A 225,620-nucleotide genomic window follows, 5' to 3' on the forward strand; every position below is an offset into this window, starting at 1 on the left:
GGCATGCGCGTCGTCATGCTCGATTCATCGTCGCCCGAGCGAGTCTCGCAAACGGTCGATCGGGTCGCCGCGCTCGCCGACAATGAAAGCGCTGCGCGGGCATGGCAGTCGCGTTACGCTGCCCTTAGGGCGAACGCCCCTGCCTCGCGCAGATCGGCGCTGTGGATCGGGGTTGGAGGGATCGGCATGTCACCCCAGTCCGCTGCGGCGCAGTGGCTCGGCTATGCCGGAGTGCGCCCGGTCCTCGCGGCACCGGGCCTCAGCCGGGTCGAGCAGGTCGTGACCTCCAACGCGCCGATCATCCTGCGCAGTCGCTACGATGCCGGCAGCTATTCGCAAGCCGCCTCCTATCTCGACCATCCGCTGGTCAAGCGAGCGGGGCGTCGGCAGATCGCAGTGGACGGTCGGCGTTTCACCTGTTCGGGCCCGTTGCTGCTCGACGAAATCGAACGATTGAAACGGCGCTTGGCGCAATGAGGATCGCGCTTGCCCTCTTCGGTTTCGCGCTCGTCGTCGCGCATCTCTTGTTGCCGACCACGCTACTCGAACGACCCGAGCTCGCACAGCTCATCCTGGTCGAACTGCGCCTGCCACGGACGCTCCTCGCCATCGGCTACGGTTTGTCGCTCGGCATGGCAGGCGCGGTGTTGCAAGCCATCTTTGCCAATCCCCTCGCCTCGCCCGACATCACCGGTGCGAGCGCCGGCGGCGCGCTGGGCGCGGTCACCGTGGCCTATGTGCTGGGTTTGTCGGGCGCGGTCGCGATGGCGGTCGGCGGCGCCATCGGCGCCGGCGCGGCGCTCGTCCTACTGTTCCTCGTAGCAGGGCGTGGGGCCGATCCAGCGCGCCTCCTGCTGGCGGGCCTCGCCATCGCGCTTGCTGCTGGGTCGGCAACCGCGCTGATGCTCGCGCTCGCCCCCTCGCCTTACGCCTTCTACGACGCGTGGCGCTGGTTGATGGGAAGTCTCGTCGACCGGTCGCGGGGCCAGGCCGCCGCCGCGCTCGTGCCTGCCATGATTGCCTGCTTTTTCCTTTGGCGTGACCGCAGGGCCTACGACCTCATCGCGCTCGGTGACGACGTGCTTGCATCGCTCGGTGTCGACCCCCGTCGCCTCGCCAATCGCACGATGTTCCTCGCGGCCATCGCCACGGGCGCGTGCGTGGCGCTATGCGGCGCGATCGGCTTCGTCGGTCTCATTGCCCCGATCATCGCCCGTCATCTGACACGCGGACATCCTGGCCGCGCCATCCTGCCTGCCGGACTATTGGGGGCCGGTGTTTTACTGTTCGCCGATCTTGTCGTGCGTTTTGCCCCGGCGGGCCGCGACATTCCCATCGGGGTCATCACCAGCCTCATCGGCACACCCATCTTCATTTTCGTGCTGGCGCGGCTGCCGCGGGGAAGCCGCGCATGACGGCTACCTTCACCTCACTTTCCTTGGAGATGCGGCTCGAGCCTACCGACCTCAAGCTGGCAGACGGCGCCTTCGTGGCGCTGGTCGGCCCGAACGGCAGCGGCAAGACCAGCCTGCTCCATGCCATGGCAGGGATCGCAGGCGATGCCACGGCACGGACCATCGACGGCGAACCGGTACCACAGGGCCAGCCCGCGCGGCGCGCGCGGCTCATCGGTTTGATGCCCGCCAATCGCGCGCTGGCCTGGCCGATCCCCGTCCGCGATCTCCTGTCGCTGTCGCCCGTCCCGGTCGATCCGGAGCGGGTCGCGAGCCTCGTCAAGCGCCTTGAACTAACCGACCTGATCGATCGCCCCGCAAACGCCTTGTCGACCGGCGAACGCGCACGCGTCTTCCTTGCCCGCACGTTGGCCAGTCGCCCGCGCCTGCTGCTCCTCGACGAGCCGCTCGCCAATCTCGACCCCTATTGGGCGCTGTCGATCGTCGATCTGCTGCGTGAGGAAGCGCGCGGCGGCACGATGATCGTCACGGCGATGCACGACTTCGCGCTCGCGCGGCGGTTCGACCGCATGCTTCTGATGCACGAAGGGCGGCTCGCGCTTGACGGGCCGTCCTCCGAAACAATGCGCAAAGAGCGCTTCGCGAATATCTTCCGCCTTGCGCCCGAGGGCGAAGGCTGGCGCCCGGCCTAGGCTTCGGGCGGGTCCGCAATCATCGCAGTGAACTGCACTTCACAGGTCGTCTCGCCATTCACCGACGCCTTGCCGGCAAACTTGCAGATCGCACGGCGCATCTGGACGATCTCGACATCGAGCTGGAGCAGGCAGCCCGGTTCGACCGGCTTCCTGAACTTCGCATTCTCGATCGCCATAAAATAGACCAGCTTGCCAGACCCTGCGAGGTCCATGCTCTCGACCGCGAGCACGCCCGCCGCCTGCGCCAGCGCCTCCACCTGGAGGACACCGGGCATGATCGGGCGACCGGGAAAATGCCCTTGGAAGAACTCCTCGTTCATGCTTACCGCCTTGATAGCGGTGATCGATTCATCCTTCGTGATGCGCTCGACCCGGTCGACGAGCAGCATCGGGTAGCGGTGCGGCAGCGCCGCCATCACCTTGGTGACGTCGAGCGGACCGAGGGTGGCGGCGCCGTCGCTCATGGGGCTTAGCGACCCGCCGGTGGGGTCTGCTGCTGCGCGGGCTGCTGCGGCGCCGGCGCGGTCGTGGCGATCGTCGTCAGGCGACGGTTTACCTCGGCCATCACGTCGGCTGTGATGTCGATCGCGGGCGAGTGCATCAGCGCCTGCTGCTCGTCCATGACGATGTGCGCGCCACGCGCCTGCATCACGGTCTGGACAGCGGGCTGGTAGGCCGCGCTGAACTGCTGCGAAACATAGGCGCTGTTGCGCTGCAGGGTCTGGCGACGGCCAGTGATCTCCTGCGTCGCGGCGCGGCGCGAGGCTTCGAACTGCTGGACGCGCTGCTGCAGGGCAGCCGACGGCTCGGCACCGTTGAGCGCGTTGATCTCGGCCTGGATCGCCTGGCCGCTGGCTTCGAGCGGGGTGGCGAGCTCGCTTTCACGCGCGGCGATGGCATCGGCCTGCGCCTTGAGCTGCGCGGCGGCGGTCACGCACGCGGTGCATTCGGCACCGACACGCTGGCTGTCGACAATCGCGATCTTGGCTTCGGGGAGCGCCTGCGCCTGTGCGGCGGCGGGCAGGATGACGGTACTGGCGGCAAGCGCCGCGGCAAACATGGTCTTCATTAGAATTGGGTTCCTACATTGAAGGAGAAGAGTTTGGGATCGTCGCCCTCCTGGGTCACGATCGCCTTGGCGATGTCGAGGCGCAGCGGACCAAAGGGGCTGACCCAGTTGACGCCGACACCGACCGAAACACGCGGGCTGATGCTGTCGCCGAGGAAAAATTCCCGGAAGCCCGCGGAACGGAAATAGTCGCCTTCGGCACCCGGACAATCGGATGCAGGCGGGAGATAGAGGATGGCCTGCTCAGGATTGTCCGCGGCAGGATTACAAATGACGCCGATATTGTTGAGGATCGGCGTGTCGAGCCCCCAGACCGACGCGACGTCGACATAGGCCGAGGGACGCAGGCCAAAGCTGCGCGCACCCTCGCCGAGCGGGATTTCGAGCTCGACGCGGCCGAGATAATAGCCACGACCGCCCAACGCGTTGCGCTCGAGCGCGGCATCTTCGAGAAGATTGCCCTCAAGGTCGTACGGAACACGGCGCACGCGCGGTCCGATACCGCGAATGTCAAACCCGCGAACGGTCGGGCCGAAGAAGCGATCCGACAGGCGGATGTCGTCAATGCCCTCGAGGCCGTTATCCTCGAACGGATGGATGTAGCCACCCTCCGCGGTCAGCGAGAGAATGAACTCGTTGCCGAGGTTGAAGAACTGCGCGGCGTTGGCAGTGCTGCGAAGATATTTCACATCGCCGCCCAGGCCCGCAAAGTCCTGGCTGAGCGAGGCACGGAAGCCGCGCGTCGCGCGAATGCCGTCCGTGTTGTTGAAGGCGATGGTGTAGCCGATGGCCGAGGTCAGTCGATCGCCCAGTTCGTTACACAGATAGGTACCCGCACGGACCGGGTCGCACTCCAGATTGCCGTCGCCGTCGAGATCGGTGAAGAACAGCTCCTCATCGAGTGTGATTTCCGAGTTTTCGAGACGATAGCGGAAGCCGGCCGAGAAATATTCGGTCACCGGGAAGCCGAGCCGCAGCCCGCCACCGGTCGTCAGCTGGCCATAGGTCTCGCGTCGTTCGTTGCCGACGAAGCTGAAGCTGTTGAAGTCGCGGCGATAGATGTCGCCGCCGAGCAGGATGTTGCGGCCGCCGAAATAGGGTTCGACAAAGCCGAGGCTGACCGACTTGGAGTAACGCGAATAGCTCGCGCCCGCAGACAGCTGCTGGCCCTTGCCCATGAAGTTGCGCTGAGCAATCGACGCGGAGAAAAGCAGTCGCTCGATGCTCGAATAGCCCGCCGACAGCTGGATTTCGCCGGTCGGACGTTCTTCGAGATCGACCGCCAATGCGATCCGGTCGTCGCCGACGCGCGTCTGCGTGATTTCCAGCTCTTCCTGGAAGAAGCCGAGCGATTTGATGCGGTCTTCCGAACGCTTGATCTGCGCAGCGTTAAAGGGGTCACCTTCGGCGAGGCGCAATTCGCGGCGAATGACCTTGTCGCGGGTCGTCGTATTGCCGTTGATGTCGACGCGGTCGATGTAAACGCGCGGTGTCTCGGCCAGCACGAAAGAAATGTCGATCGTCAAATCTTCGGCATTACGCTGATAGTCCGGCGACACGTCCGAGAAAGCGTAGCCGCGAAGGCCGGCAATCTCGCTGAAGCGCGTGACCGTATTTTCCACCGCTTCGGCGTTGAACCAGTCGCCGCTGGTCAGCCCGATGGCCGGCTGCAGGCGCTCGGACGGAAGATCGCGAATGTCGCTTTCGACGCTCAGGTCGCCAAATTTGTAGCGCGGACCTTCCTCCACGATGAAGGTAAGGACGAAATCCTCGCGGTCGGGCGTCAATTCGGCCTGCGCGTTGACGACGCGGAAATCGGCATAGCCTTCGGTCAGGTAGAAGGCGCGCAGCTTTTCCTGGTCCGCGGCGAGACGATCGGCGTCATAGGCGTCGTTCGACTTCATGAAGCCAAGCAGGCCACCCGCCTCGCGGCTGAAGATTTCCTTGCGCAGCTTCTTGTCGGAAAAGGCTTCGTTACCGATGAAGTTGATCTGGCGAATCTTCGACTTTTCGCCCTCGCTAATCTCGAAGATCAAATCGACGCGGTTCTGGTCGAGCTGCACGATCTTGGGCTCGACAACCGCGGCAAAGCGGCCCTCGCGCTTGTAAAGTTCGACGATGCGATCGACGTCGGCACGCACGGCCGAACGGGTGAAGATCTGGCGCGGTGCGAGCTGGATTTCCGGCTCGATCTTGTCGTCCTTGAGCTTCTTGTTGCCCTCGAGGACGATGCGGTTGATGACCGGGTTTTCCTGAACGACGATCACGATGTTGCCAGTGTCGGCGCCGGTGATCTGCACGTCCGCGAACAGCTGCGTGTCGTAGAGCGCCTTAAGCGCGCGATCGAGGTCGCGCCCGGTATAGGTTTGGCCCGGCTGCAGGTTGGCGTAGGCGAAAACGGTCTCGCGCTCGATACGCTCGGCACCCGCGACGTTGAGCGACCGGATAACCTGCTCCACCGGCTGCGGCGCGGTCAGCTGCGCTTCTTCGGCGGCTTCGCCCTCGGGCATCACGATCGGATCGGGGATTGTCGTGTCCTGCGCGAAAGCGGGGAAGGTCCCGCCCAGCATGGTTCCGACCAGCAGCATGGCACCCGTCCGGCGCACTCGGTTCTTGTTCAAAATCACGCGTTCCCGCCCTTGTCCTGATGGCACTTCACACAGCACTGCTGTGCCCTGAAATAATTCGTCCACCCCACTGCCCGAATGAGACTAGCCAATCAAGCGCTGCAACCGTTCACCGACGCCAAAAGACGATAAGTCGTTGAACGTAGTGAAAATGATGAGCGCAGCGATGAGCGACAGGCCGACCCGATACCCCCATTCCTGGACGCGAGCGCTGGCGGGTTTCCGCCGGATCGCCTCGTAGGCGTAGAAGGCCAGGTGACCACCATCGAGCATGGGAACTGGCAGAAGGTTGATGAAGCCAAGATTAATCGAGAGGAAGGCGAGTAACGAAACAAACTCGTAAAATCCGAGACTTGCCTGCTGGCCCGAAACCTGCGCGATCTTCATCGGCCCGCCCAGCTCCTTGACCGACCGTTCGCCGACGACGATCTGGCGCAGCGCTTCAAGGATCATCGTAATCGTTTGCCACGTCGCATCGGCACCCGCGCCGATCGCCTCGATGGGGCCAAGCTGCTCGACCGTTTGCTCGGCGGTCACGCCCAGAAAGCCGATCCGCGCCTCCTGCCCGAACTCGTCTTCCTGCATGCGCACCGCGAACTTGCCCTCGACCGTCCGCTCCTCGCCCTCGCGAAGATAGTCGATGGTGACGTCCGCGCCCGGGCGAATGACGGCGTAACGTCGCAAATGCTCGAAAGAGGGGATCGCATCGTCGTTGATCGACACGATGACATCGCCCGGCTGCAGCCCCATTTCGGCGGCGGGCGTATCGTCGACGACCTCGGTGATCACCGTCTCGCTGTTGAGCTGCCCGAACGCCATGAAGAACGCGGCAAAGATCAGGATGGCGAGAATGAAGTTGGCGATCGGGCCGGCCAGCACGACCAGCGCGCGTTGCCAGAGCGGCTTGTTCTGGAAATGGGTCGGGTCGCCATCCTCGGGGTCGGGGCGCGAGGTCGGATCCATGTCGCCCGCAAGCTTGACGTAGCCGCCGAGTGGCAGCCAGCCGACCTGCCAGCTCGTCCCGCGCTTGTCGGTCCAGCCGGCAATTTTCTTGCCCAACCCGATCGAGAAAGTCTCGGCTCCGATGCCAAACATTCGTGCGACCGAATAATGGCCCAGTTCGTGGAAGAAGATTAGCGGCCCGAGCGCCAGCACGAAGGCGATCAGTATGAACCAGATTGGGGGCTGTTCAAGCATTACGCCGCCACCTGTAGCACAGACTGGGCGCGGTCCCGCGCCTTGGCGTCGATCTCGAGCACGTCCTCGATCGATTTGGGTGGCGACAGATCCGCGCTGTCGTCACGAACCCGCTCGACCGTCTGCGCGATCTCGCCGAAACCGATCTTGCCATCGAGGAAAGCGGCGACCGCCACCTCGTTGGCCGCGTTGAGCGTCGCCGGTGCCGCGCCGCCCGCTTCCAGCGCTTCGCGCGCCAGCCGCAGCGCTGGGAAGCGTTCGGGATCGGGCGCTTCGAAATCGAGCCGCGCGACGCTGGCAAGGTCGAGCCGTTCGCACGGCGTCGCCATGCGCTTTGGCCAGGCCAGCGTATGCGCGATGGGCACGCGCATGTCGGGTGCCCCCAGCTGCGCCAGCATCGACCCGTCCTCATATTCGACCAGGCTGTGGATGACCGACTGTGGATGGACGAGGATGTCGATCTTTTCCGACGGCAGCCCGAACAAATGATGCGCTTCGATCAGTTCGAGCCCCTTGTTCATCATCGTCGCGCTGTCGACCGAGATCTTGGCGCCCATCGACCAGTTGGGATGGGCGACCGCCTGCTCGGGCGTCATCTGCGCCATCTCGTCCAGGCTCTTGGTCCGGAACGGCCCACCCGAAGCGGTCAGCACCAGTCGCGAGATGCGGTCGCAATCCTGCCCCGTCAGGCATTGGAAGATCGCATTATGCTCGCTGTCGACCGGCAGGATTTCCGCGCCCGAACGCTTGGCGGCCGAAATCATCAGCTCGCCCGCCGCGACCAGCGACTCCTTGTTGGCCAGCGCCACCGTCTTGCCCGCCTCGACCGCGGCCATCACTGGCCCGAGCCCTGCGCAGCCGACGATCGATGCCATGATCCAGTCCGCCTCGCCCGCCGCAACCTCGCAGAGCGCTTGCTCTCCCGCACGCGCCTCGATCCCCGACCCGTCGAGCGCGGTTTCGAGCGCTTGCAGCAATGCATCGTCGGCGATCACGGCCGTCTTGGCTCCCACGTCACGCGCCTGCCTGGCCAGCAGGTCGACATTCGAGGCCGCGGTCAGCGCCTCGACCGAAAACCGGTCGCGCTCGCGCCCGATCAGGTCCAGCGTCGAGGTGCCGACCGAGCCGGTCGATCCGAGGATGGTGACGTGGCGCATTAAAGCCCTGCTCCGAAGTAGATGAGCGCGGTCAGCGCAGCGACGACCAGCAGCCCGTCGAGGCGGTCGAACACGCCGCCATGGCCCGGCAGCATCGTGCCGCTATCCTTGACCCCCGCGCGGCGCTTCATCCAGCTTTCGAACAGGTCGCCGCCCTGCGCTGCCGCGGCCATCGGCGCGCCAAGCATGTAGAGCATCGGCGGAAGCGCCGAGGCCCATGCCCACAGCCCGCCCAGCACCGCCGCCGCAACCATCCCGCCAATCAGGCCGGCGATGGTCTTGTTGGGACTGATCTTGGGCGCCAGCTTGGGCCCTCCGATGCTGCGTCCGGCAAAATAGGCCCCGATGTCGGTCGCCCAGGTGATGATGAACACCCACAGGACCAGCTCGAGCCCCTCTCCCCGCTCGCGCAAATATAACAATGCCAGCGCCGGCAGCAGGCAATAGACGAAACCCAACAGCATCCAGTGGACGCCCCAGTTTTTGGTGATTTTCGACCATTCCCAGTAAACCGCCGTTGCGACCGCCGCGACGAAGATCGCGAACAGGAAACCGCCGACATAGGTCACGCCCAAGGCCACTGCGATCATCGCGATCGCCGACACGATCCGGGTGGTCAGTTCATTCATCGCCCACCAAATCTCCGTTGCCGCTGCCCAAAGGCGCGGATGCATTCGTTGAATTCGTCCTCGCCGAAATCGGGCCACAGCGTGTCGATGAACATCAGTTCGGCATAGGCCGCCTGCCACATCAGGAAATTGCTCAATCGCTGTTCGCCGCTCGTCCGGATGACGAGATCGAGTTCGGGCAGGTCGGCGGTTTGCAGCGCGCTGTCGAGCGCGGCTTCGTCGATGCTGGCCGGATCGCGCCCTCCCGCCGCCACTGCCTCGGCAAGCCGCCGCGCGCCCGCCGCGATCTCGGCGCGGCTGCCATAGTTGAGCGCAATGACGAGATGAAGCTTGTCATTCTCCCGCGTCTTTTCTCGCGCCTTCTGAAGGCGATCCCAAAGGTCCGGACCGAAGCGGCTGGGATCGCCGATATAGTCGAGCCGGACCCCTTCCTTCGCCAATTCCTCAAGTTCGCGCTCGAGATAATAGCGCATCAGCCCCTTGAGATCGGAGACCTCTTTATCGCTGCGCCGCCAGTTTTCGGAGCTGAAGGCGTAAAGCGTCAGCGTGCCGACCCCCGCCTTCACCGCTGCTTTCAACGTCGCGCGAACCGCCTCGCCGCCCGCCTTGTGCCCGGCCGCGCGGGGCAATCCGCGACGCGCGGCCCAACGCCCGTTGCCATCCATGATGATGGCAACGTGCCTGGGTACGGCTCCTGAGCCAGTATCGGTCGCGGAAGCCGCGCCTTCGGGGGCGCGTGCGGCGCTCACTGGCCGAGGATTTCCTTTTCCTTGTTCGACGCGAGCGTGTCGATCTCGCCGACCTTTTCGTCGGTCAGCTTCTGAACCTCGGCTTCGAGACGCTTGCGCTCGTCTTCGCCAAATTCGTGGTCCTTCTCGTCCTTCTTGAGGTCGTCCATGCCGTCGCGACGCACGTTGCGAACGGCGACTTTCGCCTTCTCGGCATATTGGCCGACCAGCTTGGCGAGTTCCTTGCGGCGTTCTTCGGTCAGGTCGGGGATCGGCAGGCGGATGAGCTGGCCATCGGCGACCGGGTTGATGCCAAGGCCCGCGTTACGGATCGCCTTTTCGACATTGCCGATATTGCCCTTGTCCCACACCTGCACCGAGATCAGGCGCGGCTCCGGGACCGAGACGGTCGCCACCTGGTTCATCGGCATCATCGCGCCATAGACTTCGACCTGGATTGTATCGACCAAGCCGGTCGAGGCGCGCCCCGTACGAAGTCCTGCGAGATCGTGGCGAAGCGCCTCGATCGCGCCGTCCATACGGCGGGTCAGGTCGGATTTGTCATAGGCAGCCATCGGTCTACTCCTCGTTCGTGACGATCGTGGCCGTTCCACCGCCGTCAAGGACCTGGGTCAGGTTGCCCTCATCGCGGATATTGAACACAACGATCGGAATATTATTGTCGCGGCACAGCGCCACGGCGCTGGCGTCCATCACGCGCAGATTGTCGGCGAGAACGCGGTTGAAATCGAGACTGTCGTAGCGCTTGGCGCCTTCGACCTTCTTGGGATCGGCATCGTAGACGCCATCGACGCTGGTGCCCTTGAACAGCGCGTCGCAGTTCATTTCGGCAGCGCGCAAGGCGGCAGTCGTGTCGGTCGTAAAATAGGGGCTGCCGGTGCCGGCGGCGAAGATGACGATGCGTCCCTTCTCCATGTGACGCACGGCGCGGCGACGGATGTAGGGTTCGCACACGGTCGCCATCGGGATGGCCGACTGCACCCGCGTGTCGAGGCCGATCTGTTCGAGCGCGTTCTGCAGCGCGAGACTGTTCATCACCGTCGCGAGCATGCCCATATAGTCTGCGCTAGCGCGGTCGAAGCCCTGCGCGGCGCCAGCGATCCCACGGTATATGTTACCGCCGCCCACGACGATGCACAGCTCGTGACCCGCTTCCTTCGCTTCGGCAATTTCGCGTGCCAGTCGCGCGACCATTTCGGGGTCGATGCCGAACTGGTTCTTCCCCATCAACACCTCGCCCGAGAGTTTGAGGAGGATGCGGTTGAACTGGGGTCGGGACATGGAGGCTCCTGCGCGCGCGTAATGGGCTTTGGAGGCTCTTAGAGAGGCGTGCGGGCGCTGCCAAGCATGTTGCGTAACAAAAAGGGGCGCCACCGTTGCCGGCAGCGCCCCGATCTGTTGGCAAAGAAAGCTTAGGCGCCGGCAGCGGCGGCGACTTCGGCGGCGAAGTCGCTTTCTTCCTTCTCGATGCCTTCACCGAGCTGGAAGCGTTCGAACGCCTTCAGCACGATCTCGGTGCCGGCTTCCTTGCCCGCCTGGGCAACGACGTCGGCGACCGGGGTCTTGTTGTCCATGACGAAGAGCTGCGAGAGGAGAGCATTCTCCTTGGCGAACTTCTTCATCGAACCTTCGACCATCTTTTCGGCGATGTTTTCCGGCTTGCCCGATTCCATGGCCTTGGCCTTGGCAATTTCACGCTCGCGGGCGAGCATGTCAGCGTCCAGGCCGTCAGCGTCGAGCGCCATCGGGTTGGCAGCGGCGATGTGCATCGCGATCTGTTTGCCGAGGCCTTCGAGGACGGCGGTGTCGGCGGCGCTTTCGAGCGCGACCAGCACGCCGATCTTGCCCATGTTGGGTGCGACGGCATTATGGACGTAGCTGACGACCGTGCCCTGATCGACCGAGATGGTCGCGGTGCGGCGCAGCGACTGGTTTTCACCGATCGTCGAGATGTTGTCGGTCAGCTTCTCGTTGACCGTGCCACCCGACGGGTAGGCGGCGTTGCCGAGCGCTTCGATGTCGCCATCGACGTCCAGCGCGAGGGTCGAAACGGCAGCAACGAATTCCTGGAATTTCTCGTTCTTGGCGACGAAGTCGGTTTCCGAGTTGACCTCGACGACCGCGCCCTTGGTGCCTTCGACGGCGACGCCGACGAGACCTTCGGCAGCGGTACGGCCCGACTTCTTGGCGGCGGCAGCAAGGCCCTTGGTGCGCAGCCAGTCGACCGCGGCTTCCATGTCGCCGTCGGTTTCGCCGAGCGCTTTCTTGCAGTCCATCATGCCCGCATTGGTGCGGTCACGCAGTTCTTTCACCTGTGAAGCGGTGATGCCCATATCGGCAGTCCTTTCTGTGGCGCGAGGGAAGGCATGGCTCTCGCCATCCCCTCCCCCGTCAGATTGTCATGGGTTCGCTGCCCCATATGGGGTGCGTCGCCCGAATTTGAAGGCCGGTTCGCCTTACGCCGTCGCGGCCTCGACCGGCGGATTTTCCATCTCGCCGACGTCCTTGCCCGAAGCGGCGGCGTTGTCGCCGCGGCCCGAGTTGGCAGCGTTGGCAATCGCCTCGCAGTAGAGACGGATGGCGCGGCTGGCGTCGTCGTTGCCCGGAACCGGGAAGGCGATGCCGTTCGGATCCGAATTCGAGTCGAGGATCGCGATGACGGGGATGCCAAGAACGTTGGCTTCCTTGATCGCGAGATCTTCCTTGTTGGTGTCGACGACGAACATGACGTCCGGCAGGCCGCCCATGTCGCGGATCCCGCCAAGGCTCTTTTCGAGCTTGTCGCGTTCGCGGGTCAGCTGGAGGACTTCCTTCTTGGTGAGACCGGCGGTGTCACCCGAAAGCTGTTCCTCGAGCGCCTTGAAACGACGGATCGAGTTCGAAATCGTCTTCCAGTTGGTGAGCATGCCGCCCAGCCAGCGATGGTTGACGTAGTGCTGGCCGCAGCTAGCTGCAGTCTCGGCGATCACGTCCGACGCCTGGCGCTTGGTGCCGACGAACAGCACCTTGCCGCCGCGAGCGACCGTCTGCTGAACGAAGTCGAGCGCACGCGCGAAAAGCGGCACGGACTGCGAAAGATCGATGATGTGGACACCGTTGCGCGCGCCGAAGATGTACGGCTTCATACGCGGATTCCAACGGTGGGTCTGGTGGCCGAAGTGCGAGCCGGCCTCAAGCAATTGCTGCATCGTGACGACGGGTGCCGCCATGGGTCATTCTCCTATCCCGGTTTGTCCTCGGCGGGCCGTAATGACCGGATTTCTCCGGCACCGGTATGTTGGCACCGCCTGTGGAATGGCGCGCCTCTAGCGAAAAGCGCCTGTCGTTACAACCCCTTGTGCACTGCAGCAGGCGTTTTTGGAACAAATGAGAACGAATGAGAACAAAAGGGGATTGACAGGATGGAACGGAAGTGGAACAAAGCCGATCCGATTTGACGCGAAAGGCCCCGTACGATGACCATGCTGATGCCCGCTCTCTTCTTCCTCGCCACCGGTGCGGCGCTCGTATGGGGCCTGTTCGAGATGGTTCACGCCAACAGCGACAAGATGCGCGCCGCGTGGGCGGGCGACAGCCTGGCCTCGCACGGTGTCGGCGACCAGACCGTCGTCAGCGTCCGCTGGAAGTCGCGCGGCGAAGCGCGCAAGACCGTCGTTATGGCGACTAGCCGCCTCGGCTGGCGCGCCGCTGCTTGACCTTCATGTAGCTCATTATGCTGAACGGCAGCAGGCCGAGATATAGCGCGCAGATCCCCAGTAGAGTCAGCCACGGGTTGGTGATCAAGGCCGCGGCGAGCAGGCCGACCCCAGCCAGCGCGAAGATGCGATAGCTCGATCGCAGCCGGATCGACGACCAGCTATAGGTCGCGACGTTGGAGATCATCAGCGCAGCGATGAACAAGACCCACGGCATCACGACTACCCATTCGCGGAAGACGTCGTTGCCGGTGATCAGCCAGAGATAGACGGGCGTGAACGCGAGCCCCGCCCCCGCAGGCGCGGGCACCCCGGTATTGAATCCGGCGGATTTGTGCGGTTGGTCATCGGCATCGATGCGCGCATTGAAGCGTGCGAGCCTCAAGGCGCAACAGACTGCGAGCGCCAGGGCGGCAATCCACCCGAAACGCGGTGCCGCCTGCAGTGACCAGAGAAACAGGATCAGCGCGGGCGCGACCCCGAACGCGATATTGTCGGCGAGGCTGTCGAGTTCGGCCCCGAAGCGGCTCTGGGCGCGCAACAATCGCGCAATGCGTCCGTCGAGCCCGTCGAGCACGCCCGCAAGCACGATGCAGCCGAGCGCGATCTCCCAATGGTTGACCGGCCCGCCGAACGAGGCGGACACGGCATAGCGGACGCCGGTCAGGCCGAAGCAGAGCGCCATCGCGGTGATGGCATTGGGCGCGAGGGCGCGAAACGGCAGGCCGTGGCGACGACTGGCTTCGGGTTCGTGCTGGCTGACCCCGTTCACTGGCTGCGTCCCGCGACGGCATTATCCTTGCCAAGCTCGGCAAGAATGGTCTCGCCCGCGATCGTGCGCTGTCCGAGCAGCACTTTCGAACCCGTGCCCAGCGGGAGATAGACGTCGACGCGGCTGCCGAAGCGGATGAGGCCGACACGGTCGCCGGCATTGAGCTCGTCGCCTTCCTTCACGGTGGCGAGGATGCGACGCGCGACGAGGCCGGCAATCTGGGTGAAGCCGATCCTGAGACCGTCTTCGCGTTCCATCAGGAAATATTGGCGCTCATTGTCATCGCTCGCCTTGTCGAGGTCGGCGTTCAGGAACTTGCCTTCGACATATTCGATGCGCTTCACCGTCCCCGCAATCGGGGTGCGGTTGATATGAACGTCGAACACACTCATGAAAATCGACACGCGCGTATATTCGGGGTCAGTGAGACCGCCCTCACCTGCCAATTGCGGCGGCGGCGGCCCCTTCTTGATCATCGTCACCAGCCCGTCGGCGGGCGCGACGATCAGCTTGGGGTCGACCGGCGTCGTGCGCACCGGGTCGCGGAAGAAGGCCGCCACCCAGATGGTCACGCCGCCAAGCAGCCATGCGATCTCTTCGATTGAGTTGGGCAGCAGCCAATAAACGAACACGGTGATGAAAGCCGCGATGACGACGAATTTACGGCCTTCTTCGTGAACCGCGGGGAAGCGCCATTTGACCGCGGTCAGCTGGCTATCGGGATTTTGAATTTCTGACATGAAGCTCCCTTAGGGTCGTCTCGCATCCGACACAATCGTGTCATCAATGCATGGAAGCGCAGGCCGGTTGCCAAGCGCCGCGCTGCGCCCTAGAGCCGCGCCTGACAAAACACACACATTCGAGCAGGGAAACCGATGCAGAAAATCAAGGTAAAGAACCCGATCGTCGAGCTTGACGGCGACGAAATGACCCAGATCATCTGGAAGTGGATCCGCGAGCGGCTGATCCTTCCTTACCTCGATATCGACCTCAAATATTACGACCTCTCGGTGACCAAGCGCGACGAGACGGACGACCAGATCACCGTCGATGCTGCCAACGCGATCAAGCAATATGGCGTTGGCGTGAAGTGCGCGACGATTACCCCCGACGAGCAGCGCGTCGAAGAGTTCGACCTCAAGAAGATGTGGCGTTCGCCCAACGGCACGATCCGCAACATTCTTGGCGGCGTCGTATTCCGCGAGCCGATCGTGATCGACAACGTGCCGCGTCTCGTCCCGGGCTGGACCGACCCCATCGTGGTCGGCCGTCATGCCTTCGGCGACCAGTATCGCGCGACTGATTTCCTCGTCCCGGGCCCCGGCACGCTGACCATGAAATTCGTCGGCGAAGACGGCGAGGTGATCGAGAAGGAAGTGCACCAGTTTCCCGAGAGCGGCGTCGCCATGGGCATGTACAACCATGACGAAAGCATTCGCGACTTTGCCCGTGCCTGCATGAACTATGGCCTCGACCGCAAATGGCCGGTCTACCTGTCGACCAAGAACACCATCCTCAAGGCCTATGACGGCCGCTTCAAGGACTTGTTCCAGGAGGTCTACGACGCCGAGTTCGCCGACAAGTTCGAGAAGGCCGGCATCGAGTATCAGCACCGCCTGATCGACGACATGGTTGCTTCGGCGCTCAAATGGTCGGGCAAATTCGTCTGGGCCTGCAAGAACTATGACGGCGACGTGCAGTCGGATACGGTCGCGCAGGGCTTCGGCTCGCTCGGCCTGATGACCAGCGTCCTCATGTCGCCCGACGGCAAGACGGTCGAAGCGGAAGCCGCGCACGGCACCGTGACGCGTCACTATCGCCAGCACCAGGCGGGCAAGGCGACCTCGACCAACCCGATCGCCTCGATCTTCGCGTGGACCCGCGGCCTCATGTATCGCGGCAAGTTCGACGACACGCCCGAGGTGGTGAAGTTCGCCGAAACGCTCGAGCGCGTGATCATCGAGACCGTCGAAGGCGGTCAGATGACCAAGGACCTCGCGATCCTTATCGGCCCCGACCAGGCGTGGATGACCACCGAGCAGTTCTTCGAAGCGATCGTCCAAAACTTCGAAAAGGAAATGGCCAACTGGGCCTAAACGGCTAAAGAGGCGGGACATGGTCAAACAGAAAACCAAGTCCCGCCTCGAAGTCCGTCAGGCCCGGCGGACCGACATCCCTGCGATCGTCGCGCTCGCCGCACGTGTCTACAAGGATTTCATTCCTTACGACGCAGGCGAAATTCGCGGCCAGATCAACAATTATCCCGAAGGCTGCTTCGTCGCCGAGCTGGACGACGAGATCGTCGGCTATTGCGCCTCGATGCGGATCGGGGGGCAGATCGCGCTCGCGCCGCATACCTGGCGCGAGATCACCGGCGGCGGCACCGGGACGCGCCACGATCCGACCGGCGACTGGCTCTATGGCTACGAATTGTGCGTGTCGCCCGACGTGCGCGGCACGCGGCTCGGTCGCCGACTCTACGAAGCGCGCCGCAAGCTTGCCGAAGAGCTCGAGCTTACCGGCATCGCCTTCGGCGGCCGGATGCCCAACTACCGCCGCCATCGCAAGAAGGTCGAGGGCGCGCAGGATTATCTCGACAAGGTGATCGCGGGCGACCTGCACGATCCCGTCATCCGCTTCCAACTCGCCAACGGGTATGAGCCGATCGGCGTGCTCCCGCGCTACCTGCGCGAGGACGAGGCCTCGATGGGCACCGCGATCCACATGGTCTGGCGCAACCCCTACGTCGACCGCGAGCAACCCAAGAAGTTTCGCCTACCGCGCGGGGTCGAGAATGTCCGCATCGCGACCTGCCAGTTGCAGGCGCGGAGCGTCGAGAATTTCGACGAGTTCGTCGACAATGTCCGCTATTTCGTCGACGTCGCTTCCGACTACGAGGCCGACTTCATCCTCTTCCCCGAACTCTTCACCCTGATGCTGCTCTCGTTCGAGGAGGAAGAACTCTCTCCCCAGCAGGCGATCGAGCGCCTGTCGGAATACACGCCGCGCATCCGCGACGCTTTCTCCGAGATGGCGATGAAGTACAACATCAACATCATCGGCGGCTCGCACCCCACGCTCACCGAGGATGGCGACATCCAGAACGTCGCATTCGTGTGCCTGCGCGACGGCGCGGTCCACGAGCAGGAGAAGATCCACCCGACCCCCAACGAGCGATACTGGTGGAACATCAAGGGCGGCGACGACATCGATGCGATCCCCACGGACTGCGGCCCGATTGGGGTGCTCATCTGCTACGACAGCGAATTTCCCGAGCTCGCCCGCCGTCTCGTCGACGAGGGCGCGCGAATTATCTTCACGCCGTTCTGCACCGACAGTCGGCAGGGCTATCTGCGCGTGCGATACTGCTGCCAGGCGCGCGCGATCGAGAACCAGTGCTTCGTCGTGATGAGCGGCAATGTCGGCAACCTGCCCAATGTCCACAACATGGACATTCAGTATGCCCAGTCGTGCATCCTGACGCCCTGCGACTTTCCCTTCGCGCGTGATGGAATCGCGGCCGAAGCGACCGAGAATGTCGAAACGCTCACGATCAGCGACGTCAACCTTGCCGACCTGTCTTGGGCGCGGGCCGAAGGGACGGTTCGCAACCTCGCCGACCGCCGCTTCGATCTTTACGACATCAATTGGGACAAGCGCGGCAGTCACGGCAAATCGACCCCTCGCAAGGACCCCATCGGGACCAAGACCGCCGGGGGCGGTTAACCGACGTCGGAACTTTCCACCAACGTCAATGCATCGGGCTTGTGCGCAGCGCGCTCTTCCGTCTCACACGTTTCGACCAGATATTTGGGATTATCCTCCGAGGCCTTCACGTCATAGTCGTCGATCGTGCAATTCTCGGTCAGCCGCTTGATGACATGACCCTTGGTTTTACCCTGACTGGTGTTCCAGCTGACGATGTCACCGCGATGGAAATCGTTGCTCATACTCTTCTCCTTGGGGAGAAAACGCGTTGCGATCCGCAATTGTTCTGGTGACAGCAGCGCCTCATCGTGATTGAAGGGCGACATGGCTGGGGAATTCGACACTTCAACTCTTGGTGACGCCCTCGTCGTTCTCGGCGCGGCTGGGATCGTGATCCCTACCTTCGCCCGTTTCAAGATCAACCCGATCATCGGCTTCATCCTTGTCGGAATCATCGCAGGACCGTTCGGGCTAGGCGCACTATCGAGCGACGTGACCTGGCTCCAGCATTTCACGATCCAGGACCCGGCAGCGATCACCCCATTTGCGGACTTCGGGGTCATCCTGCTCCTTTTCGCGATCGGGTTGGAAATCAGCTTCAATCGTCTCTGGACACTCCGGAAGATGGTGTTCGGGATCGGGGCCGCAGAGCTGCTCGGTACCGCTTTCATCATCGGCAGCCTCCTGATCTGGCTTGATTGGCCGACCAAAAGTGCCGCTGCCCTTTCCCTCGCCCTCGCAATGAGCTCGACGGCGTTGGTGCTACCTATCGCCGGAACCAAGAGCGCGGTCGGCAAGGCTGCGCTCGCCATGCTTCTGTTCGAAGACGTGGCGCTGGTGCCGATGCTGTTCTTCTTCGGAACGGTCGGCGGGGCCGATGTCGATGGGCTCGCGGACGTCGCGATACAGGGGGCACTCGTGATCGTCGCGATGCTGCTCATCGGTCGCTTTGCCCTGCCCTCCTTATTCGCGCAGGCGGCGCGCACCAAGAGCCCGGAAGTGTTTCTCGCGATCAGCCTTCTGACGGTGATCCTGGCCGCCGCGGCCACCAGCGCGGTCGGGCTCTCGCCCATTCTCGGCGCGCTGCTCGCCGGCCTGATCATTGCCGAAACCGATTATCACAGCGAAGTCGAAGTAATGACCGCACCCTTCAAGGGTCTCGGCCTCGGCGTCTTCCTCATCACGATCGGCATGCAGATCAACCTCAGCGAGATCGCACAGCAATGGACGCTGTTGGTCGGCGCCCTGCTTGGCGTCATCGTCGTCAAGGCGATCGTGACCGGCCTGCTGCTCCGTTATGGCGCGGGGGCACGGCGCGGCACCGCGGCGGAAACCGGCGTATTGATGGCCAGCCCATCGGAGACCACGCTCATCGTGCTGGGCGCTGCAGGCGCGGCGGGCGTGTTGACCCGTGACACGGTCGCATTCTGGTCGGCGGTCTGTGCGCTCGGCCTTTCGATCACGCCTTTCCTCGCCAATCTCGGACGCTACGCCGCGCGCCGCGTCGAACGACAGGAAATGGCAGAGGCCGCCGAGCATGAGAGCGCGGCGGGGCGTACGGTCATCTTCGGCTTCGGTCGCGTCGGGCAGATGGTCGCCGACATGCTCAAAGAACACGACCGGCTATATCTCGCCATCGATAGCGACATTGACGGCGCATCCGCTGCCCGTGCGCGAGGTTATGACGTGCTTTACGGAGACGTCTCACGCTCCGAGCTCACCGACCGGCTCGAGCTCGACAAGGCCGCCGCACTCGTCATGACCATGGACGATCCGGTGCTCACCGCGCGGCTGACCAAGAATATTCGCGATGCCCACCCGGACTTGCCCATCATCGCCCGCGCTCGCGACAGCGAGCATGCGGCAAAACTCTACAAGGCAGGCGTGACAGACGCGGTCCCCGAAGCGCTCGAGGCATCGCTCCAGCTTTCGGAAGCCGTGCTGGTCGATATCGGCCTGGCGATGGGACCGGTCACCGCCAGCATCCACCAGAAACGCTCCGACCTGCGTGAGCAGATCATGCAGGAAGGCAATCTGACGACTGAGCCGAGCCTGGGTCGTAGGCGCGAAGCCGAGACCTAGGCGGACACGCTTTCCAGCGCCGCTTTCACCGCACCTAGCGCCTCGTCGGCCTTGTCGCCGTCCGGTCCACCGCCCTGCGCCATGTCGGGGCGGCCACCGCCGCCCTTGCCGCCCAGCGCTTCGACAGCGGCACGCACAAGCGCAACTGCGTCGATATCACCCTTGAGGTCGTCGGTGACGCCGACCGCGACACTCGCGCGCCCGTCATTGACCGCGACCAAGGCGGCGACGCCCGATCCGAGCTGCTGCTTCATCTGGTCGATGGTCGGACGCAGCTCCTTGGGCTCGAGCCCTTCGACCACCCGGCCGAGGAATGGCTTGCCGCCGATATCGTCGGGACCCGCAGCCGCTTCGGCACTTCCGCCACCCATGGCGAGCGCCTTCTTGGCTTCCGCCAATTCGCGTTCCAGCTTGCGCGCATTCTCGACCAGCGCCGCGATCCGGTCGGGCACTTCGTCGGGCGCGGCCTTGAGGCTCGCCGCCGCCGCTCGCAGCTTGGCGTCGCGCTCGTCGAGCCACGCCTTTGCAGCAGCACCAGTCAGCCCCTCGATCCGGCGAACGCCGCTACTCACAGCGCTCTCGCCAATGATCTTAAACAGTTGGATGTCGCCCGTGGCACGCACGTGCGTGCCGCCGCACAGCTCGACGCTGTAGTGGCGATCGGTCTTGCGACCCATCGACAGGACGCGGACCTCGTCGCCATATTTCTCGCCGAACAGCGCGAGAGCGCCTGCCTCGACGGCGTCGTCGGGCGCCATGAGTGCGGTGTCGACCGTTTCGTTGGCGCGAATTTCCTCGTTCACGTCGGCTTCGATCGCCGCGATTTCGTCCGGCGTCAGCGCCTGGGGATGCGAGAAGTCGAAGCGCAGGCGGTCGGGTGCCACGAGGCTTCCTTTCTGCGTGACATGGCTGCCAAGCCGTTCGCGCAGCGCTGCGTGAAGCAGGTGCGTCGCGCTATGATTGGCGCGCGTCTTGGTACGGCGGTCGGCGTCGACATGCTGCTGGATCGTGTCGCCGACCTTCACCTCGCCTGCCTCGACCTTGGTCAGGAGCGCGTGAAGCTTGCCCAGCGGCTTGGACGTATCGGTAACGGTGCCGGCAAAGCCCGACAGGCTCGCCAGCGTGCCGGCGTCGCCGACCTGCCCACCGCTTTCGCCGTAAAAAGGCGTCTGATTGAGCACGATATGCACCTCGTCGCCCTTGGCCGCGCTGTCTACCGTCTTGCCGTCTTTCACGATCGCCTGGACGATGCCCTCGCCATCATCGCTCTGATAGCCGACGAACTCGGTCGCGCCGTGCGTGTCGGCAAGATCGAACCATAGGTCGTCAGACGCTTGCTCGCCCGAGCCTTTCCAGGCCGCACGCGCCTTGGCCTTCTGCTCGGCCATCGCGGCATCGAACCCGTCCCGGTCCACTTCGAGCCCCTCGCGGCGAAGCGCGTCTTCGGTAAGGTCGAATGGGAAGCCGTACGTGTCGTAAAGCTTGAACGCGGTCTCGCCCGGGAGCTTTTGGCCATCGCCCATTTCTGCTTTCGCTTCGTCGAGCAGCTTGAGCCCGTTCGCGAGCGTGCGACGGAAGCGCACTTCCTCCTGCTCGAGCGTCTGTTCGATCAGCGGCTGCGCACGGACCAGCTCGGGATAGGCAGCGCCCATCTCCGACACCAACTCGCCCACCAGGCGATGCATCAGCGGGTCCTTCGCGCCCAAAATATGCGCATGGCGCATCGCGCGGCGCATGATCCGGCGCAGCACATAACCGCGGCCTTCGTTTGCGGGCAGCACGCCGTCGGCAACGAGGAAGCTGGACGAGCGCAAATGGTCCGCGATCACGCGATGGCTCGCCTGTTGCTCGCCCTCCGCCTTGGTGTGCGTCAGTTCTTCCGATGCCGCGATCAGCGCCTTGAACTGGTCGGTGTCGTAGTTGTCGTGCACGCCCTGCATCACCGCCGCGATCCGCTCCAGCCCCATGCCGGTATCGATGCTGGGCTTGGGCAAGTCGCCGACGATTTCGTCCGCTTCCTGCGTGAACTGCATGAAGACGAGGTTCCAGATCTCGACGAAGCGGTCGCCATCCTCGTTCGGACTGCCCGGAGGTCCGCCTTCGATATGGTCGCCATGATCGTAGAAGATTTCGCTACACGGCCCGCACGGCCCGTCCGAACCCATCGCCCAGAAATTATCCTTGGTCGGGATGCGAATGATCCGCTCTTCGCGCAGCCCCGAGATCTTTCGCCAGAGATCGAACGCCTCGTCATCGGTGTGATAGACGGTCGCGGTCAGCTTATCGGCCGGTAGCCCCCACTCCTTGGTCAACAGCGTCCACGCATGGGTGATCGCCTGCTCCTTGAAATAGTCGCCGAATGAGAAGTTGCCGAGCATCTCGAAGAAAGTGTGATGGCGCGCCGTGTATCCGACATTGTCGAGGTCATTATGCTTGCCGCCAGCGCGCACGCACTTCTGAGAACTGGTCGCGGTCGAATAAGGTCGCGTCTCGAGCCCGGTGAACACATTCTTGAACGGCACCATGCCCGCATTGACGAACATCAAGGTCGGATCGTTGTGCGGCACGAGCGGCGCGCTCGGCACCTTCTCGTGTCCCTGCGAGGCGAAATAGTCGAGGAAGCCGCGGCGAATGTCGTTGGTCGAGGTCATAGGGGCGACTTAGTGGCGATGGTGCATCGCGGCAAGAAGTGATAATCGATCAGGACAATCGAAAGGGGGACATTCATGCTTCGATCCGCTCTCCTCGCAGGGGCCTGCCTGATGGCGACGCCCGCCCTCGCCCAGCATCATGCCTCGTCGATGGACGGGCCGCAGCCGCTGCTCGATGGCTACGGCAATGGCGGATGGGAGATCACCACCGACGTCCCCGAAGCGCAGGCCTATTTCTCGAACGCGATGGAGCTGGGGCACGCTTTCGCGCACCAGAAAGCGATCGACGCGGCGCGAAGGGCCGTCGAGCTCGACCCGAATTGCGCCATGTGCCTGTGGGCTGACGCGCTCCTGTCGGGGCCGACAATCAACTACACCGTCGACGCCGAACGGACCGAGGAAAACCGTCTCAAGACAGCGCGGGCCAAGGATCTTGCAGCTGCCAACGGTACCGAGCTGGAGCGCGACCTGATCGCGGCGCTCGAGCATCGCGACTATGACGGGGGAGGACGAAGCGAAGGCGACCTTCGCTACGCCAATGCCATGCGCCACCTCGCGGTGAAACATCCACGCGTCGAGAAGGTCCAGACCCTGACCGCAGCGGCGATCATGAACGAACCGATGAGCGGCGACCTCGATTTTTCCGCGCTCGGCAAGGCCGTCCTGCCCTATCTTGAATGGGCGATGGTGCTTGACCCTGACAGCACCGGGGCGATCCACTATTACGTCCACGCGACCGAAGTTGCCGGCATCCCGGAGGCCAGCATCGACGTGGCCGAAAAACTTCCGGTGCTGGCGCCCAAGGCCAGCCACCTCGTCCATATGCCAAGCCATGTCTTCTACTGGGTCGGGCGCTACCAGGATGCCGCCGACGTCAATCTCGCGGCGGTCAATATCGGCATCTCGGAAGCCGAGGCGCTAGGCATGAACCCTAACGAGGGCGTCTGGGATCTCCCTTATCACGTCCACAATGTCGTGTTCGGGCTGGGAGGGGCGTTGATGGCGGATGATGCAAAGACCGCGCTCGAACTGGGCCTACCGCTGATCGAGCATAGCCGCGATGCCGAAGAAGCGGGCTTCTATCTCCAGACCGTAGCGGGTGCCGGCTATTTCGCTGCCTCACGCTATCTGCCGCTCGACGAGACGATGGCGCTCGAGGCGCCGAAACTACCTTTCCTCAAGGCATTGTATCATTACGCTCGTGGCGAAGCGCTGGCCCGCGCCGGCGATCTTGCAGGGGTGAAAGCCGAATTGGCGGAAATGCCGCCCGAGGGTGTCGGTGAACGCAAACGCGAAGATTTCTCACTGCTTGCCAACCAGACGCTCGATATCGCCTATCGCGTCCTGTCGGGCCGCATCGCGATGATGGAGGGGCGAAACGAAGACGCCTATGACCTGTTCCTCGAAGCAGCCGAGATCCAGGAGGGCGAGCCGTACAAGTTCCTCGCCGATCCGCCGCTATGGTGGTTCCCGGTCCGCCGCGAAACCGCCGCCGCCAAGCTGGCGATGGGCGACATCGAGGGCGCTGAACAGGAAATCGAGCGAGCGCTCGATGTCCGCCCGCTCGATCCGGTTGCGATGGCGATGAGCGGAAATGTCGCAGACTAGGAAGCGCGGCATCGGCCGTCGGCTATTGCGCTGGACCGTGTGGCTCGGGCTGATGCTCTTCCTGTCTAGCATCGTTGCCGTGCTCTTCTATCGCTTCGTCCCGCCCTACTGGACCGCGACGATGCTCATGGATGACAATGGCATCACGCGCGACTGGGAGCCGATCGAGCGGATCGACCGCGACATGGTGCGCGCGGTCATTGCTGCCGAGGATGGCAAGTTTTGCCAACACGAAGGCTTCGATTGGGAAGCGATCGAGGAGGCCCGTCGCCGAAACGCCGAGGGCGGACGCATCCGCGGCGGCTCCACCATCTCTCAGCAGACCGCGAAGAACGTTTTCCTATGGCAGGGCGGCGGCTATCCTCGAAAGGTTGCCGAAGCCTATTTCACCTTCCTGATCGAGAAGATCTGGGGGAAACGGCGGATCATGGAGGTCTACCTCAACGTCGCCGAGACAGGCATCGGCACGTACGGCGTGACCGAAGGCGCCAAGCGCTATTTCGGCAAGGACGCGTCCAGCCTGTCGCGACGCGAGGCGGCGGCGATCGCGGCGGTACTGCCGCTTCCAAAGGAGCGACCAGGGCGCAACCCGACTGGGTTCACCGCACGCTACGGGTCGACCATCGCAGCTCGGATAGGCGTGGTGGAACGAGACGGCCTCGATGCGTGTGTCTACGAGAAAGGAGAAGCGCCCGTGAACCAGGACACGCCCGAACAGCCGCAACCCGACCCAACGCCGACACCGCGTCCCGCACAACCTGTCGAACCGCAACCTGCCGAGCCCGGAGTCGAGCCGCCGATCGAAGAGCCCGCCACCGACCCGGTCGATCCGGCACCGGTGGAAACGCCGCCGGCCGAACCGCCAACCGAGATGCCCCCGCCCGAAGCCTAGCTGACGAGGCGCAGCCCCGGCGGCGTATCGGCCTCGAGCGTGACACTCTCTTCACCCAACAGGCTTGAGAGGCGATCCGCCCGGTCGGGATCGAGCATATATTCGCGGCCCAGCAGCAGCGTCGCCTCACGCCCGTCCGCAAGGGTGACGATGACGTCGACCCGCCCGCGCCCTTCGAGCGCCAGATGCTCCTGCAACGTCGCAAGATCCCCGACATCGCGCAGGCGCACGGTCATCTTCAGCCGCTGTCGCTCCGACAGCTGGCTTGTCGGACGGAAGCTCTTCACCGTGACGCGCGGCTCGTCCTCGCCCGGCTTGTAGTCGAGCTCGGCGCCAATCAACCCGCACTCGCCGGTCTTGGCCGCTTCTTCGATCGCCGCGGTCGCGTCGTCGTCGAACGCCATCGCGGTAAACTGTCCCGACGGATCGCTCATCTGCGCCATCATGTAGCGATTGCCACGCGCCGACGTACGCCAGCGGGCATTTTCCACCATCGCCGCCATCTTGATGCTACGGCGCCCGCCTTCTGCAGACGGAGGCGGCATCAACATCGCATCGGCATATTGCTTGGGATCGTGCGCACCAAGCACGTGGCGCTGCGCCTCGACAGGATGCGAGGAGAAGTAGAATCCGAACGCGTCGCGCTCCGCCGTCATTTTCTCGACCAGCTTCCACTCGACTTCGGGAAGGCGTATCGAGGCAATGTCCTTCGTCTCCTCACCACCGAACAGGCCGCCCTGCCCGCTCTCGCGCTCGCCCGCCGCCGACTGGGCATGTTTGAGCAGCGTGTCGGCCGCCGCATGGACACGCGCACGGTTGGCTTCGAGCGCGTCGAACGAGCCGGCCGCGGCGAGCGCCTCGAGCTGTCGACGGTTGAGCAGCTTGGGATCGACGCGCGCTGCGAAGTCGTCGAGGCTTTCGAACTTCCCGTTCGCCTCGCGCTCTTCGACCAGCTGCTCCATCGCCTTTTCGCCCACGCCCTTGAGCGCGCCGAGCGCGTAGCGCACCGCGAGTGTGCCGTCGGCATCAGGCTGGACGTCGAAATCGGCCAGCGCCTCGTTGATCGCTGGCGGCGTCACCGGCACGCCTGCCCGCCTTGCATCCTCGACAAACAGGCCCAATTTGTCGGTCTGGTTCATGTCGTACGACATGGACGCCGCGTAGAATTCGGGCGCGTGATGCGCCTTCAGCCAGGCCGTGTGATAGGCGACCAGCGCGTAGGCGGCGGCGTGCGACTTGTTGAAACCGTAACCCGCGAACTTGTCGATCAAGTCGAACAGTTCATTGGCTTTTTGCGCGGGGATCTGGTTGATCCGCTCGCACCCCTCGACGAAGCGCGCGCGCTGCTTGTCCATCTCGGCCTGGATCTTCTTGCCCATCGCGCGGCGCAGCAAGTCCGCGTCGCCGAGGCTGTAGCCGGCCAGCACCTGCGCGGCCTGCATCACCTGCTCTTGGTAGACGAAGATGCCGTAGGTTTCGGCGAGCACGTTCTTCAGGAGTTCATGAGGATATTCAATCTCTTTGCGCCCGTTCTTGCGATCTCCGAACAGGGGAATGTTGTCCATCGGGCCGGGGCGGTAAAGCGAGACGAGCGCGATGATGTCGCCGAAATTGGTCGGCCGCACAGCGGCGAGCGTGCGGCGCATGCCCTCCGATTCGAGCTGGAACACCCCGACCGTATCGCCGCGCTTCAGAAGTTCGAACACCGCGGGATCGTCCCACGGCAAAGTTGAATAATCGACGTGGATTCCACGCTTTTCGAGCAGCCTTTGCCCCTGTTTCAACACCGACAAGGTCTTGAGCCCGAGGAAGTCGAATTTCACTAGTCCCGCCTGCTCGACATGCTTCATGTCGAACTGCGTGACCGGCATGTCGGAGCGCGGATCGCGGTAGAGCGGAACCAGCTGGTCGAGCGGGCGGTCGCCGATCACCACGCCCGCCGCGTGGGTCGAGCTGTGGCGCGGAAGTCCCTCGAGCTTGGTTGCAAGATTAAAGAGGCGTTTGACGTCCTCGTCTTCCCCGACCTCCTTCGCCAACTCGCTGACGCCGTTGAGCGCGCGCTTCAGGTCCCACGGGTCGGCGGGAAGATTTGGCACCAGCTTGGCGAGACGGTCGACATGACCGTAGCTCATCTGCAGCACGCGGCCCGTATCCTTAAGCACCGCGCGCGCTTTCAATCGCCCGAAGGTGATGATCTGCGCCACCTTGTCGCGGCCGTACTTGCCTTGGACGTAGGCGATGACCTTGTCGCGGTGCGTTTCGCAGAAATCGATGTCGAAGTCCGGCATCGACACACGTTCGGGGTTGAGGAAGCGTTCGAACAGCAGGCCGAGCTCGATCGGGTCGAGGTCGGTGATGAGCAGGCTCCACGCCACCGCGCTGCCCGCACCCGAACCGCGCCCCGGCCCGACCGGAATATCATTGTCCTTGGCCCACTGGATGAAGTCGGCAACGATGAGGAAGTAGCCCGAAAAGCCCATCCGCTGGATGATGTCGATCTCGTAATCGAGCCGCTCGAGATAGGGCTTTTTTTCCTCCTCCGACTTGCCTTCGAGCCGCGCCTGCAGACCTTCGTGCGCGAGGCGGTGGAGCGTCGCATCCTCATCATCGGAGATGGTCGGCAGGATCGGTCGACGTTTGGGCGCGGCATAGGCGCAGCGCTGCGCGATCACGCCCGAATTGGCGATCGCTTCGGGCAAGTCCTCGAACAGCTTCTCAATTTCTGCGGCAGGCTTAAGCCATGTTTCGGGCGAACTGGTCACTCGGTCGGGATTGTCGACCTGGCTGGAGCTGGCGATGCACAACATCGCATCGTGCGCGGCGTGGAACTCGGGCGTGTCATATTTGGCCGGGTTGGTAGCGACGATCGGCCAATTCTCGCCATAAGCGAGGTCGAGTAACGCTTCCTCGGCGGCTTCTTCGACCGCATCCCCTCGCCGCGACAACTCGATATAGAATCGCTCGGGAAAGATGGCGGCAATCGCGCGCGCATAGTCGCCCGCCTTATCCGCCTGCCCATCCGCATACAGTTTGGCGACCGCGCCCTCCGCACCTGCAGACAGGCAGATCAGTCCTTCGCTCGCGCTCCGCAGCAGGTCGAGGTCGACATGGGGAGCCTCATGGATCGGCCGGTCGAGATGCGCGGCGGACACGAGCTTGCACAGGTTAAGGTAACCGGTCTCGTCTTGCGCATAGAGGGCAAGAAAATCGACGCCTTCCTGCCCCATTCCCTCGGGCCGCTTGACGCCCAGCAGGGTTCCAACAACCGGCTGGACGCCCACGCCAAGGCAGGCGTCGGAAAAGCCCATCGCCGCGTAGAGCCCGTTGCGGTCGGCCAGGCCGATGGCCGGAAAACCGAGCTTGGCCGCGAGCTTCGCGATCGCCTTGGGCTCGATCGCGCCTTCCAGCATCGAGAAGGAGGAGAAAACGCGGAGCGGGACGTAAGGCATGAGCTCACTTTGCCACCCTCGCCATGCATCGCAAGGGGTCGGCGCGACTTATCCCCAACTTATTGTTCGGAAGCAGCTTTCGGACGGTAGATGAGGTCGAAACTGTTGCTCCACGTCACGCCATGATCGAGCGACTGCTCGCCATGCTGGCGCACGGACCCGTCGTCCTGCAGCGTGTAGGTCATCCGGATCAGCGGATTGCTGCCCGGACCGGCAGCGCCCGCCCAATTGCCGGTCAGCACCATTCTGCCGTCGTCGGTCGGCCCACCGCGAAAGTCGACCATCACGCCGCTGCCGCCAATCCAGCGCTGATGCCACAGTCCGTCCGCGCCGATACCATTGAGCGATCCACCATGCGGGCCGCGGAACGGCATCCAGGTTTCGCGCACGCCGCAACCGGCGGCGACCTTTTCGATCCGGCTATGCGCCACCGGCGCGGCGCCGTCGCTATTGGGCGAGACTTCCCATTCTCCCACCCAGAAGTCGAACGCAGCATGAGCTTCGCCCTCGCATGCCGGCGGTGGCGGGGATGGAGGCGACGCGCTCGCGTCCTGCATGACGAGAGTCAGGGCAATCGCTGCGATCATGACAACACTCCCTCGTGAAGGCGAACGACGCGGTCCATGCGTGCGGCAAGACGCTCGTTATGCGTGGCGACGAGGGCGGCCGAGCCTTCCTGCCGAGTCAGCTCGATGAAGGCATCGAACACGCGGTCCGAGGTTTTCTCGTCGAGGTTGCCCGTGGGCTCGTCGGCCAGCACCAGCGGAGGTCGGTTGGCCAACGCGCGCGCCACCGCGACCCGCTGCTGCTCCCCGCCCGACAGCTTCGAAGGACGATGGTCGAGGCGCTCGGCAAGCCCGAGCCGCGTGAGCAATTCATCCGCGCGCGCGATGGCCTCGTCTTGCGTCGCACCGGCGATGAGCTGTGGCAGCACGACATTTTCACGCGCGTCGAAATCGGGCAGCAAATGGTGAAACTGGTAGACGAAGCCGAGTGTGTCCGCGCGCAGCCGGGTGCGTTCGTCGCCGTCGAGCCGCGATGCTTCGACACCATTGATTCGGATCGACCCTTCGAACCCGCCCTCGAGCAGACCGACCGCCTGTAGCAGCGTCGACTTGCCCGAGCCCGAGGGGCCCAGCAGCGCGACGATCTCGCCCGGGCGGATGGTCAGCTCGACCCCGCGGAGCACATTGATGGTCACTCCGCCTTGGCTGAAACTGCGGCGCAGGTCGTGGGTGGCGAGGACCGGCTCACTCATAACGCAGCACCTCCACCGGATCGGTCGCCGCCGCCTTGCGCGCCGGGAACAGCGTCGCGAGGAAGACGAGCAGCACCGTCAGGATGATGATCGCGCCGACCTCGACCGGATCGGTCTTGGAGGGCAGTTCGGAAAGGAAGCGGACGCTGGGATCCCACAGGTCCTGTCCCGACAATTTCTGGATGAGGTCGACGACGCCCTGGCGGAAGAACAGGAATATCGCGCCAAGGACGATGCCGGCCAGGATGCCTACCGCGCCGATTGTCAGGCCGACGGTCATGAAGATGCGCGTCATCGCCGCGCGGGTCGCTCCCATGGTGCGCAAGATCGCAATGTCTCGCCGCTTTGATCGGACGAGCATGATCAGCGAGCTGGCAATGTTGAAGGCGGCGACGAGAATGATGATCGAGAGAACGACGAACATTGCGATGCGCTCGATCTCGAGCGCTTCGAACAAAGCCGTATTCATCTGTCGCCAATCGACCAACACGCCTTCGCCCACGACCTTGGGCTGAAGCGCTCTAAGCACCGTCGCGACATTGTCGGGATCGTCAACTTCCAATTCGACCATCGCGACGTCGTCGCCCATCATCAGGAGGGTCTGCGCATCCTCCATCGGCATGACCACGAACGCCTTGTCAAAATCATAGACGCCCACCTCGAAGATCGCTGCGACGCGATAAGTTACGATGCGCGGCACCGTCCCCACTGGCGTGGGCCGGCCATCCGGGCTGATCAACGAGATTTCGCTGCCCGGATAGGCGGCGAGCAGGTCGGCGAGCCGCGCGCCGATGGCGACATTGCCGCTACCGGGTTCAAGCTCATCGAGCGTTCCGGCAATGACATTGTCGGTAATGATAGGGCTTTCGCGCAAGTCCGACATGCGGTTGCCGCGTGCCAGCACGCCTTCGACCCGTCCGTTGGCGGTCGCCATCAGTGGCTGCTCGATCAGCGGCTGCGCGGAAATGACGCCAGGAATTTGCTTCGCCTCGTCGGCGATCCGCTCCCAGTCCGAAAGCCGCCCGTCATAACCCTGCACCAGCGCGTGGCCATTGAGCCCGACAATCCGGTCAAACAGCTCGGCGCGAAACCCGTTCATCACGCTCATGACGATGATGAGCGCCGCGACGCCCAGCGCGACCGCGCCCACCGAGAAGCCGGCGACGACGAAGATGAACCCCTCGCCCTTGTGCGGCAGCAAATAGCGCCGCGCCGCCATGCGTTCGTAGGAGGACAGGATCATGCGGTGAGCTTGGCCAGCGCAGCTTCGGGGGTCAATTCCTCGCGTTCCCCCGTCCGCCGATTCTTGACTTCGACAACGCCATTCTTGAGCCCGCGCGGGCCGATGATGACCTGCCAGGGCAGCCCCATCAGGTCCATGCCGCCCAGCTTCACGCCCCCGCGCTCGTCGCGGTCGTCATAAAGCGTTTCCGCCCCTGCGGCATCGAGCTTGGCGTAAAGGTCCTCGGCTGCAGCGACCGTCGCTGCATCATCGGCGCGCATGGTCACGAGCCCGACTTTCCAGGGAGCCACTGCTTCGGGCCAGATGATGCCGTTATCGTCATGGCTCGCCTCGATGATCGCCCCGACGAGGCGCGAGACGCCGACGCCGTAACTGCCCATCATCGGCGTGACCATGTCGCCGTCCTTGCCCGACACCTTGAGCCCCATCGCCTCAGAATATTTGGGCCCGAAGTAGAAGATGTGCCCCACCTCGATCCCGCGTCCGGTGCGCTGGTCGGCGGAGGCGACCGCATCCCAGCGCGCCTCGTCATGCGTTTCGTCGGTGGCGGCGTAGTGGCTCGTGACTTCCTCGAACAACGCCTCGAGCCCGGCATCGTCCTCATAGGACAGACCTTCGCGCTCGAGGTCCATCTCGTCGAACGCCGCGTCGTAGAAGACTTCGCTTTCGCCCGTCGGCGCGAGCACCAGGAACTCATGGCTGAGCTTGCCGCCAATGGGTCCGCTGTCGGCCTGCATCGGCACCGCCTTGATCCCCATCCGGCGGAAGGTCCGCAGATAGGCGAGCAGCTGGCGATAATAGCTCTTCTTCGCGCCCTCCTCGTCAAGGTCGAAGCTGTAGGCGTCCTTCATCAGGAATTCGCGCCCGCGCATGACTCCGAAGCGCGGACGGACTTCGTCGCGGAATTTCCACTGGATATGGTAGAGCATGCGCGGCAGGTCGCGATAGGATTTCACATCGTCGCGGAACAGGGCCGTGATCATGTCCTCGTTGGTGGGGCCGTAAAGCATCTCGCGACCGTGGCGATCCTCGATGCGCAGCATTTCGGGGCCGTAGGCTTCGTAGCGGCCGCTTTCCTTCCACAGGTCGGCGGGCTGAATCGTCGGCATCAGCATTTCCTGTCCGATGCGATCCTGCTCCTCGCGCACGATCTGCTCGACCTTCTGCAGCACGCGATGGCCAAGCGGCAGCCAGGCGTAGATCCCCGCGCTGGTCTGGCGAATGAGGCCCGCCTGCAACATCAGCTTGTGGCTGACGATTTGGGCGTCGGAGGGGCTTTCCTTGAGGACGGGGAGGAAGGCACGGGACAGGCGCAAGGGAGAAACTCCGTCTAGAGGGTTTCGAACTCCCTAGGGCGGCCTCTGGTGGCGGGCAAGCGCGGATATCGGGTCACGACACGCGTTGCAGATTAACCACAGCGTCGCCCAAATGTCTCGCCCTGTCGCAGATTCCCCCTTAACGAATCGCTGTCGGCTGACCTAGCAAGCTCGGGCGCGCAATCGCGAACTCGCTCTTCCGATCGCCGCATCCTTTGGGGGCTGACGAGCAATCGTCACGCAAAAGAGAAGCCCGGGCACCTCCACTGCCCGGGCTTTTTTGCGTCTAGTCTTGCTTGCGCGGGCCTTCGAGTTCACCGCCGCGCTGGTTGAGCTTCAGGCTGGTCGCCTGGCCATCCTCGATCGTGAAAGTCAGTACGGCACCGACTTGCGGCACGTGCCATTCGGTGAGGCTGACCGGCTGCATCGGTGCCTGCCCCTGCCCCGCCAGCTGGCCCAGCACATTGCCTTTGTCGTCCTGCGAGACGGTGAATTCGCCGATGGGCCAGACGTAGGTGCCGATCAGGCCCGAGACATCGAGGGTCGAGACGTCGAGATACTCGGGTCCCTTGGGCGCATCGCCGATACGGGTTCCGACGCTGGCCGTTTCCGCGCCATCGCTGTGGAAGCGGATGACGGGCGTTCCCTCATCATTGCGGGCGAGCTTGAAGAAGGTCGCGCTGTCGGGACCGTAAAAGTAGATCCCATCGCCGGCGTGAAAGACTTCGAGCGCGCCAGAGCCTTCGCGCTGCGAAAAGAGTTTGCCGTCTTTCAACCGGAGGTCGCGCACGGCGTCATCGAACTCGTAACGCCCCTCGAACCCTTCGAGCGCTGCCAGGTCGAGCGGCTGCTTCTCATATTCGGGGAAAGGATTTCCGATCGCGAGAGCGGCGAGTTGTCGCGTCACGAAGCTGGGATCGGTCTTGGGACTGTTCGAATTGGCGAGGACCGCGACGAACACGTCTTCTTCGGGGATGTAGAGGCTGTCGGTCGAGAAACCGAAGATACCGCCGCTATGCCCGATGGTAGCGGCACCGCGCACCTCCGCATTCATGAGGCCGAAGCCGAACGGGGTCGTGCTCCCGTCCGCCATCTGGGTCGGTGCGATCATCTCGGCATAGCGCTCGGCATCCACGACCTTGCCCGAGTGAAGCGCCTCGGCCCAGGTCGCCAGATCGCCAACCGTGCCAATCAGCGCACCGGCGGCGTGGGGAAGTGACATGTGGATGGTCTGTGCGGGAACGACCTCCCCATCATCGAGGCTATAACCTTTGGCCATGCCTTCGATCCCGGCCTCATAAACACCGCTGGTAAGGCTCGTCAGTCCGATCGGGTTGGCGATGCGCTCGCGGATCGCCGCGTCCCAGTTCTTCCCCGTCACGCGCTCGATGATCGCGCCGAGCAGAATGTAGGCGCTGTTGTTATAAGCTAGCCGAGCGCCATGCTCGGCGGGCATCTCGGCATCGTCGAAATAGTCGATCATCTGCGCCGTCGTCATCGGCTTGGCGGTATTTTCGGGGTCCATGAAGCCCGGCATCGACGTGTAGCTCATGATGCCCGACGTGTGGTTGAGCAATTGGCGGACCGTCGCCGAGGCGCCGGGCTGCGGATATTCTGGCAGATAGTCGCTAAGCGGCGCGTCGAGGGAAATCTTCCCTTCCGCGACGAGCTGCATGATAGTCGCGGCGGTGAACTGCTTGGTAATCGATGCATAGCGGAAGACCGTATCGGGTGTGATCGGCGTGCCAGCTTCGACATCGGCAAGGCCATGACCTGCTTCGAACACGACCTGCCCGTCATCGACGACAATCGCGACTGCGCCGGGCGCGTTTTCGTCATAAGCGGCCTCAAGAATCTGCTCGGCGCGCTGGGCAAAATCGGGCGGCACCGCGCCTGTCTGCGCAAGCGATGCAGCGATGGAAATGGTAAGCACGTTCGGACTCTCCCTCTGATATGCCGTATCACTTAAGTAATACAGTTCGAGCCATCAAGGGCTAACAATGCCTTTCTCACTAGATTGCAGCAAAGTCGACGATTTGCGCGACCCGGTTCGTCCAGACGTGATGGGTCAGCACGTAATCGGACGCGACCCCTGCGCGCTCGATATCTTGCGTCGTCAGCCCGTCGCGAGCGATCCGCCCGAGATAGGCCTCGGCATGATCAATGTCGGAGACGACCTCGCAATACTCCCCGAAATGTTGCTCTACCGCAGGCGTGGGATTGGTGGCTGTGACACCGCCGCAAGCGAGTATTTCGACCAGCCGCCGGGAGAAGGCTGTGGTCGACCCAGTGATTGTATTGACGTTCAAATTGACCGCAAAGCGCCGGTAGATGTCGGACGTTGCGCGATGAGGCACGGCGGGTCTGACTTCGATCCATGGCAGGTCCGGAAAGCGGTAGTGGTCCGGCTTTCGGTCGCTGTTTCGGTCATAGACGGTCAGGCCAAGATCGCGGCTCGCCTCGAACATCATGTCCTGCCAGGCGCGGCGATCGTGATGGATGTGGGAGGAATAGCTGCCGACGAACGCCGCGCGCTTTTCTTTCTCCACTGGCTTGGGAAAATGAAGCGCCGAGGATGCCGCGAACATCATCACATCGACTTTGGCGTCGGGCCCGAGGACCTCGCGATAGCGCGGCACCATCGTGTCATCGACCGTCAGCACGCGATCGAACAGCTTCGCGCTGTCGATAAAGCGGTCGAAGTGAACGCCGTCTTCGCGATTCCAGAAGATACAGGGAATATCGAGATCGCGCGCCATGGCGACGACTTTCGCAAGCGTCCGGTTCGAACGATTGGGATGATCCGGATATGCGGCGATCTTGTAGCGCCAACGTTCCCGCCTCCCCTTCCAGCTCGATTCCACGAACAGGAGGTCGGGCTTCCATAGGTGCAGGACCGCCCAGGCGTTGAAAGGCGTCACGTTTGCGACCCGGCATTCCTGCTCGAGACATTCGCGCGTCAGGTCGTCTGCAATCAGCGCCACACGAAGATTCGCGAACTCACCCCCGTTCATCGAATGCCTTCCGGTAGACATCGACAACCGTCTCTTCCTGCGATTCCCATGTGTAATGACGCTCGACCCGCTCCTTTGCCTTGCAAGCGATCGCAAGGCGATCTCGCGCAGTCAGAGCAGCGAAATCTCGGATCGCTCCGACCAGCGACATGACGTCCCCGGCTTTCACGAAAATGGCGCTTCCATCTTCTGCAATTTCGCGCATCGGCGCGACATCGGAAAGTAGGCAAGGTACGCCGTTCGCCATCGCTTCCACCGGTTTGAGCGGCGTCACCAGTTCGCACACCCGATATGGCTTGCGCGCGAAGACGCAAAGATCGAACCGGTCGTAGAGCGACGGGACGATGTCGGGTTCGACCAAGCCGTGAAAGCGAACCTGTTTCTGTAGCTTCAGGCTCTTGGCGAGCTGTTTGAGCGTTTCGGCATATTGCCCTCGCCCATAGAGATCGAGTTCGACGAGCAGGCCCTCGTCTCGCAGGACCGCCATCGCGCCCAAAAGTGTGTCGAGACCCTCATACTCGAGGATCGAGCCGATATAGCCGATCGTCAGCTTATCCGACGCAGCTTTACGCGACACGGGCTCGCGCACGAGCTCGGCGCGAACACAGTTGGGCAATACCGCGACGTTGGACCGTCGTTGGTCGTCCAGTTCCGCTCGGACCGCTTCGTTGATGCAGAAAATGCCGTCGGCTTCGCGAAAGAGGAACTTCTCAAACAATCGCTCGAATTCGAAACGTTCGGTATGGCGCCAGCCTTTCCGCTTCGTGTCGGCGGTCTCTTCCCAAAGGCCGCGGATTTCGTAGATGAAAGGCACCCCCATTTTTCGCGCCAACACTAGGCCGATCGCGCCGTTGCGATAGTTCGAGACCCCGTGGACCAGTTGGATGTCGTTGGAGCGTGCGAAGCGCTCCAGGCTGTCGATCGCACCGTCGAGATAGATTTCCAAATCGCCTTGATACGCTCGTTCGGAATCAAGCGTCGCGAAAGACGAGCCACCATTGTTGGCCATGCTTAACCTGTCATGGCGATCCATCGGGAAACCTGGCCGGGCGACGGGCACGAAATCGACCGCGTCGCTATTTTCGAGCGTGCCGACGATCGCATCGGACCGAAGCGTATAGCCACTGACGATGTGGGGAAGGCTCGAGGCAACGAGATAGAGAGACCGGATGCGTTCTTGGTCTACGGACGTTGAGAGGCTCCGTTCGGCAACCTCGATCGGAGCGTTCCCAGCACGCATCCTTTGAAGCGCGCGCCACTCGAACAGGATGTTCGCAACGAACGCCTGTTCCTTTTTCGCGATTTTCGAAGGATCAAGTCGCTCCGCGTAACGCGCGGCCTTCTCCAGTGCACCGGCATGATAGAAATTGAAGCAGAGGAACACCTCGTGGCCCGCCGCGAGAAAGTCGTGTTCGTGCGCATCGAGTAATGCACGCAGCTGCGCGGCATCGTCCTTGCGAAGCGCCCGTACGCGCTCGGTGATGGGGGCGAGATGCGACCGTAGCGGGTGCGAAGGAATGTCGAGACGGCGGACCCGGCCATATTTGACCAGGTTCGACCCCCCATCGAGAATCCGCCGGACCAGGCTTTTCGTCATCGCTTCCAGTTCACGCCCGTCATTGCCCGTCGATCCGACGAGCGATCACTGCTCTAGTGGCACGCAATGTTGCCGCCGTCGAGAAGCGCCATTGCGAAAAGAGCGACAGTCAGGGCCGGCTGTCGTCGAGGATCCCGACGGCGTCGACGACGGCGCCGTGCTTGGCCAGTCGGTCGGACGCTTCGTGAAATTCCTTGTGCCCTACAAGCAGCGCGATGATGTCCGCCTGTTCGATGGCCGTGTCGGCATCGACCAGTTGCGCGCCCTGTAATGCCTCGGGGAGCGATCCGACATTGGGCTCGACCACCAGCAGGTCATTGCCGTTGCGGCGCTTCATCGACTCCGCGATGGCACAAGCCGGGCTTTCGCGAAGGTCGTCAATGTCCGGCTTGAAAGCGATACCCAGCGCCGCCACCGTCGGGTTCTTCCCGTCATTCTCGTCGCGATAACGAGCTGCGGCCTTGTCGACCCGTTCGAGCACCCAGTCAGGCTTGGCATCGTTCACTTCGCGAGCGGTGCGGATGAGCTGTGCTTCTTCGGGCGCTCCGGCTACGATGAACCACGGATCGACCGCAATACAATGACCGCCGACGCCCGCACCAGGCGTCAGGATGTTGACGCGTGGATGGTGGTTGGCCAGCCGGATCAACTCCCAGACATTCACGTCGAGCTTGTCGCAAATCACCGACAATTCGTTCGCGAAAGCGATATTGACGTCGCGGAAGCTGTTTTCGGCAAGTTTGCACATTTCGGCCACGCGCGCCTCGGTGAGGATGCATTCGCCCTCGACGAAAAGTTCATAGAGCGCCTTGGCTTCCTCGCCGCAGCGGGGGGTCAGACCGCCGATGATGCGATCGTTGGAGACGAGTTCGCGCATGACCTTGCCCGGCAGGACGCGCTCGGGACAATGGGCGATACGGATATCGCTCTCTTCGCCGGCATGCTGCGGGAAGCTGAGATCGGCGCGCTCCTCGGCGAGCCAGGCAGCCATCTTTTCGGTCGCGCCAACGGGCGAAGTGGATTCGAGGATGACGAGGTCGCCCGACTTGAGCACCGGCGCGATCGCTCGGCTCGCGGACTCGATGTAGGAAAGGTCCGGTTCCTTATTCTCGCCCACGAACGGCGTGGGCACCGCGATCAGGAAGGCGTCCGCCGGCTCGGGCGTGGTCCCGGCGCGCAGGAATCCGCTCTCGACCGCCCAATGGACGGCCGCGTCGAGATCGGGCTCGACAATGTGGATCTCACCGCGATTGATCGTCTCGACCACATCGGGGCGGACATCCACACCGAAGACATTAACGCGACGCGACGCGAACGCCGCCGCGGTCGGCAAGCCGATATACCCCAGGCCGATGACCGACACGGTCTTGGCATCACCCGACTGACTCACTTTGTACTCCCGAACTCGAAAAACTGAATGACCGCCTAGGCCCGCGGCTGTGAATAGGCAATGAGCGCCTCGACGATGCGCTGCGACGCCTTGCCGTCACCAAAAGGGTTCTTGGCCTGCGCCATGGCTTGGTAGGCGTCACTGTCGGTGAGAAGGCGATGGGCGCCCTCAACAATGTCGTCGCGCACTGCACCCACCAGACGCGCGGTGCCGGCTTCGATCGCTTCGGGCCGCTCGGTCGTGTCGCGCATCACCAGCACCGGTTTTCCGAGCGAGGGCGCTTCCTCTTGGATCCCGCCAGAATCGGTCAGGATCAGGTGCGAGCGCTTCATCAACCAGACGAACGGGACATAGTCCTGCGGCTCGACCAGGTGGACGTTGGGCGTATCGGCAAGCAGGCGATTGACCGGCTCGCGCACGTTCGGATTGAGGTGCACCGGATAGACGAAGTCGGCGTTCGGGTGACGCTGCGCCAGGTCATGGATGGCGTTGCAGATATTCTCGAAGCCCTGCCCGAAATTCTCGCGACGGTGGCCGGTGATGAGCACCATCCGATGGCCGTCGCGAAGGAAATCGAAGCGGGAATTCATCGAGGCATCGATCTGCGCGTCGGACTCGATTTTGTTCTTGGTCCACAGCAGCGTGTCGATGATCGTGTTGCCGGTGACGAAGATGTCATCGTCGCTGACCGCCTCGGTGAGCAGGTTCTTGCGCGCGATCGTGGTCGGCGCGAAATGCAGCTTGGTCAACACACCCGTCAGCTTGCGATTGGCCTCTTCGGGCCAGGGCGAATAGATGTTGCCGGTGCGAAGGCCTGCCTCGACATGGCCGACCGCAATCCGACGATAGAAAGCCGCGAGGCTGACGCCGAAGGTCGTCGAGGTATCGCCATGGACGAGCACGATGTCCGGTTGGTACTCGTCGAGCACTTTGCCCATGCCCGTCAGGATCGCACTGGTGATCCCGTCGAGCGTCTGGCCCGGTTTCATGATGTTGAGGTCGTAGGCGGGTTCGATTTCGAACAGATCGAGCACCTGGTCGAGCATCTCGCGATGCTGCGCGGTCACGCAAACGCGCGTCTCCAGCTCATCGGCCTTTGCCAGCTCCATGACGAGCGGGGCCATCTTGAGCGCTTCGGGACGCGTCCCGAACACCACAAGTATTTTCACAAGTACAGCCTCTATCTTACTAATACGGTGTCGACCGCGTCTCGGTGGATGTCGAACGGAAGCGCCTTTACGCAACCGCCTGCGATCAAACGGAGAGTCCGTGCCGACGTCGGGGCGTGCCTAATGGATCGATGCGAATGACACAACCGTCTGAACCGCGATTCCACAACCGATTTGCGCGACAAAAATGCGGATATTGGCGCGATGGTCGCTGTGCCCGCGTACTAACCTGTGTTATTGACGATGCCGCGAGCGACAGAAAAAGGGGAAAACTTCATGTCAAACGGCAATCCGACGCCACCTGCGAAGGGCAAGAAACGCTTCGTAATTAAGCAGGGGGACACCTATTACCTCACGACCGGAACGCTGCTCGAATATAATCTCGACAAGGCCGTTGCGAATGGAAAGATGCCCGAAGTTAAGGGCGTGGCCGAGATGATGAAGAAGTTTAAGGAAGAGCATGACAAGCCGAACACCTATTACCACGCGGTCGACTTCACCGATGTCGAATTCAAGGGTGTGAATACAGGCCCCTGACGAGGACTTTCCACGTCGACGGACCATGTGATCGGCAGCGCGCGGCACCGGCCGACGCGCTGTTGGCTCCTGCGAGAAAAGCCGCCGAGCAGGCAGGTGTCACTCGCTTGGCCGATATCACACGGCTCGATCGCATCGGCCTGCCCGTGTGGCAGGCCATCCGCCCCGCATCAAAGGCCCTTTGCGTCCATCAAGGGAAAGGCGCGAGCATTGCGGACGCACAGTTGGGCGCGTTGCTCGAGGCAGTCGAAAGTCACGCGGCCGAGAATTTCGTCGCGACAGGCGTGTCGGCGAGCTGGCAGTCTCTGAATTCGAACCAACGACCGGCGCAGATCGCGGACTTCGCACGAGATCGTCATAATGCTCCCGACGTTGGAACGGAAACGGTCTGGATAGAGGCCGAGCGCGCCGACGGCGGGATCCTGATGGTCCCCGAGCCCTGTGTGTCGCTCGATTTCACACGCGACAAGTCCTCTCGATTCGAGCGCGTCAGTGCCGGGCTCTCGACCGGATCGACGCTCGCCGATGCGCGACGCGCAGCGCTGCTCGAACTGATCGAGCGCGATGCGGTAAACCGCTTCGATCAGGGCGATTATTTCGCCCGGCTTGCCTGCGAGCTGGACGAGGGTACGGTCTCATTCGACTGGCTTGCCGACTTGCGCGAGCGGCTTGGCAGCCTGGGAATCGACTTGCGCCTCTTCGCAGCGCCCTCGCCGACAGGCGTGCCAGTCTTCATTGCTGCGGTCAGCGAGGACGCGAAGGTCGCACGCCCTTATGCGGGGACGGTTGGACATGCCGCCCACCCCGACCCTGAAATCGCGCTGTTCCAGGCCGTCGCCGAGGCAATCCAGAGTCGACTGACCTACATCGCAGGCTCGCGCGATGATTGCTGGCCGTGGGATTATGAGGGGCGCCGCGGGATAACGATGGCGCTGGCCCCTCCCCCCGCCGTCGGGATCGACCAGGTCGACTTTTCGCAAATCACGCCAGTGGATTCCGGCTCAAACGATCTCGTTGCGCGGCTTTACCAGACCGGGGTCAAGGAGACGGCATTCCTCACAATCGCGCAGCCCGAAAGTTTCTTCGTCGTTCGCGCCTTCGCGCCCGGGCTGGGGTCGCTGGAACGGGCGCCGCGCTCATGATTGTCTTCGCCGGCCCCTCCGTCGATGCGGCGCTGCGGGCGCTCCACACCGAAATCGACTGGCGCCCGCCGGCGGTCGCGGGAGACTTATTGCAGCTGCGTGGCTCCGGCACCGACAAGGTGATGCTGATCGATGGACTGTTCGACGAGCAGGCATCGGTAAAGCACAAGGAGGCGGTCGCACTCATGGCGGAGGGAACGCGCCTTTACGGTGCTTCGAGCATGGGCGCGCTGCGGGCGGCCGAGCTACAACCCTTCGGCATGGTTCCCTTGGGCTGGATTGCCGACGCCTATTGCCGCGGCCAGCTGACTGGAGACGACGAAGTCGCCCTGGTTCACGGCAATGAGCGAATGGACTGGAAGGCAGCGAGTGTACCGATGGTCGAGGCGCGTGCGACCCTGTGCCGCGCCCTTCGCACGCAGAAGATCGGCCCACGACAGGCCCGGGCGCTACGGGAGTGCTGGCACGACATCCATTTTGTCGATCGCGACTGGCCGACCATGATCGAGGCCGCCGGTTCGATTGTCGCGCGGAAGAAAGCGAACGAGCTGGCCGCGCTCCACGTCCCGTTGAAGCGGCAGGACGCCGAGCTGGCGGTTGTGGCGGCGCTTGATGACCAAAGCCCCGCCAACGCACGACCTGAACTTCAGCGGACTGTGTTCCTCGACCGTCTGAAAGAAGGGCTCAATCGATGTTGAGCGCCTTGCCAACCAGGTCGATCAACGGCTTTCCGGCATCATCCTTATAGGGGTGATGGAAGCGGAACCAGGCGAAGACCTCGTCATCGGTCGGTGGGATCGGGCGATGCCATCCGGCATGGACCCGCTCCATCCAGCGCTTGATGGCCTTGGCGCCCGCTTTCTCGTCGCGATGGCGGAGAGTCGCGGCGGCACATAGCTGTGACCAGAGCGAGGCAACGGTGACCTTCCCGAAATGCTCCATCGCGGTATCGATGTCGCCTTCAAGCAACGCGAGCCGTCCAAGATCTTCCTGGCTGGCATCGTCAGCAAAAGGCTGGATTCCCGCCGATTGTTCGAACAAGGCCCGGGCGCGGTCGAAGTCACCCAGGTAGGTCATGCCTGTTGCGACCTCGTTGAGTCGTTCGGGATTGAACGGGTTGCGTTCGAGCGCGTGGTCGAAGCAGCTGCGCGCCTGGTCATATTCCTCGTGATAGAGGTGGCAGAAGCCCAGCACCGTATAGCTGTGCACGTGGGATTTGTCGGCTGCCAGCCCGGCCTTCGCGAGGTCGAGCGCACGCCTGCGCTCGGTCGGGCCCGACGAGCCGAGCGCGGTGTAGTTGTAGTCGATATGGTAGAGCCGGACGAGCGGCGGATAGGCCAACGCAAAATTGGGCTTTTCGGCGATGATCGCCTCGAGCTGTCGCGCGGCATCTTCTGCGGTCGCACGGTCCTGCGCATCGATGCTCTGCCGCTTGGCGACGATGTAACGATCGAACAGCGTGCCCGCAGCATCGCCGATCCCGATCGACAAATCCTGGTCGAGCGCCGGGAAGGCGGCGCCGACGATCCGGCGCACGATGGTTTCGACCCCTGCCCCAAGCCCGTCGCTGTCGATCGGGATGGTTTCCGCCCACACGATCCCGCCGTCGCCCAATCGCTGGAGACGGACATTGGCCTTCAGCCCCTTGGCATCGGGCAGGAAGCTGGCATCCAGCCGATAATCGCGCTCGCTTCCTTCGGAAACGGAGAGGGCCGCATCGACGACCTGGATCTCGCGGAAGCGCGACAGGCCGAGCAGGATTTCCTCGCGCATGGTCGCGCCCACGTAGGGGGCGCGGTCCTGCACCGCAGCATCGCGAAACTCGGCGACGGCCAGCCGTGGCGGTTGCCCTGCCTCGACGGTTGGCTTCTGCTGCACGGGCTCGACATGCGGCACGCCGTTGGTCGGGATCGGGCCGTCCACTTCTTCGACGGTAGCGACGATGCGATAGCCGCGCCCGTAGACGCTCTCGATATAATGCGGGTGGCGCGGATCATCGTCGAGCGCGCGGCGCAGTTCGCGGATGGTGGTGGTCAGCGCGGATTCGGAGACGAACATTCCGTCCCAGACCGTCTCGAACAAGGCATCCTTGGTCAGCAATCGACCGCGTCGGTCCGCCAGCGCGCAAAACACCTGGTATGCCTTGTGACCGAGGCGCACCGGCCCCTTGGGTCCGATGACTCGCTCGTCCCCGCGGTCGATCCAATAGTCTCCGACCGATAGATTTGGTGCACGCTGATCCGACATGGTCCCCTTGGGTGAACGCTAACAGAAAGTCGGCATGGGTAAAGCATTTCCGCCAATTCTGAAAAGATTCTGAATCAGAATTGTTTCACTTGCATCCCAAGATGTCTGCGCACGGCGTCCGTACATATGACCCTGTCGAAACCGGGACATCCGGCGGAGACGCAAAAGGGAGATATGGGATGTACAGCAACACTTTGATCGGCCTCCTCGCCATCGCGATGACCGCAAGCGTCTTGGGAGGCACTTCGAGCCTCTTCGAAGTCGACGGTTCGCAGCAGGCCCAGGAGCAGGTCGTTGCGTAGCGCGTATGAGGGCATGCAGCCCGTCGCGCCGACGGGCTGTCGCCCCGACAATGACCGGGGCGAGCGGATTCTCTCGATGGTCGACAACAAGGTCAGCGGGATGCTCGCCCATGCCGCCATGAGGGACATCAGCAAGGACGTGGCCAAGGACCTCCTCTTCGCCGAATGTTATGTCGAGACCGAGCGTCTCTTCCTGCGTCCGGTGACGATGGACGACCTTCCCCACTATTCAGCGATGCTGGCGGATCCCGACGCCTTCACTTACTCCGATCGCGGCCCGATGGGCCCCGACGAAGCGTTCACGCGCCTGTGCCGCCAGGTCGGCCACTGGGCGCTGCTCGACTATGGCCTTTTCGGCGTGTTCGAGAAGGGTACCAAGCGCTTTGTCGGCGAAGTTGGTTTCGGCGATTTCAACCGCGAGCTCGGCCAGCATTTCGACCGTCACCCCGAGGCGTGCTGGACCATTCGCAAAGAATTCCAAGGGCGCGGCTATGCGCTCGAAGCGGCCAAGGCCGCGCTTCACTTCACCGAGGACCGGCTGATCGCCACGCGCACCGTCGCGATGGTGCATCACGAAAATATGGCCTCGATCCACATTGCCCGAAAGCTGGGGTTCCGCGCCTATGACGAGCGCCTCTACCGCGGCTTCAGGGCAATTCTCTTCGCGCGCGAATATTGAGAGAGGGCGACCGCTCGCATCTCTCTCAAACCTTCCCATCGTCACGCGAAGACAGGGGGAATGGGGCAGGCATGGTGAGGCCTGCCCCATTTTTCATGCGCGCCGTAAACGCGCTCTGGTTGTGCGCTGCAGCATGATCGTCTAGGGACGCCGTCTCCAACAATTCAGGAACCGACGATGACCCCGACCGCCACCGCCGGCGCACTGCCGGCGCGCTCCCGCTTGATGACCGAATGGTTCGGCAATGTCCGTGGCGACATCCTCGCCGGGATGGTGGTCGCGCTCGCGCTCATTCCCGAGGCGATCGGTTTCTCGATCATCGCGGGTGTCGACCCGAGCGTGGGGCTCTACGCCTCAGTCGCGATCGCACTGGTCATCGCCTTTACCGGCGGACGCCCGGGCATGATCTCGGCCGCGACGGCAGCCGTAGCGGTCGTGGTCGTGCCGCTGGTGCGCGATCACGGCGTCCAGTATCTCTTCGCGGCGACGATCCTGATGGGACTGATCCAGGGGTTGGCGGCCTTGCTGCGTCTCCATCTCCTGATGCAATTCGTCTCGCGCTCGGTCATCACGGGATTCGTCAACGCGCTCGCCATCCTCATTTTCATTGCGCAGGTACCGCAGCTGGTCGGGGTCGGCTGGCAGACCTATGCGATGGTACTCGGCGGGCTGGCGATCATCTACCTCTTCCCGCGGCTCAACAAGTCGCTCCCCTCCCCCCTCGTCGCGATCGTGATCCTGTCGGCGATCGCCATTTATTTCGAGGTCCCGGTCAACACGGTGTCCGACATGGGCGAGTTGCCCGATGGCCTGCCTTTCTTCGCGCTGCCCGACGTCCCGCTGACGTGGGAAACGCTCAGGATCATCCTGCCTTACTCGGTCACCATGGCCGCGGTCGGACTGCTCGAATCACTGCTGACCGCGCAGATCGTCGACGACCTCACCCACACCGACAGCAACAAGCAGCGCGAGTGCGTCGGCCAGGGCTCGGCCAATATCGTCGCGGCGATGTTCGGTGGCATGGGTGGCTGCGCGATGATCGGACAGTCGGTTATCAACGTCACCAGCGGCGGTCGCGGCCGCCTGTCGAGCCTCGCGGCAGGCTTGTTCCTGCTGCTCCTGCTCGCCGTGCTCGGCCCGTGGGTCGGACGCGTGCCGATGCCAGCGCTCGTCGCGGTCATGATCATGGTGTCGATTGCCACCTTCAGCTGGAACTCGATCACCAACTTGCGTCGCCATCCCCCGACCAGCTCGGCGGTGATGCTGACCACCGTGGTCGTCGTCGTTGCGACGCACGACCTCGCACTTGGCGTGCTGGCGGGCGTGCTGCTTTCGGGCATCTTCTTCGCCGAAAAGGTGCGCCGCATGTTCACCGTCACGCGCACCCGCGTCGGCGACGTCGCCACCTACAAGGTCGAGGGTCAGATCTTCTTCGCCTCGGTAGACCGTTTCCTGAAACAGCTCGGCCCCGAAAGCATCCAGGAAGACCCCGCCAACGATGTCATCATCGACGTCAGCAAGGCGCACTTCTGGGACATTTCGGGCGTGGGCGCGCTCGACAAGGCGGTCGACCGAATGCGCCGTAACGGGCGTCACGTCCGCGTGGTCGGGATCAATACCGCCAGCGCCGATCTCGTGGACAAATATGCGCTTGAAGACCGCATGGGCCTCGAAATGGGCCTCGCCCCACATTGATCTGGGATCGGCCTGTCCACACGACAGATTGAGCCGTTATGCGCCCCACACGTCGTCGTAGCGCGAGGTGCCATCGTCGCGGGTGGCTTCGCGGTAGGTTCCGGTCTTCCTCTCGGTCATCCGGAAGGTCGCACCCGTCACGATCACGCCGAGCAGCAGCAGCACGTGACCGATCATGAGCTCGCCGAAATAGAACCATGCGCCGAACGTCGCGCTGAAGATCGTGGTCCACATGATCGATAGCAGGGTCATCACCTGGAACCGGCGGGTGCGGTCCAGGCCCCGCAGCGGGTTTCGCCTGTGATACATCACGGCTTCGTACGAGTGCCGGAGTTCGTCGCTGATTTGGGCCATAATTTCCTCCTGTCGCGCTCAGAATATTGGCGAACTCCGCTCGATCCGAGACGACTTTAGGGACCTATGACCTTTGGACCTTGCTATGGAAAACGGATGACGGAGCAGCCAGCCCAAGATTCGGCACTGAAGCGACGCGAAGTTCGACTGTGGACCAGCCTCCTTATCGTCGTCGCGATCATCCTCTCGACCATCTGGACGTCAGGAGCCTTTCCGACCCCTGCTCTCCCTTATCTTTTCGCCATTTTCGGTCTCGCGCTCGTCATCGTCTCGGCACTCATCGCGCGCAGCGGGTCGCGCGACGATCGCGCTTTGGCGGTCGCCTTCGCACTGGCACTCGCGTTTATCGCTTTCATGGTCCCACTGCGCCTCGTCTCCAGCGCCGAGCGATCGCACCTGATCGAATATTGCGCCGTCGCCGTGTTGCTCCGCGAAGCGTTGCGCGTACGAGCGCTGCGCGGCCACGCTGTTGCCCGGCCGACGCTGGTCACGCTCTTTGCAGTCGTGCTGATCGGCCTTGCCGATGAAATCTTGCAAGAGACGGTCGCCACGCGCCACTTCGACTGGCGCGACATTTTCGTCAACGCCTGCGCCGCCGTGCTAGGGCTGGCCCTCTATCATTTGGGGAGGATCGTGACCGGCAGATGGTCGGCAGGATCATCGAACAGTGAAGATGGTAGCGGAGGAGGGACTTGAACGCCCGGAAACGCCAATTCTTCCGAGCAAGACAGGAAAGCGTTTGACGCTGCCCCTAGCTGTTGTCAGGCAATTCGCTCAGCGATGCGAATACAAACTGGAGGATCCATGGCCGCCGCGATGAAAGAGAATCTCAGGCTTGGCCTGGCAACGACCCTGTGCATGGTCGGCGCCTTCTGGTGGACCATGGAGGACTATCAAAAGGACAGGGTGGCGACCCTCGTCGTCCAATCGCCCACCGGCCTGATCGAAACCGACGCAAAATCCGACGCTATCGAAGAAATGGTAGCGGAGGAGGGACTTGAACCCCCGACACGCGGATCACTCTTCCCCTTGCACAGCTAGCGCGCGTCCAAAGCCGAAAAACGCTAACCCCGCTGAGGTCAGCAAGAGCCCTGAGACGATCATCCCGTCGATCCCGGTCAAGACGACAAACCCTCCGGCCATCGCGAAAGCAAATGAGGCATACATCATCCCTAGAGCCAGAAGCAGCCCCGATCCCGCTCGCGAAAAGCGCTTCGCAGGTGATTTGTCCGGCCCAATCCGATCAAAGAATAAAGCGAAGATGATCGGGGGCGCGAAGGGCATGAACATCATAAATGGCATGAAAATGGCGCTCAACACTCGCTAAACGAGGCTGTCGCCATAGCCTGCGGAAATGAAGGGCATCGTGACGATCATCGCGAGATAGATCGCGAATAGGGCGCCGAGACACCCTAAGATGCGAGATCTGGTCACGTCTGTTTATCTCATATCGCCCATACAAGTGCCACATCATTCCAACACTGCCTGCCAACACTGCCCGCTGGCGCGATAACTGGAATTATATCAATGGTATAACGAAGAACCCTCCATCTTCCGACGCGTTGATAAGGCATCGGCGCAAGAGTGCGTCGGCACTAGTGAACTAGAGGGAGAAGCGAAATGGCCACGACGACATTTGAAAGAGAACGAGAAGACATTCTCACACGCGACGAAAGCCAAAATCTCATCTCGGCTGACAAGGTGGAAGGAACTACCGTTTTCGATCGAAACGGTGAGAAAGTCGGAAGTGTAAAAAAGATCATGCTGACTAAGCATGACGGACGCGTGCGCTACGTCGTCATGGGTTCTGGAGGCTTGTTTGGAATGGGAGAAGATTATACGCCGCTCCCGTGGGATGCTCTGGACTACGATACAAGTAAGGGCGGCTATCGGTTGAAAACGCTTTCCAAGGACGATCTCGAGGAAAATGAACCGCCTCGTTTTAGCTCGAGTGAAGATCCGAACTTCGACGAGGGCTACGAAAAGACAGTAAGACTCTATTACTTCCCGATGGCGTAGCGATAGGAATATGGGCGGCCAATGGCCGCCCATTTTTAATCGACCCCTAGCGAGAGCACCGTCGATAATTCGGTGCGGTAAGAGCCAGCTTAATCGCTGCGCAAATCGGCACAGCCCCATCCAAGGAATTTCCAGCGTCCTTCATGCTTGACTAGAGTATCGCTGCACCGCTCGGTGCTGTTTTCGCGTTCGCCCTGGTGGTCGGTTTCGGTAACCTCGGCGAAATAGTGAGCGACCGCCGTTTCGCCATGAACGCTAATCTGCAATGGGCTCAGCCGGTAATGAAGGACCTCGCCTTCGGCTCCAAAAATGGACGAACTCCGCTGGATATCGCTTGACGAGTTTGGCACCACGGCATTGCCGCTCCAGCCATAGGCATTAGCGACCATGTCGACATGCCACGCTCCATTATCGATGTTGCGTTTCCAGCTGTCGCTAACCGCGGTCCAGACTTCGGTCTGTTGCGCGTCCCATTGCTGCGCCTTGGCAGGGGAGCATCCAAGTGCGACTGCCGCCGCAGCATAAAAAATGGTTCTCATAGTCGTTTCTCCCTGTTGGCGCCTCGTTGGCGCTAAAAGGGGAGTAACAGAAATTCCTAACATAGGACAGGAACGCTCAACCTGTGGGAGCCGTTACGATCGGGCTGTCGGGCCATACCGCAGGCGCCGACTTCTTCGACCAAATGCGCCCCACGACCGAATAGCGGTCAAGACGAGCCTCACACTACACTATCGGAGATCTAACTAGTCGACCCTCTCGAGGATTTAGCGGTTACGCACCCCATACGTCGTCGTAGCAAGGCGTGCCGTCCTCGCGCGTCGCATTGCGATAGGTGCCAGTTTTCTTTTCGGTGACGCGGAAAGTGACGCCCGTAACGATGACGCCCAGTAGTAGCAGGACGTGCCCGATTAGCAGTTCTCCAAAATAGAACCACGCACCGAAGGTCGCGCTGAAAATCGTCGTCCACATAATCGAAAGCAGCGTCATCACCTGGAACCGGCGCGTGCGATCCAGGCCACGCAACGGGTTGCGACGATGAGACATCACCGAGTTGTAAGACTGACGAATGGCATCCGCAATTTGCGTCATAATATCCTCCTTTGCCCATTGAATAGGAGGATAGAGACGGACCGCTAAGCTGGCTTTAGGGACCTATGACCTTTGTGACCTAGGCCATTTATCTGCCAGACCTGAATGATCTACCGGTTGGGTGTCGTTAAGGATGGTAGCGGAGGAGGGACTTGAACCCCCGACACGTGCGTTCCGAGTTCACCGGACGCACTCTGTAGACGTATTTACGTTGACAACAATCTGCACCAAACACGCTTTACCCGCCTTGCCTCCATTCTTGTGTCGTCGAAAGCGTGTAAGGCGAATTATAGGCTTCCCTTTCATTCGATAGAAGTTTCGTTAGTTTGAGGCTGCGACGCGAGGCGGGGAGGTCCTTTGCTATGTAGCTTGGCCTCCCCTTTTTGCACAATTGAGCAGCGTTAGCTTAAGTCGAGAAACTACTAAGACTCGTCTGATTAGTTGTGTGGCAGCGCCTCTTGCTCAAGCGTGACGCACATCTTGGTCCCGTTACGATCTGACTTGATATCCAGTTTGGCACCCAGATGTTTCATTAGGCCAAGGACTATACTACCTCCTAGGCCGGTAGAATTTTCCCCGCTTCTAGTGTTCAGTCGTCCCGGGGCATCGCGCGCCGTGGTTTTTTGGTCGGCTACGCTGCGAGCATCGTAGGGCCACTTACTTCCATCCGGCAATCCAATCCCATTATCCTCTACACAAAGTCTGATCAGCCGTTCATTTCGCTCTAATCGAACGTGAATAAAGCCTTCACTTCTTCCGGAAAAGGCATGTTCAAACGAGTTGGTAAGAAACTCCGTCACAAGGAGGCCAAGCCTCCCGGCTGGATCGACAGGCAATTTTATTGGAGCGCAGTCTAGTTTAAGCTGAATGGAAGGACGGCCGGCTATGTCGCCAAGCACTTTGCAGACCCTCTTGATATAAGCTCCCGCAGCAACTGTTTCCGATCTTCCCGCATGCTCCCCAATCAGCAATTCTTCGTAAAGGAGGGCCAGCGCCTCCACCCGATTACTGAGAGCTAAAAACGACTCCTTGGTAACCGGGCGATTGGCGTGCAGGCGAATTAGGCTCACCACCATAGCCAAATGGTTCTTCACCCGATGCTGAATCTCCTGAAGCATCACTTCAGACGCCGTGATGTGCTCGGGACGCTGCCCCCCACCAGTGCCAATCTGCTCCTCTTCAGGCACTTCACGAAGAATTCCTAAGAAGCCCGTGACTTTTCCTTCACTGTCCTCAATGGGAGTGATGAGAAGGCGGTTGATAAATGTCGATCCGTCGGCCCTGTAATTGAGGAGAGACGTGCTTACATCAGTGCCGTCTCTAAGAGCCTCCCTGATACGCTGCACGTCTTCCTTGGCCGTCAACTCTCCTTGGAGAAAGCGGCAATTACGACCTAGTATTTCAGAATGGTCATACCCTGTTAGCCGGAGGAACCCCTGGTTCGCGAATATGATCGGGTTATCGTCTTGATTGGGGTCGGTAAGGACGACGCCTAAATTAGCTCGCTTGATGCACTCAGCGAGGTCCAGACTTTGGTTGGCCGTATTCGAAGCGCGTTTCCTCTTGATAGCCCGCCCCTTTTCTCGATGAACTATCTAGCAGAGTTACGGAAAAGAGTCATTTAACCGCAACGATTGCGGCATAGTCCGCTCCGGCTAGTTGACCGTTTAGTTAGCGCTGGAGGGTCCTCACCGCCGGACTAGCAAGTGGAACGTTCCTACCTCCTGAGACGTAAGGAATATACGAAACAGGAGGGACCAAATGCGAACAGACAACTACGAAGATAGGAAAGTAGAAGCCGCAATAGTCGGTGCAAGCGAAACGCCCGCTTTGTTGAGCAGAGTTTCTTGGGGTGCGATCATTTCGGGAACTGTAATATCAATCGGCTTGCTTTTTCTATTGGGTTTGCTTGGCTCTGCAATCGGTTTCAGTTCGGTTGATCCGCAGAGCAACGATCCGCTAGGCGGTATTGGTATCGGTGCCGCGATTTGGTGGGCGCTAGCCAGTATCATCTCGCTGGGGGTCGGAGGCTTTGTAGCGGGGCGGTTGTCAGGAATGCCCGACAAGGCATCGTCTACGGCTCATGGCGCTAGCGTGTGGGGCTTGGTTACGATTCTTACGCTCTGGTTTGCCGCAAGCGCAGTCGGCTCCGTTCTAAATACCGCCACTGGCGCCCTCGCGACTGTGATGGAAACGGCAGCGCAGGCCGCGGAGATCGACAGTCTACCCACCGATGAAATTGAGGCTCAAGCGGACGAGATTGCTCGTTCAATTGATCCGTCGGACCGCCAGATGGTGCGCGAACGGGCGACCAGGGTCGCAGACCAGTCCGCCGAAACCTTGTCTATATCGGCCTGGTATGCGTTTTTCGCCTCGCTGCTGTCGCTTCTTGCTGCCGTGTTCGCGGCCGGGGCGGGCGCTCCAAAGCTGCCCGTGGTGACTGGTCGTAAGGAAGTCGAAATTTCCTAGTCCCAGATGCAGTGAGCCTGTCGGGAGTTGCATTGATTGCGGCGTCCGACGGCCTTTCTCGGGAGAACCAACATTCAAAAGTTCAGCATCGCTATTCTCGCTGTTGCCGTCCTTCTCCTACTGGCAGTTCTGGTGTCATTGGCACCTAGTGACATGTGGTTCGTGCGCGCGGTCGATCTGGTGCGCGAACCGATGGCCTATTTCGCAGCCATGTTGCTGATGGCCGCATTCTTCATCAATGACCGAGAACGCCCGCTGGCGATAATTGCGCTCGCAATTGTGATTGGCATCAACGTCTGGCGGATCTGGCCCTATTCGGCCTTTGCGGCGGCGGAGATGGCGATTGGGGACCATGCCACCGACACGGACCGCGTGTGTTTCACAGCCATGTCGGTCAACGTGAAGGTCAAGAATCGGGACTATGATCGGATTAGCACGCAGATCGAGCAGCGCGATCCCGACGTCTTATTCCTTATGGAAACCGACCAAAGGTGGATCAACAACCTAAGCTCGGTCCTGTCGACTTTTCCCAATGTCGTCACTCATGCCCAACCGAAGGCCTTTGGCTTGGTTTTCGCTAGTCGATTGCCCGTTGTGAAAACGAACGTCGTTGAGAATACCTATCGCGACACGCCGACCTTATACGCGACTTTGACGCCCTCCCCCCGCTCGCCCGTCGAATTTATTGGCTTGCACCCCAAGCCACCCTTGCCTGGCTGGAACACCGAACTGCGCGACAAGAATATCGTGAACGCGGCCCTGCAGACCCCGGACCGACTACCCGACGCGATCGTGATGGGGGATTTCAATGATGTTCCCTGGTCTCGGACTACGGAACGATTCAAGGAAACAGGCGGGTGGAAAGACCCACGTGTGGGGCGCGGCACCTATCCCACGTTCCCGGCGAACATCACCTGGCTGGGCTGGCCCCTTGATCAACTGATGGTCAAAGGAAATGTCGCGATCGAAGCCTTCGAAGTCTTACCTGAAAATGGTTCGGACCATCGAGCTGTATTCGCCCGTTTCTGCCACTAGTTCTTTGGACGCACTCGTTTGACTTTAACGAACTTCGTTCAGAACATGAACGGCGAAGAACGGCATCGTCCCCAAGTGAATCGTGTCAGATCCCGGCTCGCCCTATTGCGGCGCATCGGGCACGTCGACCTTTTCAATCTCTTCTCGGTCGAACTCGACATCAGCAAGGCATTCAACCTCAGTGATGGCGCTGTCGTCTCGTGGGATCACAGACAGTTTGCCGTCCGGTTCTAAGATAACCCAATTTGCAGCGGCTGGATCGGTTAGTCCCGCGAAGCGCAAGCGCGACTGAAGCTCTTCTTCAGAAATACGTTCCCGCTTCATTGCATCGCGAAGGAAGACCCCTTTGTGCACTAAAAGGGTCGGATCAGCCTTAAATATGGAGCCTATTTTTGGGTAGAGCACGAAAATTTTCGTCACAACGAATTGACAGGCGCCCAACACGGCCATCGCAACCATCGCCTCGATGATGCTGATATCGCGAAGCAGGATGCCACTTGCTAGTATGCCTCCGGTTGCGACAGCTATAATCCAATCAAAATTGTTCATCTGCGCGGTTGCTCGCTTGCCGAGCACGCGCACCATCACCACGACGAAGATAAACAAAACGATGCCGCCAACCGCGACGTCGGTTAGACGATCCCAATTCAGATCGGAAATGGCGAAGCTGATTGAAGACCCGCTAAGGTGGGTTGTTATTGAGCAGAGCGCCATATGCGGCCAATGAAGAATTGGTCCAAACGTTCCTTGCCAACGAGCTGCTTCTTCCGTCGACAATTAGATACTCGCTCAGGTATTCTGATTTTTTCGACCGCATTGGGTAGTTCGCAGACAGGCCAGTAACAGGCCGCGCAAGGTGATCGCACCTCACGGCCACCTGTGCACGAAGACTGCAATATATGTTATGATACCATTCTGCATCTTAAGAGATCTAGGAGGGGAACATGTTTAGCCTGGCCGTCGCATTACTCTCGTTCGCGAACCTGCACGATCATCATGAAGATCGTCTGAAGCTTCAGCGCGGCAAGGCAGGAAACACACTCGTCGTGTCCGGCCCTACAGGCGGGCCTTACGACCGAATTGGACCCCAATTCGAGTTGAATGTAGATGCGCGGCTTCCAGGTGAGCCGAACAATCCGATCGAAAATCGTGGCATGACGTTGTTCTACGACGGCAAAGCGGTGGCTAGCGCCACGATAGGCGGCGGGTGGCATCACTTTAGAGTGCAGGTGCCGCACACAACGCTGGTGCGGTTTGGGTCAGGATATGAGGTTGATCCGGTAGCCGAGTGCAATAAGGCCTTTGCGACGGCGTCCGAGGAAGGGAAGACCCATATGCGGCGCAACGGCGACTATCTTGAAGGCGATTATGGCTATCGTGTCACGGGCGTTCAACATTGGGTCGTCAACAAGTCGAAAATGTTTGAAGAATGGGAGGACAAGAGGTTTACGGATAGCGAGAATATCCCGATCATTATTCGCTGCGAACCGATAGGCGGCGGTCAGCAGGTCATGAAGATCGCGCCACTAGTAAAGAACGCGACGTTGCGTGCACAGCTTGTCGGCGAAGAAGAACATGCCGGACAGCTGTGTCCTGACAAAGTGCGACTTTACGGTCGGGTCGAGACCGGACGAAAGGGTGATTTATGGGCCCTCATGCGTGGGACCAACTACCTAAGTCCTCGGCGATCGTTGCAGAACCCAGGAAATGTCACGCGATCAGTCACCGAGACCTACGATATTCGGTGGGCGCCGCGCACGGATCAAATTGCAGGAAGTGAGGGCAAAGCACCGCTTATGTCGAGAGATCTCGCGTTCGATCTCAACGTTGCTGATGCCAACAATCGTCACGTCGCTCGTGCAAGCGCGAAAATCACTGCAGCATGCAAGCTTGCCCCGAAGAGAGTTCGTATCCAGCTGCCGTCTAAAGCGGACTGATATGGCGACGCGGTAGGTCACGCCGCTCAGCGATGCGAACACAAACTGGAGGATCCATGGCCGCCGCGATGAAAGAGAATCTCAGGCTTGGCCTGGCAACGACCCTGTGCGTGATCGGTGCCTTCTGGTGGACCATAGAGGACTATCAGAAGGACAGGGTGGCGACCCTCGTCGTCCAATCGACCATCGGCCTGATCGAAACCGACGCAAAATCCGACGCTATCGAAGGAATGGTAGCGGAGGAGGGACTTGAACCCCCGACACGCGGATTATGATTCCGCTGCTCTAACCAGCTGAGCTACTCCGCCCCATGCCATGAGGCGCGCCGGACAAGCGGCGCTGCGGGGCGTGCCTATAGGGCGGCTTTCCAAACCGGTCAACGCCGAAAGGAACTGCTTGTGCTCACCGCCGTTGCACCTTCGAACATCCGTTTTTCGAAAGCAGGGCCATGGAATTCTCGACCCCACTCGACATGTTGTGCCGCATCATCTTTCGCGCCCGCGAATATGAAGCGCAGATCCCGACCAACTATGACGAGGACGAATCGCCCGACAATGTCGACGGAGACGATGAGGACGAGGCCTTCTCCGTCCTCGACGACGACATCAACACGTCTGTCGAGGAGGAGCTGGTCGGTACGCTCGAGGACCTTGCCGACGACCAGATCGCCGAAGTGTACGCGCTCGCGCTGATCGGGCGCGGCGACTACGAGGCAGCCGACTGGGACGAGGCGATCGAGGCGGCGGGCGAGGAAGGCGACATTCCCGAACAGATTCTCGAAATGCCGATGTTCGCCTCTTTGCTCGAAAGCGGGATGGCGGCCTTCGACCTCGACTGCGACGGGGTCGGCACGCTGACCTAGCGCGCGCTGCCGCGACCGCGAAAATTCCAGCGGCCGATCGGCTCCCACGGGCCATCCATGTAGCGATGCAAGGCCAGCCCCGCGATCTCCAGCGGTCGCGGCTCGAAGCTGCGCTCGAGTTCAGTCTTGAGCGCCTTGGCGACCTTGGATTCGACCTTGTTCTGGATGGTGATGTGGGGGCGCCAGCCCTGATTGTCCTGCGCGGTCAACGCGCCGTGAAAATGCTCGGCGATGAGTTGGCGTAAGGCCTCGAGATCGTCCGAGCGGATGCGAAAGGCGACACCCCTGCCCAGCGACATGACTTCGGACAGCTTGGCATCGGGTTTGCGATGATGCGCCGCTAGCTGGGATAGCAGGGCCTTCGCCTCCGCCTCGAGCGAGGGCGGGAGGGCATGGAACAGTGTCAGATGCGCCTTGAGAAAATTGCGCTCTGGCGGGAAATGCTCGCGGCGTAGGCCGTCTAGTCGCGACAGGTCGCGCGCGCCCAGCATGGCAGTGACGATCAATGCTCCGGCCATTCGCTCTCCAATCCCCGCCATCCGTCGAAGCGACGGGACAAAGCCTGTCCAGCCGTCTATGAGGCGCGGCGAATCAAACGTTCATCGGAGAGGATGTTCCATGCGCATCGGTGTGCCCAAGGAAATCAAGAATCACGAATATCGCGTCGGGTTGACGCCCAGCTCGGTCGCCGAACTGGTCAATCACGGGCACGAAGTCTTCGTCGAGACCAAGGCGGGCTGCGGCATCGACTTCGACGATGATCACTACCGCCGCATCGGTGCGACCATCCTCGATAGTGCGCAGGACGTGTTCGACACGGCCGAGATGATCGTAAAGGTGAAGGAGCCTCAGCCAAGCGAAATCGCAATGCTGAAGCCGCACCACACGCTCTACACCTACCTTCACCTCGCCGCCGACAAGCCGCAGACCGAGGGCCTGATGAAGTCGGGCGCGACCTGCATCGCCTACGAGACCGTCACGAGCCCGGCCAACACGCTCCCGCTGCTGAAGCCGATGAGCGAAGTCGCGGGCCGCATGTCAGTGCACGTCGGCCAGCACTATCTTGAAAAAGAACAGGGCGGTCGCGGCGTTCTCCTTGGCGGGGTTCCGGGCGTGAACCCTGGCAAGGTCGCGATCTTCGGCGGCGGCGTCGCGGGCATCAACGCGGCGATGATGGCGACCGGCCTGCGCGCCGATGTCACTATCTACGACATCAACCCCGACCGTCTTGCCGAGCTCGACCTGCACTTCGGGTCGACCATTAAAACGCAATATGCGTCGAAACCCGCGATCGAGCGCGCGGTGGCCGAGAGCCACCTCGTCATTGGCGCGGTGCTGGTGCCGGGCGCCGCCGCGCCCAAGCTGGTCACGCGCGAGATGCTATCGACCATGAAGCGCGGCAGCGTGCTAGTCGACATCGCGATCGACCAGGGCGGATGCTTCGAGACCTCGAAGGCGACCACGCATGACGATCCGGTCTACGAGGTCGACGGCATCATTCACTATTGTGTGGCAAACATGCCCGGCGCGGTGGCGCGTACGAGCACCTTCGCGCTCAACAATGCGACGCTGCCCGGTGCGGTGCAGATCGCAAACCTCGGGCCCGAGGAGGCGATGCGCCGCGATCCGCACCTCGCCAACGGGCTCAACGTTTCGGACGGCAAGGTGCGTCACAAGGCGGTCGCCGACACGTTCGACGATATCGATTACGTTCCGGTCGGCTCCTGACCCTCGGTCAGCGCCAGCCCGCCCTCGATAAATTCGCGCCACGGCGCTTCGGCTGGCGTTTCTTTCAGGAGCGCCAGCCAATCTTCGCGCGCGCCCTCCGCATCGCCCGAGCGTAGCTTGGCGAGCGCGTAGAAGAAGCGCGGGCCGGGATGGTCGGGCGCCAGGCCGACCGCACGTTCGTAGGCGAGCTGCGCGGCGGGTGTCAGCGTCCCGGCATCGTCGACCAGCGCGTTGGCATAGCCGGTCCACAGCGCGAAATTGCGCGGGTTCTCGCGCACTGCCGAGCCGAGGATGCCCGCGGCCATGCGCGTCTTGCCGCGCGCAGCGAAGGCTTCGGCCATGTTGAACCAGCGATCGCTAGCCTGGAATTGTCCAAAGAAGACGGTGCGCGCGCCGGTCAGCGGGAGCGGCGGCTGGCTCTCTGCAGTGACGCGCGGGTCGGCGGGGAGGCCGGGTCGACCGAACAGGGCATAGCCTGCCCCGCCCAGCATTAACGCCGCGGCCACCAGCGTCAGGCGCGGGCCGCGAATGCCTGCCAGCCAGAAGATGCCGAGCAGGAGCAGGACGATGCCCAGCAGGATGAGGAAGCCCGTCATTCTCCGCTCTTCCTGCGAAAACGGCCGCGCACGAGGAAGAGGCCGAGCGCAAGCAATAGCAGCGGGGCGAGGAAAAGCGGCCACAGCAGCGGGTTGCTGGTCGTGGGTTTGTAGCTGACCCAGTCGCCGTAGCGCTCGATCAGGTAAGTCCTTATTTCTTCGGGACTTTCACCCGCTTCGATGCGCGTGCGGACGAGGTGGCGCATATCGCCGGCCATGTCGGCGTCGCTGTCGGCGATCGACTGGCCCTGGCAGACGAGGCAGCGCAATTCTTCCATCAGCGCGGCGGCCTCGGCTTCCTTAGCCGGGTCCTCGAGCTGGGTGTTGGCGAGCGGCGCGGAGGCGAGCGCGGCGGCAAGAAGCCAGATCATTGGACCGCCTCCCATTCCGCCAAGATCACCTCGACATCGGCAGGCATGATCGGGCCCTGGTGGTGATAGGTGATGACGCCGTTGCGATCGACGATGAAGCTTTCCGGGACGCCCGAGGCGCCAAAGGCGATCATCGCCGCGCTGTCGGGATCGGTGCCAATGGCCGCGAACGGGTCGCCATGGCGGTCGAGGAAATCGCGCACCGCCCCGGGCGTGTCGCGCACGGCGATGGCGTCGATCGTCACGCCGCGCGCCGCGAGCGCGTCGAGCAGGGGCGCCTCGGCGATGCAGGGAATGCACCAGCTGCCGAACAGGTTGACCATGCGCGGACCCTCGAGCGAGGCGCTGGAGAGGCCGGGGCGATCCTCGAACATCGGCTCGAGCGCGAATTCGGGGACAGGCTGGCCGACCAGCTGGCTGCGCACGCGTTCTTCGCCCGGCACTGCGAGGCGCCACGCGGCGATGGCGACGATGACGAGCAGGACGATGAGGGGGAGGAAGCGTTTTACCATGCGCCCGGCTCCTTGATACGCTTGGCGCGTCGGCGCTCGCCCAGCGTCCGCCCAATGAGCGCCACGAGGCCGCCTAGCGCGACGAGGAGACCGCCGAGCCAGATGAGCGTCACGAAGGGCTTCCACCACAGGCGCAGCTGCCAACCCTCATTCTCGCTCCCCTCGCCCAGCACCGCGTAGAGCTGTCCGTCCCAGCGACTCGCAAGCGCGGCTTCGCTGGTCACGGTGGGCGGCGAGGTGAAGGCGCGCGACTGCGGCTTGAGCACCTCGACCCCGTCACCGCGGCTGGCGAGCAGGGTCGCCTGCACCGCAGTCCAGTTGTCGCCAACGACCGGCTCGACGCTTTCGTAGCGGATGGTCCAGGGGCCGACCTCGACCTGTTCTCCGGGCAAGGCGCGCACGAGACGCTCCTGCGTGAACGAGGCCTCCGACGCCATTCCGGCGAGCGCGAAGGCAAGCCCTGCATGCGCGATCACCATCCCCCATAAAGAGAGCGGCGTGCGGCGCAGGTTGCGCCCGACCAACGGCGCGAGGCTGGCGACGAACAGGCCCGGCGCGATGGCCAGCCCGAGCCGCGACAGCCAGCTCATCTCGAGCCCGAGCACCAGCGTGCCCGCAAGCGTGGCGGCGGAGACGAGCGCGGCGATCGACACCGACTTCGGAATGGGCCTGCGGTCGCGGCGCCAGCGCAGCATCGGGCCGATGAACAGGAGCAGCGCCAGGAGCAGCGCGAAGGGTCCGATGACGAGATTGAAATAAGGCGGGCCGACCGACACGCGGCTGCCGAGTGCCTCGGCGACGACAGGGTAGAGCGTGCCGATGAAGACCAGCGCCAGGATGATCGACAGCAGCAAATTGTTGGCGACCAGCGCGCCCTCGCGGCTCTTGTAATCGAACCGTTCGCCTTCCTTGACGGTCGCGATGGTCATGCCGAACAGGGTCAGCGCTCCGCCGACATAGATGGCGAGCAAGGCGAGGATGTAGCTGCCCCGCGTCGGATCGACCGCGAAGGCATGAACCGAAGTGAGGATGCCTGATCGCACGAGGAAGGTGCCGACCATCGACATGGAAAAGGCGACCAGCGCGAGCATCATCGTCCACGCCATAAGCGCCCCGCGCGCGGCGAGCACGCCGACCGAATGGAGCAAGGCGGTCGCTGCAAGCCACGGCATGAGCGAGGCGTTTTCGACCGGGTCCCAGAACCAGTAGCCGCCCCAGCCAAGCTCGTAATAGGCCCAGTAGCTGCCCGCGACGATGCCCGCGGTGAGGAACACCCAGCTGCCCAAGACCCAGGGGCGCATGGCACGTCCGAGCGCCGGCCCGACCTGCCGCGTGATCATGCCCGCGATGGCGATGGAAAAGGCGACCGAGAGGCCGACATAGCCGAGGTAGAGGGTCGGCGGATGAAAGGCGAGGCCCGGGTCCTGCAGCAACGGATTGAGCCCCCTGCCCTCGATCGCCGAGGGGTTGAGCCGCTCGAACGGGTTGGAGGCGAGCAACAGGAAGGTGAAAAAGCCGAGCCCGAGCGCTGCCTGTGCGCCAAGCGTTGCCGAAAGCACGCGCCCATCGAGCCGCCGCGCGAGCCAGGCCAGCGCCCCGCCCGAAAGCGACAGCACCATGACCCAAAGGAGCATCGAGCCTTCGTGATTGCCCCATGCGCCGGAGACCTTGTAGAGCATCGGCTTGGCACTGTGCGAATGCGCGGCGACCAGCTTCACCGACATGTCCGACTGAACGAAAACGGTGATCAGGCAGGCGAAGGCGAAGACCGCGAGTAGGCCCTGCGCCATGGCGATGCCGCGCATGGCCCTGAGGCGTCCGAGACTATGGGTGAGCCGCCAGTCGACGACCGCGAAGCCCAGCTGCGCAAGGCACAGGGCAGCGGCGAGCCACAGGGCGACGTGGCCGGCTTCCGCGATCACGGCGCCACCGTCTCCTGCGTCGCGTCGAGGTCGCCCAGCTCGGGCGGCATGTAGCGCTCGTCATGCTTGGCGAGGATCTTGTCGGCGTCGAAGTTGCGATCGCGCGTCACGCGCCCTTCGGCAACCACCCCGCTGCCCTCGCGAAACAGGTCGGGCACGATACCGGTGAAGGTCACTACGACTTCATGCTCGAGATCTTCGACCGTGAAACGAGTAGTGACGCCGTCATCTAGTTTCTCGATCGAACCTTGCTCGACCATCCCGCCGAGCCGCAGCGGCTGGTCGGGCGCATAGTCGGTGGTCGCAATATCGGTCGGGGTGACGAAGTAGGCAGCGCGGTCCTGCAAGCCCCAGAGGGCGAGCCCGGAGGCCGCGGCAATCGCGAGCAATGCGGCCATGGCGAGCAGCAGGCGCTGGTTCTTGGGTCGCATCATCATGGGCGGCGCAGCGCCTCGACGTCGGCTTCGGCCTTGCGCATGGCGAGAAAGCTCAGGACGACGAGCCCTGCAGTCGCGACCAGCGTGACCGAATAGGCGGCGATAACAAACGGCCAGGGGTTCATTCGTCGCCCTCCGCCTGCCGCCGCAGCCGCGCCTCGAGCTTGGTGCGCGCCAGCTCGGTTCGCATGCGCATTAGCACCACGCTTGCGAACAGCAAGGTGAAGCCGATCAGCGAGAAGAGCAGCGGCCAGCCCATCGACGGGTCGATCGTATTCTTGCCCTGGATGATCGAGATGGACGCGCCCTGATGGAGCGTGTTCCACCACACGACCGAATAATGGATGATCGGGATGTTGACCGCACCGACGATACCGAAAATGGCGCTGATCCGCCCTTCGTTGCCGGGTCCGCGTTCCTTTTCCGCGCTGCTCAGTGCGATATAGGCGAGGTAGAGGAAAAACAGCACCAGCATCGAGGTCAGCCGCCCGTCCCATTCCCACCAGGTGCCCCAGGTCGGGCGGCCCCAGATCGAACCGGTGACGAGGCACAAGGCGGCGAAGGTCGCGCCGACGGGCGCAAGCGCGCGGGCGGCGACGCCGGCAAGCGGGTGGCGCCAGACCAGCTGCATCAGCGACGCGATGGCAATACCCGTCCACGCCCCCATGCCGAGCCAGGCCGACGGCAGGTGAATGTAGAGAATGCGCGCGCTGTCACCTTGCAGATAGTCGGGCGGCGCGAAGAACAGGCCCCAGACGAGACCGACCGTTATTGCCGCGAGACCGAGCATCAGCGTCCACCCGGTGAGCGGACGCGCATAATTCAGGAATCGGGCGGGGTTGGCGAAACGGTGCATCGGCTTCGCTGTTAGCCGCTATCGGGTGGTGCTGCCAGTCTTAGCCGCGACCGATCAGCCGCTGGGCCATCGCGTCGGCAACCGCGGCCGGATCGCGCCCGCTCGCTTCGCTTTCGTCCCAGATCTGGTCGAGACGCGTCGGGATCGCCTCGATGCGCTGGCGCACGAGGTCGGCGCCGCCATCCTTCAGATATTCGGTCGAGACGTTGATAATGCCGCCGGCGTTGATGACGTAGTCGGGGCAGTAGAGGATGTCGCGCGCCTGCAGGCGCTTTCCGTCGTCGCGGGTGGCGAGCTGGTTGTTGGCCGCGCCGGCAATGATGCCCGTGTTGAGCTTGGCGATGCTGTCCTCGGTGAGGATGGCGCCGAGCGCGCAGGGGCTGACCACGTCGGCCTCGATGAACAGAATATCGGCCGGATCGACGATCGTCGCGCCGGTTTCGGCGGCGAGCGCCTCGACACGGTCGGTGGCAACGTCGGCGATCGACAGGCGAGCGTCCTCGTCGGCGCAATGGCGCGCCAGGTGGCTGGCCACGCTGCCTGCGCCCTGGATCGCGATGTGCAGGCCGTCGAGATTGTCCTTGCCGAGCTTGCGCTTCACCGCGGCCTTGAGGCCGAGGAAGACGCCAAGCGCCGTATGCGGCCCGGGATCGCCGCCGACTTCGGCGCCGTCTTCGACCGGCAGGCCAGCGACGTAATCCGTATGCTCGGAAATCGCGATCATGTCCTCGACGGTCATGCCGACATCTTCGGCGGTGACGTAATTGCCGCCCAGGCGGTCGACCGCACGCGCGAAGGCGGCGATCATTTCGGGCGTCTTGGTCTTGTTCTCGTCGGCGAGGATGACCGTCTTGCCACCACCCAGCGGAAGGCCGGCCATGGCATTCTTGTAGCTCATCCCGCGCGACAGGCGCAGCGCATCGGTGACCGCATCGGCATGGTTGGCATAGTGCCAGAAACGCGTGCCGCCGGCCGCCGGGCCGAGGTGGGTCGAGTGCATCGCGATGACGGCTTTCAGGCCGGTCGGTTCGTCGGTGACAATGTGAACGGCCTCGTGGCCGTCAAAATCCGGCAAGCTCCACAGCGTATCCATTGATGCCCTCTGTCGTGCGCAAAAAACTGGGGCGATCGACGGGACTTGAACCCGCGACCCCCGGTACCACAAACCGGTGCTCTAACCAGCTGAGCTACGATCGCCATATGTGCCGCCCAGCACCATCTGGCGGGCGTGCGCCGCGCTCCTTAGGCGGGCATTGCCGAGGATGCAAGCACAGTGTCGATCCGTGACGAAATTGCACCGGATCGAACTTTCCAGTGTCGGGAACACGTCACAGGTTGAAATCCTGTCACAAGACTGTAACGATTCCGGACCGATTGTCATAGCGTAATCATATGATCTGTGTTAACTTAGCAAAATCGCAGGGGAGCGAGTCCCGTGAAGGGCGGTACCAGATTGCCGCCTGAGGGGACGCAGGCCGAGCGCGACCGAATGAAGGGCACGGCCCAGGATGTTCGGACGGGTGCAATGCGCGCAGCCTTCGATAGAATTTGGATTAGGAACGATGACCGAATTATTTGACACTCTGAAGCGTAGCGGGCTTTCGGATGCTGCCGCGCGTGCCCTCGCCAATATCCCGCACAAGGTCGTCCGGGTCGAAACGCGTCGCCCCTTCCGCGACTATGGACATGAACGCAACGAAGTCATGTTCGTGAAGTCCGGGCTGATCGCCAAGTTCAAGCCCGACGGAAATGGCCGCCGACAGATCGTGTCGCTGCGCTTTCCCGGCGAAGGCCTGCTTCCGTCGCCGTCGATGGGTCCCGCGCCCTATGGCATCCAGGCCATCACCACCGCGGAAGTCCTGGTCGGAAAGGCCGAAGACCTCGACGCGATCATCGACAAGCATCCGGAAATTGCACGTCTCTTCTACACGCTGGTTCAGCAGCAGGAGGAGATTGGCTATGAATGGCTGGTCAGCAACGGACGGCGCGATTCGCTCGCCCGGGTCGCGCATCTCCTGTGCGAAACGGCGCAGCGGATGCATGTGAAGTTCGAAGAAGGCCCGCTGCACAACCCCTTCACGCAACAGCAGATCGCCGACATCACCGGCCAGACCTCGGTCAACGTGAACCGCGTGTTCGCCGAGCTCGAGCGTCGCGGGATCATCCGCCGCGAAGGCCGCAAGATCTTTGCCGACGAACCCGAGGATCTGCGCCAGATCGGCTCGTTCCATCCGGGCTACCTGCACCAGTCGAAGAAGCAGGAACCGGTCTCTTAGGATCGAATTTCAAGAGGAAAATGCGGCGGGACGATGGTGGGCGCGGCAAGGATTGAACTTGCGACCCCACCCGTGTGAAGGGTGTGCTCTACCACTGAGCTACGCGCCCGAAATGGCTCGGACGTCCCGCCGGGTGAAGCGCCATTAGGCGCTGGCAGCTTGGCTGTCCAGCCTCAACTTGGCCGGATCGATTTCGCTATTTCTGGACGGCGTCCTTGAGGACTTTGCCAGGGCGGAACTTGGGCTGCATCGATGCCGCGATCTGCATCGGTTCGCCGGTCCGCGGATTGCGTCCTGTCGACGCCTTACGCTGGGTCACCGAGAAATTGCCGAAACCGACCAGGCGAACTTCGTCTCCGCGTTTGAGCGTGGAGGTGATGATCTCGAGCATCGTTTCGACCGCGCGACTGGCGTCACTTCGGCTCAATCCTGCACGATCCGCAATCTCGCCGATCAGCTCCTGCTTATTCATTCCCTGATCTCCCGGTTTTGGTACTTACCGCATTCCCCATGAGACTCGCGGCATCTTCCCGAAAAGGAAGCGCCTTTTAAGACAGGTCCGAAGAGAAGAGTCAAAGGCGAGGCCAAGGAAAAATTCCCCTGACCCCGCCATTTCCGTATCGATATGGGATAATTTGCCCAAATGATGCAGGTTAATGTGCGACTGTCGGCCCTTCGCCATGCTCGCCGGTCGCGATGGGTTGCGTCGCCTGTTCGTCGGCATCGGACCATTCGATTGCTTGCATGGGCTGCGTCAGCGCATGGGCGAGCACCTCGTCGACATGCGCGACGGGAAGGATGTCGAGCTTCTCCTTCACATTGTCCGGAATCTCGGCGAGATCCTTCTCATTCTCGGCCGGGATGAGTACGGTCTTGATGCCCCCGCGTAGCGCGGCGAGCAGCTTTTCCTTCAGCCCACCGATCGGGAGCACGCGGCCGCGCAACGTGACTTCGCCGGTCATGGCAATGTCGCGGCGCACGGGGATGCCGGTGAGGGTCGAGATCATCGCAGTCACCATGCCGATGCCCGCCGAGGGCCCGTCCTTGGGTACGGCGCCTTCGGGCAGGTGGACGTGGATGTCCTTGCGCGCGAAGATGGACGGCTTGACCCCATAGGACGGCGAGCGTGCTTTCACGAAGCTCATCGCCGCCTGGATCGATTCCTGCATCACCTCGCCAAGCTTACCGGTGGTCTTGATCTGGCCCTTGCCGGGCACGGTGACCGCCTCGATGGTCAGCAATTCGCCGCCCACCTCGGTCCAGGCGAGTCCGGTGACGGCACCGATCTGGTCCTCTTCCTCGCCGACGCCGAAGCGATATTTCTGGACGCCCAGAAACTCGCCGACATTCTCGGCGGTGAGTTCGACGCTTTCCGCCTTCTTCTCGAGGATCTGGCGCAGCGCCTTGCGCGCAACCTTGGCCAGTTCGCGCTCTAGCGTGCGAACGCCTGCTTCGCGCGTGTAGAGGCGGATCATCGCGCGCAGGCCTTCGTCGGTGAAGGTCAGTTCGCCATCCTTGAGACCATGCGCCTCGAGCTGCTTGGGGATAAGATGGCGGACCGCGATCTCGACCTTCTCGTCCTCGGTATAGCCTTCGAGCCGGATGATCTCCATGCGGTCGCGCAGCGGCTGCGGCATGTCGAGCGAGTTGGCCGTGGTCACGAACATCACGTCGGAGAGATCATAGTCGATCTCGAGATAGTGATCGTTGAACTTTGCATTCTGTTCGGGGTCGAGCACCTCGAGAAGTGCCGAGGCCGGATCGCCACGGAAATCTTGGCCAAGCTTGTCGATCTCGTCGAGCAGGAACAGCGGGTTGTTGGCACCCGCCTTCTTGAGGTTCGAAATGATCTTGCCCGGAAGCGATCCGATATAGGTCCGGCGATGACCGCGAATCTCGGCCTCGTCGCGCACGCCGCCCAACGACTGGCGCACGAATTCGCGGCCGGTCGCCTTGGCGATCGAACGGCCGAGCGAGGTCTTGCCAACGCCAGGCGGGCCGACGAGGCACAGGATCGGCCCCTTCAATTTGTTGGTGCGCGCCTGGACCGCGAGATATTCGACGATGCGTTCCTTGACCTTTTCGAGGCCATAATGGTCCTCGTCGAGCACCGCCTGCGCTTCGTCGATGTCGCGCTTGAGGCGTGACTTCTTGCCCCACGGAAGCGCGAGCAGCACGTCGAGATAGTTGCGCGCCACGGTCGCCTCGGCAGACATGGGCGCCATCGCCTTGAGCTTCTTCAGCTCGGCTTCGGCGCGCTGCTTGGCCTCCTTGGACAGGCGGGTCTTGCGGATCTTGGCCGCGAGCTCGGCCAGCTCGTCACCGCCATCCTCGTCGTCGCCCAGTTCCTTCTGGATCGCCTTCATCTGCTCGTTGAGATAATATTCGCGCTGGGTCTTCTCCATCTGCCGCTTCACGCGGCTGCGGATCTTTTTCTCGACCTGGAGCACGCCGAGCTCGCCTTCCATAAAGGCGAAGACCATTTCGAGCCGCTTGCCCGGATCGAGTTCACCGAGCAGCGCCTGCTTATCCGAGACCTTGACCGACAACGCCGAGGCGACCGCATCGGCGAGCACCGAGGGATTGTCGATTTCGGTCAGCTGGACGCTGGTTTCCGCCGGCAGCTTTTTGTTGAGCTTGGCATAATTTTCGAACTGGTCGAGCACCGAGCGCATCAGCGCAGTCACTTCGGGCCCGTCAACCTCATGATCCTCGATCAGCTCGACTTCGGCATTGGTGTAGCCGTCGGCCTCGTGGAGGCTCACCAGGCGCGCGCGCTGTGCGCCTTCGACCAGCACGCGCACCGTGCCGTCGGGAAGCTTGAGCATCTGCATCGCGGTGGCAACGACACCAAGGTCGTACATCGCGTCGCGATCGGGATCGTCGTCGGCCGGATCGAGCTGCGCGACGAGGAAAAGCTGTTTGTCGTCGGCCATCGCGGCTTCGAGCGCGGCGACCGATTTGTCGCGACCGACGAACAGGGGGACGATGCGCTGCGGGAATACGACGATGTCGCGCAGCGGAAGAATAGGAAGTGTACGGCTAGTCATGCCGACAATATGGGAGCGGTCGGAGGGCCACGCAATGGCGCCGCCCCAACGATCCACAGAAAATTATGCTGCCGGAAGCGTAATGAGGTCGGGAAAATTGACCAGAATGGCGCTGGGTAGGTTCTGCATGGCGTGCGCCAGCATCGGCATGGCGAGCGCCCAGAGGATCGAGCGCTGTCGCCAGACGAGGTAGAGCGTCGAAAAGATCAGGAAGGGCCACCAGATGACGAGGCCCCAGGCGGGTGCCAGCGCACTATGCGCAGCGCCCCAGATCAATGCGCTCGCCACGATCGCGGCGGTCGGCTTGACGAAGCGGGTGAGCACCCAAAGGATCGCCGCCATGATAAAAGTTTCGACGACCGGCGCGAACACGGCGAGCATGAAGACGCCGAACCAGCCCATGGCTTCGAAGTCGGGACCCTCGACCGCTGGGAGCACGCCCTGCCACAGCGCCGCGAGGAGCAGGCTGCCTCCCCAGGCGAGCGCCCAGGCCACAAGCAGGCTGGCAACCGGCTTGTCCGCCCGTGCGAGCAACTCGGGAACGAAGTTCGGTAGCGGGAGCTGCGGGCCGCGAACGGCCGGGACGATCTCTTCCTGCACGGCCTAGCGCTTAGGCAGCCGTATCGCCGGCAGCGGCGTCGGGCTTCTTCTCGGCATAGACGCGGACCGGGTCCTTGCGGCCTTCGATCACGTCGGCATCGATATGCACCTCGTCCACGCCTTCCATCGAGGGCAGGTCGAACATGGTGTCGAGCAGGATGCCTTCGAGGATCGAACGCAGGCCACGCGCGCCGGTCTTGCGCTCGATCGCCTTCTTGGCGACCGCGAGCAGCGCATCGTCGGTGAAGACGAGCTCGACATCTTCCATGTCGAACAGCTTGGCATATTGCTTGACCAGCGCATTCTTGGGTTCGCGCAGGATCTGCACCAGCGCATCCTCGTCAAGGTCGGTGAGCGTGGCGATGACCGGCATACGACCGATGAATTCGGGGATCAGGCCGAACTTCATGAGATCTTCCGGCTCGGTATGCACCAGCACTTCGCCCGTGCGCTTCTCTTCGGGCGCGGCGACGTGGGCGCCAAAGCCCATCGATTTGCCTTCCATGCGGTCGCCGATGATCTTTTCGAGACCCGCGAACGCACCGCCGCAGATGAACAGGATGTTGGTCGTGTCGACCTGCAGGAATTCCTGCTGCGGATGCTTGCGCCCGCCCTGCGGCGGAACCGAGGCGGTCGTGCCTTCCATCAGCTTCAAGAGCGCCTGCTGCACGCCTTCGCCCGACACGTCGCGAGTGATGGAGGGGTTGTCGCTCTTGCGCGAAATCTTGTCGATTTCGTCGATATAGACGATGCCGCGCTGCGCCTTCTCGACATTATAGTCGGAAGCCTGGAGCAGCTTCAAAATGATGTTCTCGACGTCTTCGCCGACATAGCCCGCTTCGGTCAGCGTGGTGGCGTCGGCCATGGTGAAGGGCACGTCGAGGATGCGCGCCAGCGTCTGGGCCAGCAACGTCTTGCCGCAGCCCGTGGGGCCGACCAGCAGGATGTTCGACTTGGCGAGTTCGACGTCGCCGCCCGACTTCGCGCCATGGTTGAGGCGCTTGTAATGGTTGTGGACCGCGACCGAGAGGACGCGCTTGGCCTGCGCCTGTCCGATCACATAATCGTCGAGCACTTCGTTGATCTCGAGCGGGGTCGGCACGCCGTCGCGCGTCTTGATCAGCGAGGACTTGGCTTCTTCGCGGATAATGTCGTTGCACAGTTCGACGCACTCATCGCAGATGAATACGGTCGGACCCGCAATCAGCTTGCGGACTTCGTGCTGCGATTTGCCGCAGAACGAGCAGTAGAGCGTCGACTTGCCGTCGCCGTTGCCGCCTTCGGTTCCGCCTTGAAGCTTCGTCATGGTCTTCCTTCGGTTTCCCTTTATCGAACGCGCGCACGCGGGGTGCGGGTTCAGTGAGCCAGTCTAGGCCCGATTATGGCAGATACAAGCTGTGAGAAGGGTTAACGCCCCCACCACAGCTAAGCCCTTAATTTTCCATATGGAACGCCGGGCAAGCGATTCCAAGACCTATTCGCTCCGCGTCCCCATCCGAGACGCCGGTCAGAGCGAGATCCTGACCAGTCCTTCGAACAGGACCGCGAGCATGACCACGAACAGCAGGATGAGCCATAGCACCGAAAGCGGCTGCTCCTTACCCGGACGATAGTCCCCTGCCATCGGGTCCGTGTTGACCGGATCGACCAGCACTGCCTCGCGCACCGGGCGGGTGGGCTGCACTGGTGCCGGCGCGGGGTCCGGTGTCGCGGCCGCGCGCAGTCGGTCATAGTCACGCCGCCGAAGCGGATCGGACAGAATGTCGTGCGCGGCATTGATCTCCCGCGCCCGCGCCCCGCCGTCGCCCGGATGCGTATCCGGATGATGCTCTCGCATCAGGCGGCGGTAGGCGCGCCGTATGTCTCGCTTGCTGGCGTCGGGATCGAGGCCGAGCGCGGCATAATGATCCGGCGCGGCCATCGTCTCGCTTAGCTCGGGGTCACGTCACCCGCGTGGGTGCCCTTGTCTTCGCCCGCGTCGGGACGCTTGTCGAAGACCTGGTCGATGATGCCGAATTCCTTGGCCTCGTCGGCTTCCATGAACTTGTCGCGGTCCATCGCCGCCTCGATGTCCTTGATGTCCTGGCCGGTATATTTGGCGTAGAGCGCGTTGAGGCGCGAACGCATGCGCAGGATTTCCTTGGCCTGGATTTCGATATCGGCGGCCATGCCCTGCGCCCCGCCCGACGGCTGATGCACCATGATGCGGCTGTTCGAAAGCGCGACGCGCATGCCCGGCTCACCCGCGGCGAGCAGGAAGCTGCCCATCGAGGCGGCTTGGCCGATGCAGACCGTGCCGACGTTCGGGCGGATATATTGCATCGTGTCGTGGATCGCGAGACCCGCCGTGACGACGCCGCCCGGCGAGTTGATGTACATGAAGATGTCCTTCTTCGGGTTCTCGGACTCGAGGAAGAGCAGCTGGGCGGTGATGAGCGAGGCCATGTGGTCCTCGACACCCCCCGTCACGAAGATGATCCGCTCGCGCAGGAGGCGCGAATAGATGTCGAACGAACGCTCGCCGCGGTTCGACTGTTCGATGACGACCGGAACGAGGGCGGAGATAATGTCTTCGTGGTCCATGAGGACTCCTTAGGTGAGTGTTGCCGTCAACATCGGCAATTTTGGCAAAGGTTCAACCCGTGAGGGCCGAAAAATTCAGTCCGTCTCGTCGCCCGGCGCGGGCTGCGCGAGATAGGCGAGCCGCCGCGTTTCAGTGCGCGCGCGCTTGATCGCGGCGAGCGTGAGCCCGGCGAAGAAGGTCAGCAGCGCGACGATGGTCATGCCGGTGACGAGCACTGCGGTCGGCAGGCGCGGGACGAGCCCGGTCTGGAAGAAGGTGATGAACAGCGGGATGGCGAGCCCGATCGCGGTCAGCTGGATCGCCGCCGCGAGCGTGCCGTAGAAGGCGCGCGGTTCTTCGACCCGGAACAGCGTTCCGATCGTCTTGAGAATGCGCCAGCCGTCGCGGAACGTGTTGAGCTTGCTTTCTGACCCGTCGGGGCGCGCGCCATATTTGGTCGCGACTTCGCCGACCGGCATGCGCAGTTCGAGCGCGTGGACGCTCATCTCGGTCTCGGTTTCGAACCCTGCCGAGAGGGCCGGGAAGCTCTTGGCATAGCGACGCGAAAAGGCGCGGTAGCCCGAGAAGATGTCGGAAAAGCTGCGCCCGAAAAGCCAGGCGAGTAGTCCGGTGAAGGCCTTGTTGCCGAGCACGTGGCCGCCGCGATAGGCCTCGTCTTCTTCGTGGTGACGGGTACCCACGACCATGTCGAGCTGCTCGTCCCAGAGTCGGCGGACCATTTCCGGCGCGGCGGAGGGATCGTAGGTCAGGTCGCCGTCGGCCATGACGTAGACGTCGGCATCGATGTCGGCGAACATGCGCCGCACGACATTGCCCTTGCCCTGCAGCGGGACGGAGCGGGTGACCGCGCCATGCTCGCGCGCGATCTCGACCGTGCGGTCCTTCGAATTATTGTCGAAGACGTAGACCGTGGCGTCGGGGAGGTGCTCACGAAAGCCGGCGATCGTCTGCGCGATCGCCGCTTCCTCGTTAAAGCAGGGCAGCAGAACCGCTACCTTCATGTCGCCCCTCCCCTAAGCCGATATTACTTGGCCTTGGCCGGTGCCTTCTTCTTGGCGGCCGGCTTATTGGCTGCTGCCTTCTTAGCAGGAGCTTTCTTAGCAGCCGGTTTCTTTTCGGCGGTTTTTTTCGCCGCAGGCTTCTTGGCGGCCGTTTTCTTGGCAGGCGCCTTCTTGGCGGCGGGCTTGTCCGACTTCTTGGCCGGGGCCTTCTTGGCGGCCGCCTTCTTCTTGGCCGGCTTCTTCGCCTTGGCCTTCTCCGCCTCGACGCTGTCTTCGCGCTCGAGATCTTCTTCGATCTCTTCACGCGTTGCCTTGCGTTCGGTCACTTTGGCCTTGTCAAACAGGAAGTCGACGACCTTGTCCTCGTAGAGCGGGGCACGCAGCTGGGCCGCGGCCATCGGGTTTTCCTTGAGGTAGGTCAGGAACTGCTGCTGCTGCTCGGGCGGATACTGCTGGGCAGCCTGCGCGATCAGGCGATTCATTTCCTGCTCGGAGATCTGGACGTTGTTGGCCTGGCCGATTTCGCTCAGCAACAGGCCAAGACGCACGCGGCGTTCGGCGATGCGCTTGTAATCGTCGGCGTCGGCCTCGATTTCCTTGAGCGCTTTCTCGCTATCGTCCTCATGGCTCGCTTCATGGCGAAGCTGGTTCATGATGTTCTGATATTCGGCGTCGACCATGGAAGGCGGAACGTCGAAATCATGTTCGGCGGCGAGAATGTCGAGCAGGCGGCGCTTCATGTGCGTGCGCGTGAGGTTGTTGAGTTCCTCCTGCGCCTGGTCGCGGATCAGGCTCTTGAGCTGGTCGAGATCCTTGAGGCCCATGCTTTCGGCGAACTTGTCATCGATCTTGGTGTCGGTCGAGGTCTTGATCGCGGTCACCTTGACGTCGAACGTCGCGGGCTGGCCCTTAAGGTCTTCGACCGGATAATCTTCGGGGAAGTTGACCTCGAGCGTCTTCTCGTCGCCCTTCTTCACGCCTTCGAGCTGGTCTTCGAAGCCCGGGATCAGGCGACCCGAACCGAGTTCGACTTCCATGCCTTCGCCGGTGCCGCCTTCGAATTCCTTGCCGTCGACCTTGCCGACGAAGTCCATGACCACAAGGTCGCCCTTGGCGGCCTTCTTGGTCTTGGCGGCTTCCTTCCAGCTCTTCTGCTGCGAAGCGATCTGCTTGACGCGCTCGTCGACGTCCTTCTCGTCAACCTCGGCGGTCAGGCGCTCGAGCTTGAGGTCGTCCATGGCGGGCACTTCGACGTCGGGCAGCGCTTCGACCTTGACGGTGACGACGGCATCCTTGCCGTGCTCGTAACCGTCGGCCAGCGAAACTTCGGGCTGCAGCGCGGGGCGAACGCCCTGCTGCTTGAGCATCTCGTCCACGCCTTCGCGCACCGCCGTGTTGAGCGCATCCGCCTGGAGCGCTTCGCCGTGCATCTTGCGGATGAGGTTGGCGGGCACCTTGCCGGGACGGAAGCCGGGCATGCGCACCTGCGGCGCCACGCGCTTGATCTCGGCCGCGACGCGGTCCTCGATGTCCTTGGCGGGAATGGTGATTTCGAAGGTTTTCTGGAGGCCGTTGGCGTCCTTTTCGACGGTCTTCATGATGCTAATCGTCTATCCGTTCTTGCAAAAATCTCGTGTCCGGAAAGCCTTGGTGGGGGCAAAATGGTGCGGGCGAAGGGACTCGAACCCCCACATCTTTCGATACTGGTACCTAAAACCAGCGCGTCTACCAATTCCGCCACGCCCGCCGGCCAGCTTTCCTTAAAGGTGCCGCGCCTATAGCAATCTTGGGCGCAGGGGCAAGCCAATAGCCGAAAAGAAAGGCGTTTTTCGGGATCAAGGGCGCGCATTCATCGTTGAAGCGTCATGGCCAGCCGCCCGCCCACCAGACCGCCCGCGGAAATCCCGCGAGATCCCAAGCGCACCGACCGCCCGGTCGAGGACCCGCGAGAGCCCCCTCGCCCGCCCGATCCCAAGCCGGTCTAGGCGTTCGACGCCCGTTTAGCGGACAATCGCGCGCTTTCCACGATCGCTTCGAAATCCGGGAGCGCGGCATCGAAATAATGCGAACGCGCCGCGTCGAGCATGATGAAATAGAGCCGATCGCCGATCACCGCGCCCACCACGCGACCACGACGCCAGACCTCGTCTCCGTCGAGATGGTCATAGTCATACTGGAATCCGGGATAGCCCATGAATTGGCGCGGCTTAAGTTCGATATCGACAAATTCGATCGCGCCAGCGCGGCTGCGGAAGAAGCTCTCGATCATTGAAGCCACCTCGGGCGCCAGCATGTCGGCCTTGAACTCGGGCACCTGCCGGGTGGCCTTTCGCCGTTGGTCGACCAGCGCCTCGCCTTCCTTGAGGCCCGAGACGAAGCTGATGCCGTCGAGATAGGGTCCGTTCAACGTCCAGTCTTCGACCTCGCGCACGCTCGTGATGATACTGCGCGAAGCGCGGTTCCAGTCGCGCGGGGGCGTCACATACATGCCGCCGTCGCCAACCTTGCGCTCCTGCGACGCCTCCGCAAGCCAATATCCGCCACCGAACCCGCCGCCACCGCCTACGCAGGCGGACAGAGCGAGCGCCGAAATCGCGATCAACCCCAACTTCATAGCGAAATCTCCTGCCGGTCGATGTCGGCGATCATCTGCTTGATGAAGGCTGCGTCGGTCGCTTCGGGCGCCATGACGAGATAATGCGCCAGCGCGTCGCGCGCCTCGGCCCGTTTGCCTGCACGATGGAGCATCAGGCCATGCCAGCGCCACGCGTCGGGCGGCGCATCGTCGTAGAGCACGGCCGTCGCATAGCCCGCAGCCGCCCGGTCTCGGTCGCCCGGCTCTCCGCGCAGGCGCCAGATATCGGCCTCGGCATAGCGCAGCAGTCCGTTCCAGCCGTCTTCGGCCAGCGTCTCGACGATATGCTGGCTCGCGCCCGGGTCGTTGAGCAGGATCTGGTCCTCGAGGAAGATGCGGCGCCAGTCGCCCAAGGTTTCGACATAGCGGTCTGCGTGTAGATTATAACTCGCGCCAGGCTGTCTCACCCTCTCGGCGAGATAGGCCAAGTCCTTCATACGCGACTTCGGGCTGGGATGGGTCGAGAAAAGCGAGAAGCGACGCGATCGGCTCTTGCCGCGATACATGGCCGACTTGTCGAGCTCGGCGAGCAGTTGCTGCCAGGTCTGCGAGGCCGCGGAAGGCTCGTAACCGGCCTCCGCCATCAGCCGCAGCCCCATCGAATCCGACTCCGCTTCCATGCCCCGGCTGTAACTGAGTAGCGAAAGCAGCGTGCCGAACTGCGCATAGCGGACAAGGTCGCCGACATAGACTCCCGCCGCGCCGCCAGCGACGCCCGCGCCCATGGCGAGCACGGTGAAAATATCGGTCTTTCGCTTGCGATCGCGATAGCCGCGAATCTGGTGCTTGCACAGGAAATGCGCGGCCTCGTGGGCGATCACGCCCGCAAGCTGCGCCTCGTTCTTCATCCGCAGCAACAGCCCCGAGAAGACGACCGAGAAGCCCGTCGGAAACATCATCGCGTTAAATTCGGGCACGCGCGCCAGATAGATGCGGAAATCCTTTGCGGCCGGTCCGCCGACCGACGCGATGATGTCCTTGAGATAGGTGTTGAGACCCTCATCCTCGATGACGATGTTGGAGCCGGAGATTTCTTCCTCCGCGCGTTCCATCAGCGCCCACATCCCCTTTTCATCGTCGTCTTCAGGCACGTAGCCCTGACCGACCAGCGGCTTCATCGCGAACGGGTCGGGCGGCGCGGCCTCGGCCACTCCAGTTGCCAGCGCAGCCGACCCTGCACCAAGCCCGGTCATGAAGTTACGGCGAGAGACCATCAGCGCATCGCCTTTCCGGGCTTCATCCGGTCGAGCAGCCGTTCGACCATCTTGGCCGCGCCTTCGGGCGTGCGAATGTCGCCCTGCTGCGACTGGAGGAGGTTGAACCAGACGACTTCGCCAGTCCTCAGATCGACCAGCGAGGCATAGGCCTGCTGCTGTCCGCCGCCGACGCCGGGCGCGCAGAAGCCGATGAAGCAACCGGCAGTGCCGATGACGTTGAGCAGTACGCGCTCGGTCGAGGCAAACGTGTCGCTGGCATAGAGGAACAGCGCATAGTCATGACCTGTCGCCTGCCCGAAGCGCACCGCCTCTTCGCCCAGCGTCCAGTCGAGCCCCTTACGCCGCTTGGTCGGCAGTTCGAGACGATAATATTTGTGAAGCGCGATCGAATTGCCGACCGCATTGTGGAGGCGTTCAAGGCTGGCGACCGTGTCCTCGTCGACACCCTGTGCCTCCAGCCCGTCGCGGCTTTCGAGAAAGGTCACGTCCCCGCCGCGCGCCGCCTGCTGAGCCTTGAGCGCAGCAAGCAAATGTCCGCGCGCCGTTTCGGTCCAGTCGGCGCGCGGTTCGACCGTACCGCCAACCTTGACCGAGCCGACCTGCACGTCGGGCCGCATGACGATCAGATCATAGTCGCCCGAGGGCGGCACGAAGTTCAGGTCGGCATATTGGCGGGTCTGGACGCACGCACTCAGCGAGACAGAGAGCAATAGCGCAATACACAACCGGCGCATGGGTCACCTCCTCGATTGCGACAAAGTCTGCGCAATCAAGAGGTTGGACGCAAGGGGTTAAGTCTTTGTTCCGCTTAGCAGTCGGCGCCGGGCACACCGCCGAGGCATTTGCCGTCGATGGCGTTCGCGTCGACGTCGAGCCCGATCATCGCCGCCAGCGTCGGCATGATATCGACCGTCATCGCGCTGTCGGGCCGCGCGATCGACGTCATCCCCTTGCGCCAAAACAGGATCGGCACGCGGCGATCGTAATCGTGCGCGCTGCCATGGGTCGCGGTGTAGGTCCCGCCCGGATTGACGATCGGCATCACCTGATCCTTGAGCATGACGTAGAAATCGCCCGAACGGTCGGGATGGGTCGAGGCGCGCACACGCTGCAGCATCGACCAGCGCGCGGGGTCGCCGCCCGGGATGGGCTGCGCCATGATCTGTTCGACTGTGTAGACGTGCGCGACCTGCGGATGCGCGCGATAGAGGTCCATCACCGCCGCACGAAAGGCTTCGCCGTGCGTGGAATAGGTGGCTGGATCGAGGTACTGGTCGCCCGACGCGCCGCCATAGGCGACCGGACGTTCAACCTCGAACTGGGCTTTCAGTGCCTCAAGCCGTGCGACGAACTCTTCGGGCATGTTGACATAGGAGGCGTCTTCCTGCCCCATCGCGCGCAGACGCGGCGGGACGTCGAGCACGCCGTGATCGGCGGTCAGCACGACCGCATAATCGAGGTCGGAATCATCGAGCCGCGTCAGGAAATCACCGAGGCTGCGGTCGAGTCCGGCCATCTGCAGGCACATTTCCGCGCCGCGATTGCCATAGGCGTGACCGACATAGTCGGTCGCCGCGAGGCCGATGGAGAGGATGTCGGGCGCCTCGCCGCGTCCCAGCTGCATTTCCCCGATCAGTCCGGCGGCAAGCGCCAGCGCCGCGCCATCATAGGCGGGGTGGCGGCGGAAGTTTGAAGCGTCACCGGGCGCGATTTCGAGGCGGCCGGTGCCGACCACGGTGCCGCGCGTGCCGACCGTGTAGGCCCGGTCCCAGTCCGCGCAGTGCGCCGGAAGCTCGAGCGCGGGGATGCCGCGGGCGACGAGCGCGCGCGTGGCTTCGTTGATCTTCGCGACCGTAGCGGAGGGCGCAGCGCCGGTGTCGGTGACGAAATCCTCGCCGCCCCAATACCAGCGCTGGTCGACGTCGCGGCCAGCCATCATCACTGCCGAGCGATCCTTGCCCGCGACCGCGACGTTGCGGCTGCGCGGGTCGTCGGCCTTCATCCGCTCGCCAAGCGTCGGCACCAGCAGATGCTCCGCCGACACCGTGTAGGGATTGCCGTCGGACAGCGTTGCGTCCTCGGCGCAGTAGATTTCCTTATTCTCCCGCGCCGCGTCGGGATCGTACCAGTCATTGGCGACGATGCCCGTGCGTGCCGGGTGCGAGCCGGTGAGGATGGTCGAGTGGCCGGGGCAGGTCTCCGTCGCCGCCTGCGCCTGGAAGCCATTCAGGAACGCCGTCCCCTGCGCCAGCCGCGCGAGACCGCCGCTCATGTGCGGCGCGTAAGCCTCGAACAGGTCGCTCGACAGCTGGTCGACCGAGATGACGACCAGCAGGTCGGGCTTCCCCATCGGCTGCACGGGTGCCGCCGCAACCGGGCGCGGCGCGGGGCCCGGATCGGATGCGCATGCCACGAGCGCGGCCATTGAAATCCCCAACAGGCCGCTTCTCACGATACGCATCACGTCGTCTCCTATCCGTCCAGCTTGCCGCGCAGGATCTGGTTGACCACTTGCGGATTGGCCTGTCCACGCATCGCCTTCATCGTCTGCCCGACGAAGAAGCCGAACAGCGCCTGCTTGCCGCCCTTATATTCCTCGACCTTGTCGGCGTGGGCGGCGAGCACCTTGTCGATCTCGGCTTCGATCGCGCCAGTATCGCTGGTCTGCTTCATGCCATGTTTCTCGACGATCTCGGCGGGGCTGCCGCCTTCGTCGAGATAGAGCTCGAACACTTCCTTGGCCTGCCCCTTCGAAATCTCGCCCTTGCCGACCATGGCGAGGATCGCGGCGCTCGCCTCGGGCGTGTTGCGCGCGTCGGAGAAATCGACCTCCTTGGCGTTCAAGATCCCCGGAAGGACGGAATTCGCCCAGTTGGACGCGCCCTTGGCTTCCGCGCCCGCATCGAGCAGCCGGTCGAACCAGTTGGCGGTCTCGACCTCCGCAGTCAGCACGGCAGCGTTGTAGGGCGTAATGCCGAGATCCTCGTAGCGCTTCAGCTTCGCATCCGGCAATTCGGGGAGGGAGGCGCGGCACTCGGCAAGGAACTCGTCGTCCAGTTCGAGCGGCAGCAGGTCGGGATCGGGGAAGTAGCGATAGTCGTGCGCGTCTTCCTTGCTGCGCAGCGTACGCGTCGTGCCCGTATTCGGATCGAACAACCGCGTTTCCTGGACGATCTTCTCGCCATTCTCGATCGCCTCGACCTGGCGCTGCGCTTCATATTCGATGACCTGCATCACGAAGCGGACCGAGTTGACGTTCTTGGTCTCCGTACGCGTCCCGAACTCTTCGCCCGGCTTGCGGACCGAGACGTTGACGTCGGCGCGCATCGAGCCTTCTTCCATGTTGCCGTCGCACGAGCCGACATAGCGCAGGATCGAACGCAGCTTGCGGATATAGGCCCCCGCTTCGGCGGGCGAACGCATGTCGGGCTTCGACACGATTTCCATCAGCGCGACGCCCGAGCGGTTGAGGTCGACGTACGAATAGTCGGGATGCTGGTCGTGCATCAGCTTGCCGGCGTCCTGCTCGACATGGATGCGCTCGACCCCGATCGTCTTGGTGTCGTCGGGCTTCTTCTCGTCGGGGGCTACGGTGATTTCGCCCTCGCCCACCAGCGGGTGGTAGAGCTGCGAGATTTGATAGCCCTGCGGAAGGTCGGCGTAGAAGTAATTCTTGCGGTCGAAGCGCGACCATTTGTTGATCTGCGCTTCGATTGCCATGCCGGTGCGCACCGCCTGGCGGATGCATTCGCGATTGGGCACGGGCAGCATGCCGGGCATGGCCGCATCGACCAGGCTGACCTGCGTGTTGGGTTCCGCCCCGAACGCCGTCGCCGCGCCCGAAAACAGCTTGGCCTTCGAGACGACCTGCGCATGGACCTCGAGGCCGATCACGACCTCATACTCGCCCTCGGCGCCCTGGATACGATAGTCGCTCACCACCACTTCTCCGGAAGTTCGATGCTCGGGGCGCGTTCCTCGATGGCGAGGCCGGCGTTGAGTACCGTCTGTTCGTCCAATTCGTTACCGATCAGATGCAGACCGAGCGGCAGGCCGTCATGGTCGAGCCCGCCCGGAACGCTCATCGCGGGGAGCCCGGCCAGCGAGGCCGGCACCGCAAACACGTCGTTCAGGTACATCGCGATCGGATCGTCTGACTTCTCGCCAAGGCCGAACGCGGCGCTCGGCGCAGTCGGCGTGAGGATCATGTCGCACTGCTCGAAGCTTTTACGGAAATCCTCCTTGATCAGCGCACGGACGCGCTGCGCCTTGGTGAAGTAAGCATCATAGAAGCCCGCCGACAGCACATAGGTGCCGATCATGATGCGGCGCTTTACCTCGTCGCCAAATCCTTCAGCACGGGTCGCCTTGTACATGTCGTGCAGGCCCCCGCCCTCGACCACTTCGCGCAGCCCGTAACGGACCCCGTCATAGCGGGCGAGATTCGAGGACGCCTCGGCCGGCGCGATGATATAATAGGTCGGCAGCGCATATTTGGTGTGCGGCAGCGAAATCTCGACCGGTTCGGCGCCCGCATCGCGCAGCCACTCAATCCCCTGGTCCCACAGCGCGTTGATATCCTCGGGAACGCCGTCGATGCGATATTCCTTGGGAATGCCAACCTTTTTGCCCTTGAGATCGCCCGACAGGCTCGCTTCCCAATTCGACACCGGCGCGTCGAGCGAGGTCGAATCCTTGGGATCGAACCCCACCATGCTCTCGAGCAGGATCGCGCAGTCGCGCACCGTACGCGCCATTGGACCCGCCTGATCGAGCGAACTGGCGAAGGAGACGATGCCCCAGCGCGAGCAACGACCATAGGTAGGCTTGATCCCGCAAATACCGGTGAAGGCCGCGGGCTGACGGATCGAACCACCCGTATCGGTGCCCGTCGCGCCCGGCGCGATCCGCGCGGCCACTGCGGCGGCCGATCCGCCCGAGCTACCACCCGGGGTCAGCGAGGCATTCGACCCCTCGCGCCGCCACGGCGAGATGACACTGCCGTGCGCGCAGGTCTCGTTCGACGACCCCATCGCGAATTCGTCCATGTTGAGCTTGCCCAGCATGCCCGCACCCGCGGCTTTCAAGTTGGCCGACACCGTGCTTTCGTAGGGCGGCTCGAAATTCCCGAGCATTTTCGAGCCCGCGCTCGTCACCACGCCCTCGGTCGCGAACAGGTCCTTCATGCCTAGCGGGATGCCCGACAGCGGCTTGAGGCTGTCCGACTGGCGCGCGTCGTCGGCGGCCTTCGCCGCGTCAATCGCGTTATCGGGCGTCGCTTTCAAATAGGCGTTGAGCTGGCTCGAGGCCTCCACCGCCTTGTTGAAATCCTCGGCAATCTCGACTGCCGAGAAATCGCCGGCGCGAAACCCGTCGCGCAGCTCGCTGAGTGTCTTGCTCGTCAGGTCGGCCACTATTCAATCACCTTCGGGACGGCGAAGAAGCCGTGCTGCGCGTTGGGCGCGTTGGACAGCACCTTGTCGCGGCAATCGCCGTCGGTGATCTCGTCGTCGCGCAGGCGCATCTGCTGATCGATCACGGTGGCGAGCGGCTCGACACCATCGGTGTCGACCTCGCCCAGCTGTTCGACCCAGCCGAGGATATTGTTGAGTTCGGGAAGCAGCTTTTCGGCTTCCGCATCGGACATTTGGAGGCGCGCCAGATTGGCGATGTGGCGCACATCATCGATGGTGACAGACATGGGCGCCGCTCTAGCGGTGCTTGGGCCATGCTTCAAGCGATGTTGCAGCGCAGCGCGGGCGCGGCTAACGCGAGGCCCATGTGTGCACGTCGTTTCCTGATGCTCGTCGCCTTTCTCACCCTGCTTGCCGTGCTGGCAAGTTTTGCCTTCTTCCAGTGGGGCGACCGGGTGCTTCGCGACCAAGCCATGCCCACGGTCGAATTCGTCGAGCCCGAGCCCGAACCCGAGGGGCGCTTTGCCGACGCGTCCATGTGGCTGCTGCGTCCGGGGATCGAGGCGCCCGAACTGGAGTTCGAACCGGAGTTTGAAGCGACGCCGCTGCCCGAGCCGGTGATCGAGGATGCGATGGTCCCGCCGCCGCCCCCGCCGCTCGTCAAGATGCCGCCGGTGCCGACCTTCTATGTGCACCCGACGACCTATCTGAAGCGCGACCGCTGGAATGCGCCGGTCGAACTGGAAGGACAGGAAGCCCACCGCACCAAATTGTTTGTGCGTAGCCAGGCGTCGATCTTCGCCGAAACCGGACCGGTCTGGGCGCCGCGCTACCGCCAGGCAGCCTTCGGCGCCTTCCTGAGCCGCGAGGACGATGCGCTCTCGGCGCTCGAGGTCGCCTATCGCGATGTGGTCGAGGCGTTCGACCAGTTCCTGCTTGAAAATCCGGAGGGGCCGATCGTGCTGGCGGGGCATAGCCAGGGCGCGCTCCACCTGCTCCACCTCCTTTCCGATCGCGGGAACGAGATCGCCGACCGGTTGGTCGTCGCTTATGTCGTCGGCTGGCCGATCGACAGCGAAGCGGATCTTCCTGCAACCGGCCTGCCCGTGTGCAAGGGTCCCGAGGCGACCGGCTGCATCATGAGCTGGATGAGCTTCGGCGATCCGCCCAATGCCAGCCTCGTGCTGCGCGACTGGGCGAAGGGTGACGGCTATGCCGAGATCAATCGCAACCGCGATCGGCTCGTCTGCACCAACCCGGTCACGGGCGGCGCAGCGAACGAAGCGGCAGCGGCGGACCATCGCGGCGCGCTCATCCCCACTACCGACTTTACCGGCGGCACGCTGATCCCGGGCCAGTTCGCCGCGCGGTGCGAAAACGGGTTGCTGCTGATCGACGGAGAAACCGAGGGCTATGGTCGCTTCGTACTGCCCGGCAACAATTTCCACGTCTTCGATTTCGCGCTCTTCTGGGCTCCGGTACGCGAGGACGTGCGCGGCCGCGTGCTCGCGTGGGACTGGGGCGAATGATCTTCACTGCCGCCGCCGACTTCCTCGCCGAAGTGCCCGAAGGGCGGCTCGCGGGGCTCGACGTCGGCACCAGGACGATCGGGCTGGCAACCTGCGATGCGGCATGGAGTTTCGCCGGTCCGCACGAAACGCTGAAGCGCGGAAAGTTCACCGCCGATCTCGAAAAACTCAAGGCGTGGACCGCCAAGGAAGGCATCAAGGGTCTCGTCATCGGCCTTCCACTCAACCTCGATGGCAGCGACAGTCCGCGCACCCAGTCGACCCGCGCCTTCGCGCGCAACCTCGCCCCGCTCGGTCTGCCCATCCTGATGTGGGACGAACGCTGGTCGACCATGGCGGTCGAGCGGGCGATGATCGACGCCGACGTCAGCCGCGCCAAGCGCGCCGACAAGGTCGATGCCATGGCCGCCGCGCACATCCTCCAAGGCGCGATCGACGCGCTGGTCAATTGCGACGAGCAAAGCTAGGACGCGCCCCCATGGACCTGATCACGATCGACGACCTCAAGGACGAACAGCTCGACTGGCTGATGGACGCCGGGCTTGCCTATTTCGAGCGCAACCGCGCGGGCGCCGAGGTCGCTCCCAAGCTGGCCGGCAAATCGGTCATTACCGCCTTTTTCGAGGCCTCGACCCGCACGCTAATGAGCTTCGAAGTCGCTGCTCGCCGACTAGGCGCCGAGGTCACCCGCCTGCCAGTGGAACGCAGCTCGGTGCTCAAGGGCGAAAGCCTCAAAGACACCGTCTGGACGCTGCAGGCGATGAGCCCCGCCATCTTCGTCATCCGGCATGGCGAGCAGGGCGCGGTCGCCGACGTCGCGCGCTGGATGAGCACGCCGGTGCTCAATGCGGGCGACGGGGCGGGCCACCACCCGACACAGGGGCTGCTCGACGTTGCGACGATCAAGCACAAGCTGGGGCGCATCGAGGGGCTCAAGGTCGCGATTTGCGGCGATATCCGCCACAGCCGGGTCGCCAATTCGACCGCCGCATTGCTGGAGCGAATGGGCGCCGAGGTGCGGCTTGCAGGCCCCGCCGCGCTAATGCCCGAGGGCCATGACGGTCCCGACGGCATTGACGAGGCGATCGCCGGCGCCGACGTCGTGATGATTCTGCGCGTCCAGCGCGAACGGCTCGAAGCCGAGCTGGGCGATGGTCCGGGCGAATATCTGTCGCGCTACGGTCTGACCGAAGAGCGGGTAAAGCTCGCCGCGCCGCAGGTGGTGGTCATGCACCCTGGCCCCATGAACCGCGGGGTCGAGATCGCCGACAGTGTCGCCGACGGCCCCCGTTCGGTCATCCGCACACAGGTCGAAATGGGCGTCGCCATGCGCATGGCGGTGCTGCAGATGGTCGCCGGCGCTTAAAGAAGAAGGGGCGGCGTTTCTGCCACCCCTCCGGTACCACAAATTTGTGATGCTTCAGTCGCGGCTGGCGAGCCGGAAGGGCGCATCGCCCTCGATCCGGCGCACCCAGCATTCGCCGCCCGCACGCTTCAGCTCCATGCAGAAGTCGCGCGCTTCGGCGTCGCTGGCAAAGCCGTGTGCTGCAAGACGATAGAAGGTCTTGCCATCGATGACGGTGCGTGCCGCCATCGGCGCGTAGGCGTTGAGCGAGGCGTGCTCCGACGCGACCTTTTCCCAACCTGCGTTGAGATGGCCGCGCTTCGAGAAGGCCGCGATCTGGACGACCGAGCGGCTGGCCTTGGCCGAGCGCTTGGCGTCGCTGCGGATCGAACGCGCCGACTGGGTCAGACGCGTGCTTTCAGGCGCGAAGGCGGGCTTGGCAGCCTTGGTCTCGCTGATGCTTGCGCTGGCCATGGCGATCGGCGCCATCGCCGACGGCTGGACCGAAACGGGCTGCGGCGCCAGTTCGTCCTCGACGATATCGTCCGCCGCCACTTCGGCCAATTCCACGTCGGCGATCTGGATGTCGATATTGCCGGCATAGCCTTCGACCAGCGAGGCCGACTGGACCTGCGGCGCCGACGGCGCGGCACCATAGGCCGGGATCGGCGCAGGCTGCGGCGCAACCGGCGCGACCGGAGCAATGGGCGCTGCAGCAGGCACGACCGGCGCTTCGAGCGAAACCGCCTGTGCTTCGGGCTGTGCCAGCTGTGCGAAGCGGTTGCCGTCGTCGGCACCGAGCGCGAGGCGCACGGGCATGCCGACATCGTCCGGCGCGGCATGGATGCCGAGCACGGTGGCGAGCTTGGTGGCCGGATGCTCGGCCTTGGCCATCAGCATCCAGTCCTGCAAGCGACGGTCGAGCAGGTGGCCCGGCACATCCTGCGACGCGATGATGCGCGCGGCCTGCCAGTCGCCCTTCATCCCCTGCGCAAGCGCCAGGTTCTGGCGAACGCGACCGTCCGCGCCCGGCTGGCGAGCGGCATGGTCGAGAATGCGGACAGCTTCGTCGGCGCGACCGGCCAGCGCGAGCCCGAGGCCGCGATCGGCCGGGTCGAGCATGTCCTGCGCCCCATTTAGCATCATCACCGCGGCCTCGTTACGGCCCTGCGCGATCAGCACCAGCGCGCGCTTGAGCGCGATCTTGGGCTGGACCGGCACCAGGCGGAGCGAGTCGCGATAGGCGGCATCGGCCGAGTTGAAACGGCCGGCCGCGAAATAGGCATTGCCGAGCAGCGCGCGGAAACCCGCATCGCGCGGGCTGTTCTCGACGGCTTTTTCGGCAAGCTGGATGGCAGCCTGTGTGTCGCCCTGTACCAGCGCGGCCTGCGCGCGGGTGGCGACCCCGATATTCTCATGATCGACCTTGCCTCCGAAGATCGACGCGCCCTTGGTGGCGTCCGACCCGGGATAGCTGCACGCGCCCATGGCGCCGGCAAGCGCAATCGCGCTGATCGCGGTCCCAATCTTGTTCATTCTCCCACTCCCCTACATCGCTACAATATTGGGGTGGTGGCCGGTCTTGGCGCCGGCCTTACACCCTATTCGGCGCGTTTCGCGCTCTTCTCCGCGAGCTCGTCGAGCTCGGGCATTTCGGAAAGCGCCCGATCGAGCGCCTGGCTGACGAATTTCTGTGCCGACAGGCCGGTGAGCGCACAGGCCAGGCGCAGCTTGAGATGCACGTCCTGGTCGAGGCGCAGCGTGAAGGCGGCCTTGCCCTTGGCATTCGAACGGCTGGCGATCGGCTCCACCTCGTCGAGCGAAGCGGCAATGCGCTCGGGCTCTTCGACGGCAGGCGTCTCGACGACGACCGGCTCGATGGCATCTTCCACTGGAGCGTCGAAGGCGACCGGCTCGGCAAGGTTTTCCACCGGCTCGTCTTCGACCGGCACTTCGGCGAGAGGCTCTTCGGCCACGTCCTCGGCTTCCAGTTCGGCACCGGTTTCGAACGGCACCGGTTCGAAATCGGGCAGCTTGGGCTCGATCGCGACAGGCGCTTTCTCTTCCTCGGCAGTCTCCTCGACCACCGGCTCGGCGGGCTGTTCCGACGCTGCGAGCGCGTCGAGCACCGGACCGAGCGGCCCCGAGAATCCGGGCGCGTCGGCATCGGCCACCGGCTCGTCGGCCGTGTCCTCGGCTTCGACCGGCTCGTCCCAGACGGACGGCCCCTCTTCGGCCACCGGCGCGTCGGCGTCCTCGTCGTCGCTCGCGAACGGCACGAGGCCTTCGGGCGGCGACACTTCTTCGTAGATTTCCGGCGCGTCGATCGCTTCCGGCTCTTCCGATGCTGCGGTCGGCTCGGGCTGCGTATCTTCGGCAGCGGGCTGCTCGACCGGCGTGGCGGGCTTTCCGAAGTTGGAAAGATCGCTCGGCAGGTGCGAGAAATCGCTGAGCGGCGCGGAGGTCCCCTCGGCAGGCGCAGCCTGCGGGATCAGGTCTGCGACGGTGCGCTGGAGCTTGGGCTCTTCGTCGAACGAGGCAGGCTCGGACTTGCCGACGCCAAGGTCGATATCCATGGCCTCGTCTTCGTCGCCTTCCCACAGTTCGGCGGTTTCGTCGAACACGTCGTCGCCGTCATGATGCTCTTCATTCTCGTCGTAACCGAATGCGGCCTCGATCTCTTCGCGCTGGTCGTGGACCGGCGAGGATGCGGGCGAGAGCATCGAAATCGGGTTGCGCTTGAACGCGTCGACGACTTCGCCGCCTTCGCCTTCGGGTTCGTCGACGGGCGCGAGCTGGTCGGCCTGCGCCATGCGGGCCATTGCCGCTTCGTTATCCTGGTCGGGATAATCGGGATCGCCAAGGTCGTTCCAGCCGAGATCGTCGAGACCGCCCGGGCCGACCTGGCCGAAGCCCTGGCGCCGCATGGCGGGACGCGCCGAACCCTTGCGGGCCAGCAAGCCGGAAGACAGGGATGCGAAAGCTTTATGTTCGCTCATGGTGGGGTTGCTCCCTAGTCCTTACTGTCCGACGACCCGGCGACCGAAGCCACCAACGGGACGCGGCGCGGCGGGCGCGGCGGCGCCCGAACCGGCACCTTGCGGCGCCGAGAAGACAGTACGGCGGAAATTCTTTTCGAGACGGTCGGCGATATAACTCCACAACTCGCTGATTTCGGCTGCCGAGCGACCTTCCGGATCGACTTCCATCACGGTGCGACCGTCGATCATCGACGCCGCAAAGTCGGTGCGATGGTGGACCGTGACCGGAGCCACGGTGCCGTGCTGCGACAGCGCGACGGCGGCTTCATAGGTGATCTTGGCCTTGGGCGTCGCGGCGTTGACGATGAAGATCAGCGGCTTGCCGGCGCGATCGCACAGGTCGACCGTGGCGCCCACGGCACGAAGATCGTGCGGGCTGGGTCGAGTCGGGATGACGATCAGTTCGGCGACCGCGATCACCGACTGGATGGCCATGGTGATGGCCGGCGGCGTGTCGATCACGGCCAGTTTGAACCCCTGCTGGCGAAGCACCTCGAGGTCGCTTGCCAGTCGCGCGACGGTCGTCTGCGCAAAGGCAGGCATCTCGTCCTCGCGTTCGTTCCACCAGTCCGCAAGGGAGCCCTGCGGGTCGATGTCGATCAGACAGACAGGGCCGGCACCGGCCCGCTGCGCTTGCACCGCAAGGTGGCCCGAGATCGTGGTTTTCCCCGATCCGCCCTTCTGCGATGCCATTGCCAGAACGCGCATTATCTTCCCCTCGCCAAATTTCGACGCATTGATGTCAGGACCCAATTGACCCCCAAGGCGCTAAAATCTGGTTAACGCCGTCACGACTTTGATATGGTTTGGTGTGCGCCCTTCTAAGGCGCTATGCTGATTTCAGGCACGAGTGACGTCATTTTGCGTTAAGGATGTGCCGGGAAAAATGCAGGATGATCATGTCGCGTAACATTTCCATCGCCACCGCCGCCCTGGCCCTCGTACTCGCCGCGCCGCTTGCCGCGCAGGATAGCGAGGTGAAGGCCGGGATCGACGCCTGGACGCGGGGCGACTTCGCCTCCGCGGTCGAGACGTGGGCGCCGCTGGCGGAAAACGGCAATGCCGACGCCCGCTTCAATCTCGGCCAGGCCTATCGGCTCGGACGCGGGGTCGATCGCGACCTGGCGCGCGCGCAGTCGCTCTTCCGCAGCGCAGCCGCCGCCGGCCATCTCGAGGCGCAGGCCGTGCTCGGGCTAATGCTGTTCAACGACGGCAATCGAGAAGAAGCACTCGGCTATCTCAAGCAGGCGGCCGAACGCGGTGAACCGCGCGCGCTGCTCGTCTACGGCACTGCGCTCTACAATGGCGACGACATCGCGCGCGATCCCGTGCGCGCCTACGCCTTCGTCAGCCGCGCCGCGGCGCAGGGGCTTGCGCCTGCCAAGACGACCCTCGCCGAAATGGACAAGATCCTGCCGGTCGAAGTGCGGCAGCAAGGCGTGCAGCTGGCGCAGACGTTGGTGGCGCAGTCGCGCGCGCGTCAACAAGAGCGCACGGCGGAGCGGACGCCCGTCCCTGCGCCGCGCCCCGCTCCGGCGCCCACGCCCACTCCAGCACCCAAGCGCGAGGCACCCGCGAAAGCGGAAACCAAGCCCGCGCCCAAACCGACCCCGCCGCCTGCTGCAAAGCCCACACCTGTCCCGACCCCGGCTCCGGCCGCGACGTCGGCAAGCGGATGGCGGGTACAGCTTGGCGCCTTCTCGAAGGCGAGTTCGGCCGATGCGCTCTACGATCAGGTGAAAGGTCTCGGCGCGCTTTCGGGCACTCGGAAGATGACCCAGAAGGCCGGCGCGGTCACCCGGCTCCAGGTCGGACCGTTCGCCAACCGCGCCGCTGCCAATCGCGCGTGCGAAGCAATCAAGTCGAGCGGCAACGCCTGCTTCGTCGTCGCGCCCTAGGCGCGGGGAAGGAGCGCCACCAATAGACTGTCGAGCGATGCGTGGTTGAGCCGCGCGTCGGCCTGTGCAGCGACCTTGGGCTTGGCGCGATAGGCGATCCCCAGTCCCGCGACTTCCATCATCTTGAGGTCGTTGGCGCCGTCGCCGATCGCCACGCTGCGTTCCACCTCGTCGCCCGCTTCTTCCAACAGCACGCGCCGCTTGGTGTCGGCATCGACAATGTCGCCCTCGACCTTTCCGGTCAGCTTGCCGTCGACCACCCCAAGGCGATTGGCGACGACGCGATCAAAACCGAGCAATTCGCCGATCGGCTTGGCGAAATGAGTGAAGCCGCCCGACACGAGCACGCAGCGCACCCCTGCCGCTTTCAGCCCCTCGATCAGTTCCCGCGCTCCGGGATTGGGCGTGATCCGGTTGAAGAGCAGCCTGTCGATGACCGAGACTTCAAGCCCTTCGAGCAGCGCCAGCCGCTCGCGCAGCGCCTCGGCAAAATCAAGTTCGCCGCGCATGGCGCGCTCGGTGATGGCGGCGACCTTGTCCTTAAGCCCGACCTCGGCGGCCAGCTCGTCGATACATTCCTGACCGATCATGGTGCTGTCCATATCGGCCACGAACAGCTTGGGCGGGAAACAGGCGGCGCGCTGGGCAAGGATGTCCACACCGTCTATCGATCCGAGTTCGCCGCGAACTTTGTCGATTTCCTCTGAAACAACAATGATTTGTGTCGCATTCTTATCGATCGAACGCAACTCGCATTCCGCTGTCAAGCGGTGTGCGACGGTCTCGGCACTTTCGCTGGCCCGTCCGGCTGCTATCACGGTCACAATGATCAAGGAAAAGCCGCCTCTCGTCGTCATTGCCGGACCGACTGCCAGCGGGAAATCCGATCTGGCCGCGGCGCTTGGCGCGAGTCAAGGCGGCGTCGTCATCAACGCCGACAGCGCGCAGATCTACCGCGACCTCTCGGTCGTGGCTGCCACGCCGAGCACGGAAGAGATGGGCGACGTGCCGCACCGCCTCTACGGCGCGCGCGACGGGGCCGACGCCTGCTCGGCCGCCGACTGGGCCGCTATCGCCAAGCGCGAGATCGAGCGCGCCCACGACGCGGAAATGCTCCCCATCCTCGTCGGCGGCACCGGCCTCTACATCCGCACCTTGCTCGACGGGATCGCGCCAGTTCCCGACATCGACCCCGACATCCGTACCGAGATCCGCGCCACATCGACGCCTGACAATCATGCGGCGCTACAGGAACTCGACCCGGAGAAGGCGCAGGCGCTCGATGCTGCCGACACCACCCGTATCGCCCGCGCGCTCGAGGTCGTCCGTTCGACCGGCAAGCCATTGTCCTACTGGCAGGCGCAGAAGGAGGGTGGGATTGGCGAGGCCGTGCGGCTGTCTCCGCTGATCCTCCTCCCCGACCGCGATTGGCTCGAGGCCCGCTTCGAACGTCGCTTCCGCCAGATGATGGACGAAGGCGCGGTCGAGGAGGTTGAGGCGCTGCTCGAACGCAATCTCGATCCCGCCCTTCCCGTCATGCGCGCCATCGGAGTCCCCGAAATCGCCGCCTATCTGCGCGGGGAGACCAGCCGTGAGGACGCCATCGCCGCCGGCGCCCTCGCCACCCGCCAATATGCCAAGCGCCAATATACCTGGTTCCGCAACCAGCCCCCCGCCTACTGGCCGCGTTTCACCCGCCCGCTCGACGAGGACGGCGCGATGGACGAAGCCATGGTCATCGTCACGAACGCGCTCTAAGGACTGCCCATGGACATCCTCAAGGCCGACCAAATCGATCCCGCGCCGCTGGCCGGCAGCAAAGTCGCGGTCATCGGCTACGGCAATCAGGGCCGCGCCCAGGCGATGAACCTGCGCGACAGCGGCATCGATGTCGTCGTCGGCCTGCGCGAGGACAGCGCGAGCTTCGAACGCTGTAAAGCCGATAACGTCCCCGCTGCATCGATCGCCGACGCCGCGACCGACGCCGCGCTCGTCATGATGCTCCTCCCCGACGAGCTCATGACTGCCGCCTATGTCGAGGTCGAACCACATCTCGGGCAAGGCGCCGCGCTCGGTTTCAGCCACGGCCTCGCCATCCACAGCGGCTTCATCGTCCCGCGCACCGACCTCGACGTCCTCATGGTCGCGCCCAAGGGTCCGGGCACCGCACTCCGCTCGCTCTACCTTGAGGGCAAGGGCATGCCCGCGCTCTGGGCGGTCGCGCAGGATGCCACCGGCAACGCCGCTGCCACCGCCCACGCCTACGGCCTCGCCATCGGCTGCGCCCGCGCGGGCCTCATCCACTCCAGCTTCCAGGAAGAGTGCGAGGCCGACCTGTTCAACGAGCAAGGAGTCGTCTGGGGCGGCGTCCCCGCGCTTCTCCTCGCAGGCTACGACACGCTCGTCGAGGCCGGCTTTTCAGAAGAAGTCGCCTATTACGAATGCGTGCGCGAACTGCACCTGCTCGCCGAGCTGATCGAGGCGCGGGGCATCGCCGGCATGCGCGAGGCGATCAGCAACACCGCCGAACTGGGCGCTGTTCTCGGCGGTCCCAAGATCGTCACGCCCGAAGTCCGCCAGACGCTGCGCGACATCCTCGCCTCGGTGCAGAAAGGCGAGTTCGCCAACGCGCTCAAGCAGGAGGAAGCCGAAGGCTACCCGCTGCTCAGGAAGGCGCGCGAAGACAGTCGCGCCCACCCCTCCGAGGGGCCGCGCAAACGAATCGAAAGTCTAGAGTAATCAGCCGATTACGTCGGGTCGTTCCATCACCCTGTCACCGACGCTCGCGCGTTCGAGATAGGATTTCCACAAGTCGCGATGACTCTTCGCCACGCCCGGGTCGGTCGCGGCCTTGGCGCGCTCCATCTCTTCCGCGGCGCGCCGTGCGAAATAGGTTCGATCTTGCTGGGTCATGGTGAGCACTCCCGGCTGGAGGGAGGGCTTATAGCAGACCCGAAATGAAATGTCGCCTCCCGCGCGCGAGCAGGAACAGGGGAAGCGCGCGCGGGAGGCGATCGAAGGCTCGCGCTAGAAGCGCAGGCCGATCTTGGCGACGACCTGATGCTTGTCGAGGTCGCTGTCGAAGCTGGTGAAACGATATTCGCTGCCGACATAGGCATTGCCCGCCAGCGACCGCGTAAAGCCGGCGCCGACACGGATGCCGTCCTCGGTGTCCGAGATCCGCTCGCGGAACACGTCGACCCCGTCGTCATAGGCCAGCTCGAGCTCGTTCTCGAGATTGGCGTAACCGGCCTTGACGTAGACGTCGGTCTTCACTCCCGCAGGGATCGTCACACGACCGCCGACATAAAGCTCGCGCCCGTTCTCGAGCGTCGCCTGGACGAACTGGCCGCCCTCTTCATAGGTCACGACATCGTCGATATCGCTCTTCGACAGCTCGACATCGACGCCCAGCGCAACCGCGCCGAGGCCTAGGTCGTAGCCAGCGCCGACGCCGAACATCGCACCATCGTTCTTGTAATTGCCGCCGAAATCCTCCTGCGCGCGGACGAAGTCCCAACCGGCGAGGGCCTCGACACGCGGACCGCTGGAGGCCAGTTGCGCGGCGGCGGGAGTGGCAAAGGCGGTGCCGGCCAGAAGGGCGACCGAAACCAACGCGAACTTGTTCATACGAAACTCCATTTTCTCGTGTCCCGCCATGGGGGCGACGGGTCGGCCCCAGCCCTCGCGAGCCGCGGCTGAACGGAAAATGAGATCGCGATTTAGGCGAGGTTCAGGCTTTTCCAACGCCTTGAATTTTATAAGATTTCGTAGCGGGAAGTGCGTCGAAATTTTCTCAGGCCGCGTTGTGGAGCATCGCAAAGCCCATCAATTCGTCGCGCAGCAGCGGGTCGTCCAACTGCTCGACCATCGCCCCGACGATGAAGATCAGGTCCTCCTCGCCCGGTCCGCGCACCTGCTGGTAGGCCATGTTCCAATCGGGAAAGGCGCGATGATCCACTTCCCTCACGCGCAGCTGGACGACGGCACTATGCCGCGCGTCGTCGCGAATGCGCGCGAACGTGCGGTCGACCTCCCGGCCATTTCCTTCGAGCACCTGCAGGAAGCGCCGCCCACCCTGACCAGCAATCCGGTGATGCCGTCGCGCAGATTGTTGGTGCGGCTGGCGTCCAGGATCGCCTCGATATCGCGCATCGTGAGCGTCCTGCTGATGGTGGAGATGTAAAACAACTGGCAGATGGGCTCGGTCACGACGCCTCCTTCGTTTCGGAGGTCGAAGGACTAGGTCGTCTTGGTTTCCCGGCGCTTTCCGGTCGGTCCAAATCGGCGCGATCGCGGCCTAATGGCGTCCGAACAATTTCTCGACGTCGTTCATCTTGAGCTTCACCCAGGTCGGGCGGCCATGGTTGCAGCTGCCCGAATGCGGAGTCGCCTCCATCTCGCGCAGCAGGGCATTCATCTCGGGCACCGACAGGACGCGACCTGCGCGGATCGAACCATGGCAGGCCATCGTGCCCGCGACATGGTCGAGCTTGTCGCGCAAGCTCACCGCCTCGCCCCATTCGGCCAACTCGCCGGCGAGATCCTCGAGCAGACCGCGCGTGTCGACCTTGGCGCCTAGCGGCGCGGGCACCGCGCGCACCAGCATCGCGCGCTCGCCGAACCGCTCGATCTCCAGCCCGAACTTGTCGAGCTCGGGGATCGCGGCTTCCAGCCGGTCGCATTGGGGCTCGTCCAGCTCGATCACTTCGGGCATCAGCAGCGCCTGGCGCGGGACCGGACCGTCGCCCGCCGCTGCGCGCATCCGCTCGAGCGTCAGCCGCTCGTGCGCGGCATGCTGGTCGACGATCACCAGCCCGTCCTCGGCCTCGGCGACGATATAGGTCGCCGCCACCTGCCCGCGCGCCGCGCCGAGCGGATATTGCACATGCGGCTGCGGCTCGTCGGGCGCGGCCTCGGCGCGTGCCTGTGGCGGGGCGTAATCGGCATGGCTCTCAAACACGCTCGCCTGGGCGGGGGCGCCCGGTGGCAAGGACGAAGGCGCGATCGGCGGCGGTGCATAGGTCACCCCCTCGCCCATTGGCTCGACCTGCCAGTTGGCGGGCTGCGCATGCTGGGCGTGCGCGGCGCTCTTGTGCCCCGCTTCCTCCAGCGCCGAGCGGATCCCGCCGACGATCAACCCGCGCACTGCCTGCGCGTCGCGGAAGCGCACTTCGGTCTTGGCCGGATGGACGTTGATGTCGACCGCGTCGGTCGGCAGGTCGAGGAACAGCGCCACGACCGGGTGCCGGTCGCGCGGCAGCATGTCGCGATAAGCACCCCGCAACGCGCCGGTCAGCAGCCGGTCCTTCACCGGTCGCCGATTGACGAACAGATATTGCTGGTCTGCCATGCCGCGATTGAAGGTCGGGACGCTGACCACCCCCGACAACGTCATCTCGCCGCGCCCGGTGTCGATGCCCAGCCCATGGCTCTGCAGTTCGGCGCTCAGCAGTGCGGCCACCCGTTCGGGTGCTTCCTGCGGCTGCACCTCGATCGTACGTCGCCCGTCATGGTCGAGCGTGAAGCCGACGTCGGGCCGCGCCATCGCCAGCCGACGCACCGTGTCGAGACAAGCGGCATATTCACTGCGCGGGGTGCGCAAGAACTTGCGTCGTGCCGGCACCTTGTCGAACAGCCCCTCGACCTTGACCCGCGTGCCCGGCGGCAGCGCGGCAGGGCCTTCCTCGACCGGTTTTCCGTGATCGATCAGGATGCGCCAGCCATCGGCACCACGCGGGCGGCTTTCGAGCGTGAAGCGCGCGACGCTCGCGATCGAGGGCAGCGCCTCGCCGCGAAAGCCGAAGCTGGTGACGGATTCGATCGCATCGTCGGGCAGTTTGCTGGTGGCGTGCCGTTCGAGCGCGAGGCGCATGTCGTCGGGATCCATGCCGATCCCGTCGTCGACCACCTCGACCCGGTCGAGCCCGCCCGCCGACAGCTTGACCGAAACCGACGTCGCGCCCGCATCGAGCGCGTTTTCAACCAGTTCCTTCAACGCGCTCGCGGGGCGTTCGACGACTTCGCCCGCCGCGATGCGATTAACCAGTTCGGAAGGGAGCCTTCTTATTGACATGAATCGGTTGGTAAGCCAGTGAGTTGAGACGCCGATTGAAGCAAAAATTTCCTTGAAATTCAGCTTTCTTTCATCGGGTTTGGGTTAATTCGAGGTGTCTGCGCATTTGCGCGTTCGACCCCTCATAGCAGTAAAGCGAGAAACACCACCATGTTCTGGACGAAATGGTTCAAGTGGATGAGCCATGACATGGCCATCGACCTTGGGACGGCCAACACCCTTGTTTACGTACGCGGTCGCGGGATCGTCCTTAACGAACCGTCGGTGGTGGCGATGGAAACCGTCAACGGCATCCGCAAGGTCAAGGCCGTGGGCGACGATGCGAAGCTGATGATGGGCAAGACCCCCGACCAGATCGAGGCAATCCGCCCCTTACGCGACGGCGTCATCGCCGACATCGATGTGGCGGAAGAGATGATCGGCCACTTCATCAAGAAGGTGCACGGTGGGAAGATGTCGAACTGGCGTTTCCCCGAAATCGTCATCTGCGTGCCCTCGGGCTCGACCAGCGTCGAACGCCGCGCCATTCGTGACGCCGCCTCGAATGCGGGCGCATCGAGCGTCTATCTCATCGAGGAACCCATGGCCGCCGCGATCGGCGCGCACATGCCGGTGACCGAACCGGTCGGCTCGATGGTCGTCGATATCGGTGGTGGCACGACCGAAGTCGCGGTTCTCTCGCTGCGCGGCCTCGCCTACACCACCTCGGTCCGCGTCGGCGGCGACAAGATGGACGAGGCAATCTCGTCCTACGTCCGCCGCAATCACAACCTCCTGATCGGCGAAGCCACGGCGGAGCGGATCAAGAAGGAAGTCGGCATCGCCAAGCCGCCCTTGGACGGCATCGGCGAAACGGTCCACATCAAGGGCCGCGACCTCGTCAACGGCGTGCCCAAGGAAATCTCGATCAACCAGGGCCAGATCGCCGAAGCGCTGTCCGAGCCTGTCGGCACGATCGTCGAAGGCGTGCGTATCGCGCTCGAAAATACCGCCCCCGAACTGGCCGCCGACATTTGCGACCAAGGCATCGTGCTCACCGGTGGTGGCGCGCTGCTCGAAGGGCTCGACGAAGTGCTGCGCGACGAAACCGGCCTGCCGGTGACCGTCGCCGAGGATCCGCTGACCTGCGTCGCCATGGGTACCGGTCGCGCGCTCGAAGAGGAGCAGTTCCGCGGCGTCCTCTCCAACGTGTAAGGAGGTGCGCGCATGGCGCCGCCAATCCTGAGGCGCACGGGCTGGTCGCGAAAGGCTCAGTATAGCCTCTTTTTCGGCTTTATCGCCCTGATCGCGGGTCTCGCGATCGGACTGGTCCTGCTCATCATCTCGCTCGCGGCGCCGCGCACCTTCGACCAGATCGAGGGCGCGGCACTCGACGCGACCAAGCCGGTGCGCGAGGCGACCACGCAGGTCGTCACCACGGTCAACGGGGTGATGGGCGGCGCGGGCGACTATTGGGACGCGATCGAGCAGAACAAGAAGCTGCGCGCGGAGAAAGAAGTGCTTCGCCGCCGCGCCATCACCGCCGCTGCCACGCGCCAGGAGAACGAGCTGCTCAAGCAGACGCTCGAACTGCGTGAGAGCCTGCCCGAAACCGTCGCCACGGGGCGCGTGATCGGCTCGACCAAGGACAGCCAGCGGCAATATGCGATCCTCTCGGTCGGCACGAGCGACGGGGTGCAAAGCGGCATGTCGGTCCAGGCCGCCGACGGACTGATCGGCCGCATCGTCGAAACCGGCTTTACGTCCAGCCGCGTGTTGCTCGTCACCGATCGCTCGAACATCGTCCCTGCCAAGATCCTGCGGTCGGGCGAGCCGGTGATCGCGACGGGCAAGGGCGAGCTGGGTATCGACCTGCGCCCGCTCGAGGTCGGTCGTAATCCGTTCGAGGTGGGCGACGTCATCGTTACCTCGGGCACGGGCGGCCTGTACGCCCCACTCGTGCCCGTGGCGCGGGTCGTGCGGCTCGACGATGACGGGGCGATCGCGGTCCCGCTCGCGACTCCGGCCTTGTCCTCCTTCGCCACCGTCCAGCCGCCCTACGAACCCGACGCGTTCGATCTAGGAGAGGACGAGGATGGCTAGGATGCGCGATGCGGAAGTCGTACGCCGTCGCCGGCTGGGGCCGCGCGCGGGCGCACATCTCTATCCGCCCGTCACGATCATCCTCGCCAGCCTTGCCGTGCTCATCCCCGCCTCACTGCCCGGCAGCTGGTGGCCCAACCTGGCGCTGCTCACGCTCGTCGCCTGGCGCCTTCGTCGCGGCGATGCTTTCCCCCACTGGTGGGCGGTGCCCTTCGGCCTCTTCTACGACCTCGTCTCGGGCCATCCGATCGGGCTGTCGGTGGTCGTCTTCACCCTCGCGATGATCGTCGCCGACCTGTCCGACCTGCGCCTGCGCTGGCGCTCGCACTGGACCGAATGGGCGATCGTGGTCGTGCTGGTCATCATGGCCGAGGCGATCGAATGGCTCGTCGCGCTGATCAACGGCGCGCGCGCGCCGTTCGAGACGATCTGGCCGGCAGTCATCATCTCCGCCCTGCTCTTCCCCCTTATCGCGGTCTTGATCGAGAAGCTCGACGACTTCAGGCTACGGCGATGAAGTTCTTCCGTCGCAACCCCGTGCGCATCACGCGCGCCATGCAGGCCAACGCTTTTTCGCGTCGCATGCTGCTGATCGGCGGGGTGCAGGCGGGGTTCGGGGCGCTGCTGGTCGGGCGGCTCGGCTATCTCTCGATCAGCCAGAACAAATATTACCAGACGCTGGCCGAGGATAATCGCGTCCAGATGATCATCGTCCCGCCCCGGCGCGGGTGGATCGTCGACCGGCACGGCAAGCCCATTGCGATCAACCGCTCCGACTTCCGCGTCGACCTCGTCCCCGACCAGGTCCCCGAGGGCCAGCTCGACGAAGTCATCGCCAAATCCGCGCAAATCCTACAACTCGATCCCGACACCGTCGAACGGGTCAAACAGGAAGCCGACGCTGCATCCGGCTACAAGCCGGTCCAGCTCGCCGAAAATGTCGATTACGACAAATATGCCGCGATCACCGTGCGCCTCCCCGAGCTGCCCGGCGTCACGCCCCAGCGCGGTTTCTCCCGCTTCTATCCCGCCGGTCCGGCGGTCGGCCATCTCGTCGGCTATGTCGGAACCGCCAGCCGCGAGGAATATCTCGCTGAAGACAAGAATCCCTTGCTTCTCACACCCGGCTTCAAGATCGGCAAAGAAGGCCTCGAGGAAGTGCTCGAGCAGGACCTGCGCGGCGAGCCCGGCGGGCAGCGGGTCGAGGTCACCGCGCGCGGGAAGCTGGTGCGCGAACTCGAACCCAAGCCCGACAAGTCTGGCGGCACCGTCCAGCTTTCGCTCCACGGCGGCTTGCACGAATATGCCGCCCGGCGCCTCGGTCTCGAAAGCGGCGCGTGCGTGATCCTCGACTGCCTGACCGGCGAGATCCTCAGCCTCGCCTCAATGCCGGCCTACGATCCGAACAGCTTCTCCGACGGGATCGGGCGGACCGAATGGCGGCTGATGACCGAGAACGAGCGGCGGCCGCTGGTCAACAAGACTCTGAACGCGCTCTACCCTCCGGGTTCGACGATCAAGCCGATGGTCGCGCTGGCGCTTCAACAGCATGGTGTCGACCCGGCCGAGCGGATCAATTGTCCGGGCGGCTACCAGCTCGGCAATCGCTTCTTCCGCTGCCTCGGTCGCCATGGTCCGGTCGACATGAACCGCGCGATCGCGAAGAGCTGCAACACCTATTTCTATGCGATGGGTCACCGCATCGGGTACGACAAGATCGCGCCGATGGCGAAGTATCTCGGGCTCGGACAGACGTTCGACCTTCCGGTCGTCAGCCAGTCCTACGGCACTGTCCCGAGCCCAGAGTGGAAGGAAAACAAGTTCGACCAACGCTGGACCGCGGCCGACACGCTGAACGCCTCGATCGGTCAGGGCTACATGATCCTCAACCCGATCCAGCTGGCGGTGATGGCGGGGCGCATCGCCTCGGGCCGCATGATCCAGCCCAAGCTGGTCGGCATCCACCCCCAGCCCGCCCCGATGCTCGACATTCCCGAAGAGCATCTGGAGGTCGCGCGCCGCGGCATGTGGCAAGTGGTCAATGGTGATGGCACGGCAGGCGCGAGCCGCCTGCCCTTCCCCGACATCGAAATGGGCGGCAAGACGGGCACCGCGCAGGTGCGGCGCCTCTCGTCCGGCGACGGGCGCAACGTGCCCTGGAAATATCGCGATCATGGTCTGTTCGTCGGCTTCGCACCGGTTGACAATCCGCGTTTCGCGGTCTCGGTGGTCATCGAACATGGCATGGGCGGGAGCCGCGCCGCAGCGCCCGTCGCGCGCGATGTGCTGACCTACCTGTTCGACGAGCAGATGGCGATGGAGCGGCTGACCGCGATGGAAGAGCAATGGGGCGGCTCGCTCGCCGAACGCACCGAGGCGTTCCACGCGCAGGTGCTGGCGATCGCCGAGGCCAATGCGCGGGGGAATAGCGCATGATCGCCGTCCCGCGCCCGATCGCCAACCTGCCATGGGTCCTTCTGATCTCGGTCTGCCTGATCGCAGGCGTCGGGCTGCTGACGCTATATTCGACGGCCGGCGGATCGCTCGAACCCTGGGCCTTGCGCCAAGGACTGATCTTCGTGGCCGTGCTCGGGGCAGCGCTGGTCATCCGGCTTTTCCCCGAGAGCTTCATTAAGGCAATGACCCCGCTGGCCTATGTCGCGGTCCTCGTGCTGCTCGTCCTGGTCGAAGCGATGGGGTATGTCGGCAAGGGCGCGCAGCGCTGGATCGACCTCGGCTTCATGAAGCTGCAGCCGAGCGAATTCATGAAGGTCGTGATCGTCCTCGTGCTCGCCTATTTCTACGAATTGCTTCCGGCGGGCGACCTCAGGAAGCTGCGTGCACTTTGGCCGCCGGCCCTGCTGATCGGGATTCCGGTGGGGCTTATCCTGCTGCAGCCCGACCTCGGCACCGCGCTTGCAGTGTGTTTTGTTGGCGTGGTCGTCATGTTCCTGGCGGGTCTACCCATGTGGTATTTCGTCGCGGGCGGGCTGAGCCTACTTGCCGCACTGCCAATCGCTTATGCCTTCATGCACGATTACCAACGGCGGCGGGTGCTGATTTTCCTCGATCCCGAGGCCGATCCTCTGGGCGCGGGCTATCATATCAGCCAGTCCAAGATCGCGATTGGATCTGGCGGGACATTCGGCAAGGGCTATCTCGATGGCTCGCAAAGCCATCTCCAATACCTTCCCGAAGGCCATACCGACTTCATCTTCTCGGCGATGGTCGAGGAATGGGGGCTGGTCGGCGGGGTCGTGCTGATCCTTGCCTTCGCCGTGCTGATCGGATGGGGGCTGAGACTGGCACGCACCGCCCCGACGCGCTTCGCCCGCTTGGCGTCGGCGGGACTGGCGAGCAATATCTTCTTCTATGTTGCGGTCAATTTGATGATGGTGATGGGCATGGCGCCTGTCGTCGGTATCCCCCTCCCGCTGGTTAGCCATGGCGGCTCGACCGTGATGACCGTGATGCTGTCGATCGGCGTCCTGATGGCGTTCGACCGCCAACGCCGCAACGCCCCGCGCTACCAGCCGGACGAGGGCTGACAATTTCGCGCTTGCACCATTTGAAAAGCGTTGCTAGAGGCCGCGCCCGCAGCGCCAAGAAACCTTTGCCGTTTCAGCGCATTGCCTAAAAGTGTGGACGCATAGCTCAGTTGGTAGAGCAGCTGACTCTTAATCAGCGGGTCCTAGGTTCGAGCCCTAGTGCGTCCACCATTTTTCTCCAAGATCACCGCGGCCATTCGGGCCCCCTACTTGGGACTGACACGAAATGCCTGCCTGAGCCTTCGAGCCGAACAGCGCTCAGGCTGCCACCGGCATAGCAGCCGGTATCGAGCCCGATCCGGTTGGCCCGGTCGGCAGGCTCGGCTTCGATCGTGTGTCCATGCACGACGACCTTGCCGTGATCCTTCTTGCTGGAGAGAAACGGGTCGCGGATCCACATCAGGTCGCGAGCCTTTTGCTTCTTGAGCGATTTGCCGGGGCGGATCCCGGCGTGCGCGAACGCGTAATCGTCGATCGTCACCATGGTTTGGAGGTTGCGCAGAAATTCGAGATGCGACTTGGGCAACGTCTCAACAATCAGCTTCGCGATCGTTCCGGCGCTCGAGAGAATCTTGGACTTTTTCACCCCGTAGCTTTCGAGCATTTCGCGACCGCCATAACTTAGCCAGCTGAACCCGTCCGATGCGTGGCCGTCGACCAGGTCGAGCAGCACCGCCTCGTGATTCCCCATCAGGAAATGGTGCGCATCGCCCGGGAGCTTTTCTTTCGCGAGACGCTTGAGGACGCCGCGGCTGTCGGGACCGCGATCGATATAGTCGCCCAGGAAAACGAGGTCGCTTCGACCTTCATGGCTTTCCAGATCGCTCTCGATCCATGCGAGCAGCTCTTCGAGTTCTTCGAGGTGCCCGTGAATGTCGCCTATCGCGTAAACGCGCCGTCCCTCGCCGATGCTGCTGACACGGTGCTTGGCCTTAAGTGAGGAAGCGAACTGACGCATCGAATTCACGAATGATTTACCTTCGAAGTTTAATCGCAAAATAACGGCTTGGTGCAAAAGCTTGTGCGACGCACCATGAAGTTATAGAAGGAAATGCAGCGGGACCAGACCCGACAGTGAGTAAATGATGAGCCGGATCCTAATCACCCTGATCGCGATGAGCAGCGTTGTGACTGCGCCCGGGACCGCTATCGCGCAAGACTCGGAGACAGAGGAAAATCGTCCGGAGCGCGTTCGGGTCGAATGTCCCGAATATCTCGCCAACGAGCCCGAGATCATCCAGGAAAAGTGCCGTGAAGCCACCGGGTTGCACGGTCAGCGCTGGTATCCTGGTGTCACGGTCCTGGTCCCCGTGGCAGCGCTCGCCGCCTCCGGCATTATACTGACCAGCCTCAAGGACGATCCACCGGTTAGCCGCTGATGCAGCAAAGGGGGGCACCGGGGGAATATCTGTCGCCTGTCCTGCTGCTCTTCGCGCTCGTTCTGGGCGGGGGCAGCACGCTGGGACTGGCCAATGACGGCTGGCTGTCCGCTATTGCAATCGTGCCCGTCGCCGCATTGATTGCTGCGCACTTCACGGGCCTACGACCGCTTCAACGCGAGGCCTGGTGGTTGATCGCGCTTGTCAGCGGAGTCCTTGCGCTCGCGTTCGTGCAGGCCAACTGGTCATCCTCCGGCCTGTGGTGGAGCGATACATCACGCGCTTCGGTTGCGAATGCGCTCACGCAGGCCGGCGTGGCGGTCAACGGTCCCTTGTCATTGACGCCGTCCGATACGCGGATTTTCTCGCTGCGCTGGTTATTCCCGCTCGCGATGCTGTTGGCCATCGCCGGAGCCGGCATAAGCGAGCGGAAGAGGACTGTTGCGCTGATCGCAATTCTCGGCGTCGTCGCGGCCGGGTTAAGCGTCGTTCAAGCGTTCGAACCCGCGTTGCTTCCCTATCGATCGACGACCGGAACAGGTGCAGGCTGGTTCGCCAATTCCAATCACCACGGACTATTCCTCGCCTGCGGGACAGCGGCGTTGGTTCTGCTGCTTCCACGCCGAGCGCATACGGAGCACCGATATCCCAAGACGTTCGAGCAGCTTCGGCCCTTGATGATTGGCGCGGGCGCGATCCTGTTGATGGGGATGGCCGTGCTGATGACAGGCTCGCGCGCCGCCCTGCCTCTCTTCCTTGTAGCGTTGGCGCTGGCCTTTCTTGCGCGTCCGCGAAATCGGGAACGTCCGATCGGATGGCTGCTCGCGCTGATCGCCCTTCCGGTCACGCTGATCCTGGCCTTGCTGCTGCCGCGCTACTTCGAAGCGGCCTTCGTCGGACCGGCGCTTGAAGACGATCCGCGGTGGAATGCGTTGCCGACGATTTTGGAGGCCGCAAGCGACGCGCTCCCTTGGGGCACGGGGTTCGGCAGTTTCGAGCGCTACTATCTGACGGTCGAGCCTTTCGATTTAATCGGAGGGTCTTCGCTCAACGAGGCTCATAACGAACTCGCGCAATGGTGGTTGGAAGGCGGTGTCGCGGGCTTGGTCTTGTTGCTGGCTTTTCTTGTCCTCCTCATCACCAAAGGATGGAAACGGCTTCGCGACGGCGAAGCGGTCGACAAGAGAGCTATTCGTGTTGGCGCTATGATGTTCCTGCTGATCGCGGTGCACAGCCTGATCGATTACCCTGCGCGCACTGTAGCGATGGGATCGCTGGCCATGGCAGCCGCGACGCTCTGGATCGTGCCGCCTGTTAATTCAGAGCGCAGAACTTCGAAGCTGTCCTTGCCAGTCATGGCGGTCACCGCGATCATCGCTGCGATCCTCGTTCCCCTCCTGCACGAACCGTTCGCGGAGCGTGGGATGGCAGAAGGTGTCGCGACGCGTGACGGCCATGTGCTTGCCCAACAGGCACTCAACGAGGCGCTCGACCCCGCCAGGACATCAACGGCCGGCGATACAGCGCGCAGGGCGCTGGTCAGTTCGCCGCTCGAAGTCAAAGCATTCGAAGCGCTGGCGCTCGTGGAGGAAGGCGCAAAGTCCGATGCATTGATCGACGCCGGGTTGAGTCTCAGCCGACGCAGCGGGATCCTGCCCGTTCTCAAGTTCCAGCGCGCGCTCGCCGACAGCGAATTCGCCGCCGCGGCCGACGAGGCGCTCTTGCTGATGCGTCGCGGCGAGGATGACGCAAACTTCCTTCGGGCGGTGCGGCTGGCAGCGCTCGAACCCGCGTTCGCGAAGGGCTTGGGCGCCCAACTCGATCCGGAGGCCTATTGGATCACGCCGGCCTTCGACGTCGATCCGGACGGCTATCCGATCGAAGCGGACGGCGCGAGCCGGCTCCTCCAGTCGTTACCGCGCATGGAAGGCGGACCCCCGCCCCACCTGGTCGGATCGACACTCGAGCAACTTTCAAAGAGCGAACGGCCGGAAGAAGCGGTCAACCTCTACAGGGCACTCTATCCCGATCGTGATCCGTTACTCGGAGCGCCTTACCCCAACGCACGCGCAATGCGTGACAATACATTGTTCGACTGGCGGATCTGGACGCCGCCGGGCATGCGCGTCTCGCACGACCTGGGAATGAGCCATATGGATCTGCGCGGCAACGGGCTGGCGGACGGGCCTTTTGCATGGCGCTATCTCGCCCTCGAACCGGGGCACCACCGTATCGGCGTGACGATGACGTCGAGCGGGTCGCGCCTGCCAGTCATGCCTGACGTCATTTGTATCGGTGGGTCGCAAGTGGCGCGTCTCGATCACGCCGGCCGCCAGCGCTACCAACTCGACGTTCTCGTGGATGATGGATGTCCGCTCGCGGTGCTGCGTCTGTCTGCGCGAGCGCAGCCTCGTCCATTTCGCCAAACCATCCGCGATTGGACGCACGAAAGGTTGCCACCGCGTTAACCATATTTTTGCAAACTTAATCTATTGAAATCACAGTGACTTCCTGACACGTTAAGTCAGAAGGCACATGCAGCGAGCTCGGGAAGGCTGCAGCATGCGACCGGGAGGGAAATTTGCGTAAATTCGTCATCATCTGCGGTACGGCACTCGCCGTAGCTGGCTGTGCGTCCAGCGGAGGGCTGGACGCCAACTCCACCGCAGTCGAGGTGCGCGGCGAGTTGCCCACTCCAGACCAAGCCGCCCAGGCTATCGACATGAGCGAATATCGCATCGGACCAACGGACAAGATCCGGGTCTCCGTCTTCGGCGCCGAAGAGCTCGACCGCGAAGGACTGGTCGATGCGGGTGGCCAGTTCCAGATGCCGCTGATCGGCGCGGTCGCCGCGGGCGGAACGACCCCCTCCGACCTGAGCGCCAAGATCGCCGACATGCTGCGCGGGCGCTACATCAAGGACCCGCAGGTCTCGGTCAACGTCATTGAAGCCCGCGCTCATTCGATCACCGTCGACGGTGCGGTCACCCAGCCCGGTATCTATCCCGTGGTCGGGAAGATGACACTGCAACAGGCGATCGCGACCGCGCGCGGCGCGAGCGATCTCGCCGATACCGATCGCGTCGTTGTCTTCCGGACGATCGACGGCACGAAGATGGCGGCGATGTTCGACCTCGACGCCATTCGCGAAGGCCGCGTCGCCGACCCGCAAGTCTATGGCAACGATATCGTCGTGGTCGGTGAAAGCGGAACACGCCGGTTCCTCAAAGATACGCAATCGCTGACCGCGCCAGTCCTCTCGCGCTTCATTCCGGTCTTCTAAGGCGGCGTCATGAACAAGCTTCCAACGCCTTTCGATAACGGAAACTCGCCTTCGCTGCCCGACAAGGGCGGCGCGTTCCAGTACGATACCCTCGGTCAGATCGACGAAGGCCAGTCCCTTCTGTTGCGCTACTGGGACATGGTGCTGCGCTGGCGTTACGTCATCGCCGCCATCGTCGCAGGGTTCCTCTTCCTCGGCCTCGCGGTGAGCCTTGCGTCGGAAAAGCTCTATACCGCCACTGCCCGCATTCAGGTCGATCGAAATGCCGCCAAGGTTGTCGACGTCGAAGGCCTCGATGACGACGCGCGGTTCAACAGCGAATTCTATCAGACTCAATATGAGCTGCTGCGTAGTCGGACATTGGCAGAGCGCGTCGCGGACGACCTGGCGCTGGCCGACGACGACATGTTCCTGGCTGGCGAAGAAGCTTCCGATGCACTCGCTCCGATGAGCGACGAAGAGCGTCATGCGCTGGCGACCGACATCGTCCGGTCGATGACCCGCGTGTCGCCGGTCGAAGGCTCGAGCATCGTCGACATCCGGGTCACTTCCGACGATCCTCAAATGGCTGCGGCGATCGCCAACGCGACGGCCGACCAATTCATCGACCTCAATTTTTCGCGCCGCTTTGACAATGCCGCCCAGGCCAGCCTCTTTCTCAAGGAGCAGCTCGATGACACGCGCGCCAAGCTCGAAGAAAGCGAACGGCAGGCGGCCGACCTCGCCAAGCGCGAGCGGCTCGTCACGACGACGGGTGCGGTCTCGGCGGACTCCGTGCCGCAGCAGTCGGTCGCATCGGCGCGCCTTGCACGACTGACCGACCGCCTCGCGGAGGCGACAGTGACCAGGGTGACCGCCGAAGCGGATTATCGCGCCGACATCGGCGGCAGCGCCGCTGCCAGCGCGCTCAATAACACTGCTCTGAATGAACTGCGCCGCCAGCGCGCCGAGAAAACGGCCGAATTAGCGAAGCTGGAGAGCGATTTCGGGCCCGAATATCCCAAGGTGGTGGCGTTGACTGCCGAGATATCGACCCTCGACGAGCAGATCGACAATGAGCAAAGCCGCGTCGGTCGTTCGGTAGCCCGCGACCTCGAAGACCGCTATCGTCGGGCGCTAGCGGCCGAAAACCAGCTGCGTGCCCAGGTGCGCGCTGCAGAGGAAGGCGTGCTCGATACGCAGCAGCGTTCGATCGCGCTCCAGATCGTACAGCGCGACGTCGAGACCAACCGCGCGCTCTATGAAGCGCTTCTCCAGCGCTACAAGGAGGTTGGCGTCGCCGGTGGTGTCGGGCTTAACAATGTCATGCTCGTCGATGGCGCACGCGTGCCAAAATACCCGTCTTCGCCGAACACGCCCCTGAACCTGCTGATCGCTTTGATGCTCGGTCTTTCCACCGCGGCTGCTGCGGTCATCGTACTCGATCAATTCTCCCGCTCCCGTCTTGAACCGAGTACTTTGCCCGCTCGTCTTGGCGTTCCGCTACTGGGTGCGACCCCGCTGGTGGGGCCTGAGCTGATCGAGCAGCGGAGCGGCAAATCGCAGCGCAAGGATTTGGGCGAGGCCTATTTCTCGGCGATGGCCGCGCTCCAGTTCAGCACCGATCAAGGCACGCCCGCCTCGATCTTGGTCACCTCGACGCAAAAAGGCGAAGGCAAATCGACCACCGCGATGGCGCTCGCCCGCGACCTCGCCAGTCTCGATCGCAAGGTACTCTTGATCGACGCAGACATGCGCGCGCCTTCACTGCACTCGCTCCTCGGTAAGCCGATCGACGCGGGCCTAAGCGACATTCTCGCCGGGCGGACGAAGATGAAGGATTTCGGCAAGCTCACCATCCAGGACAGCGCCAGCGGCCTGGCCGTCATGTTGTCGGGTACGCGCCCGCCCAATCCCGCCGAACTGATCGCCAGCCCGCGGATGGCCGAACTGGTCCAGGCGGCGCTCGCGAAATACGACCATGTCGTCATCGACGGCCCGCCGGTCCTTGGCCTCGCCGATGCGCCGCTTCTTTCGCGCTCGGTCGACGGCACGGTATTTGTCGTCGAAAGCGATCACACGAGCGCTGCTCGAGCCCAGTCTGCGCTCAACCGCCTCATGGGCGTCAATGCGCGCATTATCGGCGCGATCGTGACCAAGTATAACGAGCGCACGGGCCGGTACGGCTATGGCTACGGTTATGGTTACGGCAAGGATGCGGGTGACTTCCGCTATGGCGAGTGAACCTGTCCTCGGCATGACGAACGTTGCCTTGCGCCGGGTCGAGGGACGCAGTTTTCTCGAGACACGCAGTTTTGAACTGGGGACCTCTCTCCTCTTCGCGATCGTGTTCCCACTGCTCATCATGTTTATCGAGGGGCCGCACCTCTCCCTCTTTTTCTCGGCGCTTTCCAACGTCGGGGCCGTGCTGCTCGCGACTTATGCACGGTCGTCTCTGGCGTCCTTCCCCGGACTATCGGCCGGCCGCGCGATTCTCCCGACCATATTGGGGTCGCATTTCGCGATGCTGTTTGCGGTGCTCATGTTGCGCCTGCCCTACTCTCGCTCGGCACTGCTGCTGGGCCTTGTCGCGCATCTCGTGGTTGTCGCCATTCGTTTTCGCGCGACCATGCGGCAGCGCCAGACGATCGGTGTCCTGCCGGTCGGCGAAAGCAAGAGCCTGCCCTACGATCAGCGCATTCATTGGAGTCCAATGACGGTGCCGTCGATGGAGGAAGCGCGACGTCACGGCGCGCTGGTCGCCGACCTTTCGGGCGATGTTTCGCCTCAGTGGGAGCGCTTCATGACCGAAGCGGCGCTGGAAGGGATCATCATCTACCAGGCCAAGGAACTGGCCGAATCGCTGACCGGCAGGGTCGAGCCTGAACGTTTGAGCGAAAACGGGTTTTCAGCGCTGATGCCGACGCGGGCCTGGTTTCACATCAAGGGTTTGGCCGACCGGCTGGTTGCACTGGTTGCTCTTCCGATCCTCGCCATCCCGATGCTGGTCGTCGCGTTCCTCGTGCGCCGCGACAGTCCCGGCCCAGCGCTCTTCCGGCAGCAGCGTGCCGGCCACGCTGGGGTGCCATTCACCGCCTATAAGTTTCGCACCATGCGCGTCGACGAATGTGACGGGAATAGCTCAGTCATCAAGGCCCAGACGATCGACGACGACGAACGTATTACACGGTTAGGTCGCTCTCTCCGCCGGATGCGGATCGACGAATTGCCGCAGCTCATCAATGTGCTGAAGGGCGAGATGAGCTTGATCGGGCCGCGGCCCGAGCCGAAAGTTCTTACCGACTGGTATGAGCAGGAGCTGCCCTTTTATAGGCTGCGTCATGTCGTGAAGCCGGGAATCAGTGGCTGGGCGCAGGTCAATCAGGGGCACGTGAACGGGATCGATCAGGCGCAGGTCAAGCTTCACTACGACTTTTACTACATCAAATATTTTTCGCCCTGGCTCGACCTCATCATTCTGTTCAGGACGATTTCAACGATGCTGGGCCGGAAGGGCGCGCGTTAAAGTCCCATCGCGTCGAGCAATTGCGCATTGATGCGCTCGACCGAGAAACGCTCGCGCACCAGCTGCAACGAGCTCTCACCCATTTCGCGAGCGCGGTCGGGATCCTTAATCATCTCGGTTATGGCCGCCGCGAGCGCTTCGGCACCGCCTACGGGCACAAGCAAGCCATTGCCGCCGTGCTCGACCGTACGACGGCATCCTGGTGCGTCGGTGGTGATGATCGCCCGCCCCGTCGCCATCGCTTCCATCGTGCTGCGCGGGAGCCCTTCGCGGTGGCTCGGCAGAACGAAGACATGGGACTTGGTGAGTTCGGACCTCACGTCGTCGAGCTTTCCGCGATATTCGACCACCCCCTCCGCTACCCAACCTTCGAATTCCACGCGGTCGATGGCGTCCGGATTCTCGTCGAGTGGCCCGACGATGGTGAGCCGCGTCTCCGGATGCTCCTGACGGACACGGCGCATCGCCTCGATCAATTCGGGTAGGCCTTTCGATTTGAGCAGGCGCCCGACGAACAGGAAACGGATCGGCCCATCGGGCCAAGGTGCGGGTGTGAAATGATCGAGATCGATTCCCGAACCGTCGATGACCGACGCTTTGCGCGCATTTGCGATGAGATCGCGCGACAGGAAAAGGTCGCGGTCGTCTTCATTCTCGAAGAAGACCGTGTCGGCCTGTCGTAACGACCTGCGATAAAGATTCTCGACGATCCGGGCGATGATGGCGCGTTTGCCGGTGCGCGGACCGGTGAAGGCGTAGCCGAGGCCGGTGATATGCGCGAAACGGCGCGGGACGCCGGCATTGGCGGCTGCCATCGTGCCGTAAATGACCGGCTTGATGGTCATGGCATAGGTTACGTCGGGGTAGTGGTCGCGCATGAGTGCGGTGATATCCTGGAGCGTGCGCCACTCGCGTAGTGGGTTGAGCCCGGTTCGCGACAGCGAGAATTGCGCGCATTTCACGCCGTTACCGGCCAAAATCCCTGCGGCTTGGTGCGCCTCAAGGTCTGGCGCTGCGGCGACGACTTCATGGCCTCGCTCCACCATTGCGGTGAGAAGGTGAAGGCGCGCACCCGCCAACTCGTCGGGAATATTGGCGAGGACCAGGATCTTCATCGGACTGTCTTTCGTGAAGTCGCGAGCAGGACCATGCAAAGATAGAGGCCCGACCAGAAGACCGCGTGGCGCCCGAAGAAGAGGAAAGTCGACAAGATGGCGAGGATCGCGAGCATGCCTAGCCCGGCAAACTCACGCTCGCGCAGCAGTGCCAGACCGAGCCGGAAAAAGAGCGCGACCAGCACCACCAGGCCGACAATTCCGAACTGGGCCGCCCAGTCGATATAGAGATTGTGCGCTTCAAACGCGCCGAAAGGCGCAACCTGGCCTGAGAAATGGCCCGGCCCGTGGCCTGTAAACGGGCTTGCAATCCACGCCTCCACCCCGTGGGTCCAGACGCGCGTGCGAAGATCGCCCTGCCCAGTCTTTGCGTAAAGCGCATCGAATTGGCTGTAGAGGCCCCAGAAAATGGAGGCGAGACCCAGCGCCACTAAGACGCCCACGACCAGCGCGGCGCCTGGCCTCGGATTGCTCTGCCGATCAAAGCTAGTCTGGGCGATCGCAGCGAGCAACGCGAAACCAGCGGCAACAAGGAAGCTGTCGCTATCGGTCGCACGTCCCATGACTAGCATCAGCGCGATAAGCGGCAGCACCGCCTTCCAAGACCATTCGAGTCGATACCAAGCTATGAATAAAGCCATTAGCGCGACCGATATGACCAATGCGGCCTGGTTGGGATCGTTCGCCAAACCGAGGAATCTGTGGCCGAACTCCTGCAACTCGAGGCCGGCCACGCGCTCGCCAAACAATTGGAGCGTGAGGAAGGCCGCACCGAAGATGAGCCCGGTCCAGACCGCCATAGCGCCAAGCGCCTGGATGAAGAACCTATTGCCCCACGCGGCCTGTACAATTGGTGGAAACGTTAGCGCTAGCGCTAGAGCAAGCCATTGGCGTAGCCAGCCTTCGTAGGTCGTTCCTTGCCACTGGCTGGCCGCCAGGCCCACCCAACTCCAAACAAGCACCACCAAAACCAGCGCGCGATAGGTTTTCTGAAGCGGCAGGAGTGAAGGCGATGAGGTTTTCGTCGCAACGCGAACGAAAGCGACCAACCAAGTCACACCCAATAGGAGCTCGCCCGGACCGACAGCGCCGAAGCGAAGCTGGGTCGATACTCCAAGACATAGCGCAAGTCCTACCGCCCATGGCCCGACGCCCTGCAAGGTCATGCCTTCTCCGCGCGTGTGCAGATGGCTCGTAGCGAAAGCGCGATAATCACGAGATTCGCCGCAATATCGGTTGCGAGCGCAATCTCGAATGACGGGGACAGGATTAACAGCGCAGCCGTGACCAAGGCGGCCACAGCCGACCAAAGAGCAATGCGCAACTGTTCCCCACCACGAAGAAATCGCGTCGCCAGCACCCATGTCGAATAACGAAACAGGAATACGGCACCCACGAAGATTGAAAGGAGCATTTCGTGGCGGTCGAGCTGAGCGAGGATCGTCGCTTGGTAAACGGGTAGCGGCGCCGCCGCGAACCATAGTCCGACAAAAACCGAGCCGATGCCAGCGGCCGCAGCGAGAGCGATGATGAAAAAGTGTTCGAGCGCACGGCTACTCTTGCTTGGCAGCAGCACGCCACCGCGGGCGAACAGCAGCCCTTGCGTGGGTATGGTGAACTGGCGAATGAGCAGTTGTGAAATTGCGAAGCCTCCCTGCGCGAGATGTAGGCCGATGGCCGACAAGAGATAGCGCGGAAGATAGCTCACGACTGAAAGGATGCCATCGGCCAGGCCCAACGCATATCCTTTTCGAATCTCGAAAAGGCTTCGAAAAAACAGCCGTCCCTTCGCCGGGCCTCGGTTGTGATGGTGACGGGCAGCGAAGTGCAGGACGATCATCGCTGCGAAGGACGCGGCGACGGTAATCACTAGGAGCGTTTCAAGCTTGCCGTGATCGCTCGATGAAATTTGGGCTAGACCCAGAAGGTAGAGAATGACGAGGACAGCGTAGTTCATCGCGATGATGGCTGCGCGGTCGTTTCGTACGAGGATCGCAGCCGAGACCTCAGCTTGCCCTTCGAACAGGCGCGTGAAGAAAAATGCTAGCAAAAGCGTCGTGCCGACCATCGGAAAGGTGAGCCCGAGAAGCAATATGAATGGCATTGCGACGAGCGCGATCAGAAAACGGGCAATGTGTAATTGGTCATAGCGCGTCGCACCATAGTCGCCCGTGCTGATTCGCTGCGGAATTCCCATGGCCGACGCAAGGAAAACCGGCGTGACGATAGCAATGCCGAGCGTGACATCGGCAATGTCCCCGACGTCGAGCACAAGTGCGCCTCCCACGGCTGGCAAGGTCGCCAGAAGAATGCGTAGGCCGAGCGCAGTCGTCAGCACTGTGGCACTACGAACGATCATAGGTGCGCCTGCCAATCATTCGAAGTTTGCGAAATCGGCTCCACGCCACTCCCCTTCGGCCCATCCATCTATATGGCACCCTGCCACCAGCGCAACGGCAACACTTCCTTCGCCGCTCGCGCTGCGCCACAAGAGATGCAATGAGGATCGCGATCGTTCGTTCACCCAAAGCCTATCTGCCGGAGGCCGACGCCTACAAACGCTATCTGACCGGGCGGGGCTTCGAGGCGCGATGCGTCGAGAGCCGGGACGAGCTGCAGGCAGACGAGACCGCCATCCTGTTCCGCTTCGAAGACCAGTTCGCGCGAAACCTCCGTGCCCGACGCCGCATCCACGAGGAGCATAATCTCCCCATCGGCTGGCGTGCGAAAGCCCGGGCCGTGGCAATGAAATTCGCTCCGGAGCCCCACGGCCTCATTCGGCTGGAGCAGGTCGCCGATCAGGCGCCGACAGGGCCCCAGCCCACGCTGGTTCGCCTGTGCGGAATCGACGAGGCGATCTTCGACACCAATCGCGTTTCGCATCCCGAATTCGATCTCGTCTATTGCGGTTCGCTCGAGCGTCCGGGCATGGCGACGATGCTCGAACGACTGGGCCGACGGGGCTTTACCATCGCCGTATATGGGCGCGTGCCTCCCGGGTGGCCGACTGCGAGATTGGCGGCGGCGGGTGTGAAGCTGTTCGGGAAGATCGCGCGCGATGACGTCCCAAAGGCCCTCTCAAACGCGCGAGCCGGGCTCAATTACACGCCCGATCACGGACCACTGCCCTTCCAGGAAAGCATCAAAACGCTCGAATATGTCGCCGCGGGCTTGCCGGTTGTTGCCAATTGCTATCCCTGGGCCGAGCGGTTTGCGAAGGAGCATGCAACGCAATTCCTGTGGATCGACGAGAAGATTGGCCCCGCAGACCTCGACCGCCTCGCGCCACCTGACGTCGACCTGACCGACCGCACCTGGCCCGCCTTGTTCGACCGAATTGGATTGATCGATTTCCTGACAGAGGTGTCGAAATGAGCCCCTGGTGGGTGATCTCCGACGCCCCGTGGCGCACGCGGCTGGCTGCGCTGATGTTTCCGGGATGCGCGGCAGCATGCGACGAGGAAGTCGACTGGGACCGCTTGGCCTACATCGTGGAGGCGCATCGCCTCGGGCCGTGGCTTCACCAGCGCGGCGTCGATGCGCCCGGAACATTGCGCGAGCAGTGGAGCGAGGCGGCGAACGTCGCAGCGATTCGCGCGCTACAGATGCAGCAGGATTTGCTCAACCTGCTCGACCTGCTCGAACCGCACGGCCTCGAACCGGTCGCACTCAAGGGTGTGCCGCTTTCGCTATTCGCCTACGACCAGCCGTGGCACCGACCGATGCGCGACATCGATCTGCTGTTCGCGGACCGGGCCGCAACCCTCGATGCCTGGAAGACGATGCTTGCGGCGGGCTATTCTCCCTACCGAGACCGAATCGGCGATGCGGAGGCGATCCTTGACGAGCGCCACCAGCTTCCGCCTATCTTATCACCCAACGGCCAAACGGTAATCGAACTTCACCAGCGCACAGGACACAGACGTGGGCCGGAAGCCCCTATGGCCAGCCAGTACCGCAATTTCCTCGGTCGCGATGCGCGCTTTCCGACTCCCGAAGCGCTACTATTGCATCTCGTCCGACATGCGGCGCGGGACCATCGTTTCGATAATGGGCCGCAGGTGCTGGTCGATATCGCCAGGGTCTTAAAGACCGAACGTATTGACGATGCCGTTCTCCGAGAGGCTGCGAGCGGCGAACGGCTTGAACGGCACATGGCGCTCCTGTTTGCGATGGCAGCCGACGCATTCCCGGAAACCAGAGTCCCCTCTCCTTTCGACATCGATGTGACGACCGACGCCAAGTCCCTCGCCTGGACGCTGATGACCAGCGATCCGGATGACCTTGCGCAGGCGCGCGACCGGGCCACGACGAAAAAGGCGGGATTCGGCCACCTTTCGCAACGCTTGCTCCCGTCGCCGAGACGGCTCGCGGCCGCGCAGGGAAAGGGCAATCCGCTCAAGCAATATGTCGCCCATTACCGACGCCTGCTGACCGAGCGTCTTCCGATCCTCGCCGGTTCGGGCCGACAGGACGAAGGCCTGGCAAAACTCGTCGACTGGCTGGGAGACTGAACGCTTGCAAAAATCTCCGCGAACACCGATCTCGCGCAGGAGGAGGGTGACATGACCGACCAAGCACTCGAAGCGGCGACGGCAATCGTCAGGGCCGCGCATGAAGCGCCGGAAAAACGGCCGACGATCGCGGGTTTCTTCGATGAGAATACTTACACCGTCACCTATGTCGTCCACGACGCCGAAACGAAACAGGCCGCGATCATCGACAGCGTGCTCGACTATGACCAGGCGTCAGGACGGACCGGTTTCGAAAGCGCCGAGCGCGTACTCGACTATGTCACAGAAAAAGGTCTCGAGGTCGAATGGGTCATGGAAACCCACGCGCATGCCGACCATTTGTCCGCTGCGCCTTATCTGCAGGAGAAGCTCGGCGGTAAGCTGGCGATCGGCAAGGACATTGTGCGCGTCCAGGACGTATTCGGAAAAATCTTCAATGCCGGTACCGACTTCGAGCGAGACGGGTCGCAATTCGACCACCTCTTCACCGACGGCGAACGATTTTCGATCGGAACGCTCGAGGGGATCGCGCTCCACGTTCCCGGCCACACGCCAGCCGATATGGCCTATATCGTCGGCGATGCAGCATTCGTCGGCGACACCATGTTCATGCCCGACTATGGGACCGCACGTGCCGACTTTCCTGGCGGTTGCGCGCGCCAGCTCTACCAGTCGATCCGGCGACTCCTCCAGCTTCCAGAGGAAACGCGCATTTTTCTGTGCCACGACTACAAGGCGCCTGGCCGCGACGACTATGCTTGGGAGAGCACGGTCGCGCTCCAGCGGGCGCACAACGTGCACGTCCATGACGGGGTGAGCGAGGACGAATTCGTCGAGATGCGGACCAGTCGCGACGCGACGCTCGCCATGCCGCAGCTCATCATGCCATCGGTGCAGGTCAATATCCGCGGTGGGCACCTGCCCGAGCCCGAGGATAATGGCGTGTCCTACATCAAGATTCCGGTCAACAAACTGTGATCCCGGGCTTCGAACATGCCGATCCGGTCGGCGGGCTGCTCGGTGGATTGCTGATCGGGTTGGCGGCCGCGCTCATGCTGCTCGGCGCCGGGCGTATCGCGGGCGTGTCGGGCATTGCCGCAAGGGCATCTGGACTCGCCGATAGCGGCATGGGGCGGGGATCGGCTCTCGCCTTCCTCGTCGGCCTGCCGCTCGGTGCGTTGTTAATTAGCCTGCTCGTCGATAAAACGCCGCCGAGCCTTTTCGACTGGCCCTTTCTCGTCGTCGCAGGGCTAATCGTCGGCTTTGGCACGCGGCTCGGGAGTGGCTGCACGAGTGGGCATGGCGTGTGCGGCATGAGCCGCCTTTCGGCCCGCTCGATCGTCGCGACGATCACTTTCATGGCCGCAGGCATCGCGACAGTAGCGGCGATGAACGCGCTGGGGCTGCCGTCATGAAGCGGCTCATCCCACTGCTCTCGGGCCTATTGTTCGGTGCTGGCCTCCATCTGGGCGGCATGACCGACCCAGCGCGCGTGCGCGGCTTTCTCGACCTGTTCGGCGACTGGGACTCGACGCTCGCCTTCGTAATGGGCGGCGCGCTGCTCGTGATGGCCTTCGTCTGGCCGCTTCAGCGCAAAATGGCGCGTCCATGGTTCGAAGATGGCTTTTCGCTGCCTACCAAGAGCGACCTCGACAGCAAGCTGATCGGTGGCGCGCTGTTGTTCGGCGTCGGATGGGGAATTGCCGGATTGTGCCCGGGACCGGGCTTTGCCGCCTTGGCGGTCGAGCCCGTGTCGGCGGCGATCTTCGTCGCGGCGATGCTGGGCGGCATGGCAGTCCACCGCGTGACGCTGGGTCGGTAAGCGATGGATTGGGGCTACTGGGTCTCGGGCGGGCTGTCGGGTGTCGTGATCGGGTTCAGCCTCGCGCTGATCGGCGGAGGCGGATCGATCCTGGCAGTGCCGTTGATGATGTATGTCGTCGGCGCTCCTGCGCCGCACATCGCAATCGGGACGAGTGCGCTGGCGGTCGCGGCGAATGCGGCGACGGGGCTTTGGAATCATGCGCGCAAGGGCAATGTCATCTGGAGCAGCGGTTTGCTGTTTGCGGGTGCTGGCGTTGTAGGAGCGTTCCTGGGATCGACGGGCGGGAAGGCGTTTGATGGGCAAAAGCTGTTGTTTTTGTTCGCGATTCTGATGATCGTCGTGGGCGTGCTGATGCTGCGGCGCAAAGGGGATGGCGGATCGCGGCCCGGAGCGCTGACCAAGGCCAATGCGCCCAAGGTGGGTGCGACGGGGATCGGCGCAGGGCTTGCGTCGGGCTTCTTCGGGATTGGCGGCGGTTTTCTGATCGTGCCCGGTCTCATCGCCTCGACCCGCATGGCAATGCTCAAGGCGGTGGGCACGAGCCTTGTCGGCGTGACCGCTTTCGGGCTCACCACCGCGCTCAACTATGCGCGCGACGGGCTGGTGGACTGGGCGCTGGCGGCGTTGTTCGTGGCGGGCGGATTTATCGGCTCGCTGCTCGGCACCCGCGCTGCGGCGCACCTTTCGTCCAAGGGCCAGCTGACCAAGGCATTTAGCGGCGTGATCTTCGTCATCGCCGCCTACATGCTTTATCGGTCGGGCAGCGAAGCCTTCTAGGCGCTATCCTTGGCGTTGCGATTGGCGGCGCGTTCGCGCATCGCATCGACCATCTTGGCAGGCTTGGGATCCTTATCGGGAACGGTGGGCCAGCCCTCACGCTGCTTCGCGCGGTCGCCATCGGTCTCTTCGGTCTGGTCGTGGAACAGGACGACCTGCGTATCGAACGGCATGTCGATGCCGGCCTTGGTCAGCGCGCCGGCAATCGCCTCGATCACGTCACTGCGGACCTTGGTTTCCTGGCTGCGTTCGGCATCGGTCCACCAGCGCGCGCGCAACGTGATCCAGCTGGCATCGAGCGAGGAGACCAGCACCTGTGCAGGCCGCGCGGTAAGCACGCCTTCGACCGACTTGATCGCTTCGAGCATCGTTTCCTTGGCGGTCGCAATGTCGTCGCCATAGCCAATGCCGACATCATATTCGCTGCGGCGGATGTCGTAGGCGGTCATGACCTTGAGCGGGTCGGAATAGATTTGGCTGTTGGGGATGATGACGCGGCGATTATCGAAAGTGCGAATGAAGGTCGCGCGCGTCTCGATCGCCTCGACACGTCCCGAAAAGTCGCCGCTCTCGATCTCGTCGCCCACCTTGAAGGGCTGGCGGATGAGGATCATGATCCCGGCCAGCAGGTTCTGGAAGATGTCCTGGAAGGCGAAGCCGATCGCGAGCCCGCCGATGCCTAGGCCCGAGATGAGCTGTCCCGGGGTCAGCGACGGGAGGATCACCGTAAGCGCGACGAACAGGCCGATGATCATGATGGCGTAGAAGGCCAGCCGCGCGAAGACGGTCGACAGCGTGCTGGTCTCATCGTCGCCAAATTTGGCGCGCTTCATGGCTGAGCGCACCGTGCGCGCGATCAGCCAGAAGACCAAAAAGACGACGATGCCGATGGCAATCTTGGGAAGGGCGGCGAAGAAGCCATCGATGATCCCATCGATGGTTTCCCAGCTCTCGTTGATGTCAGCATCGACCTGCTGAAGGGTGTTTGGAGTGTCGCTCATGTTCATGGGCAACGGGGCGCGGGCGAAGTTCGTTCCCACTCCGCCCGCGCGTTTTTGGCCGTTAGCTGTCGGAAACGGCCTTCACATTGTCCTCCGAACGGCGGTCGATGTAGCGATTATAGGGGTCGATCCCGACGTAGGATGGCCGCTTGTCGCTCATCAGCACATATTCGGTCTTCCCGCCCTCGACGGTCCGCGTTTCCATGACGAGGACGTCCTCGGACGAGAATTCATCGAAGCCCGGACGATCGGTGAAAAGGCCGATCTCGATCGGTTCGGACATGGTGACTTTCGTTTCCTTGCCCTTGCCGTTCGCCTCATATTTTGCGGCCTCGACGGTGAAGGTGGTTTGCCAGCGGCCGTCGACCTCTTTGGTGTCGACATCCCCGACCTTGAGGTCGAACAGCACGATCTTCTCGAACAGGTCGGTGATCAGCCGCTGCTCTTCCTCGCTCTCAGCGACGGCGCGCAGCTCTGCGACGAAATCGAGCGAACGGTGATAGGGCGCGCCCTTGAACTTCCACTTGTCGATGAAGCTGGCGAAGGCGCGATTGACGCGGTCCTCGCCCATGCGGTGGGCAAGCAGCGCGAGCACATGGCCGCCCTTGCGATAGTGGATGTAGGACTGGTTCTCCATCCGGATGAGCGGCAATTCCTCATTGGTCTCGCCCTTGCGACCCGAAAGGTAGCGGTCGAGCTCGAACTTCAGGAAGCGACGCATCTGGTCCTCGCCGAGCAACGACTTCATGACCATTATCGCCGAGTAGCTGGCCATCGTCTCCGTGGTCAGCGCATCGCCTTGCATCCCTGCGCCGATGACCTGGTGCGCCCAATACTGGTGCGCCAATTCGTGTGCGATGACGTAGGTGATGAAGTCGGTGTCGGTCTCCCCGATCTTGGTCGTGAACCCGATCGCCTCGGAATAGGGCATGGTACCCGCGTACGCCTGCGCGAAGCTCGCGTAGCCCGGGAATTCGACGATGCGGGCATGGTCGAATTGATAGGGTCCGAAATTCTCCTGATAATAGCCGAGCGATGCCTCCATCGCGTCGAGCATCCGTTCGACATTCCAGTCATGCTCGTCGTGATAATAGACGGACAGCTTGATGCCTTCGAAATCGCGCTCAGCGACTTGGTAGTCCGCCGACTGGATCGAGAAGAAGTTGAGGATCGGCGCGGGGCTGACGAAACGTGCCACGCGGCGGTCGCCTTCGATCTCGTCGGAGACCTTGTTGCCGGGCGCCAGCGGCACCTGGTCGGCATCGGTCGAGAGGGTGATGTCGCTCATCACCCAGTCCATCGCCAGCGCATTCTTGTTGGTCGCCGACATGTCCTCGAGCTTCGCAGGGCGCAATTCGTCGGGCAGGCCCTGGCGACGACGGGCCTGACGGTCGCTGAGCATGCCCGAGCGATCCATGCCGAGCACCGGCGTGAAGGAGCGGTTGTTGATGAAGCTGGCATCGGGCGTGATGCTGGTCGCCGCGCCGGTCGCGCGGAACCCTCGATACCAGACACGCGAGTTGAAGGTCAGCTCCGACGTCTCGCCCGGCTGGAGTGGCGTATCGAACTCGTAGATGCGCACTCCAAATTCTTCGTCATGGGACTTCAGCGAGGCGCCGGCGACGTCGAGCGTGTCATATTCCACATCGAAGCTACCCTCGCGCACCCACAATTCGGGGATTGCCTCGTCCGTGTCGTTGACCAGCGCGTAGCGGCCCTCGACCTTGAGACGGCGATCGTCGGGGAAGAGGTCGACGTCGAGCTTCACGTCGGTGACGATCGGTTGGACGACATCCTCATATTTGAGATATTTCTTCTCGTAATCGGCGAGCAGTTTCTCGTTCTCGTCGCTGGTGCGATACTCGTTGAGCACCTTGATATTGTGGTGGGCAAAGGCGCCCAGCGAGACGATCGAGACGAGCGCGACGGCGAAGATGGCAAGCACGCTCTTGCTGGCGCCGCTATTGCGGAGCCGCTTGAAGCGCGACTTGAGCGCGAGGTCGGTACCGCGCGGCCACAAGAGATGCGCCACGAGCGCCAGCACCACCGCCCATGCCGCCCAATAGGCCTGCATGATGCGCGCGCCGAATTCGAACGGGGCCGGGTCGACCATGTCGGACAAGGGGACCGACGGGCCCGCACCATAAATGTAGAGCGGGTTGGTGTAGCCCCAGCTCGACAGGACGATCGTACCGAGGAACCAAGCGAGGATGAGGCCCCAGCCGACATATTTGTTGGGGCTCAGCACCTGGATGACGACTGCGAGTACCGCGATCAACGCCGCGTCGACTGCTGCGGGCAGAATAAACCACCCAATATAGCGGCCGATGCCGAGATCGGGGGCGCCGGCGGTCAGCTGGTAGAGCAGGCCAGTGAGCATGCCCGAGACGTTGACCAGGACGATCACGAGGAAGACCGCGATGATCTTCGGCAGGGTCATGGCCCAGGCCGGGACCGGGGCACTGTCGACGATCTCGCCAAGCTTGTGGTCGCGTTCGCGCCACACCGTCTCGCCGCCGTAGAAGGCCGCGATGATGAGGATGAAGATCGCGAAATTGTCGCGCACCTGCGAGATGGTGTCGGCAACGGTGGCATAGTTGCCCGCGCCGTAGAGCTGGTTGCCGCCCCACAGCGCACTGGCGGTGAAGCCGACCGCGATGAGCATGAGGATCAAGAGTCCGGGGCTGCGTAGGATCAGCTTCACCTCGACCCGCAGGCGGGCGACGAATTGCGACCAGGCGCTGATCGATCCGTCCTTGGCGGTGATCGATGCGCCGCCACGGGTCGGCTCGATGCTGGCGAACTTCTCTTCTTTCGCCTTGGCCTTGGCGAGCTTCTTCAGCTTCCGCTTCGAGGCGGGCTTTTCCGACAGGCTGAAGCGCCACATGGTGATGGCGAGGAAGACCATGCCGAGAATAATCACGAAGACGCGATTGAACAGCATCAGCCCGGCGAGCGGGACGAGGCGGTTATTCTGTTCGAACGCGGTCCAGTAGCGCGTGGCCTCACCGAATGCGCCCATGCCAAGCGGCTCGAACCGCGCGAAGGTCGGGCGCAGGTCGGGATTGCCGCCCGCGACCGACGTGACGATAAGATAGCCGACCACGAAGCCGACCACACCGATATAGGTCCACATCATCGAGCGGGTGAGCGTCGCGAGCATGAACAGGAAGGCGCTGGCAATGAAGATGTTGGGCAGCGCCATCGTGAGATAGGGCCAGAGATAGTAAGTCGCGTTCTGCGGCCCGACGAGCTCGGCATCGACCCAAGGCATCAGCGTGCCGATGAAGGCACCCAGCGGGACGATCAGGAAGCCGAGCGCGGCGGCACCGTAGCCACCGAGGAAGCGGCCGAGCACCATCTGCCGCTCGGTCACCGGGGTCGCGCGCACGATCGGGGCGTAGCCGGTCGTGTCGTCGCGGATGATCGCGTTTGCGACGAAGGCGGTGACGACCATCAGGTAGAAGATCGAGGCCGCGCCCGTCAGGACGTGAAGTGACCAGGGCGAGTTCTCCTTGAGCGCCCCGCCCGCGTTGATCTGGACGTTATCCGACGCGGTAAGCCCGAAACCGAGGAGGAAAAAAATGAGCAAGGCGACCCAAAAGGTCGGGCTCTTCATGTGGTAGCGCAGCTCGAAGCCGGCGATCTTGGCGATCATGATACTGTCTCCGGGTTCGAGCTTCAGGCGGCGCGGCGCACGTCGGCGAGCGTGGCGAAATAGACGTCTTCGAGACCACCCTGCACGGGCTCGTAGCCGGCGGGCTGGGTGTCGGAGAGGACATGGACGATGGTCTTGCCCGCGAAGAGGCGGGTCGAGATGACTTCGTGCTGCTCGCGCACGGCGTCGACCTGGTCGTGATCGACCGTGGTCTTCCAGACCCGGCCGCGCGTCTCGGCAATAAGGTCGGCGGGCTTGCCCTCCAGCTGGACCTGACCGTTGGCGAGCACCGACATTTGCGGGCACAGGTCGTCGACGTCGTCGACGATGTGGGTCGAGAGGATCACGACCTTCTCGTCGCCGATGCCGGCGAGGAGGTTGAGGAAGCGGTTGCGTTCTTCGGGATCAAGGCCCGCAGTGGGCTCGTCGACGATGATGAGGTCGGGATCGCCGATCAGCGCCTGGGCGATGCCGAAGCGCTGGCGCATCCCGCCCGAGAAGCCGGCGATCGACTTGCCGCGCACGGCCCACAGGTTGGTCTGCTCGAGGAGCGTTTCGACGACGGCCTTGCGCTCGCTGCGCGCGGAGATGCCCTTGAGGACCGCCATGTGGTCGAGCATGTCGTAGGCGGAAACGCGCGGGTAAACGCCGAAGTCCTGGGGCAGGTAGCCGAGGCGACGGCGCAGCGCGTCGGGGTCCTTGAGGACGTCGAGATTCCCGAAGTGCACCTCGCCTTCGCTCGGCGTCTGGAGCGTGGCGACGATGCGCATGAGCGTCGACTTGCCCGCACCGTTGGGGCCCAGCAAGCCATACATGCCGCGCGGAATGTCGAGATTGACGCCAGAAAGCGCCTTGGTCCCGTTGGGATAGGTATGGCTGAGATTCTCGATGGTGAGCATGAAGGGTCCCCGGTTCTTGGCGTATTAGTGTTGCAACACACTTATGGCGATCCGCAGCGTAATTCAAGGGCAATGAATAGGTGCGCTTTTTGCAACCCACTTGCCATTGCCCGCGCGCCAAGCCATCGAAGGCACTCACCGCAAGGAGCCTTACCGTTGAGCCTGCCCCCGATCCTGCAGAATCTGCGCATCCCCGTCATCGGTGCGCCGTTGTTCATCATCTCGCACCCCGCGCTGGTCATTGCGCAGTGCAAGGCCGGGGTCGTCGGGAGTTTTCCCGCGCTCAACGCCCGCCCCGCGAGCCAGCTTGACGAGTGGTTGCACGAGATTACCGAGGCGCTCGACAAGCATAATGCGGAGAACCCGGACCAGCCGGCGGCGCCGTTCGCGGTCAACCAGATCGTCCATCCGACGAACGTGCGCTTCGAAGAGGACATGCAGATTTGCGAAAAGCACAAGGTGCCGATCGTCATCACGTCGCTGGGCGCGCGCGAGGAGCTGAATACCGCGGTGCATGGGTGGGGCGGCATCACGCTGCACGACATCATCAACAACCGCTTCGCGAAGAAAGCGCTGCAAAAGGGTGCGGACGGGCTGATCGCGGTCGCGGCGGGCGCAGGCGGGCATGCGGGCAAGATTTCGCCCTTCGCGCTGATCCAGGAAATCCGCGAATTTTTCGACGGGCCGCTGATCCTTTCGGGCGCGATCGCGCGCGGCGACGCGGTGCTCGCGGCGCAAGCGATGGGCGCAGACCTCGCCTACATCGGCTCCCCATTCATCGCCACGCACGAGGCGCGTGCGGTCGACGAATATAAGGAAGAGATCGTCAATTCGGGCGCCGACGACATCGTCGCCTCGTCGCTCTTCACCGGCATTCACGGAAATTACCTCAAAGGCCCGATCCGGCGCGCCGGCATGGACCCGGACAATTTGCCAGAGGCCGATCCGAGCAAGATGAATTTCGACGGCGCGAAGGCGTGGAAGGATATCTGGGGTTCGGGCCAGGGCATCGGCGCGATCAAGGAGATTGTCGGCGCGGGCGATCTGGTCGCCCGCATGGCCGAAGAGTATCGCGCCGCCCAAGAGCGGATCTGCGCCTAGTTCTGGTCGTAGAGGCCGCGCTCGAGGCGGCCCATGAGCGCGCGCGCGGGACTTTCGGCAGGCATCTCCGCAACCTGGCCTTCGTCGAGGCGCTTCACGCGCTCGTAGAGGTCGGCGCTTTGCGCGATCAGCCGCTGGGCGATCGGGGGCAGCGTCTTCACGACGTCCATGTCGCTTTCGTTGGCATGACCGAGGCGACGCTCGGGACGACGCCCGTCATGGCCTGAAATCTCGCCGCTTTCGACCGCACGCTGGGTCAGGAGCCAGGCGACGATATGCATGATTCGCGTAGTGACCTTGAGGGATTCACAGGCGAAGCCCACTCGCGCGAACGGTTCGAGCGATTGGCGCTCTTCGCGACCGGCCGTATCGAAATAGGCACGCGCCTCGTCTGCAAGCAGCATGGCTTCGGTATAAAGCTGCTCGATCAGGCGCGGCGTGATGCGCGAAGATTCGTGATCCTGCTGTTCCATTTCTCTCGTTTGCCACAGAACGTCCTGCCACCCAACGGGTGAAAAGCGACTTAAGACGCACCTGTCCCCTCGCGGGACAGGCGGGAACCGGTCAATTTCAGGCGATGATGTCGGGGGTGGAGTTGTCGAGCAACCGCTCGATTTCGTCCTTGAGGTGCAATTTCTGCTTCTTGAGACGCGCCAATTCCATCTGGTCGACATTGCCCGCCTCGCGCAATCGCTCGATTTCCTCGTCGAGTCGCCGGTGCTGGACCTTGAGGGCTGCGATCAGTTCGGACGGATCGTCGTCGTTCATGCGCGGATGATACGCCTCCCATACCCCACTGTCATCCGCGATCTTCCGCCATTTACGGTGAAGCGACGGGTTCCATCGCCAACACTGCGTGCCGGGGAGGTTACAAATGGCGCGATTCGTGATTTACTATGCGTCTCTTCAATCCGAACCGGAAAGGAAGTCCGATGGAGAAAGCCCAAGTCGAGGCACTCGAAAAGAAACACCACGCTCTTCACGATCAGATCGACACGGAAGAGCATCGAGTACACCCCGACGAGGATTTGATTCACCGACTTAAGAAAGAGAAACTACGGCTCAAGGACATGATGGCGGGGCATTAGAGCCCCCGGAACGAGCCAAGAAAAAAGGCCGGCACTCCGAAGGGAGGCCGGCCTTTTTCGTTGGCGTCTTGCCGACTTAGTCGGTGCGCTCGTCGCGGCTGACGCGTTCGGTGCGCTCGTGCTTTTCCTGCGCTTCGAGAGTCATGGTCGCGATCGGACGGGCTTCAAGGCGGGCCAGCGAGATCGGGTCGCCGGTCACTTCGCAATAGCCATATTCGCCTTCGTAGAGGCGACGGATCGCAGCATCGATCTTGGCGATCAGCTTGCGCTGGCGGTCGCGGGTGCGCAGTTCGAGCGACCAGTCGGTCTCGCTCGACGCGCGGTCGGCAAGGTCGGGTTCGCGCAGCGAGTCGACCTGAAGCTGGGCCATCGTGGCGCGGCTTTCCTCGACGATCGTCTCTTTCCAGTCCTTGAGCTTTGCGAGGAAGTAGGCGCGCTGCTGCACCCCCATGAATTCTTCCTTTTCGGACGGGCGATATCCCTCGTCCAGGACCAGTTCGTCGAACTTTTCGACGCCATTGAGATCATTGAGAGCCGTAGCCAAAAGTACCTCCCCACGCTCGCACTCGCCACAGCCGCGAAGAGCCATTCCAGCGCAGCCGGCGAGGCCTAAAAAAGCAGGTTTTCCGGATACTTGCGTTGGGCAAACCTGCGCCCCGAGGCTCCTGTACATAAACGATAGATCATTAACAAGCGCTGACGTTTGCAAGGTTAACGTTTCACCGAGAATGTGTTGCGGAGATCACGCACCGATACGGTGTCGCAAAGCCGTAACGAGCGCGTGCTTGCGGGAAAAGCGTCCAAGCGGGCATGAGGGCGACATGCGAATACTTCTGACCAACGACGACGGCATCCACGCACCGGGACTCGAAGTTCTCGAACGACTCGCGGCGCCATTGGCGAGCGAGCTGTGGATCGTCGCGCCCGCCGAGGAGCAGTCGGGCGCCGGCCACAGCCTGACGCTCCACTCGCCCCTGCGGATCCGCAAACATGGCGAGAAGCGCTACTCGGTCACGGGAACGCCGACCGATGCCGTGATGCTTGCGCTTGGCAAGCTGATGAAGGGCAACTGGCCCGACCTCATCCTGTCGGGCGTCAATCGCGGCGCCAATCTGGGCGAGGACATCACCTATTCGGGTACCGTGTCGGCAGCGATGGAGGGCGCGCTGGCAGGGGTGCCGTCGATCGCGCTGAGCCAGGTCATGAACCGCGACGACCTCTCGCTCGGCTTTGCCGCGGCCGAGGCGCACGGACCTGAGTTGCTCGAGAAGCTGATCAAGGCGCTCCCCGAGAAGCGCATGCTCACCAACGTCAACTTCCCCGCATGCGCGCCTGAGGACGTGCAAGGCACGATCGCGTGCCAGCAGGGCTTTCGCGACTATCTACGTCTCGACGTCGACGAGCGCACCGATCCGCGCGGTTTCCGTTACTACTGGTTCGGGCTGGGCCCCTCCGAAGAGACGCCGGGCCACCGCACCGATCTCGAGCGCGTGACCGACAATTATATCGCTGTGACGCCGCTCCATCTCGACCTGACCCATTATCCCTCGATCGAGCGATTGGCGGGGGTGCTGGACGCGAACGAGCAAAGCAAATAGGGCGACGTCATGAAAATCACTCTCATCGGCACCGGCTATGTCGGCCTCGTTTCGGGCACCTGCTTTGCGGACTTCGGCCACGACGTCACCTGTTTCGACAAGGATCATGGCAAGATCGAGAGCCTCGAAAAGGGCATCATCCCGATCTACGAGCCCGGGCTGGAACAGCTGGTCGCGCAGAACCGCGAGCGCGGACGCTTGCGGTTCACGACTGACCTGGCCGAGGCGCTCGAGGGCAGCGAGGCTATCTTCATCGCGGTCGGCACGCCCTCGCGGCGCGGTGACGGCCATGCCGATCTCACCTTCGTTTACGAAGCGACGCGCGAACTGGCGCCAATGCTCAAGAAACCTGTCGTGGTGGTCACCAAGTCGACCGTGCCGGTCGGCACGGGGGATGAGATTGCGCGCATCCTGAAGGAAGAAGGCGCGCCCGAGGGAACGAGCGTCGCCTCCAACCCCGAATTCATGCGCGAGGGCGCGGCGATCGCCGACTTCAAGCATCCCGACCGCATCCTGATCGGTGCCGAGGACGAGCGCGCGCGCGACGTGCTCAAGGAAATCTACCGCCCACTCTTCCTAAACCGGGCGCCAATGCTGTTCACGTCGCGGCGGACGGCAGAGCTGACCAAATATGCCGCCAACGCCTTCTTGGCGACCAAGATCAGCTTCATCAACGAAATGGCCGACCTGTGCGAAGCGGTCGGGGCGGACGTCCAGGACGTCGCGCGCGGTATCGGGCTCGACAACCGGATCGGGCCCAAGTTCCTCCATGCCGGCCCCGGATTCGGCGGCAGCTGTTTCCCGAAAGATACGCTGGCGCTTCTGCGCACCGCCGAAGAAGCGGGTGTGGTCAACCGGATTGTCACGTCGGTGGTCGAGGTCAACGAGACCCGCAAGAATGCCATGGTCGACCGGGTTGCCAAGGCGCTCGGCGGCAGTGTCGAGGGCAAGCGGGTCGCAGTGCTGGGCCTGACTTTCAAGCCCAACACGGACGACATGCGCGATGCGCCGTCCATCCCATTGGTCAAGGCTCTGGTCGAACAAGGCGCACAGGTCGCGGCATTCGATCCGGTCGGCATGGACGAGGCGCGCAAATTGCTGCCCGACGGCGTCCACTATGGCGACAGCGCGGTCGAGATCGTCAAGGACGCCGATGCGTTGGTCATCGTGACCGAATGGGACGAATTCCGCGCACTTGACCTCGCCAGGATCAAGGACAGCATGCGCGGCAATGCGCTCATCGACTTGCGCAATATCTACGAGACCCAGGAAGCCGAGCGGGCGGGCCTCGCTTACTATCCGGTCGGTCGTTAGGCGACGGGCAGTTCGAGTTTGAAGGCGGGAATGTCGGCGGTGATCATCGACCCGTCGGCGGACACCAGCTTGTAGTGCCCTTCCATCGAGCCGCTCTCCGCCTCGAGCGGGCAGCCCGAAACATAGTCATAGTCGCCGCCCGGCGGGATGACCGGCATGTCGCCGACGACGCCCTCACCCGAGACCTCGACGACGATGCCGTTGGCATCCTCGATCTTCCAGTGGCGAGCGATGAGCTGGACCGGCTGGTCGCCGTCATTCTCGACCCGGATATGGTAGGACCAAAACCAACGCTGGTCGGCGGGGCTCGACTGTTCGGGCAGGTAGCTGACCGAGACGCGCACGGTGAGCGCACCGGTCGTTTTCGCGTATGGGAAGAGGATGGAGCTGGCGCTCTTCTGTCGGCCTTCGGTCATGACCCGACAATAGACGTCAGGCGGCAGCGTGCAAGCGGTTGAGGAGGCGCTCACGCGCATCGGCCAGCCGCGCGTTGCGGTCGACGAGGATATGCTGGTCGAGGAAATGACCGGTGAGCGCGAGGCCGTCGAGGATTTGTGGGAGCGGTGCGCTGCCGCCCTCGACCAGGAATGGAGGAAGCGGAAGGAGTTGGCCCTTATAGGGCTCGGCGGCGGCGGCACTGACGGCCCTACCTGTCTTGGGACTGACGACAGCGAGATTGCCGACCTCACCGGTGACGGCGCACGCATCGAGGTCGAGCCCGAAGCCGAGTTCCTTGAGCAGCAGCAATTCATAGCGGACGAGCGCGGTGCCCCATTTCGAGGCGGCGGGCGCGTTTTCGATAGCGTCGAACAGCGCCGACAGCGCGGCGTGGAGGCGCGGGAATGGCTGTTCTTCAGGCAGCGCGGACGCGGTCAGCGCGCTAACCCAGGCGATGGCGGCGGCAGGGAGCGGCTCGGTCAGAAGCGGGCCGCGGCTGTGCGAGAGCTCGATGCTGCCTTGCGCCAGTTGGGTGTCGTTGCGAGCGGTCAGCTCGGCCTTCACGACGTTGCCTGCGAGGAGGACGGGGCCGAGACGACGTCCGCGCGCGCCGCGCACGTAGGCGGCGACCAGCCCCTTCTCCTCGCTCATCATGCGTACGATCGCCCCATGTTCGCCGTGCGGGCGGGTGGCGAGGATCAGGGCGTCGAGCTGGATCCTCACGTCAGCCGCGCGGGTGGAAATAGTCGTGGATCTGGCGCGCAATGGCCTTCGAAATGCCGGGCGCGCGTTCGAGGTCTTCGATCGCCGCGCCCTTCACCGCCTTGGCCGTGCCGAAATGCATCAGCAGCGCACGTTTGCGGGTCGGGCCGATCCCCGGCACGTCATCGAGCGAGGAGCCGGTGAAGCTCTTCGCGCGCTTGGCGCGGTGGGTGCCGATGGCGAAGCGGTGGGCCTCGTCGCGCAGCCGTTGGAGGTAGAAGAGCAGCGGCGAATTAGTCGGCAGCGTCAGCTCGCGCCCGTCGGGAAAGTGGAATACCTCCCTGCCCTCGCGGCCATGGTGCGGCCCCTTGGCGACCCCGACGACGGGCACGTCCTCGATCCCGGCATCGGCCATGATTTCCATGACGGCGGAAAGCTGACCCCTGCCGCCGTCGATCAGGATAAGGTCGGGCCAGTCGCCCTTCTCGCGATCCGGATCCTCCTTGGCGAGGCGCGCGAAGCGGCGGGTCAACACTTCCTTCATCATGCCGGAATCGTCGTCAGTGGCGGCGGATTTGATGTTGAACTTGCGATAGTTGTTCTTGCGGAAGCCCTCGGGGCCCGCGACGATCATCGCGCCCGTCGCCGCCGTGCCCATAATGTGGCTGTTATCGTAGACTTCGATGCGGTCGGGCGGGCCGTCCAGTTCGAACTTGTCGGCCAGCTCACGCAGCAGTTTGGCCTGCGTCGTGCTCTCAGCCATGCGGCGGTCGAGCGCTTCTTCGGCGTTGCGCTGCGCCTGTTCGACCAGCTTGCGCCGCGCGCCGCGCTGCCCTTTCGAGACCTCGACCTTGCGGTCTGCCCGTTCGCCCAGCGCTTCGGCGATCAACGCGGCTTCGGGCAGGTCGCGGTCGACGAGGATTCGACCCGGCGGCGGCACTTCCTCGTAGAATTGCATCAGGAAGTCGCTCAGCACTTCCTCTGCGTCCATGTCCTTGGCGGCCTTGGGAAAGAAGCTGCGGTGGCCCCAATTCTGGCCGCCACGGATGAAGAAAGCCTGGACGCAGGTCTGGCCCGCCTTCTGCGCCATGGCGAAGACGTCCCCGTCACCCAACCCCTCGGCGTGGATGGTCTGCGACCCTTGCACATAGGTCAGCGCGCGCAGGCGGTCGCGATAGACGGCGGCAAGCTCGTAATCCTGTTTTTCAGCGGCAGCGGCCATTTGCTCGCCGAGCTTCTTCTGCACGCCGGTCGACTTGCCCGCGAGGAACAGCTTCGCGTCGGCGACGAGCTCGGCATAATCCTCCTTGGAAATGCGATCGACGCACGGGGCCGAGCAGCGGCGGATCTGGTAGAGCAGGCAGGGCCGGTCGCGATTGGCGAAGTAGCTGTCCGAGCAGCTGCGCAGCAGGAACAGTTTCTGGAGCGCGTTGAGCGTGCGGGTCACCGAGCCTGCGCTGGCGAACGGTCCGTAATAATCGCCGATGGGCCGACGGCGCCCGCGATGCTTGCGCACCTGCGGGAAGTCATGATCGTTGCGCAGCAAGATGAAAGGGAAGCTTTTGTCGTCGCGCAGCAGCACGTTGTAGGGTGGTCGGAAGCGCTTGATCAGTTGCGCCTCGAGCAACAGCGCCTCGGCCTCGGTGCGGGTCGTCACGATGGTCATGTCGCGGGTTTGCGACACCATTCGTTGGAGACGGTTGGAGAGATTGGCGACCTGCGTGTAATTGATCACGCGCGACTTCAGCGCCTTGGCCTTGCCGACATAGAGCACGTCACCGCGCGCATCGAGCATTCGATAGACACCGGGCCGGGCGGGCAGCGTCTTGTGGACGTTGCGGATCGCCGCGACACCCGCCTCGAGGTCGGGCTGGTCGGCGCCTTTCACCGTATAGGTCGCGCGCTCCTCGTTGAAGCGCTCTTCCGAGCGGGGGGTATCGGGACGATCGGCTTTGCTCACGCCTCCATAACTAGGAAGCCGAGCGCGAAGTTGCGAGGGTTATTGCGCCGGCGCGGTGACCCGGACCCAATCCACAAACATGGCGGGCTCGCCGCGCTTGATCGCGTCAACCGTTTCCTGCGGCAGGCCTACATAAGGTTCGTCGACGATCCCGTTGACCTTGCGCGGATAGGCGCCGCCGACGGCAAAATTGAGGATCAGGTACATCGGATTATCGAACCGCCAGTCGTCGATATATTCGATCATCGGGCGCGTGACGCGGAAAGCCACATCACCGTCGACGTCGAATACGATCTCGTCCTTCGACCATTCGACGCCATAGACGTGCCAGCCGGTCACACTCTCACCATCGCGGAAATAGTAGCGGTTCACCGGCCCCTGGTCGCCCGAATAGCCGGTGCCGTGGACGGCGACCCCGATCCAGTCCTTCTCCCCGACATATTCGAGTATGTCGATTTCGCCCTTGGACGGCCAGTCGCCGTCGCCGAGCAACCACCAGGCGGGCCAGACGCCTTCATGGTCGGTGAGGCGGATTCGCGCTTCCGCGCGACCATATTGAAATTCGAAATTGTCGCGCGTGTCGATGCGGCCCGAGATAAAATCTTCCTCGCGCACGCCGGGTACCTTCACGCCCTCGAAATAGCGCGGCTGCAGGACGAGCGCGCCACCCTCAGCACCCGGGACCTCGGTCGAGATGTAGATCGTTTCCTTGAGGTCGACATAGACCTGTTCCTCGTCATTCACCCAAAAGTCGGGGCCCTCGACGTTCCATTTGGTCCGATCGAGTTCTGCGGCATCGAAGCCGTCTTCGAACAGGACCGCGCGTTCGCCAGGGTTGGCAGCGAGAAAAACGGCGGAAAGAAGCGTGAAAAGCATGCCAGGCCCCGAAGTCTGTGAACGTTCACAGTCTTCCTAGGTCAAAGCTTCAAGCTTGTCACGCCGCCTGCTTGGCGCCCTCTTCGTCCGACAGCATCCAGTCCACCGCGGACCGGGCATGAAGCTCGGTCGTGTCGAACACCGGGAGGACATTGGCGCGCGGATCGACCGCGAGAACCAGTTCGGTGCAGCCGAGCACCACCGCGTCGACCTTGGCCCGGTCGAGTTCGGTGAACAGTGTCTTGAACGCACGCTGGCTGTCGCGCCGCACGACGCCCTTGGCGAGCTCGTCGAAGATGATGCGGTCGACCGTCGCGATCCAGTCGGGGGCGATTGGGACGACATCCAGCCCGGCGTCTTCGTAGGGTGTGCGACCGAAATCTTCGATCATGGTGTAACGCGTGCCGAGCAACGCGATGCGGCGATGCCCGGCTTTCTTGAGCGCAGCGATGGTCGGGTCGGCGATCGGGAGCAGCGGCAGGCCCGTCGCGCGCGCAACGGCGGGACCGTAGCGATTGGTCGTGTTGGATGCGATCAGGATGGCTTCCGCGCCTGCCGACAACAACGACAGGCCAGCCGCGACGATCAGCTTTTCGGCCTCGTCGGTCTTCCCCTTCATCTGAAGCGCGGCATAGGGCGCAAGATCGAGGCTTTCGAGCACCAGGCGAGCGCTGTGCAGCCCGCCCATGCGGCGCGCCACCAGCGTATTGATATGATCGTAATAGAGGCGGGTGCTGTTCCAGCTCGTGCCGCCAATAATGCCTAGCTTCTTCAAAGCCCTCTCCCCGATACGCGCCCACAACCGGGGGCACCGGCTGGGGGCTTCAACCCAGAAACGATTTCGCGACTCCCGTCAGTCGAGAGCCTTCACAATCTCCTCGACCATTTTCTTCGCGTCCGCAAGGAGCATCATGGTCGTGTCCTTGAAAAATAACTCATTTTCGACGCCGGCATAGCCCGCACCGCCCATCGACCGCTTGATAAACAGCGTCGTGCGCGCCTTGTCGACGTCGAGCACGGGCATGCCGTAAATGGGCGACGTCTTGTCAGTCTTGGCCGACGGATTGGTGACGTCGTTCGCGCCGATCACGAAGGCGACGTCGGCCTGCGCGAAGTCGCTATTGATGTCCTCCAACTCGAAGACCTCGTCATAGGGCACGTTGGCCTCGGCCAGCAGCACGTTCATGTGGCCAGGCATGCGGCCGGCGACGGGATGGATGGCATATTTCACCTCCACGCCCTGTTCCTTGAGCATGTCGGCCATTTCCTTGAGCGCGTGCTGCGCCTGCGCGACCGCCATGCCGTAGCCCGGCACGATGATGACACGGTCGGCCTGTTGGAGCAGGAAGGCGGCGTCGTCGGCGCTACCCGCCTTGTAAGGGCGGTCGATCGCCGGCGCGCCATCGCTGGCCCCTCCCCCGCTATCCTGGCCAAAGCCGCCGGCGATGACCGAGATGAAGCTGCGGTTCATGGCGCGGCACATGATGTAGGACAGGATTGCGCCCGAACTGCCGACCAACGCGCCGGTGATGATCATCGCCGTGTTCCCGAGCGTGAAGCCCATCGCCGCGGCGGCCCAGCCCGAATAGCTGTTGAGCATCGACACGACGACCGGCATGTCGGCGCCGCCGATCGGGATGATCAGCAGGAAGCCGACGAGGAAGGCGAGCGCGACGAGCGTCGGGAACATCCAGCCAGGGATCGGGTCAGTCATTGCGAACAATGCGGTGATGACCAGGATCGCGCCGAGGATGCCGAAGTTGATGACATGGCGCGCGGGCAGCAAGATGGGCGCGCCCGACATGTTGCCGTTGAGCTTCGCGAAGGCGATGACCGATCCGGAGAAGGTGACCGCGCCGATGGCGGCACCCACCCCCATCTCCACGCGGCTGATTGGGTCGATGATGAAGCGCGGCATGGGCCCGGAGGCGACTTCCTTGAGCAGGTCGAACGCGCCGGGGTTCGCGTAGGCCGCAGCCGCGACCAGCACGGCGGCAAGGCCCACGAGGCTGTGGAAGGCAGCAACGAGTTGCGGCATCGCGGTCATGGCGATGCGGCGCGCGATGGTCAGGCCGATCAGTGCACCGAGACCGATGGCGATGCCGACTTCTAGCAGCGAGGCGATCTCGTGGCTGACCAGCGTGGTGACGACCGCGATGGCCATGCCGCCCATGCCGTACATATTGCCGCGGCGGCTACTTTCGGGGCTCGAAAGGCCGCGGAGCGCGAGGATGAAGCAAACCCCGGCGACGAGGTAGGCGAGAAGGACCCAGGCGGGGACGGCGGCCGCGCCGGCAGCGATGAGGAGCGTCACTATTTACGCTCCTTTTTCTTGTACATAGCGAGCATTCGCTGCGTTACCGCGAAGCCGCCGAAAATGTTGATCGAGGCGAGGAAGACCGCGACGAGGCCGAGCCACTTGGCGACCTCGTTCCCTGCTGCGACCGCGGCGATCAGGCCGCCGACGATGATGACCGAAGAAATGGCGTTGGTGACGGCCATCAATGGTGTGTGCAGCGCCGGAGTCACCGACCAGACCACGTAATAGCCCACGAAACAGGCCAGTACGAAGATGGATAGGATGGAAATAAAGTCCATTGCGGCCCCCCGATACTCGTCCGAATTCCCTTGATGGCAAGGCCGAGGGCCGCTGTCGAGGCCGCATTTCCCCTCCGAACCGGACGGTTAACTGGATTGAAGTTTCCGATTTAATAACCTTTTCTTGGCAGAGGGGTCTCTGAACGAAGGGACTTTATGCGCGCAAACCGCACGAAGAAGGCGCTCGACGCCGGCGGGAAGCCCGTCAAACTGTTCTTCTGGACGGTGCTGGCGGCGCTTGTCTTCGGCCTGACCGGCATGGGCGCACCCCTCGAGGATGGCAGCCGCACGATCCGCAACAAGTTGCACCCGACCGAAGCGTCCGGCGACATCGTGTTGATCGAAATCGATCGCGAGACGATCGAGAATGCCGGCACTTTCCCGTGGCCGCGGTCGCAATATGCGGACATCATCAACAAGGCGTCGGCAGCCGGCGCAGACCAGATCTTCCTCGACGTCGTCTTTTCGGGCCCTTCGACCCCTGCGGAGGACGCTGCGCTGGCCAAGGCGATGTCCGACGCGGGCAACGTGACCATCGCGGCGCTGGAAGAGCGCGGAATCAAGGCCGGGAGCACGCTGCAGCTACCCGACAGCGAGTTCCAGGAAGCCGCAGACATCGGCTCGATCAACGCCTATTTCAATTTCCAGACCGCCGTGTGGAACCTCGCCTTCGCCGACGAGATTGAAGGCAAGACCTACCCCACGTTCGCGGCCAAGATGGCGAAGGTCGATGGCCCGGTCGGTGAGACCTTCCCGATCGATTATTCGATCAAGTTTTCGAGCATTCCGACGGTCAGCGCGCTCGACGTCCTGAACGGCGATTTCGACCCCGAAGCGCTGCGCGGCAAGACGGCTATTCTGGGCACGAACGTGATCCAGCTCGGTGACCAGGTGTTCGTGCCCGGCCACGGCCGGGTCGGCGGCGTCTATGTGCAGATCTTCGCAGCGGAGACGTTGAAGGCCGGCATTCCGGTCGAATATGGATGGCTTCCCGCCTTCCTGCTCGCGATGATCGCGTTCGGGCTTGCCTGCCTGCGTTCGGACCCGCGCATCCAGATCGCGGCCTTCCTGACGCCTCTGGGCATCTATCTCGTGCTGCCGACCGCGACGGAGGCCAACTCGATCTTCTTCGACATCATTCCGGGCATGTTCCTGCTGGTGGTCGGGTTCGGCCAGCTCTTCTATCGCTCGTTCAAATCGCGCGGGCTGGTCAATCCGCTGACCGGCCTGCCTAACCTCACCGCGCTCAAGGCGGACAAGGACGGCAAGGACCTGCCGCTGATCGCGGCGCGCATCCACAATTTCGCGGAAATCGTGTCGACGCTCAACGCGCAAGGCGAAAAGCGTTTCGTCGAGCAGGTCGTGGCGCGCCTGTCGCTGGGGCGCTCCGACAATGTTAAGCTCTACCAGGGCGACGAAGGAATCTTTGCATGGTTCGCCGAACCGCGCACCGCGATCGGCAGCCATCTCGAAGCCCTGCACGCGCTATTCCGCAGCCCGATCGTCGTCGACGAACAGCCTTACGACATTGCCGTCAGCTTCGGCGTCGAGGTCGGGTCGAGCCGCTCGCTCGCCAGCCGTCTCGGTTCGGCGCTGGTCGCGGCCGACGAGGCCGAGGACGAGGGAATCAAGTGGAAGTATCACGATCCCGCGCGCCAGCAGGAAGCGGCGTGGAAACTGTCGCTGCTCAGCCAGCTCGACAAGGCGATCGAGAATGGCGAGGTCTGGCTCGCCTTCCAGCCGCAGATGCGCCTCAAGGATCGCAAGATTGTGTCTGCGGAAGCACTTGCCCGCTGGACCCACCCCGAAAAAGGGCCGATCAGCCCGATCGAATTTATCGCCGCTGCAGAACAACATGACCGGATCGGCGCGCTGACCGACTTTGTCATTGATCGCGCGGTCGAAGCAATTGCGCAGCTGCGGCAGTCCGAGCCCGATTTCTCAGTCGCGGTAAATCTGTCGGCGCGCATGCTGTCCGACCGAACGCTTGCGGACCGGGTGGTCGAGCGGCTGACCCATTATGGCGTGCCGGCCAAGGCGCTCGTGCTCGAGCTGACCGAAACCGCCGCGATGGAGGGCGACGGCGCCGACCTCGACCTGCTCGCGCGCCTGCGCGATCTAGGCGTCCAGATCTCGATCGACGATTACGGCACCGGCCTGTCGACGCTCGAATATCTGAAGAAGGTCCCGGCGAGCGAAATCAAGGTCGACCAGAGCTTCGTCAAATCGATGCGCGAGAATCGCTCGGACCTCATCATGGTGCAATCGACGATCGCCCTCGCCCATTCGCTCGATCGCAAGGTGGTCGCGGAAGGTGTCGAGGACAGCCAGGTGCTGGAACAGCTGACCATGATGAAATGCGACATCGCGCAAGGTTATGCCGTCGGGCGCCCCGTCGGCATCGCAGAGCTACGCCGTCGCCTGCAACGAGACCGCGCGCGTAACGTCGCGTAAAACCCTCACTACAACTTGGTCTTCTCTTAGGAGCACTTGGGCGCGCTTTGCGTAATCATGGTTAATAGCTTGCTAACCATGTCCATTAAGGTTAATAAGTCCCCCTACAGCGCTCTTTGCGCACAATGCACAGGGGACGAAAATGAAGAAGATCAAGAAGACCCAGAAGGGTATTTGGGAATGGCTCCTCGGCGGTGGCTGGGGTGGTACGGGTTCGGGCGGTTAAGTCCAACCTCAATCCAAACAACTAACCCGGCTTTGGCCGGGTTTTTTGTTGCCTGTCATATAGTTAACGGCAGCACGAATTGGCTACACCAAGCTCGTTACTCGCCTGAAACCATCAAGTTTGATGCAAGAAGCGGCCAAGTCGTATGACGGATTCCGGGGCGGATCAGTCCCCGTCAATCAGTCAAACCGACTCGGGCGCGACTCGCGCCGAATCGCTCCCTCCGAATAAGCCTGATTTTCAGCTTGTCAGTCGCTCGTTGACGACCTTGCCGTCCTCGGTAAGCCGGATGGCGGGCAGGATCTCGTCCTCTTCGGGCCAGGCCGGAGCCTTGCTTTCCTCGTCCCAGTAGGCGGAGAGGAAATTGTAGAGATTGCGGCTGAACAAGGCAGACGCGTCGCCCGCCAGCGTTCGCGAAAGCTGGACGGCGCCGATGATCTTGACGCCGTGGCGTTCGACCGTTTCCCCGGCAACGCATCCCTCGACATTCCCGCCAGCCTCGGCGGCGAGATCGACGATCACGCTGCCCGTCCGCATGGTCTTGAGCTGCTCGTCCGAGATCAGGCGCGGCGCGGGACGCCCGGGAATGAGCGCGGTCGTGATGACGATGTCCTGCTTGGCAATATGGCTGGAAACGAGCTCGGCCTGCGCCTTCCTATACTCGTCCGACATCTCGCCGGCATAGCCGCCGCTCCCCTCGCCTTCGATGCCCTCGACGCTTTCGACGAAGATCGGCTTGGCGCCGAGCGACTTGATCTGTTCCTTGGTTGCCGAGCGAACGTCGGTCGCGCTGACCTGTGCGCCAAGTCGTTTCGCAGTGGCAATCGCTTGGAGACCCGCGACACCCACGCCCATGACGAAGCATTTGGCAGGGCTTACCGTCCCGGCTGCGGTCATCATCATTGGGAAGGCGCGGCCATAGGCGCTCGCGGCGTCGACCACTGCCTTGTAGCCGGCAAGATTGGATTGCGACGACAGGATGTCCATCGACTGGGCACGCGTGATGCGCGGCATCCACTCCATCGCCAGCGCCTCCAGCCCGGCATCGGCGTAAGCCTTGACCGCGTCACCGCGATTGACCGGATCGAGCGCGCCGATCAGCAGCGCGCCTTTTTCCATGCCCGAAACCTCGTCGGCATCGGGACCTTGCACGACCAAGATCGCACCGGCGCCCTTGAGCACCGACGTACGGTCGCCGATCGTGGCGCCCGCTTCGCGATAGTCGCTGTCTGAAATCCCGGCCCGTTCGCCTGCCCCCGCCTCGACCGCGACGTCGGCGCCCAGTCCGGTGAACTTCTTCACCGTTTCCGGGATCGCCGCGACGCGAGGTTCGTCGGCGGGTGAAGCGAGAACCGCGATTTTCATCAATCGCTGATCAGCAGCAGCACAATGAGCACGATCGGCGCGATGACGATGATCGACCATTTGAGCATCGTGAGAAAACCGGAATAGTTCTTCTCGTGTGCCGGATAGTCCATTTCGGTCGCGGTCGGGTGCGCCTTGTTGTCGCCCATGATGTCCCCTTCGAGGCAAAAATTGTTCGGCGCTGTCTTAACAAGCCCCGCGCCGCGCCAAAAGGGGCAAAAATCGATGCCGCGACGGTGGCCTGGTTCTTAACCTCAATTTCACCCATTTGACCTATATCGGGACACATGACAGAGGCCCGCCCCTTCGCGGACACGTCCGCCAAATCGCTCCTGCTCGTCGACAGCAATGCCGACGAGCGCCGTGTCGTTTCATCCGTCGCGAGCCGCGCCGACTGGTCGGTGGTGGGCGCATCGGATCTTGAGACCGCCCTATCGCTGCTCCAGGGACCGCACGGACGCGAAGTCCGCTGCGCGATCCTTTCGAGCTGGCGCGGGGAGGAAAGCAGCCAGATTGTCGAGGCGCTCTGCAAGGAGCGCGAGGGCCTTCCCATCATCGTGCTGGCCGACGAGGGATCGATCCAGCTCGCCGTCGACGCGATGCGCGCTGGCGCCTCGGACTTTCTCGGCAAGCCGGTCGCGCCCGAGCGGTTGCTCGATGCGCTGAACACCCATGCCGACCGCCGCCGCCCAAAGGGCGAGCTGGCGCCACTGTCGGAAAAGCTCGCACCCGACCTCAGCCTCGAGCAGCTGGTCGGTTCGACCCCCGAATTCCGCTCGGCTTCCGCCGTCGCGGCCAAGGCTGCGCGTAACCGCCTACCGCTGATCATCACGGGCGAGAGCGGGACGGGCAAGGAAACCGTCGCGCGCGCCATCCACGGCGCCAGCCTTCGCGCAAAAGGTCCGATCGTCGTCGTCAATTGCCACGCGATCAGCGCCAAAGCGATCGACAGCGAGTTGTTCGGCCATGTCGCGGGCGCCTTCCCGGGTGCCTTCAACGAACGCATCGGCCGCATCGTCGAAGCCAATGAGGGCACGCTCGTCCTCAAGGAAATCGGCGCCCTGCCCGCCGACACGCAGGCCGCGCTCGACCGCGTGCTGGCGACGGGCGAAGTGCGCCCGGTCGGATGCAATGGCTCGAACAGCGTCGATATCCGAGTGATCGCCACCAACAGCCGACAGCTGGACGAGCATTTTCACGAAGGATTGGCAGAGCGGGTCAACGGCACCAAGGTGCATCTGCCCCCGCTACGCGAACGCTCGAGCGACATTCCCGCGCTCGCCCGTCATTTCCTCGGTCGCATCGCCGAAGAGCCGGGCATGCGCCCGCTCTCGATCGGCAATGACGCGCTCCAGGTGCTGATGCGCTACGGCTGGCCGGGCAACCTCCGACAGTTGTCAGGTGCGTTGTTCCGCGCCGCGGTCCATTCGGACGGCAACAGCCTGACCGCAGACGACTTCCCGCATATCGCGATCCAGTCGCGCTTCACCGGTCGCCATAGCGACAAGGTCGAAGGGCTGAGCAAGGCGAGTTCGGACCAGGCGATGGCGGGCTCGGGCCCGGTCACCATCTTCGATGCCGAAGGGCATATCCGCACGCTGGGCGATATCGAGGCCGACCTCATCCGTCTCGCCATCGGCCACTATCGCGGACGCATGACCGAAGTCGCCAAACGGCTCGGCATCGGTCGCTCTACACTCTACCGCAAGCTCGGCGACCTCGGCATCGATACGTCATCGGCGGCTTGATCGCGGCTCGACTGAGGGTCTAGGCCCTCAATCATGCAAACCATCCTCATCACCGGCGCTACCTCGGGCATCGGCAAAGCCTGTGCCGATCACTTCCAAGACATGGGTGCGGAACTGGTCCTCGTCGACCAGCAGACAGGCGACGGCATCATCAAAGGCGATGTTTCGGATCCCGAGTTTTGGAAAACGCTCGACCTCCCGGCGCTTACCGGCGCAGTCGTCAATGCGGGGATCGGCAGCTTCTCGTTCATCGGCGACACCGACTTTGCCGAGTGGCGGCGGGTGATGGCGGTCAATCTCGACGGGGCATTCCTGACGCTCAAGGCGGCGCTCGCGGCGATGCAGCGCGGCGGGTCGATCGTCGTCACGGCTTCGGCGACTGGCCTCAAGCCAGTTCCGATGACGGCGGCCTATGGCACGTCCAAGGCGGCGGTGATCCAGCTGGCGCGGATCGCGGCGGCGGAAAATGCCAAGCGCGGAATACGCGTCAATGCCATCGCGCCGGGAGGGGTGGATACGAATATCTGGGAGCCGATGCTCGACCCGGAGCGTGATCGTGCGGAGCAAATCGCCGAGATGGGCGCGGACGTGCCGCTCGGGCGCTACGCCACCGCTGCGGAGATCGCCGAGCAGGTCGCCTTCCTGATGAGCGATGCGGCGGGCACGATGACCGGCGCGGTGCTCACCAGCGACGGGGGCTTCACGCTCTAGGCGGTGTCAGCGCCTGGTCGCGCAGGCCACGCCAGACGCGCAGGGCCTGCACCGTTTCCGGCACGTCATGGACTCGGATGATCTGCGCACCCTGGTTGGCCGCAGCGATAGCCAGCGCGAGGCTTCCCGCGAGGCGCTGGTCCGCCGGCGCTTCGTTCGACAGTGCGCCGATCATGCGCTTGCGACTGGCCCCGAACAGGATCGGGCAGCCGAGCGAGTGGAACAGCGCAAGTCCGTTGATGAGCTGGAGGTTGTGCGCGAGCGTCTTGCCGAATCCGATGCCGGGATCGATGATGACGTTCGCGCGGTCGATGCCCGCTTCCTCGACCTTGGCGATGCGATCCTCGAGCCACAGCCAGATGTCGACCAGCACGTCGTCATAGTGCGGGTTTTCCTGCATCGTCTGTGGATCGCCCTGCGCGTGCATCAGCACGACCGGCACGCCTGCGTTGGCGACCACCTCCATCGACCGCTCGTCCCAGCCTAAGGCCGAGACGTCGTTGACGAGATGTGCGCCAAGGCCGAGCGCCGCCTCCATCACTGCGGCCTTGCGCGTGTCGATGCTGACCGCATTGCCGCCCTTTACCAGGCGCTCGACGATGGAAGAGACGCGCTCGATCTCGTCGCCTTCCCACACGGTCTGCGCGCCCGGGCGCGTACTTTCACCGCCAATGTCGAGGATCGAAGCGCCTGCCCCGACCATGTCAGCGCCCGCGAAGCAGGCGGCGTCGAAATCCTCGAAGCTTCCGCCATCGGAAAAGCTGTCGGGGGTGGCGTTGATGATCCCCATGACGCGCGGCTGGTCGAGCGTGATCGTATTGTCGCCAAGCTTGAGTGACGGACGGGGCGCGGTGAGGCGCTGCCATTGCTGCGCCATGTCCTCGTCGAAGCGATCTTCGATAATTTCGACCGGCCAGAGTTCGCGTACAGCGACACGGTTTGTGTCGTCGAGGCGGATCGCCTCCACGCTCGCAAAGAAGAGCAGGCCGCCGGCGAGACGCGCGACCTTGCCGTCATGGCCGAAAGGGTTGTCGACGAAGCCCGTGGGGCGAAGAAGCGTGCGGGTCATGCCCCCTTGTGCGCGGCGAGATAGCGCTGGCGCAAGACGTCTATCGGCTTGAGCTCGCCTTCATCCTCATATTGCCAGAAGGTCCAGCCGTTGCAGCTGGGCGCACCCTGCAAATTCTTGCCCACTTGATGGATCGAGCCCTGGTGGTCGCCGCTCACCAGCGACCCGTCGAGCCCGACCTTGGCCTGCCAGCGCCGCTTGGCGTCGGTCAGGACCGTCCCCGGCGGCACGAGGCCGCTTTCCACCAGGCTTCCGAACGCCACGCGCGGCGCGCTGCGTTTTTCGGCCATGGTCGTCATCGCGCTCTCGTCGAGCGGCATTTCGCTTTCGATCCGCTTCTTCGCGGCTTCGATATAATCGTCTTCGCGTTCGATCCCGATCCAGCGGCGCTGAAGACGCTTGGCTACCGCGCCGGTCGTGCCGGTGCCGAAGAAGGGATCGAGCACCACGTCGCCCGGCTTCGTGCAAGCGAGCAGGATGCGATAGAGCAGCGCCTCGGGCTTCTGCGTCGGGTGGACCTTGTCGCCACCCTCATCCTTCAGCCGCTCGCCCCCTGAGCAGATCGGAATCGTCCAGTCGCTGCGCATCTGGAGGTCGTCGTTGAGTGCCTTCATCTGGCGATAGTTGAAGCGATATTTGTGCTTCTCGCCCTTGGAGCACCAGATCAGCGTTTCGTGAGCGTTGGTGAAACGCGTGCCGCGAAAATTGGGCATCGGATTGGTCTTGCGCCACACGACGTCGTTGAGGATCCAGTACCCCATGTCCTGCAGCGTGGCGCCGACGCGAAAGATGTTGTGGTAGCTGCCGATCACCCAGATCGAGCCGTCATCCTTGAGGATGCGCCGCGCCTCGGCGAGCCAGTCGCGGGTGAAGTCGTCATACTGGGCAAAGCTTTCGAACCGGTCCCACTCGTCGTCACAAGCATCGACCTTGCTTCCCTCGGGCCGCAACAGGTCGCCACCAAGCTGCAGATTGTAGGGCGGGTCGGCAAAGATCAGGTCGACCGACTTGTCGGGCATTTTCGCCATCGCCGCGATACAGTCGCCCTCGACTATTTGGTCGAGCGGCAGCACCTTCTTCGCTTTCACCTTGCGGCGGCGCTCCTCGACGCGGGCGAGATGGGGGGCGCAAAATGCCTCGATCGGCGTGAGTTCGGTCATCAGGTCTTTTCCCAAGTGGAATGACCTCCATGAGTCCTCGCCGAGTCGCCGTCAAGATTCTCAACGAATCCAGAGGGTTGGAATTGACGTCTCGAAACCGACTCAAAACACAACATGTTGAGTCCGGCAAATCTCTCAAGACTCAATATCTGGTGGTGTGACTCGAAAGACTCAAATGAGCGAATATTGCGCGATCGGCGCGAAACTGCGGCGGTGGAGCGGGCAGGGCCCCTTCTCGCGCAGCGCCTCGACATGCGCGCGTGTGCCATAGCCCTTATGCTGCCCGAACCCGTAGCCCGGGTGCAGCACCTCCGCCTCGGCCATCATCCGATCGCGCGTTTCCTTGGCGATAATCGAGGCGGCGGAGATGCAGCGCTCCTTCGCATCGCCCTTCACGATGGCGCGCGCGGGCCAGCGCCACTCGTCGCACCAGCGATCGGGAGTCTTGTCGCCATCGATCAGCGTCTCGTCGGGCTCGACGCCGAGCGCCGCGACCGCGCGCGTCATTGCCAGCATCGTCGCGCGCAGGATGTTGAGCGCGTCGATCTCCTCGACCGACGCGATGCCGACGCCGACATGGCAGCGATCGAGGATGCGTGCCTCGAGCGATGCGCGTGACTTGCCGTTAAGCGCCTTGCTGTCGCCCAGCCCCCTGATCTGCTTGCCGCACAGGATGACGGCCGCCGCTACGACCGGCCCGGCCAGTGGGCCCCTGCCCGCTTCGTCCACCCCCGCAATGATCATGTCGTCAGAATACGCAACAGAGACGCCGCGTCTATCCCTTCTCGCCCGGCTTGATCCGCCATTCGGGATATCGCCGCATTTCGCCCGACTTGTAGAGAAAGACGGTGTTGCCATGCGGATCGCGCAGGCGCGCTTCACGCCAGCCCCAGGGCTGGTTGCGCGGCGCATGTTCGAACGGCAGTCCCTTGCGCGCCAGCCGCTCGCACCGCTGGTCGATATCGTCGCATTCGAAATAGACCGCGAAGACTTCCTCGCTCGGGGCCTCCGGGTCGCACTGGACCGAGAAGGTTCCGCCACCTGACGTTTCGAAGCGCGCATATTGGTTGTCGGGACTATCCACGATCTGCGTCAGGCCGAGCTTGGTGTAGAAGTCGACCATCTTGGCGTAATCCTTGCCGGTGATGGTGATCTGGTTGAGCCGCGGCCCCGCGCCTTGCCCCATCCCGACATCGAGCCGCACGCGGCCATGCCCCATCGGCCCCGAACCACGCCCGATCCCCGGCGCTTCGTAGAGCGCCAACCGGACGAATTCACGCGCGCGATCGATCGCTTCGGACAGACTAGCGCCCGACCCGAGGAAGGTCGCGATCGCGCTGGCGAGCGTACAGCCGGTCCCGTGGCTGTGCCGCGTCATGATGCGCGTGCCCTGCCAGCTGGTCATGTTATCGGCCTCGATCAGCGCATCGCCGACCGTTTCGCCCTCTTCGTGACCGCCCTTCACAAGCACCGCGCAGCCGTGCGCCGACACCAGGCTCAATGCGCCTTCGATACTGTCGGTCTTGCCCGACAGGCGCTGCAGCTCGGGCGTGTTGGGCGTTGCCAGCGTGGCGAGCTTGAGCAGTCCCTCCATCGCCTTGATCGTCTTGTCGTCCGACAAGGTCGCGCCCGACGTCGCCACCATCACCGGATCGACCACGATGGGCACGTTCAACTGTTCGAGCCGTTCGGCGACCAGTCGCGCGGTGAGCGCGCTACCGATCATCCCGACCTTGATCGCATCGACCCCGAAATCGGTGATGCAGGCATCGACCTGTTCAAGCACCATTTCGGCGGGGATGGCATGAATGCCGGTGACCCCTTCGCTATTTTGCGCAGTGACCGAGGTGATCGCGGTCATGCCGTGACCGCCAAGCATGGTGACCGTCTTCAGGTCCGCCTGGATGCCCGCGCCGCCCCCTGAATCGGAGCCGCCGATACAAAGGATGCGCGCAATCGTCACGCCGTCGCCTGCTCCACGCTTGCGCAGATCTCGTCGACCCAGCGTGTCACCTGCTCGCTATCATCGCCTTCGGCCATGACGCGGATGAGCGGTTCGGTGCCCGACTTGCGAATGACGAGGCGCCCCGACGAACCAAAGTCCTTCTCGGCGGCCTCGATGACTTTCTTCACGCTGTCCGCGGCAAGCGGATCGCCGCCCTTGAAGCGGACGTTCTTCAGCAGCTGCGGCACCGGGTCAAACTGGCGCAGCAGCTTGCTCGCCGGTTGCTCCGCCTCGACCAAGGCGGCGAGCACCTGCAGGCCGGCGAGCAACCCGTCGCCCGTGGTGGCATGATCGGACAGGATGATGTGCCCCGACTGTTCGCCGCCGACATTGCAACCCGAGCGGCGCATTTCCTTGAGCACATGGCGATCGCCAACCTTGGTACGGGTCAGGCCCATGCCGGTTTCCTTGAGGCAGCGTTCGAGCCCCATGTTGCTCATGACCGTCGCGACGACCGCATCGCCCTTGAGTTCGCCGTCCGCCTGCATGCGCTTGGCGATGAGCGCCATCAGCTGGTCGCCGTCGATCATCGTCCCCTTCTCGTCGCACACGATCAGGCGGTCGGCATCGCCATCGAGCGCGAGTCCGATGTCGGCTCCGTGTTCGACGACCGCGTTCTGCATCGCCTGCGGATGGGTCGAGCCGCAATTCTTGTTGATGTTGGTCCCATCGGGCTCGACGCCCAACGACACGACGTCTGCGCCCAATTCCCACAGCACGGCCGGAGCAACGTTATATCCGGCCCCGTTTGCGCAATCGATGACGATCTTCATGCCGTCGAGGCGCAGCCGGTCGGGGAAGGTCGCCTTGGCGAAATGGATGTAGCGGCCCTTCACATCGTCGATCCGCTTGACCCGTCCGATCTTGTCCGACGGTGCCAGCACCGGCTCGGCCTCGAGCAGCCGCTCCAGCTCTTCCTCGTCCTCGTCCGACAATTTGTAGCCGTCGGGTCCGAACAGCTTGATGCCATTATCTTCGAACGGGTTGTGGCTGGCGGAGATCATGACGCCGATATCGGCGCGCATCGACTTGGTCAGCATGGCGACCGCAGGCGTCGGCATCGGGCCGACCAGCGTGACGTCGACCCCGACGCTGGTGAAACCGGCCTCGAGCGCGCCCTCGAGCATATAGCCCGACAGGCGCGTGTCCTTGCCGATGACGACACGGTGGCGATGGTCGCCGCGCAGCGCGAGCTGCCCCGCGGCCTGCCCAACCTTGAGCGCCATCGCTGCGGTGATCGGTGCCTCGTTGGTGCGCCCCCGGATCCCGTCAGTGCCGAAAAACTTGCGTCCCATTCTTCTCATTCCCTCACGCTGAACTCGTTGGTCAGCGCCATTGCACATTGCAGCGCCTTGGTTAAGGCTTCGTGGACCAGATCGCCGGGAGGGATTTTTTCGTGACAAGCCAGCTGACCGCCGCCGGCGGCATCCTTCCCGTGGCCGAGCGCCTGATTACCGGACTGGGGGACCTCGTCTTTGCCGAAGTCGAATTGTTCGGGACGCAAATCGGGCTGATCGTCATCTGGCTCGCCGTGCCGATGCTCTTCTTCACCTTCTATCTCGGCTTCATCAATATCCGCGGGTTCGGGCATGGTGTGAAGACCGTGCGCGGTCGCTTCGCCGACGACAGCGCCAAGGGCGAGATGACGCAGTTCCAGGCGCTCTCGACCGCGCTGTCGGGAACGGTCGGGCTCGGCAATATTGCGGGCGTTGCCGTCGCGCTTGCGATGGGCGGGCCGGGCGCGATCTTCTGGATGTTCGTCATCGGGCTGTTCGCGATGACGCTCAAATTCTCCGAGGTCACGCTGGGAATGAAATATCGCGAGGAAATGCCCGACGGCACGGTTCGCGGCGGACCGATGTACACGCTCAAGAACGGCTTGGCGCAGCGTGGCTATCCGACGGCGGGCAAGTGGATGGGCGGCCTCTACGCCTTCCTCGCCATGTTTGCGGCGCTTCCCATGTTCCAGGTCAACCAGAGCTTTGCGCAGGCGGGCAACGCGTTCGGGTTCGGGAGCGGTCAGTCGGAAGCGTTGATCTACGGCTGCGTGCTGGCCTTCTTCACCGCGCTCGTCATCTTTGGCGGGGCGCGGTGGCTGGGCCGGGTGACGTCCGCCATCGTGCCGACCATGGGCGCGGTCTACCTGCTCGGCATCTTCATCATTCTTGCCATGGGGTTCGACCAGATTCCTGCGGCGCTCGGCGCCATCGTCGGCGACGCCTTCACCGGCGAAGCGGCTGCGGGCGGCGCGGTCGGCGCGTTCGTCGTTGGCATGCGGCGCGCGGTCTTCTCGACCGAAGCGGGTACGGGCTCTTCGGTCATGGCGCACGTCCACGCGCGCACCCGCGAACCGGTCAGCGAAGGGCTGGTCGCATTGCTTGAGCCGTTCATCGATACGGTCGTGATCTGTTCGCTCGGCGGATTGGCACTGGTCGTCTCGGGCACGTGGCTCGACCCGACGCTTGAAGATATCGCGATCACCAGCCAGGCCTTCGCCGACGTCGCGCCGTGGATGCCGCTGCTCCTCGCCACTGCCGTGGTGCTGTTCGCCTTCTCCACCGTGTGCGCATGGGGTTTCTACGGCAGTCAGGCGTGGGGCTACCTGTTCGGTAGCGGCAAGCAGTCGCTGCTCACCTACAAGATGGTGTTCGTCCTGCTGCTGCCGGCAGGGGCCATCTTCCCGCTCGATATCGTCATCAGCTTCGTCGACAGCGCCTTCTTCCTGATGGCGATCCCCAACATCATCGCGCTCTACATTTTCGCGCCCGAGTTGAAGGCGATGCTCGCCGACTACTGGGCGCGAAAAGTCTGCACTGACGTCGAGTAGCGCCCGCCTATTTGGTGTAGGCCTTGGGAAGCGATGACGGCGCGAGGCTGCGATAGCGATCACGCAGGCGGGTCATCCGGTTTTCGAGGCTCTGCTCGACCCCGTCGATCCACACCTGCTCGGCATTGCTCATCAGCTCGAGCGGATCGCCCGACCAGACCACGACGTCGGCACGAGCACCACGCGATAGCTCGCCAATCTCGCCGTCGAGCCCCATGATCGCGGCGGGTGCCGAGCTGATCATCGCGAAGGCATCCTCCCAGCTCACGCCCTGGTGGCCCGGCACCTTGGTCAACGCGACGAGGTTGCCCGCGTGTTGGCGATGGTTCTGGCCGTTTCGGTTGATGAAGTCCTGCGTCGCAGCGACACCTACCGTGACGCCGGCGGCGCGCAGGCGGCCAATGTTCGACTGGGTCGCAGCGAGCGCCTCGAAGCTGACCGGTCGGTTGAGCAGCGGATCAGCCAAGACAGGCACGCCCGCCGCAGCCAGTTCACGCGCGACCATCCAGCCTTCGGCAGCGCCGAGGATCACCATGTCGAGCCGCGGATATTTCGCCTTGAGGCGGAGCGCGTTGCGGATGTCCATGACGCGGTCGGCATTGACGAGCATGATCTGCTCGCCGGCGATGAGCGGTTTGAGCGCATCGATATCGGCCTGCGTGAAGGTGCTGTCGTCCGGGCGGTCCCCCATGACGACGCGGCCTGCGGCCTGTCGGAAGGCATCTTCGAGGCGCAGATACATGGCAGAACGCGAGCCGCCTTCGGCGCCTGCCCCACTGCCCGAAAGGTCGACATGCTGGAAGGCGCGCGCCTTGGTGATCGGATTGCCGTCGCTGCCCGTATCGATGACCGCGCCCTGCCCGTTGAACATGGAATCGCCATGGGCGGGCGAGACGATGGCGCGGGTGACACCGCCGGCACGGCTGACTGCGATGGGCGTGGCGGTGGGGTTGATCGAATAGCTGACATCGATCGCGGCGCTGTACGGGCCGTCGCTTCCCGTGTCGTCGACGTTGCCGACACCGCTATCGACCTCTGCGAGACCGATGCGCGAATAACCCGCGACGATGCCCGGCGTGACCCACTTGCCGCGCGCGGCGATGATGCGGGTACCGGCGGGGATCGTGACCGAGCCGGCGGGGCCGGCGGCGATGATGCGGCCGTCGTCGAAGAGGACGACGCCATTGTCGATCGGCGCGCTGCCGTCACCGATGACGAGCTTGCCGCCCGTGACCGCGACCGGGTCGGCGGCGGCGGGGGTGGCGATCAGGGCTGCGGCGGTAAGAAGGATGAGCTTCTTCATTTCACGTCGCCTTCACCGGGCTGGCCGAGTTCGAAGTCGGTTACCGGACGCAGCGTCGGGTTGCTGGACTCGTAGAGCAAGGCGCCGTCGATCCAGACTTTTTCGGGGCGGGTGTAGATGCTGTAGGGATTGCCGTTCCAGAGAACGACATCGGCCATCTTGCCTTCCTCGAGGCTGCCGGTCTTGTCGTAGATTCCCAAGGACTTGGCGGGGTTGGCGGAAAGCCATTGCCAGGCTTCGGCGTCGGTAATCTGGAGGCCCTGTCGGCGGCCCGCGGCAAGCGCCTTGGCGGCTTCCTGGTTCAGGCGCTGGATGCCGTCGGCGCTGTCCGAATGGACGATGGCGCAAGCGCCCGCGGCGTGAACGTAGGGGATGTTCTCGACGATGCCGTCATAGCTTTCCATCTTGAAGCCGTACCAGTCGGCCCACATCGCCGCGCAGACATCGTTTTCGCGCAAAAGGTCGGCGATCTTGTAGGCCTCGACCGCGTGCTGGAAGCTGGTGACGCGATAGCCGAATTCCTTGGCCATCTGCATCATCAGGCTCATCTCGTCGGCGCGATAGCAGTGATTGTGGATGCGGATGTCGCCGTCGAGCACGCCGCGCAGCGTGTCCATGGCAAGATCGCGGCCGGGCATGTCGCCGTCGCCCGCTTCATACTTGTCCCAGTCGGCGTCATATTCCTGTGCAGCGATCCAGGTTTCGCGAGTGACCGCGATATTGCCCATGCGGGTCTGCGGCCCGCCCTTGTCGCCATAGACGCGCTTGGGGTTTTCGCCGCAAGCCATCTTGAGCCCGTAGGGCGCGCCCGGGAACTTCATGTCCTGCACGCGGCGACCGAGCACGTTCTTTAGCGTGACCGAGCGGCCGCCGAACAGGTTGGCCGAACCGGGCAGCACCTGGAAGGTGGTGATGCCGCCATTGGCGAGCGCGCGGGTGAAGCTGGGATCCTGCGGCCAGACGCTATGTTCGGTCCACACGTTGGGGGTCGCGGGGCCGGTCGCCTCATTCCCGTCGCTGTGGGGCGAGACGCCGGGCGCGGGATAGTTGCCCATGTGGCTGTGCACGTCGATGATGCCGGGGGTGACATATTTGCCGGTGCCGTCGAACACGGCAATATCCGCAGGGACAGGCGTGTCGGGACCGCCGACCGAACGGATTTTACCGCCGCTCATGAAGATCACGGCATTGTCGATGCGCCCGCCCGCGCCGTCGAACAGGGTCGCGCCGACGATCGCGGTCGGCGTGCCGGGATAGGGGCGGTAGGTGGAAGGATAAGGATCGTCATCGAAGGCGGTGGGTGGCGGGGTGCCGCTCGCGCTCTTCGTGTCCTTGGCCTCGCCTGCCTCGCAAGCGACGAGCGAGAGCGCAAGCGCCCCGCCCACGGCAACGCGTGTAATGGATTTCATGTACGGCCCCTGTTCGTTTCGATGTCGGGATCGAGCATGCCCGAGCGATGCCCAAAGGAAAAGGGGCGGCGCATCGCTGCACCGCCCCCGTTCGTCGAAAAGCGAACCGATCCTAGTGGGTCGGCTTGGTGGTCGGGTGAGTCCCAGCCTCCATCGCTTCCATGCCCGCTCCGGCTTCGCCTTCGAGCACGTCTTCGTCATCCTTGAGCGTATCAAGGTGCATCAGCTTCTTCACGAAGGGCGCGAGGATCATGACGACCACGCCGATGCCCATCGCGTACCAGCCGACGGTCGAATAGACGTCGAGCACGACCTGCTTGCCGGCTTCTTCGCCGACGCCTTCGGCACCCGTCGCAGAAGCGATGAGGCCCGCGGCGAAGTTGCCGGTCGCCGACGCGAAGAACCAGGTGCCCATGATGAGCGAGGCCATGTGGGCCGGGCTCAGGCGGTTCATCGCCGACAGGCCGACGGGCGAGAGGCAAAGCTCACCCGTGGTGTGCAGCAGGTAGATGAGGAAGATGAAGATCACCGGCGTCGCGACACCGAGACCGACCGACTGCGCGCCCCACACGAGGACGAGGAAGCCGAGACCGACCTGGATCACCGCAAGGCCGAACTTCATCGGCGTCGAGGGTTCCCAACCGCGGCGTGCGAGCCACGTCCACAGCGCCGCGAAGACGGGCGCGAGGAGCACGATGTAGATCGCGTTGATCGACTGGAACATCGAGGCCGGAACACCGCCCGTATCGACGTGACGGTCGGTGAACAGGTTCAATGAGCTGCCCGCCTGTTCGAACAGCGCCCAGAAGACGATCGACACGAAGATCAGGAACATGGCCGCGAAGATGCGGTCACGGTCGTCGGGCGAAAGCCGCGCGACGGCGATGTAGAGCACGTAGGCGACCAGACCGAGGCCGAAGATCGCGAGCACCCAACCGACGAGGTCCTGATACTGGATCGCGAGCCAGCACAGCGCCACCATGGCGAGGCCAAGGGCGTAGATGCCCATTTCCTTGCCGCCCTTGAGCGCTTCCGGATCCTTGGGTTCGCCACGGCCGAGGAGCAGCGGCTTGCCCCACATGAAGACGATCAGGCCCAGGAGCATGCCGATGCCCGCGGCACCGAAGCCGTAGGACCAGCCATAGGTCTGTCCGAGATAACCGCAGAGCAGCGAACCGAGCGCCGCACCGACGTTAATCCCCATGTAGAAGATGGTGTAGGCCGGGTCGCGGCGGATGTCGGTACGCGGGTAAAGCTGTCCGACCATCACCGAGATGTTGGCCTTGAGGAAGCCCGAGCCGACGATGATCAGCGCGAGGGCGAGCCAGAAGACGTAGATGATCGTGCCGTCCTGTCCTCCATCGCCCTCGAAGGCCATAAAGAAGTGACCGAAAGTCAACAATACGGCGCCGAACAGCACCGCCTTTCGCTGTCCCAGCCAGCGGTCGGCCAGATAGCCGCCGACGACCGGCGCGATGTACACGAGCGCGGTGTAGGCACCGTAGATGATCGATGCCTCGCTGTCGGAGAACATCCAGTGCTGGACGAGGTAGAAGATGAGCAGGGCGCGCATCCCGTAATAGGAAAAGCGCTCCCACATCTCTGCGAAGAACAGGACGAACAGCCCCTTGGGGTGACCCAGGATGGTCCCCGCGCTGTCGCCATCAGGCAGTCCGGCGGCCGCGACTGCGTTTGTATTGGCCATGAATTTCTCTCCCCTGACGTGCCGATACTGGTGAGGGCACGCGAAATTGGTGTGCGCACCCTAGCGGCGAATCGTCGCCTGTGAAGGGCATTGTTGCAATTCGACGAACGTCGTCCGACATGGATTGCATGACCCTGAACGATACGAGCAGCCTCAAATCCCACCTCGCCACCCGCCGCTCGGGCCGCCCGCGCGACCTGGTCGAGCCGGGGCCGAGCGAGGAAGAACTGGCGGAAATCCTGCGGCTGGCGGCGCGCACGCCCGATCATGGCAAGCTGGTGCCCTATCGCTTCGTGGTGGTGGGCAAGGAGGCGCGCGACGCGCTGGCGGCGCTCTACGAGCAGGCGCTGCGCCGCGACGGCGCGCACGAGGCGAAGATCGCCAAGAGCGTCGCCAATGCGCATGCGGCGCCGACGCTGGTCATCCTCATCTCGTCACCGGTGCGCGATCACAAGATCCCGGTATTCGAGCAGGAACTGACCTGCGGCGCGGCGGGCATGAACCTGCTCCACGCCGCGCATGCGCATGGTTATGTCGGCGGCTGGATCACCGGCTGGCCCGCTTACGACCTCGCCATCACTGACGCCTTTTGCAATGAGGGCGAGCGGATTGCGGGGCTGATCTATCTCGGCACGTCGGCATGCGAGTTGGAAGAGCGCGAGCGGCCGGACATGGGGGGCATCGTCAGTCGGTGGGGGTAAGGCTTCGCGAACGACTGCTATTAACTCTTATTTTTGTTGGGACGAATGTCTCAGCTGGGGTGGAAAGCGGACACCTCAATGCTTTGGTGTGACCCTGAGCTCCATTCCCGTGCCAGAGGCGGTCCAAAGAGCATCGGCATTTAGTGAGTTCGCGAGTGAGTGAATCACTCTCGTGCCCAAACCGGATTTCGACATAGCCTGCTCGGCGTCCAGTGCGGTGGCGGTGCCGTCGTCTTGGCAAACAATCGTCCACGATTGGGCGTCCCCCTCAACGACTACTGTGATGCTCCCTTCGCCGTCTTGGAAGCCGTGCTTAACGCTGTTGGATACGAACTCATTCACGATCAGGAGCATGGCATTCGCCAGCTGCGGCGTCGCTTTGATTGCTTCAACGTAAATTGAAAGCTTTGCGTCATCTGGGATGAGAGATCGCAAGTCTGCCTGCACGCGCTCGAACAACGATCTCAAGTCGACACAATCACCTGATTCCAACTCGTGCAATTCGGCGTGAAGCGAAGACAAAGATCGGATGCGCGTGCCTGCATCGTCCAATTCCATTTTCAATGTCTCGTTAGAAGTGCGACGGGCTTTCATCGAAAGCATGGCACCGATCGAAGCCAACGAGTTTTTTACCCGATGATCGACCTCTCGTCGCAGCACTCGCTCCTGTTCGAGAGCAAGCCTAAGATTAAGCTCACTCATAACGTGTTTCGATAAAACTGTCAGGATTCTGCGCTGACGATCCGTCAGCCTTCGCGGTTTGTGATCCAAAACACATAGGGTCCCCAGAGGGAGGCCATTCGCCCCCTTAAGCACCGCTCCCGCATAAAAGCGAAAGCCTGGCTCGGACGTGCATAAGGGGTTGTCCGCCATCCGCTCATCCTGGAGCGTATCGGGAATTTCCACGAAATCGCCTTGAAGGATGACGTGGCCGCACAGGCTTGTTTCTATTGGAGTAGATCTCACGCCGAGGCCGACTTCGGCCTTGAACCACTGACGCCCCGCGTCGATAAAGTTCACGACCGAAACGGGTGCTTCGCAAATGTCCGACGCGATTTCAACGAGTTCATCGAAAACCTTTTCCCGCTCTGTGTCTAGAATCCCGTATCTGCGGAGCTCTCTTAAGCGCTCCTCTTCCTGGGGGTGCAGGCATGGTTTCATTCAAGAGGTCTAGCAGGATCAGTGAGTTTGTGAACCTACGCTAGATGTCCCGAGTTAGATCGTTGCCAGTCCGGTCGGATCCGCGGTGGTAAGCGGACATCGCTCCATCATCGATCGATCGATCGGTGCAAAAAATGGAAAACCCGACCTTATCGGCCGGGCTTTCCATTGAGAAAGAGATGTCGCTCTACGGGGTTCTAAACTCGAGCGAGTCGTCATTATCCCGTTCAAACGACCCGCAGGCAACGGGCAAGAAGGCTTTGTAGCCTGCGGTGCCGTCGGCCTCGCCAGGTAGGGTCCCGTCATTCTCTTCGAGAGTGAGGCCGTGAATGACGATTTCGGTCCGCCCCAGAGGCTGAAGATCGCCTCGCGTGGCATCTCCAGTAAAAGCGTTCCCTTTGGCACTTAGATCCAGCGTAACTGTCCCACTGACCATACCGTCGCCGTCATCATCGATATCATTATCGCCACCACCAAGTGTAATTATGATGCCGCCATAGACGGCCGCGCCCTCAAGCAATTCCAAGAAGCCATCTTCGTCAGTGTCTTGACTGGCGGTTGGGCAGGCGGCGTCCTTGACGCCCAGCCCATGAATATGAGCGGCATGAGGTTGATCCTCCTCAAGCCCCATCACGTCGTAAGTCACGTCAAGATATCGTCCCCGGGGTGACAACGTCACTGTGCCCGTTACGCCGCTCTCGTTCAGTGTCTGGAGATCCGCGGTATAGCTATCGTTCTGACGCGTGTCCTGCGCGGGCGCCGGCGCGCCTACCATTACGGCTCCAACCAAAGCCAATGCGAGTGGGTTCGTCTGCTTGATCATCTTACTCTCCTGCACTTCCGGGACTTTACGTACTGAAATGCAGGTGAAGCGGGCCCACAGATCCACGGGTCTGAGGGTATTAACTTATTATTAACCAAGATTGTTCCGAGATGATTGTCCGGAGGCGCAGCAACAAGTGCTCATCAGTTCTAAACTTAGTCGCGTCGAATGCCGCCCCGCCTTTTGCGCGGTGGACCCGCCTTGTGTCCGCAGTTGGGTCGATCGCGGCACGGTCGCTTTTGGGGTGGAAAGCGGACTTTCTCGCCGAAAGCAAAATCTAGCGAAAAGCAGCCTCATCGTCCGAGTGTCGGAGGGGGCAAGCTTCTCTCGCGATACAGCTTTCGAGACGCTGTAAAGGCCGTCTGCCCATCACAAACGCCAATTCGATTGTGCGATGCAAAAGGACGATGTATTTGGCAACGATCCGGTCGGCTCCGGCTGACATAGACACGCTCTCGGGCGTTTCGTGGCCTTCATGAGTTTAAGTCGATGTTTGATGCGATTTCACCGCTCGCGGCCGCCCTGCTTCCCTTCATCTTGGTCGGTTTCGCTGCGCAGATTATTGATGGCGCACTTGGCATGGCTTTTGGGGTTATCACCCAAACGATGCTGGTTAGCTTCCTTGGGGTGCCACCGGCAACTGCTTCGGCGAGCGTTCACCTCGTAGAAGTGTTTACTACGGGCACGTCTGGTGCGAGCCATCTGTGGCGAAAGAATATTGACTGGCCGCTATTTTGGCGCCTGGTGCCGGCCGGCGTCCTAGCAGGCGTGCTGGGCGCGTATGTTCTTTCAAGCGTGGATGCTTCGGCGGCAAAGCCAGTCGTAATGCTTTACCTCGCTGCCATCGGTATCTTCCTATTCTACAAGGCGATCTTCTTCGGGCGCCGGCCGCGCGTTAAAGATCCACGATACACAAGGCCGCTGGCATTTATTGGTGGCTTTCTTGATAGCGCCGGCGGTGGTGGCTGGGGACCAGTCGTTACGTCGAACTTGTTGGTGCAGGGGGGTAATCCGCGCACGACGATCGGCACGGTCAATTCGGCTGAGTTCCTTTTGACGCTAGCGGTGTCGATCACTTTCCTGATCACGCTCGGCGTCTCTGCATTCAGCAATGCCGTCACCGGCCTGATCATCGGGGGCGTTATTGCAGCACCCATCGGCGCAATTCTGACCAGCCGGATAAACGCCAGGTTGCTTCTCTTCATGGTCGCAACCGTGCTGACGGTCTCCAGCCTTTTCACCGTCGCCAAGGCATGGATATTCTGACCAGCACTTTTCTACTTAGCCAGATGACAATAAGAGCGGACGATCATGGATGTAGTGCTCATTTCATGGCCATTACCGCAGCCTAGTCAGAAATAGGTAAAGGTCCGCAATTGGGTCGATGACCGCCTGGTCGCTTTCGGGGTGGGAAGCGGAAGTTGAACGCGGGCGCCAAGACTTCACCGCAAGGTTCGCTTCCAGAAGGCGAGAACACGATCAAAGTGATCGGGATCCCGCATGACGATATGGTTGGTCTTTGGCAGCCTGACGGTCTCGTAGTCGGCACCAGCAGCGATCAGATCTCTTTCGAGTCTGTCGGTTACTTCTGGCAAAACATCGTCGTCGGCAAGTCCGTGTATGATTAGGAGCGGCCCACGCAGTTCGAGAAGACGGTTGGTCAGATGACCCTGCTCATAAGCTTCCGGACATTCTGAGGGGAGACATCCTTGGTAGGCTTCAACCGGCACTCGCATTTCGCTGACGTTGGTGTTCGGCGCGAGCATGATGCCGGCCTTAAAGAGATCGTTGCCCTCAATCATCCCACGGAGAGCAAAGTAGCCGCCCCAGCTGTGCCCCATGATCCCGACACGATCCGGGTCGAGACGTTTATTTGTCTTAAGGAGAGCTTGAATAGCCGCAACATGATCAGGAATGACCGCAGCGCCAAATCTTCCGTCTTGCGCGTGTGCGAAAGCGGCCTCGCGTCCGGGCGTGCCGCGGGCGTCGATGAATACCGTCGCGAAGCCTCGCCTGGCCATTTCCATCGCTGCGATCATGGGCCGACCAACCGGGTCAGGCTCCGCCATTTGCGATTGGGGTCCTCCGTATATATGGTCGATTAGCGGGAACGGGCCCTCACCGTCGGGAGTGACGAGAATCGCTCGCAATCGATCTCCCTCGGCGCCCGGAAGCTCCAACTTCTCGACGCTGACTGGCAAGTCGGTAAGGAAGCCGACATCGGCAACAGTGTCTGGTTTGATCGGCTCGCCGCGATAATCGATCCATCGAAGAATGAGCGTGCTCGGCAGATCGGTGATCTCCACGGCGATTCCTTCAGTCGTCATATCGGCAAAAAGAACGTAGGGCGCATCAAGCAGAGAAGCCGTTGCGAGCGTTACGAGATCAACCGAGCGAAGACGGTGTTTTGGCCACGTGGCATCACCGACGGCGGTCTTCACGATGGCGATTTGAGCGGTTCGGTCGATGCCGACGACTTCGAGCAGGATTTCGTCGTCGGGCAGGGAGACTGGCCAAGGGGTCGCGTTGCCGGCATAAGCGTAGAGCCGCCGCTTTCCACTTCGATCGCTGGTCCATAGAAACCGATCGTCATCGATCAGGAGCAACTTGTTGCTACCTTCAAAGCGACTGGAATAGAAATCGCCAAGGTCATAGCCCGCAATAGTCCAGTCCTCGGACCTCTCTTCCATAAGCAGCGTAACCGATCCGTCATCCAGATCGAAATGGTTCAGGACGACATGCCGCCCGGTTCGATCCGCCTCCAGATAACGCAAGCCGCGCCCGTCCGAATCGAAACCTGCGAGATAAAGATAGTCCATCGACAAAGGTAGCTCGACGCGGGTCCGACCGTCGCGTGAGAGCACAAACAGCCGCTTCTCGGGCAAGTCTTTTCCGGCATAGCTGAACCGAACCGTTCGAGGAGCGCCGTCCATGTCCGAAATCGTGCTGGCATAGACCATCGAATCATCGATCATCTTTGCCGCTATCCATCTTCCGTCATCAGAAAGGCGCGCACCTTCAGCCGTCCATCGGAAGGATCCTTCCGGGCCGGCCAGCCGACGGGGGGCCTCGTCGACACGGCGAATTGTCAGTCCGCCATCCTGGTTGTGACCGACGAACCATTGCCCGTCCGAACTCACCGCCTCCTTCAGAGGCGGATGATGAAGAAAGAGGCCGTCGTCGATCACACGTCGCTGATCAATTCGTGCATCGAAATCAGGTGGCGCGGGCATTGCCGCCCTGACCTTCGGCATCAACGGCTCCAGTGTTTGTCCAGCCACTGGTGATGCAAGTCCAAGAAACAGTGCGATAGCAACTGTGCGGATCATACTCATCCCCCATCTTACTGATTGGAGGACACTCTATAGCTTCAACACAGTAATACAAAGCAGTGCTCGCCGTCGACGTGCGCGTGACCAATTTTCATTGGAGGCCGACAAGGATCGGCCTTCGATGCGATGTCAGCGAACGTCCGCAATTGGGTCGTTGGCGGTACGGTCGCTTGCAGGCGTGGAAAGAAGACACGCACGTAATTGCCGATCTGCCTTTATCACGCCGCAATGCGCATCCATAACGCTAGGGCTACCAAGTTGCCGACTACGGACTATCTGGCCCCAGGGCCGCTTCCTCACATCGCTGCTACTAGCCCGAAGCTGGATCGCGTTGATCCAGCCCATGAGGAAGTTATCCCATGACCGAAGGTACTGTTAAGTTTTTTAATGCCCAGAAGGGCTTTGGTTTCATCACCCCCGATGACGGCGCGGGCGACGCGTTCGTCCACATCACGGCTGTCGAAGCTGGTGGTCTTGGCACTTTGAGCGAAGGTCAGCGCATCGGCTACGAGCTGCAAGACGATCGCAAGGGCAAGCAGAGCGCTTGCAATCTAGTCGCGCTTTAATCGTGTATCGACCAAGAAATGAAGAGGGCCTGCCGGCAACGGTGGGCCCTTTTTCATGTCATGGCTAATTGTTTTCGTTTGCGCTAATGTCCCTCTGCTATCGGTTGCTCGTGGACACGCGCCTCAAGGCGGTGCCAGCCCATTGGTCTCTTCTAGCATCGCCTGACTAAGGAGACTGCAATGTCCATGCAGACCGATTTCTTTCTGGAACGTGCCGCTTACGAGGCGAAGAGAGCCAGCGCTGCTAGCCTCTCCAACGTCCGAGATGCTCACTTGCGCGCGGAAGCTGCCTGGCTGCAATTGGCCAAACGCTCAGCACGTGGCGATGATCTTCGAGCTGAGGATGCCAAACGAAAAGCTGAGCGCGCTGTTCTTGAGGCTCAGCAGAAAGCCGATGCCCTGCGCGGTGGTCGAGAATAGACTAGTTCGATCCGGTTTCGTTATGTTTCTTTGGCTTGCCACCCGCCAGCGCCGAATGCCGTTTCGCGACGCGCCGATATATTGCGCGCAAATATGAAGAGCTAGCTGCGCCTGCACGTCTGTTGGCCTGGAGCTCGAGGTTCTGATGTTTCGCCTTCTCAGTCATTACGAACCAATCTTGGTTCGGGAGCACTAGCTTCGAAAGCGTTTCGAGCAATCAGCTTGCGATAATAACGCGCCATGTCCTCATACAGCCATTTCACATCGGGGTTCTGGGCTTCGCTCGCTTGCCTGCGGCAAAGCGCCTCACGCTCTTCAAGAGCTTCCATATCGACCATTGCAATCAACCTGTCCTTCAAGCGTCGATACTAATTCTCCGACGGTCACAGGATGCTTGTCTTAGATTTCGTGTGATAAATTCTTCTATCACAAATTACGACCATTTACCAATCAAAGACTTCTCACTGAAACTATCAACGTAAAAATTAAAAATGCTAGAGACACCATAAATTAAGGTACTCGAATTATTTCGGCTTCCTTAGGAGTTATAAAAATGAAGATGTGGAGGAAATCGCAAAAACTTACCCTCGTCGGTGAGGACGGCGCTGCTGCTTTACGAATTGGAGTGCTCACAAAAAGGACGAGAGATGCGATAAGGGAGAATGGCGACGGGAAAACACTCCCCGACCTGACCCGCAATCGCTTCCTGTAGACCCTAAGTCTTCCGATCGGCCTTCTCGTAGACTGTTTGCGAAGGAGCTTGGGGGTTCGGCCACTCAACGTCGGCTAATGGGTCGATGACCGCCTGGTCGGTTTCGGGGTGGAAAGCCGACGTCCCGTCATACCAGAGAAGAGGCTGAGCACTCGAGAGCAAATCGTAACTTCGTAACCGTCACGAGATTCTCGTGAGTCAATGCCCCGCGCACGACCAGCCCCCTGACCGATCGTGCGCGAGGGGTCAGGCGGGTTCGCCTCGGGCGGAAATCCGCCCGGCGATCCGCGCCTGTTGCGACAGCGCGTCGGTAATGTTGGAGTAGCGATAGGGTCCCACGGAAAACTCGACACTGGTTCTCACGACAATCGGTGGGACTTTGTTCTTGATTGAATAGGGAGGACAATATGCGGCAAGCGCACCGCCTTCGTTTTCCCACTCGACAACCGCTTCGCGCGGCTTGGATACTCCCTTAATTGAAGATGTAGGGGAAGTCGCAAAGTCGCCCTCACGTCGAGAGGCGTTCAAGCGACTGATGATGCCTGAAATGACTGCCGCATCTTCAAGGTGGCGAAGGCGAATATCACGGTCCCTCGTGGCGTCGGCTTTCATCAGCGCGATTTGGTGGGCGCTAAGCAATTCGTTGTGGTCCATGATCCGGCCTTTTCCGATGATGTCGCGAACGCGGACCGTCCGGCAACGCGACGAAGCCGAACGATCCCTTACTGAAGTCTAGTTATCGGCCGCGATGGTCTAGTGACTGCGGGTCTGGTCGTTGCCAGGCTGGCTCATCTGGAGGTTTACTGCCTGGCGCTTGCCGCCGTCGACCGTCTTGGTGTCGTAACCAAAACGCTGGTCAATGCGGGGTTCCTGGTCGGTCTGCTTGAGGTCCGCCTTGGCAAACATCAGAGCATCGCCGCCCTTTTCGGGGGTGATGGTGCCGGTGCCCTTGGTGCCGTCATACGAAGCGATCTTGCCATAATGGGTCATGATGAATGTCTTTCCCTTCGGCGCGTGCGGCCGTGCTTGACCGCTTGTGCGCGGGCTAAGAAAACGAAAAGGAAAGAAGGGAGAGCATATAGACCGCTCTCAGGACAATCGATCGCGCTTGGTAGCTTAGTGTTTAGATGGGTCCTGTACTCCCATTATTCAATAGTGGACCCGAAACGACTTCGTTGAATGGCTGTATTCCCCCCCCCGATTTATTTTCGAATTATAGCGAAATTAGAGCATCAGAGAACCTTTCGCTTTCGCTTGAAGGGAAAGAGGCGCATAGAGGGACGGCTACCAGTCGTTTGGACGGTGCAAGGCCCAGCAGCCCTTTTCCTTTACAGGCGGCTCCTAGCGAAACGCAGCCTTCGTGGTTGCGTCACCCAAGGAGCTAATCATGATCCCGCACACCTTCCGGTTTGGCTTGGCCAACATCCTGTTTCCGGCGCTTCTCACTTCGATCATTGTGTTGAGCGGAACGGCAATCGCGTTCAGCAACCTGTGACCCGTTTCGCTAATCATCCGTTCAGCGCATTTTTCTCCGCCAAGGAGGAGATCGCACTCCAACTTATGGAGCGTGGGCAAATGCTACAGCGCGAAACCAAGGAGGTTCTCACTCCCGAATTGGAGCGGTGGGAAAATGAAGGTGGCCGCCCGCGCCGTGGCAGGGGACTCGATGAACATCGCGTTAGTTACGCTTCGGCGCAGCGAGATCTCGGGCAAACCATCGGCGTGATTGCGGCCAAAGCAAGCGCACTTCTTGACAGTTTCACAGTGGAAAGAAGATCTCCATGATTCAATGTGGGATGATCGTGAGCTATGATGCGAGTTCGGGCGAGGGTCTTATATCTCCAGACGATGGCTCATCATGGCTCAGCTTTTCACGGAGCAGTTTGCGAAATCCGCTCGCAAAACCGCTATTGCAGCAGCGTTGCGTATATCGACTGCTGCAATCTTCAGGAGGTGAATTGATGGTAACGGACATGGAACCACGGCCTCATCAATAATGGCTGCCTCGACGCCCTAGTCGATAGACGCTTTTCGGCTCGAAAAAAACGGCGCTGAAGGGGTGCCAAATGAAAGAAAAGCCCCCCGCGCTTCTTCCGGGGATTAAGCAAAAGCAACTCCTGTTGGGTTTATCTTTGCGTGCGAGATAATTGCTCCATTGCACTTGCACGACGCTCGTATTTCTCGGCTTCTTCCAGCCAAGCCTTCATCACAATCTCATTCTCGGCATTTCGCGCGGCGCCTCGGCACGTCCGTGCTGGCGCGCGCAAGTCATATACTTTCAACGTCAGACCCTCACGCAACTTTGGGGCCTCTCGCTACGAAATAGCATGGCTGCCGTTCAAGGTTGAAAACCAACTTTGAAGCAGATTCGCGAATGGCAACTTCTGGGTCGTCAGCAGAGCGACAGCTTTTGGTTCCGACCACAGAAAAATCTGCACCGGCTTGCAACCCATTGCGCTCCGGTGTATTAAAGCAGCATGACGCTAAAAACCAGCCACGAAAAGCCCGTCTACGTCCGCATTCGCGAGACGATCGCCGACGCGATCCTCGCGGGTCGCTATTCGGATGGTGACGCCCTGCCCTCGGTTCGCGCGCTTGCCGCCGACGAGGGTGCCAACCCGCTGACGGTCGCGAAGGCCTATCAGGGGTTCCAGGACGAGGGGCTGGTGGTCGTGCGCCGGGGGGTCGGCATGTTCGTGGCCGAAGGTGCTCGCGCCCGGCTCGCCAACAGCGAGCGCGATGCGTTCATCAAGACCGAATGGCCCGAAATCCGCGCACGCATGAAGCGCCTCGGCATTTCGCCGGCCGAATTGCTGGGCAAAGAAACGGCTTGAGTATTCCTGCGTAGGCAGGAATCCAGTCCCGTTGGCGCCATGGGCTCCTGCCTTCGCAGGAGCCCATCGTTTCTACGCCAGCGCTTCCACTTCGACCGAATAGAGCAGCTCCGCGCCGGCATTGGCGGCGGCGGTGAGGCCGGCGGCTTCGGGGACGATGCTGGCGTTGAAGAAAGCGCTTGCGGCCTTGGTCGCGTCCGTCGCGTCGTCGGCGCGCGCGAGGCGCTCGAGCAGCCAGCCGCCGACCAATACCGAGCACATGGTGAGGAAGGGATAGCTGCCCGCCATCTTGTGGTCGGCCTCGGCGCTGCGCAGCGCGATGGCGGTCTGCTCGACCATGTCGCAGAGCGCGTGGAGACGTTCGTCCTGTGCATTGGCGCGGATGTCGGCGATGAGGCCGTCGAAGGCCTGGCCGCCGTCGAGCCCGAGCTTGCGCCCGACGAGGTCGGCGGCCTGGATGCCGTTGGTGCCTTCGTAGATCGGGGCGATGCGGCTGTCGCGCCAGTGCTGGATCGCGCCGGTTTCCTCGATATAGCCCATGCCGCCATGGACCTGGACGCCGAGATCGGTGACTTCGACGCCGACATCGGTGCCCCACGCCTTGGCCATGGGGGTGAGGACTTCGCCGCGATAGCCCGCTTCCTCGTCGCCCGCCGCGCGGCGGTCGAGGCAGGCGAAGGCGTAATAGCAGAGCGCGCGGCTCGCCATGGTCAGCGCGCGCATCCTGAGGAGCATGCGGCGGACGTCGGGATATTCGGCGATGGCGCCGCGGGCTCCCTGCTTGCGGTCGAGCGCGTAGGCGACCGCGCGCTGGGTCGCGACTTCGGCGAGGCCGACGCCCTGGAGGCCGACATTGATGCGCGCGTTGTTCATCATCACGAACATGGCGCGCATGCCGCCGTGGAGGTCGCCTACCATCCAGCCCTTGCACTGGCCCTTCTCGCCGTAGCGCATGACGCAGGTGGGCGAGGCGTGGATGCCGGCTTTCTCCTCGAGGCCGACGCAGGCGAGGTCGTTGCGGCTGCCGTCGGGGAGGATCTTGGGGACGAGGAAAAGCGAAATGCCGCGCGTGCCCGCGGGTGCGTCGGGCGTGCGCGCGAGGACGAGGTGGATGATATTGTCGGCGAGGTCGTGCTCGCCCCAGGTGATGAAGATCTTCTGCCCGTCGATCATCCAGCTGCCATCATCATTAGGCGTCGCCTTGGTGGTGAGCGCGCCGACGTCGCTGCCGGCATGCGGCTCGGTGAGGTTCATGGTGGCGGGCCACTCGCCCGAGACGATCTTGCCGAGATAGCGCTCGTTGAGTTCTTCGTTGCCGTAGGCCTCGAGCGCCTCGACCGCGCCCAATGAGAGCATCGGGCAGAGCGCGAAGGCGATGTTGGCGGCGTTGAGGTTCTCCATCAGCGCGGAGGCGAGCGCGAGGGGCATCTGCATGCCACCGGCTGACGCGGGCGCTGCGAGCGACATCCAGCCGCCTTCGACGAAGGCCTGGTAGGCTTGCTTGAAACCGTCGGGGGTGGTGACTTCGCCGTCCTTCAGCGTCACGCCCTGTTCGTCGCCAGACTTGTTGAGGGGCCAGAACTCGCCCTCCGCGAACTGCGCCGCGCCTTCGAGGATGGCCTGCACGGTGCCCGCGTCGGCGGCGGCGAAGCGCTCGGTTTGCGCGAGCTCCTCGATCCCCACGACATGGGTGAGCACGGCCTGCTGGTCGGCGGTGGGGGCGGAAAAGCGCATGGGGACTCCTTGGCAAACGGGTTGGGTGGCGGCATAGCGCCCCTGTGGACCCGATGTCACTACAGACCGAAGTCGTCCCGGCGAACGATGCCGGGATCAATCGCGCCGCCGAGATCATTCTCGAAGGGATGCCGGTCGCGGTGCCGACCGAGACGGTCTACGGGCTGGCCGCCGATGCGACCGACGCGAAGGCGGTGGCGCGCATCTATGCCGCCAAGGGCCGGCCAAGCTTCAATCCGCTGATCGTGCATGTCGCGAGCCTCGAGGAGGCGCAGCGGCTGGGGGTGTTTTCGGACAAAGCAATGGCGCTGGCCGAGGCGCATTGGCCTGGGCCGCTGACGCTGGTGCTGCCGCATCGCGGGGAGAGCGGGATTGCGGGGCTGGTCACCGCAGGGCTCGACACGCTTGCGATCCGCTGCCCTGCCCATCCTGTCATGCGCCAATTGATCGAAACGGTCGGCAAACCGCTCGCTGCGCCGTCGGCCAATGCGAGCGGGCGGATCAGCCCGACCAGCCCGGCGCACGTGCTGGCCAGCCTCGACGAGCGCATCCCGCTGATCCTCGACGGAGGCCCGTGCGAGCGCGGGATCGAGTCGACGATCGTCGCGGTGGACGGAGACGAAGTGCGTCTGTTGCGGCGCGGGCCAATCGAGGTCGCAGCGGATGAAGCCGATGACGGTAAGGTCGAAGCGCCCGGCATGCTGGCGAACCATTACGCGCCCTCCAAGAAAATCCGCCTCGACGCGACCTATCCGGCACCCGACGAGATCCTCATCGGCTATGGCGATGTCGAGGGCGAGCTGACGCTGGGCGAGGATCCGGTGACGGCGGCGGCGCGGCTGTTCGCGGCATTGCACGAGGCCGATGCGAGCCCGCATCCGCGCATCGCCGTCGCTCCGATCCCGGGCGACGGGCTGGCAGCGGCAATCCGCGACCGGTTGCAGCGCGCGGCGGCGCCGCGCGACTAGGCCTCGACGCCTTCCTTCAACTTGTCCTGGAAGCTCTTGCGGAATTTGCGCAGCTTGGGCGCGATGATCGCCATGCAGTAGCCGTTCGAGCTGCCCTGCCGGTTATAGAAATCCTGATGGTCCAGCTCGGCGACGGTGAAGTTGTCGGCATCCTCGATGGTCGTGACCACCTTTACGTCATGCTCTTCGTTGGCGCGCGCGATCGCAGCCTTCGCGGAGGCTAGCTGCGCCTCGTCCTGCGGGAAGATGGCACTGCGATATTGGGTGCCGATATCGTTGCCTTGCCGGTTGAGCGTGGTCGGGTCATGCGTGGCGAAGAAGATGTCGAGCAGGTCGTCATAGGCAATGACGTCCGGGTCATATTCGATACGCACGGCCTCGGCATGGCCGGTATTGCCGCCGCACACTTCGCGATAGGTCGGATTGATCGTGTCGCCGCCGATATAGCCGCTTTCGACCTTGCTCACCCCGATCACGTCGAGGAACACCGCCTCGGTGCACCAGAAGCAGCCATTGGCCAGGATTGCGGTCGCCATGCGTCATTCTCCATGAGGTCAGACCATGGAGATAGGCGCGTTTGCGGCGATTTCCAGTAGGACTTAGTGCCGTCCGGGGCGCGGATCTTTGACCGCTGCCTTGAGCGTCGCGACCTCGAGCCGCTTGCCCATCCACTCGCTCAACTCTTCGAATTTGAGCGGCTTGTCGAACACGATCCCGGCCTTGCGGTTCGAATACCAGCGCACTTCGCCCTTGAGCGGACGCAGGCTTTCGACCACCACCGTCACCGGCTTGCCGAGGCAATATTCGTCGATCGGCTCGACCTTGAGCCCGCCCAGCGAGACGTCATGCACGTCGACCGTGTAATAGGTGCGACCGATGCGCAGGTTGGCTTTGCACGCGACCTGCAGACGCGGCGGGCGCGGCCGGAAACCGTGGCGCGGCTTGCGGCCCGCAAGCATCTCGCCAAGGTCGATATTCTGGTCGAATTTGAAGCCAGCCGTGCCTTCGCGGATCCACACGACGCTCGACGGGATCATCTGCGAATTGAGCTCGATGCTGCAGGTCTCCCCCACTTCGACCTGCTGGCCGATTTCGGCCATCAGTCCGCCGGCGGAGAGGTTGCGTACGCGAATCAGCTGTTCGTTGTCGCCTTCCTGGAGCAGTTTTGCGACGCGGAGCGTCGGCATGACGCGTTCGTCGATGCGGCGCTCGACAGGACGAGGCACCTCGGTCGACAGCGTGAAAACGGTCGACTCGAACGCCAGATTATCCTGTCCGAACGGACGTTTTTTCCGCTTGATCAACGCTCCAAGCATAAGGTTTCCCTCGCAAAATTCGCAGTTCAACGTCCCGAATTGACCACGACGAGGTTAAAAAGCCGTTTCCACAGCAAATATGCTACGCTAAGGCGTTGATATTCGGGAGGATGACGATTCCGTGACAGGGGCGGTCTCGTCGACAATTTTCTAGGGGATGACTTTGTGACCAGGCGCCTGAGCCTGCTGCTGATCGACGACGAACCTGCGCTTGCCCGCTTCATGGCGGATGCAGCCACCCTGTCCGGATACAATCCGATCATCGCCGACGATCATCGCCAGTTTCGCGATCTCTACCGCAGCAAGAAGCCAGACATGATCGCGATCGATCTCGCCATGCCCGGGATGGACGGGGTCGAGCTGATCCGTTTCCTCGCCAGCGAGAAGGCGACCCAGCCGGTCATGATCGTCTCCGGCTTCGACGACAAAATTCTCGACACCGCCATGCGATTGGGCATCGAATTGGGACTGACGATGGTCGGTCCGGTGCACAAGCCCGCGCGGCTTGAAGACGTTGAGGAATTGTTAGGAACGGTGCGCCAGAAACTGGTGGCATGATCGAACCCGCCGAACTCGGATTGCTTGACGGGTTCGAACGGGCCCTCATCAACGACCGGCTTCACCTCGTCTACCAACCCAAAATCTCGTTGTCCGACGGCACGCTCAAGCGCGTCGAGGCGCTGGTACGCTGGGAGGATCCCGATCTTGGCACCGTACCGCCGTCGCGCTTTGTCCCGCTGGCCGAGCGTCACGGCCTGATCGACGAGATGACGCGCTGGGGCATGGACACGGCCTTTCGCCAATGGAAGTCGTGGCACGACCACGGCCTGGAGTGCGAGCTCGCCTTCAACATCAGCGCGCTCAGCCTGCGCGCCCTCGCCTTCCCCGACCTCGTCTCGGATTATTGCGAGCGATACGGCATGCCGCCGAGCTGCCTGGTGCTCGAACTGACCGAGAGCGCGACCCAGCCGCTGGTGACGCTGATGGACACGCTGACTCGTTTCCGCATCAAGGGCATCGGACTGGCGATCGACGATTTCGGCACTGGCTATTCGAGCCTGATGCAGCTTCGCCAATTGCCCTTCAGCGAGCTCAAGATCGACCAGTTCTTCGTCGCCGACGCCTGTTACAACAAGGACAGCCGCGCGATCGTGGAATCGATCATCGACCTCGCCCACAAGCTCGACTTGTCGGCGACGGCGGAAGGGGTCGAAAGCCAGGAACAGCTGCAGTTGATGAAAGATCTGGGCTGCGACATCGCACAGGGCTACCGCATCGCCCGCCCGCTGGAAGGCGAAAAGCTGGCCGACTGGAACAAGATTTGGAGCAAGAGCTGGAGCGAGCTAGTCTCGAACTAGTCGCGCGGCCCGAGCGAGCCCCTCGATCCCGGCATCGAGCGTCGCGTCTTTCTTCGCAAAGCAGAGGCGGATGAGGTTGGTCGGCGGTTTTTCTAGATAGAATGGCGACATGGGCACGACCGCTACGCCCGCCTCTTCAACCGCCCGTTTCGCGAATGCCTCGTCGTCGAGATCGATACCCGATGCGGCAAGATCGACAGTCATGAAATAGGTCGCCTCGGGCCGGATCGACGCATAGCCCGCCTCATCGAGTTCCTCGATCAGCCGGTCGCGAGCGCGCGCGAAGCCGGTCCGCATGTCTGGGATCCAGCCGGGATCGGCAAGACCGTCCGCAACCGCAGCCTGTAGGTTGGGCGGCGTCGCGAAGGTGACGAATTGGTGCGCCTTGGCCAGGACTTCGGACAAAGAGGGCGAGGCGACCATCCAGCCGACTTTCCATCCCGTAAGCGAGAAAATCTTGCCCGCCGATCCACATTTGATGGTGCGCTCGGCCATTCCGTCGACCGCAAGGAGCGTCGTGAATTCGTCGCCGAACAGGATCTCTTCCCAGACTTCGTCGGACAGCACGAGCAAGTCATGCGCAATCGCGACGTCGGCGAGCGCCTGTAGCTCGTTTCGGTCGAATAGCCGTCCGGTCGGATTGTGCGGATTGTTGAAGATGATGAGGCGGGTTGCGGGGGTTACTGCCCTCGAGAGTGCGTCGGCATCGAGCCTGAAGGAAGGGGCTTCGAGCCGCACTTCCACCGGCGTCCCGCCCGCGCGCCGGATCATCGGAGCGTAGACGTCAAATGCGGGGGCTAAGAGGATGACTTCGTCTCCCGGCTCGACGATGGCGAGGATCGCCGAACAGATGGCCTCGGTCGCGCCGCTGGTCACCGTGACGTGATCGGGGGTGATCGCGATGCCGTGGCGCGCGCGATAGTGGTTCGCGACCGCCTCGCGCAACGCCGGAAGCCCACGCGAGGGCGGATATTGATTGTAGCCCTCCGTCGTGTGGCGCGCGGCGGCTTCGAGCACGCTGTCGGGCCATCCAAAATCGGGAAAGCCCTGGCCGAGATTGGCGGCACCGTGCTGTGCGGCGGCAAGGCTCATCCGTTCGAAAACGGAGACGTCCATCTGTTCGTAGAGTGGGTTCATGGATTGTCCAGGAGGGTTGCGATCTGATCGGGCGAGTAGCCGAGTTCGGCCAGGAGGTCTTCGGCCTCGCGGGCTTCGGCAAGCGGTTCGGGGTCCTTTCCGTAGCGCGGTGCGGGTGTGGGTAGCGGTCCATGTGGCGTGTCGAGGAAAACGTCGCGTGCGCGGTTATGCGGGTCGGCGGGCGCTTCGGCCATCGAGAGGACGGGTGCGACGCAGGCGTCAGCCCCTTCGAAGATCGCGAGCCATTCGTCGCGGTTCTTTTGCGCGATGCGGACCGCGACGGCTTCGCGCTGCGCCGGCCATTGCGACGGGTCGAGCGAGTCGCTGAAGAGCGGGTCGCCTGACAGGCCGAGCCCCTCGACCAGCGCATTCCGGAAGGCGGGCTCGATCGCGCCGATCGCGAGGTAGCGGCCGTCCGCGCAGGCATAGGTGCCGTAAAGACCGGCGCCGCCGTCGAGCAGGTTCGCCTCGCGTTCGTCGCGCCACAGGCCCGCGTTGCGCATGCCGTAGAGGAACGTCCCGAGATAGGCGCTTGCCTCGCTCATTGCGCAATCGATGACGCGCCCCTCGCCTGCCCCGGCTGCGACCTCGCGCAAGGCCGCGGTCATCGCGAAGGCGAGCATCAACGCGCCGCCGGCATAGTCTGCGACCAGATTGGCGGGCGGTGTCGGACGACCGTCGGCGGGTCCGACAAGCGACAACATGCCCGACAAGGCAAGATAGTCGATGTCGTGGCCTGCGCGCTCGCTTAGGGGACCGTGCTGGCCCCAGCCGGTGAGGCGGCCGATGACGAGTTCGGGTTTGATGGCGTGGAGGTCGCCGGGGCCGAGGCCGAGCGTTTCGAGCTTGCCGGGGCGATAGGGGTCGATCAGCGCATCGCTCTTTACAACCAGTTTGCGCATCGCGTCGCGCGCGTCCTCGCGGCGCAGGTCGAGTGCGAGGCTGCGGCGGCCTCGTAGGGTCGGATCGTTGGGGATGGACAGGAGCCCGGCGCGCTCGATGCGGATGACGTCCGCGCCGTGATCTGCGAGCAGCATGCCGCAGAAAGGCGCGGGTCCGAGCCCTGCCAGTTCGATGATCCTGATCCCGTGAAGCGGCCCCGCCATGGTCGCAGCATGGGCGCAGCGCGGCGCGGCGGCAAGCCCATGCGTCGTTGCGTTGACGGAACGGGGGGCGCTATGCTGTGTTATTGCTACGAGCGACGTGAGAACAGAGGGACCAGATGTCGGGTGAACCGAAGATCGAAGGCGACCGGTCTACCGGACAGCCGGCAATCGATCCTGATACAATCGATCATGACGACTTTCTGGAGGAGATGATTGCGCGTTCGCCGCTGGCGTCGTGCATCACCGACCCGAGCCGCAAGGATAATCCGATCGTCGCGGTCAACGATGCCTTCATCAAGCTGACCCAATTCGAACGCGACGAGATCATCGGGCGCAACTGCCGCTTCCTGGCGGGTCCAAAGACCGAGCCGTGGCTGACCGAGGCAATCCGCGAGGCGGTGCGCGAGCGGCGCCCGGTGCTGGTCGAGATTCTTAACTACAAGAAAGACGGCACGCCCTTTCGCAATGCGGTGATGGTCGCGCCGATCTTCGACGATGCCGGAGAGCTGAGCCACTTTCTTGGCACGCAGATGGAAATTGGCGAGGATGCCGCGGGCCCGACGCTTTCGGCGCGGATCCAAGCGGCGGAAAAGGTCCGCTCGCTCTCCCCACGCCAGCTGCAGGTGATGGAAGGCGTCGCCAAGGGACTGCGCAACAAGCAGATCGCCTACGAGCTGGGGCTGGCAGAGAAAACGGTGAAAATGCATCGCGGCATCGCAATGGAGAAGCTTGGCCTCAAGAGCAGCGCCGAGCTCGTACGCGTTGCCGTCGAGGCTGGCCTCTGAACTATCGGCCTTTTGGCCGTATTTCCCGGAATAGCGCACTAGTTTAGGAGTTTGCGACAGGCTGAGGTGTCAAAGCCAAGGCTTGTCGGCAGGGTCGAGAGATTTTGTCGGCGCGGAGCGGGTAAGCCCTCTCTCGCTCCGCGCATCGCTCGAAAGTGCCGTTGCGGACTATGGTTCGCAGCGGCATTTTTTTGCATAAAGCAAAATATATCTGCATAAATATTGTATTCATGATGATTCCATGCATATGGGCGCGTCATGAATGCGAAACGAACCCTGATTCTCGGTGCGAGCGGCTATGCCGGAGGCGAATTGCTTCGGCTGATGGCTGCGCATCCGTTACTTGCGCCTTCGATCCTGTGCGGGTCGAGCGAGGCGGGGCAGTCGCTCGGCACAGTGCATCCCCATCTCGCAATGGCCTACCCGGATGCGCAGATCTTCGAATATGACGCGGCGATGCTGGACGAGGTCGATTTCGTCATGGCCGTCCTTCCCCACGGCATGACGCAAAGCCTATCGCCCGCCATTCTCGATGCGGGCGTGCCTTTCGTCGACCTCGGCGCCGATTTTCGGCTTGCGAGCGCCGACGATTATGCGACCTGGTACGGCGAATCGCATTCGGCTCCCGACCTGCTCGACGCCTTCGTCTACGGCATTCCCGAGCTTAACCGTGATGCCATTAAGAACGCGAAAGCCGTCGCTGCGGCGGGTTGCTATGCGACCGCGGCCATCCTGACGCTCAAGCCGCTGGTCGATGCAGGGCTGATCGCGCCGGGCAGCATCACGATCGACGGCATGTCGGGCGTTTCGGGCGCGGGCAAGGCGCCGAGCGCCAAGACCCATTTCGATCACGTACACGGCAGCTTGTCCGCCTACGGCCTGCTCAATCATCGCCACACGGGCGAGATGCAGATGGCGCTCGGCCAGGAGCTGCTTTTCACCCCGCACCTCGTGCCGATGGATCGCGGAATCCTCGTCACCTGCAATGCGGTGGCCGCCGACAACGGCGATCCGCTCGAAGCGCTCAAGGCTGCCTACGCCGACGAGCCCTTCGTCCAGGTGAGCGACACCCCGCCCGCAACCAAGGCGGTCGCCGGCACCAATGCGGTGCACGTCACCGCGCGGCGGTGCGAACGGACCGGACGCATCCTCGCCATCGGCGCGATCGACAATCTGGGGAAAGGCGCTGCGGGTCAGATGATCCAGTGCGCCAATCTCATGCTCGGGCTCGACGAGACGACCGGGCTCACCACGGCAGGAGTTTGGCCATGAGCGTCACCGCAGCACCCGGCTTTATCGCGGGCGGCATGCATTGCGGGGTCAAGATGCGCCGCCGTGACCTCGCGATCGTCGCCACCGACGACGGCCAGCCCGTCGCGGCCGCGGGCGTGTTCACAAAGAACAAGTTCGTCGCGCCGCCGGTGGTTCATTCCAAGGCGCAGCTTGCAGCCTCGAGCGGCGAGGCCGCGGCGATCGTCGTCAATTCGGGCAATGCCAATGCCGGTACCGGCAAGGCAGGGATGGACGACGCAGTGGCGATGACCGACGCGACCGCCAAGGCGCTTAAGATCGCGCCCGAGCACGTCCTCGTCTGTTCGACCGGAATCATCGGGTATCCGCTGCCAATGGAGAAAATCCTGCCCGCCATCGGGGCGCTGTCGAACAATCTTTCGAAACATTCGCATCTCAAGGCCGCGACCGCGATCATGACAACCGATCACGTGCCCAAGGAATCGGTTGTGAAGGGCTCGAACTTCACGCTGGGCGGCATGGCCAAGGGGTGCGGCATGATCGCGCCCAACATGGCGACGATGCTCGCCTTCCTGACCACCGATGCGGCGCTGGAGCCCGGCGAGATGACCGAGATGCTGCGCGAGGCGTCGGATGCCAGTTTCAACCGTCTCAATGTCGACGGCGCGACCTCGACCAACGATACGGTCTTCCTGCTCGCCAACGGGCGTGCGGGCGCGGTCGACAAGGCGGAATTCCAGGCTGCGCTCACCGACTTGTGCAACCAGCTTACGCTGCTGATGGCGCGCGACGCGGAGGGTGTGACGAAAATCGTCCACCTCACCGTCTCGGGCGCGGCGAACGAAGCCGAAGCCCGCGCCTGCGCCAAGGCGATCGCTGAAAACAACCTCGTCAAATGCAGCTGGCACGGTGCCGATCCCTATTGGGGCCGGATCCTTGCGGCGGCGGGCAGCTGCGGCGTCGACATCGACGTCGACAAGTCAGTCGTCACTTATGGTGGCATCGTCGTGGCGGAAGGCGGCATGGAGGTGCCGCACGACGCCGACGCCGTGCTCGCGCACATGAAGGATGCCGAGGCCGAGATCGCAATCGATCTTGGTGTCGGCGACGCGTCGACGACGACGATCGGGATCGATCTCGGCCCCGGCTACATCAAGGAAAACGTGGTGACCTCATGACCCAGCATTCGCGCCTTCACGGGCTCACCCCGGCCGACACCGCCAATATTCTCGTCGAGGCCCTCCCCTATGTGAAGGGATTTGCGGGCAAGACGATCGTCGTGAAGCTGGGCGGCAACGCCATCGACGCAGAGGTCGACAAGGCGCTCGCGCAGGACGTGCTGTTGCTGCGCCAGGTGGGCGTGCGCTGCATTGTCGTTCATGGCGGCGGGCCGCAGATCGACGAGACGCTTCAGGCCTTCAACATCGAGCGCAAATTTGTCGACGGCCTGCGCGTGACCGATGCCGATACGCTCCAGGCGGTGCGCATGACGCTGGTCGGCAAGGTCAATCGCGATCTCGTCGCCAAGTTCAACGTCGAGGCGGCCGACAATCCGGTCGCGGTCGGCGTCTCGGGCGAGGATGGCGGGCTGCTCGTGGCACGCCAAGTGAAGAGCGAGCTGGGCTTTGTCGGCGAGGTCGAGCAGGTGCGCGCGTCGGTGTTGACACGGCTGCTCGACGAGGGACTGGTGCCGGTCGTCTCCACCGTCGGCGCCGATCGCAGCGGCCAGCCCTACAACATCAATGCCGACGCCGCGGCCTGCGCCATTGCCGCCGCCGTGGGTGCGGAGAAGATCGTCTACCTCACTGCAGCCCCGGGCCTACTCGAAGATCCCTCGGATCCCGACAGCCTGATTCCCCGCCTCTTGGCGAGCGAGGCCGAGGACATGATCGCATCGGGCAAGATCGGCGACGGAATGATCCCCAAGCTGACCGCGTGCATAAGTGCCGTGCTCGAAGGCGTGCCGCGCGCGCACATCCTCGACGGACGCATCGCCCATTCGCTGCTCATCGAGATGCTGACCGACGAGGGGATTGGCACCATGATCGTCAAAGGAGGATCCCATGCTGACGCTGGCTGAAATGTCGCGCGAGACGATCGAGGCGATGCTGTCGCTGGCGGAGGGCGATTGCGGCCGACCGCTCGAAGGCAAGGGCGTCGCGCTCCTGTTCGAAAAGCCGTCCGCACGAACGCGTCATTCGATGGAGATGGCGGTGGTCGCGCTGGGCGGCCACCCGGTCTATGTCCGCGCCGACGAAGTCGGGATTGGCGGGCGCGAGAGCGTGGAGGACATCGCGCGCACGCTGGCCTGCTACCACGCCATCGTCGCGGCGCGGGTGAAGGATCATGGCGTGCTCGAAGCCATGCAGGCCGCGACCCAGGAAACGCCCGTCCTCAACATGCTGTCTGACATCGCGCACCCGCTCCAGGGTCTGGCCGACCTGTTAACGATCAAGCAGCTGCGCGGGTCGATTGAAGGCGCGAAGATTGCCTTCATCGGCGACGGCAACAACGTCGCGCGTAGCCTTGCCGAGGGGGCATCGAAGTTGGGCGCCGAGTTCGTGCTCGCCGCGCCCGAGGGTTATGCGTTCGAAGAGGCCACTGCCTCACTTCCCAGCGTCAGCCAGACCGACGATCCGGCGGCGGCAACTCAGGGTGCGGACTTCGTCTACACCGACGTGTGGGTGTCGATGGGACAGGATGGTGAAGGCGAGGCACGGCGAGAGGCCTTCCTGCCCTACCAGGTCGACGAAGCGCTCATGGCGCATGCGGACGAGGACGCCAAATTCCTCCATTGCCTGCCTGCCATTCGCGGGCAGGAAGTGAGCGCTTCGGTCATCGACGGACCGCAAAGCGCCGTGTGGCGGCAGGCGGAAAACCGGCTACACAGCGCACGGGGCGCGATGGCCTATCTGTTGGGAGTACAGCCATGAGCAAGGTCGAGGATCGGCGCAGGGCGCTTGCCGCCATGTTGCGCGAGGGCGGCGCGGCGAGCCAGGAAGAGCTGGTCGCCAAGCTGGCGCAAGCGGGGCACCCGACGACGCAGGCTACGGTCAGCCGCGACCTCGATGCGATCGGCGCGGTCAAGGGACGCAAGGACGGCAAGACCGCCTACCTGCTTTCCGACCAATTGGGCGAACTGGACGCGCGCGGCGAGGCACTCGACCGTATCCTCGGCGAATGGCTCCATTCTGCGGAATCGGCCGGCAACATGGTCGTGCTGCGATCGCGACCCGGCTCTGCCCATATCATCGGCGCGGCGCTCGACGCAGCGGCGCTGACTGAAATTGCCGGCACGATCGCCGGTGACGACACGCTTTTCATTGCCGTGCGCGACGGGTCCGACCCTGCACGGCTTGCGACCAAGTTGAAGAATTGACTATGACCAAGACCCCCAAGAAGATCGTGCTTGCCTATTCGGGCGGGCTCGACACGTCGATCATGCTGAAATGGCTCCAGACCGAATATGGCGCGGAGGTCGTGACCTTCACCGCCGACCTAGGCCAGGGCGGCGAGATTGAGGAAGCGCGCCACAAGGCCGAGCTGCTCGGTATCAAGCCCGAGAATATCTTCATCGAGGATCTGCGCGAGGAATTCGTGCGCGACTTCGTTTTCCCGATGTTTCGCGCCAATGCGCTCTACGAGGGCCAGTATCTGCTGGGCACCTCGATTGCGCGGCCGCTCATTTCCAAGTGGCAGGTCGATATCGCGCAGAAGGTTGGCGCGGACGCGGTGTGTCACGGCGCGACCGGCAAAGGGAACGACCAGGTCCGGTTCGAGCTTGGCTACTACGCGCTCAAGCCGGACATCAAGGTCATCGCCCCGTGGCGCGACTGGGAATTCAAGTCGCGCGGCGACCTGCTTGCCTTTGCCGAAGAGCACCAGATCCCCATCGCCAAGGACAAGCGCGGCGAGGCGCCCTTTTCGATCGACGCCAATTTGCTGCACAGTTCATCCGAGGGGCGCGTGCTCGAGGATCCGGCGCTCGATGCGCCCGATTATGTGTTCCAGCGGACCGTCTCGCCCGAAGACGCGCCCGATACGCCGACGGTCATCACCATCGGGTTCGAGAAGGGCGATCCGGTCTCGATCGATGGCGAGAAGCTGTCGCCCGCGACCCTGCTCGCCAAGCTCAACGAATTGGGTGGTGCAAACGGGATCGGGCGGCTCGACCTGGTCGAGAACAGGCAGGTCGGGATGAAGTCGCGCGGTATTTACGAAACGCCGGGCGGCACCGTGCTGCTCGCCGCGCGGCGCGGGATCGAGAGCATCACGCTCGATGCCGGGGCGATGCACCTCAAGGACGAGCTGATGCCGACCTATGCCAAGCTGGTCTATGACGGCTTCTGGTTCTCGCCCGAGCGCGAGATGTTGCAGGCGGCGATCGATGCCAGCCAGGGGCCAGCGACGGGCGAAGTGACGGTGAAGCTCTACAAGGGCAACGCGACCGTCATCGGGCGCTCAAGCCCCTACTCGCTCTACGACGAGGATCTCGTGACGTTCGAAGAGGGGAAAAGCGATTATGACCAGAAGGACGCGGAAGGCTTTATCAAGCTGCGCGCGCTCCGGCTGCGGACGGTCGCGCAGCAGCGGGCGAAGATAACATGAGCGATGCCAACACCATGTGGGGCGGCAGGTTCGCCGGAGCGCCGGACAAGGTGATGGAAGCCATCAACGCATCCATCTCGTTCGACAAGCATCTTTGGCGGCAGGATATTCGCGCGAGCAAGGCGCATGTTGCGATGCTTGCTGCGCAGGACATCATCGATGCGGAAGCGGCTGAACGGATCTCCGGTGGGCTCGATGCGATCGCGGCGGAATATGAGGCCGAGGGCGTGACGGAGAACCCCGCGCTCGAGGACATCCACATGCATGTCGAGGCGCGGCTCAAGGAGCTGATCGGCGTTGATGCCGGGCGGCTGCACACCGCGCGAAGCCGCAACGACCAGGTCGCGACCGATTTCAAATTGTTCGTTCGCGAAGCGTGCGATGAGGCGGACGCACTATTGAAGGCGCTGCAGTCAGCGCTGCTCGACCGTGCGGAAGAGCATGCCGACACGATCATGCCGGGCTTCACCCATCTCCAGTCTGGCCAGCCGGTGACGCTTGGTCATCACCTGATGGCCTATGTCGAGATGCTGGCGCGCGACCGTTCGCGCTACACGGATGCGCGGAGGCGGATGAACCTGTGTCCGCTGGGCACCGCGGCGCTGGCAGGCACCCCCTACCCGGTCGATCGCGACGCGACGGCGGAGGCGCTGGGTTTCGACGGACCGGCGCGCAATTCGATCGACGCGGTGAGCGACCGCGACTTCGCGCTCGATTACCTCATGGCCTCGACCACCTGCGCGCTGCATCTGTCGCGGCTGGCGGAGGAGATCGTGATCTGGGCGAGCCAGCCTTTTGGCTTCGTGAAGCTGCCCGACGCGTGGTCGACCGGAAGCTCGATCATGCCGCAGAAGCGCAATCCCGATGCCGCCGAACTGGTGCGTGGCCATTCGGGGCGCGTCCTTGGCGCGATGGTGGGCATGGCGACGATGCTCAAGGGCTTGCCGCTCGCCTATGCCAAGGACTTGCAAGACGACAAGCCGCCGGTGCTCGAGGTGCGCAAACTGCTGACGCTGTCACTGGAAGCAATGCGCGGGATGATGGCGGAGATCAAATTCGTGCCGGATAAGTTGCGCGCTGCAGCGGCGAGCGGGCACGCCACGGCCACCGACCTTGCTGACTGGCTGGTGCGCGAGAGAGGAGTGCCGTTCCGCGATGCGCATCATATCGCAGGTAGTGCAGTTGCGGCCGCAGAGGCGAAAGGCGTCAATCTCGTCCAGCTGACTGTCGAGAACCTCAAGGCGATCGACGAACGGCTCGACGAGACCGCGCTCGACGTGATGACGCTCGAAGCGTCGGTTGCGAGCCGCACGAGCTTCGGCGGCACCGCCCCGGCGCGGGTGCGCGAGGCGGTGGCCGAAGCCCGCAAGTCGCTCGACTAGCGAAGCGTCCGCGCCATCCGGCTCATCAGCGCCGAGAGCGCCGCCACCCGCTTGGCATCAGCGCCCGAACCTTCCGGAAGATCACGCGCAGCCGCCACCAGCCGTGCCGCCGCAGCCGCATCGCTGCTGCCCGTCTCGATCGGCGCGATCGCGCTGTTGAGCGCCTCGATCATCGCGATGTGCGTCGCGGCGTCGATGGCGTTGGAGCGCAGCAGCTGGTCGACATAGGCCTTGCCGATCACGGGATGATCGGGCCAGCTAACCGCGAACTGGTTCTGCGGATTCACGATGTCGCCCATGATCGCCATTTCGGCGGCTGCGATTTCATTGGCGCTCATCATCTCCGACGGTGCCAACTTGAACACGTCGAGCCCGCGCACCATCGCCGAAGCGTAGATCGCGCCGTCATACCAATAGGTAGACCAGTAGCCGCCGCCGACCATCTGTTTGCCGTCGAGCGGCCCGCGGTCGAAATAGGCGATCTCCACGGCGTCCCCTTCGTCAGTGAAGTCGCTGATCGACATGCCGCCCTGATACCAGGCCTGCGCGAAGATATCGCGACCCGGGACCGGGACGATCGAGCCATTATGCGCGACGCAATTTTGAAGCTCGTCCTGCGCGGCGCGAAGCTTGTAACCGCCCTGATGCTTCAGCTCGGAGCCTTCGATCCGGTAGATGGCGTTGGCACCCCAATTTTTGGGATCCTGCGGGCGACAGCGCGGACGCGTGCCCCCGCCCCACTCGTCGGTGAAGATCACCTTGGTGCCGTCATTGTTGAATGTCGCCGAGTGCCAATAGGCGAAGCCCGGATCGACTACCGCGTCGAGCCGCTTGGGCGCGCGGCGATCCGAAATGTCCAGCAGGATGCCGTTGCCCGAGCAAGCGCCGCCCGCAATGTCCTTGTCGGGGAAAGCGGTAATGTCGTGGCAGTGGTTGGTGACGCTGGTGTCCTGCGTATCGTCACCATGGTCACCCCCGCGCCACAGGCCGGCGGGCGCACCCGTTTCGAGATCGGCGAAAATGCGCGGGCTCGACAGGACGCGCGACTTGGACGGATCGGCGATCGGAATTTCGATGATGTCGATCGAGAAGTAGCTGGTGTCGGGATCGCCCGGCAGGCCGATGACGCAACCCGGCAGTTCTTCCTCGGGCCGCACGCCCGCAGCGCCCGAGTTATAGACCAGGATCATGCCGTCCTCGCTGCCATCGCTCACGACCGAATGGGTGTGCGAGCCACGGCAGGTCTGGACCTGGCCGACCTGCTTGGGCGCGGTGAGGTCCGAGATGTCGAAAATGCGGACGCCGCGAAAGCGTTCGTCGGAAATGCGCTCGGCATTGCCCTGCAGTCCGCAATCGATGCGCCCCGCATTGCTTTCGACCGACATGATAAGCAGATCGCCGACGATCGAGACGTCGCCCTGCCCGCCGGGACACACGACGCTGGTCATCAGCGTCGGTACGCCGGCATCGTCGAGATCATAGATATTGTAGCCGTGGAAGCTGCCGACGAAGAGCTTGCCGTCGGCAAAGGCCATGTCGCTATTCCAGAAGTTCATCGGGCTGGAACGCGGAACATATTGCGTCTCGCCACGACGATCGGTCGCGTCCTCGCCCGCCTGTACCGGCTGCAAGTCGCCCGGATTTTCGGGATCGAAGAAGCCTGGTGCGCGCGGCAGGCTCGCGATCTTGGTGAGGCCCATGATCGCCTCCCCCGCGTCGCGGAAACCCGGCTTGAGGCTGGAGCGCGGATCGGTTGTCAGCTTGCCGAGCGCCTCGACCATGCGCTTGATCTCGGCCGACTGGTCGATGACGACTTCCTGCGTAAAGGCGTAGAGCGCGGGGTCGTAGGCGGTGCCCGACTGCTCCATCAGACCGCGAACCATGTCGATCGCGCCCGCATGGTGATCGATCATCAGGCGGAGGAAGAGGCGGTCGAAGTCGCTCGCGCGCGAGGCGGCCAGCTTGGCGAGTTCTTCCTCGCTCGCCATTCCCTTCATGCCGAGATGAATTGCGTGCATACCCTCGGCTGCGGTCGGTTCGCCGCGCGCCGCAAGCCAGCCGCGCATGAAGTCCATCTCGTCCTTCTGCGCGAGCAGGATGCGCTCGGCCGTGGCGCGGATCGTGGGGTCGGAGGTGCGTTCGTCGACCAGCTGCGCCATCACGACCGCCTGCTGGTGGTGCGGGATCATCGCATGCATGAACTTGACGTCGCCGACTGAATAATTGGCGCGCACCACGTCGCTCGCCTGCGAGGCATCGATGGTGCGGCTAGGCTCGCCCGGCGCCCCCGGCAGCACGATCGGTACGTCCTGCGCGAAGGCTGGCGCTGCCAGCGCGGAGCCTGCCAGGAAGATGGTGGCAAGACGAATGTTCATGAGTGATCCTTTCCCTGTTCGCGGCGAAGCCTAGCGCCTTCTGACAGGATGAAAAGATCGGAACGTCCGCTTAGTCCTCGATGCGATAGTCGATCGGCTTGAACGAGCCGGCATTGGACTTGGGCGCCGAGCACGCGGTCATGCCGATGATCAGGTCCATCTTTGCTTCCAGCGTGATCGTGTCGCCCGCCTCGCTCTTGGGAGGATCGACGGTGAATCCCCCGGTGTTTCCGTCGACCGGTACGTTCATGAAGACGTTGAAAGTACAGGGAATATCGTCGGGCTCGACCCCGTGCGGCGCGAGCGCGGCGGCGAGATTTCCGAAACAGCCGCGATGAGGCGGTTCATCTTCGTAGCAACGCTCGAACGTGTCCTTCGAGCATGGGGTGAGCAGGAAATCGTGCGTCCCGACATCGTCGGCGACGATTTCGAGCATTGGATTGGAGCGGTTGGAGAAGAGGGTGTGGCCGGTCGTCAGGTAGATCGTGTCGGCATAGTCGAAGGTCCGCCCGTTGCTCACCACCTCGCGCACGTCGTCCGCGTTGAAAGCGAGCAAGTCGGAAACCTGCTGTCCCTCTGGGTCGATGATGACGAGGCGCTGCCCCTTGGCGAGTTTGAATGCGGTGCCGCTGCGCGGATTGATGCGGTTGGTCATGCGGGGCTTTCTAGCTTGTGGTGATTTGCGGGTCTGAGAGGCGTTAGTGTCCGTCGGGCAGATAGGGTGGGTCGAGCGCAAGCTCGCCATCGCCGTAAAGATAGTCGCCGTCATATTCGCCGATCTTCTTGAGCGCGTCGTGGTCGAGGATCGTCAGTCCGCTCTTCCCTTCCTCATTCCGGATGAGCCCGCCTTCGCGCATGATACGAAAGGTACGGTTGGCGTGAATTGCCGAAATCCCGCAAGCCTCGGCAAAGTCGGTCTGGGTCAGCGGCACGTCAAGATGCTGGCCGTCAAACTGCCCGACGAATGAAAGCCGCTCGGCAACTTCGCAGATGAGGTGCGCGAAGCGACCCTCGGCGTTAAGACGACCTAGGCGAAAAACCCATTCGCGATGCATGGCGGCGTCGAGCAGGGTGCTGAACCACATGATGCGCGTAAAGCGGGGGAACGCGCGCACCAGTTCGGCAAGTCGTTCATGCTTGAACACCGCCAATTTGGTGGGGCCGAGCGAGCAAACGTCGTGATCGAGCCGCTTCATCGGAAAGCTATGCAGGTCGACCCAGTCGCCCGGGACCTGAATACCGACGCTCTGCCGCATGCCGCGCCGGTCGTCGAGATAGCGGATCATGAACCCGTCCATCAGGTAATAGCTATGTTCGACCAGTTCTCCCCGCTTCACGAGCCGGGTGCGCGGACCGAGCTCGATGACGTCATCGACACTGTCTTCCATCGCCGCGCGTTCTTCATTGCCGATGGCTTGCGCCAACCGGCCCTTGAGGAACAGTTCGGTAATCACGGGGAACTCCTGCCTTTTGCAGCCCAATGATCCGCGCTTTTTATCGTTCCGACACCGCTACGGTCTTTGGTCCTATGGACTAAATGTTAGTCCTCCGTAACGGAACGCAGGGCATCGCGAGCTCGTATGTTGATCAAGCTTTAACGCGAGGGCTATCGCTTCCATGTTCACTCGACTTGACCCGCCAATCCCCATGCACGTGCTCGACAAGGGTTCGGGCCTTGCATTTGCGGTCATCGATTATGGTGTCGAACATCATCTGGTTTGGGTCATCGCGCTCGACGAGGGTGGTGAAATCTGGTGCGCGCCCAACCCGCGCGTGCGGGTCCAGGCCAACTGGACGATGGGGCGGACCAAACAGTCTGCGTCGGTCCGTCCCATCAACCGGGGGCACGCCTCATGATCGCCATCACCCCTTGGGATTGCGAGATCACCGACAAAGACGAATGCTGCAAAGCCGGCGACGTCGAGACGCGCGACCTCGCCCGCGGGATGGCAGGTGCGCTATTCGTGTCCCTGCCGCTGCTCTTCACGATGGAGATGTGGCAGATCGCGCGGACCATCCCCGATACCGTCCTGCTAATTTTCCTGAGCTTGTCCTTTTTTATCGTGCGCGCGTTCATCGAATTCGCCGGTTATCGGCGCGAGGCGTGGCAGCGCAGCAAATGGTGGGATGCCCTGGTGGCCATGGGGATCGGCCTTGTCGCCAGCGCCGTGACCCTCTTCGTGGCCGGCATCATCAGCTTCCAAGTCGATTATTATCTTTCCGCCAAGCTGATCGCACTCGAGACAATTCCGACCTCAATCGGCGCCGCGGTTGCGATGAACCAGCTGGGCGGCGGCGATGCGGCAAAAGACGTTCCCTTCTCGCCCGATTTATCGGTGCTGATCGCCTCGCTACTTGGCGGATTCCTCTTTGCGTTCAACATTGCACCGACGATTGAAACCAAGGTGATCGTGCTTCAACAAAGCTGGTGGCAGGTCGGGTTGACCTTTTTGCTGTCCCTGGGGGTGTCGTATTTGATGGTGGCCGTCGCCTGTTTCGAGACGCGCGATCTCGACAAGCGCAGGATTATCAACGCCGAATGGCTCGAAGCGTTGATCGCCTATCTCGTCGCCTTCCTGATTTCGATGCTGCTCCTCTGGGTCTTCGGTTACGGTACGCCGACGGATCCGCTCGAGGTGTGGCTGCCCCAAACCATTGCGCTCGCCTATGCCACGACACTGGGCGGCGCCGCCGGGAGACTGATACTGTGAGCGACCAAGACAAAGACGACGACCAGCAATCTACAGAAAAGCATCCGCCGACGGTGCTGGGCTGGATCGTGCGGGTCTTCAGCCTTGCGATGCTTGCCCTGCTGGTCGGCATCATCGTGTGGAAGATGACGACCGAAACGCAGGAAATCGCCTTCGAAAGCGAATTGGTAACCGAAGAGGTGCGGCAACAGGGCGACGGTTGGCTCGTGCCGATCGACGTGACCAACAAAGGGAGCCGAACGGCCCACCTCCTCCGCTTGAAAGTCACAGCCGGCGAAACGAAGGAAATCGTCGAAATCCCAATGATCGGAGCAAGCGAGACGGTGCGCTATGTCATCCGCACCGATGCGCCGGTCGATGCCGTCAGTCACGAGATCGTCAGCTATGAAACTCCGTGAATTCAGGCTCGATGCCGACGGCGTTCAATCGTTGCGTGCAGCTCCGCCGCCGCTTGCCGATGCTGATAGCGTCGTGCGAGACGGTGTCGACCTCGCCGTCACTTTCAAGCAATTCATCCAGGAGCGATCCTACCCCTGCGTCGGAGCGAAAAGCGCGCTGACGAAGAACCAGATGACCGCCTATGTCGGCTCCGACTTGACGTCGGCGTGGGATGACGTGGCGCTGGCGAGCGAGCTGGTCGATTTTGCGCGAAGCTACACGGAACATCGCGAGCTGTTCGTGACCTTCGTCGCATTCTTTCCGAAAACCCCGCCGCTCGACGAAGAAGGGTTCGAAGCGGCGATATGGAGGCGTATTGCATCGCTTCAGGCCAAGGACGAATGGCTCGGTCAGGACTATGACCCCAACGTCGATTCCGATCCGTCCAGCCCCAAATTCTCCCTGAGCTTTGGCGGGCAGTCATTCTTCGTCGTGGGCATGCACCCCAGCGCATCGCGCCCGGCCCGGCGCTTTGACGTGCCGGTGATGGTATTCAACCTGCACGACCAGTTCGAACGGCTACGCGAACAGGGACGTTACGAAAAACTCCGCTCGTCGATCCTCGAACGCGACGAACAGCTCGCCGGAGACATTAATCCGATGCTGGCACGCCACGGCGAGGAATCCGAAGCGCGCCAATATTCGGGGCGGATCGTCGGTCCGGACTGGACCTGTCCCTGGCCGGGACGCGGCGAGCAATAGAGAAGCGCCGCCCCAAACGAGGAGCGGCGCCCTTCAGTATAACGACAAGGATTACGCCTTTGCGGCTTCGTTGACGCAGCCTTCGGCGACCTTGGTCATTTCTTCGTCGGCCCAATAAATGTCCTTGGTGATCTGATCGAGCTTGTCGGCATGATCCGACTTGCCAAGACCTTCGGCGAAGGCCGCGGCCGACCCGAACCCGCAAATGCCGTAATGGCACAAGCGCTGATACTGGGTCAGAATCACGACGTCCTGCACGGCATTGAGGTGCGGCGCTTCTTCGAGCGCGTGCTTGCGCGCTTCCTTCACGAGACCTTCCATGCCCTTGCAATGCTCCTTGCCGCTTTCGCCGCAATCCTGGAGCAGTTGCTTGGTCGTCTCGGTATGCTGCTCAATCCCGTCGACGGTTTTCTTAAGCATCGCCTTCAAGTCGTCATTTTCCGCCGCATCGTGCAGCTCCTTGACGACACCTTTCATCTGGTCGTTGGCCGAGATGAGATCCTTGAGCTCGTGAGTGTAGCAATCTTTGAGATTCTTGGGGGCAGACACGTTCATACTCCTTCTACTGTGATGCAGAAGGGATGCGCGAGCGCAGCGTCACGTTCCGTGGAATGCGCTGAAATCACCTAAACATTTGTTAGGCCGGCGCAACCGGCAGGCGTGGACAGCGGACAAGATTGTCGAAGGCTGGCTGGGGCGGCAGGATTCGAACCTGCGAATGGCGGCACCAAAAGCCGCTGCCTTACCACTTGGCGACGCCCCAGCAGCGGGGGCGGCTTATAGCCGCTCCGGCGCGGTTGAAAAGGGGTCAGGCGCGTTTTGCAAGCGGTGCGACGGAAGAGTGCTCCGGAAAGGCCGGGCGCCCAAAGAGATATCCCTGCAGCTGGTCGATACCCAAATCGCGCATCGCAGCCGCCTGCGCCTCCTCTTCGATCCCTTCGGCAGTCGTTTCGACCCCGAGACCGTCGGCCAGCGCGAGGATGGCGCGCACAATGGCGAGGCAGTTGCGATCGCCCTCGGCCGCACCACGCGCGAACATCGAGTCGATCTTGATCTTCGAGAAGTGCGCGCGCGCGAGATAGCCGAAGCTGGAATAGCCCTTGCCGAAATCATCGATGACGAGACGAACGCCAAGCGCACGCAGCCGCTCGAGCGACGCGAGCGTCTCAGCATCGTCGCCCAAGAAGATCGTCTCGGTCACTTCCAGTTCGAGCCGGCTCGGTTCGAGTCCTGAGGTGGCAAGCGCGGAGACGACGGTCTTGGCAAGTCCTGCGCCCGTCAGCTGCGCGGCGGAGATGTTGACGGCCACACGCGCTCCATCGCTCCAGCCCGCAGCTTCCGCGCAGGCTTCTCGGATGACCCAGTCGCCGATGCGGTGGATCAACCCGGCATCTTCGATAATCGGAATGAAGGTCTCGGGGCTGATCGCACCACGCGTGGCGTGGTTCCAGCGCAGCAGTGCCTCGCGCGCCACAAGTCTTCCGCCCTGCGCCTCGACGATCGGCTGGTAGGCCAGCGACAGCGCGTCCTGCGCCAGCGCCTGCCGCACGTCATGTTCCAGCAGGCGCATATCCTCGGCCTTCTCGAACATCGCCTGCTCGTAGAATGCGTAACCGCCACGCCCTTCATTTTTCGCGCGATAGAGTGCGAGGTCGGCTGAGCGCATCAGCCCTTCTTCGTCAACGCCGTCTTCGGGCGCGATGGCGATGCCAACGGTGGCGCCGACATGGAGGTCCGCAGCGCCAATCTCGATCGTGCGCGACAGGTCGGCGATGATTTCGAGCGCGAGACCCGCCAGCACCGCGCGGTCGCTCGGCCCGGTCCAGATGATGGCAAACTCGTCGCCGCCCAACCGGCCCACGGTACCGCCGTCACCGACCGTCTTCACCAAGCGAGCCGCCACCTTGCACAAAAGCTGGTCGCCAATCGCGTGGCCGAGCGTGTCGTTGACGAGCTTGAAGCGGTCGAGATCGACGACGAGCATGGCGCAGTCGTCGCCATTCTCGCTCACGCCGATGATCGCTTCTTCGAGCAGTTCGCGCATCAGCAGTCTGTTGGCGATGCCGGTCAAGGGGTCGGTACGCGCGGTACGGACCGCGTCGTCGCCCTTGAGACGCAGCTCGGTAATGTCCGACCCGACGCCCCGCCAGCCGACGATGCGACCACGGTCGTCGCGCATGGGCTTGCCCGAAAGCGAATACCAGCGCTGGCTGTCGACGGAGGGGATGGCGACATCCTTGAATTCTTCGCCCTTCTCAAGCGATTCGAACAGTGAGCGCATGCCGCTCGACAGGTTCACGATCCGGCCCGTCGGGTCGAGAAACTGGCGTGCATGGACGCCGATCGTCTCGGATGGCGAGCGCGACAGCGATCCCGCGAGGTCCTTCGACACGTGGACGATCCGCAATTCGTGATCGAGCTCCCACAGGCCGCCTGACCCCGCGGCCTCGAACTCGCGCAGCAGTTCGATGATCTCGCCCTTTTCCTGAAGTTCGAGACGCGCCCGTGCGTGGCCGATGAAACGGCGCGCATTCGCCGTGATCGCCCAGGTCAAGGAGGCCGCATAAATGAGCGACATCAGCAGCATCGGGATATTGTCGATCTTGATGGTGATCGTGATCGCGCCGACCAGCATTACGAGCATGTAGCTGAGCGCGGCCGGCGGGACGGTCACCATGGTGATGCTGCCCGCCGAAAGCAGGACCGCGATCAGCACGGTCATGTAGAGTTGAGCATCGGCGCTCGCAGCGTCAAACCACAGGAAAGGCGGGACCAGCCACAAGAAAGCGATGGTGCAGATCGCCCGCGTGACATGCGTAAAGCTTGTCGGCTTTCGGCTGCGATATTCCGCATCGAGACGCAATCGGCGCGCGCGAAAGCCGCGCCACACACAAATTCCGATCCCGACACTGCCCCAAACGAGAAGTTGTATGTGAGGCGCATTGTCCCACAGCGCGAAGATAAGGAGTATCGCTGCTAGCGCTTGCGTGAAGACCGTGATCGGAACAAGTTTGACAAGCACTTCCAGTTGCTGGGCGCGAATGGCCTTGAGAACGCTTCCCTGCGGCGCAGCGAGTGAAAAAATGTCCCGAGCGCTGACGTCGCGCGCAGGCTCAAGCGCTTCGCCCTCGAATTCGGGCAAGCGTTTTGACATTCCCCTATTTTCGGCTTGAAACCCCGCCATACCAACCAAACTACGCTCGTCCCATCCCCGGTCCCAGCAGAACCGCCCGGGACAAAAAACACGGAATTTACCAAGAAACCGTGAAAGCGGCGTCCGCCATACAAGGGTGGCCTGACTAAGGCAAGAATAGATGTGTTTATAAGGAGTTAGCTTGCGTTCGCGGCTTCGAAACGCGCATCGCCGATCGCATTGGTGCCGGGCTCCACGAATTCGGGGCGGCCGTAAAGGAAGCCCTGCAACTGGTCGATGCCAAGGTTGCGCATCAGACCCGCCTGTTCGGCGGTCTCCACACCCTCAGCCGTCGTTTCGACGCCAAGCCCGTTGGCGAGCGCGAGAATGCCCTGGATGATGGCGAGGCTGTTGCGATCGCCGGCCGAGGCCTGCCGGACGAAATTCTGGTCGATCTTGATCTTGGAGAAATGGGCGCGCGAGAGGTAGCCGAAGCTGGAGTAGCCTTGCCCGAAATCGTCGAGCACGAGGCGGACGCCAAGCTCGCGCAGCCGTTCGAGCGAGGCGAGCGTGTCGGCATCTTCGCCGAGGAACACTGTCTCGGTAACCTCCAGCTCGAGCCGCTTGGGATCCAGCCCGCTGCGATTGAGTGCGTCGAGCACCGTGTCGGCGAGCCGGTCACCCGGCAGCTGCGCGGCGCTGATATTGACGGCCACGTGCACCTCGTCTTCCCAGTGGGCGGCTTCTGCGCACGCCTCGTGGATGACCCAATCGCCAATCTGGTGGATCAGGCCTGAATCCTCGATCACCGGAATGAAGACATGGGGCGCGATGTCGCCGCGCACCGGATGCCGCCAGCGCAACAGCGCTTCGCGTGCCACGAGGCGGCGCCCGCGCGCGGTCACGATCGGCTGGTAAGCGAGACGCATCGCATTGGTCTGGAGCGCCTTGCGCACTTCGTTTTCGAGCAGGCGATGATCTTCCGCAGCCTTGCGCATCGCCGGCTCGAAGAAGGCATGGCCGCCCCTCCCCGCCGCTTTCGCGCGATAGAGCGCCAGGTCGGCGGACGGCATCAGCTCGTCCTCGCTATGCCCGTGGACCCCGCCGATCGCGATCCCAATGGTCGCGCCGACATGAAGGTTGGCCGCGCCGATATTGACGCTTTCCGCAAGCTCGACGCTGATCTTGTCGGCCAGCGCGGACAAGGTGTCGCGATCGACCGGGCCGGTCCAGATGACCGCAAACTCGTCACCGCCGAGCCGACCGACCTTGCCCCCCTCTCCGACAATCCGTTCGAGCCGCTGGGCGACGATGCATAGCAGTTGGTCGCCGATGGCGTGCCCCATCGTGTCGTTGATCAGCTTGAACCGGTCGAGGTCAACCAGCAGCAAGGCGCAGCTTTCCTGCTTGTTGATCAGGCCAAGCAGCGCTTCTTCGAGCAACTCGCGGACAAGCAGGCGGTTGGCGATTCCCGTGAGCGGGTCACTGCGCGCGGCACGCACGGAGTCGGAACCGAACAGGCGCACCTGCGTGATGTCCGTGCCGACACCGCGCCAGCCGACCAGATGGCCATCCTCGTCATAGCTGGGGCGTCCCGAGAAGGCCCACCACTGCCCGGAATCAGGGCTCGGCACGGCGATGTCGTGAAACGGAATCTCGCGCTCGAAATGATCGAATAGCGACTGCATGCCCGAGGACACGTCGACGATCTTCTCGTGCGGATCGAGCAGCCAGCGAACCGGCTTTCCGACCGTCCGGGTCACATCGAAAGCGGCCGCTTCGGCAAGCTCGGGTGAAATGTGAGTGATGTTGAGATCGGCATCGGTCTCCCAGATGCCGCCGGAGCCCGCGGCGCCGAATTCGCGCAGCAGGTCGACGATGTCCGCCGCCTCCTGAAGCTGGTAGCGATTACCGACATGGGCGATCAACGCGCGGGCATTTGCGAGCACCGCCCAGATCAGCCCGGCGGTGTAGACGCTCGCGAGCGCAGCGAGCGGCAGGCTCGCAATCTTGAAGCACAGGATCAGCGCGGCGGTGAGGATCGACGTCAGGTAGACGAGCGCGGCGGGCGGGATCGCGGTGAAGGTCAGCGGCCCACCCGAGAGAAGCCCCGCATAGATCGCGGCCATCGCCAGCAGGCCCATCAGGCCGACATCATCGGCCCAGAACAGCGGCGGGACCCACCAGAAAAATGAAATCAGCCCGATCGACACAGTGATCCGCGTGAACGAGGTGGGGTGTTCGCGCGCATAATCGGGGTCTGCGCGAAGCCTTGCCGCCCGGATCGCCCGCGACAGCGCGACAATTGTTCCGAATGCAAGCCACGCGACCAGCTCCACGCGCGGCACTTGATTCCACAGCGAAACCGTGAGGAAGAGCGCTGCGAAACTGTGCAAGGCGAGCGTCAGCGGCATCGTCCGGATCATGGTCCGGATCTGCGCACGATGGACGGCCCTGCCGAGCAGGTCGTGCGGCCGACGCAGGCTGAGCAAACGCCTCAGCCCCGGCGTCGGTAGCTTCTCATGCCTGTATTGAGGACCGAACCCCAAAGATTCCCCCTTTTTCGAGCGTGAGCGCTCCACCGAAGAAAGCGCTCGCTCCGCGGTTTGGCGATCCGGAAGGCGGGACGGGACGATACGGGCCTACAGAATCAGGCCGACACCTGCCGACCGTTGACCAAGTCATCATAATCCTTTCGCAACTGGCGCGAAAGGTCACCCGGCTGGAAGCTCCATGGCCCGATTTCGGACACGAAGGTCACTTCGGCTGCCGAGCCGGTAAGGAAACATTCTTCGAACTGTTCGAGCTCTTCGGGCCAGATGCGGCGCTCGATGACGTTGATGCCGCGATTTTTGGCAAGCTCGATCACCGTCTGGCGCGTGATCCCGTTGAGGAAAATATCCGCAGTCGGCGTGTGCAATTCGCCGTCCTTGACGAAAAACACGTTGGCCCCTGTAGCTTCGGCGACGCGGCCTTCCCAGTCGAACATGAGCGCATCATCATACCCACGAACTTCGGCGTGTTGACGCGAGATGGTGCAGATCATGTAGAGACCCGCCGCCTTGGCATCGACCGGCGCGGTGTGGGGGGCGGGACGGCGATAGGTGGCGATGTCGAGGCGGATGCCCTTGTCGGCCTTCTCCTCGTCGAAATATTTGCCCCATTCCCACGCCGCGATGGCGAGATGCGGGGTGGCCTTGGCAGCGGTCACGCCCATCTGCTCCGACCCGCGCCACGCGATCGGGCGCATATAGGCGTCGGTAAGGTTGTTGGCCTCGAGCACCTGTTTGCACGCCTCGTCGATCTGCTCGACGCTCCACGGCAGCTTCATGCCGAGGATGGCGGCCGACTTCACCAGCCGCTCGCTATGCTTGGTCAGCGCGAAGATCTTGCCGTTATAGGCCCGCTGCCCCTCGAACACGCTCGAGGCGTAATGCAGGGCGTGGGTAAGGATATGGACGTTGGCACCGCGCCAGTCGACGAGCTCGCCATCCATCCAGATGACCCCATCGCGATCGTCGTAAGGCTGTACCATTGAAACCCTCTTGCAAACTGAAGTTGGCGCGGGGTTAGGCGATGGAAGCAGATTCGGTCAATGGAGCCGGTCAGTCGCGCGCGGCGGCAGCCATTTCCTCCGAGCGCTTGCGCCACGCCTTCACGACCCGCCGCATAAGCGGTTCCATGCCATCCTCGGCGTCGAGCACTTTGAGCCCGGCCTCGGTGGTCCCGCCCGGACTGGCGACGCGCTTGGCGAGCGCGGGCATGGTTTCGCCGGTCGCGCGCGCCATCAGCGCGCTGCCACCCGCGACTTGCAGCGCGATGGCGTCGGCGAGCTCTGCGGATAGCCCCTCATCCTGCGCAGCCGAAGACAGCGCGTCGACGAAGCGCGCGAGATAGGCAGGGCCGCTCCCGGCGATCGCTCCGATGACGTCGAAAGCGCTTTCGTCGGGACACCACGCGGCCAGCCCGAGCGCGCCAATCACCTCGTCGACCTGCGCGCGCAGAGTCTCGTCGGCATCGTCGCTATAGATGGCGGTCACCCCCTCGCCTTCGCTGACGGGAAGGTTGGGCATCAAACGCACGATGGCTTTGGCGTCCGGGAAGGCACTGCGCAGGCTCTGCGCCTCCGCACCCGCCAAGATGGACAGCAGCACTGTACCGGGACCGACATGCGATGCAAGACCGGGGGCGATATCGGCGAGCATCTGCGGCTTGAAACCGATGAAGCACCAGTCGGGTTGGCCGTCGGGAATGGCGGTCGCGACCGAAACGCCTTCGATCTCGCGTCCGGACGGGCTGACAGCGGTCATGCCCGACAGGTCGATCCCCGCCTTGCGCCAGCCGGCGACCATGGCGCCGCCCATATTGCCGCAGCCAACGAACCAGCTTGTCGGAGGCAGCATCAGGCCTCGCCGTGCGTGTCGATGAGCGCGGCAGAGATCGCCTCGGTCGGCGACTTGCCGCCCCACAGGACGAACTGGAAGACCGGATAGAAACGCTCGCATTCCTCGAGCGCGGCCTCGGCAATGGTCTCGGCTTCCTGCAAGGTCACCTGCCCACCGGGATCGACGAGATGCGCGTGGCGGAAGGCGATGATGCCCGCGCCTGACCAGAGCTCGAAATGGCCCAGCCACATCTGTTCGTTGATCAAGCCGAGCGCTTCGTAGACGGCGGCGCGTTTCTCCGCGGCGACCTTCACGTCGGGGAAAGCGAGGAATTGCAGGACGTTGTCGTCGGGGCGCCAGACGACGCGCAGCTCATATTGCGACCAGCTGCCGCCCGCGCTGCCGAGCAGTTCGCCCTCGGCAACCCGTTCGCACGGCCAGCCGCGCGCCTCGAAATATTGTTCGAACATTTCGATCGGCGCATCTTCGTCGCGCGGATCGTCTCCCCTGTCGGTCACGCCCCGGCCCTTATTTCTTCTTGGCCGCCGGTTTCCTGGCGGGCTTCTCGAGCGCGTCGAGCTTGGCTTTCAGGGCCTCATTCTCTTCGCGCGCGGCGATTGCCATCGCCTTGACCGCCTCGAATTCCTCGCGGCTGACGAAGTCCATGCCGCCAACCCATTCGCGCACCTTTTCGCGCATCTGGCCCTCGGCCTCGCGGCCCATGCCCGCCATCGTGCCGGCGGCGCCGTTCACCATCTTGACGAGATCGTCGAAAAATCGGTTCTGGGACTGCATGTCTCTTCCTTCTTAGCCGAACAACGGACGGGCTGCGCCCGGGTTGAGGTCCACGATCGCGCTGTTGAGCGTGTAAGCGAATATCAGCCATAGAAGATAGGGAACCATAAGCCAGCCCGCTAGGGGGCGAATGCGGAAGAAACGCCCCGCAGTGAGCGCTGCGGTGATCACGATGGCCAACAAATGCCACTGGGCGACGTCGATCGCCTTGGCGCCGAAGAACACGTAGCTCCAGGCGAAATTAAGCACGAGCTGGACGATCCACATGCCCACCGCCTGGTCGCGCTGCGAGGTGCGCGGTTCGTTGAGGACGGTGGCCAGCGCCAGCGCGATCATGGTGTAGAGCGCGGGCCACACGATCCCGAACAGATAGCTGGGTGGCTGGAAGGGCGGCTTTTCGAGTTCGGAATACCACTGGTCCGGTCCGAACCCGATGCCCGACAGGCTGCCGCCGATCACCACCAACGGCACCAGCCACAATGCTCTCTTCCAGATGCCGCGATCGTCGCGCGTCGTATCGGTCATGCGTCTTCCTTGATGGCGCCGAGCAGAAACTCGACATTTCCCTCTGGCCCGGTGATGGGGCTCTTTTCTATCCCCAATACGCGCCAGCCCTTCGTTCGGACCCACTCGGCGGCCTCGTCACAGACGCGCTGGTGAACTTCGGGGTCGCGCACCACGCCGCCTTTGCCGACCTCCTCGCGCCCCGCCTCGAACTGCGGTTTGACGAGCGCGACGAGCCTGGCGCCGGGTTCTGCAAGATCGAGCGCGGCGTCGAGCACCTTGTGGAGCGCGATGAAGCTCGCGTCGCATACGACGATGTCGGGTGCTTCGGTGACGATTTCGTCGGTCAGATGGCGCGCATTGGTCTGTTCGTGGACGATCACGCGGTCGTCGCTCCGCAGCTTCCAGGCAAGCTGGTTGGTGCCGACGTCGATCGCAAACACCTTCGCCGCGCCGCGCGTCAGCAGGACGTCGGTAAAACCGCCGGTCGACGAGCCGACGTCGAGCGCGGTCATGCCGGTGACATCGAAGTCAAAATGGTCAAGCCCGTGATCGAGCTTCATGCCTCCGCGGGAGACCCAGGGATGCTCCTTGCCGCGCACCTCGAGCGGCTGGTCGAGTTTGATCGCTTCGCCCGCCTTGAGGATCTTGCGCTCGCCCGCGAAGACATTGCCGGCCAGGATCAGCGCCTGCGCCTTCGACCGGCTTTCCACCAGCCCGCGCTCGACCAAAGCGACATCGGCCCTAACGCTTTTCGCCATCTTCCTCGGTAACGGTTTCTTCGATGCCTTCCTGCAGCTGCTCGGTGGCTTCTTCTTCCGTGTCCTCGTCGGCGCGCGGCGCAACGAGGCGTTCATCCGCATCGCGCGCCAGGCAGGTGGTGAATAGCACCGGGAAATGATCCGAGCCGCTGGCATCGAGCCGGTCCATGTCGACATGGTCCCAGTGCGGCGACACGAACAGGTGATCGAGCGGCCAGCGCAGCAGCGGCCACTTGGCGTTGAAGGTCGGCATCAGTCGGCGACCGACGCGCGGATCGCGGGTGCCCGATACTTCAATGAAAAGCTTGGTCGTCTTCGACCAGGCGACGTCGTTGAGGTCGCCTAAAACGATCGACGCACCGCCGCGATCGCGCATGTCACGACCGACCAGCACCAGCTCCGCATCGCGCTCGCCGGCATCGTCACCGGGCAGCGGGGGTTCGGGATGCACCGCGAACAGGTGCACTTCGCTGCCGTCGCGCAGAGTCAGCGTCCCGTCGATCGAGGGGATGTCGCCCTGCAAGCGAAACTTCACCGCCCCGTCGAAGGGCAGTTTGGAATAGAGATGCATGCCATAGGCATTGTCGAGCGGGATGGCGATGCGGTGTGGATAATCGGCTTCGATCGGGCGCATCGCCTCTTCCCACTTCGCATCGCTCTCGGTGAGCAACACGACGTCGGCATTCGCGGCGCGTACCGTCTCGAGCATGGCGGCATAGTCGTCATTGTCGATCAGGACGTTGGCGCCGAGCAGCGACAGTTGGCGGTCGGCAGGACATTGGTCCGCGCTTGCAACCTCCTTGGGATAGAAGAAGAGGAAGCGCGCGGCGTGGGTGAATTGCCAGAGCGTGGCGATGACCAGCGTCGACAGTACGAAGAGCGAGCGACCGTGGCGCCAGTCGGGCACGAGGATCGCATAGAGGATCGCGACGAAAATCCCCGCGAAGCCCAGTTGCATGCGCGGGAAATCGAACAGGCGGATGAACCAGAGATCGGTCTGCCAAGCCGGAATGAAGGCCGCGACGACGAGGAACAGCGCGAACGCGCCAAGCCCACGGATGAACCAGCGGCGCCAGCCGACATAATGGGGACCTGAACTGATCATACGCTTACCCTCCCAACAAGGCGACAACGCGCGGGCCGTACAAAAGTAGCGCTACCGCCAGCGCCGTCATCGAAATGATCAGCACCGCGCCCGCCGCGAGATCCTTTGCGCGCCCGATGAGCGGGTCACGTTCGAGCGTGATGGCGTCGCACGCGCGCTCGACTGCGCTATTCACCCCTTCGGCGAACCAGACGAGCCCGATGAAGGCGATGACGAACGCCCACTCCCACGTGGCGAAGTCGAAATACCACGCGCCGCCAAGGGCGAGGACGGTCCCGGCGAGATGGAAGCGCGTCGTCGGTTCGCCCTGCCACAGGAATTTGATCCCGCGCAGTGCGTAGGTGAATGCCTTCAATCGCCCCGCCAGCGTGAAGCGAGTGTCGCTCAAGCGCGCGCGCCCCCTTCGGCGCTCACGTCGTTTCGGCGCAGTGCCTTGAGGACGGTCTCGACAATGTCGGGCGCGGTGAGGCCGGCCTGCTCATACTGCTTGTCGGGCGCGTCCTGGTCCTGGAACGTGTCGGGCAGGCGCATGGTGCGGATCTTGACGCCCGTGTCGGTGAGCCCCTCGTCCGAGGCCATGGTGAGGACGTGCGCGCCGAACCCGCCGACCGCGGCTTCCTCGATCGTCACCGCGACCTCGTGAGTCGACAAAAGCTTGCGGATCAGGCCCTCGTCAAGCGGCTTGGCAAAGCGCATGTCGGCGATGGTCACGCTCAGGCCCTTGGCCTCGAGCTGCTCGGCGGCCCGTTTGCATTCCTCGAGCCGCGCGCCGAGGTTGAGGATGGCGACGGTCTTGCCTTCCTTAACGATCCGGCCCTTGCCGATCTCGAGCTTCTCGGGCGTTTCGGGCAGGTCGATGCCGACCCCCGCGCCGCGCGGATAGCGAACCGCGATGGGACCGTCATCGTAGAGCGCCATGGTGTGGACCATGTGGACCAGTTCGGCCTCGTCGGCCGCTGCCATGACGACGAAATTGGGTAGCGTGCAGAGATAAGCGAGGTCAAAGCTGCCCGCGTGAGTGCAGCCGTCCGCGCCCACCAGCCCTGCGCGGTCCATCGCGAAGCGCACCGGCAGATTCTGGATCGCGACATCGTGCACGACCTGGTCGTAGGCGCGCTGTAGGAAGGTCGAATAGATGGCGCAGAAGGGGCGATGGCCCTGCGCCGCGAGGCCGGCGGCGAAGGTCACGCCATGCTGCTCGGCAATGCCGACGTCGAACATGCGGTCGGGATATTTCTCTTCGACCTTGTCGAGGCCCGTGCCCGAGGGCATCGCCGCGGTGATGGCGACGACCTTTTCGTCGCGGTCCATCTCGGCGGTCAGCGCCTTGGCGAAGACACCGGTGTAAGACGGCGGACCGCCCTTCGACTTGAACTGCTCCCCGCTGATGACGTCGAATTTGGCGACGCCGTGATATTTGTCAGCCGATTCCTCGGCGGGCTTGTAGCCCTTGCCCTTCACGGTGACCGCGTGGATCAGCATCGGGCCATGGTCGGCGTCGCGGACATTTTCGAGGATTTCAACCAGCGCACGCACGTCGTGCCCGTCGACTGGTCCGACATAATAGAAGCCCAATTCCTCGAACAGGGTGCCGCCGGTGACCATGCCGCGGGCATATTCTTCCATCCGCTCGGCGGCGCGCTGGATCGGCTCGGGCATGACCGAAGCGATTTTCTTGGCAACCGCGCGGGGCGAAAGATATTTGCTCGACGAGACGAGGCGCGAGAGCGAATTTCGTAAGGATCCGACCGGCGGCGCGATCGACATGTCATTGTCGTTGAGGATGACGATCAGGCGATTGCCCGCCTGCTCGGCATTGTTCATCGCCTCGTAGGCCATGCCCGCGGTCATCGACCCGTCGCCGATCACCGCAATGGCGCGGCCCGGGCGGTCGGCAAGCTTGTTGGCGACGGCAAAGCCGAGGCCTGCGGAGATGCTGGTCGAGGAGTGCGCGGCGCCGAACGGGTCATATTCGCTCTCGGCGCGCTTGGTGAAGCCCGACAGGCCTCCGCCCTGGCGAATGGTGCGGATGCGGTCGCGGCGACCGGTGACAATCTTGTGCGGGTAGCATTGATGCCCGACGTCCCAGATCAGCCGGTCGTTGGGCGTGTCGAATACGTAATGAATCGCGACCGTCAGTTCGACCACGCCAAGCCCGCTGCCCAAGTGCCCGCCCGAGGTCGACACCGCGTCGATCATTTCGGCGCGAAGCTCGTCGGCGAGTTGGGGAAGCTGGTCCTTCGACAGCTTACGAATGTCGGCAGGATACTCGACCGTGTCGAGCAAGGGGGTCTCGGGGCGCAATGTCATAACGCCTCCCTAACGCTCCTGAACGACGGAGTCATTACCTTCTAAGGGTCACAATCGTGCCACGGCGGATTGGGTCATGTTTCGCACGACGGATTATAAAGCTTCCAATCACGATGTTGATTTTCCTTTATGAATCTTGCGCTCACGCGATTGACCGCCGCGCGCAAATTGGTAATCCGGCAATATGATTCAGAAGCGTAACAACGTCGCCGTATCGGGTCATGGTGACCGGCACATGATGTTTGCACATGGGTTCGGGTGCGATCAATCAATGTGGCACGATGTAGCTCGCCGCTTCGAACCCGACTTCAAAGTCGTCCTGTTCGACCATGTGGGCGCTGGTCAGTCCGACCTTTCGGCTTACGACAAAGAGAAATATTCCGACCTGCGCGGCTATGCCGAAGATGTGGTCGAAATCGGACGCGCGATCGGCATTCAGAACGGAGTTTTCGTCGGTCACTCCGTGAGCGCGATGATCGGCGCCTTGGCCGATATCGACGCACCCGGCATGTTTTCGGAATTGATCATGGTCGGCCCGTCGCCGCGCTACATCGATGACGAGAGGTATGTCGGCGGCTTTACGAGTAGCCAGGTCGAAGAGATGCTGGAATTCCTGGAGGAAAATCATCTTGGCTGGTCGGCAGCGATGGCGCCGAACATCATGGGCAATGCCGATCGACCTGAACTCGGTGAACGGCTCACCAACAGTTTTTGCGCGACCGATCCCGACATCGCCCGGGATTTCGCACGAGTGACCTTTTTCTCGGACAATCGCGATGATCTTCCCAAAGTCCGCGCTCGGACGCTGGTGATGCAGTGCAAGGACGATATCATCGCCCCCGAATGCGTCGGCGAGTATGTCGCCAAAACGCTGCCCAATGGGGAATATCGACTGATCGACGCGACAGGACATTGCCCGAACCTGAGCGCCCCTGACAAAGTAACAGAAGCGATCCGTGACTTCCTCTGACCCTTATGACACCGAGGATCTAGCGGATCTCTACGATAACGCGCCTTGCGGTTATATTTCATTGAGCCCCGAAGGCCGGATCGTAAAGGTCAACAAGACCCTGGCCAACTGGATGGCCAAGGATGAGAGCGAGATACTCGGAAAGTCGTTTCGCGACCTGCTCAACTTTGGCGGGAAGATCGCCTTCGAAACGCATCTCGCCCCGCTCCTGCGCCTTCAGGAGAGCGTATATGAAATTGCGCTCGACCTTATCGACAATGAAGGCGAACGCATTCCGGTCATTGCGAACGCGGCCGAACGGCGCGACGAGCAAGGAAATCACAGGTTCACCCGCCTGACCCTGTTCAAAGCGGTCGATCGGCGAACATTCGAAAGAAGCCTGATCGAGGCAAAGACAAAGGCGGAAGCGGAGAGCGAACAGCAAAAACAGGACGCTCGCCTCCGCGAACAATTCATTGCCGTCCTGGGTCACGATCTGCGCAATCCTCTCGCTGCGATCGACGCTGGTATCCACGTGCTTCGCCGTCGCATATCGGGCGATGGAAAAGCCGGGAGCATTCTTGACGAAATGTGCGGCAGTGTTGCGCGGGCTCATCGCCTGATCTCGGACGTCATGGATTTTGCTCGTGGACGACTGGGCGCAGGCCTCGCTCTGTCCTTGGAAGCTGGCTGCGATCTTGAGCCTTTGTTCAAACAGGTTGTCGAAGAAGTCAGGGCGATCCATCCGGACCGAGAAATCGATGTCGCGATAGCCGTTCCGGATCCAGTGACATGTGACCAGCCGCGGCTTGGCCAGCTGGCGTCAAACTTATTGAGCAACGCCGTGACTCATGGCGCGTCCGACCAGCCGGTGACCTTCGAGGCCAAGACGAGCAAAGAGGAACTTGTCGTCAAGGTCAGCAATGGCGGCCCCGCCATTCCGCCGCAAACCGCTGCCCGACTCTTCACCCCTTTCGTCAGGGGAACTGCGGAGAATGATCGGGCGGGGCTCGGTCTTGGTCTTTTCATCGTCAAGGAGATTGCCGACGCTCATGGCGGAACCGTGTCGGTGACGTCCGACGATGAGCTTACCAGTTTTACATTGACCATGCCGCGGTCTCGCGGATCGCGCTCGCTCTCAGCCTAGTCCGCGCAGTCGCCGCATTGGCCGCGGACTTCGATGACCGGGCGGGTGGCCTTGAAGCCCGAGCCTTCGGCCGCCTTGCGCACGCCGCCCGAAAGCTGGTCATCGTCGAGATGCGTCGCCTTCCCGCAATCGTCGCAGATCAGGAAAATGCAGTCGTGCAGGCAGCCCGGATGGTCGTTGGCGACATAGGCGTTGGCGCTTTCGACGCGTCGCGCGAGGTTGGTGCCCACGAACAGGTCGAGAATGCGATAGACGCTGTTGGCCGCGACCTTCTTGCCGCGCGCGTCGGAGACCTTGGCGGCGATGTCATAGGCGCTGGCGGGCTGGGTGAAGGTGGCGAGCGCGTCGAACACGGCGGCGCGCATGTCGGTCCACTGCTCACCGCTCTCTGTCAGCTGCTGCTGCGCGGCCTGTTTAAGATCGTCGCCGCGATGTTCGTGATGATGGTGCTGGGCCATGCGCGAAAGATAGGCTCCTTCGCCCCTCGCGACAAGGACTTGTCGGTCAGTCGCCGGCGATCGCGTTGAGGCGGTGCCCCAGCGCGAGGATGCCCACGCCGACCATGGTCGAGAGAATTTCGCTGCCGTCATGCGGGAGCGTCAGCGCGCCGCCCATGACCCCGAGGCCGAGACCCCCGATCGCGGCGGGCATCATATAGCCATGGTCGTAGGCGCCCTTGGTCAGCGCGACCGCGCCGAGCAACATTGCGATGACCAGCCCGCCCTCGTGGATGGCAGACGCGCCGAGCAGTCCGCCCGCGCTCGCCAGCATCGCGACCAGCACGCTGGTGGCGAGGCAATGGACGAGGCACAGGCCGGACAGGCCGATAGCCATGCGGTCGAGCCGCTGAGTCGGGATGGCTGCAAGGGTCATCTGCGACGCGATATAAGGTAACATTCGAAACGTTACAACATCACATCGGCCATTTTGGCGGCTTTTTCGCGACGATGTGGCCTTTCGACCAGTCTTCACAAAGGCTTGGCCACGCGCCAATAGCCCCGGTCATGAACGACAACGTCTCGATTCTTCCCGAATCCGCCCGTCCGGTCGCCATCGCCCGCTGGCTTTACGGCGTCGCCATCCTCGTCTTCCTGATGGTCGTGGTGGGCGGGATCACGCGACTGACCGAAAGCGGGCTGTCGATCACGCGCTGGGACCTGGTGACCGGCACCCTCCCCCCGCTCAGCCAGGAGGCATGGGAAGCGCAGTTCGATCTCTATCGCCAGACGCCCGAATATATCAAGATTAACGGGCCTGCGGGGATGGACCTGTCGCAATACAAGTTCATCTATTTCTGGGAGTGGTTCCACCGACTGCTCGGTCGTCTCGTCGGGCTCGCCTTCGCGCTGCCGCTCCTGTGGTTCTGGCTCAAGAAGCAAATTCCGCAGGGCTACAAGCCGCGCCTGCTTGCCCTGCTCGCACTGGGCGCAAGCCAGGGCGCGCTGGGCTGGTACATGGTGCAGTCAGGCCTCGTCGATCGCACCGACGTCTCGCACTTCCGCCTGTCGGCGCATCTGCTGACCGCGCTGTTCATCCTCGCCGGGCTGATCTGGACCGCGCTCGACCTCAAGGCGCTCAAGGCGGGGGTTGCGCGCAGCCGCCTCACCCCGCTCTCGATCGAGGTTTCCTTCGTACTCTTCATCCAGCTGCTGCTGGGTGCCTGGGTTGCGGGGCTCGATGCGGGCTATATCGCCAGCGACTGGCCGCTGATGCAGGGCGAGTTCGTGCCCGCGGGCATCGACTACAGCCAGGGCGTCTTCTACGCCTTCACCCACGACCCCTACCTCATCCACTGGTTGCACCGCTGGTGGGCATGGGTCGCGGTTGCCGCGCTCATCCTCCTCGCCCGCGCGGTCAAGCCGGTCGGACGCAAGGCATCAATTGCCATCCACACCGCCTTCGGCATCCAGATCATCCTTGGCATCGCCACGGTGATGACCGGCATGAACATTGTGCTCGCAGTGCTCCACCAGACAGTCGGCGCTTTGCTGGTGGCAAGCGTCGCGTGGGGCGCGCACGTCAACGGGATGCCGCGATGACTCTGGCCAGCGCCTGGATCGTCTGCGCCGACGAAGCCGAAGCGACCGCGATCGCCGAGGCGCTGGTCGCCGAGCGGCTCGCCGCCTGCTGCAACATCCTGCCCCCCGTCAGCAGCGTCTATCGCTGGGACGGCAAGATCGAACGCGCGCGCGAAGTCCCGATCATCGCGAAGACCGACATGGACCGGGCCGACGCGCTGATCGCGCGGGTCAAAGAGCTCCACAGCTACGATGTCCCCGCGATCGCGATCTGGCCGATCAACGCAATTCCCGACGATTATGCCCGCTGGATCGAGGAAAATACGGGTCCAGACCGCATCGCCTGAAGGCGTCTGGTATTAAAATACCCGTCAGCAACCCCGCTGAAATGCTTGACTTATTCGCGCCTCAGCGCCAATAGCGCGCCCAACGGCGCTTCCCTCGGGAGGCGCTATGTTTCGTTTCACACCAAAATCCAATGAAGGATTTGCCATGAAGGCCCTCATGAAGACCACCAAGCCGATGAAACCGGCCGAGGTCGAAAAGAAATGGCATCTGATCGATGCCGAGGGGCTGGTCGTCGGCCGCGTCGCCGTGATCATCGCCAACCTCATCCGCGGCAAGCACAAAGCCAGCTTCACGCCGCACGTCGACAATGGCGACCACGTCGTGGTCATCAACGCCGACAAGGTCCGCTTCACGTCGAACAAGGCGCAGAAGAAGATCTACTACAAGCACACCGGCTATGTCGGCGGCATCAAGGAAACGACGCCCGAGAAGATTCTCGAAGGCAAGTTCCCCGAGCGCGTGCTTGAAAAGGCGGTCAAGAACATGGTTCCCCGCGGCCCGCTCGGCCGTGCGGTCATGAAGAACCTGCACCTCTATAACGGTACCGAGCATCCGCATGCCGGTCAGAACCCCGAAGTTCTCGACGTCGCGTCGATGAACCGCAAGAACAAGGTGGGCGCGTAAACCATGGCTGAGAAGAAGTCCCTCGCCGACCTCGGCGACATGACCAAGGAACAGGAAGCCGAGAAGAAGGCTCCCAAGAAAACCACCAAGGCTGCGGCCAAGGCGGAAACCAAGACCGAAGAAAAGGCTGCGGAAGCCACCGAAGCGCCGGCTGATGACGCCGCCGCCGAAGAAGAAACCGTCGTCGACACGCCGGTCGTCGAAGAAGCGCCCCTGCGCGAACAGGAGCTCGACGAGCATGGCCGCGCTTATGCGACCGGTCGTCGTAAGGACGCCGTTGCGCGCGTCTGGCTGAAGCCGGGCAAGGGCAAGATCACGATCAACGGTCGTGACCAGGCGGTCTATTTCGCCCGTCCGACCCAGCGTCTGGTCATCGGCCAGCCGTTCGGCATCACCGACCGCGTCGGCCAGTACGACGTCGTCGCCACCGTCAAGGGTGGTGGCCTGTCGGGCCAGGCCGGTGCCGTCCTGCACGGGATCGCCCAGGCGCTGACGCGCTACGAACCGGCGCTTCGCACCACCGTGAAGCGCGCCGGCTTCCTCACCCGCGACAGCCGCGTGGTCGAGCGTAAGAAATACGGCCGTGCCAAGGCACGTCGTTCGTTCCAGTTCTCGAAGCGTTAAGCCGAGAGCTTCCGAGCAGAAAAACGGGCTGTCCGACTTTGGTCGGGCGGCCCTTTTTCTTTGCGCGTGCCCGGCTTAAGCTGCGGCTATGAAATAGATCCTCGCCGCCACCGCCATCTCCCTTTTCGCCTGCACCGCGGGGCAAGCCTCTCCACCGGCTTCGGCCGCCGCGACATCGCTACAGCCAGACGTGGTGGGCGACTGGTGGGGAACGCTCGATGCGGGGCAGAAGCTGCGGCTCGTCGCACATATCGAGCGGACGGACGACGGCTATTCGGGCACGCTCGACAGCATCGACCAGGGCGCGATAGGGCTCGCGATGGCGAACATCGAGGTCACCGATACCGCCCTCTCGTTCGACTTGCCGCAGGTGGGTGGCCGCTACGAAGGCGAATGGCAGGAAGGCCGTTGGGTCGGCGCGTGGAAACAGGGCGGCGTGAGCTTGCCGCTGACGCTCGAGCGCGGCGCGCCCGATGTCGAGGCGACGGGACCGGTCGTGCCGGACAGCTGGGACCTGCCCGACGATGACGCGGTCGCGGAGCGCCTCGCGGCCACCGTCGGCGACCAGGACGGTGTCGTCGGCGCGGTCGCCTTGGTCGAGGACGGAGAAGCGCGCTTCATCCTGAGCGACGGTCTCGATGCCGATCGGCGGTTCGAGATCGGCTCGGTGACGAAAGTCTTCACCGCGCTCCTGCTCGCCGACATGGTGCTCGACGGCACGGTCGGGCTGAACGATCCGATCGGCGACCATATCGACGGGATCGACGATGCAGCGGTGGCCGCCATCACGCTGCGCCAGCTGTCCAACCATCATAGTGGGCTGCCGCGCCTGCCCGCCAACCTGATGCCCTTCGCGCAGCTGCCCGACCCCTATGCGAGCTATGACGAGGAGATGCTGCTCCACTGGATCCGCAACGTCGAGCCCGCCCGTGCGCCCGACGAGGCATACGAATATTCCAACGGGGCGGTCGGCCTGCTCGGCTATATTCTCGGCAAGCGGGCGGGGAGCGACTTCAAGACCGCGTTGCTGGAGCGGATCGTGCGCCCGATGGGACTGGCCGACACCGACTTCGAGATCGACGAGCGGAGCGTGGCCGGGCACAATCCGCAGGGGGAAGCCAGTCCGTGGACCTTCCAGACGCTGGCCGCGGCCGGCGCGCTGCGCTCGACCATCGGCGACATGGCACGCTTCGCCTACACGCTCGCCGAACCGGGCGAGACATGGTCGCGGCACGTCGACCTCATCACCGCCGACCCGAAGAGCGTTCAGGGCGGGCTGAACATCGGGCTGGGCGTGCTCACCCCCGATCACCAAGGACGGCGTGCTGTTCCACAATGGCGGGACGGGCGGGTTCAAGAGCTCGATGTGGGCCGATCCCGACACGGATCGCGCGGCGGTCGTGCTGATCAACAACAATACTGCCGATCCGGACCTGCTCGGCTCGTGGCTCATCGCGGACATGGAGCGGCAGCGGTAAGAGCGGCGATGCGCCAAAAACTTGCATGAAGACGCGTTTTCGACCAAGCGCTTGCCGATGTATACGAAAGAGAATGAAATTGACGGCCTCCTCGACGAACTGGAGGCGATTTACGAAACTTCGGTCGCCAATCTCCGCAACGGACTGACCGACTATGCCAATGACGGGACGCGGCCCGGCAAGGAAGCGCGCGACGACGGGCTTTTCGCCTATCCCGAACTGCGCGTCGACTATGATCCCGAAAGCCCCTCGCCGACGCCGGCACGCGCCTTCGCACGGCTGACGACGCCGGGCACCTATGCGACCTCGATCGCGCGGCCCAAGCTGTTCCGCGACTATCTCAAGGAGCAGCTCTGCCACCTGGTCAACGACTATCCGGTCACGGTCAGCGTCGAGAAGTCGCGGGTCGAAATCCCCTACCCCTTCGTCCTCGACGGCGGAGACCTTGACCTCAAGGGCGCGACCACTGCCGAGCTGTCGCGATGGTTCCCCTCTTCCGACCTCGAGCTGATCGGTGACGAGATTGCCGACGGCGTGTGGGACTTCAACCGCCGCACCAGCCGCCCGCTGGCGCTGTTCGACGGTCCGCGCACCGACTTTTCGCTCGCCCGCCTCAAGCATTATACCGGCACGCCGGTCGAGCACTTCCAGCATTATGTGCTGTTCACCAACTATGTCCGCTATGTCGACGAGTTCGTGCGCTTCGCGATCGAGGAATTGCGTAAGCCCGACAGCCGCTTCACCGGCTTTTCGGTACCCGGCGGCTATTACGAACGCGGCCAGCTGGAAAATGCCGAGGCCGAGATTGCGGCCGGCACGTGGCGCCGCCACCAGATGCCCGCCTATCATCTCGTCGCGGCAAACGGCACGGGCATCACCCTGGTCAACATCGGCGTCGGCCCGTCCAACGCGAAGACGATCTGCGACCATATCGCGGTGCTGCGTCCCGAGGCATGGCTGATGATCGGCCATTGCGGCGGCCTACGTCCCTCGCAGACCATCGGCGATTATGTGCTCGCCCACGCTTATCTGCGCGACGACCATGTGCTCGACGACGTGCTCGCCCCCGAAATCCCGATCCCCGCGATCGCCGAGGTGCAAACCGCGATGTTCGACGCCGCGCTCGAGGTGACTGGCGAAGGCGAGGAAGAGCTCAAGAAGCGACTGCGCACCGGCACGGTGGTGACCACCGACGACCGCAACTGGGAGCTTCGCTTCACCCTCTCGGCCTGGCGCTTCGACCAGAGCCGCGCGGTCGGCATCGACATGGAATCGGCGACCATCGCCGCGCAGGGCTATCGCTTCCGCGTGCCTTACGGGACGCTGCTATGCGTGTCGGACAAGCCGCTCCATGGCGAGCTAAAGCTGCCCGGCCAGGCCAACGCATTCTACGAAAAGGCGATCGGGCAGCATCTGCGCACCGGTATCAAGGCGCTCGACATCCTGCGCCACGAAGGTCCCGGCCTCCACAGCCGCAAGCTACGCAGCTTCGACGAACCGCCGCTGCGTTAGTCGTTGGCCGGAGTAAAGTCGCGGATCCGCCCCAGCGGGGGTGGGTCGCGGCCCTCGGCGATATAGGCGATCAGCGCGTCGAGGTCGTTGCCCGCGCCTGTGCGGTCGCGGCCCTGCGTGAACACCGTGTAGCCGTCACCGCCATTGGCGACGAAATTGTTGGTCGTGACGCGATAGTCACGCGCAGGGTCGATCGGCTCACCGTCGAGTGTCATGGAGACGATGCGGTCGCCCGCCGGGCGCGAAAGATCGTAGGCGAAAGTGAAGTTGCCGCTCGGAATCAGATGGTAATGCTCGTCATTGCCCTCGGCATCGACGAATTGCTGCTCGAGCAGCGCTTTAAGTTGCGCGCCGGTGAGCGTCACCGTCATCAGTGTGTTGCCGAAAGGCTGGACCGTAAACAGTGCCGCATAGGATACGCTGCCGTCGCTTCCCGGAACGATCGGCGCGCGCACGCCGCCACCATTGATGAAGGCGAGGTCTGCGTTGCCCCTATCAGGCGCCCGCGTCGCCGCGAGTTGCGCATCGGCGATCAGATTGGCCGCCGGGCTTTCAAGGTCGTCGGGGTCGTCCATCAGCGTTCCGGGCAGCTTTCCGACGATACGGCTGGCGAACGGACGGGCGCCTTCAACGACCCGGTCGACCAACTCGATCATCTCCGGGTCCGGCGCGAATCGCGGCAGGGCGTCGGACGGCACGACGGCATTGCCGCCGCGATCTGTGTAGGGGTCGCCTTGAACGACGATATTGTCAGCCTCCTTGGCAACAAGCCTATCGCCTTCGAACGTCAGCCGGATATCGGTCAGCATGATTCCGTAGCGACCCGCACTCGTCAGAAGGCGCTCGCCTGTCCCGTTCGGCATCGGCAGCGTGCAGTCGTAGCTGAAATGCGTATGGCCCGAGACAACCACCGAGATTGCGGGATCGAGTTTCTCGACGATGGGAAGCACCGAACCGGATAGGCCGACGCATTGGGGATCGTCCCAGCGCTCGATGCCTCGCGCGCCTTCATGGATCAGCAGCACGATCGTATCGGCTCCTTCCGCCTTGAGACGCGGGACGAGCGCATTTGCGACCTCCGCTTCGTCGGCGAAGATTAGGCCGTCGACCAAATTCGGTGCGACAAGGCTTGGTACGTCGGCGAGCGGGAGACCGATCACGCCGATCTGAACCTCGCCGAGATCGTGCACCACTGCGTCAGGAAACAGGTTGGTCCCGTCGGGCAGGAAGACGTTGGCACCCAGATAGGTGAAATCCGCCCCGTCGAAGCTGCCGTCGAGCGCACAGGGGGTAAGGTTTGCAAATTTCTCGCAGCCCCCGTTCTGGATCCTCTTGAGCTCGTCGACGCCCTTGTCGAACTCGTGATTGCCGAGCGCCGAATAATCGAGCCCCATGAGGTCGAGCGCGTCGATCGTTGGCTCGTCGAGGAACAGTGCCGAGGCGATCGGCGTAGCGCCGATGAGGTCGCCCGCCGCAACAGTGATGCTCTTGTCCGTGCGCAGCGCCTTCAGCGCACCCGACAAGTAAGCCACGCCGCCTGCAGGGACGAATTGCACACTTCCGTCGTCCATTGTCACGGGCACTGCCTGTTCCGGCGCCTCCAGACGACCGTGAAGGTCGTTGATCGCGAGCAGCTGTATCTCCGTCGTCGCGGGCGCAGGCGCGACTTCGGCGACCTCGCCTTCGTAGGCGGTGGTGCAGGCGGTGAGCGTCAGGGCGGTGGCGGCAAGCAGCAGGTGGCGCATCTTTTCTCCTTTGATCGGAGCGCTAGCGGCCCCTAGAGACAATGTCATGACCAAAGAAGAGTTGATTGCCCTCGCCCGTTCCGCCGCGCTCAAGGCCTATGCGCCCTATTCGGGCTTTTCGGTCGGCTGCGCGATCGAGAGCGTGGACGGCGAAATCGTCACCGGCGCCAACATGGAAAATGCATGCTACCGCCTCGGCCTGTGTGCCGAGCAGAGCGCGCTAACGACCGCCCAGCACACCTTCGGGGTCGACAAGGTCGCGCGTATCGCGGTTGCGGGCGGCGATGGTTCGGGCAGCGAATTGAAGGGCGAACAGGCGGTCACACCCTGCGGCGGCTGCCGTCAGGCCATCCTCGAAGCCTCGCATCTGTCGGGCAGAAATATCGAGATCTTCGCCGCGTCGGGTGACGGCAAGGCCTGCGAGGTCCTGCGCATCCGCGACATCATCCCCCACGGCTTCGGACCCGAAGCACTACGCGACGCCGAATAGGCTCCACTGCGCCAATTTGGGGCACCCATCCCCAACCGCTTCAATTTTTTCGCCAAATCCGGCATGAGGCGACCAGATCGCCTGGTTTGCGTTCGCGATCCCTTGTCGTCGAATCCGAGGGAGCATCATGGCCGACACGGTAAGCGTGCTGAGTTTTCAGCTCGGCGTCTTTGCGTTTCTCGCGCTGATCTGCGCCGGACTCTACGCCGCGATGCGCAGCGAATCCTCGCTCGCCTGGTTGGTGGGCGCGCTACTCTTCACTTCGACGCTGACCGTCCTGCTCGACCTCCTGCCCACCTCGCGCATGGAAGTGGCGGTTGCGATCGTCGCGATGCCGGCTGCCATCTTCTGCATTGGCGAAGCCGTTCGCCTCGTGCTCGATGCACCGCGCCACAAGCGCTTTTGGAAACTGGTCGCGGGCGCGGCAGGCTTTGCGATGCTGATGCTCTACGCCGGGGCCCCCTATCTCTATATCGCGATCCTGCTCAAGGTCACCCTCGCCGTTGCGCTTCTCGAAATCGTTTTCCTGCTCATTCGTCAGCGCCCGCACCATTTTCTCGACTGGCCATTGATGGCGGTGCTAGTCGCCGCCGCCATGCTATTCGTCGCGCGGGTGCCGCTCTGGCTTGCCGAATTCTCACCCGAGACACCGTACGCCGAATTCCTGCTGGCGCCCTTCGAGACAACCATGCTGCTGTCGTCAGGCCTCCTCATGGCGGCGGTGGTCGTCCTCCTGATGTTTCGCGGGCTCAGCCAGATGGTCATCGACCTGCGCTTCAGCACGTCACGCGATGTCGCCACGGGCCTGCTCAATCGCGAAGCCTTCCGGGAACAAGTCGCGCTCAACCGCGCAGCCGTGGGCTCGGTCGTCTTTTGCGACATCGACAATTTCAAGCAGGTCAATGACAGCCACGGCCACTCGGTCGGCGACCATGCCATCGCCTCGTTCGCCAAAATCCTTTCGCGCAATGTCCCGATTGCCGGGCGCATGGGCGGTGACGAGTTCGCGCTCTATCTCCCGGGCGAAACCGCCGACGAGGCATTCGTGCAGATCGAGCGAATCCGCAATCGCTTCGCCTCTTCGCGGCTAAGAGGCGCGGACCTGCGTTTCACCGCCAGTTTCGGCATCGCCACCTATCGCCGCGGCGAATGCCTCGCCCGCGCGCTCCAGCAGGCCGACGCCGCGCTGTACGAGGCCAAGAAGAAGGGCCGCAACCAGACCCGTATCGGCGATGGCAGCGTCCGGATACCCGCCAACGACACGATGGTCGCCACGGGCTAGGCGAAAATTGCGATCGACTGACGCCCGATTGCGAGCAGCAGTCCATCTTCGCGCCAAAGCTTCATGTCCTGCGTCGTCATCCCGTCGGCCGCATGCTCGGCATTCGCGCGAAGAAGGTGCCAGCCGTCGACATCGTCAGGCTGTTCGACCAGGTCGATGTGCCAGGTGACGCTCGACAAGGGCGCTAGCGTCGGAAAGCGGGTAATGGCTGCCGGCGGCGGCGCATCGGCGAGCGCCAGCAGTGCCGAGACCGGGTTTGCCCCAGGAGCCTCCCTGAAGCGCGCCCAGGTTGCCATCATCGGCTCGCCGCCCGAAACACCCTGCGCCCCGCCGCCCAATCGCATATCGAAATTGGCGGTAAATCCGGGTGCGCGCTCGTTGCCCGTGGCGAATAGAGGAATGGCATCGTCGGGTGTGCTCACCTCTGGAAGTCCGGGTGCGTCGACGCTGACGGCGCTATCCCTGCTTGCGCCAAACACGAAGCTAGCGCGCAGGATCGGTCCCTGATCCCCCACCGCCTCGACCGCGACCATCGTCGTCGATCGTCCGCGCCTGAGCAGGCCGGGAAGAAAGTGGATGGTGCCGCTTGCCGGTCCGACGAAGACACACTGTGCGCTGAGCAGCGGAGGTAGGTCGTCAAAATATCGCCGCGCGGCTTCATGGGCCAAGGCGAGCGTCATACCACCATAGAGGGTGCGCCCCTGCGCCCACTCTGTCGGCGCCTCGATGGTAAAGCGATCGCCGTCGCGGACCAGCGCCTCGAAACTCTCTGCCAATCTTGCCATTTGGCCGGCCTAGCAGAGCAGTTTCAAATCGCTACCGATTACTTCAGCTTGATCTCGCGCAGGCGCTGCTGGAGATATTCGTCGGCGGTGATCGGCGGATATTTGGGTTCTTCGCCCTCCGGCACGCAGCTCGGCAGCGCCTTGATCTCGAAGTCGCTGCGGAAGTGCAGGAAGAAGGGCATCGAATAGCGCGAGGCCGAGGCGCGCTCGGGCGCCGGATTGATCACGCGATGCTGGGTCGAGGGCAGGTAGCCGTTGGTCAGCCGGTCGAGCATGTCACCGATATTGATCGCCAGTTCGCCCGGCCCCGGCTTCACGTCGAGCCATTTGCCTTCGCGGGTGAGAAGCTGGAGGCCGGCCTCTTCGGCGCCCAGCAGCAGCGTGATTGCGTTGATGTCACCATGCGCGCCCGCGCGGATATGCTCGCCCGGCTGCGCGGGGATCGGCGGATAATGGAGCATGCGCATTACCGAATTGCCGTCCTCGATCGCATCAACCAGGAAGCCTTCCTCGATCCCCAGGAAGCGCTCGACGGCGGAAAGCAATTTGGCGCCCGCCTTGTCGAACTCGGCATAAAGCTCCTGAAAGGTCTCCTTGAAGCCCTCGATCTCTTCGGGCCAGACATTGTCGTCCATATGGTCGCGGAAGCGGTGGCCTTCGGGCAGGTCGCGCCCGACATGGTAGAATTCCTTGAGGTCGTAGGCGTTCGCGCCCTTCGCGGTCTCGACCCCGAACGGCGTGTAGCCACGCGCGCCGCCGCCACCCTCGACGTGATATTTCTTTTTCACCTCTTCGGGCAGCGCGAAATATTGCTCGGCCATGGCATAGGCGCGGTCGATCAGGTCCTGCGGAATCCCGTGGTCCTTCACGATGGCAAAACCATATTCGACGAAGCTGTTGCCGAGGTCCTGGGCAAGCTTGTCCATGTTGCCGTCGGCATCGGCGAGCGAAACGGTGGCGACCTTGTCGCTGGTGATCACATCAGTCATGCGCGCGTCCTTAGCCCCACCGCGTGGCGGGTGCAATTGCCAGCTACAGGCTGAGCAGCAGCCCTGCCAGCGCCGCGGACATCAGGTTGGCGAGCGAACCCGCCGCCAAGGCTCGCAGGCCAAGGCGGGCGATGGTCGGGCGCTGGTTGGGCGCGAGGCCGCCGGTCACCGCCATCTGGATCGCGATCGAGGAGAAGTTGGCAAAGCCGCACAGCGCAAAGGTCACGATCGCGACCGTGCGCGGCGCGAGATTTTCCATCGCGCCGAGATCGATGAAGGCGACGAACTCGTTGAGTACGACTTTTGTGCCGAACAGGCCGCCCGCGATATTGGCTTCCTCCCACGGCACGCCGATCAGGTACATGATCGGCTGGAAGATATAGCCGACGACCTGCTGGAAGGTCAGGCCGTCATAGCCGAACCAGCCGCCGATCCCGCCGAGGATGCCGTTGGCGAGCGCGACCAGAGCGACGAAGGCGAGCACCATCGCGGCGACGGCGACGGCCAGCTTCACACCCGTCTGCGCGCCCATCGCGGCGGCCATGATGATGTTGGCGGGCTTTTCTTCATCGCCGTGCGGATCGACTTCGTCGACATCGTCCTCGAGCGCGGCCGGCACCGCCCCCTTGGGTGCCTTGGCGACCGCGGCATCTCCGTCGGTCTCGAGGACTTCGGCCTTGGGATCGGGCATGATGATCTTGGCCATCATGATCCCGCCGGGTGCCGACATGAAGGCGGCGGCGAGCAGATATTCGATGTCGATCCCCATCGCCGCATAGGCTGCGAGGATCGTGCCCGCGACGCCCGCCATGCCCACGCTCATGATCGTGAAGAGCTGGCTTGGCGCGAGGGTCGCGAGGTAGGGCTTCACCACTAGCGGGCTTTCCGACTGGCCGACGAAAATGTTCGCTGCCGAAGCGAGGCTTTCGACCTTGGTAATGCCGGTAATCTTCTGCAGCGCGCCGCCGACCCATTTGATGATCAGCTGCATGATGCCGAGATAGTAGAGAATGCTGATGAGCGCCGCGAAGAACACGATCACGGGCAGCGCGGCGATCACGAACGTGTTGGCGAGCGGGTTGCTCTCGTTCGGGCCGAACAGGAATTGCGTCCCCGCCGCCGAGTAGCCGAGCAGCGCGGAGACGCCATTGGCCATCCATTCGAGCCCCTGCGCGCCCCAGCTGGTCGCCAGCACCAGCGCCGCGATCCCCGCCTGCAGCGCGAAGGCCGCGCCGACGACACGCAGCCGGATCGACTTGCGGTCGGTCGACAGCAGGTAGGCGAGAAGAAGGATGAGGGCGATGCCCGCAAGGCTCATCAGGATTTGCATGAAGTGACGCCCTCCCCCGGCGCGTGTGACTTTACCAGACCATGCCTTCTGAAGCGTTGGCGGCGGCTTCGTCCAGCTTTTTCAATGCTTCGGCCGGATCGGCTGCGAGCATCAGCTGTGTGCGACGCTCTTGCGACAGGAAGCCCTGCCGCACGACCGTATCCATGAAGCCGTCGAGCCCGTCCCAGAAGGCCCCGACATTTAAGAGGCAGAAGGGCTTGGAGTGATAGCCGAGCGCATTCCACGTCCACGCCTCGAACAATTCGTCGAGCGTCCCGATGCCGCCCGGCAGGCAGACGAAGGCGTCGGCGAGCTCGGTCATCTTGGCCTTGCGCTCGTGCATGTTGGCGACCGGATAGAGCTCGGTGCAGCCAGTATGCGCGACTTCAACGTCGACCAGCGCCTGCGGGATCACGCCATAGACCTTGCCGCCGCCCGCCAGCACGCGATCGGCGGTGACGCCCATCAGCCCAAGCTTGCCGCCGCCATAGACGAGGTCGATGCCCTTGCTGACCATCAGGTCGGCGAGCTCTTCGGCGGCCTTGGTATAGGCCGGGTCCGCGCCGGGCTTCGAGCCGCAATAAACAGCGAGCTTCTTGATCGTCACAAGCCGACTTTCTCTTTCAGATTGCCTTCGGGACGCGCGCCATAATGCTGGATGACTTCCGCCGCGGCCAGTGCGCCCTTCTCGAGACAGGTTTTCGCGTCGAGCCCGCGTGCGCGCGCAGCAAGGAAGCCTGCCGCGAACATGTCGCCCGCGCCTGTCGTATCGACGACCTTGTCGACCGGCGCCGCGGGCACTTCGACGCGCTCGCCTTGGCTATCGACCAGCGCGCCATGTTCGCCTCGCGTGATGACGAGCGTCGGCACCATGGGCCGCAGCGACGCGATCGCCGCTTCGAGATCCGCCTCGCCGGTCAGCATGATCGCCTCGTCTTCGTTGCAGAAAAGCAGGTCGACCGATCCACTCTCGATAAAGCGGGTGAAGCGGTCGGCGCGCTCGGTGATGCACACGCTCTCGGACAGGGTGAAGGCGACCTCGCGGCCCGCATTATGCGCGATCTCGACGGCCTTTTTCATCGCCGCGCGCGGCTTGTCGGGCCCGAACAGATAGCCTTCGAGATAAAGGATCGCGCTGTCGCGGATCAGCGTTTCGCTAATTGTCTCGGCAACCAGTTCGTGGCTTGCGCCGGGCGCGGTGTTCATCGTGCGCTGCCCGTCGGGCGTCACGAGGATCAGGCAGCGGCCCGTCGGCGGCCCGCCGATCAACGGCGGCGTATCGAAATACACGCCCAGCGATTTGAGGTCATGCTCGAAGATCATGCCCAGCTGGTCCTCGGCGACCTGCCCGATAAAGGCGGCGCGACCGCCCATCGCGGCAATCCCCGCCATCGAGTTGGCGGCCGAGCCCCCGCTTGTTTCGCGCGCCTGGCCCATCGCGTCGTAAAGCGCGTCGGCGGCCTCGGGGGACAGCAATTGCATCGACCCGCGCGGCAGGCCGTATTCTTCCAGAAAGTCGTCGTCGCAGGCGGCAATCACGTCGACGATCGCATCGCCCATTGCCACAATATCGAACCGCGTGTCCGCCATGATCCCCGTGAAACTGCTGAATCGCCAAGATAAAGTTGCGGCTGCCTAGCCACCCCTCCCCGACCCGTCAATCGAAACCCCTTTTCATTTCGCGGGGAGGCGCTACCCCTTTCGCGCATGATACAGGAAGCCACTGCCGCCACCCCGCTCGAAGCGCTCGATCCCACGCCGCCCTCTCGTCAGGGCATCCCGCGCTCGCTCTTCGCCCTGTCCGTTTTCTATGGCGGCATGGTCTGCATCGCGGGCGTACTCGCCAACAAGCAGGTGGCGCTCGGACCGCTCGCGGTCGAGGCCGGCATTTTCGCCTTCCTCATGCTCGTCGTCACGTCGAGCGCGGTGACCGAACTCTATGGCGCAAAGGCGGGCCGCACGCTGGTCTATCTCGGCTTCGTCCCGTTGCTGGTCAGCTCTGCGCTCACCTATTTCATCCTCGCCCTGCCCGCCTCGCCCGAAATGGAAGCGGAGCGGCTGTCGGCCTACGAACTGCTGCTCTCTTCGACCCCGCGAATCTGGCTGGGCGGGATCATCGCCTACGGCATCTCGACCCTGCTCAACGTGTGGATCTTCGACAAGATGAAGCGCGGTGAAGGCAAGCTCGTGTGGCTGCGCGCGGCGGTCGCCGGCATGATCAGTCAGGCACTCGACACGCTGATTTTCATCTCGATCGCCTTCTACGGCGTCTTCCCGATCATGCAGCTCATGCTCGGCCAGATGCTCGCCAAGGTCGTCCTGTCCGCCATCGCCTTCCCGCCGCTCATCAGCCTGATGATCGCGCTTGCGAAAAGACTCGACGCAAAAGGCGCGATCGAGTGAGCGAGATCGCGTTCAGCGAAGAGAATGGCCGCGGCCGCTGGTCGATATCGTTCGACGATGCCGAGGATGCCGAGATGACCTTCTCGCGCAGCAGCGAGACGCTGGTCATGCTCGACCATACGTTCGTGCCAGAAGAGAAGCGCGGCGAGGATCATGCCAAGGCGTTGGCCGAACGCGCCGTCGCCGACGCGCGCGAGCATGGCTGGAAGATTGTCCCGGTCTGCCCCTTTTTCAAAGCCATCGCCCAGCGCCACGACGACTGGGACGACGTCGTCAAATCCTAGTGATAGACGTCGTTGGCGATCCGCTCGTCCCAGACATCGAAGATCGCCTTGACCTGTGGCCGTTCGCGGTCACGCCAGCCGTTGAGCTGCCGGTCGAAGCGGGCGATGACGGGATGACCGCGCAATAAGGTCAAGGCACTGTCCGATGAGGCGTCGCGCCCGCCGGGGAAGAGGTCCTGCGGAAAGCTCAGATGCCAATCGCCTTCGATCGCCTGTTCGAGGTGGCGGACGGCGCGCGCCCTGTCACGCGCGACCGCATGGATACGGGCGGCTTCGACGTGGGCGAATTCGGGTATGCGACCGTGGCGCTCTGAAGCCCGGGCTTCGGCAATCGCGAGTTCGATCATGCGATCGGCCTCCTCGGCTCGCCCTTCTTCGCGAAGGGCGATGACAAGATAGGGCGCGATGGACACCAATTTGCGCAAGCCGCCATGGTAGCTCGTTGCCAACTTGCCCCGGAAGTCATCGGGACCATTGAAGAATTTGTCGAAGATCGAGAGCAACTCCTCATATCGGCCCTCGTCCGCCATCAGCTTGGCCGTCGTCCGCGACAGGCGCCAGGTCATGAAAAAGTCGATGTCCCAAATTCCCGCACGATCCATTTCCTCGGCCGACGGGAGCTCGCCGGCGAGTATCGTATGGGCCATTGCTCTTCCGGGGCTCGGTATCGCAGGATCCTTCAGCCCGACCGCATTGCGCATCATCCCGAGGCGCGTGAGATTGTAGGATCGCAGCGATCCAGGCTCTTTGGGCAGCGCCTCGAACCGCAGCCTGACCGCCTCCGACAAGTCGCCTTGCCGCTCTGCCATGCGGCTTTGTGCGCGTAGCCTTTCGTTGGGATCCAGATGACCTTCGACATAGTCACGGTCGAACTGATCGGCGAGACTCTCCATGTCAAAAGTCGCTGCATCCGAGGCGATCTCGGTCGTCTCAGCATCCAGCGGCTCGAGCAGCCAGCGTTGGTAGCGGGCTTCCCACACCCCTTCATAGTCCAGCGCAGCGCCGCGTGTCTGGGCAAGTACGTTCAGGATTGACGGGTTCATGGGGTCAAGCTCGGCAGCCCGCTCGACATGCGGCAGCATCGCACCACCGGCCCCCGCGCTACAGGTTCGGCGAAGTGCGCATCGGCAAGATCGGGTGCAAGTTCGCGCGCCCTGCGTGCCAACGCCAGCGCCTCCTTGTCGTAGAACTTCCCGGCCGGACGATCGGGATCGATCGCCAGCAGCTCGGAGATCGTGATCGACAACATAGCCAGGACCGCCCCGTTTTCAGGGTGGCGGGAAGCGAGCTGGCGTAACAGATTTTCCGCGCTCGACAGGCCGTCATACGTCCCCGTGCGCATCCTTCCGATGGCCATCAGGAGACGTGCTTCGTCCTCGCCAGAAAGCGCATTGCGGACCCGAGACGTCTTGCTATCGCCTACGGTCGCGACCGGGATCGTTTCGACGATCGCTTGCGCAAGGTCGCTCTGGAGCAATTCAAGATTGCCGAACGGCCTGCGGATCGTTCGCTCGGACACCACCCTGCCTTCTTCGATCCCGTGCTTGCGCATGCGCGCTTCGACCTGGCCGCCGTCGACATCCAGAGCGAGCTGTATGACGTATCGCTGCGCCAGCCGCTCTCCGATTTCACGCGGGCCCAACCCGAATCGTTCAAGATCGGCGGCGCTTTCGAGCGCCGGGACACGGACCCGTCCGGTGCTGTTGAGATTGGCCGAAAGGGTGCTGCGCAAGCCTGCCGCCAGCGCGTCGTCTTCCGGTGTCGCGGTTTCGACCGGCAGGATCGTCACCGGCGTCGGCGAGATGCTGACCTCACGATCACCGTTCGCGCCGAACCAGCCCGTCATCCAGCCGGCCGTCACGAAAAGGATCAGCAAGGCAATTCCGGCGACAATGAGCGTGCGCGTTCTTCCTTCGGGTCGAACGTTCTCGGACGGTTGGATGTCGAGCTGGTATCCGACCTTGGTCACGGTCTGGACCGAGACGTCGTCGGCACCGACTTCGCGCAGCTTCTTGCGGATCTGGCTGATCACTCGATTGATCGCGTCGTCGCCGACGATGACGCCATCCCAGCATGCCTCGATAAGGTCGTCGCGTGAGAAGATCCTGCCGGGATGGCGCGCGAGAGCGACCAGCACTTGCATGATCTTTGGTTCAAGAATGGCCTCGCCGCGCCCTTCGACCACGATTTTCCGATGTGCAGGGTCGATGCGCACCGAGCCGGCATCGAACGCCGATTCGTGCGCAAGATCGATGGCGGTGATGCCGTCCATCACGCGATGTCGATCGCTTGAGGCATTTTCCGGTGGCCCTCCTCACCACTGTGGCCAGCCCAAGTTCGATTTACCCTTAACACAAATCAACTCGTAAAATCAGCCTTCCACCAGAGTTAGATTGGGGGTGAAATCATTTGCATTCCGCACAATACCCGCAGCCTTCCGACACTCCAGGAGCATATGATCTCCGGCGAATCCGACCATAGGGGGGCATTGATCGAGGTTCGCTGCTGTCATCAACCCGCCACAATATGTGCCCTACTTTCAACAGTGTCGGCACAATCGGTTGATCCTCCCGAGAGAGACGAGATTTTCACGGTCCCGACGGGTTGTTTTTGCAGGTCATTGAGGTAAGGGCGGACTCATTGGGTTGCGGGGTATCGGCAGCCGGGGATGCGGGGTCATCGCACAGCGCGTGGCAAAAAAGTGACCTTCCTTCGGGGAGTTGTCACTTTCCTGACTTATTTCCCCTCTAGCGGGCCCCTCGCCTGAGAGCGGGTATTACTCAACCATTGGGGTTTACAGTGAAAAAACTTATTCTGCTGAGCAGCACGGCCGTTTTCCTGCCGTCGGCTGCTTTCGCCCAGTCGACCGGTTCGGTCGACTTCGAAGAAGCCATCGTCATCACCGGCGCTGCCAACCAGGACATTGACGGGATCCAGATCCCCGAAACGTCCAAGCCGAAGCAGATCCTCGGTGAAGAAGTCCTCGAGCGCCAGAGCCCCGGCCAGACCGTACTCGACGCGACCAACATCGTCCCGGGCGTGAGCTTCACCTCGAACGACGCATATGGCGGTTCGGGCGGTGAAATCATCATGCGCGGCTTCGACGATTCGCGCGTCTCGATCACGTTCGACGGTATCCCGCTCAACGACAGCGGCAACTATCAAATCTACACCGGCCAGACCCTCGACGGCGAACTCGTCGAGCAGGTCAACGTCAACCTCGGCACGACCGACGTCGACAGCCCGACCGCATCGGCCGTCGGTGGTACGGTCAACTACCGCATGCGTAACCCGGAAGACGATTTCGGTGCGCAGTTCGTGCAGTCGATCGGCGAGTACAACTTCTACCGTACTTTCATGTCGATCGACACTGGCGAGATCTTCAAGAACACCGGCATCACCGGTCTCGTTGCGGTCAGCCACGAAGAATATGACAACGCCTATAACGGCTACGGCCAGGTGAACCGTCAGCAGGTCAACGCCAAGGTTCACATCCCGGTCAGCGAAATCAACGGCGACTTCGTCAACATCTCGGGTCACTACAACACGATTCGCAACAATTTCTTCGGCTCGGTCGGCCTCCGCTACGACCGTGCGCCGGGCGGCGGCTTCCCGCAGACCAAGGACGAGCGTGAATATTCGCTCAACTTCCCCTGCACCACCGAAGTCCCCTCGCCGGGCACCCGCGACGGTGAAAACGGTTGCGGCACCGAGTTCGAGCGTCGCTACAACCCGGCCAACACCGGCAACATCCGTATCGGCGCCCGCTTCACCCTGGCCGACGATCTCGTGCTCACGCTCGACCCGTCCTACCAGTATGTGAAGGCGAATGGCGGCGGCACCCGTGGCGCCGAGGAAGGGTTCAACTTCCAGGGCTTCTCGGGTTACCTCGGCGGTCGTCCCTATTTCGGTGGCGTCGACCTCAACGGTGACGGCGACACGCTCGACCGCGTGACCGTGCTGACCCCGTCGCAGACCCGTACGCATCGCTACGGCCTGATCTCGGGTCTTCGTTACAACATCAACGACAACCACACGGTCCGTCTCAGCTACACGCACGACTACGCCAACCACCGCCAGACCGGCCAGGTCGGCCGCGTGCGTCGCGACGGTGAGCCGGTCACGGTCTTCCCGATCGACGATCCGCTGTTCGCCGCCAACGGCAACATCCTGCAGAAGCGTGACCGCCAGAGCTACGCGATCCTCAACCAGATCGCCGGTGAATGGCGCGGTGAATTCGACGCCCTGACCGTCAACGTCGGTGCGCGTTTCCCGTTCTTCAAACGCGACCTCGAGAACTACTGCTTCACGACCTCGCCTTCGGGCTTCGTCGACTGCTTCGGTCAGAATGCGGCGGAAGAAGCGGCCTATGCGGCTGCCAACCCCGACGCGGCGCCGCCGCAGCAGCGTATCCTCAAGTATGACGACTTCCTGCCGAACGTGGGTGCCGTCTACGAGATCAGCAACAACTTCTCGGTCTTCGGCAGCTACGCCAAGTCGATCTCGGTCCCGGGTACCGACGCGCTGTACGACAGCTTTTTCTTCGACGAAGACAGCCCCGCCGGCCAGCCGGTTCCGGAAACCACCGACACGTTCGACGGTGGTGTCCGTTACCTCAGCTCGAAGGTGCAGGCGCAGGTCAACGGTTGGTACACCAAGTTCAACAACCGCCTCGCGGTTTCGTACAATGTCGAACTTGACGAATATATCTTCCGTAACCTCGGCCCGGTCGACAAGTACGGCATCGACGCATCGGTCGCCTACGCGCCGATCCCCGAGCTGACGCTTTACGCCTTCGGTTCGGTCTACGACTCGGAAATCAAGGAAGACGTCGAAATCGATGCGGGCGTGTTCGCCCCGACCGCCGGCAAGCGTGAGGGCGGTGCTCCGACCCACATGTTCGGTGGTTCGGTCGTGACCGAACTCGGTGACTTCTCGGCGGGCCTGACCGCCAAGTACACCGGTGGTCGTTACCTGTACGACACCAACGAGCCGGCCTCCCGCGATCGTTTCCCGGCCAAGACCGATGGCTACTGGATGGTCAACGCGGACATCCGCTACGACCTCGAGAACCTGGTCGACGGCCTGGACAACAGCTTCGTCCAGCTCAACGTCTACAACCTGTTCGACACGCTTTATGTCGGCAGCTTCGGTGCTCGCCTGAGCCCGGACGACGGCACGCCGTTCGCCCAGATCGGTGTTCCGCGTACCGTGTCGGCGACGCTGAGCCTCGGCTTCTAAGCCAGGGCCTCACGGCACAGAAAAACGGGCGTCGCATCTCGATGATGCGGCGCCCTTTTTCTTTTCGTTCAAGTGACTTGACCTAAAATCCTGATTCGCCCACCACGCCGCCTTCCGATCCGCACCCGAATTGTCAGGACTTTTCCGTGCCCTTTCGTCTCGATCATTCTCGCAAGATACTGGCGCTGAGCGTAGCCGCGCTCGGCTTGCCGACCGCGGCCCATGCGAGCGAACCGGATCACGCCCCCGAGGCGATCGAGAGCTGGTCGCTCGCCACGCTGGACGAACGGCCGCTTGGCGGAGTTGCCGCAACCGACATCCTCCAGCAAGTCGGCCCCGCAATCGTCGAGGAAGAGGCGGAAGAGCGCCGCGACTACGCCTCGTTCGGCGAGGACGTGAAGGCGATCGATTGGGAATTGGCTGCTGTCGGTGGCTATTACACCGCGATCAACTTCTCCAAATTGTTTAAAAACCCTCAGCCGCCGCGCTTCAAGAAGGAAGGCTGGTTCGGCAAGGACACCAAGCATATGGGCGTCGACAAGCTCGCCCATGCTTACTCGACCTACATCGTCTCCGAGCTGCTCTACCACCGCCTCAAGAACAAGACGAACGACGCGCCCGGCATCGAATGGACCGCCGCAGCGCTCGCGTCGGGGATCATGATGTGGTCGGAAGCCTTCGACAGCATCGAGCCCGACAGCGGCTGGTCGTGGGAAGACGTTGCGATGAATACCGCGGGCGCCGGCTTTTCGGTCCTGCGCAACGCGGTCCCCGGCCTCGACGAGAAGATCGACTATCGCATGATGGTGAAGCCTAACGAGGACATCTACACCATCTCGGGCCAGAAGCATTTCGAGCAGCAGCGCTATTTCTTCGCCATCAAGCCCGCGGGCTTCAAGGGCATGGAAGATAGCCCGTTACGCTTCACCGAACTCCACGTCGGCTACCACGCCAAGGACTTCCTCTACGAAGACCGCGACGCCGGGATCGAGCCCAAGCGCCACATCTTCGTCGGTGTCGGCCTCAACTTCAACGAGCTCCTCTTCAAGCGCTCGAAGAGCAAGACCATGCGCACGGTCGGCGAGGTCACGACCTACTTCCAGCCGCCTTACTCGGCGCTCCACGTCAACGTCACCGAGTAAGTGCCGCGCCTATTCGGGGCGGATCGCCACCGCGTAGCCACCGCCCGGCGCCATCGTCAGGCTGAGCGTGTCGGCAGAGGTCTTCGCATAACGCACGATCTCGAAGTCGAAGCGCGTTGGCCCCTGATAGTGCGTACCCTCCGCGTCGCGATAGACGGTCGCGACGTAGCGGCGCCCCGCGTCGAGAAAGTCGGGCGCAACATCGACCGTCCGCCCGGTCTCGTCGGTCCCGCCGCCGAGCCACCAGCTCTCGCCGCCCCGCTCCTTGCGCGCGATCGTGACATAGTCGCCGACCGCCGAATCGAGCACCAGGCTCTCTTCCCAGTCGACCGGCACTTGCTTGATGAAGTCGAACGCCTCCGGATGCTCGGCATAATGTTCGGGCAGGTGCGCAACCATCTGGATCGGCGAATAGTGACGGTCGCGGCAAACGATCAGATTATGCTGGACCCTTGGGGGTATCGCCTGCTGGCACGAAGATCGCAGTGACGTCGGCCTTAGCGAAGGCGCTCGAACATTGTGGGCCCGCAGGCTGGAACAGCGACGATCCGCTCGTTTGGAAACGTCTGCTCAATAGCGCCCCGAGTGCCCACAATGTAGCGAATTTCGAGTTGATCGAGAAACTCGCTACGTTGCGCTGCGGGGAGCCTGCCGGATGCGATATTGGCCGGCAGGAGCGACGTGCGCGCGTGGGTTAGCGCGGAAATGCGGGCGCTATCGTCTGGGTCGAGAAATAGGACAGGCGCTCCAAATTCCTCACTTGCAGCAAGGCAAGTAAACATACGCCGATCGTCATCTTGCAGGACCATGGGAGCCGCTTGTCGGGCGCGCTCGAATGTCACGCCAGCATAGGCCAAGTTCGCAAAGCTCGAGAGAATGAGGCTGGCAGATAAGATTGTGATCGCTGCGTTGCGCGTCGCTTGTTTGCGAAGAAGCGGCACGAGAATTCCTGAAAGCAGCACGAGAACGCCGAGGCTGAAGTAGCGTGCGTCGAAATAGCCGGTCGCGATCAGCGCCGGCAGATTGCTGAATGTCGCCAGGAGAAAGAATAGTGCCAGCCGAAGATCGTCAGACTGCCGGGGAAGATTGAGCAAGTGGCGATGCTTCACGGCCACGACGGTCAGACCTAGTAGAGCCAAGCCGAGGAATAGATGCGGCGCCCATAGAAAATTGGGCACGAAAGTCACCAGCTTGGACATGATTTTCGCGAACCATTCACCCGGAGCGTCGAATAGGGTCGCAGGCGCACCCCCTGCAAGAAACGTATGAGCCTCTTCGCGATCAAGCGGGTGTAGCTCAATGGTAGAGCAGGAGCTTCCCAAGCTACCCGAAAGGGCAGTTTTCCGCCATCGCTGCTGTAAACTGCGCGAAAATCGCTCGTTTTAGATCAATAGTTTACAGATGGCCTGTAAACTGGATCGAGCAGTCCTCTGCCCTCGCCTCCACCACCGTCAAGCGTCTGCTATGCGCCCCATGTCGGCCGTTGGCCTAAGTCTGAGACGGAATGAAAGCGGACTGGCGGCAATTAGTCAGCGATTATCCAAGCGTTCGGAACTGGCGAACGGACTAAGGTGCTTGAGTTTTGAACTCACAATAACTTGTTATAAAGAATGAGCTTTTTAAAGTCTTCGGCCTCGTGCAACAGGAAATTCTAAACGAAGCGTTAACCCTTTTCGCTCCATAAGTTGGAAATGCACAGTCCTACCTTCCCGTTTCACCCCTGTTTGCGGTCTGTCGCGATCTCTAGTGCTGTGGGGTTGGCCTACTACCTCACTGCGTATTTTTCGCTCGAATTCACGCAGTCGACCAACGGCTTGGCCACTATTTGGCCGGCAAGCGGAATCTTCGTCGCCGCGCTGTTGCTCGCCAAACGCGGGCCCAGGATGCCGATTATCGCGACGGTCGCAGCGGCAAGCCTAATTTCCAACACTCAGTTCGGCGCATCGTCTATCGAAGCGGCGGGATACACGGTCGCCAACATCGTTGAAGGCGTCGTGATTGCGCAACTCGTGCGCCGCGGTGCCAACGCCTCGCGCGAGCTCGACAATACCCGGTGGCTCATGACTTTCCTGATTGCGACCGTGTTCGGAAGCTTCGTCAGCGGCGCGGTAGCCAGTCTGCTAGCTGGGCACCCGAGCCTCCCCTTTTTCGTATCATGGTCGCTGACGGTCTGCCTGGGCACGCTCATCGTCGTTCCGTTCGTCATCACTGTTGTGACAGGGTTGCGCGAGCGAGGGGCCTTCTTCCTCCTACGGGACGCTGCGGTTTTGACTGGTCTTACCCTTGCCGTTTCAGTTATCGGCTCCTTCATCTTCGACCCCGGTGGCGAAAAATATCTTTTTCTTCCCGTGGTCGGCGTGATCGTGGCGACCTACCTTTTCGGCGCGAGTGGCGCTTCGGTGAGCATCAGCCTCGTCGCGATCACCGCAACCTTGCACACCGATTTCGCCAGTTCCGGGGCTGGCATTCTCGGACTTAACCAGGACATTCTCTTCCTTCAAGTATACCTCGTCTGTCTGTTCTGCGCCGTATGGCCGCTCTCGGCGTTGATCGCGAACCGGGAGCACCTTCTTGCCCGATATGCGGAAGCAAACGGCCACCTCGAGCTTGCCGAGAGCACCGCGAGTGTGGGGCACTGGTACTTCGACAAAGACGGATCGTCGCTGGTCTGGTCCGACGAAGTCTATCGCATCCATGGCGTCCGGGCCGACGACCTCGATTTCAGCGAAGGTGTTGAACTCGAGAATCCTGCATCGCTCGCGCTCTACCATCCCGACGATCGGGAGGTCGTGCGCGCAATTTTGCTTGACGCCTTGAGCAGCGAGCAGGGCTTTTCCTATCGCGCAAGGATTTTGCGACCCGACGGCACGTACCGGCACGTCTCAAGCATCGGACATCCAAGATTTGGCAGTGACGGCGAGTTCGACGGCCTGTTCGGGACAGTCCAGGATGTCACCCGTGAGACCGAAGTTCTCGAGCAACTTCGCATCGCGCGGGTTGCCGCTGTCGAAGATGCGAAGACTGCCAAGCGACTGGCCGAGACAGACGAGCTGACCGGAATTGCGAACCGTCGAAAGATTCTCGGAGATTTGCGCACGGTCTCGCGTTCGGGCAGGGCAGCCGCACAGCAGGTAACTATAGCGATCTTAGACGTTGATCATTTCAAGTCGGTCAACGACCAGCACGGACACCAAGCCGGTGACACCGTGTTGAAGCGGGTGGCGAGGATAATCTCCGATGAACTGCGGTCCACGGACTATTTCGGTAGGCTTGGCGGCGAGGAATTTCTCGTGGTGCTGCCCGGAGAGAATGGCATGAGCGCATCGCTCATCCTCGAGCGTTTGCGAAAGCGCATAGCCCAGGAACGATGGCAGGCGCCCGGCCTCGCGCAGGTTACCATCAGCGCCGGGGTGGCGACCATGACCGAGGACGAAACGATGGAGACCGTATTGCGGCGGGCCGACGACGCTCTGTATCAAGCCAAGGAAAATGGCCGCAACTTGCTGCAGATCGCGGCCTAAATTCAGCTTCGACACGGGCAAACGCCCTAACTCACGTATCCGGATCGTTCGCCGCCTGGCCGGTTTAGGGTGGAAAGCGGACAGCCGGACTAAGAATTCGACAATTATCGGAATTCTAATCCGCGTATCGGCGGTTCAAGTCCCTCCTTTTGCAACCAACCTTCGGCTTCTCGTCGTGTCGCATCTCGGTGAGGGACGCGTAAGGCGCAGTCACC

General features: G+C 62.9%; 219 protein-coding genes, 6 tRNA genes and 2 pseudogenes (2 of these 227 cut by a window edge). 91 read left to right on the forward strand and 136 right to left on the reverse strand.

What is annotated here, in order from left to right:
- The 3 genes in view from KTQ36_RS07720 to KTQ36_RS07730 are tightly spaced (each overlapping or abutting the next) and all read left to right on the forward strand, a layout consistent with a single transcriptional unit that may run on beyond the window.
- Positions 1-477: the 3' portion of an ABC transporter substrate-binding protein gene (locus KTQ36_RS07720; RefSeq protein WP_218633108.1), read on the forward strand. Its footprint begins 282 nt before the window's first position; only the last 477 of its 759 coding nucleotides appear in the window; its start codon lies beyond the left edge, outside the window; its stop codon occupies positions 475-477.
- Positions 474-1,415 carry a FecCD family ABC transporter permease gene (locus KTQ36_RS07725; protein ID WP_218633109.1) on the forward strand — a complete coding sequence of 314 codons (942 nt, stop codon included), beginning with the start codon at positions 474-476 and terminating at the stop codon, positions 1,413-1,415. Before KTQ36_RS07720 ends, KTQ36_RS07725 begins: the two co-directional genes overlap by 4 nt.
- Positions 1,412-2,107 carry an ABC transporter ATP-binding protein gene (locus KTQ36_RS07730; protein WP_218633110.1) on the forward strand — a complete coding sequence of 232 codons (696 nt, stop codon included), beginning with the start codon at positions 1,412-1,414 and terminating at the stop codon, positions 2,105-2,107. The genes KTQ36_RS07725 and KTQ36_RS07730 overlap by 4 nt, the downstream gene beginning before the upstream one ends.
- Here KTQ36_RS07730 and fabZ read toward each other — a convergent pair.
- From fabZ to rpsB, 11 genes are all read right to left on the reverse strand, one after another.
- Positions 2,104-2,574, reverse strand: a complete 471-nt coding sequence (gene fabZ, locus KTQ36_RS07735) for a 3-hydroxyacyl-ACP dehydratase FabZ (protein WP_218633111.1) — start codon at positions 2,572-2,574, stop codon at positions 2,104-2,106. The two genes, KTQ36_RS07730 and fabZ, sit on opposite strands and share 4 nt — an antisense overlap.
- 5 nt (positions 2,575-2,579) lie before the next feature.
- The gene (locus KTQ36_RS07740; RefSeq protein WP_218633112.1) at positions 2,580-3,179 is read right to left on the reverse strand and encodes an OmpH/Skp family outer membrane protein; all 600 of its coding nucleotides are present in this window, start codon (positions 3,177-3,179) and stop codon (positions 2,580-2,582) included.
- Complete coding sequence (gene bamA, locus KTQ36_RS07745) at positions 3,179-5,806, reverse strand: outer membrane protein assembly factor BamA (protein ID WP_345777686.1); 2,628 nt, start codon at positions 5,804-5,806, stop codon at positions 3,179-3,181. Before bamA ends, KTQ36_RS07740 begins: the two co-directional genes overlap by 1 nt.
- Positions 5,807-5,890: 84 nt before the next feature.
- The gene (gene rseP, locus KTQ36_RS07750) at positions 5,891-7,003 is read right to left on the reverse strand and encodes an RIP metalloprotease RseP (RefSeq protein WP_218633113.1); all 1,113 of its coding nucleotides are present in this window, start codon (positions 7,001-7,003) and stop codon (positions 5,891-5,893) included.
- On the reverse strand, positions 7,003-8,160 hold the full coding sequence (locus KTQ36_RS07755; RefSeq protein ID WP_218633114.1) for a 1-deoxy-D-xylulose-5-phosphate reductoisomerase: 1,158 nt from the start codon (positions 8,158-8,160) through the stop codon (positions 7,003-7,005). The genes rseP and KTQ36_RS07755 overlap by 1 nt, the downstream gene beginning before the upstream one ends.
- Complete coding sequence (locus tag KTQ36_RS07760) at positions 8,160-8,789, reverse strand: phosphatidate cytidylyltransferase (protein WP_218633115.1); 630 nt, start codon at positions 8,787-8,789, stop codon at positions 8,160-8,162. Before KTQ36_RS07760 ends, KTQ36_RS07755 begins: the two co-directional genes overlap by 1 nt.
- Positions 8,786-9,538 (reverse strand): polyprenyl diphosphate synthase, encoded by a 753-nt coding sequence (uppS, locus tag KTQ36_RS07765; protein ID WP_345777687.1) that lies wholly within the window; start codon positions 9,536-9,538, stop codon positions 8,786-8,788. The genes KTQ36_RS07760 and uppS overlap by 4 nt, the downstream gene beginning before the upstream one ends.
- Positions 9,535-10,092, reverse strand: coding sequence for a ribosome recycling factor (gene frr / locus KTQ36_RS07770; RefSeq protein WP_218633116.1), 558 nt, complete (start codon positions 10,090-10,092; stop codon positions 9,535-9,537). Before frr ends, uppS begins: the two co-directional genes overlap by 4 nt.
- Positions 10,093-10,096: 4 nt before the next feature.
- Positions 10,097-10,819: a UMP kinase gene (gene pyrH / locus KTQ36_RS07775; RefSeq protein ID WP_218633117.1), complete on the reverse strand. Its 723-nt coding sequence runs from the start codon at positions 10,817-10,819 to the stop codon at positions 10,097-10,099.
- A 131-nt stretch (positions 10,820-10,950) separates the two neighbouring features.
- Positions 10,951-11,871, reverse strand: coding sequence for a translation elongation factor Ts (tsf, locus tag KTQ36_RS07780; protein WP_218633118.1), 921 nt, complete (start codon positions 11,869-11,871; stop codon positions 10,951-10,953).
- Positions 11,872-11,994: 123 nt separating this feature from the next.
- Positions 11,995-12,747, reverse strand: coding sequence for a 30S ribosomal protein S2 (rpsB, locus tag KTQ36_RS07785; RefSeq protein WP_218633119.1), 753 nt, complete (start codon positions 12,745-12,747; stop codon positions 11,995-11,997).
- 246 nt (positions 12,748-12,993) lie between these two features.
- On the opposite strand from rpsB, the gene KTQ36_RS07790 reads away from it, so the two are divergent.
- Positions 12,994-13,233 carry a hypothetical protein gene (locus KTQ36_RS07790; RefSeq protein ID WP_218633120.1) on the forward strand — a complete coding sequence of 80 codons (240 nt, stop codon included), beginning with the start codon at positions 12,994-12,996 and terminating at the stop codon, positions 13,231-13,233.
- On the opposite strand, the gene KTQ36_RS07795 is transcribed toward KTQ36_RS07790, so the two are convergent.
- The gene (locus KTQ36_RS07795; protein ID WP_345777688.1) at positions 13,202-14,005 is read right to left on the reverse strand and encodes a CDP-alcohol phosphatidyltransferase family protein; all 804 of its coding nucleotides are present in this window, start codon (positions 14,003-14,005) and stop codon (positions 13,202-13,204) included. The two genes, KTQ36_RS07790 and KTQ36_RS07795, sit on opposite strands and share 32 nt — an antisense overlap.
- A complete protein-coding gene (locus KTQ36_RS07800; RefSeq protein WP_218633121.1) occupies positions 14,002-14,745 on the reverse strand; it encodes a phosphatidylserine decarboxylase in 744 nt (247 codons plus the stop codon). Before KTQ36_RS07800 ends, KTQ36_RS07795 begins: the two co-directional genes overlap by 4 nt.
- Positions 14,746-14,880: 135 nt before the next feature.
- On the opposite strand from KTQ36_RS07800, the gene KTQ36_RS07805 reads away from it, so the two are divergent.
- Positions 14,881-16,101 carry an NADP-dependent isocitrate dehydrogenase gene (locus KTQ36_RS07805; protein WP_218633122.1) on the forward strand — a complete coding sequence of 407 codons (1,221 nt, stop codon included), beginning with the start codon at positions 14,881-14,883 and terminating at the stop codon, positions 16,099-16,101.
- A 19-nt stretch (positions 16,102-16,120) separates the two neighbouring features.
- Positions 16,121-17,731 carry a bifunctional GNAT family N-acetyltransferase/carbon-nitrogen hydrolase family protein gene (locus tag KTQ36_RS07810; protein ID WP_218633123.1) on the forward strand — a complete coding sequence of 537 codons (1,611 nt, stop codon included), beginning with the start codon at positions 16,121-16,123 and terminating at the stop codon, positions 17,729-17,731.
- Here the strand turns inward: KTQ36_RS07810 and KTQ36_RS07815 are convergent.
- Positions 17,728-17,955, reverse strand: a complete 228-nt coding sequence (locus tag KTQ36_RS07815) for a hypervirulence associated TUDOR domain-containing protein (RefSeq protein WP_218633124.1) — start codon at positions 17,953-17,955, stop codon at positions 17,728-17,730. The two genes, KTQ36_RS07810 and KTQ36_RS07815, sit on opposite strands and share 4 nt — an antisense overlap.
- A gap of 82 nt (positions 17,956-18,037) precedes the next feature.
- Here KTQ36_RS07815 and KTQ36_RS07820 point away from each other — a divergent pair, with 82 nt between their 5' ends.
- The gene (locus KTQ36_RS07820) at positions 18,038-19,795 is read left to right on the forward strand and encodes a cation:proton antiporter domain-containing protein (protein ID WP_218633125.1); all 1,758 of its coding nucleotides are present in this window, start codon (positions 18,038-18,040) and stop codon (positions 19,793-19,795) included.
- On the opposite strand, the gene alaS is transcribed toward KTQ36_RS07820, so the two are convergent.
- Positions 19,792-22,446 (reverse strand): alanine--tRNA ligase, encoded by a 2,655-nt coding sequence (gene alaS / locus KTQ36_RS07825; RefSeq protein WP_218633126.1) that lies wholly within the window; start codon positions 22,444-22,446, stop codon positions 19,792-19,794. The two genes, KTQ36_RS07820 and alaS, sit on opposite strands and share 4 nt — an antisense overlap.
- Positions 22,447-22,521: 75 nt before the next feature.
- Between alaS and KTQ36_RS07830 the strand changes: the two genes are divergently transcribed.
- Positions 22,522-24,054 (forward strand): hypothetical protein, encoded by a 1,533-nt coding sequence (locus tag KTQ36_RS07830; RefSeq protein ID WP_218633127.1) that lies wholly within the window; start codon positions 22,522-22,524, stop codon positions 24,052-24,054.
- 52 nt (positions 24,055-24,106) lie between these two features.
- Positions 24,107-24,733: pseudogene (gene mtgA, locus KTQ36_RS07835) on the forward strand (monofunctional biosynthetic peptidoglycan transglycosylase); the annotation flags it as partial.
- A gap of 209 nt (positions 24,734-24,942) precedes the next feature.
- Here mtgA and dnaE read toward each other — a convergent pair.
- The 10 genes from dnaE to wecB form a co-directional block, all read right to left on the reverse strand.
- A complete protein-coding gene (gene dnaE, locus KTQ36_RS07840; RefSeq protein WP_218633129.1) occupies positions 24,943-28,395 on the reverse strand; it encodes a DNA polymerase III subunit alpha in 3,453 nt (1,150 codons plus the stop codon).
- A 59-nt stretch (positions 28,396-28,454) separates the two neighbouring features.
- Positions 28,455-28,982: a hypothetical protein gene (locus KTQ36_RS07845; RefSeq protein ID WP_218633130.1), complete on the reverse strand. Its 528-nt coding sequence runs from the start codon at positions 28,980-28,982 to the stop codon at positions 28,455-28,457.
- Positions 28,979-29,653, reverse strand: a complete 675-nt coding sequence (locus tag KTQ36_RS07850; RefSeq protein WP_218633131.1) for an ABC transporter ATP-binding protein — start codon at positions 29,651-29,653, stop codon at positions 28,979-28,981. The genes KTQ36_RS07845 and KTQ36_RS07850 overlap by 4 nt, the downstream gene beginning before the upstream one ends.
- The gene (locus tag KTQ36_RS07855; protein WP_218633132.1) at positions 29,646-30,896 is read right to left on the reverse strand and encodes a lipoprotein-releasing ABC transporter permease subunit; all 1,251 of its coding nucleotides are present in this window, start codon (positions 30,894-30,896) and stop codon (positions 29,646-29,648) included. Before KTQ36_RS07855 ends, KTQ36_RS07850 begins: the two co-directional genes overlap by 8 nt.
- On the reverse strand, positions 30,893-32,212 hold the full coding sequence (gene proS / locus KTQ36_RS07860) for a proline--tRNA ligase (RefSeq protein ID WP_218633133.1): 1,320 nt from the start codon (positions 32,210-32,212) through the stop codon (positions 30,893-30,895). The genes KTQ36_RS07855 and proS overlap by 4 nt, the downstream gene beginning before the upstream one ends.
- Before the next feature lie 286 nt (positions 32,213-32,498).
- Positions 32,499-34,145, reverse strand: a complete 1,647-nt coding sequence (locus tag KTQ36_RS07865) for a serine hydrolase domain-containing protein (RefSeq protein ID WP_218633134.1) — start codon at positions 34,143-34,145, stop codon at positions 32,499-32,501.
- A 79-nt stretch (positions 34,146-34,224) separates the two neighbouring features.
- Positions 34,225-35,226: a CgeB family protein gene (locus KTQ36_RS07870; protein ID WP_218633135.1), complete on the reverse strand. Its 1,002-nt coding sequence runs from the start codon at positions 35,224-35,226 to the stop codon at positions 34,225-34,227.
- The gene (locus tag KTQ36_RS07875; protein ID WP_218633136.1) at positions 35,213-36,823 is read right to left on the reverse strand and encodes a glycosyltransferase; all 1,611 of its coding nucleotides are present in this window, start codon (positions 36,821-36,823) and stop codon (positions 35,213-35,215) included. Before KTQ36_RS07875 ends, KTQ36_RS07870 begins: the two co-directional genes overlap by 14 nt.
- A 109-nt stretch (positions 36,824-36,932) precedes the next feature.
- Entirely contained in the window at positions 36,933-38,213 is a 1,281-nt protein-coding gene (wecC, locus tag KTQ36_RS07880; protein ID WP_218633137.1) for a UDP-N-acetyl-D-mannosamine dehydrogenase, read from the reverse strand.
- 35 nt (positions 38,214-38,248) lie between these two features.
- The gene (gene wecB, locus KTQ36_RS07885) at positions 38,249-39,382 is read right to left on the reverse strand and encodes a non-hydrolyzing UDP-N-acetylglucosamine 2-epimerase (RefSeq protein WP_218633138.1); all 1,134 of its coding nucleotides are present in this window, start codon (positions 39,380-39,382) and stop codon (positions 38,249-38,251) included.
- Positions 39,383-39,658: 276 nt separating this feature from the next.
- Here wecB and KTQ36_RS07890 point away from each other — a divergent pair, with 276 nt between their 5' ends.
- The 3 genes from KTQ36_RS07890 to KTQ36_RS07900 all read left to right on the forward strand — a co-directional run bounded on the left by KTQ36_RS07890 (position 39,659) and on the right by KTQ36_RS07900 (position 41,759).
- Entirely contained in the window at positions 39,659-39,919 is a 261-nt protein-coding gene (locus KTQ36_RS07890) for a hypothetical protein (protein ID WP_218633139.1), read from the forward strand.
- A 62-nt stretch (positions 39,920-39,981) separates the two neighbouring features.
- On the forward strand, positions 39,982-41,061 hold the full coding sequence (locus tag KTQ36_RS07895; RefSeq protein ID WP_255554436.1) for a YcaO-like family protein: 1,080 nt from the start codon (positions 39,982-39,984) through the stop codon (positions 41,059-41,061).
- On the forward strand, positions 41,058-41,759 hold the full coding sequence (locus KTQ36_RS07900; RefSeq protein ID WP_218633141.1) for a TfuA-like protein: 702 nt from the start codon (positions 41,058-41,060) through the stop codon (positions 41,757-41,759). Before KTQ36_RS07895 ends, KTQ36_RS07900 begins: the two co-directional genes overlap by 4 nt.
- On the opposite strand, the gene KTQ36_RS07905 is transcribed toward KTQ36_RS07900, so the two are convergent.
- The gene (locus KTQ36_RS07905) at positions 41,746-43,308 is read right to left on the reverse strand and encodes a winged helix-turn-helix domain-containing protein (RefSeq protein ID WP_218633142.1); all 1,563 of its coding nucleotides are present in this window, start codon (positions 43,306-43,308) and stop codon (positions 41,746-41,748) included. The two genes, KTQ36_RS07900 and KTQ36_RS07905, sit on opposite strands and share 14 nt — an antisense overlap.
- Positions 43,309-43,487: 179 nt before the next feature.
- Between KTQ36_RS07905 and KTQ36_RS11400 the strand changes: the two genes are divergently transcribed.
- From KTQ36_RS11400 to KTQ36_RS07915, 3 genes are all read left to right on the forward strand, one after another.
- Positions 43,488-43,610, forward strand: a complete 123-nt coding sequence (locus KTQ36_RS11400; RefSeq protein WP_255554437.1) for a hypothetical protein — start codon at positions 43,488-43,490, stop codon at positions 43,608-43,610.
- Positions 43,603-44,289 (forward strand): GNAT family N-acetyltransferase, encoded by a 687-nt coding sequence (locus KTQ36_RS07910; RefSeq protein ID WP_218633143.1) that lies wholly within the window; start codon positions 43,603-43,605, stop codon positions 44,287-44,289. Before KTQ36_RS11400 ends, KTQ36_RS07910 begins: the two co-directional genes overlap by 8 nt.
- A gap of 225 nt (positions 44,290-44,514) precedes the next feature.
- On the forward strand, positions 44,515-45,984 hold the full coding sequence (locus KTQ36_RS07915) for a SulP family inorganic anion transporter (RefSeq protein ID WP_255554796.1): 1,470 nt from the start codon (positions 44,515-44,517) through the stop codon (positions 45,982-45,984).
- A 36-nt stretch (positions 45,985-46,020) separates the two neighbouring features.
- Here the strand turns inward: KTQ36_RS07915 and KTQ36_RS07920 are convergent, their stop codons facing one another.
- Positions 46,021-46,338, reverse strand: coding sequence for a hypothetical protein (locus KTQ36_RS07920; protein WP_218633145.1), 318 nt, complete (start codon positions 46,336-46,338; stop codon positions 46,021-46,023).
- Positions 46,339-46,434: 96 nt separating this feature from the next.
- On the opposite strand from KTQ36_RS07920, the gene KTQ36_RS07925 reads away from it, so the two are divergent.
- A complete protein-coding gene (locus KTQ36_RS07925; protein ID WP_218633146.1) occupies positions 46,435-47,034 on the forward strand; it encodes a VanZ family protein in 600 nt (199 codons plus the stop codon).
- Between the two features lie 108 nt (positions 47,035-47,142).
- Entirely contained in the window at positions 47,143-47,379 is a 237-nt protein-coding gene (locus KTQ36_RS07930; RefSeq protein ID WP_218633147.1) for a hypothetical protein, read from the forward strand.
- Here the strand turns inward: KTQ36_RS07930 and KTQ36_RS07935 are convergent.
- Positions 47,356-47,655, reverse strand: coding sequence for a hypothetical protein (locus KTQ36_RS07935; RefSeq protein WP_218633148.1), 300 nt, complete (start codon positions 47,653-47,655; stop codon positions 47,356-47,358). The genes KTQ36_RS07930 and KTQ36_RS07935 overlap by 24 nt on opposite strands.
- 303 nt (positions 47,656-47,958) lie before the next feature.
- Between KTQ36_RS07935 and KTQ36_RS07940 the strand changes: the two genes are divergently transcribed.
- Complete coding sequence (locus KTQ36_RS07940; RefSeq protein WP_218633149.1) at positions 47,959-48,357, forward strand: PRC-barrel domain-containing protein; 399 nt, start codon at positions 47,959-47,961, stop codon at positions 48,355-48,357.
- An 89-nt stretch (positions 48,358-48,446) separates the two neighbouring features.
- On the opposite strand, the gene KTQ36_RS07945 is transcribed toward KTQ36_RS07940, so the two are convergent.
- The 3 genes from KTQ36_RS07945 to KTQ36_RS07955 all read right to left on the reverse strand — a co-directional run bounded on the left by KTQ36_RS07945 (position 48,447) and on the right by KTQ36_RS07955 (position 51,041).
- A complete protein-coding gene (locus KTQ36_RS07945) occupies positions 48,447-48,896 on the reverse strand; it encodes a nuclear transport factor 2 family protein (protein ID WP_218633150.1) in 450 nt (149 codons plus the stop codon).
- 232 nt (positions 48,897-49,128) lie between these two features.
- Positions 49,129-49,446, reverse strand: a complete 318-nt coding sequence (locus KTQ36_RS07950; protein ID WP_218633151.1) for a hypothetical protein — start codon at positions 49,444-49,446, stop codon at positions 49,129-49,131.
- A 437-nt stretch (positions 49,447-49,883) separates the two neighbouring features.
- Positions 49,884-51,041 (reverse strand): PAS domain-containing protein, encoded by a 1,158-nt coding sequence (locus tag KTQ36_RS07955; protein WP_345777716.1) that lies wholly within the window; start codon positions 51,039-51,041, stop codon positions 49,884-49,886.
- Between the two features lie 166 nt (positions 51,042-51,207).
- Here KTQ36_RS07955 and KTQ36_RS07960 point away from each other — a divergent pair, with 166 nt between their 5' ends.
- Together KTQ36_RS07960 and KTQ36_RS07965 are read left to right on the forward strand one after the other, a co-directional pair.
- On the forward strand, positions 51,208-51,915 hold the full coding sequence (locus KTQ36_RS07960; RefSeq protein ID WP_218633153.1) for a hypothetical protein: 708 nt from the start codon (positions 51,208-51,210) through the stop codon (positions 51,913-51,915).
- 36 nt (positions 51,916-51,951) lie between these two features.
- Positions 51,952-52,950 (forward strand): endonuclease/exonuclease/phosphatase family protein, encoded by a 999-nt coding sequence (locus KTQ36_RS07965; RefSeq protein ID WP_218633154.1) that lies wholly within the window; start codon positions 51,952-51,954, stop codon positions 52,948-52,950.
- A 102-nt stretch (positions 52,951-53,052) separates the two neighbouring features.
- Here KTQ36_RS07965 and KTQ36_RS07970 read toward each other — a convergent pair whose 3' ends face one another.
- A complete protein-coding gene (locus KTQ36_RS07970) occupies positions 53,053-53,727 on the reverse strand; it encodes a DUF421 domain-containing protein (RefSeq protein ID WP_255554438.1) in 675 nt (224 codons plus the stop codon).
- 167 nt (positions 53,728-53,894) lie between these two features.
- Here KTQ36_RS07970 and KTQ36_RS07975 point away from each other — a divergent pair, with 167 nt between their 5' ends.
- Positions 53,895-54,887: a hypothetical protein gene (locus KTQ36_RS07975; protein ID WP_218633155.1), complete on the forward strand. Its 993-nt coding sequence runs from the start codon at positions 53,895-53,897 to the stop codon at positions 54,885-54,887.
- Positions 54,888-55,118: 231 nt separating this feature from the next.
- On the opposite strand, the gene KTQ36_RS07980 is transcribed toward KTQ36_RS07975, so the two are convergent.
- A tRNA-Met gene (locus KTQ36_RS07980) sits at positions 55,119-55,195 on the reverse strand.
- A 140-nt stretch (positions 55,196-55,335) separates the two neighbouring features.
- Between KTQ36_RS07980 and KTQ36_RS07985 the strand changes: the two genes are divergently transcribed.
- Positions 55,336-55,749, forward strand: coding sequence for a DUF3775 domain-containing protein (locus KTQ36_RS07985; protein ID WP_218633156.1), 414 nt, complete (start codon positions 55,336-55,338; stop codon positions 55,747-55,749).
- On the opposite strand, the gene KTQ36_RS07990 is transcribed toward KTQ36_RS07985, so the two are convergent.
- Positions 55,746-56,267, reverse strand: coding sequence for a 2'-5' RNA ligase family protein (locus KTQ36_RS07990; RefSeq protein WP_218633157.1), 522 nt, complete (start codon positions 56,265-56,267; stop codon positions 55,746-55,748). The genes KTQ36_RS07985 and KTQ36_RS07990 overlap by 4 nt on opposite strands.
- Positions 56,268-56,367: 100 nt before the next feature.
- Between KTQ36_RS07990 and ald the strand changes: the two genes are divergently transcribed.
- Positions 56,368-57,477, forward strand: a complete 1,110-nt coding sequence (gene ald / locus KTQ36_RS07995; RefSeq protein WP_218633158.1) for an alanine dehydrogenase — start codon at positions 56,368-56,370, stop codon at positions 57,475-57,477.
- Here ald and KTQ36_RS08000 read toward each other — a convergent pair.
- The 9 genes from KTQ36_RS08000 to KTQ36_RS08040 form a co-directional block, all read right to left on the reverse strand.
- Positions 57,456-58,073: a tetratricopeptide repeat protein gene (locus tag KTQ36_RS08000; RefSeq protein ID WP_218633159.1), complete on the reverse strand. Its 618-nt coding sequence runs from the start codon at positions 58,071-58,073 to the stop codon at positions 57,456-57,458. The genes ald and KTQ36_RS08000 overlap by 22 nt on opposite strands.
- Positions 58,070-58,444 (reverse strand): cytochrome c-type biogenesis protein, encoded by a 375-nt coding sequence (locus KTQ36_RS08005; protein ID WP_345777689.1) that lies wholly within the window; start codon positions 58,442-58,444, stop codon positions 58,070-58,072. Before KTQ36_RS08005 ends, KTQ36_RS08000 begins: the two co-directional genes overlap by 4 nt.
- Entirely contained in the window at positions 58,441-58,956 is a 516-nt protein-coding gene (locus KTQ36_RS08010) for a redoxin family protein (RefSeq protein ID WP_218633161.1), read from the reverse strand. The genes KTQ36_RS08005 and KTQ36_RS08010 overlap by 4 nt, the downstream gene beginning before the upstream one ends.
- Complete coding sequence (locus KTQ36_RS08015; RefSeq protein ID WP_218633162.1) at positions 58,950-60,878, reverse strand: heme lyase CcmF/NrfE family subunit; 1,929 nt, start codon at positions 60,876-60,878, stop codon at positions 58,950-58,952. The genes KTQ36_RS08010 and KTQ36_RS08015 overlap by 7 nt, the downstream gene beginning before the upstream one ends.
- Positions 60,875-61,309, reverse strand: coding sequence for a cytochrome c maturation protein CcmE (ccmE, locus tag KTQ36_RS08020; RefSeq protein ID WP_218633882.1), 435 nt, complete (start codon positions 61,307-61,309; stop codon positions 60,875-60,877). The genes KTQ36_RS08015 and ccmE overlap by 4 nt, the downstream gene beginning before the upstream one ends.
- Before the next feature lie 2 nt (positions 61,310-61,311).
- Complete coding sequence (locus tag KTQ36_RS08025) at positions 61,312-61,440, reverse strand: heme exporter protein CcmD (protein ID WP_218633163.1); 129 nt, start codon at positions 61,438-61,440, stop codon at positions 61,312-61,314.
- Positions 61,437-62,171 (reverse strand): heme ABC transporter permease, encoded by a 735-nt coding sequence (locus KTQ36_RS08030; protein ID WP_218633164.1) that lies wholly within the window; start codon positions 62,169-62,171, stop codon positions 61,437-61,439. The genes KTQ36_RS08025 and KTQ36_RS08030 overlap by 4 nt, the downstream gene beginning before the upstream one ends.
- A gap of 40 nt (positions 62,172-62,211) precedes the next feature.
- A complete protein-coding gene (locus KTQ36_RS08035; protein ID WP_218633165.1) occupies positions 62,212-63,264 on the reverse strand; it encodes a Glu/Leu/Phe/Val dehydrogenase dimerization domain-containing protein in 1,053 nt (350 codons plus the stop codon).
- A 27-nt stretch (positions 63,265-63,291) separates the two neighbouring features.
- Positions 63,292-63,368: transfer RNA gene (locus KTQ36_RS08040), tRNA-His, on the reverse strand.
- Between the two features lie 365 nt (positions 63,369-63,733).
- Here KTQ36_RS08040 and KTQ36_RS08045 point away from each other — a divergent pair.
- Complete coding sequence (locus KTQ36_RS08045; protein WP_218633166.1) at positions 63,734-64,447, forward strand: Crp/Fnr family transcriptional regulator; 714 nt, start codon at positions 63,734-63,736, stop codon at positions 64,445-64,447.
- Positions 64,448-64,481: 34 nt separating this feature from the next.
- Here the strand turns inward: KTQ36_RS08045 and KTQ36_RS08050 are convergent.
- The 17 genes from KTQ36_RS08050 to gatC form a co-directional block, all read right to left on the reverse strand.
- A tRNA-Val gene (locus tag KTQ36_RS08050) sits at positions 64,482-64,556 on the reverse strand.
- Positions 64,557-64,643: 87 nt separating this feature from the next.
- Positions 64,644-64,919 carry an HU family DNA-binding protein gene (locus tag KTQ36_RS08055; protein ID WP_218633167.1) on the reverse strand — a complete coding sequence of 92 codons (276 nt, stop codon included), beginning with the start codon at positions 64,917-64,919 and terminating at the stop codon, positions 64,644-64,646.
- 181 nt (positions 64,920-65,100) lie between these two features.
- Positions 65,101-67,497 carry an endopeptidase La gene (lon, locus tag KTQ36_RS08060; RefSeq protein WP_218633168.1) on the reverse strand — a complete coding sequence of 799 codons (2,397 nt, stop codon included), beginning with the start codon at positions 67,495-67,497 and terminating at the stop codon, positions 65,101-65,103.
- Between the two features lie 63 nt (positions 67,498-67,560).
- Positions 67,561-68,097 carry a CPBP family intramembrane glutamic endopeptidase gene (locus KTQ36_RS11500; RefSeq protein ID WP_218633169.1) on the reverse strand — a complete coding sequence of 179 codons (537 nt, stop codon included), beginning with the start codon at positions 68,095-68,097 and terminating at the stop codon, positions 67,561-67,563.
- A 10-nt stretch (positions 68,098-68,107) separates the two neighbouring features.
- Positions 68,108-69,403: an ATP-dependent Clp protease ATP-binding subunit ClpX gene (gene clpX / locus KTQ36_RS08070; RefSeq protein WP_218633170.1), complete on the reverse strand. Its 1,296-nt coding sequence runs from the start codon at positions 69,401-69,403 to the stop codon at positions 68,108-68,110.
- Positions 69,404-69,604: 201 nt separating this feature from the next.
- The gene (locus KTQ36_RS08075; protein WP_218633171.1) at positions 69,605-70,018 is read right to left on the reverse strand and encodes a J domain-containing protein; all 414 of its coding nucleotides are present in this window, start codon (positions 70,016-70,018) and stop codon (positions 69,605-69,607) included.
- 8 nt (positions 70,019-70,026) lie between these two features.
- Entirely contained in the window at positions 70,027-70,680 is a 654-nt protein-coding gene (locus tag KTQ36_RS08080; RefSeq protein ID WP_218633172.1) for an ATP-dependent Clp protease proteolytic subunit, read from the reverse strand.
- 75 nt (positions 70,681-70,755) lie between these two features.
- Positions 70,756-71,682, reverse strand: a complete 927-nt coding sequence (locus KTQ36_RS08085) for a glycosyltransferase (RefSeq protein ID WP_218633173.1) — start codon at positions 71,680-71,682, stop codon at positions 70,756-70,758.
- Between the two features lie 23 nt (positions 71,683-71,705).
- On the reverse strand, positions 71,706-73,280 hold the full coding sequence (gene tig / locus KTQ36_RS08090; RefSeq protein WP_218633174.1) for a trigger factor: 1,575 nt from the start codon (positions 73,278-73,280) through the stop codon (positions 71,706-71,708).
- 64 nt (positions 73,281-73,344) lie between these two features.
- Positions 73,345-73,429: transfer RNA gene (locus KTQ36_RS08095), tRNA-Leu, on the reverse strand.
- 234 nt (positions 73,430-73,663) lie between these two features.
- Positions 73,664-74,296, reverse strand: a complete 633-nt coding sequence (locus KTQ36_RS08100) for a hypothetical protein (protein ID WP_218633175.1) — start codon at positions 74,294-74,296, stop codon at positions 73,664-73,666.
- Positions 74,293-75,531, reverse strand: coding sequence for a M48 family metallopeptidase (locus KTQ36_RS08105; protein ID WP_218633883.1), 1,239 nt, complete (start codon positions 75,529-75,531; stop codon positions 74,293-74,295). Before KTQ36_RS08105 ends, KTQ36_RS08100 begins: the two co-directional genes overlap by 4 nt.
- Positions 75,531-76,268: a hypothetical protein gene (locus KTQ36_RS08110; RefSeq protein WP_218633176.1), complete on the reverse strand. Its 738-nt coding sequence runs from the start codon at positions 76,266-76,268 to the stop codon at positions 75,531-75,533. Before KTQ36_RS08110 ends, KTQ36_RS08105 begins: the two co-directional genes overlap by 1 nt.
- A 74-nt stretch (positions 76,269-76,342) precedes the next feature.
- A complete protein-coding gene (locus KTQ36_RS08115) occupies positions 76,343-77,995 on the reverse strand; it encodes an alkaline phosphatase family protein (RefSeq protein WP_218633177.1) in 1,653 nt (550 codons plus the stop codon).
- Positions 77,996-78,006: 11 nt separating this feature from the next.
- Complete coding sequence (gene gatB, locus KTQ36_RS08120) at positions 78,007-79,473, reverse strand: Asp-tRNA(Asn)/Glu-tRNA(Gln) amidotransferase subunit GatB (protein WP_218633178.1); 1,467 nt, start codon at positions 79,471-79,473, stop codon at positions 78,007-78,009.
- Positions 79,470-80,948, reverse strand: coding sequence for an Asp-tRNA(Asn)/Glu-tRNA(Gln) amidotransferase subunit GatA (gene gatA / locus KTQ36_RS08125; protein ID WP_218633179.1), 1,479 nt, complete (start codon positions 80,946-80,948; stop codon positions 79,470-79,472). Before gatA ends, gatB begins: the two co-directional genes overlap by 4 nt.
- Positions 80,948-81,235 (reverse strand): Asp-tRNA(Asn)/Glu-tRNA(Gln) amidotransferase subunit GatC, encoded by a 288-nt coding sequence (gene gatC / locus KTQ36_RS08130; protein WP_218633180.1) that lies wholly within the window; start codon positions 81,233-81,235, stop codon positions 80,948-80,950. Before gatC ends, gatA begins: the two co-directional genes overlap by 1 nt.
- Positions 81,236-81,313: 78 nt before the next feature.
- Between gatC and KTQ36_RS08135 the strand changes: the two genes are divergently transcribed.
- Genes KTQ36_RS08135 through KTQ36_RS08145 form a run of 3 tightly spaced genes read left to right on the forward strand, consistent with a single transcriptional unit; the run spans position 81,314 to position 83,843 of the window.
- Positions 81,314-82,477 carry a DUF3089 domain-containing protein gene (locus tag KTQ36_RS08135; RefSeq protein WP_218633181.1) on the forward strand — a complete coding sequence of 388 codons (1,164 nt, stop codon included), beginning with the start codon at positions 81,314-81,316 and terminating at the stop codon, positions 82,475-82,477.
- Complete coding sequence (gene ruvX / locus KTQ36_RS08140; protein ID WP_218633182.1) at positions 82,474-82,944, forward strand: Holliday junction resolvase RuvX; 471 nt, start codon at positions 82,474-82,476, stop codon at positions 82,942-82,944. The genes KTQ36_RS08135 and ruvX overlap by 4 nt, the downstream gene beginning before the upstream one ends.
- Before the next feature lie 11 nt (positions 82,945-82,955).
- Positions 82,956-83,843, forward strand: a complete 888-nt coding sequence (locus tag KTQ36_RS08145) for an aspartate carbamoyltransferase catalytic subunit (RefSeq protein WP_218633183.1) — start codon at positions 82,956-82,958, stop codon at positions 83,841-83,843.
- Between the two features lie 54 nt (positions 83,844-83,897).
- Here the strand turns inward: KTQ36_RS08145 and KTQ36_RS08150 are convergent, their stop codons facing one another.
- The 3 genes from KTQ36_RS08150 to KTQ36_RS08160 all read right to left on the reverse strand — a co-directional run bounded on the left by KTQ36_RS08150 (position 83,898) and on the right by KTQ36_RS08160 (position 87,571).
- Entirely contained in the window at positions 83,898-85,358 is a 1,461-nt protein-coding gene (locus tag KTQ36_RS08150) for an SPOR domain-containing protein (protein ID WP_218633184.1), read from the reverse strand.
- Positions 85,359-85,423: 65 nt separating this feature from the next.
- The gene (locus KTQ36_RS08155) at positions 85,424-86,821 is read right to left on the reverse strand and encodes a hypothetical protein (protein WP_218633929.1); all 1,398 of its coding nucleotides are present in this window, start codon (positions 86,819-86,821) and stop codon (positions 85,424-85,426) included.
- 21 nt (positions 86,822-86,842) lie between these two features.
- Complete coding sequence (locus KTQ36_RS08160; RefSeq protein ID WP_218633185.1) at positions 86,843-87,571, reverse strand: ParA family protein; 729 nt, start codon at positions 87,569-87,571, stop codon at positions 86,843-86,845.
- Positions 87,572-87,762: 191 nt separating this feature from the next.
- Between KTQ36_RS08160 and KTQ36_RS08165 the strand changes: the two genes are divergently transcribed.
- Entirely contained in the window at positions 87,763-88,761 is a 999-nt protein-coding gene (locus tag KTQ36_RS08165) for an SPOR domain-containing protein (RefSeq protein WP_218633186.1), read from the forward strand.
- Here KTQ36_RS08165 and serB read toward each other — a convergent pair.
- Positions 88,758-89,420, reverse strand: a complete 663-nt coding sequence (gene serB / locus KTQ36_RS08170) for a phosphoserine phosphatase SerB (RefSeq protein WP_345777690.1) — start codon at positions 89,418-89,420, stop codon at positions 88,758-88,760. The two genes, KTQ36_RS08165 and serB, sit on opposite strands and share 4 nt — an antisense overlap.
- A 166-nt stretch (positions 89,421-89,586) precedes the next feature.
- On the opposite strand from serB, the gene miaA reads away from it, so the two are divergent.
- Entirely contained in the window at positions 89,587-90,519 is a 933-nt protein-coding gene (miaA, locus tag KTQ36_RS08175; RefSeq protein WP_218633188.1) for a tRNA (adenosine(37)-N6)-dimethylallyltransferase MiaA, read from the forward strand.
- Positions 90,520-90,528: 9 nt separating this feature from the next.
- A complete protein-coding gene (gene ilvC / locus KTQ36_RS08180) occupies positions 90,529-91,500 on the forward strand; it encodes a ketol-acid reductoisomerase (RefSeq protein ID WP_218633189.1) in 972 nt (323 codons plus the stop codon).
- On the opposite strand, the gene KTQ36_RS08185 is transcribed toward ilvC, so the two are convergent.
- From KTQ36_RS08185 to mutL, 5 genes and pseudogenes are all read right to left on the reverse strand, one after another.
- Positions 91,501-91,674 (reverse strand): hypothetical protein, encoded by a 174-nt coding sequence (locus tag KTQ36_RS08185; protein ID WP_218633190.1) that lies wholly within the window; start codon positions 91,672-91,674, stop codon positions 91,501-91,503. It lies immediately after the preceding gene.
- A gap of 114 nt (positions 91,675-91,788) precedes the next feature.
- Positions 91,789-92,391: a porin family protein gene (locus tag KTQ36_RS08190; RefSeq protein ID WP_218633191.1), complete on the reverse strand. Its 603-nt coding sequence runs from the start codon at positions 92,389-92,391 to the stop codon at positions 91,789-91,791.
- 166 nt (positions 92,392-92,557) lie between these two features.
- On the reverse strand, positions 92,558-92,722 hold the full coding sequence (locus KTQ36_RS11410) for a hypothetical protein (RefSeq protein ID WP_255554448.1): 165 nt from the start codon (positions 92,720-92,722) through the stop codon (positions 92,558-92,560).
- Positions 92,723-92,746: 24 nt separating this feature from the next.
- Positions 92,747-92,916, reverse strand: a pseudogene (locus tag KTQ36_RS11550) (BLUF domain-containing protein); the annotation flags it as partial.
- A 145-nt stretch (positions 92,917-93,061) separates the two neighbouring features.
- The gene (gene mutL / locus KTQ36_RS08205; protein ID WP_218633194.1) at positions 93,062-94,837 is read right to left on the reverse strand and encodes a DNA mismatch repair endonuclease MutL; all 1,776 of its coding nucleotides are present in this window, start codon (positions 94,835-94,837) and stop codon (positions 93,062-93,064) included.
- Positions 94,838-94,987: 150 nt separating this feature from the next.
- On the opposite strand from mutL, the gene KTQ36_RS08210 reads away from it, so the two are divergent.
- From KTQ36_RS08210 to KTQ36_RS08235, 6 genes are all read left to right on the forward strand, one after another.
- Positions 94,988-96,031, forward strand: coding sequence for a rod shape-determining protein (locus KTQ36_RS08210; RefSeq protein ID WP_218633195.1), 1,044 nt, complete (start codon positions 94,988-94,990; stop codon positions 96,029-96,031).
- Between the two features lie 12 nt (positions 96,032-96,043).
- Positions 96,044-96,919, forward strand: a complete 876-nt coding sequence (gene mreC, locus KTQ36_RS08215) for a rod shape-determining protein MreC (RefSeq protein ID WP_218633196.1) — start codon at positions 96,044-96,046, stop codon at positions 96,917-96,919.
- Positions 96,912-97,436 (forward strand): rod shape-determining protein MreD, encoded by a 525-nt coding sequence (gene mreD / locus KTQ36_RS08220; protein WP_218633197.1) that lies wholly within the window; start codon positions 96,912-96,914, stop codon positions 97,434-97,436. The genes mreC and mreD overlap by 8 nt, the downstream gene beginning before the upstream one ends.
- Positions 97,433-99,355, forward strand: a complete 1,923-nt coding sequence (mrdA, locus tag KTQ36_RS08225) for a penicillin-binding protein 2 (protein ID WP_255554450.1) — start codon at positions 97,433-97,435, stop codon at positions 99,353-99,355. Before mreD ends, mrdA begins: the two co-directional genes overlap by 4 nt.
- Positions 99,352-100,467 carry a rod shape-determining protein RodA gene (gene rodA, locus KTQ36_RS08230; RefSeq protein WP_218633198.1) on the forward strand — a complete coding sequence of 372 codons (1,116 nt, stop codon included), beginning with the start codon at positions 99,352-99,354 and terminating at the stop codon, positions 100,465-100,467. Before mrdA ends, rodA begins: the two co-directional genes overlap by 4 nt.
- Positions 100,468-100,562: 95 nt before the next feature.
- Positions 100,563-100,638: transfer RNA gene (locus KTQ36_RS08235), tRNA-Lys, on the forward strand.
- A 13-nt stretch (positions 100,639-100,651) separates the two neighbouring features.
- Here KTQ36_RS08235 and KTQ36_RS08240 read toward each other — a convergent pair.
- On the reverse strand, positions 100,652-101,425 hold the full coding sequence (locus KTQ36_RS08240; protein ID WP_255554804.1) for a metallophosphoesterase: 774 nt from the start codon (positions 101,423-101,425) through the stop codon (positions 100,652-100,654).
- A gap of 127 nt (positions 101,426-101,552) precedes the next feature.
- Here KTQ36_RS08240 and KTQ36_RS08245 point away from each other — a divergent pair, with 127 nt between their 5' ends.
- The 5 genes from KTQ36_RS08245 (at position 101,553) to KTQ36_RS11420 (ending at position 108,634) form a co-directional block, all read left to right on the forward strand.
- Positions 101,553-101,846 (forward strand): hypothetical protein, encoded by a 294-nt coding sequence (locus KTQ36_RS08245; RefSeq protein WP_218633200.1) that lies wholly within the window; start codon positions 101,553-101,555, stop codon positions 101,844-101,846.
- Complete coding sequence (locus tag KTQ36_RS08250; protein WP_218633201.1) at positions 101,846-104,314, forward strand: O-antigen ligase family protein; 2,469 nt, start codon at positions 101,846-101,848, stop codon at positions 104,312-104,314. The genes KTQ36_RS08245 and KTQ36_RS08250 overlap by 1 nt, the downstream gene beginning before the upstream one ends.
- 113 nt (positions 104,315-104,427) lie before the next feature.
- Positions 104,428-105,129 carry a polysaccharide biosynthesis/export family protein gene (locus KTQ36_RS08255; RefSeq protein WP_218633202.1) on the forward strand — a complete coding sequence of 234 codons (702 nt, stop codon included), beginning with the start codon at positions 104,428-104,430 and terminating at the stop codon, positions 105,127-105,129.
- A gap of 9 nt (positions 105,130-105,138) precedes the next feature.
- Positions 105,139-107,352, forward strand: a complete 2,214-nt coding sequence (locus tag KTQ36_RS08260) for a GumC family protein (RefSeq protein ID WP_218633203.1) — start codon at positions 105,139-105,141, stop codon at positions 107,350-107,352.
- Positions 107,342-108,634 (forward strand): sugar transferase, encoded by a 1,293-nt coding sequence (locus tag KTQ36_RS11420; protein WP_255554454.1) that lies wholly within the window; start codon positions 107,342-107,344, stop codon positions 108,632-108,634. The genes KTQ36_RS08260 and KTQ36_RS11420 overlap by 11 nt, the downstream gene beginning before the upstream one ends.
- On the opposite strand, the gene KTQ36_RS08270 is transcribed toward KTQ36_RS11420, so the two are convergent.
- From KTQ36_RS08270 to KTQ36_RS08280, 3 genes are all read right to left on the reverse strand, one after another.
- Positions 108,631-109,749 (reverse strand): glycosyltransferase family 4 protein, encoded by a 1,119-nt coding sequence (locus KTQ36_RS08270; RefSeq protein WP_218633204.1) that lies wholly within the window; start codon positions 109,747-109,749, stop codon positions 108,631-108,633. The two genes, KTQ36_RS11420 and KTQ36_RS08270, sit on opposite strands and share 4 nt — an antisense overlap.
- Positions 109,746-110,807 carry an O-antigen ligase family protein gene (locus KTQ36_RS08275; RefSeq protein ID WP_345777717.1) on the reverse strand — a complete coding sequence of 354 codons (1,062 nt, stop codon included), beginning with the start codon at positions 110,805-110,807 and terminating at the stop codon, positions 109,746-109,748. The genes KTQ36_RS08270 and KTQ36_RS08275 overlap by 4 nt, the downstream gene beginning before the upstream one ends.
- 104 nt (positions 110,808-110,911) lie before the next feature.
- The gene (locus tag KTQ36_RS08280; protein ID WP_218633206.1) at positions 110,912-112,108 is read right to left on the reverse strand and encodes a hypothetical protein; all 1,197 of its coding nucleotides are present in this window, start codon (positions 112,106-112,108) and stop codon (positions 110,912-110,914) included.
- A gap of 140 nt (positions 112,109-112,248) precedes the next feature.
- Between KTQ36_RS08280 and KTQ36_RS08285 the strand changes: the two genes are divergently transcribed.
- The 6 genes from KTQ36_RS08285 to KTQ36_RS08310 are packed head-to-tail and all read left to right on the forward strand — an operon-like array spanning position 112,249 to position 116,865.
- On the forward strand, positions 112,249-113,124 hold the full coding sequence (locus tag KTQ36_RS08285; protein WP_218633207.1) for a glycosyltransferase family protein: 876 nt from the start codon (positions 112,249-112,251) through the stop codon (positions 113,122-113,124).
- A complete protein-coding gene (locus KTQ36_RS08290) occupies positions 113,121-114,263 on the forward strand; it encodes a nucleotidyltransferase family protein (RefSeq protein ID WP_218633208.1) in 1,143 nt (380 codons plus the stop codon). Before KTQ36_RS08285 ends, KTQ36_RS08290 begins: the two co-directional genes overlap by 4 nt.
- Before the next feature lie 51 nt (positions 114,264-114,314).
- The gene (locus KTQ36_RS08295; protein ID WP_218633209.1) at positions 114,315-115,241 is read left to right on the forward strand and encodes an MBL fold metallo-hydrolase; all 927 of its coding nucleotides are present in this window, start codon (positions 114,315-114,317) and stop codon (positions 115,239-115,241) included.
- Positions 115,238-115,678, forward strand: a complete 441-nt coding sequence (locus tag KTQ36_RS08300; RefSeq protein ID WP_218633210.1) for a YeeE/YedE family protein — start codon at positions 115,238-115,240, stop codon at positions 115,676-115,678. The genes KTQ36_RS08295 and KTQ36_RS08300 overlap by 4 nt, the downstream gene beginning before the upstream one ends.
- Positions 115,675-116,085 carry a DUF6691 family protein gene (locus tag KTQ36_RS08305; RefSeq protein ID WP_218633211.1) on the forward strand — a complete coding sequence of 137 codons (411 nt, stop codon included), beginning with the start codon at positions 115,675-115,677 and terminating at the stop codon, positions 116,083-116,085. Before KTQ36_RS08300 ends, KTQ36_RS08305 begins: the two co-directional genes overlap by 4 nt.
- Positions 116,086-116,088: 3 nt before the next feature.
- Entirely contained in the window at positions 116,089-116,865 is a 777-nt protein-coding gene (locus KTQ36_RS08310) for a sulfite exporter TauE/SafE family protein (protein WP_218633212.1), read from the forward strand.
- Here the strand turns inward: KTQ36_RS08310 and KTQ36_RS08315 are convergent.
- The 3 genes from KTQ36_RS08315 to KTQ36_RS08325 all read right to left on the reverse strand — a co-directional run bounded on the left by KTQ36_RS08315 (position 116,862) and on the right by KTQ36_RS08325 (position 122,423).
- Positions 116,862-117,866, reverse strand: a complete 1,005-nt coding sequence (locus KTQ36_RS08315) for a mechanosensitive ion channel family protein (protein ID WP_218633213.1) — start codon at positions 117,864-117,866, stop codon at positions 116,862-116,864. The two genes, KTQ36_RS08310 and KTQ36_RS08315, sit on opposite strands and share 4 nt — an antisense overlap.
- 61 nt (positions 117,867-117,927) lie before the next feature.
- The gene (locus KTQ36_RS08320; RefSeq protein WP_218633214.1) at positions 117,928-121,524 is read right to left on the reverse strand and encodes an ABC transporter permease/M1 family aminopeptidase; all 3,597 of its coding nucleotides are present in this window, start codon (positions 121,522-121,524) and stop codon (positions 117,928-117,930) included.
- Between the two features lie 23 nt (positions 121,525-121,547).
- Positions 121,548-122,423 (reverse strand): ABC transporter ATP-binding protein, encoded by an 876-nt coding sequence (locus KTQ36_RS08325; protein ID WP_218633215.1) that lies wholly within the window; start codon positions 122,421-122,423, stop codon positions 121,548-121,550.
- Positions 122,424-122,579: 156 nt separating this feature from the next.
- On the opposite strand from KTQ36_RS08325, the gene KTQ36_RS08330 reads away from it, so the two are divergent.
- On the forward strand, positions 122,580-123,524 hold the full coding sequence (locus KTQ36_RS08330) for an NAD(P)H-dependent flavin oxidoreductase (protein ID WP_218633216.1): 945 nt from the start codon (positions 122,580-122,582) through the stop codon (positions 123,522-123,524).
- Here the strand turns inward: KTQ36_RS08330 and KTQ36_RS08335 are convergent.
- Both KTQ36_RS08335 and KTQ36_RS08340 read right to left on the reverse strand, forming a co-directional pair.
- Positions 123,521-123,997, reverse strand: coding sequence for a DUF1465 family protein (locus KTQ36_RS08335; protein WP_218633217.1), 477 nt, complete (start codon positions 123,995-123,997; stop codon positions 123,521-123,523). The genes KTQ36_RS08330 and KTQ36_RS08335 overlap by 4 nt on opposite strands.
- 97 nt (positions 123,998-124,094) lie before the next feature.
- Positions 124,095-124,292, reverse strand: a complete 198-nt coding sequence (locus KTQ36_RS08340; RefSeq protein ID WP_218633218.1) for a YdcH family protein — start codon at positions 124,290-124,292, stop codon at positions 124,095-124,097.
- A 164-nt stretch (positions 124,293-124,456) separates the two neighbouring features.
- On the opposite strand from KTQ36_RS08340, the gene KTQ36_RS08345 reads away from it, so the two are divergent.
- Entirely contained in the window at positions 124,457-124,612 is a 156-nt protein-coding gene (locus KTQ36_RS08345) for a YdcH family protein (RefSeq protein WP_218633219.1), read from the forward strand.
- Positions 124,613-124,688: 76 nt separating this feature from the next.
- Here the strand turns inward: KTQ36_RS08345 and dksA are convergent, their stop codons facing one another.
- The gene (dksA, locus tag KTQ36_RS08350) at positions 124,689-125,156 is read right to left on the reverse strand and encodes an RNA polymerase-binding protein DksA (RefSeq protein WP_218633220.1); all 468 of its coding nucleotides are present in this window, start codon (positions 125,154-125,156) and stop codon (positions 124,689-124,691) included.
- Between the two features lie 277 nt (positions 125,157-125,433).
- Between dksA and surE the strand changes: the two genes are divergently transcribed.
- Positions 125,434-126,210: a 5'/3'-nucleotidase SurE gene (gene surE, locus KTQ36_RS08355; protein WP_218633221.1), complete on the forward strand. Its 777-nt coding sequence runs from the start codon at positions 125,434-125,436 to the stop codon at positions 126,208-126,210.
- A 9-nt stretch (positions 126,211-126,219) separates the two neighbouring features.
- Complete coding sequence (locus tag KTQ36_RS08360; RefSeq protein WP_218633222.1) at positions 126,220-127,524, forward strand: UDP-glucose dehydrogenase family protein; 1,305 nt, start codon at positions 126,220-126,222, stop codon at positions 127,522-127,524.
- Here the strand turns inward: KTQ36_RS08360 and apaG are convergent.
- The 7 genes from apaG to KTQ36_RS08395 form a co-directional block, all read right to left on the reverse strand.
- Complete coding sequence (apaG, locus tag KTQ36_RS08365; RefSeq protein WP_218633223.1) at positions 127,521-127,940, reverse strand: Co2+/Mg2+ efflux protein ApaG; 420 nt, start codon at positions 127,938-127,940, stop codon at positions 127,521-127,523. The genes KTQ36_RS08360 and apaG overlap by 4 nt on opposite strands.
- A 16-nt stretch (positions 127,941-127,956) precedes the next feature.
- Complete coding sequence (gene recO / locus KTQ36_RS08370; RefSeq protein ID WP_218633224.1) at positions 127,957-128,685, reverse strand: DNA repair protein RecO; 729 nt, start codon at positions 128,683-128,685, stop codon at positions 127,957-127,959.
- A gap of 1 nt (position 128,686) precedes the next feature.
- Positions 128,687-130,624, reverse strand: a complete 1,938-nt coding sequence (gene uvrC / locus KTQ36_RS08375) for an excinuclease ABC subunit UvrC (protein ID WP_218633225.1) — start codon at positions 130,622-130,624, stop codon at positions 128,687-128,689.
- Between the two features lie 39 nt (positions 130,625-130,663).
- Positions 130,664-131,500 carry a glycoside hydrolase family 16 protein gene (locus tag KTQ36_RS08380; protein ID WP_218633226.1) on the reverse strand — a complete coding sequence of 279 codons (837 nt, stop codon included), beginning with the start codon at positions 131,498-131,500 and terminating at the stop codon, positions 130,664-130,666.
- A gap of 58 nt (positions 131,501-131,558) precedes the next feature.
- Entirely contained in the window at positions 131,559-132,275 is a 717-nt protein-coding gene (locus tag KTQ36_RS08385; RefSeq protein WP_218633227.1) for an aspartate/glutamate racemase family protein, read from the reverse strand.
- A 78-nt stretch (positions 132,276-132,353) separates the two neighbouring features.
- The gene (locus KTQ36_RS08390; RefSeq protein ID WP_345777691.1) at positions 132,354-133,814 is read right to left on the reverse strand and encodes an NAD(P)(+) transhydrogenase (Re/Si-specific) subunit beta; all 1,461 of its coding nucleotides are present in this window, start codon (positions 133,812-133,814) and stop codon (positions 132,354-132,356) included.
- Positions 133,814-134,098, reverse strand: a complete 285-nt coding sequence (locus KTQ36_RS08395; RefSeq protein WP_218633228.1) for an NAD(P) transhydrogenase subunit alpha part 2 — start codon at positions 134,096-134,098, stop codon at positions 133,814-133,816. The genes KTQ36_RS08390 and KTQ36_RS08395 overlap by 1 nt, the downstream gene beginning before the upstream one ends.
- 156 nt (positions 134,099-134,254) lie before the next feature.
- Between KTQ36_RS08395 and KTQ36_RS08400 the strand changes: the two genes are divergently transcribed.
- A complete protein-coding gene (locus tag KTQ36_RS08400; protein ID WP_218633229.1) occupies positions 134,255-136,552 on the forward strand; it encodes an EAL domain-containing protein in 2,298 nt (765 codons plus the stop codon).
- Positions 136,553-137,018: 466 nt separating this feature from the next.
- Here the strand turns inward: KTQ36_RS08400 and KTQ36_RS08405 are convergent, their stop codons facing one another.
- Both KTQ36_RS08405 and KTQ36_RS08410 read right to left on the reverse strand, forming a co-directional pair.
- Positions 137,019-138,143, reverse strand: coding sequence for an NAD(P) transhydrogenase subunit alpha (locus KTQ36_RS08405; protein WP_218633230.1), 1,125 nt, complete (start codon positions 138,141-138,143; stop codon positions 137,019-137,021).
- Positions 138,143-138,292, reverse strand: a complete 150-nt coding sequence (locus KTQ36_RS08410) for an aa3-type cytochrome c oxidase subunit IV (RefSeq protein WP_218633231.1) — start codon at positions 138,290-138,292, stop codon at positions 138,143-138,145. Before KTQ36_RS08410 ends, KTQ36_RS08405 begins: the two co-directional genes overlap by 1 nt.
- A gap of 138 nt (positions 138,293-138,430) precedes the next feature.
- On the opposite strand from KTQ36_RS08410, the gene KTQ36_RS08415 reads away from it, so the two are divergent.
- Positions 138,431-139,891: a sigma-54-dependent transcriptional regulator gene (locus KTQ36_RS08415; protein ID WP_218633232.1), complete on the forward strand. Its 1,461-nt coding sequence runs from the start codon at positions 138,431-138,433 to the stop codon at positions 139,889-139,891.
- 33 nt (positions 139,892-139,924) lie between these two features.
- The gene (locus KTQ36_RS08420; RefSeq protein ID WP_218633233.1) at positions 139,925-140,602 is read left to right on the forward strand and encodes an SDR family NAD(P)-dependent oxidoreductase; all 678 of its coding nucleotides are present in this window, start codon (positions 139,925-139,927) and stop codon (positions 140,600-140,602) included.
- Here the strand turns inward: KTQ36_RS08420 and folP are convergent.
- The 5 genes from folP to glmM all read right to left on the reverse strand — a co-directional run bounded on the left by folP (position 140,592) and on the right by glmM (position 146,131).
- Complete coding sequence (folP, locus tag KTQ36_RS08425; protein ID WP_218633234.1) at positions 140,592-141,671, reverse strand: dihydropteroate synthase; 1,080 nt, start codon at positions 141,669-141,671, stop codon at positions 140,592-140,594. The two genes, KTQ36_RS08420 and folP, sit on opposite strands and share 11 nt — an antisense overlap.
- Positions 141,668-142,831 carry a site-specific DNA-methyltransferase gene (locus KTQ36_RS08430; RefSeq protein ID WP_218633235.1) on the reverse strand — a complete coding sequence of 388 codons (1,164 nt, stop codon included), beginning with the start codon at positions 142,829-142,831 and terminating at the stop codon, positions 141,668-141,670. The genes folP and KTQ36_RS08430 overlap by 4 nt, the downstream gene beginning before the upstream one ends.
- Positions 142,832-143,002: 171 nt before the next feature.
- Complete coding sequence (locus KTQ36_RS08435; protein ID WP_218633236.1) at positions 143,003-143,575, reverse strand: ribonuclease HII; 573 nt, start codon at positions 143,573-143,575, stop codon at positions 143,003-143,005.
- 31 nt (positions 143,576-143,606) lie between these two features.
- Positions 143,607-144,794: a bifunctional hydroxymethylpyrimidine kinase/phosphomethylpyrimidine kinase gene (gene thiD, locus KTQ36_RS08440; RefSeq protein WP_218633237.1), complete on the reverse strand. Its 1,188-nt coding sequence runs from the start codon at positions 144,792-144,794 to the stop codon at positions 143,607-143,609.
- Entirely contained in the window at positions 144,791-146,131 is a 1,341-nt protein-coding gene (glmM, locus tag KTQ36_RS08445; RefSeq protein ID WP_218633238.1) for a phosphoglucosamine mutase, read from the reverse strand. Before glmM ends, thiD begins: the two co-directional genes overlap by 4 nt.
- Before the next feature lie 101 nt (positions 146,132-146,232).
- Here glmM and KTQ36_RS08450 point away from each other — a divergent pair, with 101 nt between their 5' ends.
- A complete protein-coding gene (locus KTQ36_RS08450) occupies positions 146,233-147,663 on the forward strand; it encodes an alanine/glycine:cation symporter family protein (RefSeq protein WP_345777692.1) in 1,431 nt (476 codons plus the stop codon).
- A 7-nt stretch (positions 147,664-147,670) separates the two neighbouring features.
- Here KTQ36_RS08450 and KTQ36_RS08455 read toward each other — a convergent pair whose 3' ends face one another.
- The 3 genes from KTQ36_RS08455 to KTQ36_RS08465 all read right to left on the reverse strand — a co-directional run bounded on the left by KTQ36_RS08455 (position 147,671) and on the right by KTQ36_RS08465 (position 152,080).
- On the reverse strand, positions 147,671-148,966 hold the full coding sequence (locus KTQ36_RS08455; RefSeq protein ID WP_218633239.1) for an amidohydrolase family protein: 1,296 nt from the start codon (positions 148,964-148,966) through the stop codon (positions 147,671-147,673).
- Entirely contained in the window at positions 148,963-150,375 is a 1,413-nt protein-coding gene (locus KTQ36_RS08460) for an amidohydrolase (protein WP_218633240.1), read from the reverse strand. Before KTQ36_RS08460 ends, KTQ36_RS08455 begins: the two co-directional genes overlap by 4 nt.
- A gap of 112 nt (positions 150,376-150,487) precedes the next feature.
- Complete coding sequence (locus tag KTQ36_RS08465) at positions 150,488-152,080, reverse strand: peptide MFS transporter (RefSeq protein WP_218633241.1); 1,593 nt, start codon at positions 152,078-152,080, stop codon at positions 150,488-150,490.
- A 128-nt stretch (positions 152,081-152,208) separates the two neighbouring features.
- On the opposite strand from KTQ36_RS08465, the gene KTQ36_RS08470 reads away from it, so the two are divergent.
- Entirely contained in the window at positions 152,209-152,781 is a 573-nt protein-coding gene (locus KTQ36_RS08470; protein WP_218633242.1) for a nitroreductase family protein, read from the forward strand.
- Positions 152,782-152,856: 75 nt separating this feature from the next.
- Here KTQ36_RS08470 and KTQ36_RS08475 read toward each other — a convergent pair whose 3' ends face one another.
- Together KTQ36_RS08475 and KTQ36_RS08480 are read right to left on the reverse strand one after the other, a co-directional pair.
- A complete protein-coding gene (locus KTQ36_RS08475; RefSeq protein WP_218633243.1) occupies positions 152,857-153,942 on the reverse strand; it encodes a histidine kinase dimerization/phosphoacceptor domain -containing protein in 1,086 nt (361 codons plus the stop codon).
- A 187-nt stretch (positions 153,943-154,129) separates the two neighbouring features.
- A complete protein-coding gene (locus KTQ36_RS08480) occupies positions 154,130-154,765 on the reverse strand; it encodes a hypothetical protein (protein ID WP_218633244.1) in 636 nt (211 codons plus the stop codon).
- 489 nt (positions 154,766-155,254) lie between these two features.
- Here KTQ36_RS08480 and KTQ36_RS08485 point away from each other — a divergent pair, with 489 nt between their 5' ends.
- Positions 155,255-156,031, forward strand: a complete 777-nt coding sequence (locus tag KTQ36_RS08485; protein ID WP_218633245.1) for a sulfite exporter TauE/SafE family protein — start codon at positions 155,255-155,257, stop codon at positions 156,029-156,031.
- A gap of 176 nt (positions 156,032-156,207) precedes the next feature.
- Here KTQ36_RS08485 and KTQ36_RS08490 read toward each other — a convergent pair whose 3' ends face one another.
- Positions 156,208-158,094: a S9 family peptidase gene (locus tag KTQ36_RS08490; RefSeq protein ID WP_218633246.1), complete on the reverse strand. Its 1,887-nt coding sequence runs from the start codon at positions 158,092-158,094 to the stop codon at positions 156,208-156,210.
- Between the two features lie 362 nt (positions 158,095-158,456).
- Between KTQ36_RS08490 and KTQ36_RS08495 the strand changes: the two genes are divergently transcribed.
- Entirely contained in the window at positions 158,457-158,663 is a 207-nt protein-coding gene (locus tag KTQ36_RS08495) for a cold-shock protein (protein WP_218633247.1), read from the forward strand.
- 180 nt (positions 158,664-158,843) lie between these two features.
- Positions 158,844-159,083 carry a hypothetical protein gene (locus KTQ36_RS08500; protein WP_255554461.1) on the forward strand — a complete coding sequence of 80 codons (240 nt, stop codon included), beginning with the start codon at positions 158,844-158,846 and terminating at the stop codon, positions 159,081-159,083.
- Positions 159,084-159,241: 158 nt separating this feature from the next.
- Here KTQ36_RS08500 and KTQ36_RS08505 read toward each other — a convergent pair whose 3' ends face one another.
- The 3 genes from KTQ36_RS08505 to KTQ36_RS08515 form a co-directional block, all read right to left on the reverse strand.
- Positions 159,242-159,442: a hypothetical protein gene (locus KTQ36_RS08505; protein ID WP_218633248.1), complete on the reverse strand. Its 201-nt coding sequence runs from the start codon at positions 159,440-159,442 to the stop codon at positions 159,242-159,244.
- A 599-nt stretch (positions 159,443-160,041) separates the two neighbouring features.
- Complete coding sequence (locus KTQ36_RS08510) at positions 160,042-160,449, reverse strand: hypothetical protein (RefSeq protein ID WP_218633249.1); 408 nt, start codon at positions 160,447-160,449, stop codon at positions 160,042-160,044.
- A 99-nt stretch (positions 160,450-160,548) separates the two neighbouring features.
- Positions 160,549-160,785, reverse strand: a complete 237-nt coding sequence (locus KTQ36_RS08515; RefSeq protein ID WP_218633250.1) for a cold-shock protein — start codon at positions 160,783-160,785, stop codon at positions 160,549-160,551.
- Between the two features lie 501 nt (positions 160,786-161,286).
- On the opposite strand from KTQ36_RS08515, the gene KTQ36_RS08520 reads away from it, so the two are divergent.
- Positions 161,287-161,580 carry a hypothetical protein gene (locus tag KTQ36_RS08520; protein WP_218633251.1) on the forward strand — a complete coding sequence of 98 codons (294 nt, stop codon included), beginning with the start codon at positions 161,287-161,289 and terminating at the stop codon, positions 161,578-161,580.
- A gap of 692 nt (positions 161,581-162,272) precedes the next feature.
- Positions 162,273-162,629: a GntR family transcriptional regulator gene (locus KTQ36_RS08525; RefSeq protein ID WP_218633252.1), complete on the forward strand. Its 357-nt coding sequence runs from the start codon at positions 162,273-162,275 to the stop codon at positions 162,627-162,629.
- Between the two features lie 72 nt (positions 162,630-162,701).
- On the opposite strand, the gene KTQ36_RS08530 is transcribed toward KTQ36_RS08525, so the two are convergent.
- Entirely contained in the window at positions 162,702-164,363 is a 1,662-nt protein-coding gene (locus tag KTQ36_RS08530) for an acyl-CoA dehydrogenase family protein (RefSeq protein WP_218633253.1), read from the reverse strand.
- A gap of 53 nt (positions 164,364-164,416) precedes the next feature.
- Between KTQ36_RS08530 and KTQ36_RS08535 the strand changes: the two genes are divergently transcribed.
- Positions 164,417-165,331 carry an L-threonylcarbamoyladenylate synthase gene (locus tag KTQ36_RS08535; RefSeq protein WP_218633254.1) on the forward strand — a complete coding sequence of 305 codons (915 nt, stop codon included), beginning with the start codon at positions 164,417-164,419 and terminating at the stop codon, positions 165,329-165,331.
- Here KTQ36_RS08535 and msrA read toward each other — a convergent pair.
- Both msrA and KTQ36_RS08545 read right to left on the reverse strand, forming a co-directional pair.
- A complete protein-coding gene (msrA, locus tag KTQ36_RS08540; protein ID WP_218633255.1) occupies positions 165,328-165,867 on the reverse strand; it encodes a peptide-methionine (S)-S-oxide reductase MsrA in 540 nt (179 codons plus the stop codon). The genes KTQ36_RS08535 and msrA overlap by 4 nt on opposite strands.
- Positions 165,868-165,930: 63 nt before the next feature.
- On the reverse strand, positions 165,931-166,647 hold the full coding sequence (locus KTQ36_RS08545) for a PilZ domain-containing protein (RefSeq protein ID WP_218633256.1): 717 nt from the start codon (positions 166,645-166,647) through the stop codon (positions 165,931-165,933).
- Between the two features lie 165 nt (positions 166,648-166,812).
- On the opposite strand from KTQ36_RS08545, the gene KTQ36_RS08550 reads away from it, so the two are divergent.
- Both KTQ36_RS08550 and KTQ36_RS08555 read left to right on the forward strand, forming a co-directional pair.
- Complete coding sequence (locus KTQ36_RS08550) at positions 166,813-167,205, forward strand: response regulator (RefSeq protein ID WP_218633257.1); 393 nt, start codon at positions 166,813-166,815, stop codon at positions 167,203-167,205.
- Positions 167,202-168,005 carry an EAL domain-containing protein gene (locus tag KTQ36_RS08555; RefSeq protein WP_218633258.1) on the forward strand — a complete coding sequence of 268 codons (804 nt, stop codon included), beginning with the start codon at positions 167,202-167,204 and terminating at the stop codon, positions 168,003-168,005. Before KTQ36_RS08550 ends, KTQ36_RS08555 begins: the two co-directional genes overlap by 4 nt.
- Here the strand turns inward: KTQ36_RS08555 and KTQ36_RS08560 are convergent.
- Together KTQ36_RS08560 and KTQ36_RS08565 are read right to left on the reverse strand one after the other, a co-directional pair.
- Complete coding sequence (locus tag KTQ36_RS08560; protein ID WP_218633259.1) at positions 167,991-169,142, reverse strand: aminotransferase class I/II-fold pyridoxal phosphate-dependent enzyme; 1,152 nt, start codon at positions 169,140-169,142, stop codon at positions 167,991-167,993. The genes KTQ36_RS08555 and KTQ36_RS08560 overlap by 15 nt on opposite strands.
- On the reverse strand, positions 169,139-170,248 hold the full coding sequence (locus tag KTQ36_RS08565) for a CaiB/BaiF CoA transferase family protein (protein WP_218633260.1): 1,110 nt from the start codon (positions 170,246-170,248) through the stop codon (positions 169,139-169,141). The genes KTQ36_RS08560 and KTQ36_RS08565 overlap by 4 nt, the downstream gene beginning before the upstream one ends.
- A 116-nt stretch (positions 170,249-170,364) precedes the next feature.
- Between KTQ36_RS08565 and KTQ36_RS08570 the strand changes: the two genes are divergently transcribed.
- The 8 genes from KTQ36_RS08570 (at position 170,365) to argH (ending at position 178,274) form a co-directional block, all read left to right on the forward strand.
- Positions 170,365-171,033, forward strand: a complete 669-nt coding sequence (locus KTQ36_RS08570; protein WP_255554465.1) for a LuxR C-terminal-related transcriptional regulator — start codon at positions 170,365-170,367, stop codon at positions 171,031-171,033.
- 258 nt (positions 171,034-171,291) lie between these two features.
- The gene (gene argC / locus KTQ36_RS08575; RefSeq protein WP_218633261.1) at positions 171,292-172,305 is read left to right on the forward strand and encodes an N-acetyl-gamma-glutamyl-phosphate reductase; all 1,014 of its coding nucleotides are present in this window, start codon (positions 171,292-171,294) and stop codon (positions 172,303-172,305) included.
- Positions 172,302-173,462 carry a bifunctional glutamate N-acetyltransferase/amino-acid acetyltransferase ArgJ gene (gene argJ, locus KTQ36_RS08580; RefSeq protein ID WP_218633262.1) on the forward strand — a complete coding sequence of 387 codons (1,161 nt, stop codon included), beginning with the start codon at positions 172,302-172,304 and terminating at the stop codon, positions 173,460-173,462. The genes argC and argJ overlap by 4 nt, the downstream gene beginning before the upstream one ends.
- A complete protein-coding gene (argB, locus tag KTQ36_RS08585) occupies positions 173,459-174,364 on the forward strand; it encodes an acetylglutamate kinase (protein ID WP_218633263.1) in 906 nt (301 codons plus the stop codon). The genes argJ and argB overlap by 4 nt, the downstream gene beginning before the upstream one ends.
- The gene (argF, locus tag KTQ36_RS08590) at positions 174,348-175,217 is read left to right on the forward strand and encodes an ornithine carbamoyltransferase (RefSeq protein WP_218633264.1); all 870 of its coding nucleotides are present in this window, start codon (positions 174,348-174,350) and stop codon (positions 175,215-175,217) included. Before argB ends, argF begins: the two co-directional genes overlap by 17 nt.
- A complete protein-coding gene (locus tag KTQ36_RS08595; protein ID WP_218633265.1) occupies positions 175,214-175,663 on the forward strand; it encodes an arginine repressor in 450 nt (149 codons plus the stop codon). Before argF ends, KTQ36_RS08595 begins: the two co-directional genes overlap by 4 nt.
- A gap of 2 nt (positions 175,664-175,665) precedes the next feature.
- Positions 175,666-176,892 carry an argininosuccinate synthase gene (locus tag KTQ36_RS08600; RefSeq protein WP_218633266.1) on the forward strand — a complete coding sequence of 409 codons (1,227 nt, stop codon included), beginning with the start codon at positions 175,666-175,668 and terminating at the stop codon, positions 176,890-176,892.
- Positions 176,893-176,906: 14 nt separating this feature from the next.
- Positions 176,907-178,274 (forward strand): argininosuccinate lyase, encoded by a 1,368-nt coding sequence (gene argH, locus KTQ36_RS08605; protein WP_218633890.1) that lies wholly within the window; start codon positions 176,907-176,909, stop codon positions 178,272-178,274.
- On the opposite strand, the gene KTQ36_RS08610 is transcribed toward argH, so the two are convergent.
- The 3 genes from KTQ36_RS08610 to KTQ36_RS11505 form a co-directional block, all read right to left on the reverse strand.
- On the reverse strand, positions 178,271-180,649 hold the full coding sequence (locus KTQ36_RS08610) for a DUF305 domain-containing protein (protein WP_218633267.1): 2,379 nt from the start codon (positions 180,647-180,649) through the stop codon (positions 178,271-178,273). The genes argH and KTQ36_RS08610 overlap by 4 nt on opposite strands.
- Before the next feature lie 70 nt (positions 180,650-180,719).
- Entirely contained in the window at positions 180,720-181,304 is a 585-nt protein-coding gene (locus KTQ36_RS08615; protein WP_218633268.1) for a DUF1989 domain-containing protein, read from the reverse strand.
- Between the two features lie 43 nt (positions 181,305-181,347).
- The gene (locus tag KTQ36_RS11505; protein WP_218633269.1) at positions 181,348-182,103 is read right to left on the reverse strand and encodes a Crp/Fnr family transcriptional regulator; all 756 of its coding nucleotides are present in this window, start codon (positions 182,101-182,103) and stop codon (positions 181,348-181,350) included.
- Between the two features lie 163 nt (positions 182,104-182,266).
- Between KTQ36_RS11505 and KTQ36_RS08625 the strand changes: the two genes are divergently transcribed.
- The 4 genes from KTQ36_RS08625 to gntA are packed head-to-tail and all read left to right on the forward strand — an operon-like array spanning position 182,267 to position 184,500.
- Entirely contained in the window at positions 182,267-182,506 is a 240-nt protein-coding gene (locus KTQ36_RS08625; RefSeq protein WP_218633270.1) for a hypothetical protein, read from the forward strand.
- Entirely contained in the window at positions 182,503-183,360 is an 858-nt protein-coding gene (locus KTQ36_RS08630; RefSeq protein ID WP_218633271.1) for a DUF2391 family protein, read from the forward strand. The genes KTQ36_RS08625 and KTQ36_RS08630 overlap by 4 nt, the downstream gene beginning before the upstream one ends.
- Complete coding sequence (locus KTQ36_RS08635) at positions 183,357-183,758, forward strand: hypothetical protein (RefSeq protein ID WP_218633272.1); 402 nt, start codon at positions 183,357-183,359, stop codon at positions 183,756-183,758. Before KTQ36_RS08630 ends, KTQ36_RS08635 begins: the two co-directional genes overlap by 4 nt.
- Positions 183,745-184,500 (forward strand): guanitoxin biosynthesis heme-dependent pre-guanitoxin N-hydroxylase GntA, encoded by a 756-nt coding sequence (gene gntA, locus KTQ36_RS08640; RefSeq protein WP_218633273.1) that lies wholly within the window; start codon positions 183,745-183,747, stop codon positions 184,498-184,500. The genes KTQ36_RS08635 and gntA overlap by 14 nt, the downstream gene beginning before the upstream one ends.
- A 51-nt stretch (positions 184,501-184,551) precedes the next feature.
- Here the strand turns inward: gntA and KTQ36_RS08645 are convergent, their stop codons facing one another.
- From KTQ36_RS08645 to dxs, 13 genes are all read right to left on the reverse strand, one after another.
- The gene (locus KTQ36_RS08645; protein WP_218633274.1) at positions 184,552-185,055 is read right to left on the reverse strand and encodes a YciE/YciF ferroxidase family protein; all 504 of its coding nucleotides are present in this window, start codon (positions 185,053-185,055) and stop codon (positions 184,552-184,554) included.
- Between the two features lie 133 nt (positions 185,056-185,188).
- Positions 185,189-185,263 (reverse strand) — tRNA-Gln (locus KTQ36_RS08650).
- A gap of 45 nt (positions 185,264-185,308) precedes the next feature.
- Positions 185,309-187,654: a putative bifunctional diguanylate cyclase/phosphodiesterase gene (locus tag KTQ36_RS08655; RefSeq protein ID WP_218633275.1), complete on the reverse strand. Its 2,346-nt coding sequence runs from the start codon at positions 187,652-187,654 to the stop codon at positions 185,309-185,311.
- Between the two features lie 176 nt (positions 187,655-187,830).
- Positions 187,831-190,125: a putative bifunctional diguanylate cyclase/phosphodiesterase gene (locus KTQ36_RS08660; protein ID WP_218633276.1), complete on the reverse strand. Its 2,295-nt coding sequence runs from the start codon at positions 190,123-190,125 to the stop codon at positions 187,831-187,833.
- Positions 190,126-190,283: 158 nt separating this feature from the next.
- Positions 190,284-191,168, reverse strand: coding sequence for a branched-chain amino acid aminotransferase (locus tag KTQ36_RS08665; protein WP_218633277.1), 885 nt, complete (start codon positions 191,166-191,168; stop codon positions 190,284-190,286).
- A gap of 70 nt (positions 191,169-191,238) precedes the next feature.
- Positions 191,239-192,036: a pyrroline-5-carboxylate reductase family protein gene (locus tag KTQ36_RS08670; RefSeq protein WP_218633278.1), complete on the reverse strand. Its 798-nt coding sequence runs from the start codon at positions 192,034-192,036 to the stop codon at positions 191,239-191,241.
- A complete protein-coding gene (locus tag KTQ36_RS08675) occupies positions 192,036-192,488 on the reverse strand; it encodes a type III secretion system chaperone family protein (protein WP_218633891.1) in 453 nt (150 codons plus the stop codon). The genes KTQ36_RS08670 and KTQ36_RS08675 overlap by 1 nt, the downstream gene beginning before the upstream one ends.
- Positions 192,489-192,546: 58 nt before the next feature.
- Positions 192,547-192,813, reverse strand: coding sequence for an accessory factor UbiK family protein (locus KTQ36_RS08680; RefSeq protein WP_218633279.1), 267 nt, complete (start codon positions 192,811-192,813; stop codon positions 192,547-192,549).
- Between the two features lie 12 nt (positions 192,814-192,825).
- A complete protein-coding gene (locus KTQ36_RS08685) occupies positions 192,826-193,338 on the reverse strand; it encodes a TspO/MBR family protein (RefSeq protein ID WP_218633280.1) in 513 nt (170 codons plus the stop codon).
- On the reverse strand, positions 193,335-194,078 hold the full coding sequence (locus KTQ36_RS08690) for a TlyA family RNA methyltransferase (RefSeq protein ID WP_218633281.1): 744 nt from the start codon (positions 194,076-194,078) through the stop codon (positions 193,335-193,337). Before KTQ36_RS08690 ends, KTQ36_RS08685 begins: the two co-directional genes overlap by 4 nt.
- Positions 194,062-195,183 (reverse strand): endonuclease/exonuclease/phosphatase family protein, encoded by a 1,122-nt coding sequence (locus KTQ36_RS08695; protein ID WP_218633282.1) that lies wholly within the window; start codon positions 195,181-195,183, stop codon positions 194,062-194,064. Before KTQ36_RS08695 ends, KTQ36_RS08690 begins: the two co-directional genes overlap by 17 nt.
- A gap of 4 nt (positions 195,184-195,187) precedes the next feature.
- The gene (locus tag KTQ36_RS08700; RefSeq protein WP_218633283.1) at positions 195,188-195,571 is read right to left on the reverse strand and encodes a diacylglycerol kinase; all 384 of its coding nucleotides are present in this window, start codon (positions 195,569-195,571) and stop codon (positions 195,188-195,190) included.
- Positions 195,568-197,493 (reverse strand): 1-deoxy-D-xylulose-5-phosphate synthase, encoded by a 1,926-nt coding sequence (gene dxs / locus KTQ36_RS08705; protein WP_218633284.1) that lies wholly within the window; start codon positions 197,491-197,493, stop codon positions 195,568-195,570. The genes KTQ36_RS08700 and dxs overlap by 4 nt, the downstream gene beginning before the upstream one ends.
- Before the next feature lie 271 nt (positions 197,494-197,764).
- Between dxs and KTQ36_RS08710 the strand changes: the two genes are divergently transcribed.
- Both KTQ36_RS08710 and KTQ36_RS11510 read left to right on the forward strand, forming a co-directional pair.
- Positions 197,765-198,463 (forward strand): alpha/beta fold hydrolase, encoded by a 699-nt coding sequence (locus KTQ36_RS08710; protein WP_255554469.1) that lies wholly within the window; start codon positions 197,765-197,767, stop codon positions 198,461-198,463.
- Entirely contained in the window at positions 198,450-199,589 is a 1,140-nt protein-coding gene (locus tag KTQ36_RS11510; RefSeq protein ID WP_345777693.1) for a PAS domain-containing sensor histidine kinase, read from the forward strand. Before KTQ36_RS08710 ends, KTQ36_RS11510 begins: the two co-directional genes overlap by 14 nt.
- Here KTQ36_RS11510 and KTQ36_RS08720 read toward each other — a convergent pair.
- Both KTQ36_RS08720 and KTQ36_RS08725 read right to left on the reverse strand, forming a co-directional pair.
- On the reverse strand, positions 199,586-200,047 hold the full coding sequence (locus KTQ36_RS08720; protein ID WP_218633285.1) for a Fur family transcriptional regulator: 462 nt from the start codon (positions 200,045-200,047) through the stop codon (positions 199,586-199,588). The genes KTQ36_RS11510 and KTQ36_RS08720 overlap by 4 nt on opposite strands.
- A gap of 46 nt (positions 200,048-200,093) precedes the next feature.
- Entirely contained in the window at positions 200,094-200,462 is a 369-nt protein-coding gene (locus KTQ36_RS08725) for a MerC domain-containing protein (RefSeq protein WP_218633286.1), read from the reverse strand.
- A gap of 131 nt (positions 200,463-200,593) precedes the next feature.
- On the opposite strand from KTQ36_RS08725, the gene KTQ36_RS08730 reads away from it, so the two are divergent.
- The 6 genes from KTQ36_RS08730 to KTQ36_RS08755 all read left to right on the forward strand — a co-directional run bounded on the left by KTQ36_RS08730 (position 200,594) and on the right by KTQ36_RS08755 (position 206,193).
- Positions 200,594-201,628, forward strand: a complete 1,035-nt coding sequence (locus tag KTQ36_RS08730) for a COX15/CtaA family protein (RefSeq protein ID WP_218633287.1) — start codon at positions 200,594-200,596, stop codon at positions 201,626-201,628.
- Positions 201,625-201,954, forward strand: a complete 330-nt coding sequence (gene cutA, locus KTQ36_RS08735; protein ID WP_218633288.1) for a divalent-cation tolerance protein CutA — start codon at positions 201,625-201,627, stop codon at positions 201,952-201,954. The genes KTQ36_RS08730 and cutA overlap by 4 nt, the downstream gene beginning before the upstream one ends.
- A gap of 145 nt (positions 201,955-202,099) precedes the next feature.
- Complete coding sequence (gene rplM, locus KTQ36_RS08740; RefSeq protein ID WP_218633289.1) at positions 202,100-202,579, forward strand: 50S ribosomal protein L13; 480 nt, start codon at positions 202,100-202,102, stop codon at positions 202,577-202,579.
- 3 nt (positions 202,580-202,582) lie between these two features.
- A complete protein-coding gene (gene rpsI / locus KTQ36_RS08745) occupies positions 202,583-203,203 on the forward strand; it encodes a 30S ribosomal protein S9 (RefSeq protein ID WP_255554470.1) in 621 nt (206 codons plus the stop codon).
- 193 nt (positions 203,204-203,396) lie between these two features.
- Positions 203,397-204,710: a serine hydrolase domain-containing protein gene (locus KTQ36_RS08750; RefSeq protein ID WP_218633290.1), complete on the forward strand. Its 1,314-nt coding sequence runs from the start codon at positions 203,397-203,399 to the stop codon at positions 204,708-204,710.
- A 28-nt stretch (positions 204,711-204,738) separates the two neighbouring features.
- Entirely contained in the window at positions 204,739-206,193 is a 1,455-nt protein-coding gene (locus KTQ36_RS08755; RefSeq protein WP_218633291.1) for an AMP nucleosidase, read from the forward strand.
- On the opposite strand, the gene KTQ36_RS08760 is transcribed toward KTQ36_RS08755, so the two are convergent.
- Complete coding sequence (locus tag KTQ36_RS08760) at positions 206,190-207,938, reverse strand: bifunctional metallophosphatase/5'-nucleotidase (RefSeq protein ID WP_218633292.1); 1,749 nt, start codon at positions 207,936-207,938, stop codon at positions 206,190-206,192. The genes KTQ36_RS08755 and KTQ36_RS08760 overlap by 4 nt on opposite strands.
- A gap of 46 nt (positions 207,939-207,984) precedes the next feature.
- Here KTQ36_RS08760 and KTQ36_RS08765 point away from each other — a divergent pair, with 46 nt between their 5' ends.
- Both KTQ36_RS08765 and KTQ36_RS08770 read left to right on the forward strand, forming a co-directional pair.
- A complete protein-coding gene (locus KTQ36_RS08765; RefSeq protein WP_218633293.1) occupies positions 207,985-208,428 on the forward strand; it encodes a cytidine deaminase in 444 nt (147 codons plus the stop codon).
- Between the two features lie 127 nt (positions 208,429-208,555).
- Positions 208,556-209,710 carry a GGDEF domain-containing protein gene (locus tag KTQ36_RS08770; protein ID WP_218633294.1) on the forward strand — a complete coding sequence of 385 codons (1,155 nt, stop codon included), beginning with the start codon at positions 208,556-208,558 and terminating at the stop codon, positions 209,708-209,710.
- Here KTQ36_RS08770 and KTQ36_RS08775 read toward each other — a convergent pair.
- Genes KTQ36_RS08775 through KTQ36_RS08795 form a run of 5 tightly spaced genes read right to left on the reverse strand, consistent with a single transcriptional unit; the run spans position 209,707 to position 214,404 of the window.
- A complete protein-coding gene (locus KTQ36_RS08775) occupies positions 209,707-210,495 on the reverse strand; it encodes a thioesterase family protein (RefSeq protein ID WP_218633295.1) in 789 nt (262 codons plus the stop codon). The two genes, KTQ36_RS08770 and KTQ36_RS08775, sit on opposite strands and share 4 nt — an antisense overlap.
- Before the next feature lie 38 nt (positions 210,496-210,533).
- A complete protein-coding gene (locus tag KTQ36_RS08780) occupies positions 210,534-211,484 on the reverse strand; it encodes an isopenicillin N synthase family dioxygenase (RefSeq protein ID WP_218633296.1) in 951 nt (316 codons plus the stop codon).
- A 43-nt stretch (positions 211,485-211,527) separates the two neighbouring features.
- Complete coding sequence (locus KTQ36_RS08785; protein ID WP_218633297.1) at positions 211,528-212,814, reverse strand: NupC/NupG family nucleoside CNT transporter; 1,287 nt, start codon at positions 212,812-212,814, stop codon at positions 211,528-211,530.
- A gap of 31 nt (positions 212,815-212,845) precedes the next feature.
- A complete protein-coding gene (locus KTQ36_RS08790) occupies positions 212,846-213,415 on the reverse strand; it encodes an LOG family protein (protein WP_218633895.1) in 570 nt (189 codons plus the stop codon).
- A 2-nt stretch (positions 213,416-213,417) separates the two neighbouring features.
- Positions 213,418-214,404, reverse strand: coding sequence for an adenosine kinase (locus KTQ36_RS08795; RefSeq protein ID WP_218633298.1), 987 nt, complete (start codon positions 214,402-214,404; stop codon positions 213,418-213,420).
- A gap of 117 nt (positions 214,405-214,521) precedes the next feature.
- On the opposite strand from KTQ36_RS08795, the gene KTQ36_RS08800 reads away from it, so the two are divergent.
- Together KTQ36_RS08800 and KTQ36_RS08805 are read left to right on the forward strand one after the other, a co-directional pair.
- Positions 214,522-215,217: a queuosine precursor transporter gene (locus KTQ36_RS08800; protein ID WP_218633299.1), complete on the forward strand. Its 696-nt coding sequence runs from the start codon at positions 214,522-214,524 to the stop codon at positions 215,215-215,217.
- On the forward strand, positions 215,214-215,501 hold the full coding sequence (locus KTQ36_RS08805) for a GNAT family N-acetyltransferase (protein WP_345777695.1): 288 nt from the start codon (positions 215,214-215,216) through the stop codon (positions 215,499-215,501). Before KTQ36_RS08800 ends, KTQ36_RS08805 begins: the two co-directional genes overlap by 4 nt.
- On the opposite strand, the gene KTQ36_RS08810 is transcribed toward KTQ36_RS08805, so the two are convergent.
- Positions 215,498-216,544, reverse strand: coding sequence for a tetratricopeptide repeat protein (locus KTQ36_RS08810; RefSeq protein ID WP_218633300.1), 1,047 nt, complete (start codon positions 216,542-216,544; stop codon positions 215,498-215,500). The genes KTQ36_RS08805 and KTQ36_RS08810 overlap by 4 nt on opposite strands.
- Positions 216,541-217,773 carry a winged helix-turn-helix domain-containing protein gene (locus tag KTQ36_RS08815; protein ID WP_218633301.1) on the reverse strand — a complete coding sequence of 411 codons (1,233 nt, stop codon included), beginning with the start codon at positions 217,771-217,773 and terminating at the stop codon, positions 216,541-216,543. Before KTQ36_RS08815 ends, KTQ36_RS08810 begins: the two co-directional genes overlap by 4 nt.
- Positions 217,774-218,300: 527 nt before the next feature.
- On the opposite strand from KTQ36_RS08815, the gene KTQ36_RS08820 reads away from it, so the two are divergent.
- Together KTQ36_RS08820 and KTQ36_RS08825 are read left to right on the forward strand one after the other, a co-directional pair.
- A complete protein-coding gene (locus KTQ36_RS08820; RefSeq protein ID WP_218633302.1) occupies positions 218,301-220,742 on the forward strand; it encodes a TonB-dependent receptor in 2,442 nt (813 codons plus the stop codon).
- A 146-nt stretch (positions 220,743-220,888) separates the two neighbouring features.
- The gene (locus KTQ36_RS08825) at positions 220,889-221,884 is read left to right on the forward strand and encodes a DUF2279 domain-containing protein (protein WP_345777696.1); all 996 of its coding nucleotides are present in this window, start codon (positions 220,889-220,891) and stop codon (positions 221,882-221,884) included.
- Between the two features lie 9 nt (positions 221,885-221,893).
- Here the strand turns inward: KTQ36_RS08825 and KTQ36_RS08830 are convergent, their stop codons facing one another.
- Both KTQ36_RS08830 and KTQ36_RS08835 read right to left on the reverse strand, forming a co-directional pair.
- On the reverse strand, positions 221,894-222,283 hold the full coding sequence (locus KTQ36_RS08830) for a glycoside hydrolase family 97 C-terminal domain-containing protein (RefSeq protein WP_218633303.1): 390 nt from the start codon (positions 222,281-222,283) through the stop codon (positions 221,894-221,896).
- Positions 222,284-222,381: 98 nt separating this feature from the next.
- Positions 222,382-223,083, reverse strand: coding sequence for a hypothetical protein (locus KTQ36_RS08835; protein ID WP_218633304.1), 702 nt, complete (start codon positions 223,081-223,083; stop codon positions 222,382-222,384).
- A gap of 558 nt (positions 223,084-223,641) precedes the next feature.
- On the opposite strand from KTQ36_RS08835, the gene KTQ36_RS08840 reads away from it, so the two are divergent.
- On the forward strand, positions 223,642-225,405 hold the full coding sequence (locus tag KTQ36_RS08840; RefSeq protein WP_218633305.1) for a sensor domain-containing diguanylate cyclase: 1,764 nt from the start codon (positions 223,642-223,644) through the stop codon (positions 225,403-225,405).
- Between the two features lie 115 nt (positions 225,406-225,520).
- Here the strand turns inward: KTQ36_RS08840 and KTQ36_RS08845 are convergent, their stop codons facing one another.
- Positions 225,521-225,620, reverse strand: partial view of an HWE histidine kinase domain-containing protein gene (locus KTQ36_RS08845; protein ID WP_218633306.1) — the 3' portion only. 1,436 nt of this gene lie beyond the right edge of the window; 100 of the gene's 1,536 nt are visible here — the last part of the coding sequence; the start codon falls outside the window, past its right edge; it ends in the stop codon at positions 225,521-225,523.

Origin of the sequence: Sphingomicrobium clamense, assembly GCF_019264355.1 — a bacterium.
In the GTDB taxonomy this organism is placed as follows: Bacteria; Pseudomonadota; Alphaproteobacteria; order Sphingomonadales; family Sphingomonadaceae; genus Sphingomicrobium; species Sphingomicrobium clamense.

Coding starts and splice junctions, on each gene's coding strand:
- KTQ36_RS08725 (WP_218633286.1), bottom strand. CDS start 200,462: ATGACCCTTGCAGCCATCCCGACTCAGCGGCTCGACCGCATGGCTATC.
- gatC (WP_218633180.1), bottom strand. CDS start 81,235: ATGTCTGTCACCATCGATGATGTGCGCCACATCGCCAATCTGGCGCGC.
- KTQ36_RS07850 (WP_218633131.1), bottom strand. CDS start 29,653: ATGAGTGAGCCGGTCCTCGCCACCCACGACCTGCGCCGCAGTTTCAGC.
- KTQ36_RS07810 (WP_218633123.1), top strand. CDS start 16,121: ATGGTCAAACAGAAAACCAAGTCCCGCCTCGAAGTCCGTCAGGCCCGG.
- KTQ36_RS08345 (WP_218633219.1), top strand. CDS start 124,457: ATGGAGAAAGCCCAAGTCGAGGCACTCGAAAAGAAACACCACGCTCTT.
- KTQ36_RS08610 (WP_218633267.1), bottom strand. CDS start 180,649: ATGAACATTCGTCTTGCCACCATCTTCCTGGCAGGCTCCGCGCTGGCA.
- KTQ36_RS08810 (WP_218633300.1), bottom strand. CDS start 216,544: ATGAACCCGTCAATCCTGAACGTACTTGCCCAGACACGCGGCGCTGCG.
- KTQ36_RS08185 (WP_218633190.1), bottom strand. CDS start 91,674: ATGACCCAGCAAGATCGAACCTATTTCGCACGGCGCGCCGCGGAAGAG.
- KTQ36_RS08565 (WP_218633260.1), bottom strand. CDS start 170,248: ATGGCGGGGCCGCTTCACGGGATCAGGATCATCGAACTGGCAGGGCTC.
- KTQ36_RS08245 (WP_218633200.1), top strand. CDS start 101,553: ATGAGCCGGATCCTAATCACCCTGATCGCGATGAGCAGCGTTGTGACT.
- KTQ36_RS08320 (WP_218633214.1), bottom strand. CDS start 121,524: ATGATCGCCAAGATCGCCGGCTTCGAGCTGCGCTACCACATGAAGAGC.
- KTQ36_RS08055 (WP_218633167.1), bottom strand. CDS start 64,919: ATGAATAAGCAGGAGCTGATCGGCGAGATTGCGGATCGTGCAGGATTG.
- KTQ36_RS08515 (WP_218633250.1), bottom strand. CDS start 160,785: ATGACCCATTATGGCAAGATCGCTTCGTATGACGGCACCAAGGGCACC.
- KTQ36_RS08615 (WP_218633268.1), bottom strand. CDS start 181,304: ATGACCAACCGCATCAATCCGCGCAGCGGCACCGCATTCAAACTCGCC.
- KTQ36_RS08785 (WP_218633297.1), bottom strand. CDS start 212,814: ATGCAAATCCTGATGAGCCTTGCGGGCATCGCCCTCATCCTTCTTCTC.
- KTQ36_RS08625 (WP_218633270.1), top strand. CDS start 182,267: ATGTTCACTCGACTTGACCCGCCAATCCCCATGCACGTGCTCGACAAG.
- KTQ36_RS08160 (WP_218633185.1), bottom strand. CDS start 87,571: ATGCGCGTTCTGGCAATGGCATCGCAGAAGGGCGGATCGGGGAAAACC.
- KTQ36_RS08435 (WP_218633236.1), bottom strand. CDS start 143,575: ATGATCATTGCGGGGGTGGACGAAGCGGGCAGGGGCCCACTGGCCGGG.
- KTQ36_RS07875 (WP_218633136.1), bottom strand. CDS start 36,823: ATGACGAAAAGCCTGGTCCGGCGGATTCTCGATGGGGGGTCGAACCTG.
- KTQ36_RS08770 (WP_218633294.1), top strand. CDS start 208,556: ATGGCCGACACGGTAAGCGTGCTGAGTTTTCAGCTCGGCGTCTTTGCG.
- KTQ36_RS07855 (WP_218633132.1), bottom strand. CDS start 30,896: ATGATCCTGTCCTCCTACGAACGCATGGCGGCGCGGCGCTATTTGCTG.
- KTQ36_RS07985 (WP_218633156.1), top strand. CDS start 55,336: ATGGAATTCTCGACCCCACTCGACATGTTGTGCCGCATCATCTTTCGC.
- KTQ36_RS07845 (WP_218633130.1), bottom strand. CDS start 28,982: ATGATCGCAGCGATTGCCCTGACTCTCGTCATGCAGGACGCGAGCGCG.
- KTQ36_RS08030 (WP_218633164.1), bottom strand. CDS start 62,171: ATGCACCGTTTCGCCAACCCCGCCCGATTCCTGAATTATGCGCGTCCG.
- KTQ36_RS08680 (WP_218633279.1), bottom strand. CDS start 192,813: ATGCAGTCCCAGAACCGATTTTTCGACGATCTCGTCAAGATGGTGAAC.
- KTQ36_RS08755 (WP_218633291.1), top strand. CDS start 204,739: ATGTATACGAAAGAGAATGAAATTGACGGCCTCCTCGACGAACTGGAG.
- pyrH (WP_218633117.1), bottom strand. CDS start 10,819: ATGTCCCGACCCCAGTTCAACCGCATCCTCCTCAAACTCTCGGGCGAG.
- KTQ36_RS08760 (WP_218633292.1), bottom strand. CDS start 207,938: ATGCGCCACCTGCTGCTTGCCGCCACCGCCCTGACGCTCACCGCCTGC.
- KTQ36_RS08670 (WP_218633278.1), bottom strand. CDS start 192,036: ATGCTGCCTCCGACAAGCTGGTTCGTTGGCTGCGGCAATATGGGCGGC.
- ald (WP_218633158.1), top strand. CDS start 56,368: ATGCGCATCGGTGTGCCCAAGGAAATCAAGAATCACGAATATCGCGTC.
- KTQ36_RS08530 (WP_218633253.1), bottom strand. CDS start 164,363: ATGCGCTTTTCCGCCCCCACCGCCGACCAGCAGGCCGTGCTCACCCAT.
- KTQ36_RS08795 (WP_218633298.1), bottom strand. CDS start 214,404: ATGGCGGACACGCGGTTCGATATTGTGGCAATGGGCGATGCGATCGTC.
- KTQ36_RS08285 (WP_218633207.1), top strand. CDS start 112,249: ATGAGGATCGCGATCGTTCGTTCACCCAAAGCCTATCTGCCGGAGGCC.
- ilvC (WP_218633189.1), top strand. CDS start 90,529: ATGGACATCCTCAAGGCCGACCAAATCGATCCCGCGCCGCTGGCCGGC.
- KTQ36_RS08765 (WP_218633293.1), top strand. CDS start 207,985: ATGACCAAAGAAGAGTTGATTGCCCTCGCCCGTTCCGCCGCGCTCAAG.
- KTQ36_RS08150 (WP_218633184.1), bottom strand. CDS start 85,358: ATGAACAAGATTGGGACCGCGATCAGCGCGATTGCGCTTGCCGGCGCC.
- KTQ36_RS08665 (WP_218633277.1), bottom strand. CDS start 191,168: ATGGTACAGCCTTACGACGATCGCGATGGGGTCATCTGGATGGATGGC.
- KTQ36_RS08480 (WP_218633244.1), bottom strand. CDS start 154,765: ATGATCAAGCAGACGAACCCACTCGCATTGGCTTTGGTTGGAGCCGTA.
- KTQ36_RS07975 (WP_218633155.1), top strand. CDS start 53,895: ATGTTTAGCCTGGCCGTCGCATTACTCTCGTTCGCGAACCTGCACGAT.
- KTQ36_RS08430 (WP_218633235.1), bottom strand. CDS start 142,831: ATGACCGAACTCACGCCGATCGAGGCATTTTGCGCCCCCCATCTCGCC.
- KTQ36_RS08085 (WP_218633173.1), bottom strand. CDS start 71,682: ATGAAGGTAGCGGTTCTGCTGCCCTGCTTTAACGAGGAAGCGGCGATC.
- KTQ36_RS08335 (WP_218633217.1), bottom strand. CDS start 123,997: ATGGAACAGCAGGATCACGAATCTTCGCGCATCACGCCGCGCCTGATC.
- argJ (WP_218633262.1), top strand. CDS start 172,302: ATGAGCGTCACCGCAGCACCCGGCTTTATCGCGGGCGGCATGCATTGC.
- KTQ36_RS07925 (WP_218633146.1), top strand. CDS start 46,435: ATGACGGAGCAGCCAGCCCAAGATTCGGCACTGAAGCGACGCGAAGTT.
- KTQ36_RS07950 (WP_218633151.1), bottom strand. CDS start 49,446: ATGACGCAAATTGCGGATGCCATTCGTCAGTCTTACAACTCGGTGATG.
- rseP (WP_218633113.1), bottom strand. CDS start 7,003: ATGCTTGAACAGCCCCCAATCTGGTTCATACTGATCGCCTTCGTGCTG.
- KTQ36_RS08420 (WP_218633233.1), top strand. CDS start 139,925: ATGCAAACCATCCTCATCACCGGCGCTACCTCGGGCATCGGCAAAGCC.
- KTQ36_RS07905 (WP_218633142.1), bottom strand. CDS start 43,308: ATGTCGGATCAGCGTGCACCAAATCTATCGGTCGGAGACTATTGGATC.
- surE (WP_218633221.1), top strand. CDS start 125,434: ATGCGAATACTTCTGACCAACGACGACGGCATCCACGCACCGGGACTC.
- KTQ36_RS08555 (WP_218633258.1), top strand. CDS start 167,202: ATGATCGAACCCGCCGAACTCGGATTGCTTGACGGGTTCGAACGGGCC.
- KTQ36_RS08380 (WP_218633226.1), bottom strand. CDS start 131,500: ATGCTTTTCACGCTTCTTTCCGCCGTTTTTCTCGCTGCCAACCCTGGC.
- miaA (WP_218633188.1), top strand. CDS start 89,587: ATGATCAAGGAAAAGCCGCCTCTCGTCGTCATTGCCGGACCGACTGCC.
- KTQ36_RS08595 (WP_218633265.1), top strand. CDS start 175,214: ATGAGCAAGGTCGAGGATCGGCGCAGGGCGCTTGCCGCCATGTTGCGC.
- KTQ36_RS08465 (WP_218633241.1), bottom strand. CDS start 152,080: ATGGCCAATACAAACGCAGTCGCGGCCGCCGGACTGCCTGATGGCGAC.
- argF (WP_218633264.1), top strand. CDS start 174,348: ATGCTGACGCTGGCTGAAATGTCGCGCGAGACGATCGAGGCGATGCTG.
- KTQ36_RS08305 (WP_218633211.1), top strand. CDS start 115,675: ATGAAGCGGCTCATCCCACTGCTCTCGGGCCTATTGTTCGGTGCTGGC.
- dxs (WP_218633284.1), bottom strand. CDS start 197,493: ATGACATTGCGCCCCGAGACCCCCTTGCTCGACACGGTCGAGTATCCT.
- KTQ36_RS08690 (WP_218633281.1), bottom strand. CDS start 194,078: ATGGCGAAAAGCGTTAGGGCCGATGTCGCTTTGGTCGAGCGCGGGCTG.
- KTQ36_RS11400 (WP_255554437.1), top strand. CDS start 43,488: ATGTACAGCAACACTTTGATCGGCCTCCTCGCCATCGCGATGACCGCA.
- KTQ36_RS08045 (WP_218633166.1), top strand. CDS start 63,734: ATGACCGAATTATTTGACACTCTGAAGCGTAGCGGGCTTTCGGATGCT.
- KTQ36_RS08775 (WP_218633295.1), bottom strand. CDS start 210,495: ATGGCAAGATTGGCAGAGAGTTTCGAGGCGCTGGTCCGCGACGGCGAT.
- KTQ36_RS08105 (WP_218633883.1), bottom strand. CDS start 75,531: ATGGTCTCTCGCCGTAACTTCATGACCGGGCTTGGTGCAGGGTCGGCT.
- KTQ36_RS08290 (WP_218633208.1), top strand. CDS start 113,121: ATGAGCCCCTGGTGGGTGATCTCCGACGCCCCGTGGCGCACGCGGCTG.
- KTQ36_RS08165 (WP_218633186.1), top strand. CDS start 87,763: ATGTCGCGTAACATTTCCATCGCCACCGCCGCCCTGGCCCTCGTACTC.
- KTQ36_RS08405 (WP_218633230.1), bottom strand. CDS start 138,143: ATGAAAATCGCGGTTCTCGCTTCACCCGCCGACGAACCTCGCGTCGCG.
- KTQ36_RS08560 (WP_218633259.1), bottom strand. CDS start 169,142: ATGAACCCACTCTACGAACAGATGGACGTCTCCGTTTTCGAACGGATG.
- KTQ36_RS08210 (WP_218633195.1), top strand. CDS start 94,988: ATGTTCTGGACGAAATGGTTCAAGTGGATGAGCCATGACATGGCCATC.
- KTQ36_RS08535 (WP_218633254.1), top strand. CDS start 164,417: ATGTCACTACAGACCGAAGTCGTCCCGGCGAACGATGCCGGGATCAAT.
- KTQ36_RS07945 (WP_218633150.1), bottom strand. CDS start 48,896: ATGAGAACCATTTTTTATGCTGCGGCGGCAGTCGCACTTGGATGCTCC.
- KTQ36_RS08115 (WP_218633177.1), bottom strand. CDS start 77,995: ATGCGTATCGTGAGAAGCGGCCTGTTGGGGATTTCAATGGCCGCGCTC.
- KTQ36_RS08525 (WP_218633252.1), top strand. CDS start 162,273: ATGACGCTAAAAACCAGCCACGAAAAGCCCGTCTACGTCCGCATTCGC.
- msrA (WP_218633255.1), bottom strand. CDS start 165,867: ATGGCGACCGCAATCCTGGCCAATGGCTGCTTCTGGTGCACCGAGGCG.
- KTQ36_RS07790 (WP_218633120.1), top strand. CDS start 12,994: ATGACCATGCTGATGCCCGCTCTCTTCTTCCTCGCCACCGGTGCGGCG.
- fabZ (WP_218633111.1), bottom strand. CDS start 2,574: ATGAGCGACGGCGCCGCCACCCTCGGTCCGCTCGACGTCACCAAGGTG.
- KTQ36_RS08410 (WP_218633231.1), bottom strand. CDS start 138,292: ATGGGCGACAACAAGGCGCACCCGACCGCGACCGAAATGGACTATCCG.
- KTQ36_RS08000 (WP_218633159.1), bottom strand. CDS start 58,073: ATGACGGGCTTCCTCATCCTGCTGGGCATCGTCCTGCTCCTGCTCGGC.
- tsf (WP_218633118.1), bottom strand. CDS start 11,871: ATGGGCATCACCGCTTCACAGGTGAAAGAACTGCGTGACCGCACCAAT.
- argH (WP_218633890.1), top strand. CDS start 176,907: ATGTGGGGCGGCAGGTTCGCCGGAGCGCCGGACAAGGTGATGGAAGCC.
- KTQ36_RS08710 (WP_255554469.1), top strand. CDS start 197,765: ATGTGGCACGATGTAGCTCGCCGCTTCGAACCCGACTTCAAAGTCGTC.
- KTQ36_RS08025 (WP_218633163.1), bottom strand. CDS start 61,440: ATGAACCCCTGGCCGTTTGTTATCGCCGCCTATTCGGTCACGCTGGTC.
- KTQ36_RS08545 (WP_218633256.1), bottom strand. CDS start 166,647: ATGCTTGGAGCGTTGATCAAGCGGAAAAAACGTCCGTTCGGACAGGAT.
- KTQ36_RS08325 (WP_218633215.1), bottom strand. CDS start 122,423: ATGCTCACCATCGAGAATCTCAGCCATACCTATCCCAACGGGACCAAG.
- KTQ36_RS08835 (WP_218633304.1), bottom strand. CDS start 223,083: ATGTCCAAGCTGGTGACTTTCGTGCCCAATTTTCTATGGGCGCCGCAT.
- KTQ36_RS07940 (WP_218633149.1), top strand. CDS start 47,959: ATGGCCACGACGACATTTGAAAGAGAACGAGAAGACATTCTCACACGC.
- KTQ36_RS07930 (WP_218633147.1), top strand. CDS start 47,143: ATGGCCGCCGCGATGAAAGAGAATCTCAGGCTTGGCCTGGCAACGACC.
- KTQ36_RS08490 (WP_218633246.1), bottom strand. CDS start 158,094: ATGATCCGCACAGTTGCTATCGCACTGTTTCTTGGACTTGCATCACCA.
- mreC (WP_218633196.1), top strand. CDS start 96,044: ATGGCGCCGCCAATCCTGAGGCGCACGGGCTGGTCGCGAAAGGCTCAG.
- KTQ36_RS08310 (WP_218633212.1), top strand. CDS start 116,089: ATGGATTGGGGCTACTGGGTCTCGGGCGGGCTGTCGGGTGTCGTGATC.
- KTQ36_RS07800 (WP_218633121.1), bottom strand. CDS start 14,745: ATGTCAGAAATTCAAAATCCCGATAGCCAGCTGACCGCGGTCAAATGG.
- KTQ36_RS07830 (WP_218633127.1), top strand. CDS start 22,522: ATGCTTCGATCCGCTCTCCTCGCAGGGGCCTGCCTGATGGCGACGCCC.
- KTQ36_RS08570 (WP_255554465.1), top strand. CDS start 170,365: ATGTCGGGTGAACCGAAGATCGAAGGCGACCGGTCTACCGGACAGCCG.
- KTQ36_RS07820 (WP_218633125.1), top strand. CDS start 18,038: ATGGCTGGGGAATTCGACACTTCAACTCTTGGTGACGCCCTCGTCGTT.
- KTQ36_RS08815 (WP_218633301.1), bottom strand. CDS start 217,773: ATGGACGGCATCACCGCCATCGATCTTGCGCACGAATCGGCGTTCGAT.
- KTQ36_RS07915 (WP_255554796.1), top strand. CDS start 44,515: ATGACCGAATGGTTCGGCAATGTCCGTGGCGACATCCTCGCCGGGATG.
- KTQ36_RS08260 (WP_218633203.1), top strand. CDS start 105,139: ATGAACAAGCTTCCAACGCCTTTCGATAACGGAAACTCGCCTTCGCTG.
- KTQ36_RS08240 (WP_255554804.1), bottom strand. CDS start 101,425: ATGCGTCAGTTCGCTTCCTCACTTAAGGCCAAGCACCGTGTCAGCAGC.
- KTQ36_RS08695 (WP_218633282.1), bottom strand. CDS start 195,183: ATGATCAGTTCAGGTCCCCATTATGTCGGCTGGCGCCGCTGGTTCATC.
- KTQ36_RS08270 (WP_218633204.1), bottom strand. CDS start 109,749: ATGAAGATCCTGGTCCTCGCCAATATTCCCGACGAGTTGGCGGGTGCG.
- KTQ36_RS08630 (WP_218633271.1), top strand. CDS start 182,503: ATGATCGCCATCACCCCTTGGGATTGCGAGATCACCGACAAAGACGAA.
- rplM (WP_218633289.1), top strand. CDS start 202,100: ATGAAGGCCCTCATGAAGACCACCAAGCCGATGAAACCGGCCGAGGTC.
- folP (WP_218633234.1), bottom strand. CDS start 141,671: ATGACCCGCACGCTTCTTCGCCCCACGGGCTTCGTCGACAACCCTTTC.
- mrdA (WP_255554450.1), top strand. CDS start 97,433: ATGAAGTTCTTCCGTCGCAACCCCGTGCGCATCACGCGCGCCATGCAG.
- KTQ36_RS08600 (WP_218633266.1), top strand. CDS start 175,666: ATGACCAAGACCCCCAAGAAGATCGTGCTTGCCTATTCGGGCGGGCTC.
- KTQ36_RS07990 (WP_218633157.1), bottom strand. CDS start 56,267: ATGGCCGGAGCATTGATCGTCACTGCCATGCTGGGCGCGCGCGACCTG.
- KTQ36_RS08155 (WP_218633929.1), bottom strand. CDS start 86,821: ATGAGCGAACATAAAGCTTTCGCATCCCTGTCTTCCGGCTTGCTGGCC.
- KTQ36_RS08190 (WP_218633191.1), bottom strand. CDS start 92,391: ATGAACAAGTTCGCGTTGGTTTCGGTCGCCCTTCTGGCCGGCACCGCC.
- KTQ36_RS08645 (WP_218633274.1), bottom strand. CDS start 185,055: ATGAACGTGTCTGCCCCCAAGAATCTCAAAGATTGCTACACTCACGAG.
- clpX (WP_218633170.1), bottom strand. CDS start 69,403: ATGACGAAGCTTCAAGGCGGAACCGAAGGCGGCAACGGCGACGGCAAG.
- KTQ36_RS08455 (WP_218633239.1), bottom strand. CDS start 148,966: ATGAAGAAGCTCATCCTTCTTACCGCCGCAGCCCTGATCGCCACCCCC.
- KTQ36_RS08730 (WP_218633287.1), top strand. CDS start 200,594: ATGAACGACAACGTCTCGATTCTTCCCGAATCCGCCCGTCCGGTCGCC.
- KTQ36_RS08415 (WP_218633232.1), top strand. CDS start 138,431: ATGACAGAGGCCCGCCCCTTCGCGGACACGTCCGCCAAATCGCTCCTG.
- KTQ36_RS08010 (WP_218633161.1), bottom strand. CDS start 58,956: ATGGTAAAACGCTTCCTCCCCCTCATCGTCCTGCTCGTCATCGTCGCC.
- KTQ36_RS08485 (WP_218633245.1), top strand. CDS start 155,255: ATGTTTGATGCGATTTCACCGCTCGCGGCCGCCCTGCTTCCCTTCATC.
- KTQ36_RS08280 (WP_218633206.1), bottom strand. CDS start 112,108: ATGATCGTTCGTAGTGCCACAGTGCTGACGACTGCGCTCGGCCTACGC.
- KTQ36_RS07870 (WP_218633135.1), bottom strand. CDS start 35,226: ATGAACGGGGGTGAGTTCGCGAATCTTCGTGTGGCGCTGATTGCAGAC.
- KTQ36_RS08510 (WP_218633249.1), bottom strand. CDS start 160,449: ATGGACCACAACGAATTGCTTAGCGCCCACCAAATCGCGCTGATGAAA.
- KTQ36_RS08720 (WP_218633285.1), bottom strand. CDS start 200,047: ATGGCCCAGCACCATCATCACGAACATCGCGGCGACGATCTTAAACAG.
- rpsI (WP_255554470.1), top strand. CDS start 202,583: ATGGCTGAGAAGAAGTCCCTCGCCGACCTCGGCGACATGACCAAGGAA.
- KTQ36_RS07730 (WP_218633110.1), top strand. CDS start 1,412: ATGACGGCTACCTTCACCTCACTTTCCTTGGAGATGCGGCTCGAGCCT.
- KTQ36_RS08495 (WP_218633247.1), top strand. CDS start 158,457: ATGACCGAAGGTACTGTTAAGTTTTTTAATGCCCAGAAGGGCTTTGGT.
- mutL (WP_218633194.1), bottom strand. CDS start 94,837: ATGTCAATAAGAAGGCTCCCTTCCGAACTGGTTAATCGCATCGCGGCG.
- apaG (WP_218633223.1), bottom strand. CDS start 127,940: ATGACCGAAGGCCGACAGAAGAGCGCCAGCTCCATCCTCTTCCCATAC.
- KTQ36_RS07740 (WP_218633112.1), bottom strand. CDS start 3,179: ATGAAGACCATGTTTGCCGCGGCGCTTGCCGCCAGTACCGTCATCCTG.
- KTQ36_RS08675 (WP_218633891.1), bottom strand. CDS start 192,488: ATGTTCGAACAATATTTCGAGGCGCGCGGCTGGCCGTGCGAACGGGTT.
- KTQ36_RS08395 (WP_218633228.1), bottom strand. CDS start 134,098: ATGGACTTTATTTCCATCCTATCCATCTTCGTACTGGCCTGTTTCGTG.
- KTQ36_RS08460 (WP_218633240.1), bottom strand. CDS start 150,375: ATGAAATCCATTACACGCGTTGCCGTGGGCGGGGCGCTTGCGCTCTCG.
- KTQ36_RS08295 (WP_218633209.1), top strand. CDS start 114,315: ATGACCGACCAAGCACTCGAAGCGGCGACGGCAATCGTCAGGGCCGCG.
- KTQ36_RS08035 (WP_218633165.1), bottom strand. CDS start 63,264: ATGGATACGCTGTGGAGCTTGCCGGATTTTGACGGCCACGAGGCCGTT.
- KTQ36_RS07755 (WP_218633114.1), bottom strand. CDS start 8,160: ATGCGCCACGTCACCATCCTCGGATCGACCGGCTCGGTCGGCACCTCG.
- KTQ36_RS07805 (WP_218633122.1), top strand. CDS start 14,881: ATGCAGAAAATCAAGGTAAAGAACCCGATCGTCGAGCTTGACGGCGAC.
- KTQ36_RS08315 (WP_218633213.1), bottom strand. CDS start 117,866: ATGAGCGACACTCCAAACACCCTTCAGCAGGTCGATGCTGACATCAAC.
- KTQ36_RS08250 (WP_218633201.1), top strand. CDS start 101,846: ATGCAGCAAAGGGGGGCACCGGGGGAATATCTGTCGCCTGTCCTGCTG.
- KTQ36_RS08075 (WP_218633171.1), bottom strand. CDS start 70,018: ATGGCCGCGCCGGATCATTATGCCGCGCTCGGCCTCGATCCCGACGCC.
- argC (WP_218633261.1), top strand. CDS start 171,292: ATGAATGCGAAACGAACCCTGATTCTCGGTGCGAGCGGCTATGCCGGA.
- KTQ36_RS08145 (WP_218633183.1), top strand. CDS start 82,956: ATGGACCTGATCACGATCGACGACCTCAAGGACGAACAGCTCGACTGG.
- KTQ36_RS07725 (WP_218633109.1), top strand. CDS start 474: ATGAGGATCGCGCTTGCCCTCTTCGGTTTCGCGCTCGTCGTCGCGCAT.
- mreD (WP_218633197.1), top strand. CDS start 96,912: ATGGCTAGGATGCGCGATGCGGAAGTCGTACGCCGTCGCCGGCTGGGG.
- KTQ36_RS08780 (WP_218633296.1), bottom strand. CDS start 211,484: ATGACTGATGTGATCACCAGCGACAAGGTCGCCACCGTTTCGCTCGCC.
- KTQ36_RS08500 (WP_255554461.1), top strand. CDS start 158,844: ATGTCCATGCAGACCGATTTCTTTCTGGAACGTGCCGCTTACGAGGCG.
- KTQ36_RS08655 (WP_218633275.1), bottom strand. CDS start 187,654: ATGTCAAAACGCTTGCCCGAATTCGAGGGCGAAGCGCTTGAGCCTGCG.
- ruvX (WP_218633182.1), top strand. CDS start 82,474: ATGATCTTCACTGCCGCCGCCGACTTCCTCGCCGAAGTGCCCGAAGGG.
- lon (WP_218633168.1), bottom strand. CDS start 67,497: ATGACTAGCCGTACACTTCCTATTCTTCCGCTGCGCGACATCGTCGTA.
- KTQ36_RS07815 (WP_218633124.1), bottom strand. CDS start 17,955: ATGAGCAACGATTTCCATCGCGGTGACATCGTCAGCTGGAACACCAGT.
- KTQ36_RS08800 (WP_218633299.1), top strand. CDS start 214,522: ATGATACAGGAAGCCACTGCCGCCACCCCGCTCGAAGCGCTCGATCCC.
- KTQ36_RS08110 (WP_218633176.1), bottom strand. CDS start 76,268: ATGCGCCGGTTGTGTATTGCGCTATTGCTCTCTGTCTCGCTGAGTGCG.
- KTQ36_RS07960 (WP_218633153.1), top strand. CDS start 51,208: ATGCGAACAGACAACTACGAAGATAGGAAAGTAGAAGCCGCAATAGTC.
- KTQ36_RS11420 (WP_255554454.1), top strand. CDS start 107,342: ATGGCGAGTGAACCTGTCCTCGGCATGACGAACGTTGCCTTGCGCCGG.
- KTQ36_RS07890 (WP_218633139.1), top strand. CDS start 39,659: ATGTCAAACGGCAATCCGACGCCACCTGCGAAGGGCAAGAAACGCTTC.
- KTQ36_RS07920 (WP_218633145.1), bottom strand. CDS start 46,338: ATGGCCCAAATCAGCGACGAACTCCGGCACTCGTACGAAGCCGTGATG.
- KTQ36_RS08475 (WP_218633243.1), bottom strand. CDS start 153,942: ATGAAACCATGCCTGCACCCCCAGGAAGAGGAGCGCTTAAGAGAGCTC.
- tig (WP_218633174.1), bottom strand. CDS start 73,280: ATGAAGACCGTCGAAAAGGACGCCAACGGCCTCCAGAAAACCTTCGAA.
- KTQ36_RS08360 (WP_218633222.1), top strand. CDS start 126,220: ATGAAAATCACTCTCATCGGCACCGGCTATGTCGGCCTCGTTTCGGGC.
- gntA (WP_218633273.1), top strand. CDS start 183,745: ATGAAACTCCGTGAATTCAGGCTCGATGCCGACGGCGTTCAATCGTTG.
- dnaE (WP_218633129.1), bottom strand. CDS start 28,395: ATGCCTTACGTCCCGCTCCGCGTTTTCTCCTCCTTCTCGATGCTGGAA.
- KTQ36_RS08685 (WP_218633280.1), bottom strand. CDS start 193,338: ATGACCGATACGACGCGCGACGATCGCGGCATCTGGAAGAGAGCATTG.
- KTQ36_RS08830 (WP_218633303.1), bottom strand. CDS start 222,283: ATGGTTGCGCACCTGCCCGAACATTATGCCGAGCATCCGGAGGCGTTC.
- KTQ36_RS08470 (WP_218633242.1), top strand. CDS start 152,209: ATGACCCTGAACGATACGAGCAGCCTCAAATCCCACCTCGCCACCCGC.
- alaS (WP_218633126.1), bottom strand. CDS start 22,446: ATGACCTCGACCAACGACATTCGCCGCGGCTTCCTCGACTATTTCGCC.
- rodA (WP_218633198.1), top strand. CDS start 99,352: ATGATCGCCGTCCCGCGCCCGATCGCCAACCTGCCATGGGTCCTTCTG.
- KTQ36_RS08005 (WP_345777689.1), bottom strand. CDS start 58,444: ATGATCTGGCTTCTTGCCGCCGCGCTCGCCTCCGCGCCGCTCGCCAAC.
- KTQ36_RS08340 (WP_218633218.1), bottom strand. CDS start 124,292: ATGAACGACGACGATCCGTCCGAACTGATCGCAGCCCTCAAGGTCCAG.
- cutA (WP_218633288.1), top strand. CDS start 201,625: ATGACTCTGGCCAGCGCCTGGATCGTCTGCGCCGACGAAGCCGAAGCG.
- argB (WP_218633263.1), top strand. CDS start 173,459: ATGACCCAGCATTCGCGCCTTCACGGGCTCACCCCGGCCGACACCGCC.
- glmM (WP_218633238.1), bottom strand. CDS start 146,131: ATGGGACGCAAGTTTTTCGGCACTGACGGGATCCGGGGGCGCACCAAC.
- KTQ36_RS08135 (WP_218633181.1), top strand. CDS start 81,314: ATGTGTGCACGTCGTTTCCTGATGCTCGTCGCCTTTCTCACCCTGCTT.
- KTQ36_RS08100 (WP_218633175.1), bottom strand. CDS start 74,296: ATGAAGTTGGGGTTGATCGCGATTTCGGCGCTCGCTCTGTCCGCCTGC.
- ccmE (WP_218633882.1), bottom strand. CDS start 61,309: ATGCGACCCAAGAACCAGCGCCTGCTGCTCGCCATGGCCGCATTGCTC.
- frr (WP_218633116.1), bottom strand. CDS start 10,092: ATGGCTGCCTATGACAAATCCGACCTGACCCGCCGTATGGACGGCGCG.
- KTQ36_RS07760 (WP_218633115.1), bottom strand. CDS start 8,789: ATGAATGAACTGACCACCCGGATCGTGTCGGCGATCGCGATGATCGCA.
- rpsB (WP_218633119.1), bottom strand. CDS start 12,747: ATGGCGGCACCCGTCGTCACGATGCAGCAATTGCTTGAGGCCGGCTCG.
- KTQ36_RS07900 (WP_218633141.1), top strand. CDS start 41,058: ATGATTGTCTTCGCCGGCCCCTCCGTCGATGCGGCGCTGCGGGCGCTC.
- KTQ36_RS08080 (WP_218633172.1), bottom strand. CDS start 70,680: ATGGACCACGAAGACATTATCTCCGCCCTCGTTCCGGTCGTCATCGAA.
- KTQ36_RS08400 (WP_218633229.1), top strand. CDS start 134,255: ATGCGCGCAAACCGCACGAAGAAGGCGCTCGACGCCGGCGGGAAGCCC.